We start from the raw sequence: 190,405 nt of genomic DNA, 5'->3' as shown, positions 1-190,405 counted from the left end.
CGGTCGCGCCGTCACCAACGACTGGGAACACTGCGTCATCACCGTTGACTGTACAACTGTTAACAGTAGCTCCTGAAGGAGGTGCATTCAGCGTGATACCAACAGGCGGCAGATCGGCAATATGCACCTCGGTCCCAGATCCTGCTGCGTCTACAGCATTGCTCACTTCAAAGTTGTAGTTGAAAGGCGTGTTCGCTGCAATCGCAGGCGCTGTTTTAACCACGCTCAGGTGCGGAGAGCCTTCCGAGACTGGCTCTTCAGGTTCACCGCTGGTGCAGCTTGCCGCTGGCGTGCAGCCAGGTCCTGGCGCTGGTGGATTGTCACTACCGTCCGGGTTGTACGAGGCATGGTTCACCGGGATCGTGCCAATCGTCGAGACAGAGGCTGTAGCACTCCACCTCAAGCTTCGCTCTGATCCAGGCTGTAAAGCCGGTGTCAGCGCAACCGAGCACTCGACCACAGTAGCGCCATCGCCCACTACAGGGAATACGGCAGCGGCACCTGCTACTGTACAAGTACCCACCGCAGTCCCCGAAAGTGGACCATTCAGGGTAATGCCCTGTGGCGGCATATCCGCAATAGTCACCACGTTTGCTGGGCCAGCTGCATCGTCGGCATTGCTTACAACAAAGCTGTAGTTGAACGCGGTATTCGCAGCCATTGCTGGTGCGGTTTTGACCACCGTCAAGTTGGGCGCCCCTTCAACCACTGGCTCATCAGGCTCACCACTGGTGCAGTTTTCTGCTGGCGTGCAATTCTCGCCTGGCTCTGGCGTATTCTCACTGCCATCCGGGTTATATGAAGCATGGTTGACAGGCTGAGTCCCAATGGTTGAGTCATCAGCAGTCGCACTCCATCTCACGATACGCTCATCACCTGGCTGCAAAGCCGGCGTCAAGGCTATCTCACAACGCACAACCGTCGCGCCATCTCCAAGCACAGGAAACTCCGCTGTCATGCCACCGATAGTACAAGCATCAGCGGCAGCTCCTAATGGAGCAGCATTCAACGTAACTCCCACCGGCGGCAAGTCCGCAATATGCACAACCGATGCTGAACCCACAGCATTCGTGTCATTAGTCACAACAAAGCTGTAGTCAAACGGTGTGTTGGCTGCAATCGCTGGGGCTGTTTTAACCACACTCAGCGTTGGCGCGCCTGGTGATACTGGCTCGTCTGGCTCACCGCTGGTGCAGTTTTCCGCTGGCGTGCAGCCCGGGCCTGGCGCTGGCGGATTCTCACTGCCGTCCGGGTTATACGAGGCATGGTTCACTGGTGTAGAGCCAATCGTCGAAGCATCCGCTACGGCACTCCACAATATTGTCAACTCGTCACCTGGCTGCAGCGTCGGGGTCAGTGCAATTTCGCATTCCACCACGGTTGTGCCATCGCCCACCACAGGAAATACTGCAGCAGTGCCACTGACGGTACAGCTACTGCCTACAGGAGCAGCGCTGAGCGTGATACCTACAGGTGGCAGATCGGCAATATGCACAACGGTCGCAGGCCCTGCGGCGTCAGCTGCGTTGCTTACCTCAAAGCTGTAGTTGAACGGCGTGTTCGCTGCAATCGCTGGCGCAGTTTTGACTACTGTCAGTGTTGGCGCACCTTCAGTCACGGGCACATCAGGCATGCCGCTGGTGCAATTGGCAGCTGGCGTGCAGTTCCCACCTGGCTGGGGCGGATTCTCACTGCCGTCCGGGTTGTACGACGCATGGTTGACTGGCACAGTGCCAATCGTAGAAGCATCAGCTCTGGCACTCCAGAGCACAGTACGCACACTACCTGGTTGCAAAGCCGGGGTCAGCGAGATTGAACATTCCACAACTGTTGTGCCATTGCCCACCACTGGAAACACCGCAGCTGCACCACCTACGGTACAACTGCTGTTGGCGGGAGCTTCGTCCAACGTGATTCCAACTGGTGGCAGATCAGCGATATGCACCATAGTCGCAGGACCTGCGGCGTCTGCTGCGTTAGTCACAACAAAGCTGTAAACAAACGGAGTATTGGCTGCAATTGCTGGTGCCGTTTTAAGCACGGTCAGCGTTGGTGCACCTTCGGAGACGGGCTCGTCGGGCGTGCCGCTGGTGCAGTTCTGCGTTGGCGTGCAGCCCACACCTGGCCTTGGCGGGTTCTCAGTGCCGTCCGGATTGTAGGACGCATGGTTAATTGGCTGCGTGCCTTGCGTCGACTCATCGGCAACCGCGCGCCAGACCACAGTACGTGTCTGACCTGGCAGCAAATCGGGAGCCAAGGCAATAGCACACACAACCACAGTCACGCCATCGCCTGCGATAGGAAATACCGCGGGTGCGCCGCCAACTGTACAACTACTGTTCTGAGGAGCCTCCTTGAGCGTGATACCCGTTGGTGGTAAATCCGCAATATGCACAAGCCTTCCTGCACTCAGCGCAGCAGCATCATTGCTAATCACAAAGCTGTAATTAAAGGGTGTATTGACTGCCATGGCAGGAGCGCTCTTGACTACAGTCAGCAAAGGCTTGCCCTGAACAACCGGTTGATCTGGCATCCCACTGGTACAGCTGGCCGCTGGAGCGCAGCTCCCACCCGGTGCTGGCGGATTCGCACCGCCATCAGGGTTGTAGGAAGCATGGTTCACAGGTCTTGTGCCAACCGTCGACTCTGCCGCTGTGGCGTTCCATGTCACACTGCGACTTTGACCGGCCGCCAAAGCGGGGGTCAAGGGGATCGCGCATACGACGACAGTCGTGCCATTGCCCACTATCGGGAAAGCAGCTTGTGCGCCACCTACCGTACAACTGCTAGCAGTAGTCCCTAAAGGCGGTGCATTCAGCGTGATACCAACAGGCGGCAAATCAGCAATATGCACCACATTTGCAGGGCCAGAAGCCGCTGCGGCGTTGGTAATCAAAAAGCTGTAATCAAATGCTGCGCTTGATGCGATTGCAGGCGCACTCTTGACGATGGTCAAGCTTGGTGCGCCTGGCTGAATCGGATTGGAAGGAGCGGTTTGGGTGCAGGAGGCCTGTGAAGTGCAGGTGACTCCAGGCACTGGTGGATTGGCAGCACCATCCGGGTTGTAAGACGCATAGTTGACAGGCATCAAGCCCGCCGCTGAAGGCGCTGCTGTCGCGTTCCAAGTAACCGTGATGCTATCGCCCGCCGCCAGTGCTGGGTTCAATACGATCCGGCACACCACCACGGTGTTGCCATTGCCCACAACAGGAAACGTGGCAGCTGCGCCATTCACCATGCAACTACCAGGTGCAGCCCCAGAAGGTGCCGAATTGAGCGTGATCCCTGCTGGTGGCTTGTCAGCCAGATAAAAATCAAACGCTGGCCCCCGGTCGTTGCTGACAGCAAAGCTGTAGTTAAACGGCGTACCGGCGGCAATTGTTTGAGGCCCACTTTTGACAATAGTCAGGCGCGGAGCCGTCGAAAAGGCCATATCGGCTTGAGGAACCGTGTTGGCATGTGTGGATTGCAATACGACTTTGGATGCGTATCGCACATCCGCTAAAAATGCTGCTTCATTTGCATACGTTTTACCAACAATGGCAGCAGGTGCATCGACACGCCCTTGGGCCACACCATAGCAAAGGCCACTGGTATCCCTCACCCCGCCAGAAGCGTTATAGCAATAAGCGGAGACCGGATTATTGACATTGACGCCTTGATTGACCGTCCCTGCTGCCCAGGTCATGAACATGTCGTTAGCGGGCTGTACCGCACGCACATAAAAGGTTGAATTGCCAGGAGCCAACCAGGTAAATTGGCCGCCATCTCCAGTGAGCGCATTGCCTCGCATTACCACACGACCATCATTCGTAACCTGGTAGAGCTCAACCGTCACACCGGCAAGGCCTGGGGTTGTGCCAGGCACAATATTGGCGGTACCCGATGTATCGTTGTAGATGGTGCCCGCCACTGCAGATGCGACCTGCCCAACCGCCATATCGTACGCTACACCCACAGCAGGGACTCGCGGTCCAGCCACGTTCGTATTGGTCGGAGGATTGGTGTCGAAAGAGGCGCTGTATGTGATTCGACCTACAGGATCGGTTACGCCCGTGAATACGTTTGTACTGTATAAGCAATTGTTTTCGTTGCTGTACAAAACCCCATTCAAAAAGCCCATGCCGTAAACACTGGTCGTTGTACCACCGGGGTAGCTGGTACAGTTCGGTGCGGTGCCTGAGCCTGCGGAAATGCGCAACGTTGTACTGTAAGTCCAGCCACTGCCATCACTATTGAGTACACCATTGGTTTTGCCAGGGACCACTTTGTACAGGTAGCGACCTGCAGGAAAGGCCGCATTGCCGCCGGTGCGACCGATCACATAGACGTTGCCGTCAGCATCGATGGTCACGTCACTGGCCAAAGTGGTTACTGTGGGCGAGCCGTCCGTTGGCACAATTCTGCCGGCAGAAATGGTGCGCGACTCCTCAGAGCCTATGCCACTTGGGTCATAAATATAAAAATAGCTGTTCGCTTCATTGAGCCCTGACGCTAAGCGTGTTGCATACAACAAGCCTGTATTCTGATCCACCGTCATTGCAGACAGACTGCCGCCAGAATTGACAGTACCAATGTACTCTCCGGTCAGTGTTGCGCCACTTTTGACCGCATAAATGGTTCTTCGGTCAAAACCGGTGAAAAACATGTACAGCTCATCGGACACTCGTCCATTGCCCAAATGCTTGGGGCCAAGGGCACTGGTCGATGTGTAAGCTGCATCCCTGCCGGCACTGGCATTCCATCTGTTGAAGACTGCCGGGTTCGTGCCAATGTTTATATCAGGTGCCACACCCAACTGCCCGCCCATGCTGAACATCGTGTAGGACCGTATGTAATTCGAGGCAGCGTCAGCCACATAAATGGCCTGGGTACCAATCGAGTAATACATATGATCGCGATCAAAAATGACCGAATTGATCATTGTTGGCGCGGTGGTTCCTGCCACAGGCAAAGTCACAGAAGGATCAGGCGCAAGTATCCCCGCAGCGCCCGTGCTAGATCTTTGCAACCAAAATTGCGTCCCTGTCTGTGAATGGGCCTGCACGCCACTCAAAAGCGCCACAGCCCCCACCGCTATGGACACCAAGTGCCTCCAACGCCTGCCTCGCTTCGCTTTTGGGGATGGATGCCCCTTTTGGCAACATAACTCTCTGTCTTGCATCTTCAACTCCCTAAAAATACACACCCGATCGTTGTAATCAAAAATCAAACGCCAGAAGTCTTTAACTCGCCAATGGTCGAGTCGAATTCAGCCAAGGAAACCTCTAACAGCCTTCTTTTAGCAATGCGCTCTGCCTTGGGCATACCTATTGCACGGACTTTTCGCCATTCAGTTCAGCGCAACACCCACACAACGCTTGGCGCCCTACCCCATTAGCGGGCATTGGCAAGCGTCGAACCAGGCAGAGCAGCTTCCAACGGGATGCATGCCAAAGGAAACATGCGCCCAACAACCAAACAAAAGAAACAATTAAACACAATTTGGGCCAAATAATAACAATGACGCCAAAAAACAGGAACCAATTAAAAAAAACATTGTTACCTTTAGATCGTTTTTTTTTCAAGCAATAAATGGTGAACAAACAATCACTTCTACAGCATCATCTGCCAATTGACTCGAAAAAAGGAACAATGCAAATTTTTTTGTCAATTAATTGGTGATTTTGATTGCTCGAAAAAAAACTGCCATCTTTCGACCTTGCTCCGAGCCTGACAATAGCACAACCGCTTCTGCTTCCTCAGCACCCACTACATGAGTTACGACCATCGAAATGCGCCAGGCAACGTATCTTGACGCTGCGCTCATATCTGAAAAAGGGCTCTACAACGCAACCAGGCAGGAAATTAATTGAATCAAAAAAATCAACAATAAATTGTCTAATTACATTTTTTCAAGAAAAAAACACATTTTTCATAGAATTAAATTGTTAAAATTTGATACTTGCTGAGCAATTTCATTTTTGTTGCTGGGTTATCATTTGTTACAAATCATGAGTCCGTAAGCAACTCACTTTTGCAGCATAGATACAGGGGGTCCTTAGAGTCTGTTCGCAATCTCGGCGCAGTCGTGTCTGGCACAAAAAACGACAGTGCAAGGCACCTATTGCAGTTCATCGGCCTATAGGTGCAAGACAGGCCTCTTGTACTGCCACTTTTTTGTGCCTTGCGCGACTGCGTCGAGACTTTGAACAGGCTCTATCGGTGACTGTGCTTGCACTCGCACTGGTCTTATGAGACTTTGCAATAAGCCAGCCAACGCCGACGTGTCTATGAGATATTTGGCGCAACGGAGCCAACAAGCCCTGATAGGGGCTTGATTGCACAGCAAAAGAATTCGCAAGCGTGATCACTGCTGGACATGGAGTGCGCAATGCCATGCACTCAGCGGGTAGCGCTGGTTCAGCGACATCCATGTACCCAAGGGCTTCGTCCGGCCCAGCATTCCCAACAAAAAACATGCTGCATTTTGACCAGCAGCACGTAGCCTGGAGTCTGGTCCAGCAAGTCAGCGAGAACGCGTTTGGCTTGATCAAAGCCTCCAGCGTGCTGATTGGTCCGCAAGATTAAACCTTGCGCCGCCCAAGCTCCCGTGCGTATTCAACTGCCACGGGACTGCGCGGCCCAGGCATCAAAGCCATCGCGACCTTCCAGTAAAAACCCCAAACGCCTGCGCAACTGTTCAGGCGTGACGCGGTAAATACGCGCCAGATTCTCTGCAGTAGCAATCGCCTGCGCAGGCCCCGGTCCCAACAGTCGGCCGTCGTGCAGCAGCGCAATCTGATCGGCCACCGCCAACGCATGTTCTGGCTGGTGGGTCGACATCACAATCGCCATGCCCGCATCACGCAGCTGCTGAATCTGATCCAGCACGCGCTGCTGGTTGCCAAAATCCAAACTGGCAGTGGGTTCGTCCATCACCAATATCGCAGGTTGCTGGGCCAAGGCCCGTGCAATCAGCGCCAGTTGCCGCTCGCCGCCGCTGATTTCACTTTGGCTGCGCTCAGCCAAGGCGGCAATGCCCATTTGCTCCAAACAATGCCAAGCCAGCTCGCGGTCGTAAGCACCAGGTTGCGCCAATGGCCCGAGCCGGGCAACCCGGCCCATCAGCACTGTATCCAGCACCGTGTAGGCAAACACATTCGCCTGCCCTTGGGGCACATAGCCCAAACGCTGGGCCAGCAAGCGCCTAGGCCATTGCATCAGCTCTTTGCCATCCAAGAGCAACTGCCCCGCCAAAGGAGGCAGCAAACCCAACAAGGTGCGAAACAAGGTGGTTTTACCGGCCCCATTCGGGCCTAGCAAAGCGGTGATTTGCCCGGCGCCAATGTCCAGCTCCAGCCCCCGCGCCACCATGCGCTTGCCATGGCCAATCACCAACTGCCGCGCTTGCAAGGTAATAGCGGCCGCTGTGCTCGCCTGAGCCCAAGCAGGCTCATGAGATTGCGGTTGGCCGCGCTGTGCCTGCGCAGTGTGCAACGAGTCAGTCATGGCTGCTGCGTCCTTTTCTGGCCAAGAGCCACAAAAACACCGGCGCGCCGACCAAAGCGGTCACCACGCCCAGCGGCAATTCCATGCCCACCGTGCTGCGCGCCAATGTATCAGCCAGCACCACAAAGCCGGCCCCCAGCAGCATGGCAATAGGCAGCAAGCGGCCAAATTCGGGACCCACAAGCAAACGTGCCGCATGCGGCACCACCAAGCCCACCCATCCGATGATGCCGGTAATCGACACCGCAGCGGCGGTCATCAAAGTAGCCGCCACCACCAAAACCAAGCGCAAACGCTGCACATGCACACCCAGTGCCAGCGCTTCGTCATCGCTGAGGCTCAGCAAGTTGACACGCCAGCGCAACAGCGCCATCGGCACCAAGCCCAGCAGCATCACTGGTGCGGCACTTTTCAAATCGGCCAAGGTGACGGCATTGAGTCCACCCAAAAGCCAGAACGTGATGGCCGATAGCTGGGTATACGGGTCAGCCAACACTTTGAGCAAGGCAATGCCTGCGCCCAACAAGGTGCCCACCGCAATACCGGCCAGCACCAACACCAGCACCGGATCGTGGCGGCGCACCACCGAAGCGGCCAGCCACACCAAGGCCACCGCCAGCACCCCGCCGACAAAAGCCAGGCCTTGCACCAGCAGCAAAGAACCGCCGATAAAAATACCCAGCACCGCCCCTAAGCCGGCCCCGGCAGACACGCCCAGAATATCGGGCGACACCAGTGGATTGCGGAACATGCCTTGGTACGTACCGCCCGCAGCCGCCAGCGCAGCACCAACCATCAAAGCGGCCAGCACACGTGGCACGCGCACCTCCCAAACCACAATGTGTGCCGCATCCGCAAGCGGCATCAGGCTGTGGCCCGTGAGCGATTGCCAAAATACCGCTACCACCTGCTCCAGCGACAGCGGGTATTTGCCCACACACAGGCCCAGCAGTCCGCACCCTATGCAAAACAGCCAAGCAGCTGTCAGTGCGCCCCACGATGCCTGTGACGCCAGCCCACGCGCTGCGCGCTGGGCCCGGCTAGACGCACTCAACTCCAAGGCAGCGCTCCTGGCGGCCAAGGCGCTGCGCTTGGCATGCCATAAAACAGTGTGCAAAACGCTCTGGCCTGGGCTTGCACACCTGCTTGCCAGGTGCTGCTGGCTTGGGCCGCGCCCAAGTTGCCGCCTTGTTGCCAATCTTGCAGTGCCATGGTGAGCCAACGCAAACCCAGCAAACGGTTGATGCCCGGAGGTGCATCAATCCAGCCAAACGGCACATGGGGCGATTGCAGCACCTGGTCGTTTTGCACAGCGCGAATGCTGCGCCACAAGCTGGACTCGCGGATGCGCGCCGCCAAGCCAGCTTCTTGTGTGACGATTAAATCAGGGTTCCAGGCCAGCACCTGCTCAAACGAAATACGGCCAATGCTGCCACCGACTCGGCCTTCTTCCTCGCCATCGCTGGGGTGGGTCGCCACATTCTCGGCCCCCAAATACTCCAGCAGCTCGGCATTGATTGAGCCGCGCCAGCCAGTCTCCAGGCCATCGGCGCTGCGCGCCAAATAGACGCGCGGCGGATGGCTCTGCCACTGTGCCCGCACCGCCTGTGCTTGCAGCAAGCTTTGCTCGGCATAGCTGGCCAGAATCTGGGCGCGCTCGGGCACCCCAAGCAATTCACCCAATTGGCGCAGTTGCTGGGCCGACTCGGGCAGGCGCCCATCAACCAGCACATACGGTATGCCCGTTTGCGCGGCCAGGCGCTTTGCTTGCGAGCGGTAGAAATCATCGATCGTGCCGACATCCACAATCACATCGGGACGCAAGGCCAGCAAGGCTTCGGTAGTGATGGAGCTGCCGCGCCCACTCAAACGGCCCAGCGTGGGCAAGGCCGCCAATTGCGGCGAAAGCATGCTGCGCGCTTCGTCAGAAAGCCGCGACGACCAGCCCAATAATTTCTCAGGCGCTAGCGAAGCCACCAGGACCGCAGCAGGCGGGCCGGCAACAAACACCCGCGCCGGGGTGTGGCGCAAAGAGCCAAACAATTCCAATAAAGCCCCGGAGGGCGGGGGCAAGGGAGTGCGCGCCCAAACCGCCGTGGCGGTGTACGCGGCCACGCCAGCGGCCAAGGCGGTGTGTAAAAAACGGCGGCGCTGCATCATGGTGCCAGCTCCACATGGGCGGCTTGGCAGGCTTGCCACCAGCTGTGCAATTGCCCTACATCGGCCTGCAGTTGCACGCCCCAATCACCCGTAAACGACTGCCATTCGGCCAAAAAACGTTGGTCCACTGCAGTGATTAACGGCACGCCGGCTTCTACTGCTGCGGCCATTTCCTGGCGCAGCCCGGTGCCCTCCACCTCCAGCTTGCCAAAACGGTTGGCCACCAACAACTGCGGCAAATCCTGCTGCTGCGCTGGCTGCAAGGCGCGGCGCAGCACCACACTGGCAGCAGCAACCCCAGCAGAATCCAAACAGCAGGCGCTGGAGCCTTTGCCCAAATCTTGGGAAATGCGGTAGCAATCGCCATTGTCGATATCGATCAACTCCATCGTGCGCTGGCAGTGGCTGCCGGCTTCGCCGTCTTGCAGGCCGGGCACAGCAAACTGGGGGGCAGACGTGATCTCCACCTCGCTGCGTTGCAGCAAGCCGCGCACGCGTACACCTTGCGCTTTTAACTGCGCCACAAACGCTTGTAAAACAGGCTCCGCAATGCCGTGTCCGTCATGCACCAAAGCGGCCAATGGAATTGCCATCACACACTCCTTTTCATTAGAGAAATCATCATCTGGCCAGCAGCGCTTGGGGCTTGAGAGCCTGTTCATCCAAAGCGAAAAAGCATGGAAACCACACGGCTGCTGCGGCGCGCCTGTGTCCAAGCGCGTATTGGCATGTTGTTGGCGCATTGAACACAGGAGTGAACAGGCGGGCCGGTTCACAGCCGTTAAAACGGCACGTTGACGTTGACAAAGAAGTTACGGCCAGCGAGCGGATAACCTTCGCTGTAGCTGTAGAGCTTGTCACCCAGGTTGCGCACGCCTGCATCGATTTGCGTGCCATTGACAAAACGGTAGCCACCTTTGAGGTGGTAGATGGCAAAGCCATGCGCCACTTGTGCGCCGTTCGAGGACGAGTAGCGCTTAGAAGACGCTTCGGTGCTGCCTGTCACATGCCATGGGCCATAGTTCCAGCGGGCGCTGGCAAACAGTTTCTGGCGCGGCGTATCGGTTGGACGCAAGGCCGGATTGCTGAGGTTTTTGCGACGCAACCAGGTGTAATTGCCGCTCAAATCCCATGCGCCTACGCTGCCTTGCAAGCCCAGCTCCAGTCCTTCATGGCGTGCACGCCCAACGTTTTGGGGTTGATCGCAGGTGCTGGCTTTGCACTGGTCAGAAGGCACGGTCACGTTTTGAATCGAGTCTTTGACATCGCTGCGGAAGAGCGCCGTGTCGATGGTCCAGTCGTTCAGCAAGGTGGCGCTATAGCCAATTTCATAATGGCGGGCCCGCTCGGACTTCAAATCCGGATTAGGAATCACCTGGCCAAAACGGGTGGAGTAGCGTTCCATCATCGTGGCAAAACGGCTTTTGCTCGCCACACTGGCGCGCAACTGGCCCCACTGGCCGTCTTGGCCCAGGCTTTGGAACACGCCGAACTGGTAGTTCACAGCATGGTTGCTGCCTTTGGGCTCGTCATACAACGAAGGACGTGTGGGCGAGCCAGCATTGGTGCCGTAGTTGCGGGCAGTGATGCTTTTGCGCTCGTTGTAAGACACACCGGCCACCACGCTCAGGCCATCGTTGAATTCATAGGAATTCTCCAGGGCCAAGGACTGGGTGCGGTCCTTGAAATGGCTCCATGGCGTGCCATCGTCGCTGGAGCGGTGCACATCGTCCTTGTAGTGGTAGGCCAGGCGCAGCAAATTGCGGTCTGCCACGCGCCAATCGCCTTCCACCGAGAAACCGGTGGTGTCGTCATCGTAGTAGCTGGGGAAACCCGAGCCCACATTGCCCACCACACCATTGCGGTAGTCATAGCCTACCAGCATGTTTTCAAATTTGTCGTGGTAGAGACGGGTGCGCAGGGTCAGTTGGTTAGTGACTTCGGTTTGGCTGGTGAAGAAGAAGCTGGTTTTGTCCCACTGCGGCCATTGCCACCAGCGTGCGCGCATGCCCGAGCCCGAGCCTGTCAATGGCAAGCTTCCGGCATATGTAGGCTGGCCTTTTTCGCCCTCTTGGCGCACGATGCCCACCACGTATTCATCCGTTGCATTCGGGGTCAAGCCCAGTTTGACGTTGATTTTCTTGTCCTGGCGGCGGCTGTTTTCACGCTCGCCTTTGCCTTGCTGCACGTTATTGGGTTCAAAGCTGCTGGGCAAATCAAAGCTGTCGCGCTTGATGTAGGAGGCCCCCACTTGGTACCACCACTGCTCTTGCTTGCCCCCCAGGTTGGTGTAGGCGCGGTACTCATTGGCGTTGCCATCACGGCTCAGGCCAATGCCGCCACCGACTTCGCCTTCAAATGCCTTGACCGGGCGGCGGGTGATCAGGTTGACTGCCCCACCCAGTGCATTAGGGCCATAAATCAAGGAGGAGAAGCCTTTGGCTACTTCCAGGCGTGAGAGATCAAACGTGGTGAAATGCCCCAAGTCGATGCGGCCATCGTAGGGCACATAGGTCGGAATGCCATCGACATACACCGGCACTTGCAAGCGGTCAAAGCCGCGCACATAAAACAGCTGCTCACCGCGTGCGCCGGCGTAGGCTGCATTCACACCGGGCACCAGATTCAGCGCTTCGCTCACGGTTTGGGCGCGATGCTCTTGCATGGTTTGCTGCGACAACACGCTGCTGGTGGACAGGTTCACATCTTGTGAAGGGGCCAGCACCGTGATCTCACCCAAAGTGAACACGCCGCCATTGGCTGCCTGTGCCTGTGCCTCGGTCTCGTTATTCGTTTGGGCTTGCGCTGCGCTCAAGGCGCCTAGCATTGCCACCACGGCCACCGCCACACCATGTTTTTTCATCATTGTTTTTTCTCCGTTTTACACAATCGATACCCGCCCTGCCTCGCACACTGGATGGGATGGCTGCACTCCTTGCTCTCGCTATATTTATTTATATATAGCGATATTTCAAAAAAACTTCGCTGTGTGCGAAGCCTTTTTGTTGCTTGACCCACGCACATCTGGGTGCTTGGGAATTTGGACCTTGGCCCGTTCATATTGGTCCTGGCCTATGCCATCAGCAATACGAAGCAGCGCGATTACAAACGCACAGTACGGCCATCCACCTGCCCCAAGCGCACGACCTCAGCATTGAGCGCAATGCGGTCTTCGTCATCGTGGGACACCATGATCAGCGGGATGCCCAGGCTGTCGACCATTTGCGCCACTTCTTCGCGCATGCTTTGCCGCAGCGTCGGGTCCAGAGCAGAAAAAGGCTCATCCAACAGCAAGACACGCGGCTGCAAAATGGCCACGCGCGCCAAGGCCAGGCGCTGCTGCTGCCCGCCTGACAGCGTGTGCGGGTACTGCGCGGCCAAATGCCCCAGCTGAAACCGCTCTAGCCACTGCATGGCTTCTTGTTTTTGCGCCCGGCTGAGAAACCCCCACACGCCCCGGCGCAAGCCAAAGCCCACATTGCTCAGCGCAGTCAGGTGCGGCAGCAAGGCATAGTTTTGGAATAAGTAGCCGACTCGGCGTTTTTGCGGCGTTAAGTTCAGCCTTGCTTTGGAATCAAACAGCAGCTCACCACCCAAGCGGATATGGCCGGCATCGGGTCGGATCAAACCCGCAATCGCCTGCAGCACCATGGTTTTGCCAATGCCAGAGGGGCCCATCAGCACCAGGCGCTTGGCATCGGTTTGCAGTTGCACATCAAACTCAAACACCCGGCCTGCGGTTTTGAGCGTTTTGCGCACATCCAAGTCACACCACACTGCCACGCTCAATCTCCCCGCACGGTTCGGCGCCCTGGCGTGAGCCACGTTGCCAGCAACAGCAAGCCAATGCACACCACCGAAATCACCAAAGCCAGCACATTGGCCAAACCATCGCGGCCTGCTTGTACCGCCTCGTAAATGGCAATCGACAGCGTTTGGGTTTTGCCCGGAATGCTGCCAGCAATCATCAAGGTGGCGCCAAACTCCCCTAAAGCGCGCACAAAGCCCAGCATCACACCGGCCATGATGCCGCGCCAAGCCAGTGGCAGGCTCACACGTAGCAAGATACCGATTTCGCGCACGCCCAACACGCGAGCGGCTTGTTCCAACTCGGGGTCAATCGACTCAAACGCGGCCCTGGCTGGCTTGAAAACCAGCGGAAAACTCACCACCGTCGCTGCCACGGTAGCGCCGGTTAAGCTAAAAATCAGGTTGATGCCAAACGACTCTTTGAGCCAGCTGCCCATGCTGCTTTGGCTGCCAAACAGCACCAGCAAGTAGTAACCCAGTACGGTGGGCGGCAGCACCATTGGCAGTGTGCAAATGGTATCGAGCAGGTTGCGCAGCCACAGCCGGCTCTTGGCCAGATACAGGCCCAACGCCACCCCCAGCACACTGGCAAACACCGTGGCCCAGAATGCCACTTTCAATGACAGCCACAGGGGTGTGAGCACATCGCTCCATAGAGAAATATCGGCCCAGTTCACCAGCACCTCAGCCTATGCCAACCCATACACCACACGCCAGCTACTCCCAAAGTGCGTGTTAGCGCGAAGCCGCAGGCTCAAAACCAAAGCGTGCCAACACTTGTTGGCCCCAGTCTGATGTCACCACATCAACAAAGCGTTTGGCCGCCTCGGCCTGACCGCCTGTTGTGATCACGGCAATCGGGTAGGTCACAGGCTTTGCCACCGGCACCGTGTAGCTGATTTTGACTTTGTCTTTGAACAACGCAGCATCAGAGCCATAGACAAAGCCGGCCTGCACTTCAGCGCGGGCTACGTAATCCAGTGACTGGCGCACGTTTTGCGTCAGAATGACTTTGGGCTGTAATACCTCCCACTGGCCTGCAGCTTCCAAAGCGGCTTTGGTGTAGCGGCCCACTGGCACGCTGTCAGGATTGCCCACGGCAATGCGCTCAACCGCAGGATTTTGCAAGGCCTCAAGCGAATCCAGTTGCAACGTGGCCGCTTCTGGCTGAATCAGCACCAAAGTGTTGCGCACAAAGGTCGCGCGCGTGCCCTCGACCACCAGGCCACTGGCAGCGGCCTTGTCCATTGTCGCTTCATCGGCGCTGGCAAACACGTCTACAGGCGCGCCCTTATCGATTTGCTGCAGCAAAGTACCCGATGCGCCAAAATTCAGCTGCACTTTGTCTTGCGGGTTCTGCTGTTCATAGTGGGCGGCAATTTCCTTGAAGGCATCGGTCAGACTGGCTGCAGCGGAGACGGTGATGGTCTCCGCATGGGCACTCCATGCGGCCAGACTCAGACCCAAACCGGCCAATACAGAAACAGTGGCACGCATGGCAAAACGCGGTGTAGGCAACATGGAATACATCTCCTCAAGTCGGACAGCCTCATGCTGAGGCAGGAATCAAAGGGCGTAATATACAGCCAGACATATCGAAAAACAAAAAACACTTGGAAAAAACTCGGCCTCTGCCCACACTGCGCCCGGTTGACACGCTGCAGTCACTGGAGTCAGAGCGCGGCACGCATCTTTGCGATAATCTGGTGCTTGTTCCCCTCTACTTCGAGCACGCATTCTTATGAGCAGCAGCCACCCCCCGTCCCTGAACCATTTTGATGCGCAAGGCCAAGCCTGGATGGTAGATGTGGGCAACAAACAGGCCAGCCAGCGCCTGGCCGTCGCGCAAGGTGCCATCCAGCTCTCGCCCGCAACCTTTGCTGCGCTGGAGCAACCGGCACACAACAGCCCCAAGGGCGATGTTCTGGGAGTTGCACGCATTGCCGCCATCCAGGGCGCCAAGCAAACCTCGGCACTGATCCCTCTGTGCCACCCGCTGCCTTTGACACATTTGAGCGTGGCGTTTGCGCTGGATGCCGCGCAGCATCGCGTGGTGATTGAGGTAACCGCCAAAACCGTGGGTAAAACCGGGGTCGAAATGGAAGCCCTAACCGGTGCCTCGATTGGCCTTTTGACCATTTATGACATGCTCAAGGCGATTGACAAGAGCATGGTGATTGAGCAGGTGCGCTTGCTGCAAAAGGATGGCGGAAAAAGCGGCAACTGGCTCAATCCCAACCAGGACAGCATGGCGTGATTGGCTCTTTAGCTGGCGTGCTTGGCTCCGCACACCGGGCAGTGCGCATTTTTATTCAAGCCCCAGGTTTGCGTGCCCGCCTCCAAAGCATTAAATAGCACCAATTGACCGCAAGCGCTGCGGCCAATGTCCATGATTATTTTCAAGGCCTCTGCCGCCTGGGCCGTGCCCACCATGCCCACCAGCGGAGAAAACACGCCAAACAGCGCACAGGCCCCATCATCGGCCTGGCCTTGGTCAAACAAACAGGCATAGCAAGGTGAGTCGGCCTGGCGCGGGTCAAACACACTCAATTGCCCTTCAAAGCGCGTCGCCGCGCCCATGACCAGCGGTGTACGGGTCGCCAAACTGGCGCGGTTGATTGCATGGCGCGTGGCAAAGTTGTCGCTGCAGTCCAGCACCACATCACATTGCGCCAGCAAGGCGGTGATGCGCGCCTGGTCCAGGCGCTCGACCAGCGGCACAATCCCAATGTCTGGATTTTGCTGTGCCAAGCGCGCAGCCAAGACTTGGGCTTTGGGCAGGCCCAGCTCAGCCGGAGCAAACAGGATTTGGCGCTGCAAATTGGTTTCCTCAACCACATCGTCATCAGCCAGGTACAGCGTGCCTACGCCGGCCGCCGCCAAATACGCCGCAGCAGCATGGCCTAGGCCTCCACAGCCAAGCACCAGCACCCGGCTGGCCAGCACGCGCTCCTGCCCGTCAATGTCCACCTCGTTGAGCAATACATGCCTTGCATAGCGCAGTAATTCCTGGTCATTCATTGTCTTCAAGCGCCTTTTTCGATTGTTTGCTGCGGCTGCAGCATTGTGCCTGCAGCCCCCACACGACCACAGCGCCTGCTGCGCCCCCATCAAACCCTGATTGACGCACCCTTGCGTCTGTCGCACACTAAAAAGGGCCAATTACCCTTGTTTTCTAGTCTATCCATTCGTGGCAGTCCTGACCGCAAGGGCTGATAGGAATAAAATCCCGCACGTTTTGATTTTTTACATCCTTCGCAAGAGAGGATTTACCCATGGTGCAACTCTCCAGACGCCAGTTCATGAAAGTGACTGGTTCGACTCTGGCGGGCTCCAGCTTGGCTTTGATGGGTTTTACCCCATCAGAAGCACTGGCTGAGGTGCGGCAATACAAAATTGCCGCAGCCAAAGTGACCCGCCAAACCTGTACATACTGCTCGGTCGGTTGCGGTATTTTGATGTATTCACTCGGCGATGGCAGCAAAAACGCCAAATTGTCGGTGATCCACGTTGAAGGCGACCCAGACCACCCGGTCAACCGTGGCACGCTGTGCCCGAAAGGCGCGTCGCTGCTGGATATCATCCACAGTCCCAACCGCCTCTTGAAGCCCCAATACCGCGCGCCAGGGGCCAGCGATTGGACAGACATTTCGTGGGATGAGGCGCTGGACCGCATCGCCCGCAAAATGAAGGATGACCGTGATGCCAACTTCGTTGAGAAAAACGACAAAGGCCAAACCGTCAACCGCTGGCTGACCACTGGCATGCTGGCCGCGTCGGCCGCTACCAGCGAAGCTGGCTACATCACCCATAAAGTCGCCCGTAACTGGGGACTGCTTGCATTCGACAACCAAGCCCGTGTCTGACACGGCCCGACGGTGGCAGGTCTTGCCCCGACGTTTGGCCGTGGAGCGATGACGAACCATTGGGTCGACATCAAAAACGCGGATGTGATTTTGGTCATGGGCGGAAACGCCGCCGAAGCGCACCCTTGTGGCTTTAAATGGGTCACAGAAGCCAAGGCGCACAACAAAGCGCACTTCATGGTGGTCGATCCTCGCTTTAACCGCTCTGCTGCGGTGGCGGATTTCTACGCACCAATTCGTTCTGGCTCAGACATCGTCTTTCTTGGCGGGATCATCAATTACCTGCTGAGCAACGACAAAATTCATCACGAATACGTGAAGAATTACACCGATTTCACCTTCATCGTGCGCGATGATTTTGAATTCGTCGACGGCCTGTTCTCAGGCTACAACGAGGCCACGCGCAGCTACGACAAGAAGAGCTGGGACTACGAGCTGGGCGAAGACGGTTTCGTCAAGACCGACCCGAGCTTGCAGCACCCGCGCTGCGTCTACCAGCTGATGAAACAGCACTATGCGCGCTGCACGCCTGAAGAAGTCGAGCGCGTCTGCGGCACACCGGCTGCCAAGTTCTTGCATGTGGCGGAGCAATTCGCCAGCACGGCAGTGCCTGGGCGCGCCGCAACCATCTTGTATGCCCTGGGCTGGACCCAGCATTCCATTGGTGCGCAAACCCTGCGCACCGGTGCGATGGTGCAGCTCTTGTGCGGCAACATCGGCATTGCCGGTGGTGGTATGAACGCGCTGCGTGGCCACTCCAACATCCAGGGCCTGACGGATCTGGGCTTGTTGTCGGCCAGCTTGCCGGGCTATTTGACGATGCCCTACGAGCAGGAGCAGGACTACCAGCAATACATCGCCTCGCGCACGCAACAACCAATGCGTCCGGGTCAGATCAGCTATTGGCAGAACTATCCCAAGTTCCACGTCAGCCTGATGAAAGCCTGGTATGGCGACAGCGCCACCGCTGAGAACAACTGGGGTTACGACTTCTTGCCCAAACTCGACAAGCAGTACGACATGCTGCAGATTTTCGAGTTGATGAACCAAGGCAAGGTCAACGGCTACCTGGCGCAGGGCTTTAACCCGGTGGCCGCGTTGGCCAGCAGCCACCGCGTACGCGATGGTCTGTCCAAGCTGAAGTTCCTGGTCATCATGGACCCGCTGGCGACCGAGACGTCGGAATTCTGGCGCAATTTTGGTGAGTACAACGACGTGGATACCGCCTCGATTCAAACCGAGGTATTCCGCCTGCCAACCACCTGTTTTGCCGAGGACGAAGGCCAGGTCGTGAGCTCCAGCCGCGTCCTGCAATGGCACTGGAAAGCCGCCGAGCCACCAGGCCAGGCGCGCACCGACATCTACATCATGTCGCAGCTGTTCCTGCGCATCCGCAAGCTCTACCAGGAAGAAGGCGGCGCCTACCCCGACGCGATCATGAGCGTGGACTGGAAATATGCGGAAGAGCACGAGCCCACCGCAGAAGAAGTCGCCAAAGAGCTCAACGGCAAGGCATTGGTTGATCTGCGTGATCCGACAGATCCGACCAAGGTGCTGCGCAAAGCCGGCCAGCAGGTCTCCAGCTTTGCCGAGCTGCGCGATGACGGCAGCACCGCCTCAGGCTGCTGGATTTTCGGTGGCTCATGGACCGAAGCGGGCAATATGATGGCAAGGCGCGACAACTCCGACCCGTCTGGCATCGGCAATACGCTGAACTGGGCCTGGGCTTGGCCGCTGAACCGCCGCGTCCTGTACAACCGCGCTTCTGCCGACTTGCAGGGCCAGCCATTCAACCCGCACAAGATGCTGGTTGAGTGGAATGGCTCGAGCTGGGTGGGCCCCGATGTGCCGGACTTTGCCATCACATCGCCGCCTTCAGCAGGAGCGGGTCCATTCATCATGAACCCCGAGGGCGTGGCGCGCTTTTTCTCGCGCAAAGGCCTGGCCGAAGGGCCATTCCCAACGCACTACGAACCGTTTGACACACCACTGGGCTACAACCCCATGTTCAAGAACAACGCCAAAGTCACCAGCTCGCCGGTGGCACGGGTGTTCGAAAACACATGGGCGACCTTTGGCAAGGCAGACGAGTTCCCGCACGTGGGCACGACCTACCGCTTGACCGAGCACTTCCATTACTGGACCAAGCACGCGCTACTCAACGCCATCATCCAGCCTGAGCAGATCGTCGAGATCGGCGAGGCACTGGGCAACGAGTTGGGCGTCAAGGCCGGTGACTGGGTCAAAGTCAGCTCCAAACGCGGCCATATCAAAGCCGTGGCCGTCGTGACCAAGCGACTCAAACCGCTGCAGATCGATGGCAAAACGGTACACCATGTGGGCGTGCCGATTCACTGGGGCTTCAAAGGCCTGACCAAACCAGGCTACTTGGCCAACATCCTGACCCCCTATGTGGGCGATGGCAACTCCTACACACCGGAGTCCAAGAGCTTTTTGGTCAAGGTAGAGAAACTCTGAGGAGCAAAACAACAATGACCCCAAGTGCTTTTTTCTCACTGCCTCGACCAGAGGCCTTGAACGCCCTGTGGGCGAATGGATGGGCCTGATATGTCCATGCAATCCCTTGACATCAGACGGCGCTCAGCCACGACTACGCCCTCTCCATCGATACGCGAGCCACGCTCGGGCGAGGTCGCCAAACTCATCGACGTTAGCAAGTGCATCGGCTGCAAAGCCTGCCAGACCGCGTGCATGGAATGGAATGACACGCGCGATGTGGTCGGTTTTAACCACGGGGTCTATGACAACCCGATGGATTTAACCCCCAACTCGTGGACCGTGATGCGTTTTACCGAGTATGAGAATCCGCAGACCGACAACCTGGAGTGGCTGATCCGCAAGGACGGCTGCATGCACTGCGACGACCCGGGCTGCCTCAAGGCCTGTCCATCGCCCGGTGCGATCATCCAGTACACCAATGGCATTGTGGATTTCCAAGAGGAAAACTGCATTGGCTGCGGCTACTGTGTGACGGGCTGCCCGTTCAACGTGCCGCGTATTTCGGAGAAAGACCACAAAGCCTATAAATGCACTTTGTGTTCAGACCGCGTGGCCGTCGGCCAGGAGCCTGCCTGCGTCAAAACCTGCCCGACCGGTGCGATCATGTTTGGCACCAAACAGGCCATGATTGACCAGGCCGAGACCCGCATCGTCGATCTGAAAGAGCGTGGCTACGACCAGGCCGGTCTGTACGACCCTGCGGGTGTCGGCGGCACGCACGTGATGTACGTGCTGCACCATGCCGACAAACCCTCGCTCTACCACGGCTTGCCCGATTCGCCCAAGATCAGCCCCATGGTTGCGGTCTGGAAAGGTGTTGCCAAACCACTGGCCCTGGCTGGCCTGGCCTTGGCTGCGATTGGCGGTTTCTTCCATTACACCCGCGTAGGCCCGAACCAGCCTAGCGAGAAAGATGAAGACACCGAGGTCGCCAGCGCACTTGCACGCCGCAACGCTGCCGGGGTCAAAGAACCGCATGCGCACGACACTGACGAGCACATGCATGGCCAAGCAGACGCCCCTGCCGGTAAGGAGACGCCTCATGAGTAAACGCCATCTGCCGACCCCTTCGGACTTTGCCACTGACGCTGAGGGCAAGCCGGCAATCCAGCGCTACACGCCCAACGAGCGCACCAACCACTGGATCACCGCAATCAGCTTTGTGCTGCTGGCACTGTCGGGCCTGGCCTTGTTCCATCCGTCGATGTTCTTTCTCAGCGCCGTGCTCGGTGGTGGGCCGTGGACACGCATCCTGCATCCATTTATTGGGCTGGTGATGTTCGCCTCGTTCAGCTGTTTGGTTGTGCGTTTTTGGAGCCACAACTTCCTGGACAAGGCCGACATCCAGTGGATGAAGCAGCCCATGGACATGCTGAATAACCGCGAAGAGAATCTGCCCCCGATTGGCAAATACAACGCGGGCCAGAAAATCCTGTTCTGGGTTTTGCTGGTGTGCATGATAGGCCTGCTGGTGACCGGCATCATCATGTGGAAGCAGTACTTCAGTGGCTACTTCCCGATTGATGTGCGCCGCTGGGCATCGCTGTTGCATGCCGCATTTGGTGCCGGCTTGATTGCCTGCATCATCGTGCATATTTATGCTGCAATCTGGGTCAAAGGCTCCATCAAGGCCATGACCCGTGGCACCGTCAGCTACGCCTGGGCACGCCGCAACCACCGCCTCTGGTATGACGAGGTCGTCGAGCGCGAAAACGACTTGGCCGCTCAGCACCAAGCCAAAGAGCGCAACGCGGTCAGCCCCAGCGAGCAGTAAGCCAAAGCAAGTAGCAAGGGGGCTGGTCTGCCGTTTGTGGTAGAACCATCCATTGCAGCAGCCCTCAGACTTGCGCTGGATCAAAGCTCCAACCGCCCCGATCCTGTCAACGCCCACGCCGAGTCTTGCTCTCGGCGTTTTTTCATTCTCCCTGGCCTCTAACCACCATGCAACGCATTCTTCAACCCGGTGAAATCGAAGCACTGGACAGCATCCACTTCCCTCGTGTGCGCCTGCCGCAACCGAGTCTGCTGTTCCAGGAGCGCGCTGCGCGCCTCATGCAATTGGCAGATGGCAACCCAATTGCCGACTACCTGCGCTTTGCCGCCCGCATCGTGCAAGCGCAGCAGCACCGTGCGCGTGAACTGTCAACGCCTGAGGCCCTGCCACAAACGCAGATCGACCAGGCCAATGCCAACGGCATGCCACTGCTCAGCACCCACGGCCCGCTGCCCCAGCATTGGCAACACAGCCTGCGGGCCATGATCGACGAGCTGCGCAGCGACAACGCCAATACGCCGGCTGGATTAACACCGGTATTAGAGCGCTTGTATAGCCAAGATGACGAGGCCCTGAACCGGCTGGGCCGCCAAATCCTGGCTGGCAATATTGGCCGCGACGAACTGGCCATGGCCCCGCTGGTGATGGCTGCCTTGCAAGTCGAATACGCGCATATTGCTGCGCATCTGCTGGAAAAAACCGTGCCTTATGCAGAGCCGGCCACCGTCTGTCCGGTCTGCGGCAGCACGCCAGTGGCCAGCGTATTGCGCATTGGCGGCCAAGCAGCCGGCCACCGTTACCTGCACTGCAGCCTGTGCTGCACCGAATGGCATATGGTGCGCGTCAAATGCAGCCACTGCGAATCGACCAAAGGCATCAACTACCAGGGCATGCAAACGCTGGAAGGCAAGACCGACGCGGCCGGGCGTGAAGTGCAGGACCAGGTCGTATTGGCCGAAACCTGTGATCAATGCCATACCTACCGCAAAATCGCCAACCAGGAAAAAGACCCGTACGCCGAGCCGCTGGCAGACGACCTGGCCAGCCTGATGCTGGACTTGCTGATGGGCGAGAGCGACTTTGCCCGCGCCAGCGACAACCCCTTGCTGGCGATTGAAAAACCATTGGCTGTGTAATCTTGTGGGTCAGCCTGTCAGCAGCCAAACATTCACCACGATGCCTCAGCTGCTGGCCAGTAAGGATTGGGCTGTCGCAGCTGAGTTGCCATTAATTGAAAGAAGCGACAGGCAAGCACAAACAATAAAGGCGGGGTCTGCCCCCGCCCTCCCGCAATGCGCCGAGTCCACTCAGCGCGAACTCATCACCATCTTCGAAATCGACTGCGCCACCTGCAGCAGCGGCTGCAGCATGCGCTCTTGCATTTCCTGCGCATTCGTGCGGTTGGCCTGGCCGCTGACATTGATGGCTGCCACGACTCTACCCTGCTTATTACGAATCGGTGCGGCCATGGAGATCAGGCCCTCTTCCAGCTCTTGATCAACCAAGCACCAGCCTTGCTCTCGCACCTGCTGCACGCGCGCTTCGATGTGGTCAATATCGGTGAGCGTATTGCGCGTTGTGGCGCGGATGTCGGACTGCTCCAGAACCGCCCGCACCTCTTCTTGCGACAAGCCTGACAGCAACACCCGCCCTAGCGAGGTGCAGTAAGCCGGCAGGCGCGAGCCTATGCCCAGCGAAATCCGCATGATCTTCTGCGTCGGCACACGCAGCACATAGACAGCGTCTGTGCCGTCCAGCACCGCGACCGAGCTGGACTCGTGCACCTGGTTGACGAACTCGCTCATGAACGGCTCAGCCAAATCCCACATCGGCATGGATGACAGGTAGGCAAAGCCCAGATCCAAGATGCGTGGCGTCAGGCGAAAGTACTTGCCATCAGTGACCACATAGCCAAGCGCCTGCAGCGTCAGCAAGATGCGGCGCGCGCCTGCGCGTGTCAAGCTGGTGCGCATGGCGACCTCGCTCAGCGTTTGCTCGGCATGCTCGGCATTGAAGGAGCGGATCACGGCCAAACCACGCGCAAAGGATTGCACGTAGCTGTCTCCGGGCTGGGGTAAACCCCTAGTTATTGGTGGTTCTGTGTGCATTTGCTCCGATTATAAAAAGGATAAAATTCTTTTAGCGAACATTTGTTCTTATTGCGAACATATTTTTTGATTTTTTTGCAAAGCGAAGCATGATCAACAAAATCATTCCTACCGTCAGCGAGGCTTTGGCGGACATCCAAGACGGTGCCACGGTACTGATCGGTGGCTTTGGCACTGCCGGTATTCCCAACGAGCTGATCGATGGCCTGATTGCGCAAGGCGCGCGTGACTTGACCGTGGTGAACAACAACGCCGGCAATGGCGATACCGGCCTGGCCGCGCTGCTCAAAACCGGGCGCGTGCGCAAGATCATTTGCAGCTTCCCCCGCCAAGTCGACTCCTACGTGTTTGATGAGCTGTACCGCAGCGGCAAGCTGGAGCTGGAATTGGTGCCCCAAGGCAATCTGGCCGAGCGCATTCGCGCCGCTGGCGCTGGCGTAGGCGCATTCTTTTGCCCAACCGCCTATGGCACCGAACTGGCCAAAGGCAAGGAAACCCGCGAAATCAATGGCCGCCACTATGTCCTCGAGTACCCGATTTATGGCGATGTGGCCTTGATCAAAGCCGAACAAGGCGATCGCTGGGGCAATCTGAACTTCCGCATGTCAGCGCGCAACTTCGGCCCGGTGATGGCAACAGCAGCCAAAACCACGATTGCCACCGTGCATGAAGTGCTGGAGCTGGGCCAGATGGACCCCGAGAACATCGTCACCCCAGGTATTTTCGTCAGCCGCATCGTGCCTGTGGCACGCACCGTGACCCAAGGCGCAGGCTTCAAAGCCGCTTGATTCGAGAGACATTCCATGAGCACCAACTACCAACGTCGCACCAAAGACGAACTGGCTCGCCGTGTCGCACAAGACATCCACGACGGCGCTTACGTGAACTTAGGGATCGGCATGCCCACCCAAGTGGCCAACCACATCCCTGCGGGTCTGGAGGTCATCTTGCACAGCGAAAACGGTATTCTGGGCATGGGCCCAGCACCTGCTGCAGGCCACGAAGACTTCGACCTGATCAATGCAGGCAAACAACCAGTGACCTTGCTGCCAGGTGGTGCGTACTTCCACCATGCCGACAGCTTCGCGATGATGCGCGGCGGCCATTTGGACATTTGCGTGCTGGGCGCGTTCCAGGTGTCCGCAACTGGCGATCTGGCCAACTGGAGCACCGGTGCGCCTGACGCGATTCCAGCCGTGGGCGGCGCAATGGATTTGGCCATTGGCGCCAAACAAACCTGGGTGATGATGGACTTGCTGACCAAAACCGGTCAAAGCAAAATCGTCTCAGAGTGCAGCTACCCGCTCACTGGCATTGCCTGCGTCAAGCGCATCTACACCGATTTGGCCTCTTTTGCCTGCACGCCCCAAGGTCTGCAGTTGATCGACAGCGTTGCTGGCATCAGCCATGCAGAACTCGAAGCGCTGGTGGGACTGCCGATTCTGGCTGCATAAGCGCCACTCGCCCCACTGTGCGCCAAGGCCTGGCCACGCATCAAACACCACCAGGCCAGCCCCTACTTTTGCCGCCTTGCCACAAGCGAGCCGATACGGCGCTTGACTGACAAGCTCCTTGACCCCGTTTCTGGACTCCTCACATGACGATTGATGCCTTTATCTGCGATGCCATGCGCACCCCCTTTGGCAAATACGGCGGCGCACTGGCCACAGTGCGCCCCGACGATCTGGCAGCGCTGCCCATCAAAGAGTTGCTGGCGCGCAACCCCAGCCTGAGCCCTGCTGCGATTGATGACGTGCTGCTGGGCTGCGCCAACCAGGCCGGAGAAGACAACCGCAACGTTGCCCGCATGGCCTTGCTGCTCGCAGGCGTGCCAGACAGCGTGCCTGGCGGCACCTTGAACCGCCTGTGCGGCTCAGGCCTGGATGCGCTGGGCACAGCTGCGCGCGCGATCAAATCCGGCGAAGCACAGGTGATGATTGCCGGCGGTGTCGAAAGCATGAGCCGCGCGCCATTTGTGATGCCTAAAGCAGAGACCGCCTTTAGCCGCAACAACGCTGTCTATGACACAACCATCGGTTGGCGCTTTGTCAACAAGCGCATGAAGGCCATGTACGGCGTGGACTCGATGCCAGAAACTGCCGAAAACGTCGCCGACGATTTCAAGATCGAGCGAGAAGCGCAGGACCGCATGGCACTGGCCTCGCAAGAAAAAGCCGCTGCTGCGATTGCCGCTGGCCACCTGGCCCGTGAGATTGTGCCAGTCTCGATCCCGCAGAAAAAAGGCGATCCAGTTGTCGTGAGCCAAGACGAGCATCCACGCGCCACCACCTTGGAAGCACTAGCCAAACTCAAAGGCGTGGTGCGTGAAGGCGGCACAGTCACAGCCGGCAATGCCTCAGGCGTGAACGATGGCGCCTGCGCGCTGCTGCTGGCCAGCGGCGATGCCGTCAAGCAATACGGCCTGACACCACGCGCGCGCATCATTGGCATGGCCACTGCTGGCGTTGCACCACGCATCATGGGCTTTGGCCCAGCACCTGCAGTGCGCAAGGTGCTGGCGCAAACCGGTTTGAGCCTGGCCGACATCGATGTGATCGAACTCAACGAAGCCTTTGCCGCACAAGGCCTGGCGGTGCTGCGCGATTTGGGCATTGCCGACGATGACAAACGCGTCAACCAATGGGGCGGAGCCATTGCACTGGGCCATCCACTGGGTGCCTCGGGTGCGCGCTTGGCCACAACTGCGGTCAACCAATTGCACACCTTGGGCGGCCGTTACGCGCTGTGCACGATGTGCATTGGCGTGGGCCAAGGCATTGCAATGGTTATCGAGAAAGTCTGATAACCACAAGATGGGCTCAGGAGCACGCTCCTAGCCCAATCCATTGACTGGCAGGTCTGCATGCGCAGCCCGCCCATGCACTCTTCACCGCAGCCTCGGCATGCGGGCGCAGCCCGACTCGCCACACGCAATGCGGGCAATTTTTGAAAAAGAGACCACCATGGCAACTCAGCAACTCGCAACAACCAACGGCAACTTCCGCATTGACCTGCAAGGCCCAGAAGGGGCGCCAGTGCTGGTGTTTTCCAACTCCCTGGGCACAACCTTGGAGATGTGGGATGCACAAGCGATGACCTTCAGCAAGCAGTACCGCGTGCTGCGTTACGACACGCGTGGCCACGGCGCCAGCATCGCCAATGCAGGCCCTTACCAATTCGCACAACTGGGTGGCGATGTGCTGTCCATTCTCGACAGCCTGGGCATTGAACAAGCGCATTTCTGCGGCATCTCGATGGGTGGCCTGACCGGTCTGTGGCTGGGTGTACACGCTGGCCAACGCCTGCGCAGCATCACGGTGGCCAATAGCGCCGCCAAAATCGGCGCTGAGGCTGCTTGGCGTGAGCGTGCTGCCATGGTGCGCGCCAACGGCAGCGCCGCGATGCAAACCCTTGCTGAATCCTCGCCCAGCCGCTGGTTCACCGACAGCTTTATCGCCAGCCAGCCGCAAGTCGTGCAAACCGCCCAGGCCTGGATTGCCAGCATTCCGCCAGAGGGCTACGCCAGCTGCTGCGAAGCCCTGGCCACCGAAGACCTGCGCGCGGCAATCAGCAGCATTCAAACACCGACCTTGCTGATTGGTGGCAGCGCCGACCCAGTCACCACCGTGGCCGACGCACAGGCCATGCAGGCTGCCATTGCAGGCGCAGAGCTGGCCACCGTGCCCGCCTCGCACCTGTCCAACCTCGAAGCACCACAGGCCTTTGATTTGGCGCTGGGTAGCTTCTTGCAAAAACACTGAGCAACCGGCCCCCCGCGCAACGCCGCCGCCGTTTGCCATAATCGAAGGAAACAAGCATGTCACATGCCAATCCACGCTGGAAGCATCGCCCCGCAGGCTCGACCTGGGGCGACTTCGGGCCAGACGATCAGCTCGGCCGCCTCAACCTGCTCACTGCCGCCAAGGTTCGACAAGGCGTGGCCGAAGTGCGCGAGGGCCTGCGTTTTTCGCTCAGCCTGCCACTGGACTACCCCGGCGGCACGGCACTGAACCCCAACCGCAAACCACCCGTACTGCGACCGCTGCAGCGCAAGGGCCTGGTCAACTTCAACTGCCTGCTGGGTGATTTGGAGCCTGGCCGCACCGATGTGCTGTCTGACGACATGGTCGTGCTGTCGCTGCAGTACTCGACCCAGTGGGACGGCTTTGCCCATGTGGGCTCCCTGTTCGATGCCAACGGCGATGGCGTGCCCGAGCCGCTGTACTACAACGGCTTTGCCGCAGGCATTGACGTATTGGGCCCGCTGCTGGTGCGCGACACCGGCATGCCGACCGAAGAAAGCAGTGGCTCGACCAGCTGCGCCAAAGCGCTGGGTATTGAAGCCATGGCCCAAAACGGTGTGCAAGGACGTGGCGTGATGCTGGACTTGCATGCGCACTTTGGCGATGCCCGCACCCTGATCGGCTACGACGAATGGATGCGCGTGATCGAGGCCGACCAGCTGGAGATTGAAACGGGCGACATGCTGTGCATGCACACCGGCTTTGCCCAGACCGTGCTGAACATGCAGAAAAACCCCGACCCTGCGGTGCTGAACAACAGCGGCGCGGTGCTCAATGGCCGCGACGAGAAACTGCTGCAGTGGCTCAGCGACAGCCAAATTGCCGTATTGGCTTCGGACAACTACGCGGTCGAAGCCTACCCGGCCGTGCCTGGCGCGCACTGCTGCGCCGGTTTGCCATTGCATGAACACTGCCTGTTCAAGCTGGGCCTTCACCTGGGTGAGTTGTGGCACTTGACGCCGCTGGCGCATTGGCTGCGCGCCCAAGGCCGCAGCCGCTTTTTGCTGACTGCGCCGCCGCTGAATCTGCCAGGGGCGATTGCCTCGCCAGTGACACCGATTGCCACCGTCTGAGACGGCCCGTTTCTCGCTGACGCAATCCCCCCCTTTTGTGAAGGCAACCAGCCACACGCACGCTTGCCGCGCCCAATCCAGGAGCCACCATGCCCTACATCATTGAAACTTTCGACAAACCAGAGCACCAGGCCGTGCGCCAAGCGCACCGCCCGGCGCATCTGGAATTCCTAGAACGCAACGCCCAACTGCTGCTGGCCTGCGGTGCCAAGCTGCAAGACGATGGCAGCGACAAGGGCGGTGGCCTGTACGTCGTGGACCTGGATAGCCGCGAGGCCGCACAAGCCTTCATCGAGTCCGACCCGTTCTACCAGGCCCAGCTGTTTGCCGAAGTGCGCATCACGCGCTGGCGCAAGGCCTATGTGGCTGGCCAGAGCTATCTGTAAAGCAGCTGCCTTCCCATTTGGAGAGTTCCATGTCCCCTTCCTCGACCCCAGCCAACGTCGCACGCCCACGCGTTCTGATTACCGGTGGCGGCGCCGGCATTGGTGCTGCTGCAGCACAGCGCTGCCACGCCGACGGTTATGAGCCGGTCATCATTGACCGCCAGATTGACCAGGTGCCCGCAGCGTTCAAAGCCATTCAGGCCGACCTGAGCAGCGCCGAAGACACGGCCCGCGCGCTGGAGCTGGCACTGGAAGACGGCCCGATCACGCGCCTGGTGAACAACGTCGGCATCGTCGTGCCAAACGACGCCGCCAGCCAAACGCTGGCCGAATTCGATCTGGCCGTCTCGTTGAACCTGCGCTGCGCATTCCAGTGCATGCAGGCCTTGCTGCCCGGCATGCAAGCTGCCCAGTTTGGCCGCATCGTCAATATGTCCTCGCGCGCGGCGCTGGGCAAAGACTTGCGCACGGCTTATGCGGCCACCAAGGCTGGCCTGATCGGCATGACCCGCGTCTGGGCGCTCGAGCTGGGCCAATGGGGCATTACTGCCAATGCGATTGGCCCTGGCCCAATTCGCACGGAGCTGTTTGACAAGGCCAACCCGCCCGGCGCTGAGCGCACACAAAAAATCATCCAGTCCGTGCCTGTCAAACGCGTTGGCACGCCAGATGACGTCGCCCATGCCGTGGCCTACATGCTCGATGAGCGCAGCGGTTTTGTCACCGGCCAGACGCTATATGTCTGCGGTGGCATGACGGTAGGCGTCGCGCCTGTTTAAACAGCCCCATTCGCTTTCGATTTCTCCTCACTGTTTCCCCCTCAGGCGTGCCTGCAGCACGCCATCCCTGCTCTTTCTTTTGCTTTGAAAAGACATTTATGTCAAAAATCACCGCTTTCTTCACTGAGCTGATGCGCAAGTATCTGCCCGACCCGTTTGTATTTGCGATCTTGCTGACACTGCTGACCATGGCGCTGGCGTTCTCGGTAGAGAACCGGCCGATTGATCTGGTCGTGCAGGACTGGGGCAAGGGCTTCTGGAGCCTCTTGGCCTTTACCACCCAAATGGCGGTGATTTTGGTGATGGGTTATGTGCTGGCAGCAGCGCCCATCGTCGACCGCTTTCTCAACCGCATTGCCGCATTCGTGCACACACCGCGCGGTGCGATCATCATGGCCACGGTGGTCGGCTGCGTGGGCAGCTACCTGAACTGGGGCTTTGGCCTGGTGATTGGCGGCATCATGGCCAAAAAGCTGGCGATGCGCGTCAAAGGCGTGCACTACCCGCTGATCATTGCCTCGGCCTACACCGGCTTTACGATGTACAGCCTGGGGCTGTCAGCAACGATTCCGGTGCTGATCTCCACCAAGGGCCACAGCTTTGAGCAGCAAATGGGCATCATCCCGCTCACTGAGACCATTTTCTCGCCACACATCTTGCTCACCGCTCTGGTCGTGCTGATCGTGCTGCCACTGGTCAATGCCTCGATGCACCCCAAGGCCGGTGAAAAAGTCACCGAAATCAGCGCAAACATCGCCAACGACGACGCCAAAAGCACCCCTACAGAAAGCCTGCTGGGCGACGAGAAAACCTTCGCTGGCCGCCTGAACAACAGCCGCATCCTGAGCTTGTTGATTGGCCTGACCGGCATGGCTTATGTGGGCTTGCACTTCTACAACAACGGCAACCTCGATCTGAACATGATCAACTTCTTCATCCTGTTCCTGGGCATCTTGCTCTTGGGCACGCCGATGAAGTACGTGGAAAAAGTCAATGAAGGCGTCAAAACCATCGGCGGCATCATTTTGCAGTTCCCGTTCTACGCCGGCATCATGGCCATCATGCACGCCTCGGGCCTGGTCGAATCGATTGCCGATGTATTCGTCAGCTTCTCCACTACCGCCACGCTGCCACTGTGGGGTCTGATCAGCTCGTTCTTCATCAACTTCTTTGCGCCATCGGGCGGTGGCCACTGGGTGCTGCAAGGCCCATTCATGATTGAAGCGGCCAAGACCCTGGGTGCCTCGCAGGCCCATACCGCCATGTCGGTGATGCTGGGCAATGGTTGGAACGATCTGGTGCAACCTTTCTGGATCCTGCCAGCCTTGGCGCTGTCCAAACTCAAACTCAAGGACATCATGGGCTATACCGTGGTCTCGATGTTCGTTGTAGGAGCGATCTACATCGTCTCCGCGCTGTTTTGGCCATAAGCCAAACTGGCACCCTCAGACTGCCACACCCGCTAGTAGCAATACCCATAACACAAGTGGCAGTCTTTTTCCCTTTGCTTTGCTGGAGATAACTATGACCTCAATCCGATTCAACGCCCGTCGTGCCATCCTGCGCGCAGCTGCTGCCCTCAGCCTCGGCGCAGCGCTGCTGCCTAGCGCTTTTGCTGCCGATAATTTCCCAGCCAAGCCGATAACGCTGGTCGTGCCATTTGCCGCCGGTGGCACCACCGACATTCTGGCCCGCATCATCGGCCAGTACATGAGCGAGGATCTGGGCCAAAGCGTAGTGATCGACAACCGCGCAGGCGCTGGCGGCAACATCGGCGCGCAAATGGCAGCGCGCGCCAAGCCCGATGGCTACACCTTGTTCATGGGCACCGTGGGCACCCACGCCATCAACGAAAGCCTGTACAAAAAACTGCCGTTTGACCCAGTCAAAGACTTCCAGCCATTGAGCCGCGTGGCCCTGGTGCCCAACCTGCTGGTTGCCAACCCACAGCAGCCATTCAAAACCGTGCAGGAACTGATCGATTTCGCCAAAGCCAATCCAGGCGTGGTGAACTTTGGCTCCTCGGGCAATGGCAGCTCGATCCACCTATCGGGCGAGTTGTTCAAGCAAATGGCCGACATCGACATGCAGCACATCCCCTACCGCGGCAGTGCGCCTGCAGTGGCCGATTTGCTGGGCAACCAAGTAGCGATCATGTTTGACAATATGCCATCGGCCATCAGCCATGTGCGCTCTGGCAAACTGGTGCCAATTGCCGTGACGACTGCCGAGCGCTCGCCAGAATTACCTGATGTGCCTACCATTGCCGAAGCGGGCATCCCTGGCTATGAAGCCACCTCGTGGTTTGGTTTGTATGTGACCGCTGGCACGCCAGAGCCGATTGTGGCCAAGCTGCATGCCTCGCTGGTCAAAGCGCTGCAAGATCCTAAGCTGGTGCAGAAATTCGCCGACCAGGGCAGCACCGCCTACAGCGAAACACCTGAAGAATTCGCCGCCTTCATGGCCAGCGAAACCCAGAAATGGGCTGAAGTGGTAAAAAGCTCAGGCGCTAGCTTGGACTAAGCCACCACAACATGGCACAGCGGCACAGTCCGCTGCGCGATGGCCCAGCAACCGCATCCAACCGCCTTGGTTGGATGCGGTTTTTTTAGGTACGCCAATGATCGCCCGCACATAGGGCTTGGCCTGGGTTACAGTAGTTGGTCTGTAGTGCGCCAGCCCAAACGGGTAGACGCACTGGTACCTGACACCAAGAACCCCGTGCTTTTATGACCGCAGCCCCAGTCCTGCCCTCCGTTGACAAGCTACTGCAACACCCGCGCAGCATAGACTTGTTGGGCGAATACGGAAAGACCCAAACCACCGAGGCGATTCGCACCGCACTGGCTCACGCCCGCAGCCTTTGGCGTGCACAGCCAGAAGCTGGCCACGCGCCTAGCAACGAGGCCTTGCTCGACCAGGCCGAACAGGCGCTCAAAACGCGCATGGCGCCGCGCCTCAAAGCAGTCTTTAACCTCACCGGCACGGTCTTGCACACCAATTTGGGCCGGGCACTGCTGCCGCAAGAAGCGATTGATGCAGTCACCGAAGCGCTGCAAACGCCCAGCAACCTCGAATACGACCTGGAGACCGGCGGGCGCGGCGACCGCGATGACTTGGTCGAGGCGCTGATTTGTGAGCTGACCGGCGCCGAAGCGGCGACCATCGTCAACAACAATGCCGCAGCCGTGCTGCTGTGTCTGAACACCTTGACTGCAGGCCAAGAAGCGATCGTCTCGCGCGGGGAACTGGTCGAGATTGGCGGCGCCTTTCGCATCCCCGACATCATGCAGCGCGCAGGCGCCAAGTTGGTCGAGGTTGGCACGACCAACCGCACGCATGCACGCGACTATGAAACCGCCATCACTGAAGCCACCGGCCTGTTGATGAAAGTGCATTGCAGCAACTACGCGATCAGCGGCTTTACCAAAGCCGTCAGCGATGCCGAGGTGGGCCAGATTGCCCATGCCAGTCAATTGCCGCTGATGGTGGATTTGGGCAGCGGCACACTGGTCGATCTGCGCCAATGGGGCTTGCCGCACGAAGTCACGGTGCGCGAGACGATCGCTGCCGGCGCCGATTTGGTGACCTTCAGCGGTGACAAGCTGCTGGGCGGGCCACAAGCGGGCATCATCGCCGGGCGCAAGGACTTGGTTGCGCAAATCAAGAAAAACCCGCTCAAACGGGCGCTGCGGGTTGGCAAGCTGACACTGGCAGCACTGGAGCCGACCTTGCGCCTGTACCTGCATCCTGAACAACTGGCGCAGCGCCTGACCACTTTGCGCCTGTTCACCCGCAGCGCAGAAGCGATGCAAGCCCAGGCTGAACAATTAATCCCCGTGCTGCAAACAGCCTTGGGCAGCGACTATGTGGTGGCACAAGCCCCTATGCACAGCCAGATTGGCAGTGGCGCGCTGCCGGTCGAGAGCCTGCCCAGCCATGGCCTGGTGATTCGTCCGGCCGAGCGCAAACAATCCGGCCGCCAACTGCATCGGCTTGAAACCGCACTGCGCCAGCTGCACCGCCCTGTCATAGGCCGCCTGCAGGACGATGCCTTGTGGCTGGATCTGCGCTGTCTGGAAGAAGCCGACCAAGCGCTGTTCACTGCGCAACTGGCGCAATTGACCGTACAGCTGAACCTGCCACACACGCCCCAGAAAGACGCACCATGATCATCGGCACCGCTGGCCACATCGACCACGGCAAAACCACCTTGGTGCGTGCGCTCACTGGCGTCGACACCGACCGGCTCAAGGAAGAAAAAACCCGCGGCATCTCGATCGAGCTGGGCTATGCGTATATTCCAGTACCGCAGACGCAAGACATTCTGGGCTTTATCGACGTGCCGGGCCATGAAAAATTCATCCACACCATGGCCGCTGGCGCCGTGGGCATTGACCATGCGCTGTTGGTGGTGGCGGCCGATGACGGCATCATGCCGCAAACGCAGGAGCATCTGGCCATCATCGCCTTGCTGGGTGTGCAGCACGGCACCGTGGCCCTGACCAAGGCCGATCGGGTCAGCCCAGAGCGCCTGGGGCAAGTGCAGCGCGCAATTGAACAGTTGCTGGGCAATACACCACTGGCTACAGCCCCCATTTTTGCCACCAATGCAGCCCAAGCAGGCGATGCGGGCACCTTGGCCTTGCGCGAGCACCTTCTCACACTGGCCAGGCATTTTCCTGCCCGCCCGCAGCAAGGCTTGTTTCGGCTCGCTGTTGACCGCGCTTTCAGCTTGCAAGGCCAAGGCACGGTGGTCACAGGCACGGTGTTTGGCGGCCAAGTGCAAGTGGGCGAACAATTGCAACATTCTGGCACTGGCCAAATGGTCCGGGTGCGCAGCATCCATGCGCAAAACCAGGCCGCGCCAAGCGGCCATGCAGGCCAGCGCGTGGCCTTGAATCTTGCCGGTATTGACAAGGAGGCGATTGCACGCGGCGACTGGATCGCCCAGCCTTTGGCCTTGCAAGCCACACGCCGCCTGGATGTGCGGCTACGCGTTTTGCCACAAAACGTCTTGCCAGCCGCAGCCCAACACGGCAAACACGCCCCCAATACACTGCAGCAATGGAGCACCGTGCACTTGCACATTGGCACCAGCCATCATGTTGCCCATGTCGTGCCCTTGGACTGCGAACACCTCAGCCCCGGCGAGCAAGGTCTGGCGCAACTGGTGCTGGATGCCGATGTGTATGCTGTGGCTGGCGACCACTTCATTGTGCGCAATGCCCAGGCCAGCCATACACTGGCCGGTGGCACCGTGCTTGACCCCTACCCGCCCGAGCGCAAACGCCGCAGCAGCGAGCGCATCGCCTATTTGCAGGCCATGCACCATGCGCTGGCAAGCGGCGATGTGTCCGAATTGATCGCGCATGCTGCCTGGGGCATCAGCCGCTTGCAACTGGCGCGCTTGATGGGCTGGACGCCAGAGCAGATCACAACGCCCAAAGGGGTTGTGGTCTTGGGCAAAAACACCCAGGATACAGACCCGATTTTGCTCTCAGAGAGGCATTGGCTGGCCTTGCAACAGCAAGTGCTGCATGCCTTGCAACGCTTTCATGAGCGCAGCCCTGACGAGCCCGGCGTGAATGCAGCGCGCTTGCGCCGCATTGGCTTGCCGGGCCTGTCGCACAGCAAATACGATTTACTCTGGCAAGGCGTACTCAACAGCTTGGTGGAAGGCGGCAGCCTCCACCAAAGCGGCCCTTGGTTGCATGCCCCCGGCCACAGCGTGCAGCTCAGCGCGGCCGAAGAACAATTGGCTCAGCAAATGCTGCCTGATTTGGAAGACGGCCAGTTTGAGCCACCCTGGGTACGCGATCTGGCGCGCGACCATGGCGTGGCCGAAGACACGGTGCGCGCCTTGCTGCGCAAGCTCAGCCGCCAAGGCCGTTTGTTCCAGGTGGTCAAGGACCTGTTCTACACACCCACCGCAATTGAGCGCTTGCAAGCCATCGCCAGCACCATTGCCCAGCAATCGCCACAACTAGCCATAGAAGCCAGGCATTTTCGCGATGCCACGGCGCTGGGCCGCAAACGCGCCATTCAGGTGCTGGAGTATTTTGACCGCAGCGGCTTTACGCGCCGGGTGCGTGACAGCCATGTGCTGCGCAATACGCCGTAATCTGTAGCAGTGCTCTCCCATGCACCAATGCAAGCGTAACTGCCCAGTGAACAACTAGCGCGCCATAGCCAGCCGCTGACGTGCTGCATGAACTGGCGCAGGACATGCGGCGGCACTCTTGTTTACCCACTGCCCTCGCCTGGCCAATGGGTGTTTGGTTGGCGCAAGAGATGCACCCTTACCACCCCTACAATCGAGTGCCATGAACTCCATCGAAATCCGCGCCATCGGCTTGCAAGACCAGGCCCAATGGCAAGTGCTGTTTAGCCAATACGCGCAGTTTTACAAAGTGGCTATCAACGACACCATCCTGGCTAGAAGCTGGGCTTGGCTGCACGACACAAGCCATCCACTACAAGCGCTTGTGGCGGTCTCTGCAGCGCATGGCTTAGTCGGATTGGCGCATTTTCGCGCCTGCCCCGATGCCTTGATAGGCCAGGACATTGGCTATCTGGACGATTTGTTTGTCGCCGCCGAGCACCGCGGTGCAGGCATCGCGCGTCGCCTCATTGAGGGTGTGCAAGCGATTGCACAAGCACAGCAGTGGCCGTTGGTACGCTGGGTAACAGCCAGCGACAACCACACAGCGCAGCGGCTCTATGACAGCCTTGCCGAACGCACGACTTGGCTGACTTACGATCTGAGTGCTTGATCACCATCCCACCGCAGACCGTGCGCGCCGAGATGATGGACAGGCTCTTAGAAAAAGAAAATGCAAAAAGCCGTCTGTAGCCAGAACTTACCGTAGGGGAAGTCGACATGCGGTTTGGCCAGACCGCTTGACGCCACATTGGGTTGCGCACTATCACCGCCTACCGCATTGCCAGAGGTGGCCCGAGCGGCTTGTCACACCAAAGGCCCAATACACAGCCATGTGCACAGCCATATGGTCTGCAGGCAGACGGGGCCGCACCCAAGAATCACCAATTTCAGGGATGGTCACCTACGCGCAAAACCTCAATAATGCCGCAACTCTGCACATTTAAAGGATCGTATGGAGACACACAAGCTCAGTGCTGACCTCGCACTGCCTGCCCCCGTTTTGGTGGTGGAAGACAACCCCTTGGTACGCAACCGACTAGAGCGGCTGTTGTTGCAGATGGGGTATGTACCAGATGCGCTGGTGATGGTCGGCTCGCTCAGCGAGGCACGCCGCTATGTGGCCGATGAGGCCGACCACGCCGTCTCACTGGCACTGATTGATTTAGGTCTGCCCGACGGCAATGGTGCCGAGCTGATTGCTGAATTGAACGCCAAAATTCCCAATTTACCGATGCTGGTGATTTCCGCCTGGAGCACCCAGGAAGCGATTTTGGCCGCGCTACGCGCTGGTGCCATCGGCTATGTACTCAAAGAGCGCGACGACCTGGAAATTGCCGTGGCCTTGCGCAGCGTATTGCGTGGCGGCGCGCCAATTGACCCGTTCATTGCCAGACGTATCATCGATGAGCTGCCGGCCCTGGCCGAAACACCTGCGCCTGCTGGTGACAGGCTACCTTCAGATGATGCCGGCCTGAGCCAGCGCGAGAGCACCATCTTGCACCTGGTCGTCGAAGGCATGAACAACCGCGAAATTGCAGAGCGCTTGTTTTTGTCACGCTACACGGTCGAGTCGCACATCAAGAATGTGTACCGCAAGTTGTCGGTGTCCTCACGCACCCAGGCTGCACATGAAGCGCGGCGGCGCAAATTGGTTGGTTAAGTGCCGTGGACAATCTCCGCGCAGCCGCGCAATGTTCAAAGAGCGCATTGCGCGGCTGCACGGAGATCATAAAGAGGCAGTATGAACTGGCGCAAGCAGCGCTGCCCCCATCAACGGCATTGCCGCCGCATGGTGACGATTTATTAAACCCCGACTCCTCTTAAGATTGGCCTGCGATGTCCCAAGACTATTTTGAGCCCACGCTGTTTGTCAAAGAACACAGCAGAGACCCCGTTGACCTCCAAAAAACGCCATTCTTTTGTATTGTCGATGGCAAGCCCGACTACCTGACGGAGTTGCCAAGCAACATCCTTGAAGTGCAAGAAGCACGCGCTGACGGCAGCGTCCGCATGGGCAATCCCTACCAGGTGTACGCACAGACCACAAGGGCGCCTGAGCCAGAGTATGGCGACCAAACCGAATTGCTGATTGATGCTACCAGCGTCCAGTACGCGCCCTTGATCGCCACCCGCGATACAGCAGCGGCTTTTGGCCTGACACTGATTGAGCCTGGCCAAGGCATTCGGATTCACGGCCCGACAGAAGACATGGCCCAAGCCCAATTTGAATACGGCCTATTTGCCGGTCACCGCTCGCCCTACCAAGGCACGGGCTTTCACATGCTGGGCCAGGTCTGCACCGATTTGGAATACCACGACTTCCCGCATGTCTTTGTCTCAACGGACCCCCATCAGCCGCGGGTGGTTTCGGTGGGCCGCTTCTGGAAGAAACTGAATACAATCTGTCTCGCGGACCTTTGGCTGCCCAGAGGCTTTGCCCTGTACTCCCCGTCTCGCGGCGACGGCATGCAGGCCGATTTTTTAGATTTGCACGGCACCCGCAACGCGGCCCTGGCCTGCTGGCCTGGACTCAAACAAGCCAGCATCCACACCCACACTTTACTGCGCGTTAAAGGCGGCTATTTTCACTGGTTCTGGAATGGCCTGCCCTCAATCCACCCACCCTTGACATGATTGCACCATGAGTGAAGCCTTAATTCGCTTGCGCACACTGGAGCCCAGCACCGACAACGGCCTGTACCAAACGCTGCTGGAGTCCACGCTGGCTATTCCCTTCAAAATTGACTGGGCCACTAAAAAATACGCCTACATAGGACCACAGATTGAAGCCCTGCTGGGCTGGAGTCCAGAGAGCTGGCAAACCGTCAACGATTGGGCCGAACGCATTCACCCCGATGAGCGTGAGTCCACCGTTTCGCGCTGCGTGGAGCTGTGCATCGCAGGCGTTGACCATGAAGCCGATTACCGCGCACTCACGGCCAATGGCCATTTCGTCTGGGTGCGTGAAGTCGTGCACGTGCTGTGCGACGAACAAGGCCAGACCACGGCTTTGATTGGCTTCACTTTTGATATCACAGAGCGGAAAAAAAACGAGCAGTTGCGCGCCGAGCTGGAGCAAGAGCAACTCGCCAACGCACGCTTGCAAGAGCGCTTGCGACTCACCCATGACCTGCATGATGGCCTGGGCGGCGCCTTGGTGCACATGATTGCGTTTGTCGAGCAAGGCGAAGGGGCGCTTGAGCGCGAGCAAATGCTCTCGATGCTCAAACTGATCCGCAACGATTTGCGCCAGACAATCGACAGCAACACTTCGCCGCAAGTCAAGGTACCGGCCTCGCAACAGGAATGGCTGGCACCACTGCGCCACCGTTTCTCTACACTGCTCGATACGCTGGACATCCAGTGCGACTGGCAGTTTGCCAATGCCTGGCGCACCGCACCGAACGCCTTGCAGTACCTGGCGATGACGCGCTTGATTGAAGAGGCCCTGACCAATGTCATCAAGCACAGCCAGGCCAGCCAGGTGCGCTTTTACTCGCACCAGCCCGAAGCCGATGTGCTGGTGCTGGAGATTGAAGACAACGGCGTGGGCTTTGATGTCGATGCCGTGGATGCCTCTGGCCTTGGGATTGGCATGCGCTCGATGGCCACCCGCATTGCCCGCGTTGGTGGCACGCTGCAGATCGAATCCAGACCTGGGCGCACGCTGCTGAGCACACGCGTGCAATTGAGCACGCCTGCTTGAACACGCCCACAGCAGCTTTCCGCTGGGCTACGAACATGCGCGCAAAAGCCAACAGATTGAATACTTTTGCCAGGATTTTCCACCACTTGCCTTATTTTCCCAAACGCAGTACAATAGCTGCTTGTCTGCGCAGACAAGTCGAATCTCACGCCGACACGTCAGCCATCTGGACGAGAAAAATAATGATGGCTGTAGGCTTTCGACCTACCGTAAAACGGTGACCGCGTAAGAGTCGCCGTCCATTATTTTGAAAAAAGCAGCCTTGGCTGCTTTTTTTATGCCTCTCACAGGGGCAAGGTGCATGCATTACATGCTTCCATGCTGGGCACATGTAGTTGGCGTATGGCCGCCTTGAGCGAGGATGCCCCACATTGCCATAGCGCAACAGCGCGTTCTCCTGCCCATGATGAACGCATTGCAGCCAGATGCGCCCTGAACAGGCCCTAATCTGGCGAGTGGCCTGCCATCGTGCGAGAATCGCAATGCACCCCAAGCAACCCATGCCCACCTGGCTTGTGCTGGCGCTTGTCTCGATTGCCCTTGTTGATTGCCCTTGTTAACGGCGTTGCCATGTCCGCACCTTTAGACCACACCTCCCCATCCACCGACCAGTATGTGGTGATCGGCAACCCGATTGCGCACAGCCGCTCACCGAGCATCCACCAGCAGTTTGCCGCCTTGACCAGTCAAAGCATGGCCTATGAGCGCTGCCTCAGCCCGCTGGAAGCCTTTGAGGCGACCCTGCACCAATTGCGCTTGCAAGGCATACGTGGTGCCAATGTGACCGTGCCATTCAAGCTGCAAGCCGCCGAGCTGGCCCATTGGCGCGACCCCAGAGTCACTCTGGCGCAAGCAGCCAACACGCTGGTGTTTGAGCCTAATGGCCAGATTCGCGCTTACAACACCGACGGGCTGGGCCTGGTGCGCGATATCGCCATCAATGCCAAGACCCACATCACTGGCCAACACCTGCTGCTGCTCGGTGCAGGTGGTGCCGCCGCGGGCGCTTTGGCACCCTTGATAGAACAACAACCGGCCTCGATTGCAATTGCCAACCGCACGCAGGCCAAGGCCCAGGAGCTGGTGCAAAGACACCAGGCCCTGGCCCAGCAATGGGGCGTGCCAATGCAAGCCTTGGCGCTGGAGAGCGTCGATAGCCATGCGCTGCCGCGCATCGACATTGTGATCAATGCCACGGCCAGCAGCTTGCAACAAGCGAGCTTGCCGATCAAGCGCCTCGATCAGCTGCTCAATCCCGAGGCCTTGGTCTATGACATGATGTACGGCCCTGCCGCTGCCCCCTTTTTGAGCTGGGCACAGCAGCAATGCCCGCAAGTGCACCTGCGTGATGGGCTGGGCATGCTGGTCGAACAAGCAGCCGAAGCGTTTGCGATCTGGCGTGGCGTGCGCCCACCTAGTGCCGACGTATTGCAAGCGCTGCGCCAGGAAATTAGCGCCAGCCACTGAGGCTGCTGCGCCCACACCGCCCAAAAGCCGTTGTTGCCTATGCCCGACTTCAAGCGCATTGTGCCCAGCCTAGGTCGCTGGTGCTCATTGGTATTGCTCGCTGGTGTCAGCCTGCAGCTGCTGTTTGCGCTGTCCATCGCCTCGATGAATTTGCGCCAGCCCCTGTCGACCGCGTTCCAGCGCAGCGCAATTTGGGAAAATTTGGCACAGGCGCGTGCGATTGAATGGCGCCACACGCCAGTGCCAGGCAAGCACATCTCTGACAATGCACGCAAGGCCGTGATCGCCTCGGAGGACAGTTTGTTCTTCTCCCACCGAGGGGCAGACTGGGCGGCGATTGAGCGCGCCTGGCAGCGCAATGCCCAGAACGACCGTATTTTGGGCGGCTCGACCATCACCCAACAATTGGCGAAAAACCTCTTTCTCTCCGGCGAGCGCAACATGCTTCGCAAAGGCCAGGAACTGGTCCTGGCCTGGATGCTGGAAGCCAGCCTGAGCAAGCAGCGCATTCTCGACCTCTACCTCAATCAGGTTGAATGGGGCGATGGCCTCTACGGCATTGAAGCGGCCGCGCGCCACTACTTCAACACCTCTGCAGATCGACTCAGCGCCACGCAGGCCGCACGTTTGGCGGTCATGTTGCCCCAGCCACGCCGCCTGGGCCAAAACCCCAATAGCGCCTATATGAACCAGCGCACAGCAACCATCACACGCCGCATGGGTGCCATTGAGATACCGTAGCCCTGGCACGGGCAGTTGCGCCCAGCGACCCTCAAACATCGGGCTGCACGCAAGCGCCCTACAATCTTGCATGCCCTTGAACTGGCCCCTCACTCTTTGATCTCCACTCTTATCCATGCGTATTCTTGGCATTGACCCAGGTCTTCAAACCACCGGCTTTGGCGTCATTGACGTACAAGGCCAGCATTTGCAGTACGTGGCCAGCGGCACTATTCGCACAACCAAGATGGAGCGCGGTGATCTGCCAGGGCGGCTGAAAATCCTGTTCGATGGGATTGTCGAAATCAGTGAGCACTACCAACCCGACCAGGCTTGCGTGGAGATTGTGTTTGTCAACGTGAACCCACAATCCACACTGATGCTGGGCCAGGCCAGAGGCGCCTGTCTGGCCGCACTGGTATCGCGCAATTTGCCGGTCGCTGAATACACTGCCTTGCAAATGAAAAAAGCCATGACAGGCTACGGCCGCGCGGCCAAATCTCAAATTCAGGAGATGACCAAACGCTTATTGCAATTGCCTGGTCTGCCAGGCACCGATGCAGCCGACGCGCTGGGCCTGGCAATCACCCACGCCAACGCCCACCGCACCCACAGCGCGGTCGAGCAAACCACGCCACTGCAACGCCGCCAGCATGCGATGTACCGCGCTGGCCGCAGCTACTAAGCGCCGATTCAGCGCCCACACCAGACCGCCCTGCACAGCGCATATGGGGAAGGCATTTGAACACGCGGCAAGAGCGTGTTCAACAGGCTTACCAGTGCTTACCCTAGGTCATATGAGATTCATTCAATTGTCACGATTTTTTCATTGAGCCTACCTACATTGGTATGTCATGAACAATGAACATGACTTCCAAGCAGCATCACGCACACCCGATGATCTGCATGACCAACGCAGGCCCTTGCGCGTTTGCCTGGTCACGGAGACTTTCCCACCCGAGGTCAATGGCGTGGCCATGACCGCAGGGCGGGTCATCAACGGACTGCTGGCAGCAGGCCACAAGGTTCATATTGTCAGACCCCGGCAACCCGAAGAAGACCGCACGCAACTGGTCAGCTTTGCCGACTTGCCCACCACCCTCGTCAGAGGCATTGGCGTGCCAGGCTACAACGGCATACGCTTTGGCCTGCCTTCTGGCAAAGCGCTGGAGAAAGCCTGGCGCCAGCAGCGCCCGGATGTAGTGCATGTCCTGACCGAAGGCCCGCTGGGCTACTCAGCCGTGCGCACGGCCCAGCGCCTGGGCTTGCCGATTGTCGGCGGCTACCACACGCATTTTGACCGCTATACCGAGCACTACCGTTTTGGCTTTTTGCGCCAGACCGTGACGAACTACATGGTGCGTTTTCACAATCGCTGCCATATCAACCTGGCGCCAACGCACGAGCTGGCCGAAGCCTTGATGGCCCAAGGCATGCAACAAGTGCGCGTGATGTCGCGCGGCGTCGACCGTGGCCTGTTCCACCCGCAATACCGCAGCGCCGCTTTGCGCACGCAGTGGGGGGTTGGCAAGGACGACTTGGTGCTGCTGTGTGTGGGCCGCCTTGCGGCTGAAAAGCAGCTCGACTGGGTCGTGCAAGCCTGGCAAGCAGTGCGCCAGCACAAGCCCTATACCAAACTGGTCTTGGTCGGTGGTGGCCCTGAATACCAGCGCCTGGCCAGCAGCTACCCCGATGTCATTTTGACCGGTCCTGTCAGCAGCCATGATCTGGGAGCGCATTACGCCTCTGCCGACTTGTTTGTCTTTGCCAGCATGAGCGAAACGTTTGGCAATGTGGTGCAAGAGGCGCTGGCCAGTGGTGTTCCGGTCGTGGGCTTTGACTACGCGGCCGCCAAAGAGTTGATCCGCCATGAGGTCAACGGCATTTTGGTGCCATTTGGCAACCGCCAAGCGCTGATTGATGCCACGGTACAAGCCGCCCAAAAACCCCAGATGCTGCGCCAAATGGCACGCCATGCCGCAGAGACCGGACGCAGCTGGAAATCCGTTTTGAACGATCTGATTGCCAACTACCACGATGCCATTGAACTGGCATCGTATGCAGACAGGAGTATGCAAGATGGGCCCCATACACAAGCCACTCAACACCTGTAATGAGGAACAAGCAACGCTCGAGCCGCCTTCCTTGCCCGACGCCAACCTGCAGTGGGCTGTGCTAGAGCCGCAGCTAAGCACTGGCACCGCCGGCACTGGCTTGGCGCACAAAGAGCTGCTGCTGTGCCTGGCCACGCAGCGCAAGCTCAAACACCCCGCGTTTTTGCAGCTGATGCGCATCGTCAGTCGCCTGGGCGATGGCGTGGCCTGGTATGCACTGATTGCCATGATTGCCATCAGTGGTGCGGACCAGTCGCAGCGCGCAGCGGTGTTGATGCTGGCAGTAGGCGCAGTCAGCCTGGTGCTCTACAAAGGCCTGAAAAAGGCCACTAGCCGCAAACGCCCGTATGTCCGCGATGGCCAGGTGGTCGCGCTGACGGCAGCGCTTGATGAATTCAGTTTTCCTTCTGGCCATACCTTACACGCCGTTGCCTTCACGACCGTGGCCTGCGCCTATTTCCCCATGCTGGCCTGGTTGCTCGTGCCATTCACCGCCTTGATTGCGCTGTCGCGCGTCGTGCTGGGCCTGCACTACCCCAGCGATGTATTGGCTGGTGCAGGACTTGGTGCCAGCCTGGCCACCACCACCTTGCTATGCGCGGCCTAAGAGCCTGTTCGTCATTTCCGCGGCTGCGTCGAAATGAGGAACTAACTCTAAGCCACACGCCGCCACCCATTCTCTAGGAGGACATGCTATGCGTATTGTTGTCATCGGAACCGGCTATGTAGGGCTGGTTAGCGCCGCTTGTTTTGCCGAAATGGGCCACCATGTGATCTGCGTGGACACCAATGCCGAGCGCATTGCGCAGTTGCGTGCTGGGCATGTCCCCATCCACGAACCAGGGCTCGATGGCATGGTGCACAACAACCACCAGCAAAATCGGTTGCATTTCACCACCGAGTTACGCCCCAGCTTGGCCAATGTCGACGTGTGCTTTATCGCCGTGGGCACGCCCTCTTGCGCCAACGGTGCGGCCGACACCCAGCACGTCTTTCAGGTCGCCGAAGAGTTGGGCAAATACCTGCCAAGCAGCTGCGTGGTCGTCAACAAATCCACCGTGCCGGTCGGCACGGCCGAGCGGGTCGAGCGCTGCATTGCCGAGCAGTTGGCGCTGAGACATGCCGCCTTCGCCGTGCCCGTCGCCAGCAACCCCGAGTTCTTGCGCGAAGGCTGTGCGGTCGAAGACTTTATGCGCCCCGACCGCATCATCATTGGCTCAGCCGATGCCCAAAGCGCCCAGGTGCTACAAAGCCTGTATGCGCCTTTTTTGCGTAAAAATCCGCGCCTGTTGATGATGGGCCGACGCGAAGCCGAACTGAGCAAGTACGCAGCCAATGCGATGCTGGCCACGCGCATCTCGTTCATGAACGAAATTGCCAGCCTGAGCGAATGCCTGGGGGTGGACGTTGAGTCGGTGCGCCTGGGCATAGGCTCGGACAGCCGCATTGGCTACGATTTTTTGTATGCAGGTTGTGGCTATGGCGGCTCGTGCTTTCCCAAGGATGTACGCGCGCTGATCCACACCTCGCAGCGCCACGGCCTGTCCAGCCATATTTTGCAAGCGGTCGAAGAGCGCAACACGATCCAAAAGGCGGGCTTGTTCATCAAGCTCAAGCTCCAGCTCGGTTATTTGGAAGGCCGCCGCATTGCGCTGTGGGGTCTGGCGTTCAAGCCTGGCACCGACGATATCCGTGAAGCGCCGGCGCTGCAGTTGCTGGAATCGCTGATGCATGCCGGCGCGCATGTCCATGCGTATGACCCGGTCGCTTGCGCCAATGTGGCCGAATACGTGCCCAAACAATGGCTGGACAGCGGCCAGCTGACACTCAATGCGGCCGATCCCTACCATGTGCTCGAGCGCGCTCATGCATTGGTGGTTGCGACCGAGTGGAAGCCGTTTCGCCAACCCGATTGGAAGCGCATTGCCGCATGCATGGACAAGCACATTGTCATCGATGGCCGCAATATCTACGATCCATTGAGCATGCAACAACATGGCTTTGTGCATGTGGGTGTGGGACGCGGCATCGCGCATTCCAGCGAAGCGGCTGCCCTGACCAATGCCGCCTAAGATCCAGCCCACCATCCCCCGGCGGTCTGCGCCGGGACGATAAACAGGCACTTTGCCAACAGATTTGAGCCCATATGGAAAAAGGCCCTTACGGGCCTTTTGTCATCGAATAGCAACGCGCTTATTCAGTGGCCATCACCAAGCCAGCGCCTGCTCGGCAGAGAAGCCTTGCGGCACCAGCTTTTCGTCCTCAAAGCTGACCAGCTCCCAGGCGTCTTCACGCGCCAGCAAGGCACGCAGCAATTGGTTGTTCATTGCATGGCCTGAGCGGTAGGCGCTGTATGAAGCCAACAAAGGCTTGCCCAGTACATACAAATCGCCAATCGCATCCAGAATCTTATGGCGCACAAACTCGTCGTCGTAACGTAAGCCGTCTTGGTTCAGCACTTTGTAGTCGTCCATCACGATGGCGTTGTCATAGCCCCCGCCCAGCGCCAGGCCGCTGGAGCGCAGCATCTCCACATCGCGGGTAAAGCCAAAGGTGCGTGCACGCGCAATTTCTTTGACGTAATGGCTTTGGCCCATGTCGAACTCAAAAATCTGGCCGGTCGAGTCCACTGCTGGATGGCTAAAGTCGATCTGGAAGCTGAGCTTGAAGCCGTTAAAGGGATCAAAGCGCGCCCATTTGACCTCGCCCAGTCTTTCGGTGCGCACCTCGACCGGTTTGGTCACCCGCACAAACTGCTTGGCTGCAGCTTGCAGCTCAATGCCCGCTTCGCGCAGCAAATACACAAAAGCCGCGGAAGAGCCGTCCAGAATCGGCACTTCTTCAGCCGTCAAATCGATGTAGAGATTGTCAATGCCCAGGCCTGCACATGCCGACATGATGTGTTCAATCGTGCTGATGCGCGCACCTTCGCGCCCAATGGTAGTGGCCATGCGGGTATCAAACACCGCCTCGGCACTGACCACAACTGGCTCAGGATTGGGCAAGTCCACCCGCGTAAACACAATACCGGTGTTGGCCGGGGCAGGACGCAAGGTCAGCTCGACACGTTGGCCGCTGTGCAGGCCAACGCCAACAGCTCGCGTGAGCCTTTTAATGGTTCTTTGAACTAACATAGTGTAATTTTACTGGGCATCGAGTCACGCTGTTCGAAACAGCCATCAAGCAAAAGTCTGTGATTGATTCGCTTGTTTGAGATCACAGTGATTGCAAGCCGTGCAGTGCGGCAGGCGGGTATCGCAGGTACCTAGTCACCAACCTGAAGCACGCCAAAGTGAATCCTTTTCGATCGCAACATCTGATAAAACGCCATATATTTCACTAAAACGCCCATTAGCCAACCCGGTTGACACAGCATCCGAGTTTTCTTGCCTTGAGAAGTTCAATTAACTATCCAAATAAATCTCATTCAATACTGCTAAAAACCCTTAAAAAACTGGGGATTGATCCGGCTGAGTAGAGACAAAAAAAGAGGGCAAAAGCCCTCTTACTGGATCAACTCAAGGCCCCAAAGCGGTGCGAAAGCTCACACAGCACAAGGCGCTTAATCAGCTTGTTTGCGCAGGAACGCTGGAATTTCCACATCGTCCATGCCGCCAGAGGACATCGCGTCGACTCGCGCTGAAGCGCTGCTGTCGCGCGGCGTGCGCCACACTGGGGGCACAGCCAGGCTGTCGTAGCTTGGGCTGCTGCGGCCCAGCAGTGCACTGCTGCCGCTGGTCAGACCGGTGACGCGGTGGCTATTGGCGCCGCCTTGCGCGGGCAGGTTGTCGGTACCAGTACGCAGCGTGCTTTGCACCATCGTCAGGTTTTGGCGGCGCTGATGGTGGTTGACCAGGCCGGTAGCCACCACCGTCACACGCAATTCATCCCCCAAAGCATCGTCGTATGCAGCGCCGTAGATCACGTGCGCATCTTCGGAAGCGTAGGCGTTGATCGTGCTCATGGCCAGACGTGACTCGGACAGCTTCAGGCTGCCGCGAGCAGCAGTCACCAGTACCAGAATGCCTTTGGCGCCCGACAGGTCGATGCCTTCGAGCAATGGGCAGGCAATCGCTTGCTCAGCCGCGATGCGCGCGCGGTCAGGGCCAGAAGCGCTGGCCGTGCCCATCATGGCTTTGCCTGGCTCGCTCATCACGGTTTTCACGTCAGCGAAGTCGACGTTCACATGGCCGTGTTCGTTGATGATCTCGGCAATCCCGCCCACGGCATTGCGCAGCACATCATTGGCAAAGCCAAAGGCTTCGTCTTGCGTGATGTCATCGCCATACACAGTCAGCAGCTTCTCGTTCAAAACCACAATCAGCGAATCCACGTTGCGTTCGAGCTCGTCCAGACCAGCATCGGCATTTTTCATGCGGCGTGGTCCTTCCCAGTCAAATGGCTTGGTCACCACGCCGACGGTCAGAATACCCATTTCCTTGGCCACACGCGCAATCACCGGAGCGGCACCAGTGCCTGTGCCACCGCCCATGCCGGCAGTGATAAAGAGCATGTTGGCGCCCTCAATCGCTTTGCGGATTTCATTTTCAGCCAAAACCGCTGCTTCACGGCCATGCTCTGGTTTGCTGCCAGCGCCCAAACCATTGCCACCCAGTTGAATGATGCGGCCAGCCGAGTTGCGCGACAGCGCCTGGGCGTCGGTATTGGCGCAAATGAATTCCACGCCCTGCACATTTTTCTCAATCATGTGCTGCACGGCGTTGTTACCACCACCGCCAACACCCAGCACCTTGATGCTAGTGCCTTGGGAAAACGACTCATTGTCAATCATTTCGATGCTCATACGTTGGCTCCTTGCGGTTTGGTGAAAGGGGTTAGAACTAAAAAAAGTGTTGAAATACGTTTGGGTTGACTCGCTGCCTTGAAAAAATACAAAGCCAGTTGCGATGGAGGCTCTAAGGCTTGTGCCAAGCGCCAACTTCGTCGCTCACGGGTGTCGAAATACCAGGCAATTCTTGTGGTACGAAAGCGCAGATGCATGTTTAAAAGTTCCCCACAATGAAGTCTCGAATCCGCGAAAAAATGTTTTTCACGGGACCACTTTTGGTGGCAACTTTGTAGCCACGCGCACGCTCATGGCGAGCATCTTCGAGCAAGCCCATGACTGTTGCGGCATAAGGCTGGGCCATCATGTCGGCCAATGGACCGGTGTAATGCGGCACGCCTCTGCGCACAGGTTTGAGGAAGATGTCCTCGCCCAATTCGACCATGCCGGGCATCACGCAAGAGCCGCCCGTTAGCACCACGCCCGAGGACAAAATTTCCTCGTAGCCTGACTCACGAATCACTTGCTGCACCAGCGAAAAAATTTCTTCAACACGCGGCTCGATCACGCCTGCCAAAGCTTGCTTGTTGATCAGGCGCGGACCACGATCGCCCAGCCCTGGCACTTCAACCTGGGCGTCGGGGTCGGCCAGCATGGCTTTGGCGCAACCGTTCTCGACCTTGATGTCTTCAGCGTCTTTGGTGGGCGTGCGCAATGCCATCGCGATGTCGCTGGTGATCAGATCACCGGCAATCGGGATCACCGCGGTGTGGCGAATCGCACCACCAGAGAAAATCGAAATATCGGTCGTGCCGGCGCCAATATCGACCAACACCACACCCAGCTCACGCTCATCTTCAGTCAGCACTGACTGGCTCGAAGCCAAGGGGTTGAGCAGCAGTTGCTCAACTTCCAGTCCACAGCGACGCACGCATTTGATGATGTTCTCAGCGGCACTTTGTGCGCCAGTGACGATATGCACTTTGGCTTCCAAACGAATGCCGCTCATGCCAATTGGCTCTTTGACCTCTTGGCCATCAATCACAAATTCTTGCGAGGCCACCAGCAGCAAGCGCTGGTCTGAAGGGATGTTGATGGCTTTGGCGGTATCGAGCACGCGGCTGACATCGATTTGCGTGACTTCCTTGTCCTTGATGGCCACCATGCCACTGGAGTTGAAGCCGCGAATATGGCTGCCGGTAATACCGGTATAGACCCGCGAGATTTTGCAGTCGGCCATCAGCTCGGCTTCGCGCAAGGCTTGCTCAATACTTTGCACCGTGGCCTCGATATTGACGACCACGCCACGTTTCAAGCCATTGCTTGGAGCCACGCCAAAGCCTGCCAGCTTGAGCTGGCCATCAGTTTGCACCTCGGCGACCACTGCCATCACTTTGGCCGTGCCGATGTCCAAACCCACAATGACGTCTCTGAATTCTTTAGCCATTTGCTTCTCTATCCATTCAGTTACTAGCTTTAGTTGATGCCATGACCGCCTTAACGTCTGCGCTGCGCTGGGGTGTTCACCGCCTGGGTGACCACACCACGCAAACGAATGGCGTATCCGTCCCTATGCCTCAAATCAGCATATTCCAATGCCTGCTGCTTAACCCCCAATGGCGCCAAGACCTGCGGCAGAGTTGAAAAAAAGTCCTCCAAACGCGCCCCGACCTCAGGCGGCTGGCCGCCACCGAGCTCCAGGTGAGCGCCATTGGAGAGATACAACTGCCAGTTGCCGCGCGGGGTCAGATACAAGGCCACCGGCTGCATTGCGCTATCTTTTAACTCCTCATGCAAAAAACGGTACATCGCCAGCNCGCGGGGTCAGATACAAGGCCACCGGCTGCATTGCGCTATCTTTTAACTCCTCATGCAAAAAACGGTACATCGCCAGCACCGAGCCCGACTCGCCCTCAGGGCCAGCCAGACGCGGCAAGCTTTCATGTTCGACCTCGCCGCGGTTGGCCTCAAACACCTCACCGAAAGTATTGATCATCGTCGAGGCCTCATCGCCGCCCCATAAGGCCACCGGCACATGCTCTTGCAGGCGCACATCCAGGGTATTTGGAAAAACGCGGCGCAGCTCGGCTTTGCGCACCCAGGGCATTTGCTCAAACACGTCTTGCGTGGTGTTCAAATCCAGGGTGAACAAGTTGCCCTGCAATTGCGGCAGCACATTGGCTTGCAAGCTCACCGAGCTGCTGTGCTGTGGATCGCCGTGCACGACGACCTGTGTGATCGCAAACGCAGGATTGCGCAAAGCCCACACAATCACAGCTGCACACACCAGCACAAAGACGCCTGAGAAGGCCAGCGAAGCGGTGGCATTCATCAAGCGTACATCGACTGGCTGTGTGTTTTGGCTCATACGCAACCCGCCTGCTTGTCTGCGGCAGCGGCCGCCACAAATGCCGCGCTGTCGCAGCGCGCGGCCGCCAGAATATGCAGGCACAAATCTTCGTAAGACATGCCGCTGGCACGCGCGGCCATCGGCACCAGTGAGTGACCGGTCATGCCCGGCGAGGTGTTGATCTCCAGCAAAAACGGTTTGCCATCGCTGTGGCGAATCAACACATCCGCTCTGGCCCAACCACGGCAATGCAAGGAGTCATAAGCTGCCAGGCACATCTGCTGAATCTGCGCCTCCAGCGCAGCATCCAAGCCGCTCGGGCAAAAGTACTGGGTGTCGTCGCCGTAGTATTTGTTATGAAAATCGTAATTACCGCCCGGTGCGACGATGCGGATCACTGGCAGGGCTTGCGCAGTGCCGCCCACATCCAGCAAAGCGCAGGTGGTTTCCTGGCCGTCAATGAACTGCTCACACAGCACCTCGTCATCGTATTTGGCTGCCAGTGCATACGCTTGGGCGCATTGCTCTGGCGTCGTGACCTTGGTCAGGCCCAGCGTTGAGCCTTCTCGGGCGGGCTTGACAATCATGGGCGCGCCCAAGGTCGTCAAAGCCTCCGCCACCGCTTCAGGCGAATTCACCAAAGCCCAGGCCGGCGTTGCCAGCCCATCGCCATGCCATAAGCGCTTGGTCACGACTTTATCCATCGCCATGGCTGACGCCATCACACCAGGACCGGTATAGGGAATATGCAAGAGCTCCAAGAACCCCTGGATCGAGCCGTCTTCACCACCTCGGCCATGCAAGGCGATAAAGCAGCGGTCATAGCCTTCGGTCTTCAAATCCCACAGCGGTTTGGTGCCGGTGTCGAACGCATGGGCGTCCACACCACGCGAGCGCAGTGCTTGCAATACGCCCTCACCGGACATCAGCGATACCTCGCGCTCAGCCGAGGTGCCACCAAACAGCACGGCGACCTTGCCCAAAGCGGCCACGTCGATGGCGGCGTTGGCTGCGGGGTTGATTGTTTGCGCGCTCATGCGGCCTGCTCCTGTTTGTTCAATTGCTGCGCCAATGCGGCAGCTTGCGCGCCGATACTGCCGGCGCCCATCAAAATCACGACGTCGCCGTCTTTTACGGTTGCCTCAATGGTTGCGCCCAACTGGCCAACCTCTTCAACAAACACCGGCTCGACCTTGCCTGCGACACGGATCGCGCGCACCAGAGCACGCCCATCGGCGGCCACAATCGGCGCCTCTCCAGCCGCATACACCTCGGTCAGCAACACGCCATCGGCCGTGCCCAGCACCTGGACAAAATCCTCAAAACAATCGCGGGTGCGCGAATAGCGGTGCGGCTGGAAAGCCACGACCAAGCGGCGTCCAACAAAGGCGCCGCGGGCTGCCGCCAGCGTCGCAGCCATTTCTACCGGGTGGTGGCCGTAGTCTTCAATCAATGTAAAGCGGTGGCCGTTGCTGGCCAGCAAATCGCCATGGCGCTGAAAGCGCCGGCCCACCCCCTTGAACTGCTCCAGCGCACGCACGACCGACGCGTCATCAATACCCAGCTCAACCGCAATCGCAATCGCAGCCAGGGCATTGAGCACGTTGTGGTTGCCAGGCAGATTCAAGGTCACCTGCAGATCAGGCAAGGTGATGCCATTGCTGCGTTTGACTGTGAAGTGCATGCGGCCTTGGTCGGCACGTACATCGACAGCGCGCACTTGCGCGCCTTCGACAAAGCCGTAGGTCGTGACCGGGCAGCTCAGACGCGGCATGATCTCGCGCACGCCTTCGTTCTCCAGGCACAAAACAGCTGCGCCATAGAACGGCATGCGGTGTAAAAAATCCACAAAGGCCTGGCGCAGACGCTCGATGTCATGGCCATAGGTTTCCATGTGGTCGGCATCGATGTTGGTGACAATCGACATGACCGGCATCAAGTTCAAGAACGAGGCGTCGGACTCGTCGGCCTCAACCACGATGTACTCGCCACTGCCCAGCTTGGCATTGGCGCCAGCGCTATTGAGCCTGCCACCAATCACAAAGGTCGGGTCCAGACCGGCTTCTGCCAACACACTGGTGACCAGGCTGGTCGTGGTGGTTTTGCCGTGCGTGCCGGCCACCGCAATGCCTTTGCGGTCGCGCATCAACTCGGCCAGCATGGTCGCGCGTGGCACGACCGGGATTTTGCGTGCTCGTGCGGCCAGCACTTCAGGGTTATCCGCTTGTACGGCTGTCGAGGTCACAACCGCATCGACCTGGGCTACATGCGCAGCGCTGTGGCCAACAAAGGTCTCAATGCCCAAGCTGCCCAAATGGCGCAGTGTCGCACTGTCTTGCAAATCCGAGCCAGAAATCGTGTAACCCTGGTTGTGCAAGACCTCGGCAATGCCGCTCATGCCTGCACCACCAATGCCGACAAAATGGATACGGTGAATGGCGTGTTTCATGCCGCAACCTCCTCACAGGCAGCGAGCATCTGCACCACTGCGTCGGTTTTGGCCAAGTGCAATGCCTTCTCAGCGCGCTCTTCCAACTGGCGGCGATCGAGCTGCTCCAAGAACGCGGCCAAACTCGCAGCACTCATGCTGCTTTGCGGCATCAACCAGGCCGCGTCGTGCGCCACCAGGTAGTTGGCGTTCACAGTCTGGTGGTCGTCGACCGCATGCGGGAACGGCACAAAACAGGCCGCCGCGCCAACGGCGGCAATCTCGGTGACGGTGCTGGCGCCTGCTCGGCACAGCACCAGATCGGCCTCTGCATAGGCAGTGGCGGTGTTATCAATGAATGGAGTCAATTGGGCCTCTACTTGGGCGCTGGCATAGTTCGCTTGCAGCGCCTCCATTTGTTTTTCGCCGCTCTGGTGCAACACCACAGGTCTGCGCTCTGGCGGAATCAAAGCCAAGGCTTGCGGCACGATGGTATTGAGGGCTTGCGCCCCCAAGCTGCCACCAATGACCAGCAAATGCAATGGCCCTTGTCGACTTGCAAACCGCACGGTTGGCAAGGCTTGTTCGGTAAATTCGGTGCGCAGCGGATTGCCTACCCATTGGCCGCGGCGCAAAGCGCCGGGAAAGGCCGTAAACACGCGGCGCGACACATACGACAGCAGCTTGTTGGCCATGCCTGGCAAGGCATTTTGCTCGTGCAGGAATAACGGCACACCGCAGCTGACGGCGGCCAAACCGCCTGGAGCGCTGATGTAGCCGCCAAAGCCCAGCACAACTTGTGGCTTGAGCTCACGCACGATGCGGCGTGCCTGCCACCAGGCACTGATCAGGCGTGCAGGCAGCAAGGCCAGGGTTTTCAAACCCTTGCCGCGCACGCCGGAAAACGCCACGGTGCGCAATTCAAAACCATGCGCTGGCACCAGCCGGTGCTCCATGCCGGTCTGGCCACCGAGCCAGACCACACGCCAGCCAGCCGCTTGCAGGGCTTTGGCCATTGCAATGCCGGGGAAGATATGCCCGCCGGTGCCACCAGCCATGATCAGGGCGGTTTTTTGCAGTGTTTGACTCATACCTGCCGCCCCCTCATTAAGATGCGATTTTCATAATCGACACGCAGCACCACCGCCATTGCCACCAGATTCAGCAGCACCCCAGAGCCACCAAAGCTCATCAACGGCAAGGTCAAGCCTTTGGTTGGCAACGCGCCCAGGTTCACGCCAATATTGATCACGGCCTGAAAGCCAATCCACAAAGCGATGCCTTGCGCCACCAGACCGGAGAAGATGCGGTCCAGCGCGACGGCCTGGCGGCCGATCACCATGATGCGGCGCGTCAGCCAGAAAAACACCGCAATCAACAACAACACGCCAATCAGACCGAACTCTTCACCAATCACGGCCAAGATAAAGTCGGTATGGGCTTCGGGCAGCCAATGGAGTTTTTCCACACTGGCGCCCAGTCCTACGCCGGATACTTCGCCGCGCCCAATCGCAATCAAGGAATGGGTCAGCTGGTAACCCCGGCCCAAACGGTGCTCTTCCGACCACGGATCAAGGTAGGCAAAGATCCGGTCACGCCGCCAAGGCGAAGACCAGATGATGAACATGAAGGACACGCCCAGCACCACCAGCATGATCAGGAAGCCGCGGATATTGACGCCGCCCAGGAACAAAATGCCGACCGCAATCACTGCGATCACGACGAACGCGCCCATGTCAGGCTCGGCCAGTAGCAAAAAGCCAATCAAGCCGACAGCAAAACCAATCGGCACGACGGCACGGAAGAATTTCTCGCGCACATCCATGCGCCGCACCATGTAATCGGCGGCATAAATCACCACCGTCAGTTTGGCCAGCTCGGATGGCTGGAAGCTCATCAAGCCTAGTGGCAGCCAGCGCCTGGCACCGTTGACCGAGATGCCAATGCCAGGAATCAGCACGGCAATCAGCAATCCAATCGTGCCCAGCAGCAACCAAATGGCGTTGTTGCGCCACACATCCATCGGAATTTGCGAGACTGCCACCGCCGCGACAAACGCCACGGCAATCGAGATCACGTGGCGTATCAAAAAGAATTCGTTGCTGATGCCACCAAAGCGCGGGTTGTCGCCCAGCGCAATCGAGGCCGAGTAAACCATCACCACACTCCAAGCCAGAATCGCCAGCAACACCCCGAGCAAAGTCTGGTCGATGTCTTGCACCGCAGTCGGTGCCGACGAGGTCTTGTAGCGGTATTCAAGACCGGCAGAGCGCACTGGCAAGTCCAGCACTTCCTCTTTGCGGCGCCACAGACGGCTCCACAGTCCGGGTTTGGAGTTCGGGGAGGCCATGCTCATGCCCAGCTCTCCAATTCATGGCCGGCATCCAGCGCCAAATTGCGCACGCTGTCGACAAACACTGCAGCACGGTGCTCGTAGTTGCGGAACATATCCAAGCTTGCACAAGCTGGCGACATCAGCACCGCATCGCCCTCTTGGGCCAGGTCGGCCGCTTGCACGACCGCATCTGGCAACGACTCGGCTTGCACCATGGGCACTTGCGCAGCAGCCAGTGCCTGTGCAATCACGGGGCCATCGCGGCCAATCAAGACCACAGCTCTTGCAGCCAAGCGCACCGGCTCGAGCAAAGGCGAGAAATCCTGGCCTTTGCCAACACCGCCCAAAATCACCACCAATTTGCGGTGCCCAGCCAGGCCACGCAGCGCCGCTTCGGTTGCGCCCACATTCGTGCCTTTGCTGTCATCGATGTATTCCACCCCGGCCACCGTGCCAATGCTTTGCACACGGTGCGGCTCGCCTCGGTATTCACGCAAACCGTGCAGCATCGCCGCCAAGCCAGCGCCGGTGCTGCTGGCCAAGGCCAGTGCAGCCAAGGCATTGCTGACATTGTGGCGGCCACGGATGCGCATCGCGTCCGCTGGCATCAAACGCTGCAAGAACCATTCTTGCGGCTGGGCCTTGCGGCCACGCACTGGTTTGCTGGCATTGGCCTCATCGCCCAAGGCCCGTGCCAACCAAGGCATGCCATTGACGACTTCAACACCCCAGTCGCCGGCCTGCTCTGGCAACTCCAGACCAAACCGCACGATGCTGCGCTCAGGCACGGTCTGTTTGCTGCCACGGCCTGTTTTGACCGGACTGGCTTTGGCCAGCACCTGGGGCACATAGGCAACGGTCGCTGCGTCATCGCGGTTCAAGACGATCGTGGCTTGCGTGCCATAAATCTTGGCCTTGGCTTGCACATAAGCCGCTTCGCTGCCGTGCCAGTCCAAGTGGTCCTGGCTGATATTCAAAATCACTGCGGCGCTGGACTCAAAGCCGCTGGAGTATTCGAGCTGGAAGCTCGACAACTCCAGCACCCAAGCTTGTGGCATCGCTTGCACGAAGGCACTGACAGGCACCGCGTCTGGCACAACCGGCGCAGCATCCCCCTCGGCATCGAACGCCGGCGTTGGATCGGCGGGCGCGGCCTCGCCCTGCTCTGTGCTGGCCACTTCTGCCAGCTGCTCGTCAGCCACAGACGCAACTGGCAAGTCCGCAGTTTGTGCATGTGCTTGCGCCACTGTATCGGCTTGTCTGGCCTCTGCAATGGCCTGACTCAAGGTATCGAGCAGTGAAGGGCCAATATTGCCAGCAATGGCCACGCGCATACCACCCCGACTGAGCAATTGTCCAGTCAGCGAGGTCACGGTGGTTTTGCCATTTGTGCCGGTAATGGCCAGCACATGCGGTGCATAGCCATGCTCCTGCTGCAATTGGCGCAGCGACTGCGAAAAGAGATCGAGCTCACCGCCAAAGAATACGCCAGCTTGGGCCGCGGCCGTGCGCACCGGCGCAACCTCAGCCAGCGCCAGCCCCGGTGAGCAATACACTGCGGCTACATCGACATGGTTTAGCGCATTGCAGATCAGGGAAGCTGACAGCGGCTGACCAAACACGCACTCAGCCCCTGGCAGCTCGGCCTGCAAGGCAGCGGCGTGAGGTGGCTGCTCGCGCGTGTCGGCCACGCGTACACGCATGCCTTGGCTGGCACACCAACGCGCCATCGCCAGCCCGGAAATACCCAGACCGAGGACCAGTGCCAAAGGGGAAGAAGCTGCGCTGCTCATGGCTTACCTCAGCTTCAAGGTCGACAGACCAATCAGGCACAAGAACATCGTGATGATCCAGAAACGGACCACCACCTGGGTTTCGCGCCAGCCTTTTTTCTCAAAATGGTGGTGCAAGGGCGCCATCAGGAACAGGCGGCGGCCTTCGCCATAGCGGCGGCGTGTGTACTTGAACCAGGTCACTTGCAGCATCACCGAGACCGCTTCAGCAACGAAAATACCGCCCATGATGGCCAGCACCAGCTCTTGGCGCACGATCACGGCAATCGTGCCTAATGCGCCACCCAGCGCCAAAGCACCAACATCGCCCATGAACACCTGCGCCGGGTGCGCGTTGAACCACAAAAACGCCAACCCCGCACCTGCCATGGCCGCGCAAAATACCAGCAATTCGCCAGTGCCGGGAATGTGCTGGAACAGCAAATAACGCGAATACACAGCGTTGCCGGTCACGTAGGCGAAGATGCCCAGCGCCGAGCCAACCATCACCACCGGCATGATGGCCAGGCCATCGAGCCCGTCGGTGAAGTTCACTGCATTCGAGGAGCCAACAATCACCAAAAAGGTCAGGATCACAAAGCCCAACACACCCAAGGGATAGGCGACGTTCTTGAAGAATGGCACGGTCAACTGGGTGTTGAGTGGCGTCTCAGGCGAGAAGCCAGAACGCACCCAATCGCCAAACAAGGCCAGCACGCGCCAGTTGTCCACTTCGGAAATACTGAAAGCCAGATAGAGCGCCGCCACCAGGCCAATGATGGTTTGCAGCATGAACTTCTGGCGTGATGGCATGCCTTCCGGGTCTTTGTTGACCACTTTGCGCCAGTCATCGGCCCAGCCAATAGCGCCAAAGCCCAGAGTCACAAGCAGCACAATCCACACAAAGCGGTTACTCAAATCGGCCCACAGCAAGGTCGAGATCGCAATCGAGATCAGGATCAGCACGCCGCCCATCGTGGGCGTGCCGCTTTTGGCCAAGTGGGTTTGCACGCCATACTCGCGCACCGGTTGGCCAATTTTGAGCGAGACCAAATAGCGAATCACCTTGGGCCCGGCGACCCAGCCAATCACCAAGGCCGTCATCGCCCCCATCACCGCGCGCATCGTCAGATACTGGAAAACACGCAAAAAACCCAAATCCTCAGGATCGAGCGAGACCAGCCATTGAGAGAGCCACAGCATCATGCCAGTGCCCTCCCAGAGCTTGCGCCTTCTATTTGTAAAATGTGCTGCACCGCACGCTCCATAGCCATAAAACGAGATCCCTTAATCACCATGCTCGCCACAAAGTGCGCATGGGTTTGCGCGGCCTGACACAGTGCCTCCATCGATTCAAAATGCTGCGCCGCGCTGCCAAACGCCGCACTGGCGTGGCCCGCTTGCGCGCCCAGGGTCCACAAGGCATCAATGCCTTTGGCCTTGGCATACTCACCCACCTCCTGGTGGAACTGCGGGCCTTGGTCGCCTACTTCGCCCATATCGCCCAGCACCAGGCAACGCGGCGCAGCCAGCTCAGCGAGCACATCAATGGCCGCGCGCACCGAGTCGGGGTTGGCGTTGTAAGTGTCATCAATCAACAATTGGCGTGTGCCATCGTCGTGCACAACGGTATGCACAACGCCACGGCCTTTAACGGGGCGAAAGTCGCCAATACCCTGGGCAATCGCGGCAGTGGCAATGCCTGCGGCATGCGCCGCCGCCGCCGCTGCCATCGCGTTGCGCAGATTGTGGCGGCCCAGCATATGCAATTGCATAGGCAGGCGTTGGCCATCGATGGCCAACTCCAACTCCCACGCCCCTTGCAGATCAGACCACTGGGCCCGCGCCAGATGCACAGCGGCATCACGCTGGCCAGCGAACTCCAGACTGCGCACTGGTGCGGCCAAGGTCTGCCAAACGGCTGTATAGGCATCGTCGGCTGGGTACACCGCCACGCCTTGCGCGGGCAAGGCCTCAATCACCGCGCCGTTTTCACGGGCGACGGCCTCAACGGTGTGCATGAATTCCTGGTGCTCGCGCTGGGCATTGTTGACCAGGGCCACGCTCGGCTGGGCGACTTGGGCCAATGTGGCAATCTCGCCAGGGTGGTTCATGCCCAGCTCAAACACCGCCGCCTGGTGGTGCGCGCGCAACCGCAGCACCATCAAAGGCACGCCAATGTCGTTGTTCAGATTGCCTTGGGTTGCCAAGGCACGCTCGCCAAAAGCAGCCCGCAACACGGCAGCCAGCATTTGCGTGACGGTTGTTTTGCCATTGCTGCCGGTCACCGCAATGACCGGAATATCGAAGCGTTTGCGCCACTGCGCCGCCAAGGCCAACAGCGCCTGATGCGGGTCGGTCACTTCAATGCAGGTCAAACCTGGCACACTACGGCCATGCTGCACGATCGCCGCGCAGCCGCCCACGGCGTGCACCTGCGGCAAAAATTCATGCGCATCGAAACGCTCACCGCGCAAGGCCACAAACAGATCGCCAACGGCGAGGCTGCGGCTGTCGGTGTGCACACGTTGCAATGGCAGCGCGCCGTCGCCTTGCAGGCGAATTTCCTCCAGGCCTGCTGCATGCAACAGGTCCAGTGCTTGTTGTGCGGTCATCATCATGCCGACACCTCTTTATTCTGGAGACGTTTGAGCGCCACGGCCACACGTTGCGCCAGCGCGTCTTGCGCTTGATGGACATCGGAGAACGGGTGCTGCACGCCTTTGATTTCTTGGTATGGCTCGTGCCCTTTGCCAGCCAGCAGCAGCACATCACCGGGCTGTGCTTGCGCAACAGCAGCATGAATCGCTGCCGATCGGTCTGGCTCGACAAGGGCTTGACTGCGCTGGGCCTGCGTCAGGCCTTGCACAATCTGCGCAATGATGTGTTCTGGCTTCTCACTGCGCGGGTTGTCGCTGGTGATCCAGACCTTGTCCGCATGCTGGGCTGCGGCCATCGCCATCAACGCACGCTTACTGCTGTCACGGTCGCCGCCACAACCAAACACCACTTGTAATTGACCATGGCGTTGTTCGGCCACTGGGCGCAAGGCCTGCAGGGCCGCGCGCAAGGCATCTGGCGTGTGGGCGTAATCAACCACGACCAAAGGCAGTGCCCCAGCCGCTTCGTCTGCAACCGGCACGACCTGCATGCGCCCTGCGACTGCGGGCAAGTGCAGCACTAACTGTGCAGCATCCGCCAGCGAATACCCCAAAGCCCGCAATGCGGCCACCACGGCCAGTGCATTTTGAACGTTGTACAAGCCCACCACAGGGGCTTGTACCGCTTGCGCTGCAAGAACCTCACGCGGCAAGCCGGCTGGTGTGTGCGCAGCGGCGTATTCCGTGACTGTAAAACTGGCCAAGCCCGCGGCAAAGTTCAGTGCCGACGCTTCCAGTCGTGCCAAAGCAGCAGGCAGGCCTGGGGCTTGCACCGCAAAAGTCCACAACTGCAAGTCTGCGCGCTGCTGCAAGTCGTGCGCGAGCGCAGCGCCAAATGCATCTTGTACATTCACCACTGCCGAAGACAGGCCCGGCCAGTCAAACAGCATGCGCTTAGCCTGCCCATAGGCCTGCATTGTGCCGTGGTAGTCCAGATGGTCCTGGCTCAGGTTGGTGAACACCGCCAAGTCAATCGCCGCTCCGTCCAAACGCCCTTGGTCCAAGCCAATCGAGGACGCTTCTACTGCGCAAGCTTGCACGCCTTGCTGCTGCATATCGCGCAGCGATTGCTGCAATTGCACGGCCTCTGGCGAAGTCAGCCCCGAGGCCTTGACCTGATGGCCGACGCCAATGCCCAAGGTGCCCACATAGCCGCACAGCTTGCCCGCTTGACTGAGCGCATGCGCGAGCCACCAGGCCACTGTCGTTTTGCCATTCGTGCCGGTAATTGCTGCCAACTGCATGGCTTGGCTAGGCTGGCCATACCAGCGCGAGGCGATCGCACCACTGGCGCGGTACAAACCTTCGAACGTTGCAATCGCAGCGCCTGCGGGCTGCGTGTCTGGCACAGGCTGGCCAGCCTGGCCTTCCATCACCACTGCCACTGCGCCAGCTTGTAATGCGGTGTCGATATGCGCGCGGCCATCTCCCGCGTGTCCTGGCCAAGCCAGGAACACATCGCCAGGCGCAATCCTGCGGCTGTCGCTGCGCAGCACCGCTCCTGCCTGGGCATGTTGCTGCAACCAAGCGATCACCGCGTCGACGGTCTGCAAGTGCACGCTCATTGCAGCACCTCTTCATCCACCACTGAGGCGATGATTTGCGGTTTCACATCCATGTCTGGCTGCACGCCAAGCAAACGCAAGGTTTGCTGCGCCACCAGACTGAACACGGGTGCTGCCACTGCGCCGCCGTAGTAGGCACCGGCGCTGGGTTCATCGATCATGACCGCGACAATAATGCGTGGGTTGTCTATCGGGGCCATGCCTACATACCATGAGCGGTACTTATTGGCTGCATAGGTTCGCCCCACTTGCTTGCGTGCCGTACCCGACTTGCCGCCGACCGAATAACCAACGGTTTGCGCGCGCTGGCCAGAGCCGCCAGGCGCCGCTGCCAATTGCAGCATGCGCTGCACCGCCTTGGCGGTTTTTGGCGTGAAAATCTGCACCCCATTGGGAGGGGCTTCTCGTTTGAGCAAGGTTGCTGGCAGCAACACGCCATCGTTTGCAAACACGGTGTAGGAGCGCGCCATTTGCAGCAAGCTGGCCGACAAACCATAGCCGTAAGACATGGTGGCTTTTTCAACTGGTCGCCAGGTTTTCCAAGCCCGCAAGCTGCCACTGGCCACGCCCGGAAAACCAATTTGCGGACGCTCGCCAAAGCCAATGGCCGAGTACACGTCCCACATATAACTGGACTCCATGCGTTCGGCCAATTTGGTGGAGCCAACGTTGCTGGATTTTTGGATGATGCCTTCAACCGTCAGCACACCGAAATTCTTCACATCGGACAGACGCGCGCCGGTCACGATGGTGTAGCCGGGACTGGTATTGATCTGGGTTTGGGGTGTGGCCACACCCGCATCCAAGGCCATTGCGACAGTAAACGGCTTCATCACCGAGCCAGGTTCGAACACGTCGGTTAATGCGCGGTTGCGCAATTGCTCACCGGTGAGGCGACTGCGCTCGGCAGGATCGTAAGTGGGGTAATTGGCCAGCGCCAGCACTTCGCCAGTTCGGGCATCGAGCACCACGACGCTGCCCGCTTTGGCTTTTTGCAGTGCCACTTGCTCGGCCAGTTTCTGGTTGGCGAAAAACTGTACTTTGCTGTCGATGGACAACTGCACGTCCGCGCCATCCACCGGAGGAACCATGTCGCCAACGCTCTCAACAATTTGCCCCAAGCGGTTGCGAATCACGCGGCGCGAGCCAGCCACGCCGCCGAGCTTGTCGTTATAGGCCAGCTCAATGCCTTCCTGACCCTGGTCTTCCACATTGGTAAAGCCCACAATGTGGGCTGCTGCTTCGCCTTCAGGGTATTGGCGTTTGTATTCCTTACGCTGATGCACGCCGGGAATTTTGAGGGCCGCAATTTCCTGGCCCACTTCCCAGTCCACTTGACGCCTGAGCCAGACAAAGGTTTTTTCTTCGTCGGCCAAGCGCCTGATCACATCCTGCTCTGGCATATTCAAAAGCCGTGCCAGTTGCTGCAACTTGGCATGCACCTCAGGATCGTCTTGTTTGACGTCTTCAGGGATCGCCCAGATACTGGCAGCCGGAATACTGGAGGCCAGGATCAAGCCATTGCGGTCGATGATTTTGCCGCGGTTGGCCGGCAATTCCAGCGTGCGGGCATAACGGGCCTCGCCTTCGCGCTGAAAAAAATCATTGGCAAACACCTGCACATAGGCGGCTCTGGCCAGCATGCCCAAGAACACCACGGCCAGCACCACCACCACAAAGCGGCTGCGCCCAACGGGCGCCTTGCTGGCCAGCAGTGGGCTGCTGGTATAGGCTACAGGCCGACTTGAAGGCTGCGCCTGCTTGTGCGGCTGTGGTTTTGGTGTTTGTTGCTGATCGCTCATGGCTCAGCCCCTTCGTCTTCCTGCGCACGGTTTAGCTCTTCTGCCAGCAGGCGCGCACTGCGCCCGGCTGGCTCATGCACATAGCGTGTTGTGGGCGGCGTGGCCGGCCCCATTTGCAGCTCGGTACGGGCAAAGCCCTCCACCCTCGAGGCAGCCGCCTGCGCCCGCACAGCCACTTTCAGCGTATCAGCGTCGGTCTCTAGTTGGCGTGTCAGGCGGATTTGCTGATCCAACTCGGAGTACAGCAAGCGCGAGTCATAGCGCACATGCACCAAGGCCAGCGCCGACAGAACAACCAGTACCAGAAGCAATATATTCAAACGGATGACCATGGCACCTCCGTTCTCACGGCCACGCGCATGATGGCACTGCGCGCGCGCGGATTCGCGGCCACTTCTGCCTGGCTGGGCTTGATGCGCGCCTCGGCACGCAATGGCAGCGGCTTATCAGCTGCCATGGGATTTTTGCGGTCATAGACCTGTTTGGAGTGCCGCTCAATGAAGCGCTTGACAATCCGATCTTCGAGCGAGTGAAAGCTGATCACAGCCAGACGACCGCCTGGCCTGAGCACCTTCAAACTCGCCTCTAACGCTTGCTCGAGCTCTTGAAGCTCTGCGTTGATGAAAATCCGTAAAGCCTGAAAGGTCCGCGTCGCAGGATTTTTACCCGCCTCGCGGCTCTTGACGGCGCCAGCCACGAGTGCGGCAAGCTCTGCAGTCCCAAGGATGGGACCCCGTTCCTCTCGGCGAGCGACAATCGCCTTTGCAATACCGCCAGCAAACCGTTCTTCCCCGTATTCACGTATCACCTCCGCAATCTCGCCCATTTCGGCGAATTCCAACCACTGCGCCACCGTTTGACCACGGGTGGAGTCCATGCGCATATCCAGTGGGCCATCCATCTGGAAACTAAAACCCCGACTTGCATCGTCGATTTGGGGTGAACTCACACCCAAATCCAATAGCAAGCCATCGACACTGGCCTCATCGAGATCAGATAAATGGGCAAACCCCTGGTGGCGAATCTGCACGCGCGCATCGCCCAGCGCCTGCGCAACAGCAATCGCCTCAGGGTCTTTGTCAAAAACGGTCAAGGTGTCGCTCGCGGCCATGCGCGAGAGAATCAAACGGCTATGGCCGCCACGGCCAAAAGTGCCATCAACCCAGTGGCGCCCTGGTGCGCCCTGTTCTTCGTTGGCCTGCGCCAGCAGGGCATCAACGGCCTCATCCAATAAAACCGTGGTGTGTTGAAAGTTGGCTGTTTCCATACATTGCCTTAGAAGGTGAAATCCTTAAGGGCATCTGGCATGCCCTGGACCAAGGCTGCAGCCTCTTTCTCGTCGTATGTGGTTTTGTCCCACAATTCAAAATGGTTGCCCATGCCAATCAGCTTGGCCTCTTTCGTCAAGGCCGCCGCCTCTCGCAGCTCAGGGGCAATCAAAACCCGTCCAGTGCCATCCATATCCACATCCATGGCATTGCCGACCAGAATTCGCTTCCACCACTTGGCAGACTCGGGCAAGGCCAGCACTTTGTCGCGGTACTTCTCCCACTCCGCTCGGGGAAACACCATCAAGCAACCTTCCGGGTGGCGAGTCACAGTCAGGCGCCCTTCAAACTGCCCCGTCAAAACGTCACGATGCCGAGTCGGCACTGACAGCCGCCCCTTTGCATCCAGACTCAATGACGAAACCCCTTGAAAAAGCATGGCTTTGAGCACCTACAAGACGTTAATCTCGAAATCATCCCAAAAATTGCACGATCTACCACTTTATGGCACTAAATTGCACTTTATCAGGAATCTTTTGCACTCACCAGCACTAACACAATTATTTTCAATGGAATCAATAAGTTAGCCGCCAACCCAAGACTGGATTTGGCGGCTAATTTGATTTAAAATTAACGACTTAGCAAATAAATGGCAAGTCGTTTGTAAAGATTATATAAACCGTGGAACTCAGAGAATGTAACGCGACAAATCCTGATCCTGACTCAGATCGGCCAAGCGCTCATTCACAAATGCGGCATTGATCACCACTGTTTGGCCCGACATATTGGTGGCATTGAAGCTGATATCGTCGAGCAAACGCTCCATCACCGTCGACAAGCGGCGCGCGCCAATGTTTTCAGTGCGCTCATTCACATCGCAAGCAAGCTGGGCCAGGCGCTCAATACCATCTGGCTGAAAGTCCAGTTGCACGCCTTCGGTTTCCAGCAAAGCCTGGTACTGCTTGACGATCGAGGCCTGGGTATTGGCCAAGATCGCCACAAAGTCCTGCACCGACAAGGAGCTGAGTTCGACACGAATTGGAAACCGTCCTTGCAACTCAGGAATCAAATCGCTGGGTTTGCTCAAATGGAACGCGCCCGAGGCCACAAACAGCATATGGTCGGTTTTGACCATGCCGTACTTGGTTTGTACCGTCGTGCCTTCCACCAAGGGCAGCAGGTCGCGCTGCACGCCCTGGCGCGAGACATCACTGCCTGAGCTTTCGCTGCGCACGGCCACTTTGTCGATCTCATCGATGAAAACAATGCCGTTTTGCTCGGCGTTGTGCAATGCGCGGCTACGAATTTCGTCCTCATTGACCAGGCTGGCCGCTTCTTCTTCCACCAGCAGCTTGCGCGCCTCACCAATGGGCAGCTTGCGCTTGACCTTTTTGCCCTGCTGCATTTGGCCCATCCATTCGCGCAAGCTATCGGCCATGTCCTGCATGCCCGACGGACTCATGATTTCCAGCTGTGGCTTGTTCTCGGCCAGTTCCAGCTCAATCTGTTTGTCATCCAACTGGCCTTCACGCAGTTTCTTGCGAAACACCTGGCGGGCCGTGCCATCGTTGGACTCGGCAGAGGCACCAGAAGCAGTCGGGATCAGAACATCCAAAATCCGGTCTTCTGCCGCATCTTCAGCGCGGGCGCGCATGCGGCGAATTTCAATCTCGCGCTCAAGCTTGACCGAGACCTCGATCAAGTCGCGCACGATCGAGTCCACGTCTTTGCCAACATAGCCGACTTCGGTGAATTTGGTGGCCTCCACTTTGATGAACGGCGCATCAGCCAACTTGGCCAAACGGCGTGCAATTTCGGTCTTGCCCACGCCGGTGGGGCCAATCATCAAGATATTTTTGGGGGTGATTTCAACCCGCAATGCCTCGGCGACTTGCTGGCGGCGCCAGCGGTTGCGCAAGGCAATCGCCACCGAGCGTTTGGCTGATTGTTGCCCCACCACATGGCGGTCTAATTCGGAAACAATTTCTTGAGGCGTCATCGAAGACATGCAATCTCTCTTATACAAATTCGTAGGGGCTTATCGCTGGCGACCGGGCATCACCAGCACTCTCCAAAGCAAGCATCAAGGGCGTTGCTGCGCCGTGCTCACTCAAGCACTTCAATGGTGTGGTTTTGATTGGTATAGATGCACAGCTCACCGGCGATCGTCAGCGATTGCTTGACAATGTCCTTGGCTGATAAATCGGAGTGCGTCAGCAATGCTTTGGCAGCCGAGTGGGCATAGGCACCACCAGAGCCAATCGCCACAATGCCCTGCTCGGGCTCAAGCACATCGCCATTGCCAGTGATAATCAGCGAAACATCCTTATCGGCGACTGCCAGCATGGCTTCCAGCCTGCGCAGCACACGGTCTGTTCGCCAGTCTTTGGTCAGCTCAATCGCTGCTCTGGCCAGCTGGCCCTGGTGCTTTTCAAGCTTGGCCTCAAACCGCTCAAACAAGGTGAATGCATCGGCAGTAGCGCCTGCAAAGCCTGCCAATACTTGGTTGTGGTGCAGCTTACGCACTTTACGCGCCGTGCCTTTGACCACGATGTGGCCCAAGGTGACTTGACCATCGCCGCCGATGGCCACTTGCATATTGCCCGCCGCATCGCGCTTGCGAACACTCAAAATAGTGGTGCCGTGATATTGTTCCATGTGGGCCATATGAGGCTTGCTGGCAGCACTTCAAGCCATATCGTGTGATTTTTTTCACCCCGAATGAGGCTAAGAGCCTGCTCACAATCTCCGCCTCAAACTTGGTTCCAAAGCGCTTTAATGCTTGCGCGGAACGATGCGGGCATGTTCATTGACGCCAATCACATTGAAGAAGATCGCAATCAAACGGTGCAGATGGTTAAACACGACCACGCGCCCATTGCTCTGTTGCAATGCGGCCCAGTTCAGCACCGAGCCAGCAGCAGAAAAGTCGATGGAGATCAGCTTGCTGCAGTCAATCGCTATCGGAGCATTGTCAGGAAATGACCCCACGGCCTGCTCCAACAGCGCAGTGGCATCATTTTCGATGCGCCCTTGCAGCACGGCCGTATGCATCTGCGGCCTGCCATCAGCAAGTGATTGTGCGGCCAATGCGGTTTCTGTAAAGCCAGTCTCACCGCTTGCGCTGTAATGGATAATCGGCGCCTGAAACATCGGCGGCGATTCTTCGTAGGTGATGGTGTAGTCCAGAGCCACCACCTCAAACTGCTCGGCATCATTGAGCACGCGCAAAACAGCCAGACGCAGCAGCCACCAGGCAGCATCCACCGAGGGGTCGGACAGCTGTGTCTTGGTCTGCAAATAATCGCTGAGCTTATCGAGTCCGTCAAATTTCACCACGCCTGGCAAGGTTGCCAATCGGTGTAGAAAATCCGTCAAAGGCTTGACCGCGTCTGACTGAATCTGCGTCAGACGCGCCCAGTTCAGTTGGTAGGGTGAGGCACTGCGCTCTTGTAAAGCAGTCAAGGTCGCCACTGTTTGCGCCGTAATTTCAGGCGGACTCATCCAGGAAAAGGGGCGTTTTTGCTCTTTTTCTTGTGGGGCAAAGCCCAGCTGCTCAGGAAGAGACACCCAGGTGGGGGCTGAGCGGTCAAAGCGGCGCGCAAAGTCAATGGCCACAGCATCGAATCGGTCTTGCACACCAATGGCTCGGTACAGGTCAAACAAGGCCATCCACAACTCGATTTGCTCCTGCTCAGAGCCTCCTGTTTGCTTGCGAATCAGATCGACCAAGCCCTGCTCGGCTTCGGCAACGCGTTGGCTCGCAAACAAAATTGCAGCCTCTTCCAATTCTGCCTGATGCACAAATTCCTCCTGAAATCCAAAAAATTGCAAGGCCTCATCCATCTCCCTGAGCTTTGCAACCCACTCATTGGCTGGTGCAGTCTCAGCACCGCCTTTAGCCAAGTACTCGCGCGCCAAACGCATATTCTCAGCCACTGCATCGGCAAAAAACAGGCTTTGCGCGCCAGCGAAAAAATCGCCTGCCCCCACTTGAGAGGCATCTGCCGCCGTCGCTTGACCGAGCATCTGCGCACCTGCCCGCTCAGAGGGGGCGGCCTGCCACCACTGCTTGGACAGCTGGGCTTCAATTTCGTTGATTTTTTCCAAAGTGCCGCTGCGGCTTCGATTCTGCCTCAAAGCCTGCTGCTGCGCAGACTCACTGCTTTGGGCGGTCGCGAGTTTGGCCAGCACCGTCGCTGGCAGCGTAGGCTGGCGCTGTTTTTTTCTTGCGTTGATGATTTTTCGCAAGTGCGCAAACTCCGCTTTGCGAATGAAGTCGTTGCGCCGCTTGCGCTCAATGCGCTCACGCATGCGCTGTGCATTGGCATCGTCTTGAACCGTTGACTGCTGCGATGGCGTCATGCGTGAGGCCAGATCCTTCCAGTCTTTGGTTGGATTACTGACGAACTTGACAACCTTAGACAGAATCCCACCGCCCTGCTCAGAGGCAGCGGGCAAGTGCGAATTGCGTGCACTATCAGCTGTCATAGCACCCAATCAATAATGAGCCATCGGCAGAATCAATCGCCAAACATTTTTTGCTTCAGCTCGCGCCGCTGCTGGGCTTCGAGAGACAGTGTCGCTGTAGGTCTGGCCAACAAGCGGCCAATGCCAATCGGCTCACCCGTTTCTTCACAATAACCATAGTCACCTGCATCAATGCTGGCAATGGATTGTTCGACTTTTTTGAGCAATTTGCGCTCTCGGTCACGGGTTCTGAGCTCCAGAGCGTGCTCTTCTTCGATGGTGGCACGATCTGCCGGATCAGGCACGACCGAAACCTCTTCGCGCAGGTACTCTGTTGTGGCACCTGCTTTGCGCAGCATCTCGTCTTTGAGTTGTACCAAGATATTGCGAAAAAACGCCAGCTGGGCAGCATTCATATAGTCTGCCTCCGGCATTGCAAGCACATCTTGTTCTGTCATTTGCTGCACATCATCGATTTTTTTAGCATTCGCTTTATCAGCAGTTTTCGCAGGGGCAGCGCCAGCGCGCGACGTGGTTTTTGTAGCCATGGTCTTTCCAACCGCCTCTTCTTGAATAGTCATAAAAACACACTGATTAGCTGGCCGGTTGCCCAGCAGCGATTCATCAATGGCGGCCATTGTGGCCTATTTCCAAACGTTCAAGCAGCAATCTTGCGCATCTAGCACAAATATGCGTCAAAAATACCGCCGCTCTCTATCAGGCCGATGGATTTTAGCCAAAACACTTTTTTCGCCAAGCACTACCGCATTACTCAAGCATCGCAACGTGGTATAGATGCTCTGCCAATCGCTCCCACCCGATGGGCGATTGGCATCACGATTGGCTGAGCATTAAAGTGGTGCTGCGCTTGCCTGGCTTTGCACATCAGGCACCAGGCACTGCTGCAAACCTTGCACCAGGATATCGCGTGGCAAGTCAATACCAATGAACACCATTTTGCTCTGGCGCTGCTCGCCCTCAGCCCAGGCTGGCCCCAAATCACTGCCCATCAGTTGGTGCACGCCCTGAAAAATCACTTTACGCTCAGTGCCTGCCATATCCAAAACGCCTTTGTAGCGCAGCATCTTCGGTCCATACACATTGACGATAGCACCGAGGAAATCCTCTAATTTGACCGGATCAAACGCACGCTCAGCACGGAACACAAAGCTTTTGACATCGTCATCATGGTGATGGTGGTGTGGATGGTTGCAGTGCTCACCATGCGCATGGTCGTGGTCATGGCTGCAATGCTCGTCATGTTCATGCTCGTGGTCATGGTGCCCGTGGCCAGCTTCTGGAGCATCGAGCAAATCAGGGTCGACATCGAGCTTGGCATTGAGGTTAAAGCCACGCAAATCCAACACTTTGCTCAGTGCCACCTCGCCGAAATGCACGGCCTCAATCGGCGCACGCGGGTTGATGTGCTTGAGACGGTGGATCAAAGCCGCTTTTTCAGCGTCACTGATCAAATCAGTTTTACTGAGGAAGATTTGGTCAGCAAAACCCACTTGCCGACGCGCTTCTTGGCGATCGGTGAGCTGCTGCTGCGCGTGCTTGGCATCGACCAAGGTGATCACGCTGTCGATCAGGTAGTTCTCAGCGATTTCCTCATCCATGAAGAAGGTTTGAATCACAGGCCCAGGATCAGCCACACCGGTAGTTTCAATGATGATGCGCTCAAACACCAGCGCACCGCTTTTGCGCTGCGCCAGCAAATCAACCAGTGTGCTGCGCAAGTCTTCGCGAATCGTGCAGCAAATACAGCCATTGCTCATCTGCACGATTTGCTCACCACTCTCACGCACCAGAATTTCATTGTCGATGTTCTCTTCACCAAACTCATTCTCAATGACTGCAATGCGCTGGCCATGCGACTCCTTGAGCACCCGGTTGAGCAGGGTTGTTTTTCCAGCCCCCAAAAAGCCGGTCAGAATGGTGATGGGTATTAGCGCCATGGTTGCAATCCTCAAAAAACAGAATAGCCAGTCCCTAGCACGCATGGGCCATGGAGCTGCGGCCCACCAACTAGCTGGCTTCCTGAAAGTGTAGCGCTATTGTCAAGCCCCCGTATTGCATGGCGATCAAGCAGTCCAAGCGCCTGTTTCAACTGTCCCCATCACTTTGGCGAAGACTTTGGCTTGCTATTGGTTTTGGCCGCTGCAGTGCTCGTGCGCGCTTTGGGGCTAGCCCCAGCTGCTCGTTTGCTGGTCTGGCTGCCTGCTGCGGCAGTGGGCGTTGCTTGCTCTGCGCCTGGCTCTGCAGCTGCAGCACGCGCTGAGAATGGCTCTTGCTGCATCGCAGCCACATTGTTGCCTATGTCTTGCATCGCCTTGCTGGCAATGGTTTGAAACTGCTCGGTCAGTGCCGTCCACCACTGCGCGGCCTGGGCTTGCATCAACGGCACATCCGGCATTGGCAAAGGCGCTTGAGCCGCCTCATCCGCACCAGGCTTGGGCGGCTGCGCAGCTGCCGTGTCAGGTGTAGCTGGGGCCGATGCTGCGCCAAAATCTTGCTCAAAAGCACTGGCCGTGCGCTGCGCACTGTGAGCCATGCTATCGGCAAAGGTTTGGCTCATGTGCTGCATGCCTGCATTCATGCTTTTGAGTGTCGCCACCGTGCTTTTTTGCACCTCCAGCGCATGAATCGAGGCTTCAAGCGCACGGGTGTTTTGCTCTAACCAAAACTGCACGACCTTGAGCTCGTCAATGCGCTTTTGAATTTCCCCTTCATCCATCGTTGGGGCTAACCACTGCTGAAACGCCCCTGAGGCCGTACTGGCTGCACCTGCCGACGCCCCACCCACCGCTGGGGACGCAAGATTTTTCAAAAAATCAAAGCCTGGTACAAACCGCATGAACTCGGCCCAATTGTTTTGATCTGTCATACGCACTCCTGTGTGATAAATGCTGCTGTCCAGCAGCAAAGCGGTGTATCTGGCAAGGCCAGGAATGGGCCCAGCAAGCCACCCGTCAAAATCTGAAAGTCGCGCCCAGCAACGGGCCACTTTGATTGAAATCCAAGCGTTTGCCATTGCGGCGGTAGTCCACCTGCAAGTAACGATAACCTAGCGAGAAAAACAAACCATCAGACCATTGGTAATTGAGTGCCGCCATGCCTTGCCAAGTGAGCCTGGAGCCCACACCAAAGCCGCCGATATCAGCATAAACGATGCTGGACCAACGCGAGGCGAGCTGGCTGCGCCAACGCCCAGCCAGCACCGGATCGATAAACGATGCGCTGGACTGCACATCGCCCACGCCATCAATCGCGAGCTTGGCTTTGACATCCCAAAAACGCAAGCCGGCCATCGTATCGAGGTTTGAACGGCCTGACTCCAGCCAGTTATAGCCGGCCAGCAGCGCCGCCGAGGTCTGCTTGACACTGGCCTTGGCCCTCAGGCCCAGTGGCAAATCACTGCGATCCGAGGTCAATGCATGGCTGATATCGCCGTGCAAGACAGCCTGGCCTTTGCGTGCGGTGCCAGTCAAAAAGAAGGCCGTGTCAAGTTCGCTCAAAATATCCGAAAACGAGCGATTCACATGGCCCGTGGGGCCCGAGCGCAAGGGCTTGATATCGCCATTAAGGCCCGCCATCCAGACATAAGGTGTCAATTGCAAACGCCATGCATTGTCTTGCGCATCAGCCTGCGTGGGCTTTTGCGCCCATGCCGGGCTCGCCAGCCCACAGACCACGGCAAGCGCCAAACCGCTTGCTAAGCGCCAAGATATTGCATGTTCGGCCATTCGCCACACTCCTTCTCGTTACCCACCTTGTTGTGGGCCATCGCCAATCAGCCTGTCACCGACGCACTATGGGTGCAAAAACAGCACGCGCAGCCGCTTAAACGCCTAAGAATTTAAAGGCCGCAGCAGGTTTGAATTGAGCGGATGTCTCACCTGCGAACGGGATGCTCTGGTTAGGCCCCAAATCCAACATCATGACTTTGCCGGTTTCGCTGCTGAAATCCAACTTGTTCAAATCCACCCAGAAGGTATTGGGCGAGACGGCTGACTCAAAGAAATACAGCTTGCGCTTGTGGTCGACCACCGTGCGCCAGCGTGTCGATGAAATATTGGGCTCTTCCGGCGTCGTCAAACCAAACGGCACAGACACGTTGCGAATCACGCTGAACACACTGGCCAGCGCAAAGTTGGGATCCGTGAATTTAGGTACCGCATTGATATAGAAAGATGCACGCGCAAAACGATCAGCCGCGCGGTTTGTGCCTGGCAGCATATTCGTGCCACCGATAAGCGTCCAATAAGTATCCAGCGCCAATTGCTGCTCAAAGATTGGGGAGTTGGTCATCACCTGGTATTGGCGGCTATGGTGAATCACCTGCTTGCCATTGATGTACTCAACAATCGCACTGTCGCCCGTGGCATCAGACATGGACAAATGCAGTGTCGCCAAACGCTGCTCACCCGGCACGTTGTCGGTGATGATGCTAAAGGGTTCGGCCTCCAAGGCCTTGACAGCCTCTTCCACCGTAGCAAAGTTGTCCAGCACGTACTGGGCCCAAGCCGCAATCGTCAGGCCTGGCTTGCCATTGGCGTCAATATCGGGGTACTGGGACTCGACCAGCCACAGCAAGTTCGCACTCAGGCCCGCTTCATTGAGTCCATCGGTGGTGGAGATGTCATAGCCGGAGGTGATCAGGCTGCCGTATTTCGATGTCCACTGAATGGAGTTTGGTCCAGCCTCACCGGTGCGCTGCATGCCTCTGGGCATGACCCACAGATTGCTGGTGATCTCGCTCTTCCAATCCATCGAGCGCGCCGTCATCACCTGGTCGTCAGCGCCAAGGTATACCACCCGTGTACATGCCATCGCATCGCCCAATTGCAATAAACCAAGGGCCCCCGCTAAAACGAGCCACGAGGGACGAAAAGAGAATTTCTTCAACTTCATCAACTTCATCATTGCCTCCATCAATCACAAGGATAAAAAGGGTTTGGGCGTTCTGCGATCACGCAGAAGGCATCAATGCACCTGGCTGCCGCTGGCTTTCCAAGCCCCATCGGCTTGCTGGCAAAACCAGTACTGGACTTTTTCTTCCACCAGCTGCTTCTGCGCCTGCACATTCAATAAACGGCAAGTGCCCGCTTTTTTGGTTTGTACGGTTTGCAGTGGCGTCAACACCATGTGCAATGGGCGGTTGCGCGGGCTGTGCTGGCTCACCCACTCAGTGGGGCTGTTATCTGCTGCCTCATTAAGCACTCGCCCCACCACGTCGCGCAAATCAGGCACATCTTTTCTGGGCACACTGGCAGCCAGGGTGTCATTCAGAAACGACAAGGGCGCAGCAAAGACTGGCTGGGCGATCAACATGGCGGCGCCACACACAACGGCAGCTGGCAAGCACTTGGCAATTGCATATTTCATGGTCTATTCCTTCTGTGTATGGCCACAGCCTGTCATGCAGCGCACTGCATGAGCCACCCGCCAAGGGGCGCAAGCCATGGCCTTGGCGGCCAGCTTGCCAACAAGCTGCCGCCCTCTCTTCTTTCAAGGCAGGCACCACTCTAAACGGACATGGCACCCTGGTGCCCAAGCTGCGGCACTTTTTCAGCACTTTAGTCGCAGAAAATGCTTTATTCAAGGGCATAGCGACTGAACCGGGCCGGGTTCAGTCGAGCAATTTCTGCCAAAACTCAGCCTGCCCCATCTGCGCATCCAATGCGTAAGGGGCGTAACCAAAGCGGCTGTACGCGGCCTTGGCCAGGGTATTGCCATTCAAGACCTCCAAGGTCAGCTTGCAAGCGCCAATCTCGCGGGCAATGGCCTCCGCTTCTGCAAACAACAAGCGCGACAGGCCCTGCCCTTGGAATGCCTTGGCAACTGCCACATCGTGCACATTCAAAATAGGTTTGCAAGCGAAGGTAGAAAAACCCTCTATGGCGTTGAGCAGGCCTGCGCCCTGGCCATCGCAAAACGCCAAAATCACATAAGTGCCTGGGCGGCTGGCCAGTGCCTGAGCCAGATTGGCACGTGTCAATGGCGGCAAAGGCTCACCCCCACCCATGGGGTCGCAGGCATAACCATCGAGCAAATCGACCAGGGCTTGCGCGTGGAGCGGATCATGCAAATTGGCGCGCACAACAGTTATGCGGTGGTTGGGTGTAGTCATCTGAAAAACCAAAGATAGTCAAACCAGTGATGATAACGAGGGAATATGAACCATTTTTGTAGATCCAGACTGGCCAGCATCAAAGTACCCGCAGCACTGCCTGAACCTGCGCCCGCACTCTTTTTTGCAGGCCAAGCGAGCAACTCCCTACAATGCCACGCTTAGACGCCACGCTTAGGCCTGCTTTGCAAAGCCTCCCAAAACTTTCAGCGCGGTGCACCAAACCAGCACCCTATCGCCAGAAAAAGCACTGTTTGGCGGTGCCCAACGACCTAATCAAGCATTCCATGACCGAAGAGACCACTCCAGCCGACGTTTTCAAGCTCTATCCCAAAAAGCACAAATTGGCCTTGGGTGCTTTTGGAACTGGCAGTTTATTGGTGTTGGCCGCAGTCGCCGCAGGCATTGGCCCATCGGGCACGTCGACTTATTTCTTTTTGCGCGATCCACTGCTGTATTACGGCTTGATGGCCCTGGCCATGGCGGCGTTCGGTTATCTGTTTCTCTTCTCATTGAGAAACTTGCGCACGCCCAAGCCGTGGGCCATTCTCAGCCCCAGCGAAGTGCAGACCAATGCTTTCAATCTGTACTTTGAAGAGCGCTGGGAGGCATTTAACGGCATCATGCGAGTCAGCGGCAAGCGCAGCAATATGCTGGTGTTGCGGCTCAAGGATCCGCAGCAATACCTGGATCAACTGCCCTCTGGGCGCAAGAAAACCATGGCCAAAGCCTTGACCAACCGCTTTGGCAGTCCGTTCTTGTTGGACTTGAATGCACTGCAGGTCGACCCGCAGCAAGTGGTGCTGTATTTGCAAAGCAAGATCACCACCGAGCTTGAGCCTCAGGAGCCCGCCGAAACCGCCGCGCCAGGCCCATCAGCTGCGCCATAAACGCGCGGGCAAGGCACCGCGCAGCGCATTGCAGACGATCAGACCATGCGCGCCCAGCACTTGAGCGCGCGTGATGCTGCGCTCGCTGGCTTGCCAATCGGTGCGCGCCAGCAAGGCGCGGCGCATCACGCCTGGCAAGGCGCCATCTGACAGTGGCGGTGTATACCAGGGCGCGCCTGGATCGGCATCGAGCTTGACAAACACGTTGCTGCGTGCGCCCTCGGTCAAATGGTCTTGCGCATTGAAGAACAAGCAGTCAAATGCGCCCACGGCCTCGGCGGCCTTCATCGCCGCATCGTAATCCCTGCGCAACGTGGTTTTATGCAACCTTAACCAGGCTGGGGTTGCGCAATGCGCCCGTGCCAGCACCACCCCTACAGCCCCATCCTCAGCCTGGCTGATAGGCGCTAGCTGACCATGGCTAAAACCTATGCTGCCATTGCTCTTGAGCGCCATGCGCACACGCCAATCGCCTGTGCTTGGCACTGGAATATGCTGCTGCAAATAATGCTGCAACTGCACAGCCAAGGCCTGCGGCTCATGCGCAAAACCCAGCGCCTTGGCGCTGCCTAGCAAGCGCTCCAAATGCCAATCCCATAACGCCGGCCACAAGCTGCCAGCGGGCAAGCGCATGGTTTCAAACAATTCAAATCCAGCCGTGTCCTGCACCGCAAAACTGGCCTTGAGCTGGCATTCACGCCACTCCTGCGCGGCAACACTGTCCCAGACAATGCCTGCGCCCACCGAGAATTGCACCTCGTGGCCCGGCTTTGCCGCCGACACAGCGTGCTCTGGAGCCGCCACATCCAGCAGCAAGGTGCGAATCGGTACGCTCAGACAATAATTGAGTTGACTCGCTGCAGTTTGCACGCCTTCAGCACGCTCTAGCCACCCAATCGCACCGGTATAGACACCACGGTGGTGTGCCAGTTTTTGCCCCGGCGGGTCTGTGGGTGTGCCTTCAATCTGCGCAATCCATTCCATGGTCTTGCGTTTGGGTGCACCCGTGATCGAGCCGCAGGGAAAGGTGGCCTGCAGCACGTCACGCAAGCCCACTTCTGGGCGCAGCTGGGCCTCTACCGTACTGGTCATGCCCAGTACCCGGCCATTGCGCTGCACGGCAAACAAGTCGCGCACATGCACACTGCCCACCTGCGCAACCGCCCCCAAGTCATTGCGCAGCAAATCCACGATCATGACGTTTTCGGCGCGGTTTTTCGGATCACTATGCAACCACTGCGCTACGGCGGCAGTGTCTGCGTCATTGCTCCCTACGGCGGCCGTGCCCTTCATCGGTCGTGCAGTGATCTGGCCTTGCTGCACTTGTATAAACAATTCTGGCGAGTGCGAGAGAATCCAGCGCTGCACGCCTGCACCAACACCCGTCGGCAGCCGAATCAGCGCCCCGTACTGCGCTGGTTGGCGCTGCCGCAGTGCGCTATACAGCGCCAGCGGCGAGCCATAGCTTCGGCCTTGCCATGCAAAGGTGTAGTTGACCTGGTAGGTATCGCCTGCCTCAATGGCTGCATGCACCTGGTCAATGGCATCGGTAAACTGGTCCTCACTCACAGCGGAATGCCAGTCAATCAGACCCGCCTCAGGCCAAGCCAGGCTTTGCACCTGGGTATCCAGCCAGGCCACGACACCAGCCTGATCCAGGCGCTGCAATGACGCAAACAATTCAACGCGAAGACTGTCTGCAGCATGGCCTACTGCCGGGCCGGGCTGCCCCAGGCCTTGCAGCTGCATGCCCCACTCGTAATCGGCCACCAATACTGCATGCAAACCAGCCTCCAGGGCCTGATGCAATTGCGCCTCCCAATGCGCCAAGTCGGCTGGATTGGTACACACCAAACTGGCCTGCCAGTCCGTATAGAGCCGGCTGCCAGGGCGCTGCGGCGACGCATCGCAATCATCCAATAAGGCAAACGCAGAACCGGTCTCTGCAGCGAATGGGGAACTGAGCTGTATCACGATTGAATCATTTATTATCCGCTGCATCCACACGCGCGCAGCACACGGCCCTCATTGACCCAGCAGGGTTTGCACAGTCGGCCAGACTGTCTCAACAAGAATGGGCTGGGCTTGTGCATTGGGGTGAATGCGGTCGTTTTGAAAGTACTTGTCCAAATCTGCGGGGTCCGAGATGGCCTCCAGCATGAAGGGCATCAATGGCAGGGATTTATCCTGCGCCACCTGGACAAACATTTTGGCAAAATCACTGGAGTATTTGGCACCGTAATTGGGTGGCACCTGAATGCCTAGCAAAGCCACTTGGGCACCTGCAGCTTGTGCGGCGTCAACCATGGCGGTCAAATTGGCCTGTGTGCTATTGAGTGGCAAGCCGCGCAAGGCATCATTGCCCCCCAGCTCGATCAGCACGTATTTGGGTTGATGGGCTTTGAGCAAAGCCGGCAAGCGGCTGCGCCCACCGGCGGTGGTCTCCCCACTGATACTGGCATTCACCACTTGCAGCCCTGGATACTCTTGTTTGAGCCGCTCGCTGAGCAACTGCACCCAGCCCTGACCACGCTCCAGGCCGTACTCAGCGCTGATGGAGTCACCCAGCACGAGCAGTTTGGGCGCTGGAGCTTTCGCGGCCTTGGTATTGGTTGCCGTCGCAGCCAAGCCGCTTTGGCTCGCCAGCAATACGGCCATGGTCAGTCCAAAAAGCCCCACAAATCGGCCAATAACCCGTCTCAGGCTACATTCGCTCTGATGAAAAATCCTGATCACCTTGCACCCCCTGTTGTACACACCGATGCTGAGAGTGCGCAAACGCGTGCGAGTTCAGCGATTAAACCAATGATTATGGTGGATCATCTGGGCAAATCCGTGCAAGACTCCACTGGCAGCTTGGAAATTCTGCGTGATATTCAACTGGCTTTTGCGCCCACCACGACGGTCGCCATTGTAGGTGCATCCGGCTCAGGCAAAAGCACGCTGCTGTCCATTCTGGCCGGACTGGACACGCCCACCACCGGCACGGTCTACCTGGATGGCCAAGATATTTTCAAGCTGGACGAAGACCAACGCGCAGCGCTGCGGGCGCAAAAAACCGGCTTTGTGTTCCAGAACTTCCAATTGTTGGGCAGCCTGACGGCGCTTGAAAATGTGATGCTGCCGCTGGAGCTTGCAGGCCAGCGCAATGCTCGCGAATGGGCCACCGAAATGTTAGCGCGCGTGGGCTTGTCCCAGCGCCTGCGGCATTACCCAAAAGTCATGTCTGGCGGCGAGCAGCAGCGCGTCGCACTCGCGCGCGCCTTTGTCGTCAAGCCCCAGGTGTTGTTTGCCGACGAACCCACCGGCAGTTTGGACTTTGCCACCGGCCAGGCGGTGATGCAGCTGATGCTGGATTTGAACCAGGAATTGGGCACAACCTTGGTGATGGTCACCCATGACCGGGAGCTGGCGGCGCGCTGCGATATGCGTGTGCGTATTGAGGCTGGTCAAGCCAGCATTGAATCTTGAACCAAGCCTGCATCAAGCGCCTGTTGCAACCCATAAGTTTGTATGGGCGCAACGGGCAACACAAAATGTTCTACTGAAATTGCCTGTAGCTTACTTGGGCCGACTCAAGGCATTGGTCAGCAGGCGCGAGGTGATATCAACAATCTGCACCATGCGGTCATACGCCATACGGGTCGGGCCAATCACACCCAAGGTGCCCACTACCTGGCCATTGATCTCATAGGGCGCGCTGACAATGGAGAGTTCAGAGACTGGCACGATATGGCTCTCACCGCCAATGTAGATCTTCACGCCTTCGGCCTGGCCAGTCACATCCAGCAGTTGCAGTATCTGGTTTTTTTGTTCAAATAAATCAAACGCACGCCGAATGCTGTCCATGTCTTTGGAGAAATCACTCACGGCCAACAGATTGCGCTCCCCCGAGATCACCACGTCTTTGTCGGCCACGCCGTCAGCACTGGGAGACTCTGCCATCGCCACTTCCATCAAGTCCGAAATCTCGCCACGCAAGCTATTGATTTCTGAGCGCAAACGCTCACGAACCTGATCAACCGACAAACCCGAGTAATGGGCATTGAGGAAATTACTGGCCTCAGAGAGTTGGTCCTGCGTGATATCGGCCTGCGTCAACACCACCTTATTCTGCACATTGCCGTCAGGGGAGACCAAAATCACCAAGACACGTTTCTCAGACAGGCGCAAAAACTCAATGTGGTGGAACACCGAGCTTTTCTGCGGCGCGACAACCACGCCAACAAACTGCGACATGCTAGAGAGCATTTGTGCGGCACTGGCTATGACACGCTGCGGCTGGTCGACTCCCAAAGAGGACGGCGCTTGCATGTGCAATTGCTCGCGCTGAACGGTCATCATGCTGTCAACAAACAAACGGTATCCTCTAGGTGTCGGAATCCGCCCAGCCGAGGTATGGGGGCTGGCAATCAGCCCCAAGTCTTCCAAGTCCGCCATGATGTTGCGTATCGTGGCGGCAGACAAATCCAGACCAGAAGATTTTGCCAGCGTGCGCGAGCCAACCGGTTGCCCGTCTTCAATATAACGTTCAATCAGAGTGGTCAGCAGTAGTTTGGCGCGATCGTCGAGCATAACGGCATTTTATCGGTATCCCACCGCTTCGCCCAACTCCGTGTGTGTTAGCCATGCCAACAAGGGCGCAGGAACGGCCCATTGGCCCGCCAAGACGGCTTGCACATCGGCCCATTTTTTCGTGCTATCCAGCGCCACTTGCTGCAACAGGTGCTCGGCAGCTGGCAAAGGCATATCCGACAAATGCACCACAACAGGCACTAAATGCAGGTCTTTGTGAGTCAACACATGCTTGAATGAGCCGTGCCACTGCAATTGGCTGCTGTCGCCACTGAGTTGTTGCCAGGCCGCTTCCAGCTCGGCTTCGGACGCAAATGTCTCAAAACAGTACAGCTGCGCCCAAATACCTGTATCTGAGCGCTTACCCAACAAAATTTGATCGCCATGCACAATCACCAGCCAATACCAGGTGCTAGTCGTGCGTTTGAGCTTGCGGGTTTTGCGTGGCAGCACATCAACCAGACCGGACTGCAGTGCGCGACAACTGCGCTGCACTGGACAGGCGCTGCACTGAGGGTGTTTGGCGGTGCACACCGTCGCACCCAAATCCATCAATCCTTGTGTGTAGGCAGGCATGGTGTCCAGGCCACCTTGCGGCGGCACCAGTGTTTGCGCCATGCTCCAGAGTGTGCGCACCGCTGCCGTGCCAGCCAAATCCTGATCAAAAGCCCAATAGCGGGCCATCACGCGCTGGACGTTGGCATCAAAAATGGTGTGCGGCAGGCCAAAACAAAAAGAAGCAATCGCATGCGCCGTGGACCGCCCGATGCCAGGCAGCTCAATCAGCAAATCTGGGTCTTGCGGGAATTGCCCACCAAAACGCTCGACCACCATTTGCGCTGCGCGGTGCAGATTGCGCGCACGACTGTAATACCCCAGACCGCTCCAATAGGGCATGACTTCATCCACGCTGGCAGCGGCCAGGTCCTGCACGGTCGGGAACGCATTTAAAAACCGCTGGTAGTAGCCCAACACGGTTTGCACCTGCGTTTGCTGCAGCATGATCTCGGACAACCAGACCCGATAAGGGTCCTGGGTGTTTTGCCAGGGCAGGCCTTGGCGGCCATGGCTGCGCTGCCACGCGACCAGCGCATCAGAGAAGGTGTTTTGCATGCACTATGACCCAAGCTCCGCAGCCACAGGCGCTGACTTGCCATCATCGAGAATTCTCAGCATGGCATTCAATGAGGCTTCCAAATGCTGGGTACGTTCGGTCAGCTGCGCTGACAGTTGTGCCAGCGCATCGACATGGCCATTGAGCTCTTGCAAGCGCTCGCTCAAGTCTATCTCAGCCTTCTCAATGCGCTCGATGGTATCACTGCGGCTGAGAAAGCTATGCCTGCGTTCTTTGAGCTGCACATCCAGCTGTGCTGATGAGGACTTGCTCCACAGCTCCAACTCATTGGCCACTGCCTCGAATACCGGGCGCAGCCGCATCGCCAGCGAAGCAATCAAACGCTCATTGAATTCATTGGAGGTAAAACGCAAGGCATTATTGACCGAGAACTGGCCTTTATTGCTTTGTGCGATTTTCTCCAAATCCTGTACATACAACGCCAGATTCAAAGGCTCCGGCGGTTGCAAGGAAAAGCCAAACTCGGTGTTGAGGCCGGCAAATGCATCAATCGACAGTTGGTGCATTTGGTCTGCAATGGTCTGCGTTGCATGGAGCAGCCCAGTCAAGCGGTCAAAGGTCTCAAAAAACAGTTTCTGCAATCCAAAAGTTAGGATTTTGCCTTGCAAACCTTTCAACAGCACATTCAGCTCGCTCTTCACAGCCTTGCTGCCCAGCTGCTGAAAACCCTGGTTGAGCAGTTTATTTTGCGCCGCGCGCAAACCCAAAATTTTATTGACGCTGTGGTCAAACTCTTTGCGCTCACGGGCGATGCGCAAACGGATGCTGCGCCGCGCCGCGCTATTTTTCCCTTGCAGATTACTCAGCTCTTGGATTTGCTCTGTCAAGTCACGCAGGCGCACTGTGAGCAATTGCTGCGCATCCGTGCGCAACTCCTCCAGGCCGCTGAGTAAAGCCCGATTGAGCAATTGGTGGCGCTGGCCTAACAAGGTATCGACCAGAACCGATTCGAGTTGCCGCACCGAGCTGTCACGCAACAAGGCCTCGTCTTTGCTGATTTTGGCAACCAGCGCTTTTTGCGCAGAAATCGCAATGACCTGGTTCAACGGAATATCGAGTATCTGCGCAGTACTTTGGCGCTGCTTGCGAATTTCCGCCTGGTGCTCTTCTTTAGAGGTCAGGCTATCCCATAAAGTATCAATCTTATTGAGCACGACCAAGCGCATGCCGGTCGCATCCACATGCGGATTGAGCAGCTCTTGCCATATACGCAAATCAGAGCGCGTCACCCCTGTATCAGCGCCCAAAATGAATAGCACCGCATGCGCTTGAGGCAGCAAGCTGATGGTCAACTCCGGCTCTGCACCAATGGCGTTAAGTCCCGGCGTGTCCAGGATGACCATGCCTTTTTTGAGCAATGGGTGTGGGAAGTTGATGATCGCGTGGCGCCACTTGGGCACCTCCAAGAGGCCTGCCTCATTGAGCGGCGGGTTGTCCTCTGAATCGTCGACCCAAAAGCCCAATTGCTTGGCCTGCGCAATATCGACTTCAATGGTCTCCGTCACGCGCTCAACCGCAGCTGCCACACTATCGCCTGACAGCGCATTGAGGGGAATGGAATACCAAGAAGCGGTCTTGAGCTTCCAGTCAGCCACGCTGGCTGAGAGTTTGCGCGTCTCAATCGGCAGCAAGCGCACACTGGGCGCATGGCTGCCATCCCAGGCCAACTCAGTCGGGCACATGGTCGTGCGACCTGCGCTGGCTGGCATGATGCGCCTGCCGTAGCTGGAGAAGAACAAGGCGTTGATCATCTCCGATTTGCCACGCGAGAACTCGGCCACAAACGCTACGGTCAGCTTGTCTTCCAGCGTTTTTTCCTGCAAACGGGCCAGGCGCTCCATGGTTGAATCATTGCGCAAGCCCTTGCCTTCCAGCCAATCAGAGAAAACCTGCAGCTCTTTGGCAAATTCAACCCGCCACTGGCCATAGAGGTCAAATCGCTGGTTGAATGATTGGCGCTCAATACTCACTGTCATTGCTCGATCTTGTATTTTGAATACTCTTTTAGTCGAAGAGTCCCTTGGCATTTGGACTGTTGCAGTGTTGACTCAGACCCGGTTGCAGCGCTTGAGCTGACGCATTCTTGCCCAGCAGCTATTCTCAGCTATTGAGCTATTGATTAGCGGTGTAACTCGCCACTGCGCTCTGGCTGAAACAACACTTCTTTGACCAGTACAGTCATTTGCTTGCCACCAGGTGCAGGCCAGCTCAAGGAATCCCCTACGGACAAACCAAGCAAGGCACTGCCAATCGGTGCGAACACAGACACGCGGTCCTCCATTCCTTGGAGATCTTTCGGGTAGACCAAGGTCAAAGCAAACTCTTCACCTGACTCTTCAATCACAAAGCGCACAGTGGAGTTCATCGTCACCACTGTGGGCGGGATGCTTTCAGGCGACAAGATTTCAGCGCGATCAATTTCTCGCTCGAGCGCAGCGCGGTTGGCAAAATCAGACGTTCGCATCGATTCCAGCAACGTCTCAATACGCTCTACATCGAGCGAGGAAAGAATCAACGGGGGCTTTTCTTCAGCCATTCACACTCCTTCAATAGTCATACACAACGGCAACAACAAGCGCATGAATTTGCGACTCAAGAAAACTCTGCAAAACCCAAGCACACTGGCACAGAGACCAGTGCGGCATCAAGATGGGTAGAAACGCATCCTTTAGAAAAGCCATAGCCAACGCTATGCTCAAAAAAGCAACGCGCAGGCGATCGCCTGAGACCGGGCTCAGACTAAGGCGTGAAGTTTTGCAGTGCGCTCCTAAGCATTATGCAGACAAAGCATTTTGGCTTGGTAGTTTCAACAGCACTGTAGCCCAAATTCAAAGTAAGCCATGCATTACCCAACGCTTGGGCTAGTAGATCTTGCACTATAACTTGTCAAAATAGCAAAAATCGCGCCACTTTCCAAGGCACAGCATCGACGAGCAGAAAAAACACACTTCAAATCATCTTGAAATAGATGATTGCCAGAAATCAATTCTTTAGGCTCAGAGCACCAAAGCCAATCCATGCCAAGCACGCATGACAAATCAGCTCATACCACAAGAGAATTGCCAGCCCTGGTATGCAGAGTGCTCACTCCAGCCTGACCGCTTTCGCGGTATTCCGATGGTGCGACCCCTACCCAGCGTGTAAAAGCGCGGGTAAAGCTCTTGGCATTGTCAAAGCCCACACAGGCGGCAATACGCTTGATCGGGTGGGAGGTGCGCATCAGCAATTGCTTGGCTTTCTCACAGTGCACCTCGTCTTTGATTTTTTGCAAGCTCACGCCGTCTTCCTGCAAAAACCGATGCAGACTGCGCACCGAGACGTGCAAAGCCTGTGCAATGGTCTCGGCGGTGTAGGACTGGCCTTCTTGCGCATTGGCCAGCAATTGGCGCACACGCTGCTGCATCAGTCGATCGCGCCGGTATGGCTTAATGACCACCAGCAGCGCCCGCTGCAGCATCAGGTTCAGCGCGGCTTCATCACGCCGCACAGGCATCTCTAGGTAATTGACATCAAACTGCAGACTGGCTCTAGGCGCACCATAACGAATCACCGTGGGAAACATGACCGACACCTGGGCTGCATAGGGCGGCGCCTCAAAGGGCAGCTCGATCTGCGTCAATCGAATCTGCGAGTCCAGCAGCCAGCAAGAAAATCCATGGATATTGCGCAACAAAGTCAAAAGTCCCAGGCGACGCCGGTCGACATCGGCCAGCGTCAGCTCCTCGACCGTGACCACCGCTTGGCTGCCTGCAGCTTGGAGCTGCAGTCGCAACTCATCGGTCAACAAACCATGGTGGCGACACCAGCGCAGCAAGGCCACACGCAAATTCGGAGCCGTCAAGGTCGCGCGTGCCAAAAAGCCATAGCTGCCCCAGCGCATGGGCCGATTGAGCCAACCTAGCGCCTCATCATCGAGCTCTTGCATCGCATACAAGGACAAACGTTCCATCTGCAGTGCCGTCATCAAACCCTGGGAATTTTGTAAATCTTTTGGCGTAATTTGTGCATATTCAAGCGCTTTTTTAGGGTCTTTTCCAAGACGCGCATAGCAACGCAGGATGGTATGTAAAAAATCCAATGGCGTAGCGCGTGCTGGCTCCCTATTGGTGGTTTTTCGCAGAGTTTCGGGGGCGTTTTGCATGGCAACTCACAATCAGGCAATTATGCAAACGATTCTGGCACAAATTGCACCCCTTCGCTGAACTCGACTACTGTCCATTGCCAGCGCACAGCAGTAAGATGGAACGCATCAGCACGCTCATGCAAAGCTGGCCGCCTGCACCACGCCCGATCGCAATGTGCAACAAGCCCGTGCAATGACCAATGGGCAGTCTTGAAGAACTGCCGCTAGGAGACCCCCATGCCCACCTCTGCCCTGAGTTATGCAAAAGGCAGCACGACCCCTGAACTGATTGAGCAGACCATTGGCGACTATTTCGACGCCATGGTCGCCCAGCATCCGCAACGCGATGCCTTGGTGAGTCGGCATCAAAACCAACGCCTGACCTACCTGCAGTTGCAAGCCTCAGCCAACCAATTGGCCAGTGCCCTGCTGAAAATGGGTCTGGTAGCAGGCGACCGGATCGGCATCTGGTCGCACAACAATGTTGAATGGGTGCTGATGCAGCTTGCGACGGCAAAAGCCGGACTGATCCTGGTCAATATCAATCCGGCCTACCGCACCTCCGAGGCCGAGTACGCACTCAACAAGGTCGGCTGCAAGGCCTTGGTGGCCATGCCCAGCTTCAAAACCAGCGATTACTTGGCGATGCTCAGGGAACTGGCACCCGAGTTGAACAGCACTGCGCAAGGCGCACCTCTGGCCGCGCGGCGCCTGCCGTTTTTGCGTCACGTGGTCTGGATCGATGTGCCGGGACAAGGCGATGAGCAGCCAGGGATGCAGCGTTTCTCGGCCTTGCTGGCCCGTGGCGATGCCAATGACCCTGCGGTAGGCAAGATCCAAGCGGGATTGAAAAACACCGATCCCATCAATATCCAATTCACCAGCGGCACGACCGGCTTCCCAAAAGGGGCAACCCTGACCCACCGCAATATTCTCAACAATGGTTTTTTCATTGGTGAGTGCATGGAACTGGGCCCACAAGACCGCTTGTGCATTCCAGTGCCGCTCTACCACTGCTTTGGCATGGTGCTGGGCAATCTGGCCTGCCTCACGCATGGCAGCGCGATTGTCTACCCCAATGATGGTTTTGATGCACTGTCCGTCTTGGAGGCTGTGCAGGCTGAGCGCTGCACTGGCCTGCATGGCGTGCCGACCATGTTCATCGCCGAGCTGGACCACCCTCGCTTTGAGGAGTTTGATCTATCCAGCCTGCGCACTGGCATCATGGCAGGCACAGCTTGCCCGATTGAGGTGATGAAGCGCGTCGTCGAGCGCATGCATTTGGCGCAAATCACCATTGCCTATGGCATGACCGAGACCAGTCCAGTCAGCTGCCAAAGCGACACCCGCACGCCACTGGAAAAACGTGTGACCACCGTGGGCAAAGTTCAGCCTCACCTGGAAATCAAAATTGTCGACCCCAACACTGGCGAGACCGTGCCGCGCGGCCAGTCGGGCGAGCTGTGCACCAAGGGATACAGCGTGATGCACGGCTACTGGGGCGATGCTGAAAAAACCGCCGAAGCCATTGATGCCGAACAGTGGATGCACACCGGTGATTTGGCCACTATGGATGACGAGGGCTATGTGAATATCGTCGGCCGCATCAAAGACATGGTGATCCGTGGCGGCGAGAACATCTACCCGCGCGAAATTGAAGAATTCCTCTACCGCCATGAGCACATCCAGGATGTGCAAATTGTTGGCGTGCCAGACCAGAAATACGGTGAAGAACTGTGCGCGTGGATCATTTTGAAACCCGGCATGGAGCTGACTGAAGAGCAACTGCGCGCATTTTGCAAAGGCCAGATTGCGCACTACAAAGTGCCGCGCTACATCCGTTTTGTCGAGGCATTTCCGATGACCGTGACCGGAAAAATTCAGAAATACCTGATCCGCGATGCCATGAAGCAGCAGCTTGGCCTGAGCGAAGCCGCTTCTGCTTAATCACCTGATGCGCATATCTGCCGTGCCAGCACTACTGCCACTCTCTCAGCCAATGGCCAGGCATGCCGATTGGGCCCTCACCCATTCAATGGGCTGCGGGCTTGTCAGGCTGCGTGCTGTGAGCACTGCTGGTACTGTGGTTGCTGGTGCTGTGGTTGCTGTTGGTCTCCGTTGGCACGGCCGCACTGTCCATAGCCAGCTTGACTACGGGTTCAACAGTGCGGTCTTCCGTGGCGGCATCACTGGCAGAATTTGCCGTAGCGGCAACCGCAGCGGTGCTAGTGGCAGCATCCACTGCGTTTTTAGCTTGCGCCAGCGCTTCTTGCGCAGCCCGCTCCTTCTCGGCCGCTTCGTGTTCTTGTTCTTCTTTGCGTGCAATCGCCAAAGCCTCTTCAGCCTGCTGGCGGTTGAGCTTGGCCGCCTTGCGCCTGCGAATCAAGGCCACCTCGGCCAAATCCAGCTCATCGACGAGCAATCTGAGCGAGTCGTCATTGATCAAGTGCTTGCGGCGCAAATGGTAGAACTCCTCACGTTCGGCTTGCAAACCAATCAAGCGCAGCTCCATGCCCAGCTCGACCGAGCGCACATGCTGCATACGGTCGCGCAATTGGGCCAAATCGGGGTCGCTGGTATCGTCCAAGGCCCCCAAACGGTCGCGGTAATCCTGCGCCACCCGCCCCATCACCGCCACCCACATCGCCTGCTCGCCCGAGGTTTCCTCTTTTTGTCCCTGCACTTGGTCCTGCTCTTGCAAAGACACCAAGGCAGCATGGCAGGCTGCAACACGCGCGCGCCGCTCTTCACGGTCAGTGGCATGCTCTTTGCTGGCTGGCAACCGGCGCAAAATCAAGGGCAGGCCAATGCTGCCAATCAGCAAAGTGGCAATAATCACCCCTGCAGCCAGCATGATCACCAAATCTCTGGCCGGAAATGGCTGGCCACTGGGCAGCAGCAGCGGAATCGACAATGCACCAGCCAAAGTCACCGCACCGCGAATGCCTGCTACCGTGCCCAAGGTGGTGAGCAAATACGAAGACTTTTGCGACACGCCCTGATTGCGAAAGCTTTTACGCAAAGGCCCTTGCACGGCCACATGCAACCAAACAGCGCGCAATACCATCGCGACCACCGTGATGGCCAAAATGATCGCCAGCAACTGCCACCAGCTGTAATCGCTGCGCCCCATCGCCTCGCGTATCAGGGTCGGCAGTTGAATGCCCAGCAGCAAGAAAATTGCACCATTAAAGGTCGCCTCGACCATCTGCCAGGCATCATTGCTTTGCATCCGCTCGGAAATAAAACGGCCACGGTCGAGGTCGGTGAAGTTCACGGCAATCCCGGCCGAAACAGCAGCCAAAATGCCCGATACGCCCAAACGTTCACCCAGCAAATAAGCAGCAAAGGGCAGCAGCAGCAGCAGCAGGACCATTTGTGTGGCAGCCGTGTCGCCAACAAGGCGGGTGACGACTTTGCGCACATAGCCAAACAGCCAGCCAATCGCCAAGCCAACGATCACACCACCTACGGCAATCAAAACAAAGCTCTGGCCAGCCTCCATCCACGAAAAGGCGCCAGTCATCGCAGCGGCGACGGCAAACTTCAAAGCGACCAGGCCCGATGCGTCATTGAGCAGCGACTCGCCCTCCAGAATATGCAGGGCTTGGGTGGGCATGCCCAGATTACGCGCAATCGCAGACACAGCCACCGCATCGGTGGGCGAGAGCACGGCCGCCAAGGCAAATGCCACAGGCAGAGGTATCGCCGGAATCAGCCAGTGGATAAAGTAACCCAGGCCAATCACGGTAAAGAACACCAACCCCAAGGCCAGACGCAAAATCGGCTTGTACAACGCAAAGAATTCGCGCTTGGGGATACGCCAGCCATCGGCAAACAGCAATGGCGGAATGAACAGCAGCAGGAACAAATCCGGATCAAACGCTATATGCAAACCGGCCTGCGGCCACGCCAGCGCCATGCCCAATGCAATTTGCAGCAAAGGCAAAGGAATGAACTTGACATATCTGGCAAGCAAACCAGATACCGCGCCCAACATCAGTACCAACAGAACAATTTCAACTGTATGCATGATTCGTTCGCACCAGTTGGCTATTGGCAGCTGACTGGGCAATATTCGATTGTGTGGAGACAAGCAACCGGCTCAGCAATGAGCCAGCGAGGAAATAAGCAATGGCCATTTTGAACTCAAAACTGAGCGCTCGTAGCAACGATTTTCAAAATAATGAAAAATCCATGCGCGCACTGGTGCAGGACTTGCGCGAGCAATTCGCCGTGATCGAGCAAGGCGGCGGCGCTGCGGCAAGGGACAAACACCTCTCGCGCGGTAAGCTGCTGCCCAGAGACCGCGTCCAGGCGCTGCTCGATCCAGGCAGCCCATTTCTGGAAATTGCGCCGCTGGCGGCCCTCAATGTCTATGACAACGCCGCGCCCGGCGCCGGCATGATTGCCGGCATTGGCCGCGTCCAGGGCGTGGAATGCATGGTCGTGTGCAATGACGCCACAGTCAAGGGCGGCACCTACTACCCATTGACGGTGAAAAAGCACCTGCGGGCGCAGGAAATCGCAATGCAAAACCGCCTGCCCTGTGTCTACCTGGTGGACTCGGGCGGGGCCAACCTGCCCAACCAGGACGACGTATTCCCGGACCGCGACCACTTTGGCCGCATCTTCTACAACCAAGCCAATATGAGCGCCCAAGGCATTGCACAAATTGCCGTGGTAATGGGCAGCTGCACCGCCGGTGGTGCCTATGTGCCAGCAATGAGCGATGAAACCATCATCGTCCAAAACCAAGGCACGATCTTCTTGGGTGGCCCGCCCTTGGTCAAAGCAGCAACTGGCGAGGTCGTCAGCGCCGAAGACCTCGGTGGTGGTGACACCCACACCCGCTTGTCCGGTGTGGCCGACTACCTCGCACAAAACGATTTGCATGCATTGGCGATTGCACGCGAGAAAATCAAAAACCTGCAATGGCATAAAGCGGCGCACCCGGCCGATACCGCACCGGTTGCACCACGCTTTGCCAATGAAGAGCTGTACGGTGTGATTCCCACCGACACGCGCAAGCCTTTTGATGTGCGCGAAATCATTGCCCGCATTGTTGATGACAGCGATTTTGACGAATTCAAAGCCCGCTTTGGAAGTACGCTGGTGACCGGCTTTGCCCGCATTGAAGGCATGCTGGTGGGCATCATCGCCAACAACGGCATCTTGTTTTCTGAATCAGCACAAAAAGGCGCGCACTTTATCGAGCTGTGCTGCCAACGCAAAATCCCCTTGGTGTTTTTGCAAAACATCACCGGTTTCATGGTAGGTCGCAAATACGAAAACGAAGGCATTGCCCGCCATGGCGCCAAGCTGGTCACTGCCGTGGCAACTGCTAACGTGCCCAAATTCACCGTCATCATTGGCGGCAGCTTTGGCGCAGGCAACTACGGCATGTGCGGGCGCGCCTACTCGCCACGCTTTTTATGGATGTGGCCCAACGCGCGTATTTCGGTCATGGGCGGCGAGCAAGCAGCCAGTGTGCTGGCCACCGTCAAGCGCGATGGCATCGAGCTCAAAGGTGGCCAGTGGAGCGCCGATGAAGAAGAAGCCTTCAAAGCACCGATTCGCCAGCAATACGAAGCCCAAGGCCATCCTTACTATGCATCGGCACGCCTGTGGGACGACGGCGTGATTGACCCCGCAGACACCCGCCGTGTCTTGGCTCTTGGCTTATCAGCATCTCGCAATGCACCGATTGCCGATGTGCAGTTTGGTGTCTTCCGCATGTAAACATGTCCTCACCAGCCCACGTCGCCCCCCATTGCAGCAGGACCAACACCATGGCCAATCTCAGCACCCACATCGCCGACCACGTCGCCACTATTACTTTGACACGCGCCGACATGCGCAATGCCTTCAACGACGAAGTCATTGCAGACATCACCCAGGCCTTTAAACAGCTTGGGCAAGCCCCCGAGGTGCGGGCGATTGTATTGGCTGCCGAAGGCAAAGCCTTTTGTGCCGGTGCTGATTTGAACTGGATGCGCAAAATGGCCGATTACACGCATGCAGAAAACAGTGCCGATGCTGCCAAGCTGGCTGACATGCTGCACACCATCTACACCTGCCCCAAGCCCACCGTGGCGCGCATTCAAGGGGATGTGTATGCTGGAGGCATGGGCCTGGTAGCGGCCTGTGATATGGCCGTGGCGGTTGAAGGCAGCCACTTTTGTCTGTCCGAAGTCAAACTGGGCCTGATACCTGCAACGATTGCCCCTTACGTGATTCGCGCGCTTGGCGCACGTGCCTCACACCGCTACTTTCTGACAGCCGAGCGCTTTGATGCACAAGAAGCCTTGCGTCTAGGTTTTATCCATGCCCTGGTTGCCCAGGACACCTCAGCCGATCCGTCCAGCACGCTACAGGCTTTGGATCTGAAAGTAGCTGAAATCACCAAAGCCTTGGTGCAAGCCGGTCCACAGGCCGTCAAAGCCGCCAAGCAACTGGTGCTGGATGTCGCACAAGTGGCCATTACACCGGCCTTGATCGCCCAGACCGTAGAGGGCATTGCCCAGATACGCGCCAGCGAAGAAGGCAAAGAAGGCGTGCAGTCGTTCTTGCAAAAACGCACGCCGAACTGGTTGGCTTAACCCCCAAACGCCTGAACACCATGACCAGCACAGCCCAGGACACCAGCTACACACTGAGCCAGACAATGCCTGCACTGGACGGCGCAGCTTTGCATGGCGCGGTGGCGGGCGTGGGCGAGCACCTCAGCCAGGCCTTGGGCAGCATGGACATGACCGGCATGCTGGCCTTGGCCGCAGCCTTGGGCTGGTCCAGCGGACTGCGCTTATACGCGGTGGTGTTTGTCACCGGTTTGGCCGGTTATCTGGACTGGATTGCCTTGCCAGGTGCATTGACATTGCTGCAAAGCCCGTTGGTGCTGTTTTTCAGCGCCATCATGCTGTTTGCCGAATTCTTTGCCGACAAAATCCCAGGCGTCGATTCGCTGTGGGACTTGCTGCAAAGTGTGATTCGCGTGCCTGCTGGCGCGGCACTGGCCGCAGCAGTCTTTGGGGCTGACAATGGCCAAATGGCCTTGATTGCTGCCTTGATGGGCGGCACCTTGGCCGCAACCAGCCAAGTCGCTAAAACCACGACCCGTGCGGCCATCAACACCTCGCCAGAGCCCCTCTCCAACCTCACAGCCAGCTTGACCGAAGACGGCCTGAGCATTGGCGCGGTCTGGCTGGCCTTGACCAGCCCGGTGGTATTTCTGGTGCTGCTGCTGTTGGCCGTGCTGCTGATGTGGCTAGTGACATGGTGGATGTTCCGATTTTTACGTGCTGCTTGGCGCAAGCTACAAAACCTATTGGGCAGATCTGCCCCAACACCCCCGACTGCATCGCATTGATAGGCTGATCTATTCAATGCCGTTGACCTGTGACTCATACATTTCATCCCAAGGAGACAACCCCATGTTCCACAAAATCCTGATCGCAAACCGTGGTGAGATTGCCTGCCGCGTTGCGGCCACTGCCAGGCGCCTGGGCATTCAAACCGTGGCTGTCTACTCCGATGCCGATGCCAAAGCCAAACATGTGCAGGTCTGCGATGAAGCAGTCCATGTCGGCGGCAACACGCCTAAAGAGAGCTATCTACAATGGCAGCGCATCATTGCCGCAGCGCAAGCCACTGGCGCTGAGGCCATCCACCCCGGCTATGGTTTTTTGTCTGAAAACGAGGACTTTGCCAAAGCCTGTAGTGAAGCCGGTCTGGTCTTTATTGGCCCACCCGCCTCTGCCATTCAAGCCATGGGGCTGAAAGCCGAATCCAAACGCCTGATGGAAAAAGCCGGCGTACCTTTGGTGCCAGGCTACCACGGCAAAGACCAGGATCCCGTCTTGCTGCACAGTGAGGCCGACCGAATTGGCTATCCGGTACTGATCAAAGCCAGCGCTGGCGGCGGCGGCAAGGGCATGCGCATTGTCGAGCGCAGCGAAGACTTCAGCGCCGCGCTGCAGTCCTGCCAGCGCGAGGCCATCAACAGCTTTGGCGATGACAATGTGCTGATTGAAAAGTACGTACAGCGACCACGCCATATTGAAATCCAAGTGTTTGGCGACCAACAAGGCGACGTCGTTTATTTGTTTGAGCGGGACTGCTCAGTGCAGCGCCGTCACCAGAAAGTCCTGGAAGAGGCACCTGCGCCCGGTATGACGGCCGCGTTACGCAAACAAATGGGCGAAGCTGCCGTAGCAGCAGCCAAAGCGGTAGGCTATGTGGGCGCTGGTACAGTGGAATTCATCGTCGAGCAGCCTGGGGGTTATGACAAGCCCGAAGAGATGCGTTTTTATTTCATGGAGATGAACACGCGTTTGCAAGTCGAGCACCCTGTCACTGAAGCGATCACCGGCACCGACTTGGTTGAGTGGCAGTTGCGCGTAGCCAGCGGAGAGCCATTGCCCAAAACCCAGGCACAGCTGCAACTTACAGGGCACGCCATTGAAGCGCGCATCAATGCCGAAAACCCAGACAACGACTTCCTGCCCGCCACAGGCCACTTGCGCATTTACCGCAAGCCCCAGGCCAGCGCTTTTGAAGTCAGCGATGTGCGTGTTGACGATGGCGTGCGTGAAGGCGATAGCATCAGCCCGTACTACGACTCCATGATTGCCAAGCTGATTGTGCGTGGCAATACCCGTGACGAAGCCCTGCAACGCTTGGACGAAGCACTGGCTCAGTTGCATATTGTCGGTCTGGCCAATAACGTGCAGTTCTTGCGCCGCACGATCAAGACCCCATCGTTTGCACAGGCCAAACTCGACACCGCCTTGATTCCACGCGAAGCGGAGCAGCTGTTCAATCAAACGCCTTGGCCGGTTGGATTTAGCATTGCCGCAGCGATTGCCCACACCCTGAACCAAGAGCAAGTCACAGCCAAGGATGGCGATCCATTCAGCCACCACGATGCCTGGCGCGCCTGGGGCGCAGCCAAGCGCTTTTTCTTGTTCACGAAAGACGACCAGAAATACATTGCCCAGTTGAGCTATCTCGCAGATGGCTTGCACCTGAGAGTCGATACACAGGGCAAGTCCGCACAGCAAGTGTTCGATGGCCCCTTCAGCTACTCTGCGACAGCAGATGCACTGCAACTGAACTTGGCTGAGCACGCCTCTCAAGTGCATGTGTATCGCAGCGGCCAAACGATTGATGTTTTCGCCGCAGCAGGCCATGACAGCTTGGTATCAGTCGACCCACTCCTGCAAAGCGATGAACATGCAGAGTCAGGCCGCTTAACAGCACCGATGCCAGGCAAAGTCGTGGCATTCACAGTTCAAGCTGGTGATGCTGTTAAAAAAGGCCAGGCCTTGGCTGTGATGGAAGCCATGAAAATGGAGCACACCATTTTGGCCCCAAAAGATGGTGTGGTGGCTGAGCTCTTGTTCGCTCCAGGCGACCAAGTCATGGACGGCGCGGAATTGCTCAGCCTGGTAGCAGAATAACAAGCACCAAACTTCAACTCGCCTCTCAGGCGCCGCGCAAAAATTATTCTAAAAGCGGCGCCTAATCAATTTAGCACCTGTTTACGGTTTTTTCACAGGCGCACCAGGCACAAAAAACAGGCAGCGCTAGGCCCCTGTTGCCACTCATACACAGCACTCACCACCGATAGTGGCATTCACAATTCATGCATCGCTGCAGCAATCGGTGGCATTTGCACACTTTTTGGTCGGGTCTATCGTCTGAGTCTAACGTCCGTGGAGCAATATGTCGCTCGAACGGATGAACAGAACGATCAAAGAGGCCACTGCAAAGCATTGCATCGGCTGCAAGGCTCAAGAATCATCTGACGCTCTGCAAATGGGTCGGCAAACAGTGGACAGCGCTACCCGAACAGCACACCATTAATCCCATCCTTCTCATACCGATACGGCATACCTGGCAGAGCACGCAATCTGCTCCAGAAAAACCATTTGCTATGCAGATATAGATATAAAAAAACGCCCCCGAAGGGGCGTTTGTTCTTCTAGGAAACCTGCTTAAGCAGGCAACCAATTAGAAGTTGTGGCGCAGGCCGATAGCGTAGTTGTTTTGCTCACCGAAGGTGTTCTCAAACTGTGGGCCTTTTTTGTCAGCACGGTAGTACACGCCGTACACGAATGTACGTTTGGACAAAGCGTACTTGGCTTCGATAACAGCGTCAACGCCGTCACGCTTGCCAGCGCCAGGAGTCAGTTCGTTGCGGTCTTTTGCGTACACAACGTCAGCTGTCAGGCTGAATGCGCCCAGCGGAACTGTTGCGCCCAAAGAGTAACCTTGGATACCAGGCTGGATGTGTGTTGTACCAGAAGCTGGGCCACCTTCGTAGTTGCTCACGCTAGCAACGTCGTTGTAGTGGTAAGAACCAGCCAGTTTGAACGAACCGAAGTCGTATGTAGCACCGATGTTGCTGTTTTCAACACGGCTTTTCTTGCTCCAACCGGAGTTGACTTCAGCGTAGTTGTAAGCTGCCGACACGCCCAATGGGCCGTTTTGGTAGATCACAGCGATGTCGTAGAAGCCTTTGGCGTTGCTTTTGCCATCAGCGTTAGCACCGTAAGCTGTGTAGTTGTCTTCGAACACGTAGCCCAAGGAAGCTTTGAAGCCACCGAAGCTAGGAGTCACGTATTTGAACAGGGAGTTTGTACGCGAACCGCCGCCGTAGCCGAAGTTCAGAGCAACTGGGGAGTAGTTAGCTGTACCAGTCAGGTCGTACACAGCAACTGCGTCGTATGTAGGTGTCAATTGACGACCGGCGCGAACAGCACCGAAGTTGCCAGACAAACCAACCCATGCTTGACGAGCAAAAGTTGCGCCACCAGCACCACCGTTACCACCAGTGCTACCGTCAGCCAGACGAACCGCTTGTTCCAATTGGAATTCAGCTTTCAAGCCATTGCCCAGGTCTTCAACACCACGGAAACCGATGCGGCTGTTACCGTTGTTGATGTTGTTGTTCGATTGTGCGCCGGTTTTGTCGTATGCATCGCCAACAGCGATATCAGCAACACCGTACAGAGTCACAGAAGATTGGGCCATTGCCAAGCCAGAAGCAGCAATAGCGGCCAAAGCGATTAGAGATTTTTTCATTGCGGATACTCCAAGGTTAAACATAGGGCTCCGGTACGGGGGGTCTTGGGCTGTATTCACCTTTTTCAATCCCGCCGGTTCCCCGAGCCAACCTCCTGGTGGGGAAGTTAGGAGTATTGCAACAGAGCCGGCCAAGCTTGGCAAAGAGTATTTGCAGTTGCCGCGCCTTTACATCTATTTTCGTTGCAGAAGGACAACAATTTACATCGCACAGACAGACTACTGGTATACAAAAGTGCAGCGGGCATCCTCTGCATGTTTGTCCAAGCCTGCAATTTCAGCCCACCACAACCCCCTTCAAACGACAGCAGCAAACATTGCTGCCTGCGTCTAGTGTCCCTCGATGAATCAAATAGCCAAGCTAATACCAAGTGCGCCTCTGCTGTATAGCAAAGAACAGGACCACACCATCACCGCTGCTGGCCAGAAAGCAACGTGTGAGCCCGTGCCTTCAACACAAACGCCTGGCACAGCCACTGCCCTACGGCCACAAGACATTCAAGCCAATATTTTTTCTTTTGAAAAATGCTCTGATCCGTTGGATGTCCATAGTGACCGACGCAGTGTCACAGAGGCGATGCAAAGCATCGCATGCAGCAACCGCCCTATCTGAGCGAAAAATCAAACACCACCACATCCATGCACAATGGCGCAGCACACACTACGCCCTAGCACTCGTTGTCATCGAGTCGATGTACATGAATAACGGCCACCATAACACTCGTCTGATTATGTTGTTTCCTTATGAAGCGCGACACCTTAGCTGAACAAACACCTCCCACCGACTCTTCGACCAGTAGTCCGCCTCTTGTACTAGGCCCGCATTGGGCACTGCCTGCATTGCTGGCGGCATTGAGTGTGCTTGGGCCTTTTTCAATCGACACTTACCTGCCGGCTTTTTCTGGCATCTCCACCAGCCTTGCTGCATCGCCTTTGCAAATGCAGCAGACTCTCTCAGCCTATCTATTGGCGTTTGCGTTCATGAATTTGTTTCATGGCGCATTAGCTGACAGCTTTGGGCGTCGGCCAGTGGTACTGTGGGGCGTCGCTGCATTTGGCCTTGCATCTGTCGGCTGCGCACTGGCGCAATCTGCAGAACAGCTGATTTTCTTCAGAGCAATGCAAGGCATGTCAGCAGGAGCGAGCATGGTCGTCTCTCGGGCCATTATTCGCGACGTGTTTGCACCAACACAAGCCCAAAAAGTCATGAGCCAAGTGACTTTGTATTTTGGCTTAGCACCTGCTATCGCCCCCATTGTCGGAGGCTGGCTCTATACCTTGCTTGGCTGGCACAGCATTTTCTGGTTCATGGCTTTGTTGGGCGCTGGGCTGTGGCTGGTGAACTGGCGTGTGCTGCCAGAAACACTGCCGATTGCAGACCGCCAGCCACTGCGGTTGAAGCCGTTGATTCAGGGCTATATGGAGTTAGGCTTGAGCGCGCGTTTTTTACTGCTGGCAGTCAGCAGCGCTCTGCCCTTTAACGGTATGTTCGTCTACATACTGGCATCGCCTGAATTCTTGGGTGGGCATCTGCAACTTGCCCCAACGCAGTTTTTCTGGATGTTCCTATGCGCGATTGGCGGCATCATGCTTGGCGCAACTGCCAGCGGGCGGATGGCTGGCGTTCTGGCGCCTAAAAAACAAATTCGATTCGGCTTCCTGACCATGGCAGTGGCCAGCGTCATCAATATCAGCTTGAACGCCGCTGGCTTGTACCACCCGATCTTGGCAATTGTTCCTTTAGGTATTTTTTCGTTTGGCTGGGCAGTCGTGATGCCTCCTATCACCTTGCTGGTACTGGATATGAATCCAACACGCCGAGGCATGGCTTCTTCGCTGCAAGCCTGCATCACGTCTGCAGCCAATGGTGTAGTTGCAGGCGTTATCGTGCCATTGGTCATGCACTCGAGCCTGACGATGTCACTGGCCTCAGCCAGTTTCTGGGCGATCGGTCTGGGTGCTTGGCTGTACCTGCATAAGCGCTGGCCTGAGCTCGGCCGTAATATATAAACAGCGAGCCATAAAACCAACACAATTTGATCTTGTGCACTGACGCATCAAGAAGGAGTGCCAACTCAAATCGCGACTTCTGAATGAGTCTGCGGTATTATTGTGCAATGCAACAAACAGGATTTCGCCATGCTCTACCAAATCTACGAAGCACAACGAGCCATTACTGAGCCATTTGCAGATTTTGCCAAAGCGGCTTCTAAACTGTTCTCCAATCCAGCTTGGATGTTTTCCGACACCTCGCTTGCACATCGCATTTCGGCCAGCTATGACCTGTTATACCGGCTTGGCAAGGACTATGAGAAGCCAGCATTCGGTATCGAAACCGTGGAGGTCGATGGCGTGGAAGTGGTTATCCACGAACGCATTGAGATGGACCTGCCCTTTTGCGAACTGCGCCGCTTCAAACGCTTTAGCGACAACAGCGCAACGCTTGAAACCATGCTCAAGCAGCCTGCCGTTTTGATTGTGGCGCCGCTATCGGGTCATTACGCAACGCTGCTCAGAGAGACCGTGCGCACCATGCTGGGCGGGCACAAAATCTATATTACTGATTGGAAAAATGCACGCACGGTGCCGCTGGAGAAAGGCGACTTCCATTTAGACGACTACGTCAATAACGTGCAAACCTTCATACGTTTCTTGCAGGAGAAGCACGGCAATTGCCATGTCATGAGTGTTTGCCAGCCTACGGTGCCAGTGTTGGCTGCTATTTCACTGATGGCCAGCAGAGGTGAGACAACACCACTATCAATGACCATGATGGGCGGCCCCATTGACGCCAGAAAAGCACCAACCTCGGTCAACAATCTGGCCACCGAGCACAGCTACGAGTGGTTTGAAAACAATTTGATCTACCGCGTGCCTACTGGCTATCCTGGCGAAGGCCGCCGTGTCTACCCCGGTTTCTTGCAATACACCGGCTTTGTCGCCATGAACCCGGATCGCCACGCCAGCAGTTATTACGACTATTTCCAAAACCTGATTAAGGGCGACGACGACGCCACCGAATACCACCGCAAGTTCTACGACGAATACAACGCCGTTTTGGACATGGATGCGCATTACTATTTGGAAACCATTGAGACAGTGTTCCAAAAATTCAAGCTCGTCGAAGGCACCTGGGAGGTACGCAATCCACAAGGCCAACTGGAGCTGGTCAAACCTGCCGACATCAAAAACACGGCCTTGATTACCGTGGAAGGCGAGCTTGACGACATTTCTGGCTCAGGCCAAACCAAGGCAGCACACACGCTGTGCACCAGCATTGGCGCAGCAGACAGAGAGCACATAGATGTCCAAGGCGCTGGCCACTATGGTATTTTCAGTGGCAGTAAATGGCGCACAATTGTTTACCCGCAAATTCGCGATTTCATTTTGCGCTACCAGCCTCAGCCTCACAACAGCATTCAGCAGACCAGCCAACCTCAGCCAGCGCTTGCCAAGCACACACCCGTCTCATCCGCAGTGGACCCCGCATTGGCAGTGGCCATTGCCAAGACTGCGGCACCAGAACAAGCAAAGGCATTCAAAGCAGGCACCAAGCCTGTAGCTGCGACCAAAAAAGCCAATGCAAGCAATAATGCAACAGCCAAAAAGACAGCCAAGCCAATTGCCAAATAAAGCGGCTTTTTTGAACAAATCCTCCCGTTAGCTGGTAGTCATCGGGAGGATGGGTCATAAGAGCCTCGCATGCGGATCGACTCCACGGATATGCAATTTTTGGGCTCTGGAGAGTGAAAAACCAAGAGGCAAGGCGCCAAGCGCCATCTCCAGTAGCGCAAGCTATATTCAGCGTGATGCGCCACCAAGCATGTGCCCAACAGCATCTAATTTGGCACAATTCAATCCCAATTTTGGTAGATAAGATGGTTGAAAAAACAAAAACGCACCTCGAAAGGTGCGTTTTTATAGGCTATCTGGCGGAGAGGGAGGGATTCGAACCCTCGGTAGGCTTGCACCTACGCCTGATTTCGAGTCAGGTACATTCGACCACTCTGCCACCTCTCCGATATTTGGGTCGCATGTAGCGAAGCCGCAAATTTTAGCAGAGTATTTGCGATGTTTGCAGCTTATTGGGCTGATACTCTCGTTTTATTGTGAAAAAATTTCTATATCCGTCACTGGTAGTGGCCAGCTTAGCTTGACAAGGGGCTGCTACGCTTGCGCAAACCAAGAGCTGCCAAACCTGCAGCGAACAAACTGAGCAAGGCGAGTGTTAGGTGACCCAGTGTTGGTACGGGGACGGCTTGAGGCAAAGCAGCTTGCACTGTCGCACCTACAGGATCGACAATTTCACCGTTAATGGTCCAGTCATCGTCGCCCAATTGGCCGTCCTGCACGGTGAATGTGGTGGTGCGGCCATTAACCAATAGATTGCTAGGCTGAAAATGGCTGGAAGACGTGGCGTCAGCGCTGGCTTTGCCCCACTTAGTCAGGCCCTGCACCTGATCTGGCCAGGTGATAGTGACAGTCACTGGTGTGGTGTCACAGCCTATTAGTTTGAAGTCGAGCATGCCATGCGGCATGGTTTGTCCTTGTGGCAGAGTCTGGGGTGCAGTGACAAAAGCGGTGTTGCCCGCATCGAAACGGCATGTTGAGCCGCCACCAGAGAAGCTGGCAGTGGCTGTGCCTGCTGCCGTGCCATCGCTTGGTGACGTGGTGCCAGTGAAGCTGGTTTGCACTTGTATAAATTGCGCTGATACGGTTTGATCTGCAGTCACATTGCTGAGCGTGCAGGCATTTGAAGAGGATGGCGTGTGGCTGCAATCGCCCGCCCAGCTGCCGAGCATATAACCAGGCTCGGGATTGGCTGTGCATCTTGCGTGCGTAAATGTGTTGACAGGATTGGGGCTGCAAGTGATGCTCCCGCCATGGGCTGCTGCATCTGCTGGTAAGGGGCTTACAGTGACCAAGAAGCTGGCTGGCAATACATCAACGCCAATACTTGATGAGCTGGAGTTCGCAATGGCTGGATTGCTGGAGCTGAACTTAGCCACGTAGCGGTGGTGGCCAATTGTATTAAGGGTGACAGTGCACTCAGCTTGGTTTTGCTCGATTGGCCTGCCAGTGCAGCCGGCCACCGGAGTGCTTGCATCGGCACCACTTAAGAATGTGACACTGCCTTGGCTATTGCTGTTGCTATTGCTGTTGGTAACGACTGCCGTAAGCGTAATAGAACTCGCCAATACAGCTGCAGCCGAGGTGCTGCTAAGCGCAGTGGTGGTTGGCATGGTATTTGCCACTGTCACCATGTGGGTGTGTTGGGTTCCGCAAGGGCTTGTGTATGTGATGGTTGCTTGTCCTGCTGCTATGCCACTCACCTTGCCTGTGTTGTCAACGATGGCGACAGTTGGCGTGTCACTGCTCCAACTACCGCCTTTTAGCGGAGCATGGAGTGTGATGCTTTGTTCTGTAAAAAGGTCTGACTGACCGACGAGACCTGCATTTTTGTCGGTTCCAGAAAGGGCAAATATGTTCAGGATGCCGGGGCCAGATTCTCGGGTGAACTCAATTGTGCTGATGACTTTGTTGTGATCGCTGCAGAGCAAATCCATGTTGATTTGGTAAAGACGCGGATTTGTATGGTTGTTCTCTACCGAATTGTTGTATCGTGATACACGCCCCATACCGCTCGCGACATAATTTAATCCTCCGAACCAGTCAGAGACCGATTGGATTGGCAAAGTAGTTTGAGTGTCGTCGCTAAAGTGCACGACTGCAGAAAATGAGGATGTACCAGAACCACTGGTGGCTAATATGCTGAGCGCGCGATACGCAGACGGATCGGTTAGCACCAGTGTGCCATTGGGATTGTCTGAGGATAAGCGCAGTGAGTTGTTGGCTGCATAGCTTTGCAGTTGGTAGCTTTGTTGAGGGGAACTGTTGCTGACGATCAAGCCGTCAAGAGGCAATCCACTCGTTTGTGCCTGAGATGCATCCGTTAGTTTCCAGTCAAGGGATTTGAGGACGTAATTTAATTCGTCAAGACCGTGGCTTGTGCTGCTTGCAGCGTTGCCAATGCCATTGGCTATAACGTCATGGTTGTAGCCGGTGGTGCCAATGGGCGTATAAGTTTGTGCGCAGAGCTGTGAGCTTGCGGCATAGGCCGCAAAAATGGCGAGCAATTTGGCTGTTTTGGCGAAATTGTGCAAAGCAATCGATGTGGCTGGCAAACTTGTGATGGAGGTCATGTCAATGTCTGAGAGTGACGTATGCCAAATGCCTTGATCCCAGCAATAGGGATTGTTCAGGTTGCAGGTGCCGAGCATTTGCGCCAACGCAGTTGGCACGAGAGTGCAGCAGAGCAAGGCTGAGCCGGGAACCAAGTCGGCATTGATCGTTTCGAAAGGCGCTCAGCGAACGCTGATGGAGTCGTGCGGCGCAATCTAAGCAGTTGTTACTTACGCTCAAGTCACTGGCGTGCAGCGGTTATGAGAGCGGTCGATGGCATCTGAAAGTTGCGTTTGCTTTCAATTTCAACATGTTTCTTGTCGTTTGAGTATCCCTGATTTCAGGTATTTGGTGAGGCGATCGGTACTTCTGCGCATTGAACCGACCAATATTTCCTAGGCAGTTTTGAGCCTCATTGCTTCACCGACCTGGGCCACCTTGCCTCATCACATGCGAAACAACAGCGCTGGTGTCTCAAATCACCGCATTGAGCAGGCGCCGCGCATAAGGCTGGCGCACATCCGGCAATGACTCCACCTTGCAGGATTCAACAATCCGGCCATCGTCTAAAAAAAGCACCCGCTGGCACACAAAGCACAAGGCCATCACATCGTGCGTGATGAACAAATAGCTGAGTCCACAGCTCTCACGCAAAGCCTCCAGCAGCTCCAGGATCTGCACCTGTACGGGCACATCCAATGAGCTCACCGCTTCATCCAGAATAATCAGATCGGGCTGATTGGCAATAGCACGTGCAATACACACACGCTGGGCTTGACCGCCTGAGAGTTCGGCCGCATAGCGCTGCATCAAGGCCTCCGGCAAGCCCACACGGGCAAGCAGGGCGGCCACATGCTCATACAAGGCCTCTCGTGCCCAAACGCTTTGCAGCCGCAGGGGCTCAGCAATCGCGTCGAACACCGTCATACTGGGATTAATTGACGCTGTATAGTCCTGAAACACCACACTGATACGCTGGCGACGATGGCGCCGGTGCATCAGATTGAGGCCATGCAGCGTCACCTCGCCTCGCTCGGGCGCTTCAATTCCACTGATAATCCGCGCCAGCGTGCTTTTGCCTGAACCGCTCGCCCCCAGCAGGCCAACTGCCTCGCCAGGCGCCACTTCAAACGAGACGCCTTTGAGCACCTCGCGCGATGCCGAGCCAAACCATTTTTTGTCACGATAACTGCGCCAGATGTCACGCACTTGGAGCATGTGCATTCCTTTGCATCAGCGCCCTGAAGCGTGAGCTCAAGCGCTCACGCGAGGCAAGCAGAAACTGTGTGTAAGGGTGCTGCGGTGCAGCCCATAAAGCATCGACAGGCTGCAGTTCAACCACACGGCCTTGCTGCATCACGGCCACATCATCGGCCAGATAACGCACCAGGCCAATATCGTGCGAGATGAAAACCAGAGTGCAAGCCCGCTCTTGCACGACGTCGCGCAAGACCTGCATGACTTCGCGCTGGGCCAGGACATCGAGCGCCGTGGTGGGCTCATCGGCAATGATCAGCTGCGGGGCAAGCAATAACGCCATAGCGATGAGCATACGCTGCAGCTGCCCACCGCTGAGCTGGTGCGGGTAACGCCGCCACAAACCCTCAGCGGGCGTCAGGTGCAGGCGCTCAAAGCAGGCCAACGCAGCTTGCATACAAGCCTGCTTAGACTCACCGCGGTGCACGCGCAGCGTTTCCAGAAACTGCTTGCCAATCGGCATCATCGGATCAAAGGCGCTCATGCCGTCTTGTACCACCAGCGAAATACCCGTCCCCCTGATGGCGCGCATGGCTGCGCCATCCGCAAGATCGTAGTGGCCGCCATCAAAATACAGACTGCCCGCTGCCTCTAAGCTCTGCGGCAGCAGTCCCATGATCGTTTTGGCCAGCAGGGATTTGGCGCTGCCGCTCTCCCCCACAATGCCCAAGCTACGCCCAGCCATGATCGACATCGAGACAGGATGCAGCAGGACTTTTCCCGTCTGGCGATCGTGCACTTGCGCGCTCTCGAGCCGCAGCAACTCAGACATGCGCATCTTTCTTGTCCGCCGACTGGACGCCTGCTGTTTGTCTGCGCTCACGCCCCACATCCAATTGGTCACGCAAAAAATCGCCCAAACCGTTACAGGCCATGACCACCACCACAATCGCAATGCCAGCTGGCAGCATTTGCATGGGCTGCACCAGCATCACGGTCTTGGCCTCGTTGAGCATACTGCCCCACTCGGGCGTGGGCGGCTGCACGCCCAAGCCTAGAAATGACAGTGCGGAAATCAGCAAAATCACGCTGGCCACATCGACCGATGCCAGAGTGGCGATTTCCGCCGCAGTCACCGGCAACAAATGGCGGCGCAGCACATGGGAAGGCGGCGCACCAATGACTTGCGCATAGCGCACATAGTTGCGGTGGGTGTATTGCACGACGGTGCTGCGCACCATGCGGGCATACCAAGCCCACTTCACGCCAATGACAGCCAGCAAAATATTCTCAATGCCCGGGCCCAATAGGCCGACCACGGCAAGAATCACGACTTCGGCGGGAAAAGCCAGCATCACATCACACACACGCATCAGTACCGCCTCAAAGCGCCCACGCAGCATGCCCGCCAACAGCCCCAGACCTGCCCCCAGCGTCACGGTCACCAGCATCGTTCCAAATGCGTAAAACACCGTCGTCCGGATCCCAAAGAGCAAGCGCGAAAACACACAGCGGCCCAGATTATCGGTGCCCAAAGGAAACTGCCAGCTCATCGGCTGGTACTTGAGTCGAACGGCTGTCTCAACCGGCGAATTCGGCGCCAACCAAGGAGCAAAAAGACCGGCCAGCAGCACAATCAGCAGCACCGCAATACAGGCTGCAGAGAAAGGATCCCGACGCAGCAAGGCCAAGCATCGCGTGCGCATCTCACCCATGCCTCAGACGTGGATCGAGTCGCTGCTGCAGACCTTCGACCAGGAAGTTGAATGTCAGAAACAACAAAGCCATCAACAAAATATAGGCCTGAATCATTGGGTAGTCACGCCCAAATACCGCCTCGATGCACAAACGGCCAATTCCAGGCCAGGCAAAAATACTCTCAATCACCACCGTGCCTGCAATCAGTTTAGGGATGCTCATGCTCAGCGCCGTGATGGCCGTGTGCAAAGCGTTGCGCAAAATGTGGTTTACCAGGATGCGGCGCTCAGACAGCCCACGGGCTCTTGCATACAACACATACGCTTGGTTGAACTGCGCCAGCATGCTGCCACGCAGCAGACGCAAATAAACGCCAAAATAAGCCAATGACAGGCACAAGGCCGGCAAGACCACGGCGCTGGGTGAGCGCATCCCACTGACCGGAAACCAATCCAAGCGCACGGCCAGCAACCAAATCAGCAGCAAACCGACCCAATAGCTTGGCAGCGCGGTGAGAAAAAAGACGACGCCGCGCACCAGGGCATCGACCCAAGTGCGCCGCCCCAATACGCACAGCATAGCCCCCAGCAGAGCCAACACCACGATAAACAACAGCGTCACGGCGGCCAGATACAAGGTCGGCGGCAGCGCACGGCGAAACTCTGCAAGCACCGGACGCCGACTCAGGTACGAATATCCCAGATCAAGCTGCACAGCACGCTGCAGCCAATCGGCATAGCGGATCAAAAAGGGGCGATCGAGTCCAAGCTCTTGCGCAACCAAGGCCTGCGCCTCAGGGGTGGGCACCACCATATTGACGCGCAAGGACACCGTTGCCGGATCAGAGGGCGTTAAATGCAGCGCGGCAAATGCAATGAACGAGATCAGCAGCATCAAACATGGCAAAGCCAGCAAACGCCACCACCATGGGGATAAGCGCCACCGCAACGGCGGACGTGCAAGGGCCAATCCGGCAACGCGTGCAGGCGCCACTGTAGCTACCATCGAGGCCTGCTCGCTTTTGCTCATATCTGACTGCGCTTAGGTGCTGCACACCTTACTTGAAGTAAAAACGCTCAAAGGGAATTTCATACTGAGACGGATTAAAGCCGACGCCCTCCAGCTCTCTGCGGTGCACCACCTTAACGCGTGAATAGGTCAGCGGGATGTAGACGGCTTGCTCAGCCAACTGCCCCAATAGCTCGGCATACAAGGCTTGGCGGCGCGCCTCATCGGCAGTGATCAGTAGCTCATCGATCATGGCGTCAATGGCGGCCTTATTGGGCAAGCCCTTTTGCCCCTGGTAGTCGGCATGGGCCGGAATCCGAAACGACGACACGAACGATGCGGGATCATAGGGTGTGCCCCAAGAGAGCGAATATTGCATGTCGAAGTCGCCGTTTCTTTGGCGATCCAAATACACCTGCTTCTCTTCGCCAAGCAACTCCAAACGCACCCCAATGCGTTGGAAGTTGTCCTGAATCAGCTCAGCAATCTCACGCTCGGCCGCATTGCTCACATTGTAGGAAAACACCAAACTCAATGGCACGCCGTCCTTGTGCCGCACGCGCTGGCCGGGCGCCAGCGTCCAACCGGACTCATCGAGCAAGCGCTGCGCTTGCTCCGGCTCCCATGCATAGACAGCCTGGGGCACGTCGGCATACGGCACATTACGCGCCAGCAGTGTTTGCGCCACCGTCTCCAGACCGTTGAAGACGCCGTCGGCGATTCCGGCCTTATCAACCGCATGCTGCAGCGCACGGCGCACGCGCACATCGCGCAAAATGGGCCGACTGCTGTTGAGCACAATCGCACGCGAAGCAATCGGCTCACTCATCAGAGTCGCCAACTGCTTTGAGCCACTCAGTGCGGCCATTGAATCTGCATCGAGCATATCGCCGTCTGCACCGAAAACCAACTGGATATCGCCTTTTTGCAGTGCCAGTAGCAGCGTTTGGCGGTCCGGAATGACCTGCCACTCAACTCCAGATAAGGCAGGGGCAGTGCCCCAGTAATTGGGATTGCGCACAAAGCGTGCATGCTGATTGCGCGCATGCTCAGCCAGCATCCATGGCCCAGTGCCGCTATAGCCACTCACGCCATCCTTGGTGGTGCCCTGCATAAAATCGCGCGGTGAAATAAAGCGAAAGGGCCGCGTCAACGCCAACTCTGTCAGCGTGGGATAGTAAGGCTCATTGAGATGCAAGCGCAGCGTCATCTCGTTGACGACCTCGACATCGCGAATCTGGCGCACCAGCTCCAGCCAGGCATGGCGAGTTCGGTTGCTCAAAATCGCGTCAATATTGCGCTTGACCGCCTGCGCGTTGAATGGCTCACCGTCCGAGAAAAACACCCCTGGACGCAGCTGGAATGTATAGACACGTCCATCTTCAGAGACCTCCCAGCTCTGCGCCAGATGCGGCTCGATGCCGGTGGGCGTTATACGCACCAAAGACTCGAACACCATATTCTGCGCAGCCATCTCTCCGGCGTATAAGTGCGGATTGATATCGCGCACGTCTTTCGTACTGGCGTAATTCAACACGTTGTCGGCTTTGCCAGCAAGCGCCTGTGGCGCTTGCGCAATCCCCAGCCAAACTACGGCCAGCGCCGCGACTGCTTGAGCCAAACGGTTCATGCCAAGCCCCCTGCTGCAGCCTGCTTGTGCGCCACAATCATGAACATCGGCGTTGAGCGATAGTTCGCCTTTTCTTCAGCACTCCAGACCTGCTCGCCAATAGAGGCATCGATCTCGACCTTGGCAAACCCCACTTGCGCCAGCGTGTGCTGATCCCACTGAGGCCGCAGCGTCTGGCTAAGCGGCAGCTGCAGCGCAATCTCGGTCATGGTTTTAGTATCGGTGCTCACATAATGGTCCTCAATACCGTTGGCTGCAGTGTATTGGCGATCGGCTTCGAATTGCGCGCCTAAGTCTGCATCGAACAAATGCAAATACCAGTTGGCATCAAAGTTAACCAAATGGCCACCGGGCGCAAGCACCCGATGCCAATCGGCGTAGGCCTGGGCCGGGTGCTTCAAATTCCAGGTGACGTTGCGCGTGACCACCAGATCAAAACTGGCGTCGGCAAAAGGCAAGTTCTCCACATCGCCCTCAATGAAGTGGATCGCATCCACCAATGCTCCGGCATTCGTGCGCGCTTCATGCAGCATGGCAGCCGTCACATCAATGGCCGTTACCTGATGGCCTGCGCGAGCCAACAAAATCGAGAAAAAGCCTGGCCCTGCGCCGACATCGAGTACGCGCAGCTGGCGCCCTGTTGGGCAGTGCTGCAACAACAGTGCTTGCCAGACATCGGCTTTGTCGCCCTTTAACTCGTTTTGATTGGACTGGCTATAAGACTCGGCACGGATATCCCAATAGCGCTCAACCTGTGCCAAAAGATCCAACACGGGCTGGCTATCGCAGCGAGTCTTGCCAGCTCGCCCTTCTCTTACAAATTCATGCGTCACTTGCATTACTGTCCCTTATCGCACATAGGCTGCGCTGCCAAACGCAGCGCGTAGTAAGGCCGGTATCTGCCACGGCTATGGGGTGACTGATACCGGCTTGGTTTTCATACTGAGCCACAAAAGTGGCCTCTAGCGTATGCGCAAGACAAGCTGCCAGTCAGAGTCTGCTGCCTGTCGGATCGAAATCGACTGCAGCCGGCGCCACACCGACTGCAGTCACAGCCTTAGCTGTTGTTGCTCTTGCGCATATCCCACAGGTTATACGCATTTTCGCTAAACACACCATATTCACCGCTTTGCTGTTGGTCAGCGGGTACACGCAAATGGCCGGTCACATCAATGGCCTTGAGAATGCATGTGGTCAAAATCCACGCATACGCGGCCACAATCATCACCGCCAAAGCCTGCACGCCCAGCTGTTCCAAGCTCGCTGACACTTGATTGATACTGGAGCTGGCCAGGACTCCAATCAGCAAAGCACCAGTCATACCGCCCACCCCATGAGCGCGCCAGACTTCCAGCGTGTCGTCAACTTTCAACCAACGCTGCACCCACCTCGCATGGAAACAGCAGGTGGCGCCGATCGCGCCAATCAACAACGCAGCCATTGGCTCAACGTAACCGGCGGCTGGCGTAATAGTTGCCAAACCAGCAACAGCGCCTACCAGCACGCCACTGAACGAAGGACGCCCGAAGCTGAGCCACTCCCAAAACATCCACACCAGCATCGCAATGGAGCCAGCCAGCATGGTGTTGGTAAACGCATATGCGGCCAATGCATCTGCCGCATAGGCACCGCCGGCATTAAAGCCGAACCAGCCAAACCACAACAGACCAGCACCCAATGCGACCAGTGGCAATGCAGCAGGCTCATCCCCCCCCTCTCCGGAGCGCTTGCGGCGTGCGCCCAGGAACTTGGCTGTCGCCAGCGCAGAAAATCCTGCCGCAGTATGAATGACGATACCGCCGGCAAAGTCGACCACGCCCAACTGAGCCAAAAATCCCCCGCCCCAAATCCAATGTGCGACCGGGAAATAGACCACAGCGGTCCAGATGGCGATGAAGGCCAGATACGCACCGAAGCGGAATCGGCCAACGAAAGCCCCCGTCATCAAGGCCGGCGTAATAATCGCAAACATCATCTGGTAGGCAAAAATCAGAATGAAGGGCACTTTGTCTGAATAGGCCGCATTGGGCTCAATTCCAACGTGGTACATACCGAAATACGGGCGAATATCACCGATCACGCCACCCATATCCGGGCCAAACACCAAGCTAAAGCCACCGAATACCCAAAGCAGACCAATGACTCCCATGCAGACAAAGTTCTGGATCATGATTGAGAGCATGTCGCGCTCTTTCACCAGTCCGCCATAGAACAGCGCCAACGCGGGTGTCATCATGCACACAAGCGCCGTACAAATTAATAAAAAAGCGGTATCACCTGCATCAATGCCTACCATTACATGTCTCCCGTTGAAGCCCAGATTGGGCGGTTGTTGCGTTATCGACGAAGGACGCTCTACTCACCCCTCGTTGCAGGCATGAGTGCGGTATCGGGATGCGCCGCAAGGCGTCTTTGGAAGGCCATAGCCGCAGCGATGGACACGCAAGACTGGCGCAGCGGATCGCCTGAAACCGTGCTCAGACCACAACAAGGAGTTTTGCAGAGCTTGCCCAGGTTTCCTTTACGACTTTTCCAACAAATGGTCTGACTGAATATGGCTGTGCGGATGCGGTGCCATCATTTTTTTCGGTGCAATGAACAAATACATCGTGAGCACATAAGGCGCTGTAAAAGAAGGCAGCCCATCAGGCAGCATGATGATGTCCAGCGCACCTTGCACAAACACCGTCACGACTGTTGCCAGACCCGCGTACACCGCTACGCGCCAGGATGGCTGCAAGAACACGACCCCCACGGCTATCGCCGTCAGCACTGGACTAAAGCCATACAAACCTTGCGAGACTTCGATCGGGTTGGCCTTCATACCGATTGCCACAACCATTGCAATCAGCGAGCCCAGCGCGGCGGCGATCCCTGCGGGTACTGAAGCCATGAAAATGCCGATCAGCACCAACACACCGCTGATGGCACTGCCAAGTAAAAAAACCTGGGCAATATTGCGAAAGAAAATCTCTAGCAACTCTGGCGCCGAAGGGATGGTGACCAGCCCCTGCAGATAGTCCGTGCCCAACTCCGGCTTCTCGCTGATCAGTTCCAGCCCGCCAAAAGAATACGCGCAGGCAGCCAGCAACCAGCCCGTTAGCACAAACGGGCCGGTCGAGCCAGGAATCGCCCAGGTTTTGGTCAAAGTCGAGGCCACGGCAGAGGTAATCACCGTGCTGGCTGCCGCACCGAACACCAGCAAAAACCAAAGCGCCGCCGAATCCGCCACAAAGGTCGGCAGCGCCACCCCGACCAAAATCCCATTGAAGCCAAACAGCCCCGCATCGATGGACTTCTGATCACATTGCAACCAATTGGCAGTGAGCGTTGCCACCACCAAACCGACCACGGCACCAATCGCAATCGCCCATTGCGTCGACACATACGATGCGTAGGCGATGGCCGCCAAAAAAAATGCGCCGGTGACCTGGTTTTCCATAAAAAAAACCTGCCCCGAACCGCGCAAACATACCGCGAGGAAATTCGACTTTTTTGACATGGTCTTGCTCATCTTTGCTGCCTCCACACAATATGCGCCGTACAGGGGTCGTCCTACTTAGAACATGTTTAGGTTCTTAGCGCCAGATAAACTCCTCTGGCAAAGTACGTCCTTTGGCCTGTTCACGCACAATCTTCCAAAAACGGCGTACCTCTGCGCGCACATCGTAGGACTCAATGCCCACCACACGCAGCGTCAAACCGGCCTTATTGGGCAGGCGCGAAACGCCGGACACCACGCGCCGGCCATCTTCATCCCAGCGCGGCTCAAACAATGCCTCGATGCGTTCGGCGACATCTGGCGGCGTGAGGCACAAAATATTGGCGAAGGCATCAAAGCCCTTCATCACTGCCGGATAGTTCACGGTGGCGTCAGCCTGGCCGACCAGCACTTTTTCATTGAACAAGGCCGTGCCATCAGGACGGGTTACTTTGACAGCCATGGACAGCAAATCAAACCCAAAACGCTCATCGGCGTGGTGGTGCTTGCGCCCAGACATCATCATCTCGCCATACAGTACCGTGGCACTTGCATCAACGACGATGTCGGTCTGGTTAAAAAAGCGCGATGTCCGATACGGAATCGTGAAATCAGGCAAGTATTCCAGGTAAGCCCCTGCGGCCACGTGCAGGCTCTGGTGCTGCGATGCGTAATTGGCATCCATTTGATGGATGCGGTTTGCACCTTGCGAGCCCACATGCGCGCAAGCGCCTTGCTCCACGGTGATATCGATTTTGTAGCGATCGCCTTGCAAAATCCCGCCGCCCACCGAAATGATGGAGCAAATCGGCAGCTCTGGCATCGCCTCGTCCCAATAAAGGGCTTGCTGGACCAGCAAAGGTGCAACGCGGTAGAGGTCGTGCAACACCGAGCGGTTTTTTTGCATGGAAAACCCAAGCCGCAATACGCCAATCTTGCCTTGTGCAGCAGCCGGCATTTGTGCTGGCTGCGATTGGAAGTCCTGCAGCTCAGGCGCACTGTCGATCTGACTGAGTTTCGGATGCAATGTCATCGCCAGCTCTCACCTATCCCTTACAAGGCAGCAGCGGCGCGGTTAACCTGCACATCGAACAAGGCCATGTCCAAAATCAAGTCAATCAACTGGTCAACCCCCTCGCCGGTCTTACAGTTGGTAAACACAAATGGTTTTTTACCTCGCATGAGCTTGGAGTCGCGGTCCATCACTTCGAGGCTGGCGCCAACATACGGTGCCAAATCCTGTTTGTTGATCACCAGGATGTCCGACTGGCAAACGCCGGCGCCATTTTTGCGTGGAATCTTGTCGCCACCGGCCACGTCAATCACGTAGATATAAAAGTCCGCCAGCGCAGGGCTGAAGGTCAAGGTCAGGTTGTCGCCACCGGACTCGATGAAGATCACATCGCTGTCAGGAAAAGCCGCTTCCATCTCCTCCACCGCAGCAATGTTCATGGACGGGTCCTCACGCACAGCCGTGTGCGGGCAGGCGCCAGTCTCAACGCCGATGATCTTCTCCTCAACCAGGACTCCCTTGAGCGTGCGGCGAACCTGCTTTGCATCCTCAGTGGTGACCACGTCATTGGTAATCACCAAAGGCTTGATGCCCATTTGTATCAAGCGCGGAATGATGACCTCAATCACCGCGGTTTTGCCCGATCCAACCGGGCCACCGATACCAATGCGGGTAATTTTCTTCATGGCGTCTTTCTAGAAAATAGTTCGTTCAGTGTGTGCGTTCAGTTCATGAACAAACGCACATGGGTTTTGGTGTGGTGTGCCACCAAGACATCGAAAACTGGCGCAAATACTGACATGTCATCCAGCTCCATATCACGTACTGCAGCGTAATCCTCGCCAACGCGCTGCTGAATCTCAAACAGCACCGATTGGGTCTCGAAGTGGTCGATGCGCATCAAGCGCACCGCAGCGCTAAGCACCATGGAAGCAACGCCGTACTGGTGCAGCACAAACGCCTCCTGGTCTGTGGCTTGTAACTGAGCCAGCACAATCGCCTGTGTCACGGGAAAGCAGCCAGGCGTTTGTTCGGCCTTGATTGCCGTTAGCCAAATTTGCGCCAGCGGAAAGTCACCGATTTTCAGTGACAACTCCGCCAGCTTCTTGCCCATGCGCGCCAGCATCAACTGCTGCTCCTGACCGACCCGGCGACTCCACAGCGCTTGATCGGCAGCCTTCAGCGCCTCAATGTCCTGCGCGCGCGCTGCCCGCAAAGCATGCAACAGCGCAATGCCGTCCATACGAGCGGCTTGGCGCACGACCAGCTCGACATAATCGCGCAGGCTGCTGCGATCGCTTACAACGCCGGTTTGTATGGCGGACTCCAGGCCATTGGAGAACGCAAAGGCACCGACCGGCAGCGTTGAATCGGCAAACTGCATCAAACGTGCAGCACGGACCATATCGCCCAGCCCAACATCTGGCGCCACACCTGCGGCATCAATGTTTGTGCTGGTGGTCATGGTGCTCGTGTGGATGAGAATGCTCGTGTGCATGCGTGTGCTCATGGGAGTGCTCGTGCGAATGAGGGTGTTCGTGCGAGTGCCCGTGTGCATGCGCATGCCCATGGCTGTGCGCGTGTTCATGCGCATCAGCCTGCACAACAGCAGGATGGTGGTGGTGCGGTGTCGCATCCGCGCCTGCAAAGAGCAGGCGCACCTCGGTCGCGCTCAATTTGGCAGCCACCTGCTCACCCGGGACAAACGAAGTCTTGATGTGCTTGTATGCATGGGTACGCATGACCGACGCCATCACCTTCTGGTCCACAGACAGTGGCACATACACCGTGGTGTCTTTAATCACCGCTGGCCAGTGCTGGTTGCCCAAACCATGGCCGAGTTCAAAGCAGGTTGAGAGAATCTCCTGTGGTGACAAGGACTCCAGACCTTGCAGCTCGATCACCAGCACATCTTTCAAGCCAATCTTGGCCACCACCGCCGTGTTGCTCGCTGCATCGACATGCAGAATGTCACCATCATGCAAATGCGCATCGCGTGACAGCGAAATCGCCAGCTCAACGCCGCCCTCGCTGGCTTTGCGCAAACGGCTCTTGGGCGCCTCCCATTGCTCCAGCACCAACTGGTCAATCGTCATCTGCTTGGCCTTGTCTTGCCATGCCGCATCTTTGATATTGCCAAGAATTTTTTCAACAAGAATCATGTTTCCCTCTTTCTGCTGTTTGCCCCTGCGCAACTGAGCAGGTTGCGCGTATGCCTCATCGTGGACTCAGCAAGTGCCGCCGCGTCAGCCCCAAGCCTCCCATAGCCCGGCGTCAAACACCGCTACAGACCGCCTGGAGCTGCAGCCCTGCTTAGCTGAAAAAATACAATTGCGACATCGGAATACTCTCGGCAGGTTTGATCGTGGCGTGCTTGCCGTTGACCCGCACTGCAAAGGTTTCCGGATTCACCTCAATCACAGGCATACAGTTGTTGCGCACCATCGAATGCTTGGTGGCTGTGCGCGTGCCATAAACTGGCATCACTTGTGATTGCAGGTTGTAGCGGTCGCTGATGCCGGCCTCGTAGCCTGCACGCGAGGTAAAAGTCACGCGGGTTTTACTCAGGGCCGAGCCCATCGCGCCGAACATCGGCCGGAAAAGCACCGGCTGAGGCGTTGGCAAGGAGGCATTAGGGTCCCCCATCTGCGCCCAAGAAATCGCCCCACCCTTGATCACCATCTTCGGCTTGACGCCAAAGAAGGCTGGCTCCCACAGCACGAGATCGGCCATCTTGCCAACCTCGATCGAGCCAATCACATGGCTGACGCCCTGCGCGATGGCCGGATTGATGGTGACCTTGGCCACAAAACGCAGCACGCGCGCATTGTCATTGCCTGAGCTGTCGCCCTCGTAAGCGCCCATGCGGCTTTTCATCAAATGCGCGGTCTGGATGGTGCGCAGCCAGTTTTCACCAACGCGGCCCATCGCCTGGCTGTCACTCGACAGAATCGAGATAGCGCCCATGTCATGCAGCACATTCTCGGCGGCAATGGTCTCCACACGCACTCGGCTCTCAGCAAAAGCCACATCGGTCGGAATGCGGGGATTCAAGTTGTGACAAATCATGGTCATATCAAACAACTCGGCTTGCGAGTTGATGCCAAACGGCAATGTCGGATTCGTCGAGCTTGGCAACACATTGCACAGACTGGCAACGCGAATAATGTCAGGCGCATGACCGCCGCCCGCGCCTTCCGTGTGGTAGGTGTGGATGGTGCGGCCTTCAAAGGCAGCAATGGTGCTTTCGACGAAACCGGCTTCGTTGAGCGTATCGGTGTGAATCGCAACCTGCACATCATGGCGGTCAGCGGCCGCAAGTGCCACGCGGATCGCCGCTGGCGTCGAGCCCCAGTCCTCGTGAATTTTCAAGCCCATGGCACCCGCGCGCATTTGCTCGTCCAAGGGAAACGGCGAGGAGCAGTTGCCCTTGCCAAGCACCCCCGCATTGACCGGGAACGCATCAAAGGCGCGCAACATCATCTCGATATTCCAAGTGCCAGGCGTGATTGTTGTGCCATTGGTGCCATCCGAGGGGCCAATCCCACCGCCAAACAAGCTGGTCACGCCATTGCTCAACGCCGCCTGTGCCTGCTGCGGAGAAATGAAGTGCACGTGCGCATCAATGCCGCCGGCGGTCAGAATCAGGTGCTCACCAGAGATCGCATCCACACCGGGGCCCAAAGCCAAACCTGGCGTCACGCCCGGCATCACAGAAGGATTTCCTGCCTTGCCGATGCCACACACCACCCCATCCTTGATGCCAACGTCGGCCTTGATGACGCCCTGGATCGCATCGACGATGGTGACGTTGGTGATGATCAGATCCGGCGATCCGGCCGCTTGCGTCAGCTCATTGTCATAGCCCATGCCGTCGCGCAGCGTCTTGCCACCGCCATACACCGCCTCTTCACCGTAAACGCGCAGATCTTTTTCAATCTCGATGAACAAGTCAGTATCCGCCAAGCGGATTTTGTCACCGGTCGTCGGGCCATACAGGTCCGCATATTGCTGCCGAGAAATCTTTGCCATTGTTGAACCCCTGTTGCAAGTGTCGCGTTATTCCGGTTTATTCTTGAAGCCGTAGCGCTCAATGCGCTCCATCGCGTCAGCCAGACGCGGGCGGTAACTGTGGGTGCTCTCATCGCCCACCCAGCCATCGACCAGGCCATTAAAGCCATGCACGCGCTGCTTGCCCTGAAAAGGCACCAGGGATACTTTGCGCTCATCGCCCGGCTCAAAGCGCAAGGCCGTGGTCGCAGGAATGTTCAAACGCAAACCAAACGCCTGTTTGCGATCAAACTCCAGCGCTGTATTGACTTCGAAGAAATGGAAATGCGAGCCGACCTGAATCGGACGATCGCCAGTATTGCGCACCGTGATTTCGGTCACAGGGTAGCCTGCATTGATTTCAATATCGCCAGCACCAAATACCAATCCGCCAACCGGCACCTTGGTCGGCTGCGCAGCCGCTGTGGCCACAGGTGCTGGGGCTGCTGCTTTTTTGTCTACAGAGTTTGCCATATGCGCTCCACGTTATCAGACGATCGGATTGTGAATGGTGACCAGCCGACTGCCATCGGTAAATACGGCCTCCACTTGCACGAAGCTCACCATCTCCGCAACCCCCTCCATCACGTCATCACGGCTCAGAACATGGCGCCCCAACTCCATGACCTCTTCCAACGTTTTCCCAGCGCGTGCGCCATCCAGCGCTGCAGCAGAAATCAATGACACGGCTTCCGGATGGTTCAACTTCAGCCCTTGATCCTTGCGTTTTTGAGAAATAAGCGCAAGCGTATGGATCATCAGCTTGTCAATTTCTCTCGGCGTAAAATTCATTAGCAGCTTCCTCCTTGGTTGGTCTCATAAGCGATGCCGCAGCACTCCTACATTCTGGGATATGCGCCCCTGCCAAAGCGATACACATACGGCGTTGTCAGAATATCTTACATTGATGTCAAAGCATGAAAATCAGAATGAATAGTTGAAAAATTCTTAAAAACCTCGGCGGCGCTTCGATGATCGCATGAATCCTTGCAAGCTGCTACTTGCATTGCCACCCCAAGAGCCTGTTCACTATCTCCGAGCAGTCGCACAAGGCACCAAAAAGGCTGTGCAAGGACATCACGATAGGCATCCGGACGGAAGAAGAAAGCAAACGCTAGGCGGCCCAGCGTAAAACGGCCTTGGTCTTGGAGGCCCTGCAAGGGAAAACGACAGTATCTGCAGCCAGCCGAGTCTCTGACTCCGCCCCCTCAGAGAAGAAGCCATGGGCAGAAAAAAGCAAGCGCGGAGATGAAGAACAGGCTCGTACAACACTGAGCAAAACGGCATGGCTGAGTGCGTCATTCGTACACTCAAAGACCCATGCGTGCACCGCTATAGTTTTGAGCGCTTGCAGCACGCCAGCCGGGTGGTTGCCGACTGGGTTGGCTTGCACAACAAACAGCGCCCATACCTGGCACCCAATATGCCCCCTGCTGAGGTTGGTGCCTGACGTTGGTGCGTTAACCGCCTGGTCTGTGCAGAAAAGGCTGGGTCAATACATTGGCCCTGGCAGGCCATCTATTGCTCAGCGCTGATTCATCCGCTGCACCAGCGACGTGATATAGACCGTGAAAATCGGAAACACCGTCAAACCAATGACGGCCAAAAACACGGTGGATATCTTGCCCAAAACGGTCACCGGCACAATGTTGGAGCCCAGCGTGGTCACCGTCAGCGAAGCCCACCACAGTGCATCGTCATAGTTGGTCACCAATGGGTTCACGCCTTTTTCAAACACATAAAAGATCAGTGTTTGAAAATAAAAGAGCGAGAAAAAGCAAATCAAATAAGCCACCAGCAAGCCGGTCAGCTTGTTGCTCACCACCATTTTGACCAAAACAATCAAGGCCACCCCGCCGCGCAAAATCGGCAGGAATTTGAGCAAGTACTGGATTTCTTGCGAGAACGTTAACGAGAAATAGTCAATCAAGCTCAAATAAGGAATGGAGAGCAAAATCAACAAAAAGTGGCCAATCACATAGCTGCGCTTTCTGGAGCCCAGCAGCAGCAGCAAAGACACATCGACCAAGAAATACACACAGATCCACAATTGAATCCGCGCATACACCGAGTCCTGAATAAATGCCTGGCCTGAAAACGCTTCCATCGAGATACTGCCAATCAGCACCAGCGAGCCAATGGCCGCCATGAAGCTCAGCAAGCGCTCCAGGCGCTCGCGCCAATGGCTTTGTTGCACCTCCACAGCAGGCCGTATTGGGGACGCAGCCAAATCTGGCAGCAAGTCCGGAGCGGAAGATGGTGCTGGCACGGCCGGTGCCGGTGCGGGTGTGGCGGGCTGGTCTGGCATTTTTTCAACAAATAAACAAGGGCAGAACTGCAAAGCTCTGATCAATGGCCCAATGCAAGCAATGGCATTCACAGGCAACAGCAACACCTGCTACGCTCAACTCTAAGGCCGAGGGTGCTGCAACACTTCGCAGAGTATTTTTGACGCAGCCAAAATAATACCCCTTGTCTACCTGCCCGCTCACCAGCGCGCTATTCGCACAAAAAAATTCGCACTGGCTCAGGATCTCAGCACAGCTCGCGCAGCCACCAAAATGGGGTGATGTCCGCAGCATCGGGCTGAAATTCAATACTGGCTCTGCACCCGCAGCGCACAAAGCTGGGCATATGCGCTCACTTCCAGCGCAACACACAGCGGTCACCGCTGGTGCGACGCTCGACCATCACCGCGCACAGATTGGGCACAGCCGGCTCCAACTGCGTGCGGATGTATGTGCAAAGGTTTTCCAAGGTGGCCGGACCTATGCCCTCGACTTCGTCGAGCAAGCGGTGATCCAGCTTGTCGCGCAGCCGGGCAATTTCGCTGCGTAAAAAACCCAAGTCAATCAACATCCCGGACTTGGGATCAGGCAGACCGCGCACCGTCACTTCGGCCTCATAGGTATGGCCATGGATGCGTCGGCTGCTTTCAACCTCAATGGCGCGGTGCAACGTGTGGGCGGCATCAAAAAAGAATCGTTGCGAGAGTTCGTACTGCACTTGGCTGGCTTGCGGCATGGCCATTAGCGAATCTCCAGCACTTTGTGCGTTTGCACTGACAAGCGCCACTGCGTATGGTTTTGGCAGTAATCAATGGCCGCACGGGTATTTTGGCGCAGCAAAGGCCCATCCATCGGTTGCAACAGGTAGAACTGAAAGTCCACACAGGTAATGGTTGCGGGCAGCAAGCCTGGCTGCGGGTAAACCAATTTCAATTCGTCACCGCTGCGCTGCACCCAATCCGCACCGGCTTTGGGGCTGACGCAAATCCAGTCAATACCAGCAGGCACTGCCACCGTGCCATTGGTTTCCACCGCAATCTCAAAGTCCTGCGCATGCAAGGCTTCTATCAATGCCGCATCCACTTGCAACAGCGGCTCGCCACCGGTCAGCACCACATAACGGTGTGCTTGGCCAGTTGGCCAAAGCGCAGCAATGTGTGCAGCCAAAGCCTCGGCTTGGCCAAACTTACCGCCCAAAGTGCCATCTGTGCCCACAAAATCGGTGTCACAAAACTGGCAGGTGGCTTTGAGCCTATCTTCCTCTCGGCCAGTCCACAGATTGCAGCCGCTAAAACGGCAAAACACCGCAGGCCGTCCGGCGCGCAGGCCTTCGCCCTGCAAGGTGTAGAAAATCTCTTTGACGCTGTAGGTCATGCGGCCTCCCCACGGTAGGCCTCAAAACCACTGCGGCGCAAGTCACAGGCCGGGCACTGGCCACAACCATAGCCCCAGGCATGGCGCTGGCTGCGCTCCCCCATGTAGCAGGTATGGGTGTGCTCTTCAATCAGCGCAACCAGCTCTGGCCCGCCCAGTTGCTCGGCCATTTGCCAGGTCGCGGCCTTGTCCAGCCACATCAGCGGGGTCTCCAGCACCAGCGGCGTATCCAGACCCAGGCTCAAGCTCACTTGCAAAGACTTCAATGTATTGTCACGGCAGTCGGGATAGCCAGAGTAATCGGTCTCGCACATGCCGCCCACCAGCACCGTCAAACCACGGCGGTAGGCCAGCGCGGCCGCAAAGGTGAAAAACAGCAGATTGCGCCCTGGCACGAAGGTATTGGGCAAGCCCGATTGTTCAAATTCAATCGCTTTGGCCTGTGTCAGCGCGGTGTCGCTGATTTGCCCCAGCAGGCCCATATCGAGCAGGTGGTCTTCACCCAACTTGTGCGCCCACTGCGGAAATTGCTGGCGCAAGACTTGGGTGAAAGTGCTGCGGCATTCCAGCTCGACCGCATGGCGCTGGCCGTAGTTGAAGCCCAGTGTTTCGACATGCGCGTAGCGCTCTAAGGCCCAGGCAAGGCACGTAGCGGAATCTTGACCGCCAGAGAAAAGCACGAGTGCAGAGGTATGCATAGTAGGAATCCGTGATGACAGGTTTAGGCGCGGAATGGGTCGCCAATTACGATGCCGGCTGTGCTGACGCCCACGCATGCAACCTGCTCACAGCGCAGCAAAAAGCTGCGCGAGCTGGGATACACACAGGGACGATGGATTGCATTGCTTGCGTCTGTTTTACAGCAGGCCCTGCCACAGCCTGCTCAGTACGTCCCTAATGCAATCCAGCCTGAACACCAAAGGAGCCCAAGTATAAACTGCTTATGCGTGCCAATTCAGCATGCACATATACACACGCACGCACCTAGGATGCCTGTTCAAGATCTGCGCGCATCAAGCGCAAGCTGTGATGTGCCTCGTGCGATGCCGAGTGCGTCAGCCCACCGAAGGCGCGCTGTACCGCGAGAGGTTTTGACAATAATTAAATATTGCGGATGAATTGTTTGCGCACAATATTGTCATAGAAGCTTGTACAGAGTATGAATGGATTGCAAATCAGGCTGTGCGCAGTTTTTTGAAAAAGCGTATAACTGCTTGCATGTTCGCAAGTGCCCCCGTTCTGAGCTGAAAACAAGGATCACCACCATGCTGATACGAACAAACAACACCGGCTTCATCCATCCTGATCACCGCGACATCACGCCCGAATCGCTGTACATGAACCGACGCGCTTTGCTGCAGTTGGCCGCAGCCGGTGGCGCGAGCTTGGCAGTGGGTTCAGCATGGTCACAAACCCCTGGTGAATTGGATCTGGCAGCGATGCAAACGGTGCGCTCGGCAGTGCCGGGCGCGATCTCAACTGAGAAACAAACACCGTTCCAGGATGCCTCCAGTTATAACAACTACTACGAGTTTGGCTTGGACAAAGGCGATCCGGTCAAAAACGCCCATACCTTGCAAACCCAGCCCTGGACCGTGAGGGTTGAAGGCCTGGTCAACAAGCCGCAAACCTTTGATATTGACCAATTGCTCAAACTCAGTGCGCAGGAAGAACGCATCTACCGCCTGCGCTGTGTGGAAGGCTGGTCAATGGTCATTCCTTGGATTGGCTATTCACTCTCCAAACTGCTGGACAAGGTCGAGCCGCAAGGCAGCGCCAAATACGTCGAGTTTGTGACCCTGGCCGATCCCAAAACCATGCCCGGTTTGCGCAGTGGCGTGCTGGACTGGCCATACACCGAAGGCCTGCGCCTGGACGAAGCCATGAACCCGCTGGCGATGCTGGCTTTTGGCATGTACGGCCATGCGCTGCCCAAGCAAAACGGCGCGCCTGTGCGCCTGGTCGTGCCTTGGAAATACGGTTTCAAAAGCGCCAAGAGCATCACGACGATTCGTTTGGTCGAGCAGCAGCCGGGCACGGCCTGGAACAAGGCCGCGCGCAATGAATACGGCTTTTACTCCAACGTCAACCCCGATGTACCGCACCCGCGCTGGAGCCAGGCCACCGAGCGCCGCATTGGCGAAGGCGGCCTGTTTGCCCGACGCAATAAAACGCTGTTGTTCAATGGTTATGAAGAACAAGTAGGCCAGCTATACGCCGGCATGGACTTGCGCAAAAACTACTAAGATCGTAAACACGTTCTAAACCCCAACACATTGAAACGGGGCACTGCGATGGCGTTCAAACTCACTCCCGGACAGCGCAGCGCAGTGCGCGTGCTGTCGCATCTACTGTGCTTGGCACCTGCAGCTTGGCTGCTGTATTTGGCCATCACCGATGGCTTAGGCGCGAACCCGGCAGAAGCCCTGCTGCGTTCGCTGGGTGACTGGGCAATTCGCTTTATCTGCCTGGCCTTGGCCGTGACCCCATTGCGGCAATGGCTGCACTGGAATGCAATGGCCAAATACCGGCGCATGCTGGGCCTGTATGCATTTTTCTATGCCAGCTTGCATTGGCTGTCGTATGTGGTGTTTGACATGGGCCTGGATTGGCCCGGTATCATCGCTGATCTGGTCAACCGCCCATTTATCCTGGTTGGCACACTGGCCTGGTTGATTCTGCTGGTGCTGGCCATCACCTCGATCCCCAAGCTCATTCGCCTGATGGGCGGCAAACGCTGGCAGTGGCTGCACCGCAGTATCTACGCGGCAGCGGCCTTGGCCGTGCTGCATTTTTGGTGGATGCGCGCTGGCAAAAACAATTTTGACGAGGTCTGGTTGTACGGCTCGATCATCGCCGCGCTGCTGCTGGCTCGCGTAGTGTTTCGGGTCAGAAAAGCACGGCTGCAACACGTAGTCAAATCGTAGGGTGGGCAGGCTTCCGGCCCACGCGGATGTGCCCGACCTGAAGATAAGGCGCGGCCTTTCTAAAACGTCCTTTGCAACACCGTATGTTTTTACCGCAGATGGCGTGGGCAGGAAACCTGCCCACCCTACGCGTTTTGTGTCATAGGCATACACCCTAAATAACGCCGCACCCCACGCGCCACATGCACGCCTGAGGCCATACAAGCGGTCAGCAAATAGCCGCCAGTAGGCGCTTCCCAATCGAGCATTTCGCCCGCGCAAAACACCCCTGGCACATGCACGCACATGCCGTTGTCATCCAGCGCTTCCAGGCGCACACCACCCGCCGTGCTAATTGCCTCATCGATCGGTCGCGCCGCCGCCAAAGTCAACGGCAAACTTTTAATAGCAGCGGCCAGCTGGGCGATATCCGCCATGCCGGCCTTGCCAAGCACCTCATAGAGCAGTCCTGTTTTCACGCCATCCAAACCCAGCCGCGTTTTGAGATGGCTGGTCAAACTGCGCGAACCTCTGGACTTGCTCAGCTCGGTCAGCACCCGCTCAGCAGACCACTGCGGCATCAGGTCCAGCGTTAAACGCGCGCTGCCGTGCTGCGCAATCGCATCGCGCAGCAGCGCCGAAGCCGCATACACCAAACTGCCTTCAATACCGGTTTGCGTGACAACAAACTCGCCCTGGCGCTCAAACGCAGGTCCTTTGCCACCTTCAAACGACAGCACAACCGATTTGATTGGCGTGCCCGCAAAGCGCTCGCGAAATACCGTGCTCCAACCTAAGGCCGTACCGTCTTGCGCAGCCACATCAAAGCCGCAATTGGCAGGCTGTAAAGGCGCCACCTCCACCCCTTTGGCCTGCAACCACGGCAGCCAAGCGCCATCAGACCCCAATTGCGCCCAGCTGCCACCGCCAGTTGCCAGCACCAAGGCCTTGCAATCAATCGTGTGCAAGCCCTGTTCGCTCTGCACCAGCGGCTGGCCTCGGTCATTCCAGCCCAGCCAACGATGGCGCATATGCAGTACCACCGACTGCGAACGCAGACGCGCCAGCCAAGCTCGCAGCAAAGGCGCGGCTTTCATATCGGTTGGAAAAACCCGGCCTGAGCTGCCCACAAAAGTATCAAAGCCCAAGCCTTTGACCCATTGCACCAATTGCTCTGCCCCCCAGGCTTGCAACCAAGGGCGCAGTTGCTCGCTGCGCTCGGCATAGCGGCTGACAAAAGGCCCGAATGCTTCCGAGTGCGTCAGGTTCAGACCGCCTTTGCCAGCCATCAGAAACTTGCGTGCAGCCGACGGTTTGGCCTCGAACACATGCACTGACAAGCCCGATTGCGTCAAATGCTCGGCCGCCATCAAGCCCGCTGGACCCGCGCCAATGATGGCCACATCACAGGCGATGGGCGCGGCCTGGGTGAGCGACAGGGCTTCTGGGGCACAAGTGGACATGGGGGAATCTTTCATTCAATCGCAGCGAGCACAGCGGCCGAAACTGGGTTGCCCCGGCTGGCCACCTGCCAAAGGGTGCGAACAATACCACGTCGGCCAGTGGTTTTCTAGCCAGCCCCAGCCTGCCAAGCATGGATCTTGGCCAAGCCTGGCGGCCCCACCCCGGCTTAGCGAGCCAGGTGCTGCGCCAAAAAGCGCTCCATGGCCTCATAAAACTCGAACTTGTTCTCGTCGTTGTGAAAACCATGGCCTTCGTTGTCCTTGACCATGTATTCAACCTCGACACCGCGCTGGCGCAAGGCCTCAACGACCTGGTCGCTCTCGGCCTTGTTCACGCGTGGATCTTGCGCGCCCTGGGCAATGAACAAAGGCGTTGTGATCTTGTCAACATGCAGTGCCGGGGACGTTGCAGTCAAACGGTCCTTGTCTTTGACCGGGTCACCAACCATGTCTTGCATCATCGTCAGCATCGGTTTCCAGTACGGTGGAATCGTGCCCATGAAGGTAAACAGATTCGACACACCGACGTAATCGACAGCGGCCGCATACAAATCCGGCGTGAACGTGATGCCAGCCAGCGTGGCATAGCCGCCGTAGCTGGCACCGTAAATGGCGATGCGCTTGGGATCGGCCACGCCTTGTTCAATCAGCCAGGCAACGCCATCGGTGATGTCGTCTTGCATCGCCAGCCCCCATTGGCCAAAACCTGCCTCCCAAAACGCACGGCCATAACCGGTCGAGCTGCGGAAGTTGATTTGCAACACGCCATAGCCGCGGTTGGCCAGGAACTGCACCTCGGGGTTGTAACCCCAGCTGTCACGCGCCCAAGGGCCGCCGTGTGGATTGACAATGATCGGCAGGTTTTTCGGGTCCACGCCTTTGGGCAAGGTCAGGTAGCCGTGGATCGTCAAGCCATCGCGGCTGGTGTAGTGGATAGGCTGCATCTGGGCCATTTCGGCCTCAGGAATCAGCGGGTTGATATCGGCCAGCTTGGTCAGGCTGTCGCTGCTGGCGTCGTACAAATAGCGCGAGCCGGCCGTGCGGTCGTTGTGCGCAGCCACCACAAACAGGGTTTCGTCCTTGTTGTGCGACTGCAGGCTGACTTCGTAGCCCGGCAACTGGGCCTTGAGCTTGTCGTACAAAGCGCGGCTGTTGTCATCAAAGAAGTGCAGCTGGACTTTGTCGGTTTCATACGCAGCGACGGTGATGACTTTGCGCTTGCTGGAATAAGCTACGCTGGCCAGATCCACTTCTTCGGTGCTGTAGATCAGCTCCTCCACATCGGGCTGGGCCGGATCGATGCGCACAAAGGCCACCTTGTCGCGGCCTCGGTTGCTCATCAAATACAGCTGCTGGTTGTCAAAGCTGAAAAACGCCGGGCTAACGCTGGTGCGGTAGTCGGTGGTGATCAGCGGGCGAAACTCCTCTGCCTCGCTGTCGCGGTAGAGCAAGCTGGTGTGCAGCCCATCGGTGGTCGTGGCTGCACGCACTTTGCCCGCGTGGTCGGTGGCCCAGCCAACGATATTGCCGGGATTTTCTGCCACGCGCACGGCCTCGCCGGTGTGGATATTGACGCGGTAAACGTCGAACACCTCGGGGTTGCGGTGGTTGTGACCAATCAGAATATGGTTGGGATCGTCTTCCAGATCGTCTTCAATGCCGGCGCGCACCTGCTCAAACGGCGTCAGGTCGGTCACTTTACCGGTGTGCACGTTGACGGCCAGCACATGGAAATTTTCATCGCCGCCAAAGTCCTTTTGGAACAGCACGACGTCGTTGCCTTTGAAAAAGTAGCCGGCGATATCGCGCGCGCTTTCCTGTGTCAGCTGGCGAGCCTCGCCAACCAAGCTGCTGCCGTCCAGCGCCTGCACAAAAATATTCATGCGAGCGGGTTGGCCATCGACGCTGGCAGGCTTCATAAAGCCCAAAGTGCGACCATCGTCCGACAGGCGAAAAGCCGCCTGCTCAGGGTTGCGGAAAAAGTCACGTAATGGAAGCTGAGGGGCCACGGAAGCAACAGACACTTGTTTTTCTCCTGAGATATGCAGAACACGAAATACAAAGCACAGACAATAACGCCTTTTAAGCCCCACAATAAAGGAATCCGCAATGCCCACAATGGCGCCTGGCAATCACCAATTGACGATGACAGTGTTGATGATGCCTGATATGGCCAACTTCTCCGGCAATGTCCACGGCGGTCAGATTTTGAAGCTACTCGACGAAGTCGCCTACGCCTGCGCCAGCCGCTACGCTGGCACCTACGCGGTGACCATGTCGGTGGACCAGGTCGTGTTTCGCCAACCTATTCACGTCGGCGAATTGGTGACGTTTTTGGCTTCGGTCAATTATGCAGGCCGCACCTCGATGGAAATCGGCATCAAGGTCGTGACGGAAAACGTGCGCGAGCGCAGTGTGCGGCACACCAATAGCTGCTTTTTCACCATGGTTGCAATGGGCAGCGAAGGCAAGCCCACGCCCGTGCCGCCCCTGAACCCGCAAACTGCGGAGGAGGTGCGCCGCTACCACCAAGCCCAGCAGCGCCGCCAATTGCGCCAAGAGTTGCAAGAGCGCTACCAAAGCATCAGCCAGGCCAGTTAAGCAACAGAGGACATAGCGGCTTATGCTGTCAAAGTCCCATGCTATGGTTGCGCTATTGCCATGCTATTTTTTAAGAACGTGTTTACGATCTTTTTGCTGTCGCGCAAGGCACAAAAAAGTGGCAGTGCAAGGCGCCTGTTGCAGTTCATACGTCTGTATGAACAAAACGGGCAACGCCGCAATGCGCTTTTTTGTGCCTTGCCCTCTGAGTTGGAGCCCAAAAGGCACGCTGCTTTGTTAAAAATCCTCGCCGAACGGCTAGCCCGACTGCGGTTTTTGCCGCTCATCGTATCCTTTTGGGCTCCAACGCGGTCTGTAAAAAGATCGTAAACACGTTCTAAGACTTTGTGACCATGACTTCACCGCACCCCGCCCTGCCCCCCACTCCATCACGCGCTGACCATTGGAAGGCGCTGGCCAATGCCGGGCCATTGGATCTGTTGGTGATTGGTGGCGGTGCCACCGGCCTGGGCATTGCCGTCGATGCCGCGAACCGGGGCTTGCAAGTGGCCTTGGTCGAAGCCGAGGATTTTGCCAAAGGCACGTCCTCGCGCGCCACCAAGCTGGTGCATGGCGGTGTGCGCTACCTGGCCCAGGGCAATATCGCACTGGTCAAAGAAGCGCTGCACGAGCGCGCCGTGCTGCTGGCCAACGCGCCACATCTGGTGCAGCCACTGCCGTTTGTCATGCCCAGCTACCATTTCTGGGAGTCGGCGCTGTATGGCACAGGCCTGCGCATGTACGACGCACTGGCCGCTGCAGATCGGTTGCCCGCCACCGAGTCACTGTCTAAAGCGCGTACCGAACAACTGCTGCCCAACGTCAACCGCAGCGGCTTGCGCGGCGGCATTCGCTACTGGGATGCACAGTTTGACGATGCCCGCCTGGCACTGGCTCTGGCGCGCACTGCTGCCCAGCAAGGCGCGCATGTGCTCAATTACGCCCGCGTCACAGGCTTGCTGCACAACGCACAAGGCCAGGTCAGTGGCGCGCGCATCACCGAGCGCGAAAGCGGCCAAAGTATCGACTTGCAAGCACGCTGCGTGGTCAACGCCACCGGCGTCTGGGTTGACCAGTTGCGCCAGCTCGATGAAGGCCAAAGCGGCCAGACCGTGATCCCAATGGTTTCGCCCAGCCAAGGCTCGCACTTGGTCGTAGACCGCAGATTCTGGCCCGGCGACAACGCGCTGCTTGTGCCCAAAACCCGCGATGGCCGCGTGCTGTTTGCCGTGCCGTGGCTAGGCCATGTGATCCTGGGCACCACCGACCAGTCACGCCAGGATTTACCGCTAGAGCCGCGCCCCGCGCATGAGGAAGCCGGCTTTATCCTGACCGAAGCGGCCCGCTATCTGGCCGCCAAACCCAGCGCTGCCGATGTGCGCAGCCAATGGGCTGGATTGCGCCCGTTGGTCAAGCCACCACGCAGCGGCCACGGCGGCGCGGCCACGCAAAGCCTGAGCCGTGAACACACGGTGCATATTTCAGCGCATGGGCTGGTCACCGTCACCGGCGGCAAATGGACAACCTACCGGGCGATGGCCGAAGACGTGCTGCGCCAATGCCAAATGGCCCATTTGATTCCGGTCAAGTTGCCCACTTGCCAGACGGCCCATTTGCCTCTGGTGGGCAGCCCCGGCCAGCCAGCTGCGGGAGCGTCTTTGACACACAGCCTGCAGCAACCCGCAGGCCTGGCGCAATACGGCAGCGAGGCTGCGCTGGTGCAAGCCTTGCCGGGGGCCGATGTGGCTGTCGATGCCGGCGGCACATTGAGCGAAGCCATGGTGCGCTTTGCCGTGCGTTATGAATATGCGCGCACGGTCGAAGATGTGCTGGCGCGCCGCTCGCGTTTGTTGTTTGTCGATGCGGCGGCTGCGGCGCAAGCAGCGCCACGGGTGGCGGCGATCATGGCCGAAGAATTGGGCGCGCCGGTCAGTGCTGAGGCGTTCCTAGGCTTGGCCAAGCAATACCAGATGGGCTAACACAACCCCGTAAGGCGGGTTGGAGCAGAGCGTAACCCGCCATTGCGCGGTCGACCACAAAGGCAATTTTTCTGCATAAATGCAACACTTTCAGCAGGCACCAGCCTGCCACGCTAGGCACGGCAAACCATTTGGCCTAGACTTCGCAACTTCTTTGGGCGTGTCAACGCATTTGCCGCGCTTGCCACCGCCTCTTCTTCAACGCCTCGTTTGTAAAGGAAATGCCATGACTCAAGATCTTGCCCATGCGCTTTGCAAGCCAGCTGGCGTTGCGCGCATGGCCTGACACACGCTCCAGGCGTTGATGCTCTGCGGGGCCGTATGCCCTGCAAGCGGACTCTGATCCGCCCTCTTGGAAAACCCCTTTGTCTGTCTGCTGTTCGCCCTTGATTGAATGGGCACGGCTTGGCTTTGCACGCCCATACGGCGTATGGCCAAAGACAGTGGCGGACCATCCACGCTGCATTCAAGCCCTCTGCCAAGCGTGTGCTTCGCAGCCATGCACCGCACCAACTCTCTGTGCTTGCTGATGAATTTGTTGAATTTTTACTTTCAAGGAATCCCCAATGGGCCATTCTATGCAGGTGAAAGTACGTGCAAATGCAGACGCTGCAGAGGTACGTATTTTTGCCAATCCGGATGTCTGGCTGGAAGCCAGCGCCGTCGAACAACTCCACACAACCGCAACGCTGCCGCACATCCGTGCAGCCGTAGGCCTGCCTGACCTCCATCCAGGCCGGGGCTACCCCGTAGGCGCTGCTTTTTTCTCTACTGGGCATTTCTACCCGGCACTGGTAGGAGGAGATATTGGCTGCGGCATGGCGCTGTGGCAAACCCCATTGAAAACACACCAGTACTCGGCGCAAAAGCTGGAAAAACGCATTGGCAGCCAGGAAGGCGCTTTACCTGAAGCTTTGCAGGCTGGCGCCTATGCAGAATTAAACGGCTTGCTGCAAGAAGTCAGCTTGCCCATTGATGCCAGCCTGCTGGCGTCCAGCCTGGGCACGATTGGCGGTGGCAACCATTTTGCAGAGGTGCTGGCGCTGGACCATCTGTATGAAGCGGCGAGCGCGCTCCAGCTCAGTGCCAAAACCTTGTACCTGCTCGTGCACAGCGGCTCACGCGGTTTGGGTGGCGCGATTTTGCGCGCCCATGTGGATGCGTTTGGCCATCGCGGCTTGGCAGCCAATAGCCCAGCCGCTGCTGCGTATTTGCAGCAGCATGACTTGGCGCAGCAATTTGCCCACTGCAACCGGCATTGGATTGCCCAGCGTTTTCTGCACAGTTTGCGCAGCGAAGGCGAGTGCTTGCTGGATGTTTCGCACAACCACGTGCTGGCGGCCACCTACCAAGGCCAATCCGGTTACTTGCACCGCAAAGGCGCAACCCCGTCAGACCAGGGCATCGTGATGGTTCCCGGCTCACGCGGGGATTACAGCTATTTGGTGCGCCCAGTGGCTGAACGGCAAGAAGCGCTGTGTTCGCTTGCGCACGGTGCTGGTCGCAAATGGGCCAGAGCCGATTGCGAAGGCAGGCTGTCTGCCAAATTCCATGCCAGTGATTTGCGCACCACCCGCTTTGCCAGCAGCGTGGTCTGCAACGACAAGGCCTTGCTGTTTGAAGAGGCACCTCAGGCGTATAAAAAAGTCGACAGTGTCGTGGCCACGCTGGTGGACGCAGGTTTGGTCGAGTTGATCGCACGCTTTAAGCCGGTACTCACCTACAAGAAAGGTGCGCCCACATGCTGCTGATCCAAATCACGGCCGCGCATGGCCCACTGGAATGCGAACTGGCAGCCAAGCTGACGCTGCAGGCAATCAGCCAAGACCTACAACAACAGGCGCTGGAAGTGGATTTACTGGAGGCGCACTGGGGCGCGCAAGGCCTGAAATCTGCGGTACTGGCGGTGCGTGGCGACGGCGCAGCGGCCTGCTTGCGCAGTTGGCAAGGCACGATTCAATGGACCTTTGCCAGCCCGTTGCGCCCAGGCCACCCACGCAAAAACTGGTTTGTCGCGGTGCAGTCCTGCACGCTGGAGCAAGATGCGCAGCCCAATCCGATTGTGCGTGAGCAGGATCTGGTGTTCAAAGCCTGTAAAGCCTCTGGCAAAGGCGGCCAGCATGTCAATACCACCGATTCGGCCGTGCATGCGCTGCATCTTCCTTCTGGCGTCGCAGTGAAAGTGCAAACCCAGCGCAGCCAGTATGCGAACAAACAGTTGGCGCGTGCGCTGATTGCGCTCAAGCTGGCAGGCCAACACCAAACGGCTCAAGAAGAGGCGAAAAAGCAGCGCAGCCATTTGCACTGGAGCGTGGTGCGTGGCAATCCGGTGCGCACATTCACTGCCCAGCCGCAGCGCAAGCCAGGCCGCAAAGGGCAATTGGCCATGCATGTGGTGCAGGGCAAGCCATAAGCAGGCGCTGAAACAAGCAAACGATGGAGGGTGGGCAGGTTTCCTGCCCACGCAGGTGGCGCAATCTGAATACAAGCTGCCTCCTCTTTGCAGCGCAGTTTGCAACGCCCTATGTTTGAACGGCAGCTGGCGTGGGCAGCAAAGCTGCCCCCCCAACCTCGCCGTTTTAAGCTTGTGCCATCACGCGGCGCACAAGGGGCAGTGCTTGCTGCAGTTGCTGCTCGGCATTGAGCAGGTCGCAGGCCAGTACTTGTCTGGTTGGCATGCTGCGCAGCCAGGTCAGCTGGCGTTTGGCAAGTTGACGGGTGGCTGCTTGCGCTTGTGGCACCCAGTCTTTTTCTGCGACTTCGCCATCGCGCATTTGCCAGGCCTGGCGGTAGCCGACCGCGCGGATCGAGGGCAGCTGCGCATGCAGTTGGGGGTTGGCGCGCAAGCGGTCGATCTCATCCAAAAAACCGGCTTTGAGCATCAGGTCAAAGCGCAAATCGGTGCGGGCATGCAACCAGCTGCGCTCTTGTGGCTCCAGCGACACGATGCGCTGGGCAATCCAGTCGCCTTGCCAGGACAGATCACGCTGGCTGCGCTGCTGCAGTTGCGACAAGGGCTGGCCGGTGATGCGCCACACCTCTAACGCACGTTGGATGCGCTGGGCGTCTTGGGGTGCTAGGCGTTGAGCGGTGATGGGGTCGACCTCGGCCAACCACGCGTGCATCGCCGGCCAGCCTTGCTCTGACGCACGCGCGTCCAGCTCGGCGCGCACCGCAGCATCAGCCGGTGGCAGTGGGTCCAGGCCGTTGAGCAGCGCATGCAAATACAGCATGGTGCCGCCAACCAAGATCGGAAAAGCGCCGCGCGCCAGCGCCGCATCAACGGCTAGCTCGCAATCGCGTAAAAAATCGGCCGCGCTGTAGCTTTGGTCGGGCTCGCGGATATCAATCAAATGGTGTGGCGCCTGCGCCAACTCTTCAGGGGTTGGTTTGGCCGTGCCAATGTCCATGCCTTTGTAGACCAAGGCCGAATCGACACTGACCAGCTCCACCGGCCTGTGAGCCTGCAGCGCGCGCGCCAGCGCCAAAGACAACGCCGACTTGCCGCACGCTGTCGGGCCTGTCAGGATAAAAAACGGCTTGCCAAGCAAGCCGTTGTCAGCAGAGTTCAATGGGTTGGACATTCTGCCTGTGCTGCGTTTTAGACCACGCCTTGGGCGATCATCGCATCGGCCACTTTCACGAAGCCTGCCACGTTGGCGCCCTGGATGTAGCTGATAGAGCCATCTTCGCGGCGGCCATACTCCAAGCAAGCCTGATGAATGCCGCGCATGATTTGGAACAGGCGCTGGTCGACTTCTTGGCGAGGCCATGCCAGGCGTGCTGCGTTTTGGCTCATCTCCAGGCCCGAAGTCGCCACACCACCAGCATTGCTGGCTTTGCCAGGTGCAAACAATACACCAGCGGCTTCAAACGCTTTGGCCGCTTCAATGGTCGAAGGCATGTTCGCGCCTTCGGCCACGCACACCACGCCATTGGCGATCAGGGCTTTGGCATCGTTTTCATCCAGCTCGTTTTGAGTCGCGCATGGCAGCGCCACTTCAACTGGAATATGCCATGGACGCGCGCCTTCGAGGTACTCGGCACCGATTTTCTCGGCGTAATCTTTGACACGGCCATACTGCACGTTTTTGATGTCCATCAAAATCGCGAGTTTTTCTGGTGTGAAACCTTCTGGGTCATAGACCGTACCGGCCGAGTCAGAGCAGGTCACCACGTCAGCGCCCAAAGCCATGGCTTTTTCGATTGCGTACTGAGCCACGTTGCCAGAGCCTGAAATCGAAACTTTCATGCCTTGGAAGGATTTCTTGGCCTCATTGAGCATTTCTTCAGCGAAGTAGACCGTGCCGTAGCCAGTCGCTTCAGGGCGAATCAAAGAGCCGCCCAAGTGCAAAGGCTTGCCGGTAAACACGCAGTCAGCGCGGTTGGTGAGCTTTTTGATGTAGCCGGTCAGGAAACCAATCTCACGCCCCCCCACACCGATATCGCCCGCTGGCACGTCAGTGTCAGCACCTACGTGGCGCACCAGCTCAGCGGCAAACGCCTGGCAAAAACGCATGACTTCGCCCTGGCTCTTGCCTTTTGGATCAAAGTCCGAACCGCCTTTGGCACCCCCCATCGGCAGAGTCGTCAGCGCGTTTTTGAAGGTTTGCTCAAACGCCAGGAACTTCAGCACCGACAAGTTCACCGAAGGATGGAAGCGCAGACCGCCTTTATATGGGCCAATGGCCATGCTGTGCTGGATGCGAAAGCCTCGGTTGACTTGTACCTGGCCTTTGTCATCGACCCAGCTGATGCGGAAGATGATGATGCGCTCTGGCTCAACCAGACGCTCGAGCAGGCCCTGGCCGGCGTATTTCTGGTTGTTGGCAATGAACGGCCAGAGGCTCTCGAACACCTCGGTAACAGCCTGGTGAAATTCTGGCTGAAGCGGGTTGCGTGCGGCGACGTGGTTGAGAAACTGCTGCATGGACAGATCGGACATAGGAGATTCCTTGGATTGTTGTTGGGTTTGCAATACGTGCCTTGCCTTACATCGTCTCGACTTGTCTCGATCACACTGGTGGGGCACGCCCTATTGGATTTCACCTGTCTCTGGCTGATTAACGCCGATAAAAAAGCCCCTTTGTGCGGAGCTTTTTTGGCTGGCTATGCAATAAGCAAGGTGCCGCTTGTTGCAACAAAAAACCGGCTACTCAAGGTGAGTGGCCAAATCTTACCTGCGATAGGCATGGCTCTGATTCGCAGGAGCGAATTGGCAACTGACTCGCTAAAGAATTAAACGCGTTTGCGGTATTCACCAGTGCGCGTATCAATTTCGATGCGATCGCCTTGGTTCACAAACAAAGGCACAGCCACTTCAAAACCGGTTGCGATTTTCGCTGGCTTGAGCACTTTACCGGAGGTGTCGCCTTTGACGCCAGGCTCAGTCCAGGTGATTTCGCGCTCGACGCCGGTTGGCAGTTCCACCGAGATGGCTTTGCCATCATAGAACACGACTTCAGCGGCCATGTTCTCTTCCAAGTAGTTCAGTGCATCGCCCATGTTACCGGCTTCGACTTCGTACTGGTTGTAGTCGGCGTCCATCCACACATACATCGGGTCAGCGAAGTACGAGTAGGTGCAGTCCTTTTTCTCCAAAATGACGTTGTCAATTTTGTCATCGGCCTTGAACACCACCTCAGTACCCATGTTTGACAACAGTGCCTTGAGTTTCATGCGCACAGTCGCGGCGCCACGTCCGCCACGTGCGTACTCGGTCTTCAATACGATCATTGGGTCTTTGCCATGCATGATGACGTTACCCGCACGGATTTCTTGTGCGATTTTCATAAAAGATGTCAGTTCTCGATAAAAAGAGAGGCCAAAGCAGCCCACAGCTCGGACTATAGACCAAGCAGCTAGCAGGCCACAGGGCTTCTAAGAAGGCAACGCCGCAAAGCAGCGCGCAAACGCGGTTGATGCACAAATCCTCATGCACGCAGCAGACACAACCACCAACACATCGGTTTGCCGCCACTGCACAGACTGCGCAAAACACGGTATTTTAGCCCCTCATCGCCGATTACGCCAAAAAAGTGCATTGATGGCCTGGCAGCCAGATTTTGCCGCTTGCCAAATGCAGGCACCAGCTAGCCAGCAACAACGGGTAGAATGGGCAACCTGTTCTTTGGTTTTTCCAAGGGCATGGACTCTTTCAAGCGGGGGTTTTACCGGCCCTTTGCGGCTTTTTCACCTCCGTCATTTCTTGCATGTTCCGTCTTTTGTCCTGTTACAGCATTCGCGTTTGCGCAGTGGTTGCACCATGGGCTGCTGCATGGCGCCAAGCAGGGCATTCGGGTGCGGCAGTGCAGTTCACGCAGACGCGCCGTCAAACGACTCGCGATCGAATTTGACGCTGCGGCGCACAGGTCTCGCACAGGCTGCAAGGCCTTGCCAGACCTACCCCGCAGTGCCAGGTGTGCAACACCTACGGATGGCCACGCCGCCCATCACGACAAGCCACCTGCTCTTCGCCCTCTTCTTTCGCTCACGCCTGGGTGTAGCCCACCCCTATGGCACTTGGCTCATCCTTGAGCCACACTAGAAACACTATGTCCCAAGAGAAAACCACCGCTACAGACACCAATTACCGCAGCAAGCTGAACCTGCCCGACACCCCCTTCCCGATGCGCGGCGACTTGCCCAAACGCGAGCCAGGCTGGGTTGCAAAATGGGAAGAGCAAGGGATCTACAAGAAACTGCGCGCGGCCCGTCAAGGCCGCCCGCAATTTGTGCTGCATGACGGCCCACCGTATGCGAACGGCCAACTCCATATTGGCCATGCGGTCAACAAAATCCTCAAGGACATGATCGTCAAGTCGCGCCAACTCGAAGGGTTTGATGCGGCCTACATCCCCGGCTGGGACTGCCACGGTTTGCCGATTGAAAACGCGATTGAAAAGCTGCATGGCCGCAACCTCAGCCGTGACGACATGCAGGCCAAGGCCCGCGTATTTGCGCAAGAGCAGATCGACCAGCAAATGGCCGACTTCAAGCGCCTGGGCGTGCTGGGCGACTGGGACAACCCCTACAAAACCATGAACTTCGCCAACGAAGCTGGCGAGCTGCGCGTGCTCAAGCAAGTCATGGAAAAAGGTTTTCTCTACCGCGGCCTGAAGCCGGTGTACTGGTGTTTTGACTGCCAGTCGTCGCTGGCTGAATTCGAGATCGAATACGCCGACAAAAAATCCGACACCTTGGATGTGGCCTTCAAAGCCCACGATCGCGCCGCGCTGGCCAAAGCGTTCGGCCTGGCGGCCCTGCCTGATGCAGCCAAAGACGCATTTGTGGTGATTTGGACCACAACGGCCTGGACCATCCCTGCCAACCAGGCGCTGAACCTCAATCCTGAGATCGAGTATGCGTTGGTCGATACGCCCAAAGGGTATTTGCTGCTGGCTGCGCCGCTGGTCGAGAAATGCCTGGAGCGTTACGCACTCGAAGGCCAAGTGGTCGCGACCGTGCAGGGCAAACAACTGGCCGACTTGCAGTTTGAGCACCCACTCTACAACGCCGATGCAGGCTACCGCCGCCTGGCTCCAGTAATCTTGGCTGACTACGCCACTGCCGATGACGGCACCGGTATCGTGCATTCAGCACCTGCCTACGGTGTGGATGACTTCAACTCCTGCATCAACTACGGTTTCAAGCATTCGGACATTCTGACGCCGGTGCAGTCGAACGGCGTGTATGTGGCTGACTGGCCGCTGTTTGGTGGCCAGCACATCTGGAAAGCCGTGCCGGTGATCCTGGATGCGCTGAAGCTCGCTGGCCGTCTGATGGCCACACAAACCATCTCGCACAGCTACCCGCACTGCTGGCGCCACAAATCGCCAGTGATCTACCGCGCCACCGCCCAGTGGTTTGTGCGCATGGATGAAGGCGAGGGCTTGTTTGCCAACGAACAACCAGCGATGACGCTGCGTGAGACCGCACTGGCGGCGATTGAACAAACCAGCTTCTACCCAGCCAACGGTAAGGCGCGCTTGCACAATATGATCGCCAACCGCCCAGACTGGGGCATTTCGCGCCAGCGCAACTGGGGCGTGCCACTGCCGTTCTTCTTGCACAAGGACACCGAAGCGCTGCACCCGCGCACACTGGAGATTTTCGACAAGGCCATCCAGATCGTCCAGGAAGGCGGCATTGAGGCCTGGAGCCGCGCCACAACCGAAGACATTCTGGGCGCTGAAGAAGCACTCCAATACAACAAGGTCAACGACATTCTGGACGTCTGGTTTGACTCAGGCTCGACCTTCTGGCATGTGCTGCACGGCACACACGCTGCAGCAGGCCACCAAACCGGCCAGGAAGCTGACCTGTACCTGGAAGGCCACGACCAGCATCGCGGCTGGTTCCACAGCTCGCTGCTGTTGTCGTCCGCGCTCAACGGCCGCGCGCCCTACAAAGGCTTGCTGACGCACGGCTTCACCGTCGACGGCCAAGGCAAGAAAATGAGCAAGTCGCTGGGCAATACCGTTGCCCCGCAAGAGGTGAGCGGCAAACTGGGCGCCGAGATCATCCGCCTGTGGGTGGCGTCAACCGATTACTCGGGCGACCTGGCAATTGATGAGAAGATTCTGGCCCGCGTCGTCGATTCCTACCGCCGCATCCGCAACACCTTGCGCTTTTTGCTGGCCAACACCAGCGACTTCAACCACGCCACCGATGCCGTGCCACTGGAGCAGTTGCTGGAAATTGACCAATACGCACTGACCCGCGCGGCAGCCTTGCAGGAAGACATTCTGGCGCACTACAAGGTCTATGAATTCCACCCAGTCGTGTCCAAGCTGCAGGTGTATTGCTCGGAAGACCTGGGCGCGTTCTACCTGGATGCACTCAAAGACCGTTTGTATGTGACGCAGGAAAACAGCCTGGCACGCCGCAGCGCACAGACTGCGCTCTGGCATATCACCCACGCCATGCTGCGCTGGATGGCCCCATTCCTGTCCTTCACTGCCGAAGAAGCCTGGCCAATTTTCGCGCCTGGCCAAAGCGACAGCATCTTCATTGAGACCTACCATGCGATTCCCCAAGTCGCAGAGGCCAAGGCGCTCAGCGACAAATGGGAGCGCATCCGCGCCATTCGTGATATCGCCAACAAGGAAATCGAAGCCGTGCGCACCACGGGCGAATTGGGCTCGTCCTTGCAAGCGGCGATCACCATCACCGCTGCACCAGGCGACTACGAATACCTGCACAGCCTGGGCGAGGACCTGAAGTACGTGTTCATCACATCGCAGGCCACACTGGCTGCCGGCGAAGAGTTGGCGGTGCAAGTAGCACTGGCACCCGGTCAGAAATGCGCGATGACCTGGCATTACAGCGAGACGGTTGGCCGCAATGCCCAATATCCGGAACTGTCTGAGCGCGCCATCAGCAATTTGTACGGCACTGGTGAAGTGCGCCGTATTGCCTAAGAGCCTGTTCAAAGGCTCGACGCAGTCGCGCAAGGCACAAAAAAAGGCGCAGTAATACGCTTTTTTGTGTCTTGCCCTTCGGGTTGACGTCCCAAAGGCACGCTGCTTTGCTAAAAATCCTCGCCGGGCAGATAGCCCGACTGCGGTTTTTGCCGCGCATCGTATCCTTGTGGGCTCCAACGCGGTCTGCGTGGAGACTTTGAACAGGCTGTAAGCAGCTGCACTAACAACGCGCGCCGGGATGCGGTGCGCGTTTTTTCACCGCAACAAAACAGCAGTGCCTCTCATCGCAGAGCGCACTGCTTTTTTTCGCCCAATGCATACGCTCACCCAGCCTATACACCACTGAATTCAACATGTTCTTTGCACAAGCTCAAGCGCTTCATTTGTCAATTTTGTGTTAACCTTTAGCAATTATCTGCAGCATAGCAATTGCCGACGGTGGTATTGCTAAGGAAGCTTTGCATCACCCTCACTGTAGGAAAGAGTGCGGCATCACCATGAGCCGCAAGGCCGATCGCCTGAAACCGTGCTCTGACCACAGCAAGGAGTTTTACTGAGCTTGCCTTATGACTTGTTCAAATGCAAACCTGTTCTAAGAGCCTGTTGATGATCTTTTCGCAGTCCGCGTTGGAGCCCACAAGGATGCAATGCGCGGCAAAAAAACCGCAAGCGGGCTATCTGCCTGGCGAGGATTTTTAACAAAGCAGCGTCCCTTTGGGGATCCAAGGGCAAGGCACAAAAAACGCTTTGCGCAGCTGCGTGGAGATGATGAACAGGCTTTATGAGCCTGTTGATGGTTTCTTCTCAGTCGCGTACGGATCGAACAACAAGCGGGTATTGAAAGCGTTGCTTGACGCTTGTTCGAGCCATGCGCGACAGGTCGAAATACACAAGGCGCCCCCCGTCAGTCAGCTTCCTCAGACATTCAGGCCGTTTATGGCCTTTGCAACAGCCCCTAGCCGCAAATGATGCCAAGCGGTCTGCGAAGAGATCATCAACACGTTCTTAGGATGTCCCCCATATGAACGCCAAGACCTGCCCTGCGCCCTCCGAAGAAGGGCCGCCACGACCCTGCAGCACAGTTGCAGAGTCGACGCTGGTCGCAGAGCACGGGGCATGGATTGGACAGGCCAATGGCACGGCGTTGTACTGCAATAATGCTTGGCAAACTGCGCAGGACATGGCCTTGGAGCCAGTCGGCGCTGCAGCTGTGCGCTACCCGATTGCAGGCCATTGGATCGCCGCCTTGCACCCCGATGACTGGGCCGCAGCAGAGCAAGCCTGGCAACAGACCACCGAGCACCAGAGGCCGCTGTGGCTGCTAGCGCGCCTGCGCACGCCCGATGGCTGGCAGTGGCACCGGCTCAGCAGCACCGCCCTACCTGCGCAACTGGGCGCGTACAGCTGGCACATCAGCGCCATTCCTGCAAGCAGCAATACCGCTAACACCACGCTCGAGCAGACTTACAAAAGCATGTTGGATGCGAGCATTGACTGCATCAAAATGCTCAGTCCAGAAGGCCGCTTGTTGCACGTCAATGCCGCAGGCTGTCTGGCCCTGGACCTGCAAGCGAACGATGGCTTTGGCCAGATTTGGTTGGACTTCATGCCCAAGAACACCCGCAGCCGGGGCCTGCGCGCCATCAGCCGTGCTGTGAAGCTGGGCAGGAAAACCCGTTTTTCCGGCATGAGCGTGGTTGGCAATGCCGTGCGGCACTGGGACCATATGCTCTCGCCGCTGCGCAATGCACAAGGCCAGGTCACCGCGCTGCTGTGTCTCTCACGCGATATGACCGTGCAAACCCAAACGGAGCAGCGTTTGCGCACTACCAGCGAGACCGACACGCTCACAGGCCTGCCCAATCGACGCGCACTGTACGCCGAACTCACCCACATGCTGCGCAAGGGCCATGGCAGCAACGCCATGCTGGGTTTGATGCTCTTGGATTTAGACCATTTCAAGCACGTCAACGACACACTCGGACATCTGGCCGGCGACCACGTGCTGCGCATGCTGGCCAAGCGGCTGCAAGCGTGCCTGCCGCACAACGCCTATGTGGCCAGGCTGGGGGGCGATGAGTTTGCGATCGTCCACGCGGGCCTCTCACACATGAGCGAGTTGCTCGATTTGGCCAATATCGTGCACCGACAAATGGATGAGCCGATTGACTACCGAGGCAAAGCCATCACCGGCGGTCTGAGCATTGGCTGCGCTCTGTTCCCGCGCGATGCACAGAATCTGTCTGACCTGCTGAAAACAGCTGACACGGCGCTCAACGACATCAAGGCCGGTGGCCGAGGTGGCGTGCAGCTCTACAGCATCAAGATGATGCAATCGGCCATTCGCGCAGCCGATCAGTTGGAGCGCGCGCGCGCCATCGTGCGCGAAAATGCCATCGAGCCGCACTACCAGCCCAAGGTCACGCTGGCTGATGACCGCGTAGTCGGTTTTGAGGCGCTGCTGCGCTGGCGTGACAAATCTGGCCTGCACTACCCCCGAGGCGTCGAGGAAGCGTTCAAAAATTACGAAACCGCAACCAAAATCAGCGCGCAAATGCGCCAAAAGGTTTTTGCCGACATGGCCCGCTGGCTCAGTCTGGGCTTACCGCTGTTACCAGTCTCGCTGAACGCCGCGCCAGTCGAATTTTTACGCGACGACTTTGCTGAGCGCTTGCTGGAGCACATTGCACGCTGTGGCCTGCCCACCTCACTGATTGAAATCGAGGTGACCGAGCACAGCCTGGCTGAGCGCAATGCCGAATATGTAGGCCGGTCGCTCAATGTGCTGAAAAAAGCCGGCGTGCGCATTGCACTCGACGATTTTGGTACTGGCCATTCGTCATTCACCAACTTGCGCGACTACCCCGTCGACTGCATCAAAATCGACCGCGACTTCATCCGGCGCATGCAAGACGAGGCCGTGATTGCGGCCATTGTCAAAGCCGTCTGCCAGCTCGGTCCAGCCTTGCAACTGCAAATCATTGCTGAAGGCATTGAGACGCGCCAGCAATGCAATGCCCTGCTGGAAGTAGGCTGCGAAATCGGCCAGGGCTTCTTGTTCAGTCCTGCCATGCCGCAAGAGGCCGTTGAAGCCATGCTGTCGCAATGGAAGCAGCAGTTTCAACTCAAACCTGCAGATTCCAACTGGCATGACCAACAGCAAATCTACATGATCCGTTGAACCACAAGACCGGTGCTGGCAGCCTGTTTACACCAGGGGTGATCGCTGACGCAGCGCTGGGCCAACTCGCTGGCCTTATGAACACAGGCCCATAACACGGCCCAAACGCTTGCCATGCACCAAGCGACAAGCCTGCTGCTTGTTGACGGCGCAGGCACGCCCCTCTGCGCATACATGCCTGCATCACGCCCTCACTGGTGCAATAGCATCAGAAACTGCTGTGCGGGTTGGCTCAAAGGCCGATCTTGTCGAACAATGCTGCCATAAGCCTCCAGCTCACGACCAAAGTCGAACGGCACAATGCGTAAAAAGCCATGCTCCTGCTGCACTTGCGCCACCGCCAAAGGCAATACAGTCACCATCGTTGAGTGCCGCACCAGATTCATGCTCGTGAGCATAGAGCCCGTTTCAATCAGATCGCGGGGCGTTGCAAGCCGTTGCGCGCGAAAGGCCTGCTCGATCAAACTGCGCATCGGACTGCCATGGGGCTGTAGCACCCAGCCGTAATCGAGCAATTGCGACAGCGCCACCGAGTCGGCACTCGCCAATGGATGCGCATTGCCCACCACCACCGACAAGGCCTCATTTTCAAGGCTGCGAAACACATAATCGGCCCCCTCCTGGCTGGTTAAGCGCCCCACCACAACCTCGAGCACACCGTCGCGCAACTGCGCCAGCAAGCGATCGCTGGTATCGACAGCCACCTCCATGGCCAGCATCGGCCATTGCTGGCGCATGGCCAAGAGTGATTGCGTAAGCCGCCCCGGCGATGCCGCCATGATGCTGCCAATAGCCAGCCGTCCGTAGCTGCCTTTGCGCAATTCGACCAGCTCACGATTGAGAGCTTCCATACCACCACGGAAATCCTTGAAATAACGGGTCACGCAAATTCCCGCCGCATTGAGTTGCAGGCCTCGGCCTTGGCGCTCAAACAAAGACACGCCCAATGCACTTTCGAGCTCATGCAGCATCTTGGTCGCAGCCGGTTGCGACAAGCCCAACTCCGCCGCCGCAGCGCGCAAGGTACGGTGTGCATCGATAGCCAAAATCAGGGCCACTTGGCGCATCCGCAAACGATTGAGCAGTTGTGGCGTTGTGTCGTTGTGGTCGATCGATCCCATGCGTACTCCAGCTCAGAATTGATAACTTTTGGATATCAAAGCATCACCTCTTTTCAATATACGCGCATCCATTCCATCCCTAGTATGGACTCCAAATCACAACAACTGGAGGCAATTGACATGGACATCCGTATCTGGAAAACGGCCGCCTTGCTGTGCGCGATCGGCTTGGCCCCCATGGCCGTCTCAGCCCTTCAGCCTGCCGATACATGGCCCACTCGATCAGTGCGCATGTTGGTGGGCTCTGCGCCTGGGGGAGGCACCGACATCATGGCGCGCATCGTCGCTGACGCTTTAGGGCCGGTTCTGAAGCAAGCCGTGGTCGTCGAGAACCGACCCGGTGCCTCCAATACCATAGCCGCCAGCACCACAGCCAAGGCCAGCGATGGCGTCACGATGGTGATGGGGGTTGTGACTGCCCATGCGATTGCTCCGCACTTGCTCGACCTGCCCTATGACAGCAATGCAGACTTGATCCCAGTCGCCTATGTAGGGGCTGTGCCCAACGTCCTGGTCGTCAGCAACACACTGCCAGTGCAATCGGTCGCTGACCTGGTGGCCTTGGCGCAAACAAGCCGCCCCACGCTGAACTACGCCAGCAGCGGCACCGGAAGCACCCAGCAGATTGCAGCCGAGATGTTCAAGGACGCAGCAGGCATTGAGCTCACCCATGTCCCGTACCGCGGCAGCTCCGCCGCGCAAATTGACTTGATGAGTGGTCAAGTGCAGTTGAGCTTTGACACCCTGCCCTCGGTACTGGCGCAAATCCAAGCCAACAAAATGCGGGCGCTGGCAGTGACAACAGCCACACGCAATGCGCAATTGCCCAATGTTCCGACAATGGCCGAGGCGGGCTACGCGCAAGTCAATATCAATGCCTGGTACGGGCTGTACATGCCTGCGAGCACGCCCAGTGCGGTGGTCGACAAAGTGCACGCCGCCGTCAACCACATACTGGCTCAGCCCTCAACGCAAACGCGCTTGCTGGCCATTGGAGCGGTCATCCAGCCCATGAGCCAGACGGAATTCGCCCAATTTCACGATGCTGAATTCCAGCGTTACGGCGACATCATCGCCAAAAACAATATTCGCATTCAATAAGTACTTTGCCATGACCCCAAGCCCCTCACTCCCCATCATTGCCCTGACATTGGGCGACCCTGCAGGCATAGGCGCTGAGTTGATCGCCAAGCTGCTGGCCAAACCCGAAGCGCGGCAACACGCCAAGCTCGTGCTGGTTGGTGATGCCTGGCTATGGGAGCAAGGCCAGGACATTGCCGGCGTTTGCGTGCCCACAGACCCGATTGGCGATTGGTCGGTGCTAGCCAGCCGGTCGCCTACCGCGCCTGCTGCACTGTTGGCTGTGAACACCATTGCTCCAGGCCGCGTAGAGATGGGCGTGGCAGGCGCAGCTGGAGGGCAAGCAGCGCTGCAGGTACTGAACCGCTGCATGGATGCCGCTCTGGTTGGTGAGATCGATGCCATTTGCTTTGCCCCGTTGAATAAACAGGCGATGAAGATGGGGGGACTGCAACACGAAGATGAGCTGCACCACTTTGCCCACTATCTCGGGGTCGAAGGCTATTTTTGCGAATTCAATACCCTGGGCCACCTGTGGACTTCGCGCATCTCCTCGCACATTCCACTCAAAGACGTACACCAGTACATCACCCAAGAGCGCATTGCCCAAGCCGCAGAATTAATCTACGAGGCGCTGCGGTCTGCTGGCGTGACAACGCCCAAAATCGCCATCGCGGGACTCAACCCGCATAACGGCGATGGCGGCACCTGCGGGCGTGAGGAAATCGACACCATCATCCCCGCCGTACAGGCTTTGCAGGCACGCACATGGCCAACCGAAGCCCCCTTTCACGGCCCTTATCCAGCCGATACCGTCTTTTTAAAAGCCCAGGCTGGCCAGTTCCACGCCGTGGTCACGATGTACCACGACCAAGGCCAAATTGCCATCAAGCTGCTGGGCTTCTCACAGGGTGTGACGGTGCAAGGGGGCATGCCGATCCCCATCACCACGCCTGCGCACGGCACGGCCTACGACATCGCAGGCCTGGGACGAGCCAATGTGCAAGCGACTTGGCAAGCACTGCTCGTGGCTGCACGCATGGGGGCGGCTTACCGGGCTGCTCGCCTTGCTCGGCAAGCGCAGCTCACCACCAGCACTTGAAGCGTTTGCGCACAACGCATGCAAATAACACGGTAGCGCGCATGTGCAGCCAGCCCGCAGGCACCTCTGCCAAGCAAGCTGCACGTCTATGCGTCGCCCCCCATCCTCTATCTCCTCAATGGGACTTTTTGCTTATGAAAATCAAAACAGTACGTGCGCGCGTGTTTGAATGGCGGGGCCCAACCGTGCCAGCGCAAGCCAACTTCTGCTCCAACGCCATGGACCTGCTGTATTCGCCAGCAGAAACCATGAGCAGCTTTCGCTTCCACGCCTGGACAGTGGTTGAAATCGAAACCGATAGCGGCCTGGTAGGCCTTGGCAATGTGGCTCTCGCACCCCATATTGCCAAGGCCATCATTGACCAATACCTGGCACCGCTGGTCATCGGCCATGATCCGTGGGATTACGAGTATCTGTGGCAGCGCATGTACCGCGCCACGCATGCCTGGGGCCGCAAAGGCATCGCCATGGCGGCCATTTCAGCGGTTGATCTGGCGATCTGGGATATCTTGGGCAAAAGCGTCAACAAGCCCGTCTTCAAATTGCTGGGTGGGCGCACCAAGGAAAAGATTCCTTGCTATTACTCCAAACTCTACCGCCGCAACTTGTCCGACATGCAAGACGAGGCGCAGAAATTCCTGGATCAGGGTTTCAAAGCGTTCAAGATGCGCTTTGGCTATGGGCCAGCACACCTGCAAGAAGGCGTGCGCGAAAACCTCAAGTCCGTAGAGGCGCTCAGAGAGGTGATTGGCTACGACAATGACCTGATGCTGGAGTGCTACATGGGCTGGAACCTGGAATATGCCAAACGCATGCTGCCCAAACTCGAGCGCTACGAGCCACGTTGGCTGGAAGAGCCCGTAATCGCCGATGACATCGATGGCTACGCCGAACTCAACCAACTCAGCCAGATTCCAATCTCTGGCGGAGAACATGAATTTGGGCTGTATGGCTTCAAACAGTTGCTCGATAAAAAAGCCGTCAGCGTGGTGCAATACGACACCAACCGGGTCGGCGGCATCACCGCCGCCCACAAAATCAATGCCTTGTGCGAAGCCTACTCCGTCCCCGTTGTGCCCCATGCGGGCCAAATGCACAACTACCACCTCAGTATGAGCACGCTGGCCTCGCCCATGTCTGAGTACTTCCCCGTCTACGACGTGGAAGTGGGCAACGAGCTGTTTTGGTACTTGTTTGATGGTGAGCCCATAGCAGAGCAAGGCTTTATCCAGCTCAGCGACGATGTGCCTGGCCTGGGCCTGTCAATCAAGCAAGAATACCTTGAACACTTTCACACCATTGAATAAACCAGGAGCGCCCATGGCAGGACTATCCTCCCCCCGCTATAGCGGTATATTTCCAGTCGTCCCCACCACCTTTACCGCTGACGGCGCACTCGACCTGGTGAGCCAAAAGCGCTGCGTAGACTTCATGATGGACTCAGGCGTCGATGGTTTGTGCTTGCTGGCCAACTTCTCAGAGCAGTTTCTGCTCAGCGACACAGAGCGTGACATCCTCACGCGCAGCGTGCTCGAGCACATTGCAGGTCGCGTGCCGGTGATTGTCACCACCACCCACACCAGCACCGCCATCTGTATCGAGCGCAGCCGCCGTGCCCAAGCACTTGGCGCAGCCATGGTGATGGTGATGCCCCCTTATCACGGCGCCACATTTCGTTTCAGTGAGAGCGCCATTTATCAGTTCTACGCCGCACTCTCCGATGCACTGCAGATCCCCATCATGATTCAGGATGCGCCTGCCGCAGGCACGCCACTGTCGGCCGCACTGCTGGCGCGCATGGCCCAGCAAATTGAGCAAGTGAGCTACTTCAAAATAGAAACTGCAGGAGCTGCCAACAAACTGCGTGAGCTGATTGCGCTGGGGGGCGAAGCCATTGAAGGCCCCTGGGATGGAGAAGAGGCCATCACGCTATTGGCAGACCTTCAGGCTGGTGCGACGGGCGCCATGACTGGCGGCGGCTTTGCCGATGGCATTCGCCCCATCATCACGGCCTTTCGCAGCGGCGACCATGCTGAGGCCTTTGCCCAATACCAGCGCTGGCTGCCTTTGATCAACCATGAGAATCGCCAAGCCAGTTTTCTTGCTGCCAAAGCGCTGATGAAAGAAGGGGGCATCATTGCCTGTGACGCGCCGCGTGCGCCATGGCCTGAACTGGCCCCCCACACACGCCAGGAGCTGCTGGCGATTGCCCGCTCACTGGATCCATTGGTGTTGCGCTGGGCAGCCTGATAACAGCGGCTGGCACCACCCAGCACCGTCGTGCCATCACGGGGCAGCGGCCGCCACACTGTCGGTCGCTTTACTCTGCAAGCGCTGCAGCGGGTCCTGGCGGTAAAACAGGCTTAACAGCCGGTACCACTCCGGATTCCATTGCGCCAGCGGTGCTGGGTTGACAAAGAACACCTCAGAGCTGACGGCAAAAAACTCTATCTTGTTGGTCGCACCATATGGGTCCATCGGCAAGTGGTTAAACAGCCGGTGTCCCGCGCGTGAGCTGGAATCAGCTGGCCTGCCTGACTGCAGCTGCTGCACTGCATGCACCAGCTGCTGCCAGGCCGACTCCAGGGTCTGCATCCAATGCGCTGGCTCAATTCCTGTGCCTCCCAAAAACGGCATGCCATCGGCCGGGCCATGGGCCATGTCCAGCTTGTGGGCAAACTCATGGATTACGACGTTGCTATGCATCGCCTGGAGATCGCGCGGATCGTGTGGCTGGGCCGCCTCCCAGGACAAAATCAGGGGGCCGCCTTGCCAAGTCTCACCCAAGGTGACATTGGAATGGCATTGCGAGACGCCCGCTTCGTCATGCGTTTTGTGGCGCGTCACAAAGGCGCTGGGGTAGATCACAATGCCAGTCCAGCCCTCATACCACTTCTCGCCCAGGTACAGAATCGGCAACGAGGCTTGCATCGCCACGCACAGCGCCATCTCATCAGTCACTTGCAGGCCATTGGCACCGTCCCAGGTTTTGCTGGCCAAAAACCAGGCACTGGCATGTTGCAAGGCCGCTTCCTCATTGGCGCTCAAGCCATGCAAAAAAGGCATCGCGCCGTGCAGCCTGGCCCACATGTCCTGGTCCAGACGTGCCTGCATTTTTTGCACCGCGTGTTCGCTGGCCCCTTTGCCAAATAACCAATCCCACATACTCTCTCCTTCATGTAATGACCACTACGCTATGGCTGCTATTGTGAACCAAGCGTGCGCTTGCACAATACCGAGATCGCCTGGCCAATCTCGCGATTAAGAACAGCTTAAACCCACAGATCATCAAATGCGACACTTTCTTCTCTGCAATGCCGCGCTGTGCAGCCCAGAATCCGTCTTGCCGCTGCCGCTGTGGCCACCCGCTCCATACAATCGCTCGCCCGCTTTTTGATTCAATGCCCTATTTGCCTGTTACATGCTGGCCATTGCCCAGGCCCTGGCAGGCCTGCTGGCTTGGCGCTTGCTGGCCGTGGCGCCGCAAATGGATTTACCAGCCATTCCCGTGCGCGCCAATCGCGCGCGAGCCAGCGCAATAGCAGCCTGGCTAAGAAAGCCCAGCCGCCGCACAATGCAGGATGTGCAAGCGCAGCGGCTGCTGGCGAATATGCAACTGATGGCGGCGCTGGGCGGCAGCGGGTCAGAACCGTCCTGAATGGACAACATGCACGGCCATATGCCCTACTCGCAGCGCTAACAACAGATGGCCGCTAGAATGGCTCATTGTGCCAACACAGTGCGCGGGCTTGTTCCTGCAGCACTTGCTCTACAACCGTGGCGGTGCGCTGCGCCACCCATTCATTACTCCCACTTCAAGAGGATTACCATGAGCTATACACTCCCATCGCTTCCCTACGCTTACGATGCCCTGGAGCCGCATATCGATGCGCAAACCATGGAAATCCACCACACCAAGCACCACCAAACTTACATCAACAACCTGATCACTGCGGTCAAAGGTACTGAGTTTGATGGCAAAGCGGCTGAAGAGCTGATCGTCGACCTGAACAAGCTGCCAGAAAACATCCGTGGCGCAGTGCGCAACAACGGCGGCGGCCATGCCAACCACAGCCTGTTCTGGACCGTGATGGCCCCAGCCAAAGAAGGCAACAAGCCTACTGGCGACGTGGCTGCTGCGATCGAGCGCGATTTGGGCGGTTTTGACGCTTTCAAAGAAGCCTTCACCAAAGCCGCTCTGACACGTTTTGGCAGCGGCTGGGCCTGGCTGTCGACTGACAAGAGCGGCAAACTGCTGGTTGAAAGCAGCGCCAACCAAGACAGCCCACTGATGACTGGCGTCGGCTCTGGCAACACGCCTGTGCTGGGTCTGGACGTATGGGAACACGCCTACTACCTGAAATACCAAAACCGCCGCCCTGACTACATCGCTGCGTTCTTCAACGTCGTGAACTGGGCGGAAGTCGAGCGCCGCTACCAAGCCGCTAAAGCCGCTTAATGGCCTTGTGATTGAGCCCCTAGCGGCGTTCAATCACACAAAGCACGCGCAGCCAATCAGCTGCGCGTGCTTTTTTATGCCTGCAACTTGGCATGAATTGCGCCTCATTGCGCAGCGAGCTGCGCACGCGCACATAGCCGCTCGACCTGCGCCAGACACATATGGAGCGATCATAGTCGGCTCTTTCTTCTGATCAACTGCCACCCCACCATTGCATGCCGGTCTCGGCAGCCTGCATCAGCAACCAGGTCATCACCACGTAACGCAAAAACTTGCCTACGGCCATATAAGCTGCACACTGCAACGGTGGCAGGCGCAACCAGCCGGCAACCGCACACAATGGATCGCCCACAACAGGCAAAAAACTCAAAAAACAGGCTTTAGGGCCAAAGCGCTGCAGCCAACGCAGCACACGCGGATTGGACTGCGCAGCTTGGTCCTGTTTATCTTTGCGGCGCGCATCGACTGCGCGGTGCGCCGCAGCGCCCATCCACCAGCTGACCATGCCCCCTAAAGTGTTGCCTACCGTTGCCACAACAATAGTGGGCCAGAACAAGCTGGGGTTGAGTTGTATGAGCCCAAATACGGCCGGCTCTGACCCCATGGGCAGCAGGGTCGCAGACAAAAACGCCACCACAAACACGGTCGACAAACCGTATTCGGGCAGTGCCAAAGCCGCCAGCAATGCATCAAGCCAAGATTGCCACATGGATACAACGTTGCATTAGAGCCGATCTAAAGGGAGCCGCTACCAGCAAGCTTTGGCATACAGGTGGTTTAATCAGGCCGTGAAGGCGCTCGCGGCTCAACATCAGTCACATCCTGAATTTGGCCACGATGCGCAGCAGATCCTGCAGCGCTGTTGCTTTTGCGCACGCTGCTATAGGCTTGCTGAAAGCCATATCGGGGGTCAAAACGTCCAGCCGAAAAAGGCTGCACCATAGGCTTGCCTGTCATGCGTGCCCACAATTGGCGCAGCTTGAAACTGGCCCATACCGCCACGAACACAAACAGCAGCACAAAAAACAGCGCAGTGCCAGCAATTAAACCCATGATGAGCAGCACGGCACTCAGTAAAGTAGCCAAAAGCTTGTTCAAATTCATATCCTTTTTGAAACTTCGGGCGCTGTGCAGTCGCGCCCCATAAGCATCGTCTCGTGTTTCAAGTCGTTTAGACCAAATGGCGCCATGGGCCAATAATTCAAGGTATAAACGCCTAAAAACGCGTTGCAGACCAACCCATTTTATGGCTTGCGATTTAACCCAAGCATTTTTGTTGGCTTGCCGCCATAGGGTATTGCGTGTGTGTAAATGGCTTTAAACAGGCTAAGAACGTGTTCAAGATCTCCGCGCCTGCGCCGAGATCTTGAACAAGCTCTAACAGCAGGCCCCGCCCTGGCATGGATTACACACACGCTTGCACGTGTTTAGCCAAGACAATGGCACAATGGTTCTCGATGGACAGCGCTGCCCCCTGTGTTGCAAGTAAGGAACTCGCGGCCCATAACCTCCTCCTACTGGCATAGGCCTAGCATCGCTAGCGGCTTTCTTGTTCTTGCAAGATTGGCGCTTACCAGCCTTCTCGTCTCTACCACGTAGAGGTGAATCCGTATTCAACCAATCGACTGGAGTCACTACATGAGCACGAAAAATAGCGCGGAAAAATCTGTCAATGAAGCTGCCGAGGCTGTGGATGAAACCATCCGTAAAACGGCCGACAAAGGCATTGAAAAAGTTGAAAAAGGCGTTGAGAAAGCAGCCGATGTAGCGCAAAAGGCCACTGGCAAAGTGCTGGATCACGCCGAAGAAGCGATTGATAAAACGCGCAAGGCTGTCGACAGCGGTCTGGATAAAGTCGAGCGCACGGTGCGCGACCTCAACGGTCATGCAGATCCAAAAATTGACGAGATTGCCCACAAGGCTCTGGATGTGACCACGCAGTGCATCAACGTCATCGCTGACTCCAGCGAACGCACCTGCCAACGTTTGAGCGACTTGTCTCAAGCAACCAACCGCTACGTGGTGGAAAAACCCGGCAAATCCTTGATGATTGCCGCTGCAACCGGCGCGGTACTGACTGCGTTGCTGCTCGGTGGTCGCCGCAATCGCTGATTGATGCTGGACAGCTCTGGCCTGTTGTCCTGTGACAGCTGCAGCCCAGCAAGCACCAAAGGCAGTCATGCCTTTGGTGCTTTTCTCCTCATTTGAGCCCAATACCGCCTTTATGCATCAACTTCTCACAAGCTGGCGTATTTCCGTCTCTGTCCGCCAACTGGCCATGGCAGGTCTGCTAGGCGCAAGCCTGGCGATGGTGAGTGGCTGCGCCGTCGTACGCGACCAGCAATCAGTGGGCGAATACATCGATGACGCCGGCATCACCATTGCAGTCAAAGCCCGACTGGCAGACAATCCGGCCACATCAGCCATTGCCATCAGTGTCGAAACCTTCAATGGTGTGGTGCATTTGTCGGGCTTTGCCAAATCCGAGCAGGAAAAACAGCGCGCCACACAAATCGCCGCTGAGACCCTCAATGTTCGCTCGGTACAAAACAACCTGGTTGTGAAGCCCTAAGAACGTGTGTCACACAATACAGACGGCGTTAAGAATTAGTCTTCAATGCGGGCCTGTCTTGGATGGAATCGGGGCTAGCCATGCGAAAATAGGCCGATGTACTTATTGTTTGAAGAAGCTGGCAAATTTCTCGCTGGCCGTATCCTCTCCGAAGCCGATGCTTCGACCCAGGTTGAACTCGACAGCGGCAAACGCGTCAAGGTCAAAAAGAACAATGCGCTGCTGAGTTTTGACAAGCCCACGCCGCAGGCACTGCTGGCGCGTGCCCAAGAAATTGCTCCTGAGATTGAGCTGGAACTGGCTTGGGAGTTTGCCCCAGAAGACGAATTTGGTTTTGCCGAATTTGCCAAAGACTATTTCAGCGCCGATGCCGATACCGCCCACCAGGTTGCGGCGCTGCTGCGCCTGTATGAGGCGCCGCATTACTTCCGCCGCGCAGGCAAGGGGCGCTTCAAGAAAGCGCCGCAAGAAACCGTGCAGCTGGCCTTGGCTGCGATTGAGAAAAAACGCCAGACTCAATTGCAGATTGAGGCCTGGGCAGGCGAATTGGCCAATGGCACAACGCCAGAGCCGATTTCCCAGCAGCTCTACAAAATCTTGTTCAAACCGGATAAAAATGCCGCTGAGTACAAAGCCGTTGTAGAGGCGGCCCGCACGACCCAGCTGCCGCCGTTGACGCTGCTGCAGCGCGCTGGCGCGATACGCTCGGATTACGAGTTCCACTGGCAACGATTTTTGTTTGACCAGTTCCCCAAAGGCTATGGCTTTGCCACGACCAGCGCACCCAAGCCGCCCGCCGACTTGCCGCTGGCGCAAGTTGAGGCTTTCTCGATTGATGACTCCAACACCACGGAAATCGACGATGCGCTGTCCATTCAAGGCTTGGGCACGGGCGAAGTCACCCTAGGCATCCACATTGCCGCGCCCGCTCTGTCAATTGAAAAAGACAGTGATCTGGATCAGATTGCTCGCGCACGCCTGTCCACCGTCTACATGCCGGGCGCCAAAATCACCATGCTGCCCGACGAAGTCGTGCAAACCTACACGCTCGACGCAGGCCGCGCGAACCCGGCGCTGTCCTTGTATGTACGCTTTGACGAGGCGACGCTGGAGCCGCTGGGCTACGACACCCGCCTGGAGCAGGTCACGACCGTCCATAACCTGCGCCACGACAAGATAGACCACATCGTCACGCAGGACTGGCTGGGTAGCAGCACGGCCACGACCGCTCCAGCTCCCGAACAAGGACCGGTGCCGCCAGAGCTGGTGCAACTGCATCCGCAACTGGCGTTTTTGTTCCGACTCGCTCAAGAGCTCAAATCGCGCCGCGAGGTCATTCGAGGCAAGCCCGAGACCTTCAGTCGCCCAGACTACACCTTCCACCTGCGGCAACAAACGGGCGACTTCCCGGATGGCTCCGAAACCGTCGAAATTGGCACCCGCAAACGTGGCGCACCGCTGGACTTGATGGTCGCCGAGTGCATGATTGTCGCCAACAGCCACTGGGGCAGCTGGCTAGGCGGCCTGGGCGTGCCCGCTATTTACCGCAGCCAACACAGCCTTGCGCCTGGCATGAAAGTGCGTATGGGCATCAAACCCCTGCCCCACGCAGGCATGGGCGTGGCCTGCTACTCCTGGGCCACATCGCCGCTGCGCCGCTACGTGGACTTGGTCAACCAGTGGCAGATCATTGCCGCGGTCAAAAATGGCCAAACTGCAGCGCTGGTGGCACCATTCAAGCCCAAAGATGCGGAGTTGTTCTCCATTATCAGCGCCTTTGATGCCGCCTACACTGCCTACAACCGCTACCAAAATGACATGGAGCGGTACTGGACTTTGCGCTACGTACAACAAAATGGCATCAACGAGCTGGATGCAACCATCATCAAAGATGCCCAGGGCGGCGAGCCGGCAGTCGTGCGCGCCGACACCCTGCCACTGGTCGTGCGCGTCATGGGCGCTGGCGACATGGCGCGCGGCAGCCGGGTGCGCATCAAACTCGGTGAGATCGACTTGCTGGCTCTGGATGTCAATGCCACGGTCATTGCGCGCCTGGACAGCAGCCTGGAGTCCAGCGAGGACGACAGCGAAGAGGACGAGGCACCACTGTCAGAATCCTTGACTATCGCCGTGGATATGAATCCCGAAGCTGACACAGCGACCACTACCGCAGGATAAGTACCTACCGTGAAGCTGCCCTCTTTTCTTCGTAATATGTCGGTTTTCACGATCGCTTTGGTCGTGTCACTGGCAGTGCATGCTGTCTTGCTGACCATTCGTTTTGTCAGCCCTGAAACGTTTGACCGCATGCTCAATGCGCAGCCGCTAGAGATCATTCTGGTGAATGCGCAAACTGACGAAAAACCGGAAGAAAGCAAGGCCGTGGCACAAGTGGCCATGGCCGGCGGCGGCGATGCCGACAGTGGCAGGGCGACCAGCCCCACGCCCTACTCCGCCCTGACCCGCTTGGGCAACGACTCCGAAGAGGCGCAGCAAAGCGAGGAAACCCCGCGTGAGCGGCAAAACCGCATGCTTGCACAATTGCGCCAGGCAGTGGCTGACTACCCGCTGCCCGACCCGCGCAAGGAAAACCCCAGCCCCAAAGAGATTGCACAAGAAGAAAAACGCCTTCTGCTGGTGCAACAACTCGCTGAAATGGAAATGCTGGTCAAGCTGGAGAACGAACGGCCTAAGAAGCGTTATGTCAGCCCGGCAACGCAGGACTCACCGTTTGCCTTGTACCTGGACAATGTGCGCCGCGCCATTGAAGAGCGTGGCACGGCACGCTTTCCAGAGCAAAATGGCAAAAAAATCTATGGCCAACTGGTGGTGACCGTGCTGATCAATTTTGATGGCAGCATTGTTGACGTTCAGATTGACCGCAGCTCAGGCAATTTGACACTCGACCGCATCAGCGAGGCCATCGTTTATGCCGCCGGGCCGTTTGGCCATTTCACACCAGAAATTCGGCGTACGGCCGACCAGATTGGCTTTACCTCGACCTTCGACTTCAAACGCGATGCCACCTTGGCCACGCATTTCTGAGCGCATCTCAGCCAGATCTTTGTCATGACTTACGCTTTTGCCAACAGTGCCTTGATCTTATTAGGCCATGGCTCGCGCGATCCCCAGTGGCGCGAACCAATGGAGCGGATGCAGCACACGATCCAGCAACAAAAGCCACATATTCCTGTGCGCTGCGCGTATTTGGAGCTGTGTGAACCGGATGTGTTTGCCGCAACGCAAGCCCTGATGCGCGAGTTCCCAAGCCTGCAAAGCATTGTGATTTACCCGGTCTTCATCGGCATGGGATCACATGCCAGACAAGACCTGCCTCAACTGCATCAGCAACTTGCGCAGCAGTACCCACAGCTGCAATGGACCTTGGCCCCAGCATTGGGCACAGATACACGTCTGGCACAGTTGGTCGCCGAGATTGCCCAGCCATGGCTAGACGATACGCCAGCGCCGCCTGCAAGTTAGCCGTAGGCCGCGCATGTCCACGACCCCGTACGCTGGCGTACTGCTAGCGCGGCTCAGCTAATCGCCCGTCTGTTAGGCAGGCGATTGACCACACTGGTTTGTTAGTTGCCAAATTCCTGCGCCATCTCAGCGGCGCGGTCATGGCAGGCTTGCATGGCTGCAATGAAGTGCGCTTTCACATCCAGCTGGTCCAGCGTAGTGGTGGCCGCATAGGTCGTGCCGCCTTTGGAGGTGACGCGCTGTCTGAGCACCTCAGGTGTTTCCTCTGAGCGCGCAGCCAATGCCGATGCACCTTCAAAGGTGGCCACAGCCAGCTGGTAAGCCTGCTGGGCTGACAGGCCCAATTGCTGGCCAGCTTGCTGCATGGCCTCCAAAAAATAAAACACATAGGCAGGGCCAGAGCCGGACAAAGCGGTCACTGCGTCCAGCTGGGCTTCTGCCTCAACCCACAGCACCTCGCCTACGGCCTGCAGCACTGCCGCCGCAGCAGTACGATCCGCCTGGTTCACATCCGCATTGGCAAACAGGCCAGCAATCCCTTTGCCAATCAAAGCGGGGGTATTGGGCATGGCCCGCACGACACGAGAGCTGCCTAGCCATTGCTGCATCGCCGCCGTGGTAACACCGGCAGCAATGCTCAAATGCAAGGCGCTGTGCAACTGCACTGCCAAAGCTTGCATGACTGGCTTCAGTACCTGGGGTTTGACAGCCCACACGACCACATCCACAGGCTCAGTCAATGACGCGCTATCGGCATGGGCAGTCACACCCAAGTCCTGCTGCAGCGCCAAACGGGTTGCCTCGTGCGGCTCAATCACCACAATGCTGGTGGGCGCTTGGCCTTGCTGCAGCAGCCCTCCAATAATGGCACGCGCCATATTGCCACCGCCGACAAACAAAGTAGTTGCCATCGCCATTCCTCTTTCGATGCTGGAGTTTTACACAGATGCATGGGCCTGCTGCAACACGCCTGCTGCAGTGGCCGCCAAGACTTGTGCCGACGGACTAATCCGCCGCGACATTGCCGAAAAAAATTAAGGGGCTTACGCCCCTTTAATTAACCTTGGTGAGCACGCTTACCTGGGTTCTTTTTGCTGCGTGTGTGCACGCCGCGCTCGTCGCTCACGCGCTGACCGCCGCCATCACGTGGGATGTGGTAGCCTTTTGGAGCGACTGGACGAGGAGAGGCTTTACGGTCAGCTTCAGTGAAAAATTTATTGGCCATGACGGCTCCTGCATTAGAAGAAGTGTAGAAAACCCGCTATTCTAGTGCAGATAGAGCATTAAGCCCAATTTTCTCTGCTCAAGAATCAATTCGTACCCGAGCTACAGGTGTGCGGAGTGGAAAAAAACCAAGCGCTGCGCTCAAATGCCTTTTTTGTACCGACGAGTGCAGCAATCAATCAGGGCTTCGCATCAGGCAAAAGGCAAGCATCGAGTGTCTGCAGATTATTGTCCCTGGCAAAGTTCATCACGAAATCCCAGGCCATCGGCTCATGGTCACGCAATGCCGAGCGCACCACCACGCATTTGACTCCATCGATCACCGTTGGCACACACCATGGCGAATAGACAATGTGGTTGCCCGGGAGCATGCCGCTCGGCCTGAAGCCGCTCATCACGCCCGCCAGTCGCTCAGACCAATCGCTAGGGCGAAAGGTTTTGCCATCTTTGGTTTTACCCAAGATGAAAATTTCTTGCGGGGTAGATGCAGCACTGGACATGGTTGGCAGGTGCCCCGAGGTCAGCTTTTGACCAACTCGTCTCGAGCACAAAGCTTAAAGGAAAGGGATTCTACCGACTCTCGGCCAAGAAAGCGCAGATACCCACGCGAATGCACCACTAAAGTCGCCTGGGCTTGACGAATCAATGGCCGCGCCTTAGAGCCTGTTCATCAGCTCTGTGCAGTCGCACAGCACAAGAAGCGGCAACAGGCAATGCAGCAATGCTGCATTGCACTTTTTGCTCCTTGCGTGACTGTGGGAGATGGCAAACAGGCTCTCACTGCTGCGATCTGGCAATCGGCCATGGCATCAGCATGATGCACTCTGATGCGCCAGGCAAAGGCTCACAATCTGTGTGTATGCAACGCACCGGCAAGTCGTGCGCACGCTCCCAGAGCGACGCACCCAATGCCAGAGGCCAAGTCAGGCAGGCGCAGACGGCCGGTTGAGAAGCGCTTGGCTCAGAAAGTCATTTCCTTATCAACGTCTTGCACTTTACGACGTGCCATCGCCAAGTTAGAGCGCTGCTTATCCAGTACGAAATAGATGAACACGCCATCTTTGCGCGATGCCGGACGGATGATGTGGTAGTGCTTGCCCAGTGTGATCAGAATGTCTTCAATCACATCGTTGAGACCCAGCGCACGCATGGTTTTCATTTTAGCGCGCACCACTTCGGTGTTGCCTGCAGCAGCCACTTCCAAATCCACGCCAGAGCCAATCGATCCCAGCATCATGCCGCTGGCTGAGTCCACCACGGCAGCGCACATCGCGCCATCCACTTCCATCAGCTCATCCAAGGTCTGTTTGATTGTCGACATAACGGTTAAATCCTTTCGAAAGATTTAAAGAATCTACTATTGAATTGGAGCAAGGCGCTCCATCGAAAAACGACACCTACAAGAGAGTTGTAAAGCGGTCTTATATTCACAAGCATTGACCAGTGCGTGCATCGTGTGAGGACACCCGTTTGCGCGGCAATAATGCAATCGCGCAACATCGCTTATAAGCCCATCTACATCTTACACATTTTTTTACAGTTCATTCACCATTTGTGCGATCGCCTGCGTGCGCCTTTGCCATGCAGCCCAATCAACAGGCGCCAGATGAATGGACAGTGAGAGCAAAAACATATCGTGGCCGCATTGCAACATCGTGATGCGGCCATGCTTGTGTAAAAACACACACGCCTGCAAAGCCCCAAGCTCTGCAAACGGTTGTTCCAGTCGGGCACACAGCCGCCAGTAATCACTGGCAGCTTCGGAGAGGATGGCAATATTGTCATTGCCCCCTGACGCATGCCAGACCATGCCAGTGGAGATCTCCACCAGCACGCAGCCTTTCAGATCTGGAAAATCAAGTGCGAGTTGATCCAGCGCTTGGCGCAAGGCGGTCGCATCGCTCATGCTTCTGCCAACTGACGTGCCAGTTGGGCCGTGCGGTAGGCGACTTCGCCAATGAGCACCCCTTCTTGGGCAATGACGTTGATAATCAGCTCGACATCATCGCGGTAGACGCTGCGCACCACAGCAAAGCCCGCGTCAGTATCGATGGTCACGCTGCGGCTGCGGCCCAATTGGGCTTCGTGCGAGACGACCCCACTGATGGCTGCAATTGAGCTGGCCATTGCGGCGATGCGGCTGGCATCCATATCTGCGCGCACCGCTGAGGCCACATCAAAGCCGTCGACAGACGCAATGACCACTGCTTGGATCTCTAGGATATCGTCCATGAGCTGCTGGGCCTCTTTGTGCGCCAAGCTGATCACAACGGGCGGGAGGGGAGAATTTGCGGCACTCATTTATTGTTTTCCATGTGTAGGGATGCCTCCATTTGTGCAAGAAGGCAGTCAATTAATAACACAACATCATCACGCTCGCGCACATCGACGGCCATCACAGGCAACACCAATCCACGCGCACTCGCGGCATTGGCATAGTCGTCCAAACTGGGCGTCGGGTGCGACTCGGCTCTACCAATACCAATCACACATGGCGTGTCTTTGCTCAGCTCTTGGGCAAAACCATCCAGGTACACGCCCAAGTCCTCCAACGGCTTGGGTTTGGAGTTGTCGATCAAAATAATGATGCCCAGCACGTTCTTGGCTAAGATCTTCCAAAGAAAATCAAAGCGCATTTGTCCCGGCGTACCGAAAAGGCGAATACGGTCCCCATTATCGAGCGACAGCAAGCCAAAATCCAAGCCCACCGTAGTCCGCTCCTTGAGCACTGACTGGTCGGTATTTTGCACATCAGTGATCACCGGCGCGACCTCACTCACGGCAGCAATCGCGGTCGTTTTTCCGGCCCCCATGGGGCCTGTGAAAAGCAATTTGTACTCAGTCATAGCTCAGCAATAAATCCGTTAACAAAGGGCTTGCTTGATGGACACGCTCGCTGCAAGCGGCAGCCCCACGGGCATCAAATACGCAGACGGCGGCGAATCGCACTGACCAGACTCAAACTGCGCTTGGGTGACGATGCCATGCCTGAATTATTCGTCAGCGCAGCAGATTGCTGCGCGGCCGAATTCTCAGCCATTGCAGGCCCACCGCCTGGCATCGCAGCCACACGCGTATCCAATAATTCCGAATGTAACAGGGTCGACATCCAACCTTCGCATTCTTCGACGCTTGCACCCGATAAATTAGACAATTCATCCAGCTGCAAAGCCTGCTTGGAGAGCAATGAAGTGATGCGCAAGCGTTTGGCGTCATTGCCGATGATTTGCGCAGGTGGCCAGCGGCGCAGCAAATAGCGCGAGTCGGGATCGAGCTGCGGCCCAGCCAAAGCATCTGATGCAGTGCCAGATGCGCTCTGCCCGGCCGAGTCAGCCTCCGCCCTCAACTGGGTTTTAACCGCCGGCGCGGCATGGGCAAGCGCGTCAGGAATCACCAACGGCTCAACCTTGACAGCAGGTGCTGGCGCCACTCTGACGGGCTCTATAAACGACAACCCGGCAGGCTCGGTGATCGCCCATTGCTCATGCTCGCTGGCCATCAGTGCTTCAGCCGGTGCGTCAATAGGTGCGCCGTCGGGCATTGGCACAGCAGGGGCTTCCGGCAGTGCAGTCCCTGATAAAGCTTGCGCCGTCTCAGCCAACCACTGCACCATTGCCTGTGCGCGTATCGGGCGTATCAAAGCCGGCATAATTTCCAAGCATTGTTGCCTGCTCAAGTACAGTGTCGGGCCGATAGACTCACCGCGTGCCTGCCGCGCACGGTCCAGCTCCCATGATGCGCTGTCGGCAATCCACGCATGCGCACTGTCGCCATCAACCAATTCCCACGTATGCGAGAGTTGCTCGCTCGATAAACGAAAGATGGTTTTAATCAAAATCACCTCATCCAGAGGCAAGTCACGCAAACCAAGCTGTAAAAGATTAGACATAGCTGATGAATGGGTCAATGCAGTGTTGCAAGCTTGTGCCAGGCAATAACACACTCATCCCGCAACCGCCTAAAGCGACTGGCGACGTGCTTGCACCACGCATAATCACTGTGCCTGCATTACAGCACGTATTCACGATACCGCTTAGCCACAAACTCCGAACAAATACGCAGATTCAGGGCCGGAACCGGTTTATGCCTGCATCCCTGCCATGCCTTAGAGCATGTCGGGAGCCTCTCACAGCCCCTAAAACCTCGAATTTGCAAAAAGCGACCCATTGATTTCATTCACGAAATTATAGAAATAAAGGTATTGAGAGATTCCTTGTTCACAATCTCCACGCAGCCGCGTTGCAGCCCCAAAGGAGGCAATGCGCGGCTAAAACCGCAATCGGGTTGGCTGGCCGGCAAGGATATTTAACAAAGCTTGCACCATTGGAGCTGCAACGCGGCTGCGTGGAGATTTCGAACAAGCTCTTAAAGAAGTCTCCAACCAACAGCCCTCGTTAGCGCAGTGTGGCTTGTTAAAAAATCTCGTGGACCGCTCTCACTCCAGCAACAAGTTGTGTTCAGCGCTTCGCTAGAAAGCGTTATTTTTACTGAATTGCAAATTTTTGGCTTCATTTTTAATTAATTATTTCTTAACACCGCATCCATGCTGGTACACGTCAAAGGACTTGAAACCCCGCCAATGCGATATAAGCCATTGATATGTATAAAATATAGAGGTTTTTTGCAGAGCAAAGTTAGCATCTCGTAGCAGGTTAAGCGACACATTCGCACAGCCACGGCAGGTTGAATACGACATTGCGCGCATGCTACGCTCCTAGCGAGCTACGGCGCCAAGTGATAAATAGCCACTCACGCAGGACTAGTTGCTTATAAAATCTAGCGCTGGTCAGTCAAAGGTCTGTCCCAAAGAGCCGCCCAATGGCACTTTGAAGTGGGCAAACAGACGACCGTGGAAGGCATACGCATCCGGTGGTGCGCCCGGGCTTCAAACCCGGTAGGGGGTGTTAGACACTCCCTGGTAGGTTCGACTCCTGCTGCTTTCCGCCACTCAATTACTGCAGTCAAGTGCCTCATCGTCCAGATCAATCCCAGCCCAAAGGGAAAGACGATTCGAGGCCAAGCGAAGGGCTCTCACCCCGAAGCCCTCGAGGTCATCTTTCCAGAACTGGCGCAGGTCTTGGCCGATGGAGCCCGTAAGAGAGTCCTGCATGGCTAACCAACACAGAAGGGAAGGCAATGATATCGCCTCCGCCGCCCTCACCGTGCCTGGCTTTATCTGGCGGCTGTCTTGGATTTGCGCTCACGCAAGACCATTGGCATGTGGCGCGCTCCATGCAGGCCGGCCAAATTGGTATGCAGAGCACAAGTGGTAGCTGCCACAGACACCCAGCGACCAACCGCATCACGCCCCACCCTTTTCCATCGTGGAGCTTGATCTCTTTGTTCAATTTTTCGCACACAACATGGGCCTCTCACTCCACGCCTTCTCTGACATTCCAGTCCAACAGTGGATGACATTGCTGAAGCATCCAGATGTGATCCGTCACATGCCTTTGGCAGACACCAACTGGGATGAAGCTGCGATTGCAGCATGGGCTCAGGGAAAAGATACCCAATGGAAGGAAAACGGCTATGGGCCACTAGCAATCCGAATGGATGGCCAATTTGCAGGCTGGGGTGGTTTTCAGCAAGAGGATGGGGAGGCCGATTTCGCTTTGGTTCTTTTCCCAGAATACTGGGGACAAGGAAGCCAGATTTTTCATCACTTCATGCGCTGCCGCACTGCACTCGGCATTGAGACTGTCAGTGTCTTGCTCCCGCCCAGTCGGCTGCGCACTAGAGGTCTTAAAAGGCTGGGGTTTGAACACGTCGCAGATGTGCTTCACGCAGGGCAGCGTTTTCATAAGTTCCGAGTCGCCGGATAAAGCGGCAAAGCATTGCTGCAAAGAACCCAGACCAAACTTCAGCCTGCACCACGAAAGCTTAGCCGGGATACGCCAATCGGGTTGGCGCACCGGCCCTGCCCCGCACCGCCTTCTTCCAGCTGGTGCATAACGACTTCGCGGCGTCAGCCACACACTCCCACCCCCTCATTGTTCTTTCATTACGAAATACCTGACCCAAGCTGGAGCCCATCGGTTGATGGCTATTTGTTCAGACAGCATATGGATTGGGCGCAAGCAGCTTCGTTGCGCTAGACGATCTGCTCTAGGCCAATGAACCCTGGGAAACTGACGAGCTAGGTGCAAGCGCTGCGCCAGCCTTCGCTCGGAGGCATGCAAGGTCAGCAAATAGACCTATCGGAGCAGGTTGCCATTGCTCCGGTCGCGCCGCGCGGCCATCCCGAGAGCCTCCATGTTTTGCTGGCATAAGCCCAGCATGCGCCGCACATGCCGACCATCGCGCCGTGCGCACGCATTATTGGCAGGCCAGCACCCATCCGGGCCTCTGAGCAGACCATTGCGTCTATTCCAGCAGCTGCAACACGATCGTGCAGACATTGGGTTGTACGAGGGTGAGGTGTTGTTTTCGCGCATGGATTGGCGCATGCAACACCTGGGGTGAAGCTCTATAGGTTCCATGCAAAATGGCGCTGACTGAAAACAGCCAACGCCATCCAGGACCGTGTGTGCACTGCCCGCGAGCAAGCACACCTGACTCGCTTGAAATTAAGCTGCGGTATATTTTGCGGGTGCTGTGGCATGCGCAGGCTTGGCATGCGACTCGCCCTTGTCACGCAGACCCAGTGCCCAACGCTCAATCGTGTAGAACGACAGCATCGCCAGCAATGCCGACAGTGGCAGACCAATGGCTACCACCCATGGCCACTCCAAATTGGCACGCAAATAGCGCACGATCGGGTAATGCCACAAGTAGATACCGTAGGACATCTTGCCCAACCATACCAGCGCAGGCAGACTCAGCATCTCAAATAGCAGGCCTGTTTGCTTGATCACGGCGACGATGATCGCAACAGCAGCCAGTTCAGCCAGCGTAATGCCCCACAGCAAGGCACCAGCGTCACCCCACTCATAGCCAATGATGGCAAATGGCAAGATCGGCAGCGTCCACAGCAGGTATTTTTGGCGGGCATGCAAAGCTTCCATCCACTCGGGGCGGTGCACCGCAATCGCAGCCAGTGCGCACCCCAGCAACATGCCCGTAGCGCGCGTGTCAAAGCGGAAAAATACTTCGTAAAACTGCTGGCCTTGGGTATGGAGCCAATAGACGCGCCAGACAAACATCAGCGCCACCAACAGCAGCACCGGACGCCAGAGCTGTTTGCGCGCTGTATAGGCCAGCAACAGCACCAGCAAAGGCGGCCAGACCAGGTAGAAATGCTCTTCTACCGACAGGGACCACATATGCAGCAGCGTGTCAGGGCTATCAAAAAAGGCAATACCGTAATCGGCCAAATACAGCGCCGAAACGACCACATCCTGGTTGATGTCGTCCAGCTCGGGCCAAACCAGCGGGGCAAGCAACCAATAGGCTGCCAAGAACACCAGCAACGCGGGTGCCAGGCGCAAGAAACGGCGCTTGTAAAAGCGCCAGTAATCCAATCGTCCCGATTGTTGGTGCTCTTTGAGCAGCAAGGACGTAATCAGAAAGCCACTGAGCACAAAGAACAGGTCGACACCTAAAAATGCACCATCGAACATGGGCGCATGCACGTGCGACATAAACACCAAAATGATTGCGACTGCACGCAAACCATCAAGGGCGGGGTTGTATTTGAGGCTGAATCCAGACAAACCACATCTCTCCTATCAACTTTCGGCAGGTGCAGAACACTGCCGCGGACCCAGTTCGTGGCACAGCCTCTCACTCATGAAAAACCGCCCTTCAACGCAAACCATGCGCGTGCTGGGAATGAATTTAGTCCATCCACCTAACGCAGCAGTTGATGCGCCGGTTGACTTCTTTTTTGACACTGGCAAACGCTCAAGTCAGAACACCTATGGTGAGAAGGCCTGCTCAGCCCACAAGTTGCTAGGCGCAGCGCCCGTCAGCACCCGTTGCGGCAATTTGGGCCTGACCTTACCCCCGCTGATGGAGAGTGCACTGGTGATCAGCGGCATCACAGGTTTGGTGTGTTTGAAAAGCCCAGTGTGAGAGCACCTGCGGCAGCAGTTGCATTGGCCAGCCGGGAGATGGCAGCCATGCAGTGCAAGGCCTTAATGCGTGGTGCCACCTGCTTCGAGCAGATCGCTTTGGGTGTGGAGTGCAACCGTCAGCGCCTGTTCAATGGCATGGACCATCACCGCCAAGTCCAGTGCTGGCTCGCCCAAACCGGTTGACCAAGGCAGGTGGATCAAGCCTGCGCGCACGGCTGGAGTCAATGCATGGCTGAAATGCAAGGCAGCGAACATCACCTGGTTGCAGACAAAGGTGCCGGCGGTGTAGGAGATCTCGGCTGGCACGCCCTCGATCTCTATGGCGCGGCGCATTGCCTTGATTGGCAGCGTCGCGAAATACGCTGCTGGTGCGTCTTGCAAGACCGGCTCGTCAACCGGCTGCGCGCCCAGATTGTCGGCAATACGTGCATCGATCAGGTTGATCGCCACGCGCTCCAGTGAGATTGCTGCCCGCCCTGCAGCCAAGCCCAGCGACACCACCAATTGTGGGCGGTGCTGGGCGATCAAGTCCTGCAGGCTTGGCAGCGCCAGTTCAAACGCCACGGGCAAAGCGGCCGCAATGACCGACACGCCAGCAATCTGCCGACCATGCAAGGCGCGTGCGACTTCCCAGCTGGGGTTGATGGCTGCGCCATCAAAAGGCGCAAAGCCAGTCAACAGAATCGGCGCAACGCCTGCCCGCTTGGCCACTCAAACCGCCGATGTTGTGGCCTGGGCCACAGACATCGCGGCGATGACTTGCGCCACTGCCGCCGTGAGTTTTTTGGCATAAGGCACATGCAAAAACTCGTTCGGGCCGTGCGCATTGCTTTTGGGGCCAAGCACACCGCAGACCATCATTTGCGCGCTCGGAAAGCTCTGGCTCAGCAAACCCATCAAGGGAATCGTGCCCCCCTGACCGATGTAGCCGCAAGAGGCGCCAAAATGGGCCTGACTGGCCGCATCCAGTGATTGCTGGAACCAGGAGTCCATGCCCGGTGCATTCCAGCCGTTGGCGCCATGCACGTCCTCCAAGGTCACACGGGCTTGGTAGGGCGCGTTGTCTTCCAGCAAGGCTTTCATTTGCTCGACACAGGCAGCGGCATCGACCAAGGGCGGAGTGCGAATACTCAGCTTAAATGCGGTATATGGGCGCAGCACATTGCCGGCATTGGCCAAATTCGGCAGACCGTCAGCGCCGGTAATACTCAAGGTAGGTCGCCACGTGCGTTTGAGCAAGGCCTCCACCGGGTCGGTGGTTGTAGGCAGCGCAAACAGGCTGGCGCCACCGCAATCGTAATGGGCCCAAGGAAAACGGGCATAGGTTTCTTCACCCAAAATGCCAGCCGTTACTTGTGCCTGAGCAATACGCTCTGGCGGTACTTCGCAGTGGAAAATCTCGGGCAGCAAATGGCCATTGCTGCTGTCTTCCAAGCGGTCCAGCACCTGGCGCATGATGCGAAAGGACGAGGGCACGACGCCTGAGGCGTCGCCAGAGTGCACACCTTCGGTCAAGATTTCAACTTTCAGCGTGCCGGTGATATTGCCGCGCAAATTGGTCGTCAGCCACAGCTGGTCGTAATTGCCTGCGCCTGAATCCAGGCAAATCACCAGTCCCACATCACCCAATTGCGGCTTGAGCACATCAATGTAAGGCAGCAAATCCACCGAGCCGCTTTCCTCCGAGGCCTCAATCAGCCCGACAATTCTTGGGTGCGGCACATTTTGGCGCTTGAGTTCTTGCACAGCAGCAATGCTGGCATACACCGCGTAGCCATCGTCCGCGCCACCACGGCCGTAGAGCTTGCCGTCCTGGTATTTGGGTGTCCATGGCCCCAAGTCGCTGCGCCAGCCAGAAAATTCAGGCTGCTTGTCGAGGTGGCCGTACATCAGCACCGTTTGGCCACCAGCCGCTGCGGTAGCTGGCACTTCAAAAAATAGCACCGGTGTGCGGCCTGGCATGCGCACGATCTCCAGTGTGAGTCCAGGCACTTTTTGCGCCGTAACCCAATCGGCAGCGTCTTGCACGACCTTGTCGATCAAGCCCAGGGCCTGCCAATCCTTTTCAAACATCGGCGACTTGGCCGGAATGGCGATGTAGTCCGACAGACGGGCCACAATATCATTGTCCCACTGATGGGAAACACGCTCCAAGGCGAGGTCTGGAGCAAATTGGCTCGATTGGGTGGGGGCATTCATAGTGCGACTCAGAAGCGGGTTCTCATAGACATAGATAGACGATGGGCTTTGGGCTTGGTCAAGGTCTCGCCGCAGACCACGCTGCAACCCCAATGGATGCGAGGCGCAGCAAGGGACGCAGTTGAACAAGCCGCCCGACGGGCATTTTGAACAAAGCTGCGTGCCTTTTGGGCTTCAACCCCAAACACCCAATGCAGGTTGTAAGGTACACAAAAGCGCATTGCTGCACTGCCCATTTGGCGTATATAGACGGTTGAGCAACTACGAACGCCATGCACGACTGCATAGCGTTCATGAACAGCCTCTCGGTCGTGGTCTACGCCTGTTGCCATAGGCACATCTTACGACGGAGTCACTAATAGCGCTTGCGCAGCGTCGTATTCACACGTTGGGCCACGCGCATACTGCGCCAGACAAATGGTGTCCACCACAGCACCGAACGGAATAGACGTTTGGGGCCAATAATCACCAGCGTGGCACCCAAGGCCAAGCCGACCGACACCGGTCTGCGCATGGCAAAATCTTTCGCATCCGCCACCCAGGGCACCGCCTGCATCAAAGCACCAGCGTCACCAAACAGAGAGCGCGGCACTGCGCTTGCGCTTGCGCTAGCCTCACCCCAAGCACTGGAGGCATTGCCATTGCCACTGCCGCCGTTGCTGGCCTGGGCTGTGGCACGTCTGGCCCGCTCCAAAGCCGGCTGCGCTGTTCGTTGGTGCAACCTGCGGCGCTGCGCCATGATGCGCAGCATCACCCGCTGCTCTTCAGGTTGCAATATCTGCGCTGCGTGTACTTCGCGCGAGGCCTGCTCAATCGCTTGTTGCAAAGCGGTAATGCGCTCGAGCTTGTCTTCTAGTGCGCTGGAATCTGAGAAGGTTTTGTCTGTCATAAACGCTCCTTGAGATCTCGCAAATCCTGGGCCAGCACTTGTCTGGTCAAGACAAAGGGTTGCGCCAGTCTGCGCACCATGCGCCACAACACAATCGCCGCAACCACCAAGGTGATCAGCCAGGCGCCGGCAATCCAAGCCAATGCCACCCCCCACTGTGGGGTTTGCCACCAACTGAGCAATACCATGAAAGAGCCCACAATCAAGGCACCAAACAGCAGCATCAGCAGCAGCGCGCCTGCAATGACGAGGCCGACTATCGCAGTGATTTGTTTTTGCCCTTCAAGCTTGGCCAGCTCAATGCGGTCATCAAGCGCAATAGAGCTCTCTTCCAACCAATAGCGTGCGGACTCACGCATACGGTCAAGACCCAACCAGTTTTGCCACTGAATCGCCACAATGCTTCCTCCCAATAGAAAAGCCAGCTAAACCAATCTCCCCGTTGAGGGGCTTGGCTTAGCTGGCTTTCAGCTTACATGAATAATTTAATCAAGGCCAATGGCCTGACGTTTGAATGCGTGTTGCAAGCTTAACGACGGGCCAACAAAAAGCCAATCACGGCACCGATTGCGACCGCGGCACCGGCCACGTGCCAAGGCTCGTCATGCGCATAACGGTTGGCAGTTTCCGCGTGATCCTTAGCCCGGGATGCTGCTTCATGTGCAGCATGCACAGCAGCTTCTCGAACATTGCTGTAACCCTCGTCAAAGCGCTGACGAATTTGGCGAATCTGAGGCACATCATCCAGATCACGGCTGGAGATGATATCGCGCAGCTCACCCACTAATTTCTCAAGGTCATCGCGGGGTTGAGTTTTTCCAGAAAAAATTCCCATAGCACACCTCTTTGATAAATGATTATTTTTAAAAACAGCCACGATTATTTATAGCGCGGCATGTGCGTACCGTATCATAAAGTGGCATTGGACACACCACTTATAGCCACAATTTACGTGACAACAGAGGTTAAAAAAAGTTCAGACTTTTTTTATTGTTGCTATGGAAACATTGCGCAGATCTTGCACCCACGATTGCAGCAATCGCGTCAATGTGAGTGGCGACCACACTACAGCGCAAAGCCATCATCGGCAGCAATTGTGGCGCCATTGATGAAATGGCTCTGTCCACTGGCCAGCAGTACCAAACTCGCGTCCAAATCCTCTGGCTGGCCGACTTTTTTGCGCGGCAGCTTGTCAATCAGTTTGCGGCCTGCATCTGTCGCAAAATGCGCGCGGTTGATTTCAGTCTCGATGTAACCTGGGCAGAGCGCGTTGGTATTGATGCCATAACGGCCCCACTCCATCGCCATCGCCTTGCTCATTTGCACAACACCGGCTTTGCTGACGGCATAAATACCAATCAAAGGCAAGACCTTCAAACCCGCCATAGAAGCAATATTGATAATGCGCGCGCCTTCTAACGGCTGACCACTGGCTTGCGAGCGTGCAATCATGCGTTTGGCCACGGCTTGGGCGACAAAGAAAGCACCTTTGAGGTTGGTGTTCAGCACAAAATCCCAGTCCTCTTCGCGCACGTCTTGCAGCTTCTGGGTCGTGCTAACGCCCGAATTATTGACCAGGATATCGATTGGGCCAGCCAGCTGCTCTGCCTCTGCCACCGCCGCCTCAATCGAGCTGAGGCTGGTCACATCCAGTTCAACTACAAAGGCCTCGCCACCGGCTTGCACAATCGCGTCTGCAGCCTCTTGCAAGCTATCGCGCCGACGACTCGCCAACACCACTTTGGCACCAGCAGCAGCCAAAGTCTTTGCAAACTGTCGGCCCAAACCGCTGGAGGCGCCGGTAACAAATGCGGTTTTTCCTATCAAATCTATGGTGTAAGCCATGGTGGTTCCTTGTATCCCTTGTATCATTAGGCCCTTTGTTCGCATCGGCCAGTTGTCCCTTGAACTGGACTGTGAAAACCGCTTGTCGTGGTGTGCAGCTCGCCCAATTGGCGATCGCTGGATAGGCAACGCGCATACCCCAGCGCCCTTGCACACGCAGCGTTTCACCTGGCCATTGCAGTACGGTGCAGTGCATTGTCACTTTTCAAACCGCCCAGTGAGTCGCACAAACGACACAGCGTCGCGCAATAGACAAGAGACATCCGGTTTTCGTGCACGATACGAAAACAGGCACCCCCAAGAACGAGTGTGACCCGCAATACAAAGCTCCAACTGGCGCGCCCCACAGGAATTGAGATATGACAAACGAAGAGATCCTCGCCCAATACGGCCCACGTGAATCCATGGAATACGACGTGGTGATCGTTGGCGGCGGACCCGCTGGCCTGTCCACAGCCATCCGCCTCAAGCAATTGGCCGCAGAAAAAGAACAAGAAATCAATGTGGTCGTGCTGGAAAAAGGCTCTGAGCCTGGCGCGCACATTCTGTCTGGTGCAGTGATGGACCCAATTGCGCTGTCTGAGCTGATCCCTGACTGGAAAGAAAAAGGCGCGCCCCTGAACCAGGCTGTCAGTGCCGATGAAGTGCTGCTGCTGAGCGAAACCGGCGCAACAAAAACCCCTGCGGCCTTGGTGCCTAATAATTTCCACAACGAAGGCAATTACGTCATCAGCCTAGGTAACGTGGTGCGCTGGCTGGGCGCGCAAGCCGAAGCATTGGGCGTGGAGATTTTCCCTGGCTTTGCTGCCACCGAAGTGCTGTATGACGAGCAAGGTGCAGTCAAAGGGATTGCAACTGGCAATATGGGCATTGGCAAAGATGGCGAGCCCACCGGCGAATTCCAGCTGGGCATGGAGCTGCATGCCAAGTACACGGTTTTTGCCGAAGGCGCACGCGGCCAACTGGGCCGCCAGCTGCTGGCACGCTACAACTTGCAAGACGGCAAAGCGCCGCAAAGCTTTGGCATTGGCATCAAAGAGCTGTGGGAGATCCCGGCTGACAAAGCCAAGCCCGGTCTGGTCGTGCACACTGCCGGCTGGCCAATGGACAAGGACACTTTTGGGGGTGGCTTTCTCTACCACATGGAAGACAACAAAGTCACGCTGGGCTTTGTGATCGGCTTGGACTACAAAAACCCATGGCTGAGCCCGTTTGAAGAGATGCAGCGCTGGAAAAAGCACCCATCCATCTTGCAGCACATTGAGGGCGGCAAGCGCCTGGGCTATGGCGCGCGCGCGATCAACAACGGCGGCATCCCCAGCCTGCCTAAAACCATCTTCCCAGGCGGCGCCTTGATTGGCTGCAACGCCGGCTATCTGAACGCCAGCCGCATCAAAGGCAGTCACGCAGCGATCAAAAGTGGCATGCTGGTGGCCGACGCCTTGTTTGAGGCTGTCGCAGCAGGCCGCCAGCGCGATGAACTCACAGCCTACCCTGAAGCCTTTGAGAAAAGCTGGCTGCACCAGGAGCTCAAAGCAGCCAGCAACTTCAAGCCCTGGTTCAAAAAAGGCCGCACCGTTGGCATGTTGATGACCGGTATCGAGCACTGGCTGCTGCCCAAAATCGGCGTCAAAACGCCGCCATGGACACTCAAAAATCCAGCACCTGACTACACGTTCCTGAAGCCCGCGGCTGAATGCGCCAAAATCGACTACCCGAAACCGGATGGCAAGATCACGTTTGACCGCCTCTCCAGCGTATTCATCAGCAACACCAACCACGGCGAAAACCAGCCTGCACACTTGACGCTCAAAAACGCCAGCGTGCCAGTCGAGATCAACTGGCGCAAGTTTGCCGGCCCTGAGTCGCGCTACTGCCCTGCCGGTGTGTATGAGTTCGTTGACGACGCCGCAGGCGAGGATGGCAAACGCCTGCAAATCAACGCGCAAAACTGCGTGCATTGCAAAACCTGCGACATCAAAGACCCGACGCAAAACATCGTCTGGGTCGCACCAGAAGGCGGCGGCGGGCCCAACTACACCGACATGTAAGCTCAGCGAGCTTACATGTCGGTGTCAGGCCGCGGCCACAAAGAACCTGCTTGAATCAGAGGTTCTGGAGGCGGCGGCCTTTTTCACGTCTATCCAGGAAAGCCCTGCCAACGTTGTTGGAAAGCCGGCGATACCAGGGTAAGCCGCCAGGCGTCTTTGGAAGGCCATAGCCACCGCTATAGGCAAAAAAAGACTTGCACAGCCTATCGCCTGAGGCCAGGCTCAGCCCACAGCAAGGAGCTGTGCATAGCTTTCCATGCGCAGGCGCTGTCACGCAAAGAACAGCCAACGGCCCGACTGCAATTGCGTGCAATAGCCAGCACCGCTACATTGGTAGCATTGGACACGCTACGCCATTTTTATATGCATGTGCGCAACCAGCAATTCGTGCGCACCCAACAAGGAGACACCCGCATGCCCCGCATCCCAGCCGCTTTGCACAACCTTCGCCTGCCTGTGATTGGCTCGCCACTGTTCATCATCAGCAATCCCAAACTGGTTTTGGCGCAATGCAAAGCGGGCATCGTCGGCTCCATGCCCTCATTGAATGCCAGACCGGCCGAAATGTTTGAAGAATGGCTTAAAGAAATCACCGAAGGCCTGGCCGAGTACAACGCCAACCACCCGAACAAACCAGCAGCACCCTTCGCCATCAACCAGATCGTGCACAAAAGCAATGACCGCCTGGAGCACGACATGGCCTTGTGCGTCAAATACAAGGTGCCAATCATCATCACCTCGCTGGGCGCACGGCCTGAAATCAACGAAGCAGCGCACAGCTATGGTGGCGTGGTGTTTCACGACGTCATCAATGACAAGTTTGCCAAAAAAGCGATTGAAAAAGGTGCCGATGGCCTGATTGCGGTGGCGGCTGGCGCAGGCGGCCACGCTGGCGTGAAAAGCCCGTTCGCGCTGATCCAGGAAATCCGAGCCTGGTTTGATGGCCCATTGGCCCTGTCAGGCGCAATTGCCACTGGTGATGCGGTACTGGCCGCCCAAGCGATGGGCGCCGACTTCGCCTACATCGGCTCGGCCTTTATTGCCACCGACGAAGCCCAGGCCTCGCCTGAATACAAACAAGCCTTGGTGGACTACAACTCAGACGACATTGTGTATTCGAGCCTGTTCACTGGCGTACACGGCAACTACCTGGCCCCAAGCATTCGCGCTGCGGGCATGGACCCCGACAACCTGCCAGATGGCAAGCACAGCGATATGAATTTCGGTTCAGGCTCCTCGAGCAAAAGCAAAGCCTGGCGCGATATTTGGGGCTGCGGCCAAGGCATTGGTGCGATCCACAAAGTACAGTCCGCCGCAGGCTTCGTCGACCAACTCGAAGCGCAATACCAAGCGGCACGCCAACGTTTGCTGGGCTAAAAGTCACCATACTGCGCGCGCAGCCTGCTTGGGATAGCCGCTGTGCAGTCAAACCGGTATGGCCCCATGCGGGCCATACCAACTGCGCGCAATTGCTGCCAAAGATCGCGCGAAGCCGCTACAATCGCAACTGTGGATGGGAGCGCCTCTTGGCTTGGAGCGCCTCCATCGTCTACATTCGGGCACGTTTACCGCGCCCAGTGTCCTGGTAGTTCAATGGATAGAACGCGACCCTCCTAAGGTTGAGATACAGGTTCGATTCCTGTTCGGGATACCAAAATTACCGTTTTTATTCAATGGCTTGCGCTGCTGAAATTCCATTTCTGGGCAGGAGCGGGACAAAATTCAAAACTCCAAGCCCTCTGCCTCTTCAAAATTGACTGTGAAGAGGCTTTTTCTTGTCCACAACAACCCGGCACAGTGCTCGCAGGAAGTCAAATCTTTCGCGGGAACGACTCAAAACGGCTATCAAAGCACTCCCCAAATTACATCAGTGTCAACAAATGCCAAAGCACGGCACAACGTGCGCCCACTCCCTTACTATGTTTTCAAGCCAGTTTGCGATCTGCAATCCAAGGCAAAAACACACGAGGGAAAGAAATGTCCAGCTTTCGACGATCCAATGGCAGGGAAGTAACGGGAACAATAGATTTAGTGCAAGGCAACACGCTACGCCTCAAGCTAGATGGTGTGGTCAAGGGTGGAAAAGCATCCCACTATCAGGTTAGAAGCTCAAGTCCTCTCATCAAGATTCAACAAAGACCCAACGACAAACAACGAGAGCAGATCATTACGTTGGATGTAAGTGATTCTGGCACAGCCAAATTAATCACCATCAGTGCGCACTCGCCGGACAACAACAGCGTGGGGGCGTCTTTTAGGATTAATATTCTGCCGAAAATAGTTTTACCCAACTTTGGAAGTGAGGTTGGTATCGTTGCTCAGTTACTTTTGGCTGAGAGCATCACGCCCAACTCACTCGATTACGGGGATGGGACTGATGTCTTTCGAGCTATGGAGCTAATGCGAGAAGTTCTAGACAACCGACTTTCCGCTGCAAATTCCTCTGAATTATTACGCAGCTATGTTGCATGTAACCCTACAACTAACGACATGCGCGGCGTTGTACAAGCCAATACTTGTGGGCGAGCACGCCTCCCACAGTTTGCAGGCTTTGATGGTGCAAGGAGTGCACCAGACGAAAAACAGCTCGATGTTATTACGAAAATTTTTGAGATAGCAAATGACGGCACTCACGGCTTCTTTGATAAGACAAGAGCGCATGTAGAAAAAGCGATTGAGATTGCTTCACGGCCTACTCAATCATCAACTATCACAGAATCCTCTTTAATCTTCTGGCGAACTGCGCGTTCCGATCCCCCATCAGCTTATGCAACACAAAGACTAGCTTTAGCTGGACAGTTTTTTTTCTCATTAAGCAATAGCTATCTTAAAAATCCACAAAACCCTGCAAAACCGTAAATTGGGAAATTCAAAATGAAATGGCATTTCGTTGCAAAAGGGATTCTTGTAATAGCTTTGGCTAGTCATGCCTGGGCAGAAAAAATTTCCTATCCGCCCATATTTTCAGACATTCCTGTCCAGCGCTTTAGTCCTATCGAGCATGAACGGTTTGATCTGATCAATCTCGAACTAAAAAATTTAATTTCCAACAGCAAGGCATCTGAGCTTAATAACAGCTTCTGCGCATCTGGTTTTATATTCTCAGACGGCAAACCACTAACTATGGTTATTTGGGAAAATAAAGATCGACTTTATTGGTGGAGAGGCTCTGAAGGCGAGCTATCTCGTGAGCAATCCCTCACTCTGTTTTTCTCCCCTGCCTCCGATCTAAAGAATTCAGTCGATGAGGACGCAGTTATGATAAGTTCCACCGCACTCAAACACTCACAAGCCAAAGCAGCTATTGATTACTGCGAGAAATTCGGTCAGAAATACCTCGTGCCCCCATTCACTCCTGAGCCAGAGAAAACCGATGATGATGAATTTGAGCTTGAGGATATTGAAGGCATTGAGGATACCCAGAAGTTGAAAGTCGCTCAATAAACCTCAAACAGCGAATTCATCTCGGCCACGCCCCGCGTATCGGCTTTGTTGCATAAATAAAGCGTAGACCGAGCCACTCCAAACCCCAGACGCAGCTACCCCACCGCAACAGTCTCTGGGCAGCCCAATGCAGTGAATTGATTCAAGATGGCAGCTCGCACATTGAAGCTACCAGCACATCACGCTAAGCGCACGTCGAAATACGCTTCTTCTCCGCCACCTAGATGCTGAAAACCTGCTTGACGGGCTTTATCAAATGCTTTGTAAAACTGCTGGGCTTGCTGCAGCTCTGGCCCGGTCAAGTTGGCATCACCGCCCTCACTAGCATCCTGGAATATTTTGAAAGCAGCCAACAAGGCCTCTGCACTGGGGAAGCTTTTTTCAAGTGACTGCATGAACTTGCGCTCCGCCAGCTCCTTGTTACGGTCGTCGATATCGGGGAAGTCTTTGAGAGTAACGGTCAGCTGAGACATAATGGCCCTTGAGTGCTTGCGAAAGTCGCGCTCAAATTCTATCGGTCTTACAACCTGCTCAGGCTTCCAACAATCGTACTAGGCTCAAAAAACGGCCATCCACGCATGTTGAGGATTGTTATAACCTGCCATTGCCTCCAGAGATTGGAGCATCGGTCTGACACAGCATGGTCCAAATTGCTGTCAGCAGCATCAATTCGCACGCAAGCAAAATAGCCAATGGGCCTTCGTTTGGGCGCAGCTGTATTGAATCCGCTCAGGCTTTCGTTTAAGAGCCTGTATGGGCCTGTCATTGCAAGAACCCATTTTTTCAACCCTGGCAATCAATGGCACAGGGTGCCATTGAAAATGGCCGCGAGAGACTGAACAGATGCCATTCAGCACGGCCTCATTGGGATTGTGGCTTAGTAGCGGCGACCACCGAAACCACCGCCGGAGGAGCGTGGCTCTTGCGGACGGGCTTCGTTGACCACCAATGCGCGGCCATTGACTTCTTTGCCATGCAAACCACTGATAGCGGCTTGCGCTTCAGCGGCAGAGCCCATTTCGACAAAGCCAAAACCTTTGGAACGACCGGTTTCACGGTCTTGCAAAACGATGGCAGATTGCACAGAGCCAAAGGCAGAGAATTGCTCTTCCAGGTCTTGGTTGCCAAAAGAATAAGGCAGGTTGCCCACGTAGAGTTTGTGTTGCATGGGATATTTCCTTGTATGCGTTGAATCGATTCGCCCACCCCCGATGAGGTGCGATAAGCGACAGAAATGCCTAAGAACGCGTTTGCATGCAATGCAAACACGTTCTAAAACTTGCGAGTGATTAGCGGCGGTTTTGGCGCTGGGGAGGCCTTGGTGCGCCACCAGCACGTGGCTCAAGATGGCGGAAGGTAATGCGGCCCTTAGTCAAGTCATAAGGAGACATTTCCAGAGTGACCTTATCGCCAGCCAAAATGCGGATACGGAACTTGCGCATCTTGCCGCCTGTATAGGCGACCAATTCATGGCCGTTATCCAAAGTGACTCGGTAACGTGCATCTGGCAGTACTTCCATGATTTGGCCAGACATTTCAATCAATTCTTCTTTTGCCATACGATTTCTTCTCGCTTAGTTGGATGAGCCACTGGTCGACAACCAGTGTGAGGCGTGTGTAAGTGCATAACGCATCGCTGCAGCTTCAGAGCGAAAGCATGGCGCGAACGTAAACACACGGTCATGGGAGGAGGTGTCATGCCCGCTGCGAATCGACAGCTTGGCTGAAAAGCCCATGGCATGAGGATGCGGTTTGGCCGATGGGGTAATGGTGTACCGGCCAGAGATATAAGAATAATTTGGGGAGAGTGAATTTTGCAAAATAATAAAAAGAGCACGAAGCTCTAGTGCGACAAGGCCGATCCTTATTAGCCAATACACATTGGCGTTGGTGGGGGAGCTTTGTAGGATGGTTCGCCACGCGCCGAGCATGATGTCGGCCAAAAACAGTTATCGCTCAAGCCAATAAAGCAATGAGGATGTAATACGCTGATGTGTGTGCCTGTGGCAAGAGGCCAAAGACAACCCAGAACGGGGCGAAAAAGCGCAGGATAAGGCTGTTGCTGCTGCTTGCTGGTCAAACTTAAAACAAGCCGGCATAGCATAACATCTTTTAATCAAAAAAGATAGTTTTCATTGCTCCTGCCATCCCCACTCTCACTTAAGCGGCAGGTCACAAAGGCCAAAAAGGAGTCAGCAAGCGGCACATAAGCTGGATAAAAAAAGCGCGAACCCAATCGCGCTTTTTTGTTGGCCTGTGGCCAGGATCGCCAAACAGGGCGCTAAGCCCTGCTCGGATCAATCACCATCAGCTTGCATCACGGATGTTGGATGCCTGTGGACCTTTGGCGCCCTGCGTCACTTCGAACTGAACGCGTTGGTTTTCGGCCAAGCTTTTGAAGTTTTCGCCTTGGATTTCGCGGAAGTGGGCGAACAAATCTTTGCCACCATCGTCAGGAGCGATAAAGCCAAAACCTTTGGCATCGTTGAACCATTTAACGGTTCCGGTTTGTGTAGTCATTGTGACTTCCTTTCAAGATTGCCAAAACGCAAAACGCGTCTGGCGAAGAGACGCGAAAAAAATCTTCAAGGGAAATCGAACGAACCCCCAACGAGTCAGGGACAACACACTAAAACCTATGAGCGGATGCTCTTTCACATATCAACGCGCTAATACTACACCGATTTTGCTGTTCACGCCTGTTTTCGCCATTTAAATAACACGTTATGGTAAAAAGACTGCGAATACAGCATGTATTGATGCGCAGCAGTACGCCACCGCCAGCGTGATTGAACGGGACTGGTGTTATTGCACGGATACAGCCAGCTTGATCAGCTCAGACCAGTCACCGGCAAACAAGCCCCATGAATCGCCCGCGCCTGGGGCGAGGCAAGAAACACAATCGCGGCAGCCAGGTCGGCGGGATCCACCCAGCGGGCAGGGTCGGCATCGGGCATCGCACTGCGGTTTTCTGGCGTATCGATGATGGTGGGCAGCACGCAGTTCACATTAATGCCTTGCTCACGCAGCTCGCCCGACATGGCTTCCGTGACACGGGCCAGTGCACTTTTGGAGGCCGTGTAAGCCCCCATATGGGCCACTCCACGCGCGGCAGCAAACGCACCCACATTGACAATTTTGCCTGCGCCTTGCGCCAGCATGCCGGGCACAACGGCTTGCACCATGTGCAGCACGCTACGCAGGTTCAAAGCAAACAAAAACTCCCAATCATCATCGGGAGTTTCATGCACAGCGGGCCCCATTCTGAAGCCGCCAGCGACATTGCACAGCACATCAATGCGGCCAAACTGGGCCAGCGCTTGCGCGACAACGGCCTGGCCTGCTGATTTCTGCGTCAGATCGGCTGCAAGCAATAATTGGCCTTGATCGCTAGGGCCAAAAGTTGCTTCGAGCTGGGCCTGACTCAAACCCACCAAAACTCTGCGGGCGCCCGCTTGTGCAAAAGCGTCTGCAACAGCACGCCCCAAATTACCGCTAGCCCCAGTGATGACGATGACTTGGTTTTCGAATGCTTGTGCGTAGTTCATGGCGCTGTGCTTGGTGTTGAGAGACGGTTGCGCGTGCGAACACGCGATGGTGGCGATAGCAGCAGCGCCCAAAGGCCACCTCACACAGGCGCACCACAGCGTGCGTCTACCGCTTTTTTGCAAAGCTCCATGCTAGGGGCGAAGCTGCGCAGTATTCATGCATTCTTGCAATCCATTATGCACGGCCTTGCAATAAACATGCGCCATTCACTCAATGGTGCAAATACCATTCACCAGCGTAATAGCCAGCGCATGATTGGGGCAAAAGGGCATTTTTCTGAGCAGACTTATTCAAAGGCCGCTAGCAATCGCCATGTGTGCCTCAAGAACCTGTTGACGGTCTTTGCGCAGACTGCGTAGGTTGGCGGTGTAGTCAATGGCCTCCCATTGACCTTCTCGAAGACCCCCCTTCGGATTCGTCATCGCCACGCGCAGCAGCTCTTGCGCTTAGGCTCTACCCACCATCAGCCATCCTTCTATCTGCTTTGTTGAGCCGCCCTATTCTTCGCCACCGCCACATGGTGGTCGTGAATGCAGCCCTTCTCAAACACTGCATTACCCCAGGTATCACGCAGGCTGCTGGGTTCAGTCAGGTCACAACCGCAGTGACGTGACTGGCTATGCGCCCCAGCTCTCCCCCAATGCCTCGGCCTGCTGCAGCACCAACTCGACGGCTGAATCGGCAAGGTCTGGCGGGTATTTGTACTTGCGCAGAATGCGCTTGACCATCAACCGCAGGCTGGCACGCACGCTCTCGCGTTGGCTCCAATCCACCGTGATGTTCTTGCGCAGGTTTTCCGTCAGCTCATGAGCAATCTTCTTCAACGTCTCATCGGTCAGTTCCTTCACCGCCGACTCGTTGTTGGCCAGCGCGTCATAAAACCGTATTTCGTCATTGGTCAATCCCAGCGTCTCACCACGGGCAGCAGCAGCCTTGAATTTCTTGGCCATCTCGACCAGCTCTTCCATGACTTGCGCCGTTTCAATACTGCGGTTCTGGTATCTGGTGATGACGCCGGTCAGCAGGTCAGAGAACTTGCGCTGCTGCACCACGTTGCTGGCGAACTTGGACTTGATTTCGCCTTCAAGCAGGCGCTCCAGCAGCTCCACGGCCAGATTGCGCTCCGGCAGATTCTTGACCTGCGCGAGAAACTCGTCGTCGAGCAGACCAATATTGGGTTTGTCGAGGCCCACCGCGTCGAAGATATCGACGACGCTTTCGCTCACCACCGCCTGACTAATGATTTGGCGAATCGCCGTTTCGCGTTGCTCATCGGTTTTCTTCTGGGCGCTGATTTCCTTCTTGGTCAAAATGACTTTGACTGCTTGAAGGAATGCCACTTCCTCACGCAAGGCCTTGGCCTCGTCCAAAGTGCAGCACAACGAGAACGCCTTGCTCATAGCCAGCGCTGCGTCCGCAAACCGGCGCTTGCCGTCACGCTTGTTATCTTGGCCCTGGGATTCGATACCCAGCACATGGTTGGCCGCACCAGCCAAAGTCTTATGGCCGCCCGTCAGGAAACCGGAATAGTCATAGCCGTGCAGCATGGCGCGCAGCACATCCATCTTCTCGAGCAGCACGGACAGCGCCTCATGGGCATCCACGGTCGGTTTGCCGCGCCCCTTGCTGGCGGTGTACTCCTTCATGGCGGCCTTGAGCTCGTTGCCGATGCCAATGTAATCCACCACCAAGCCGCCTTGCTTGTCTTTGAACACCCGGTTGACACGGGCAATGGCCTGCATCAGGTTGTGGCCCTTCATGGGTTTGTCCACATACATGGTGTGCACACAAGGCGCATCAAAGCCGGTCAACCACATATCGCGAACGATCACCAAGCGCAGCGGGTCTTTGGCGTCCTTGAACCGTTTCTCCAGCCGTTTCTTAACTTGACCGCTGTAGATATGTGGGCGCAGCAGTGCCTTGTCACTGGCACTGCCCGTCATCACGATCTTGATGACGCCCTTTTCTGGGTCTGGGTCATGCCAGTCGGGGCGTAACTTGGTGATTTCGTCATACAGGTGCACGCAGATATCGCGGCTCATGGCCACAACCATGGCCTTGCCATCCTGCGTCTTGTTGCGCTCTTCAAAGTGCTGCACCAGGTCAGCCGCAACACTGGCGACACGCGGCGTGGCCCCCACAATTTTCTCAAGGGCCGCCCATTGGCTTTTGAGCTGGGCCTGGGTGCCTTCTTCCTCGTCCTCCGCCAGCTCATCAACTTCTTCATCAATGAGCGAGAGGTCTTCGGTTTTAAGCTTCAGCTTGGCTAGGCGACTTTCGTAGTAGATAGCGACCGTGGCACCATCCTCCTTGGCCTGCTGCATGTCATAGACATGGATGTAGTCACCGAACACCGCACGGGTGTCACGGTCCGTGCTGCTCACGGGGGTGCCCGTAAAGGCGACAAACGTGGCGTTGGGCAAGGCATCGCGAAGGTGCTGCGCATAGCCCGCCTGGTATTTGGTGGTGTATTCAGGCTGGACCAATTCAGCGGTCATGGCAGTGGCGCTGGCCGTATCGCCATCGGTCAATAGATAAGCTGCTGCACTGCTGTTTTTTGGTTTGGCCTTGGTGGTTTTGAGCTTGGCTTCAAAGCCGTACTGCGTACGGTGCGCTTCATCGGCCATGACTACGATATTGCGGCGCTCAGAGAGCACAGGAAAAATATCCTCGTCCTCACCCGGCATGAACTTCTGGATAGTGGCAAACACGATGCCGCCCGATGGGCGATTGGCCAGCAGTTGCCGCAACTCTTGCCGCGTGGTGGCTTGTGCTGGCTGCTCACGCAGCAGGTCTTGCGCCAGACTAAAAACACCAAACAGCTGGCCATCCAGGTCATTGCGGTCCGTGATGACGACAATGGTCGGGTTCTCCATCACTGGCTCTTGCATGACGCGCGCTGCAAAGCAAGTCATGGTGATGCTTTTGCCACTGCCTTGCGTGTGCCACACCACGCCCCCTTTGCCGCGCTGAGCAGTGCCACTGTCCGGCCTGGATGCGGCGACCACATGTTCTACAGCCGCACGCACCGCGTGAAACTGGTGGTAGCTCGCAATTTTTTTGACCAAAGTGCCATCCTCTTCAAAGAGGACAAAAAAGCGCAGATAGTCCAGCAAGTATTGCGGCGCCAATGCACCGCGCACCAGGGTTTCCAGCTCGTTGAACTGCCCCAACGGGTCCAAATTCACGCCGTCGATGGTGCGCCACTGCAAGAAGCGCTCCGCATTGGCCGAGAGCGAGCCCATGCGCGCTTCGCTGCCGTCCGAGATGACCAACACCTCGTTGTACTCGAACAGGTCCGGAATTTGTGCCTTGTAGGTCTGAATCTGGTCGTAGGCCTTCCAAAGATCCGCCGACTCCTCAGCTGGGTTCTTCAGCTCCATCAACACCAAGGGCAAGCCGTTGATGAACAAGATGATGTCCGGCCTGCGTGTATGGTGCGGCCCTTTGATCGTGAATTGCTTGACCGCCCAAAACTCGTTGCGTGATGCGTCCTTCCAATCCACCAAGCGGACAAAGTCGCCACGGGTTTCGCCGTCCTGCTGGTACTGCACTGGCACGCCGTTGACGAGCAATTTATGGAAAGCGCGGTTGGCCGACAACAGCGAAGGAATGGCCAGGTCCATGACCCGATGCAAGGCATCTTCACGCGCTGCAGTCGGAATATGCGGATTCAGCCGGGCAATCGCTTCACGCAGACGAAACGGCAGGATGACCTGTTTGTAGTCCGCTCGCTGCGGGTTACTGCCGTCATGCGCAATCTCTGGGCCGCTGTGCGGCGCATAGCCGACCTCGGCCAGCCAAGTCATGACTTCTTGTTCTAATTGGTCTTCGGTCATTGTCTCGATACTCCGTCAATTGCTTAATTGTGTATGGGCGATTTTGTTGCTCGTAGAAATGTGGGCGAGAGCCCTAACAACAGCGCGCCACCATCCGAGTCCATATCAAATGGCGCAGCGTGCAACTTCAGCTCTCTAGGCAAAACAAATTCAGGCAGTGCCGACTCAAAGCGCTGCCAACGTGGATACACCAGATACATCTCTCCAGCTCCAAGCAGATACCTACAGCCATAGGCCAACATCTGGTACATGTCACTTTGCTCTATATCGTATTTTTTATTGCTTAAAGCTTGGTCAACTCGCTTCCATTTGCAGTCCAGCACAGCAACAGCGCAGCCCTCTGCATCCCGCACAACCAAATCAGGCTTCAGTTGAAACATCGGCTGGCTTTTATGTAAGGCTAACGAGTGCTGACGTGGCTGAACATGCAACGTAAATCCGTCCGCCATCTGCTTGCGCAAAGCACGCGTCACATAGTTTTCGAACAGCTTTTCCATCGGAAATAGCAAACTCACGCCATGTGCCTTCCCCTTAAGCGCCAACGGCATGCCTTCACCCAACACCAGCTCACACCAAGGCTTGATGGACTGGTAGCGAGCCATCAAGCGTCCAGAGCCCCAGGCACGCCAGTCTTGCGCCTGACTCATACTTTGAGGAATTTCACCCAACCGGTGGCTTAATTCGTTGGCCACACGCCAGGTGTCTGGCCGTGCAGTCGCTTGGCGTACTCGCTCTAGCGCCAATCGCAACAAACGATTCGCGGCTTGGTTGGGCGAAAACACATCGTGTCGCACATGGAACAAATGGGCCCTGCCTATAGACTGACGCATGTGTGCTGTCGTATTCAGTTGTCCACGTAAAAATGGCAGCTCTTCCTCCTGTCGCACATAGTCAGAGCGCAAGCCCTGTCGTACCAATTGCTGCAAATGCTGCACAAACTGTGTCATCACCCACTCGGTAAGCGGCACATCAAAGTGCTCCAATGCGGCAGTGGATGCCTCTTTGCCCGGTAAGTCCAACAGCGCTGCCACGACCTTGCGCAACAGCTTGCGACTGCTTTGCACATCGTCTGCATCCGAGAAGGTCTTGGGTAACACCTCCAGGGTTGTGCCGCACGGTGTCTGCACCACACCGACCAGGCTATCTAACCGTAGCCAAGTCTGCCCCTGCAGCTCCAGCAGACTCGCTCCGCCTTTGCTTAACCGGCTTTGCAACTCGCACAGCCAAGCAAATGCAGAAGGCGAAACGTGATGCGTATCCAAAGACGGCGCGCAATCTGCTGTCGTCAGCCTGGCATATTCTCGAACGGTGACAAGATTGGTCTTCAATTGACAATATCCGCAGTTTTGGCATCTTGCTCAGGAGCCTTAGCCACCATCGCCGAACCCATCGTACCGGCGTCAATCACCCCTGCAAAGCTGGCCAATGCATCAAACGCCAAGGGATTGAGGCACCACCGCTTATCAACCGCCTGGACGCCATGGTTTTCGCCAAACAACACATCCAAGCTCTTGCCATGCTTTTGCACAAAACGTTGGCCGGCAGGCTTGCGGTGGTCGTTCAGTATCCAGGCGATGCGCTCCCAGTCATCAAAGAAATACTCCTGCAGCAGTGGAATCACCCGATTCTTAAAAACCTGCGCCAGTCTTGCCCGCGATGCATCTTCGCGCAGCTCCATGAAGTAGGCGTGGCCCAGTTGGTGCGCGCGGTCCAGCAATGCCTCAATGCGCTCATTCATCACGCGCAGCAATTCGGCAATATTCACGCTGAGGCCGCCTTCACTCACCACCACGCCCTTCAAGGCATCGGGGTCAGGCATTAGCTCTTCGAACTCAAAACGGCGTCGCAGTGCCACATCCAGTCCCGCCAATGAGCGGTCTGTCGTATTCATCGTGCCGATGATGTACACATTGCTTGGCACAGAAAACTTCGTTTTTGAATACGGCAGCGTCACCGACAGCGCTTCCGCAGCCCCTGCGCGCTTTGAGGGTTCTAGCAAGGTAATCAGCTCGCCAAAAATGCGCGACACATTGCCCCGGTTGATTTCGTCAATCACCAAAACATAGGGAAACTGCTCATCACGCTTTCTCAGATCGAGCCCTCGAAGTTCGATGTTCGCATCGGTCAATGCCTTCTGCAGATTGGGCCATGACATATTCCACAGCCGATACACCGTCTGCAGAGTCAACTGCTTGCCCCCGTTGATTGAGGTTATATCCAAATTAAGTCCGGTAGCCAGCCAATGCACTTGCAGCTTGTGGACGTAGTCTTCGCGCACGCCTACCGGTACCGTTTCTTCGTAAACGTAGGGCCCAGTCACGACCCCAACAGCTTGAATCGTTTTGACGGTCTTCAGGCAAACCACAATATCCCCGACTTGAATTCGGAAGCCAAAGTTACGTAGCGAGCTCTTTTCTTTTACACCGAGATTCTCGTCATGCTCAAACTGTTCTGACTCAAGATTGCCAACATCGCACCAACCTATGCGGGCCTCGTCATGCGCAAAGCAGTATTGCCGCGTTTGCCCGTCACTACTAGCTTCTTCAATCGACATTTTCCAGACATTAGCATTTGGGCTAATGCCTGCTTTCGCCTCTGCTAATGGGTCACGCTGCGCATCCTCACAAAGCTGTTTGAAAACTCCTGGCTCAATGCGGTAGGCAAGTGCTGATACGTCCTCATCCACCTCATTCTCCCTAGAAAGATTGGCTCTTATTCCTTCTACGAAATCTTCATAACTAAAGCTCTGGTGAAAGGTAGTGAAGCGAACACGCCTCTCATCATTAAGCAGCTCATCAAATCGTAGCTTCAGCCGCTTTCGCTTCGCATCCTGACTCAGAGTAGTATCTGCCTTCACTTGTGCTAACAATTTCGGATCTAGAATTTGTATGACCTTAGTAACCGTACTGTAGGTTTTTCCGGTACCAGGCGGGCCAAACACAATTTGATTCAATGGTGCCGATGGGGCTAAGGTCATCGCATTTTTCTCCGGGTTTGCTGGGGTAGGAGGCTTGATGACAGCCCCACAGTCGCCAATGTTGTTGTCTGTATGCTCTGCTTCTCCATAGGCCAGCTGGCTCACGGAAGGAGACGCTTTCTTGCACGGTGAATTTGATAGTGGATAGTGGTCACATTTCGCTCAATTATCAGAACTTTCCAATAAAAAACACATGGAAATGCTCATAAAAGAAGTGCAGAAAATGTTAACTTGATGGTTTATACCACTGGCTCCACCAAGGCTTGCGCTTCAGGTAAGCGTAATTGGCCGGAGATGAGGCGGGGGAGCAAGGTGTCACGGAGTTCTGTAAGCTGCCTAATTCGGGAGCCATTCATCTGCGCAACTAATGGCACCACAATTTCGCAAAATTTCTTCAAAACATCTTCTGTGGGGATTGCCACTAGCTCAGTGTCGAGAAAATGGGTGGTTTGGAAATTTGCGATGCCGGTGCTTTGATTTTGGTACTCCCATGTCTTTCCTTGGGCATAGATAAAAATCAATTGCTGCGCCAAGAGGTACGACAAGTCAATCTGAGAGGGGCGGAAAAGCCTGCAAAAACTAGCAGGCTCCACAGGACAGTCAAATCTCGAAAGAATTTCTTCTGTTATCAGTATTGAACGGCCAGTCGGCTGGTCTTTGCTTCCACCGGACACCTCAATAACAATATCACCGGCTTTTAGTTCTCTATTTTTCAGCTTCTTTTGAGTCGTAAAACGAATAGGAACTCTGTTTTCACTGCATGCATGAAGGTCTGGAATATCTGTTCCACGAATAATGGCCACACGGGTGTCATTTGACTCATCTGGTGCATCATTTCCCCAATCGCCACCGATAGTGTGCGACAAGCACTCACCAAATGGCACAAGCCTCCACCCCTTCGGCACCATCCCCAATTCCGACTCCTCAAAGCTATCGGGAAAGAGCGCGGCGGTTGCGGCGTCCATGCCTTCGGGGGCGCAACCTTGTTGTTTGGCCTGAACGGGGTCGAAGTCCACAAACCACGACTTGAACAAGGCTTGGGCCATGGCCTCCAGCGTGGCATTGGTTTCACGTAGGAGGGTGATGCGGTCGTCCAAATCACCGAGAACCCTAGCGATTCCAATTTGCTCTTTCAACGGTGCAACGTTTACCAGCGCTTCGTGCAAATGATTTCTGTTGACCCCCGGCACAGCCGCCTTATCTGAAAAAGCGAAGAAATCAATGGTTTTTAGAAAGTAGTGAATAAATTTAGGGTCGTTGCCTTTGAAGTCCTTCACATACAAAGTTGTATTTAATGGCCAGAAATCTTCGGGAATATAAAAAACTTGTCCCAAAGTTCCATATCGACCCGTTACAACGCCAGGCCCTTTGACCATTGCTGAACTATGTTTGTCAGTAATACCAGAAGATGAAACTAGCAGTATTTCTCCTGGCTCACGCTTTGCTTGCGGCAAGTCATAACCACGCTTGAGTTCAATAAATTCGCCAAGTTTTCCCTGCAGCCACTCAGAACTCATACCCCAGCCCCCCCAGCTTCTGCCGAATCACCGCATCCAGCTCCGCGCCCTTCTTCATCTGCTCGCCCAGTTGGAGGGTTAAACGCTGCATCTTCTCAGCAAAAGCTTCGTCGTCGTCTTCCACTGCTTCCGCGCCCACATAGCGGCCTGGGGTCAGCACATAGCCGTGCTGTGCAATCTCAGCGAGCGGCACGCTGCGGCAAAAGCCGGGTATGTCTTCGTAGGCTGAGCCATCGTCTGCTTCACCGCGCCATGCGGCCACGGTGTGGGCAATCCGGTCAGTGGCTTCATCGGTGAGTTCGGCCTGCACGCGGCTAATCATGCTGCCCAGTTTGCGGGCATCGATAAACAGGACCTGGCCCTTGCGCTGCGCGGGTTTGGCCTTGGTGAGGAACCACAGGCAGGCGGGAATTTGCGTGTTAAAGAACAATTGGCCGGGCAGCGCCACCATGACTTCCACCACATCGGCCTGCACCATAGCGGCACGAATTTCGCCTTCGCTGTTCTGGCTGGATGACATAGAGCCATTGGCCAGCACAATGCCGGCGCGGCCCGTGGGGTGCAGGTGGTGCAGCATGTGTTGCAGCCAGGCATAGTTGGCGTTGCCTTGCGGCGGCGTGCCGTAGACCCAGCGCGGGTCGCCCTCCAGGCTGCCGTGCCACCAGTCGCTGATGTTAAAGGGCGGGTTGGCCAGGATGTAGTTGGCGCGCAGATCCGGGTGCTGGTTGCGCACAAAGCTGTCGCCCGGCTCTTTGCCCAGGTTGAAGTCAATGCCGCGAATGGCCAGGTTCATGGCCGCCAAGCGCCAGGTGGTGGGGTTGGATTCTTGCCCGTAGATGGACACATCGCCAATCTTGCCGCCGTGGCTGGCAATGAATTTTTCTGACTGTACAAACATGCCACCCGAGCCGCAGCAGGGGTCGTATACCTTGCCTTCGTGCGGGGCCAGCACGGCCACCAGGGTTTTGACAATGCTGGCTGGCGTGTAGAACTGGCCGCCCTTTTTGCCTTCGGCACTGGCGAACTGGCCCAAAAAGTATTCATACACCTGCCCCAGCACGTCACGCGCTTGGTCTGGCGTGTCGCCAAAGCCAATGGTGGAGATTAAATCCACCAGCTCGCCCAGCTTGCCGTCTGGCAATTGGGCACGGGCGTAGCGCTTGTCCAAAATGCCTTTGAGCTTGGGATTTTCGGTTTCTATCAGTGCCAATGCATCGTCAATGCGTTTGCCAATGTCGGGCTGCTTGGCGGCAGCACGCAGGTCTTCCCAGCGGGCCCCTTCAGGCACCCAGAATACGTTGCCTGCAAGGTAGTAGTCGCGGTCTTCCAGCTCGCCTGCAATGTCTTCATCGCTGGCATCGCCATAGAACAGTTCATCGTCTGGGTCACGCAGGCGCTGGGCCAGCTGCGCGCTGTAGCCAGTAAAGCTGTCAGAGATGTATTTGATAAAGATGAGCCCGAGCACCAGGTGCTTGTATTCGGCTGCGTCCATGTTGGCGCGCAGCTTGTCGGCAGCGGCCCAGAGTGTTTTTTTAATGTCGTCGAGCATGCGGGAGTGGATAGACACAATTGAACAACTGATTATGTCTGATAAGCCGCGACCGATTTTCTTCGCTTTTGGGTACGACTGCGCACCCTCCATCAAAGCAAGCGCTTATGGGGGTGATTCCCCTAGGAGCCTGCGCGCAATCTCGACGCAACCGCATTGAAGCCCCGCAGGATGCAATGCGCGGCAACAACCACAGTCGGGCTGGCTGCCCGGCGAATATTTTTAACACAGCAGTGCGCCTTTTGGGCTTCAACCCCCAACACCACAAGGAGCTGCAAGGCACACAAAAGCGCATTCCCACTTATGCGCTCAGCTTCTCAATTGATGGGACGCACCTCTCACATATAGCTCCCCATCTCTCAGTTTATGCGTCGCACCACCACAGTGCATCTGTGAGTTGTCAGAGAAGTTGAGAATGAATCGACCAGTATTTACTAGACAGTTTTGAGCCTCATGGAATTGCGTCTCTCGAACTCTACAGGAGATAGGCCTTCTGCAGAAGAATGCCTGCGAATCGGGTTGTAGAACATTTCAATGTAGTTGAAGACATCGCTGCGCGCTTCTTGCCTTGTGGCATAGATTTTTTTACGGATGCGTTCGCGTTTTAGCAGTTGGAAGAAGCTTTCTGCCACGGCATTATCGTGACAGTTACCGCGCCTGCTCATACTGCAGCACAGGTTGTGGTCCT

Annotated in this window: 162 protein-coding genes, 3 tRNA genes and 2 pseudogenes; 63 read left to right on the top strand and 104 right to left on the bottom strand. The window is 56.9% G+C overall.

Features of this window, described 5'->3' with window-relative positions:
- The 9 genes and pseudogenes from E8K88_RS07420 to modA form a co-directional block, all read right to left on the bottom strand.
- Positions 1-4,924: pseudogene (locus tag E8K88_RS07420) on the bottom strand (hypothetical protein); the annotation flags it as partial.
- Between the two features lie 1,676 nt (positions 4,925-6,600).
- Positions 6,601-7,356, bottom strand: a complete 756-nt coding sequence (locus E8K88_RS07415; protein ID WP_240754397.1) for an ABC transporter ATP-binding protein — start codon at positions 7,354-7,356, stop codon at positions 6,601-6,603.
- A gap of 127 nt (positions 7,357-7,483) precedes the next feature.
- Positions 7,484-8,479, bottom strand: a complete 996-nt coding sequence (locus E8K88_RS07410; protein ID WP_136406030.1) for a FecCD family ABC transporter permease — start codon at positions 8,477-8,479, stop codon at positions 7,484-7,486.
- Positions 8,480-8,541: 62 nt separating this feature from the next.
- Positions 8,542-9,651, bottom strand: coding sequence for an ABC transporter substrate-binding protein (locus E8K88_RS07405; protein WP_136406006.1), 1,110 nt, complete (start codon positions 9,649-9,651; stop codon positions 8,542-8,544).
- Entirely contained in the window at positions 9,648-10,244 is a 597-nt protein-coding gene (locus E8K88_RS07400) for a DUF2478 domain-containing protein (protein WP_168797272.1), read from the bottom strand. Before E8K88_RS07400 ends, E8K88_RS07405 begins: the two co-directional genes overlap by 4 nt.
- A 188-nt stretch (positions 10,245-10,432) precedes the next feature.
- Positions 10,433-12,517: a TonB-dependent receptor plug domain-containing protein gene (locus E8K88_RS07395; RefSeq protein WP_205880043.1), complete on the bottom strand. Its 2,085-nt coding sequence runs from the start codon at positions 12,515-12,517 to the stop codon at positions 10,433-10,435.
- 236 nt (positions 12,518-12,753) lie between these two features.
- A complete protein-coding gene (locus E8K88_RS07390) occupies positions 12,754-13,434 on the bottom strand; it encodes a sulfate/molybdate ABC transporter ATP-binding protein (RefSeq protein ID WP_240754391.1) in 681 nt (226 codons plus the stop codon).
- A 2-nt stretch (positions 13,435-13,436) separates the two neighbouring features.
- Positions 13,437-14,144 carry a molybdate ABC transporter permease subunit gene (modB, locus tag E8K88_RS07385; RefSeq protein WP_240754390.1) on the bottom strand — a complete coding sequence of 236 codons (708 nt, stop codon included), beginning with the start codon at positions 14,142-14,144 and terminating at the stop codon, positions 13,437-13,439.
- A 52-nt stretch (positions 14,145-14,196) separates the two neighbouring features.
- Positions 14,197-14,982 carry a molybdate ABC transporter substrate-binding protein gene (modA, locus tag E8K88_RS07380; protein ID WP_205880042.1) on the bottom strand — a complete coding sequence of 262 codons (786 nt, stop codon included), beginning with the start codon at positions 14,980-14,982 and terminating at the stop codon, positions 14,197-14,199.
- A gap of 220 nt (positions 14,983-15,202) precedes the next feature.
- On the opposite strand from modA, the gene moaC reads away from it, so the two are divergent.
- On the top strand, positions 15,203-15,718 hold the full coding sequence (gene moaC / locus E8K88_RS07375) for a cyclic pyranopterin monophosphate synthase MoaC (RefSeq protein WP_136406004.1): 516 nt from the start codon (positions 15,203-15,205) through the stop codon (positions 15,716-15,718).
- A gap of 8 nt (positions 15,719-15,726) precedes the next feature.
- On the opposite strand, the gene E8K88_RS07370 is transcribed toward moaC, so the two are convergent.
- A complete protein-coding gene (locus E8K88_RS07370; RefSeq protein WP_136406003.1) occupies positions 15,727-16,482 on the bottom strand; it encodes a HesA/MoeB/ThiF family protein in 756 nt (251 codons plus the stop codon).
- Between the two features lie 254 nt (positions 16,483-16,736).
- On the opposite strand from E8K88_RS07370, the gene fdnG reads away from it, so the two are divergent.
- The 4 genes from fdnG to fdhE all read left to right on the top strand — a co-directional run bounded on the left by fdnG (position 16,737) and on the right by fdhE (position 22,757).
- Positions 16,737-19,805, top strand: a complete 3,069-nt coding sequence (gene fdnG, locus E8K88_RS07365) for a formate dehydrogenase-N subunit alpha (protein ID WP_136406002.1) — start codon at positions 16,737-16,739, stop codon at positions 19,803-19,805.
- A 90-nt stretch (positions 19,806-19,895) separates the two neighbouring features.
- Positions 19,896-20,897: a formate dehydrogenase subunit beta gene (fdxH, locus tag E8K88_RS07360; protein WP_136406001.1), complete on the top strand. Its 1,002-nt coding sequence runs from the start codon at positions 19,896-19,898 to the stop codon at positions 20,895-20,897.
- A complete protein-coding gene (locus E8K88_RS07355; protein WP_136406000.1) occupies positions 20,890-21,621 on the top strand; it encodes a formate dehydrogenase subunit gamma in 732 nt (243 codons plus the stop codon). Before fdxH ends, E8K88_RS07355 begins: the two co-directional genes overlap by 8 nt.
- A gap of 167 nt (positions 21,622-21,788) precedes the next feature.
- Positions 21,789-22,757 (top strand): formate dehydrogenase accessory protein FdhE, encoded by a 969-nt coding sequence (gene fdhE / locus E8K88_RS07350; protein ID WP_136405999.1) that lies wholly within the window; start codon positions 21,789-21,791, stop codon positions 22,755-22,757.
- Between the two features lie 171 nt (positions 22,758-22,928).
- On the opposite strand, the gene E8K88_RS07345 is transcribed toward fdhE, so the two are convergent.
- Positions 22,929-23,729: an IclR family transcriptional regulator gene (locus E8K88_RS07345; protein ID WP_136405998.1), complete on the bottom strand. Its 801-nt coding sequence runs from the start codon at positions 23,727-23,729 to the stop codon at positions 22,929-22,931.
- 89 nt (positions 23,730-23,818) lie between these two features.
- Here E8K88_RS07345 and E8K88_RS07340 point away from each other — a divergent pair, with 89 nt between their 5' ends.
- From E8K88_RS07340 to E8K88_RS07240, 21 genes are all read left to right on the top strand, one after another.
- Entirely contained in the window at positions 23,819-24,517 is a 699-nt protein-coding gene (locus E8K88_RS07340; protein ID WP_136405997.1) for a 3-oxoacid CoA-transferase subunit A, read from the top strand.
- 15 nt (positions 24,518-24,532) lie between these two features.
- Positions 24,533-25,183 carry a 3-oxoacid CoA-transferase subunit B gene (locus tag E8K88_RS07335; RefSeq protein WP_136405996.1) on the top strand — a complete coding sequence of 217 codons (651 nt, stop codon included), beginning with the start codon at positions 24,533-24,535 and terminating at the stop codon, positions 25,181-25,183.
- 143 nt (positions 25,184-25,326) lie between these two features.
- Positions 25,327-26,532: a 3-oxoadipyl-CoA thiolase gene (gene pcaF, locus E8K88_RS07330; protein WP_136405995.1), complete on the top strand. Its 1,206-nt coding sequence runs from the start codon at positions 25,327-25,329 to the stop codon at positions 26,530-26,532.
- A gap of 160 nt (positions 26,533-26,692) precedes the next feature.
- Positions 26,693-27,490 carry a 3-oxoadipate enol-lactonase gene (pcaD, locus tag E8K88_RS07325; RefSeq protein ID WP_136405994.1) on the top strand — a complete coding sequence of 266 codons (798 nt, stop codon included), beginning with the start codon at positions 26,693-26,695 and terminating at the stop codon, positions 27,488-27,490.
- A gap of 56 nt (positions 27,491-27,546) precedes the next feature.
- Complete coding sequence (locus E8K88_RS07320; RefSeq protein WP_136405993.1) at positions 27,547-28,605, top strand: cyclase family protein; 1,059 nt, start codon at positions 27,547-27,549, stop codon at positions 28,603-28,605.
- A gap of 89 nt (positions 28,606-28,694) precedes the next feature.
- Positions 28,695-28,991 (top strand): YciI family protein, encoded by a 297-nt coding sequence (locus E8K88_RS07315; RefSeq protein WP_136405992.1) that lies wholly within the window; start codon positions 28,695-28,697, stop codon positions 28,989-28,991.
- 29 nt (positions 28,992-29,020) lie between these two features.
- The gene (locus E8K88_RS07310) at positions 29,021-29,770 is read left to right on the top strand and encodes an SDR family oxidoreductase (RefSeq protein WP_136405991.1); all 750 of its coding nucleotides are present in this window, start codon (positions 29,021-29,023) and stop codon (positions 29,768-29,770) included.
- Positions 29,771-29,868: 98 nt separating this feature from the next.
- Positions 29,869-31,200 carry a short-chain fatty acid transporter gene (locus E8K88_RS07305; RefSeq protein WP_136405990.1) on the top strand — a complete coding sequence of 444 codons (1,332 nt, stop codon included), beginning with the start codon at positions 29,869-29,871 and terminating at the stop codon, positions 31,198-31,200.
- 94 nt (positions 31,201-31,294) lie between these two features.
- A complete protein-coding gene (locus E8K88_RS07300; protein WP_136405989.1) occupies positions 31,295-32,293 on the top strand; it encodes a Bug family tripartite tricarboxylate transporter substrate binding protein in 999 nt (332 codons plus the stop codon).
- Between the two features lie 206 nt (positions 32,294-32,499).
- Positions 32,500-33,942 carry an L-seryl-tRNA(Sec) selenium transferase gene (selA, locus tag E8K88_RS07295; protein ID WP_136405988.1) on the top strand — a complete coding sequence of 481 codons (1,443 nt, stop codon included), beginning with the start codon at positions 32,500-32,502 and terminating at the stop codon, positions 33,940-33,942.
- On the top strand, positions 33,939-35,894 hold the full coding sequence (gene selB, locus E8K88_RS07290; RefSeq protein WP_136405987.1) for a selenocysteine-specific translation elongation factor: 1,956 nt from the start codon (positions 33,939-33,941) through the stop codon (positions 35,892-35,894). The genes selA and selB overlap by 4 nt, the downstream gene beginning before the upstream one ends.
- A 202-nt stretch (positions 35,895-36,096) precedes the next feature.
- Complete coding sequence (locus tag E8K88_RS07285) at positions 36,097-36,546, top strand: GNAT family N-acetyltransferase (RefSeq protein WP_136405986.1); 450 nt, start codon at positions 36,097-36,099, stop codon at positions 36,544-36,546.
- A 342-nt stretch (positions 36,547-36,888) separates the two neighbouring features.
- A complete protein-coding gene (locus tag E8K88_RS07280) occupies positions 36,889-37,596 on the top strand; it encodes a LuxR C-terminal-related transcriptional regulator (protein ID WP_136405985.1) in 708 nt (235 codons plus the stop codon).
- 176 nt (positions 37,597-37,772) lie between these two features.
- A complete protein-coding gene (locus E8K88_RS07275) occupies positions 37,773-38,570 on the top strand; it encodes a hypothetical protein (RefSeq protein WP_136405984.1) in 798 nt (265 codons plus the stop codon).
- A 7-nt stretch (positions 38,571-38,577) separates the two neighbouring features.
- Positions 38,578-39,642, top strand: coding sequence for a sensor histidine kinase (locus E8K88_RS07270; protein ID WP_136405983.1), 1,065 nt, complete (start codon positions 38,578-38,580; stop codon positions 39,640-39,642).
- A gap of 570 nt (positions 39,643-40,212) precedes the next feature.
- Complete coding sequence (gene aroE / locus E8K88_RS07265; protein ID WP_136405982.1) at positions 40,213-41,109, top strand: shikimate dehydrogenase; 897 nt, start codon at positions 40,213-40,215, stop codon at positions 41,107-41,109.
- A gap of 60 nt (positions 41,110-41,169) precedes the next feature.
- Positions 41,170-41,850 carry a monofunctional biosynthetic peptidoglycan transglycosylase gene (gene mtgA / locus E8K88_RS07260; protein WP_136406025.1) on the top strand — a complete coding sequence of 227 codons (681 nt, stop codon included), beginning with the start codon at positions 41,170-41,172 and terminating at the stop codon, positions 41,848-41,850.
- A 115-nt stretch (positions 41,851-41,965) separates the two neighbouring features.
- Entirely contained in the window at positions 41,966-42,514 is a 549-nt protein-coding gene (ruvC, locus tag E8K88_RS07255) for a crossover junction endodeoxyribonuclease RuvC (protein ID WP_136405981.1), read from the top strand.
- Between the two features lie 169 nt (positions 42,515-42,683).
- Entirely contained in the window at positions 42,684-43,943 is a 1,260-nt protein-coding gene (locus E8K88_RS07250) for a glycosyltransferase family 4 protein (protein WP_136405980.1), read from the top strand.
- Positions 43,909-44,550, top strand: coding sequence for a phosphatase PAP2 family protein (locus E8K88_RS07245; RefSeq protein WP_205880040.1), 642 nt, complete (start codon positions 43,909-43,911; stop codon positions 44,548-44,550). Before E8K88_RS07250 ends, E8K88_RS07245 begins: the two co-directional genes overlap by 35 nt.
- Positions 44,551-44,638: 88 nt before the next feature.
- Entirely contained in the window at positions 44,639-46,015 is a 1,377-nt protein-coding gene (locus E8K88_RS07240; protein WP_136405979.1) for a UDP-glucose dehydrogenase family protein, read from the top strand.
- Between the two features lie 135 nt (positions 46,016-46,150).
- Here E8K88_RS07240 and lpxC read toward each other — a convergent pair whose 3' ends face one another.
- The 27 genes from lpxC to E8K88_RS07110 all read right to left on the bottom strand — a co-directional run bounded on the left by lpxC (position 46,151) and on the right by E8K88_RS07110 (position 75,512).
- The gene (gene lpxC / locus E8K88_RS07235) at positions 46,151-47,077 is read right to left on the bottom strand and encodes a UDP-3-O-acyl-N-acetylglucosamine deacetylase (protein ID WP_136405978.1); all 927 of its coding nucleotides are present in this window, start codon (positions 47,075-47,077) and stop codon (positions 46,151-46,153) included.
- 428 nt (positions 47,078-47,505) lie between these two features.
- The gene (ftsZ, locus tag E8K88_RS07230; protein WP_136405977.1) at positions 47,506-48,747 is read right to left on the bottom strand and encodes a cell division protein FtsZ; all 1,242 of its coding nucleotides are present in this window, start codon (positions 48,745-48,747) and stop codon (positions 47,506-47,508) included.
- Positions 48,748-48,946: 199 nt separating this feature from the next.
- A complete protein-coding gene (gene ftsA / locus E8K88_RS07225) occupies positions 48,947-50,176 on the bottom strand; it encodes a cell division protein FtsA (protein WP_136405976.1) in 1,230 nt (409 codons plus the stop codon).
- A 50-nt stretch (positions 50,177-50,226) separates the two neighbouring features.
- Positions 50,227-50,484, bottom strand: a complete 258-nt coding sequence (locus E8K88_RS18475; protein ID WP_276606661.1) for a cell division protein FtsQ/DivIB — start codon at positions 50,482-50,484, stop codon at positions 50,227-50,229.
- Positions 50,485-50,518: 34 nt separating this feature from the next.
- Positions 50,519-51,061, bottom strand: coding sequence for a cell division protein FtsQ/DivIB (locus tag E8K88_RS18470; RefSeq protein ID WP_476703253.1), 543 nt, complete (start codon positions 51,059-51,061; stop codon positions 50,519-50,521).
- Between the two features lie 32 nt (positions 51,062-51,093).
- Complete coding sequence (locus E8K88_RS07215; RefSeq protein WP_136405975.1) at positions 51,094-52,116, bottom strand: D-alanine--D-alanine ligase; 1,023 nt, start codon at positions 52,114-52,116, stop codon at positions 51,094-51,096.
- On the bottom strand, positions 52,113-53,528 hold the full coding sequence (murC, locus tag E8K88_RS07210; protein WP_136405974.1) for a UDP-N-acetylmuramate--L-alanine ligase: 1,416 nt from the start codon (positions 53,526-53,528) through the stop codon (positions 52,113-52,115). The genes E8K88_RS07215 and murC overlap by 4 nt, the downstream gene beginning before the upstream one ends.
- A complete protein-coding gene (gene murG / locus E8K88_RS07205) occupies positions 53,525-54,598 on the bottom strand; it encodes an undecaprenyldiphospho-muramoylpentapeptide beta-N-acetylglucosaminyltransferase (RefSeq protein ID WP_136405973.1) in 1,074 nt (357 codons plus the stop codon). The genes murC and murG overlap by 4 nt, the downstream gene beginning before the upstream one ends.
- A complete protein-coding gene (gene ftsW / locus E8K88_RS07200) occupies positions 54,595-55,863 on the bottom strand; it encodes a putative lipid II flippase FtsW (RefSeq protein WP_136405972.1) in 1,269 nt (422 codons plus the stop codon). The genes murG and ftsW overlap by 4 nt, the downstream gene beginning before the upstream one ends.
- A complete protein-coding gene (gene murD, locus E8K88_RS07195; protein WP_240754389.1) occupies positions 55,860-57,635 on the bottom strand; it encodes a UDP-N-acetylmuramoyl-L-alanine--D-glutamate ligase in 1,776 nt (591 codons plus the stop codon). Before murD ends, ftsW begins: the two co-directional genes overlap by 4 nt.
- Before the next feature lie 3 nt (positions 57,636-57,638).
- Complete coding sequence (gene mraY / locus E8K88_RS07190) at positions 57,639-58,820, bottom strand: phospho-N-acetylmuramoyl-pentapeptide-transferase (RefSeq protein WP_136405971.1); 1,182 nt, start codon at positions 58,818-58,820, stop codon at positions 57,639-57,641.
- Positions 58,817-60,232, bottom strand: a complete 1,416-nt coding sequence (locus tag E8K88_RS07185; RefSeq protein ID WP_136406022.1) for a UDP-N-acetylmuramoyl-tripeptide--D-alanyl-D-alanine ligase — start codon at positions 60,230-60,232, stop codon at positions 58,817-58,819. The genes mraY and E8K88_RS07185 overlap by 4 nt, the downstream gene beginning before the upstream one ends.
- Positions 60,232-61,839: a UDP-N-acetylmuramoyl-L-alanyl-D-glutamate--2,6-diaminopimelate ligase gene (locus tag E8K88_RS07180; RefSeq protein WP_136405970.1), complete on the bottom strand. Its 1,608-nt coding sequence runs from the start codon at positions 61,837-61,839 to the stop codon at positions 60,232-60,234. Before E8K88_RS07180 ends, E8K88_RS07185 begins: the two co-directional genes overlap by 1 nt.
- Positions 61,836-63,641, bottom strand: a complete 1,806-nt coding sequence (locus E8K88_RS07175; protein ID WP_136405969.1) for a peptidoglycan D,D-transpeptidase FtsI family protein — start codon at positions 63,639-63,641, stop codon at positions 61,836-61,838. The genes E8K88_RS07180 and E8K88_RS07175 overlap by 4 nt, the downstream gene beginning before the upstream one ends.
- Complete coding sequence (ftsL, locus tag E8K88_RS07170) at positions 63,638-63,961, bottom strand: cell division protein FtsL (RefSeq protein ID WP_240754388.1); 324 nt, start codon at positions 63,959-63,961, stop codon at positions 63,638-63,640. The genes E8K88_RS07175 and ftsL overlap by 4 nt, the downstream gene beginning before the upstream one ends.
- Complete coding sequence (rsmH, locus tag E8K88_RS07165; protein WP_136405967.1) at positions 63,958-64,908, bottom strand: 16S rRNA (cytosine(1402)-N(4))-methyltransferase RsmH; 951 nt, start codon at positions 64,906-64,908, stop codon at positions 63,958-63,960. The genes ftsL and rsmH overlap by 4 nt, the downstream gene beginning before the upstream one ends.
- Before the next feature lie 8 nt (positions 64,909-64,916).
- On the bottom strand, positions 64,917-65,348 hold the full coding sequence (gene mraZ, locus E8K88_RS07160) for a division/cell wall cluster transcriptional repressor MraZ (protein ID WP_136405966.1): 432 nt from the start codon (positions 65,346-65,348) through the stop codon (positions 64,917-64,919).
- A gap of 249 nt (positions 65,349-65,597) precedes the next feature.
- Complete coding sequence (gene hslU / locus E8K88_RS07155) at positions 65,598-66,917, bottom strand: ATP-dependent protease ATPase subunit HslU (RefSeq protein ID WP_136405965.1); 1,320 nt, start codon at positions 66,915-66,917, stop codon at positions 65,598-65,600.
- A 98-nt stretch (positions 66,918-67,015) separates the two neighbouring features.
- Complete coding sequence (gene hslV, locus E8K88_RS07150) at positions 67,016-67,567, bottom strand: ATP-dependent protease subunit HslV (protein ID WP_136405964.1); 552 nt, start codon at positions 67,565-67,567, stop codon at positions 67,016-67,018.
- A 117-nt stretch (positions 67,568-67,684) separates the two neighbouring features.
- Positions 67,685-69,400, bottom strand: a complete 1,716-nt coding sequence (locus E8K88_RS07145; RefSeq protein ID WP_136405963.1) for an STAS domain-containing protein — start codon at positions 69,398-69,400, stop codon at positions 67,685-67,687.
- A gap of 32 nt (positions 69,401-69,432) precedes the next feature.
- Positions 69,433-69,837 (bottom strand): RNA polymerase-binding protein DksA, encoded by a 405-nt coding sequence (gene dksA, locus E8K88_RS07140; protein ID WP_420813563.1) that lies wholly within the window; start codon positions 69,835-69,837, stop codon positions 69,433-69,435.
- A 393-nt stretch (positions 69,838-70,230) separates the two neighbouring features.
- Complete coding sequence (locus E8K88_RS07135) at positions 70,231-71,337, bottom strand: CobW family GTP-binding protein (protein ID WP_136405962.1); 1,107 nt, start codon at positions 71,335-71,337, stop codon at positions 70,231-70,233.
- A gap of 161 nt (positions 71,338-71,498) precedes the next feature.
- On the bottom strand, positions 71,499-72,266 hold the full coding sequence (locus E8K88_RS07130; protein ID WP_136405961.1) for a PhaM family polyhydroxyalkanoate granule multifunctional regulatory protein: 768 nt from the start codon (positions 72,264-72,266) through the stop codon (positions 71,499-71,501).
- Between the two features lie 85 nt (positions 72,267-72,351).
- Positions 72,352-73,125 (bottom strand): hypothetical protein, encoded by a 774-nt coding sequence (locus tag E8K88_RS07125; RefSeq protein ID WP_136405960.1) that lies wholly within the window; start codon positions 73,123-73,125, stop codon positions 72,352-72,354.
- Between the two features lie 97 nt (positions 73,126-73,222).
- Positions 73,223-74,293: a linear amide C-N hydrolase gene (locus tag E8K88_RS07120; RefSeq protein WP_136405959.1), complete on the bottom strand. Its 1,071-nt coding sequence runs from the start codon at positions 74,291-74,293 to the stop codon at positions 73,223-73,225.
- Positions 74,294-74,365: 72 nt separating this feature from the next.
- Positions 74,366-74,767, bottom strand: coding sequence for a hypothetical protein (locus E8K88_RS07115; protein ID WP_136405958.1), 402 nt, complete (start codon positions 74,765-74,767; stop codon positions 74,366-74,368).
- A gap of 244 nt (positions 74,768-75,011) precedes the next feature.
- Entirely contained in the window at positions 75,012-75,512 is a 501-nt protein-coding gene (locus tag E8K88_RS07110) for a GNAT family N-acetyltransferase (protein WP_205880039.1), read from the bottom strand.
- Positions 75,513-75,799: 287 nt separating this feature from the next.
- Between E8K88_RS07110 and E8K88_RS07105 the strand changes: the two genes are divergently transcribed.
- Entirely contained in the window at positions 75,800-76,402 is a 603-nt protein-coding gene (locus E8K88_RS07105) for an STM3941 family protein (protein WP_136405957.1), read from the top strand.
- On the opposite strand, the gene E8K88_RS07100 is transcribed toward E8K88_RS07105, so the two are convergent.
- Entirely contained in the window at positions 76,388-78,376 is a 1,989-nt protein-coding gene (locus tag E8K88_RS07100) for a bifunctional chorismate-binding protein/class IV aminotransferase (protein WP_240754387.1), read from the bottom strand. The genes E8K88_RS07105 and E8K88_RS07100 overlap by 15 nt on opposite strands.
- Positions 78,377-78,427: 51 nt before the next feature.
- Positions 78,428-79,060 (bottom strand): arylesterase, encoded by a 633-nt coding sequence (locus E8K88_RS07095; protein WP_136405955.1) that lies wholly within the window; start codon positions 79,058-79,060, stop codon positions 78,428-78,430.
- A 147-nt stretch (positions 79,061-79,207) separates the two neighbouring features.
- Between E8K88_RS07095 and E8K88_RS07090 the strand changes: the two genes are divergently transcribed.
- Positions 79,208-79,873, top strand: a complete 666-nt coding sequence (locus E8K88_RS07090; protein WP_240754386.1) for an ABC transporter ATP-binding protein — start codon at positions 79,208-79,210, stop codon at positions 79,871-79,873.
- Between the two features lie 90 nt (positions 79,874-79,963).
- On the opposite strand, the gene hrcA is transcribed toward E8K88_RS07090, so the two are convergent.
- The 5 genes from hrcA to E8K88_RS07065 all read right to left on the bottom strand — a co-directional run bounded on the left by hrcA (position 79,964) and on the right by E8K88_RS07065 (position 86,253).
- Complete coding sequence (hrcA, locus tag E8K88_RS07085) at positions 79,964-80,977, bottom strand: heat-inducible transcriptional repressor HrcA (protein ID WP_136405953.1); 1,014 nt, start codon at positions 80,975-80,977, stop codon at positions 79,964-79,966.
- Between the two features lie 9 nt (positions 80,978-80,986).
- Complete coding sequence (gene mutY, locus E8K88_RS07080; RefSeq protein ID WP_136405952.1) at positions 80,987-82,090, bottom strand: A/G-specific adenine glycosylase; 1,104 nt, start codon at positions 82,088-82,090, stop codon at positions 80,987-80,989.
- A 3-nt stretch (positions 82,091-82,093) separates the two neighbouring features.
- Positions 82,094-84,088 (bottom strand): dynamin family protein, encoded by a 1,995-nt coding sequence (locus E8K88_RS07075; protein WP_168797271.1) that lies wholly within the window; start codon positions 84,086-84,088, stop codon positions 82,094-82,096.
- A 143-nt stretch (positions 84,089-84,231) separates the two neighbouring features.
- The gene (gene rnk / locus E8K88_RS07070) at positions 84,232-84,648 is read right to left on the bottom strand and encodes a nucleoside diphosphate kinase regulator (RefSeq protein ID WP_136405950.1); all 417 of its coding nucleotides are present in this window, start codon (positions 84,646-84,648) and stop codon (positions 84,232-84,234) included.
- 507 nt (positions 84,649-85,155) lie between these two features.
- Positions 85,156-86,253 (bottom strand): AraC family transcriptional regulator, encoded by a 1,098-nt coding sequence (locus E8K88_RS07065; protein WP_136405949.1) that lies wholly within the window; start codon positions 86,251-86,253, stop codon positions 85,156-85,158.
- Between the two features lie 219 nt (positions 86,254-86,472).
- On the opposite strand from E8K88_RS07065, the gene E8K88_RS07060 reads away from it, so the two are divergent.
- Complete coding sequence (locus E8K88_RS07060) at positions 86,473-88,182, top strand: AMP-binding protein (RefSeq protein WP_136405948.1); 1,710 nt, start codon at positions 86,473-86,475, stop codon at positions 88,180-88,182.
- Between the two features lie 85 nt (positions 88,183-88,267).
- On the opposite strand, the gene E8K88_RS07055 is transcribed toward E8K88_RS07060, so the two are convergent.
- The gene (locus tag E8K88_RS07055) at positions 88,268-90,268 is read right to left on the bottom strand and encodes a Na+/H+ antiporter (RefSeq protein ID WP_136405947.1); all 2,001 of its coding nucleotides are present in this window, start codon (positions 90,266-90,268) and stop codon (positions 88,268-88,270) included.
- 101 nt (positions 90,269-90,369) lie between these two features.
- On the opposite strand from E8K88_RS07055, the gene E8K88_RS07050 reads away from it, so the two are divergent.
- From E8K88_RS07050 to E8K88_RS07035, 4 genes are all read left to right on the top strand, one after another.
- Entirely contained in the window at positions 90,370-91,977 is a 1,608-nt protein-coding gene (locus E8K88_RS07050; RefSeq protein WP_136405946.1) for a carboxyl transferase domain-containing protein, read from the top strand.
- Positions 91,978-92,027: 50 nt separating this feature from the next.
- Positions 92,028-92,837 carry an enoyl-CoA hydratase/isomerase family protein gene (locus E8K88_RS07045; RefSeq protein WP_136405945.1) on the top strand — a complete coding sequence of 270 codons (810 nt, stop codon included), beginning with the start codon at positions 92,028-92,030 and terminating at the stop codon, positions 92,835-92,837.
- Between the two features lie 20 nt (positions 92,838-92,857).
- A complete protein-coding gene (locus E8K88_RS07040; RefSeq protein WP_136405944.1) occupies positions 92,858-93,604 on the top strand; it encodes a DUF4126 domain-containing protein in 747 nt (248 codons plus the stop codon).
- Positions 93,605-93,668: 64 nt separating this feature from the next.
- The gene (locus E8K88_RS07035; protein WP_136405943.1) at positions 93,669-95,696 is read left to right on the top strand and encodes an acetyl/propionyl/methylcrotonyl-CoA carboxylase subunit alpha; all 2,028 of its coding nucleotides are present in this window, start codon (positions 93,669-93,671) and stop codon (positions 95,694-95,696) included.
- A gap of 553 nt (positions 95,697-96,249) precedes the next feature.
- On the opposite strand, the gene E8K88_RS07030 is transcribed toward E8K88_RS07035, so the two are convergent.
- Positions 96,250-97,323, bottom strand: coding sequence for a porin (locus tag E8K88_RS07030; RefSeq protein ID WP_168797270.1), 1,074 nt, complete (start codon positions 97,321-97,323; stop codon positions 96,250-96,252).
- 744 nt (positions 97,324-98,067) lie between these two features.
- Between E8K88_RS07030 and E8K88_RS07025 the strand changes: the two genes are divergently transcribed.
- On the top strand, positions 98,068-99,333 hold the full coding sequence (locus E8K88_RS07025) for a multidrug effflux MFS transporter (protein ID WP_136405941.1): 1,266 nt from the start codon (positions 98,068-98,070) through the stop codon (positions 99,331-99,333).
- Positions 99,334-99,462: 129 nt separating this feature from the next.
- Complete coding sequence (locus E8K88_RS07020; RefSeq protein WP_136405940.1) at positions 99,463-100,956, top strand: polyhydroxyalkanoate depolymerase; 1,494 nt, start codon at positions 99,463-99,465, stop codon at positions 100,954-100,956.
- A gap of 297 nt (positions 100,957-101,253) precedes the next feature.
- On the opposite strand, the gene E8K88_RS07015 is transcribed toward E8K88_RS07020, so the two are convergent.
- From E8K88_RS07015 to E8K88_RS06935, 18 genes and pseudogenes are all read right to left on the bottom strand, one after another.
- Positions 101,254-101,343 (bottom strand) — tRNA-Ser (locus E8K88_RS07015).
- A 128-nt stretch (positions 101,344-101,471) separates the two neighbouring features.
- Positions 101,472-102,566 carry an IPTL-CTERM sorting domain-containing protein gene (locus E8K88_RS07010; RefSeq protein ID WP_240754385.1) on the bottom strand — a complete coding sequence of 365 codons (1,095 nt, stop codon included), beginning with the start codon at positions 102,564-102,566 and terminating at the stop codon, positions 101,472-101,474.
- 39 nt (positions 102,567-102,605) lie between these two features.
- Positions 102,606-102,890, bottom strand: a pseudogene (locus tag E8K88_RS18585) (Ig-like domain-containing protein); the annotation flags it as partial.
- 1,090 nt (positions 102,891-103,980) lie between these two features.
- Entirely contained in the window at positions 103,981-104,724 is a 744-nt protein-coding gene (locus E8K88_RS07005) for an ABC transporter ATP-binding protein (protein WP_136405938.1), read from the bottom strand.
- Positions 104,708-105,535 carry an ABC transporter ATP-binding protein gene (locus E8K88_RS07000; protein ID WP_168797268.1) on the bottom strand — a complete coding sequence of 276 codons (828 nt, stop codon included), beginning with the start codon at positions 105,533-105,535 and terminating at the stop codon, positions 104,708-104,710. The genes E8K88_RS07005 and E8K88_RS07000 overlap by 17 nt, the downstream gene beginning before the upstream one ends.
- Positions 105,528-106,409: a nickel/cobalt ABC transporter permease gene (gene opp1C / locus E8K88_RS06995; RefSeq protein WP_136405936.1), complete on the bottom strand. Its 882-nt coding sequence runs from the start codon at positions 106,407-106,409 to the stop codon at positions 105,528-105,530. The genes E8K88_RS07000 and opp1C overlap by 8 nt, the downstream gene beginning before the upstream one ends.
- Before the next feature lies 1 nt (position 106,410).
- Complete coding sequence (gene opp1B, locus E8K88_RS06990) at positions 106,411-107,430, bottom strand: nickel/cobalt ABC transporter permease (RefSeq protein ID WP_240754384.1); 1,020 nt, start codon at positions 107,428-107,430, stop codon at positions 106,411-106,413.
- Between the two features lie 28 nt (positions 107,431-107,458).
- Positions 107,459-109,039: a nickel ABC transporter substrate-binding protein gene (gene nikA / locus E8K88_RS06985; RefSeq protein WP_136405935.1), complete on the bottom strand. Its 1,581-nt coding sequence runs from the start codon at positions 109,037-109,039 to the stop codon at positions 107,459-107,461.
- Positions 109,036-109,878, bottom strand: coding sequence for a class I SAM-dependent methyltransferase (locus tag E8K88_RS06980; RefSeq protein WP_136405934.1), 843 nt, complete (start codon positions 109,876-109,878; stop codon positions 109,036-109,038). The genes nikA and E8K88_RS06980 overlap by 4 nt, the downstream gene beginning before the upstream one ends.
- Before the next feature lie 218 nt (positions 109,879-110,096).
- Complete coding sequence (locus tag E8K88_RS06975) at positions 110,097-111,335, bottom strand: ammonium transporter (RefSeq protein WP_136405933.1); 1,239 nt, start codon at positions 111,333-111,335, stop codon at positions 110,097-110,099.
- Between the two features lie 225 nt (positions 111,336-111,560).
- The gene (gene yut, locus E8K88_RS06970; protein ID WP_136405932.1) at positions 111,561-112,541 is read right to left on the bottom strand and encodes an urea transporter; all 981 of its coding nucleotides are present in this window, start codon (positions 112,539-112,541) and stop codon (positions 111,561-111,563) included.
- A gap of 76 nt (positions 112,542-112,617) precedes the next feature.
- Positions 112,618-113,553: an urease accessory protein UreD gene (locus E8K88_RS06965; RefSeq protein WP_136405931.1), complete on the bottom strand. Its 936-nt coding sequence runs from the start codon at positions 113,551-113,553 to the stop codon at positions 112,618-112,620.
- 20 nt (positions 113,554-113,573) lie between these two features.
- A complete protein-coding gene (gene ureG / locus E8K88_RS06960; protein ID WP_136405930.1) occupies positions 113,574-114,218 on the bottom strand; it encodes an urease accessory protein UreG in 645 nt (214 codons plus the stop codon).
- Between the two features lie 38 nt (positions 114,219-114,256).
- Positions 114,257-114,997: an urease accessory protein UreF gene (locus E8K88_RS06955; protein WP_205880037.1), complete on the bottom strand. Its 741-nt coding sequence runs from the start codon at positions 114,995-114,997 to the stop codon at positions 114,257-114,259.
- Positions 114,975-115,694, bottom strand: coding sequence for an urease accessory protein UreE (locus E8K88_RS06950; RefSeq protein ID WP_136405929.1), 720 nt, complete (start codon positions 115,692-115,694; stop codon positions 114,975-114,977). Before E8K88_RS06950 ends, E8K88_RS06955 begins: the two co-directional genes overlap by 23 nt.
- A gap of 151 nt (positions 115,695-115,845) precedes the next feature.
- Positions 115,846-117,564 (bottom strand): urease subunit alpha, encoded by a 1,719-nt coding sequence (locus E8K88_RS06945; protein WP_136405928.1) that lies wholly within the window; start codon positions 117,562-117,564, stop codon positions 115,846-115,848.
- 27 nt (positions 117,565-117,591) lie between these two features.
- The gene (locus E8K88_RS06940; protein WP_136405927.1) at positions 117,592-118,056 is read right to left on the bottom strand and encodes an urease subunit beta; all 465 of its coding nucleotides are present in this window, start codon (positions 118,054-118,056) and stop codon (positions 117,592-117,594) included.
- 15 nt (positions 118,057-118,071) lie between these two features.
- Positions 118,072-118,374, bottom strand: a complete 303-nt coding sequence (locus E8K88_RS06935) for an urease subunit gamma (protein ID WP_136405926.1) — start codon at positions 118,372-118,374, stop codon at positions 118,072-118,074.
- Between the two features lie 493 nt (positions 118,375-118,867).
- Here E8K88_RS06935 and E8K88_RS18310 point away from each other — a divergent pair, with 493 nt between their 5' ends.
- Positions 118,868-119,032 carry an IS3 family transposase gene (locus E8K88_RS18310; RefSeq protein ID WP_240754381.1) on the top strand — a complete coding sequence of 55 codons (165 nt, stop codon included), beginning with the start codon at positions 118,868-118,870 and terminating at the stop codon, positions 119,030-119,032.
- A gap of 75 nt (positions 119,033-119,107) precedes the next feature.
- Here E8K88_RS18310 and E8K88_RS06925 read toward each other — a convergent pair whose 3' ends face one another.
- From E8K88_RS06925 to queC, 4 genes are all read right to left on the bottom strand, one after another.
- On the bottom strand, positions 119,108-119,890 hold the full coding sequence (locus tag E8K88_RS06925; protein WP_240754380.1) for a potassium channel family protein: 783 nt from the start codon (positions 119,888-119,890) through the stop codon (positions 119,108-119,110).
- 332 nt (positions 119,891-120,222) lie between these two features.
- A complete protein-coding gene (locus tag E8K88_RS06920; protein ID WP_136406016.1) occupies positions 120,223-120,588 on the bottom strand; it encodes a 6-carboxytetrahydropterin synthase in 366 nt (121 codons plus the stop codon).
- Positions 120,589-120,611: 23 nt separating this feature from the next.
- Positions 120,612-121,244 carry a 7-carboxy-7-deazaguanine synthase gene (gene queE / locus E8K88_RS06915; RefSeq protein ID WP_136405925.1) on the bottom strand — a complete coding sequence of 211 codons (633 nt, stop codon included), beginning with the start codon at positions 121,242-121,244 and terminating at the stop codon, positions 120,612-120,614.
- Entirely contained in the window at positions 121,241-121,942 is a 702-nt protein-coding gene (gene queC / locus E8K88_RS06910; protein ID WP_136405924.1) for a 7-cyano-7-deazaguanine synthase QueC, read from the bottom strand. The genes queE and queC overlap by 4 nt, the downstream gene beginning before the upstream one ends.
- 567 nt (positions 121,943-122,509) lie before the next feature.
- Between queC and msrP the strand changes: the two genes are divergently transcribed.
- Together msrP and E8K88_RS06900 are read left to right on the top strand one after the other, a co-directional pair.
- The gene (gene msrP / locus E8K88_RS06905; protein WP_136405923.1) at positions 122,510-123,490 is read left to right on the top strand and encodes a protein-methionine-sulfoxide reductase catalytic subunit MsrP; all 981 of its coding nucleotides are present in this window, start codon (positions 122,510-122,512) and stop codon (positions 123,488-123,490) included.
- A 48-nt stretch (positions 123,491-123,538) separates the two neighbouring features.
- Positions 123,539-124,171, top strand: coding sequence for a protein-methionine-sulfoxide reductase heme-binding subunit MsrQ (locus E8K88_RS06900; protein ID WP_136405922.1), 633 nt, complete (start codon positions 123,539-123,541; stop codon positions 124,169-124,171).
- 125 nt (positions 124,172-124,296) lie between these two features.
- Here E8K88_RS06900 and E8K88_RS06895 read toward each other — a convergent pair whose 3' ends face one another.
- Both E8K88_RS06895 and E8K88_RS06890 read right to left on the bottom strand, forming a co-directional pair.
- The gene (locus E8K88_RS06895) at positions 124,297-125,613 is read right to left on the bottom strand and encodes a TIGR03862 family flavoprotein (protein ID WP_136405921.1); all 1,317 of its coding nucleotides are present in this window, start codon (positions 125,611-125,613) and stop codon (positions 124,297-124,299) included.
- Between the two features lie 167 nt (positions 125,614-125,780).
- Complete coding sequence (locus E8K88_RS06890; RefSeq protein WP_240754378.1) at positions 125,781-127,637, bottom strand: S9 family peptidase; 1,857 nt, start codon at positions 127,635-127,637, stop codon at positions 125,781-125,783.
- Between the two features lie 94 nt (positions 127,638-127,731).
- Here E8K88_RS06890 and E8K88_RS06885 point away from each other — a divergent pair, with 94 nt between their 5' ends.
- The 4 genes from E8K88_RS06885 (at position 127,732) to prfH (ending at position 132,606) form a co-directional block, all read left to right on the top strand.
- Positions 127,732-128,214 (top strand): acyl-CoA thioesterase, encoded by a 483-nt coding sequence (locus tag E8K88_RS06885; protein WP_136406014.1) that lies wholly within the window; start codon positions 127,732-127,734, stop codon positions 128,212-128,214.
- A gap of 353 nt (positions 128,215-128,567) precedes the next feature.
- Positions 128,568-130,193: a glycerol-3-phosphate dehydrogenase/oxidase gene (locus E8K88_RS06880; protein ID WP_136405920.1), complete on the top strand. Its 1,626-nt coding sequence runs from the start codon at positions 128,568-128,570 to the stop codon at positions 130,191-130,193.
- A 566-nt stretch (positions 130,194-130,759) separates the two neighbouring features.
- Positions 130,760-131,944: an RNA ligase RtcB family protein gene (locus tag E8K88_RS06875; RefSeq protein WP_136405919.1), complete on the top strand. Its 1,185-nt coding sequence runs from the start codon at positions 130,760-130,762 to the stop codon at positions 131,942-131,944.
- Positions 131,935-132,606 (top strand): peptide chain release factor H, encoded by a 672-nt coding sequence (gene prfH, locus E8K88_RS06870; protein WP_136405918.1) that lies wholly within the window; start codon positions 131,935-131,937, stop codon positions 132,604-132,606. Before E8K88_RS06875 ends, prfH begins: the two co-directional genes overlap by 10 nt.
- 166 nt (positions 132,607-132,772) lie before the next feature.
- On the opposite strand, the gene miaA is transcribed toward prfH, so the two are convergent.
- The 3 genes from miaA to efp all read right to left on the bottom strand — a co-directional run bounded on the left by miaA (position 132,773) and on the right by efp (position 135,986).
- A complete protein-coding gene (gene miaA, locus E8K88_RS06865) occupies positions 132,773-133,777 on the bottom strand; it encodes a tRNA (adenosine(37)-N6)-dimethylallyltransferase MiaA (protein WP_136405917.1) in 1,005 nt (334 codons plus the stop codon).
- 17 nt (positions 133,778-133,794) lie between these two features.
- Positions 133,795-135,138: an NADP-specific glutamate dehydrogenase gene (gdhA, locus tag E8K88_RS06860; RefSeq protein WP_136405916.1), complete on the bottom strand. Its 1,344-nt coding sequence runs from the start codon at positions 135,136-135,138 to the stop codon at positions 133,795-133,797.
- Positions 135,139-135,431: 293 nt separating this feature from the next.
- A complete protein-coding gene (efp, locus tag E8K88_RS06855) occupies positions 135,432-135,986 on the bottom strand; it encodes an elongation factor P (protein ID WP_136405915.1) in 555 nt (184 codons plus the stop codon).
- A 761-nt stretch (positions 135,987-136,747) separates the two neighbouring features.
- On the opposite strand from efp, the gene ileS reads away from it, so the two are divergent.
- Both ileS and E8K88_RS06845 read left to right on the top strand, forming a co-directional pair.
- A complete protein-coding gene (ileS, locus tag E8K88_RS06850) occupies positions 136,748-139,615 on the top strand; it encodes an isoleucine--tRNA ligase (protein ID WP_136405914.1) in 2,868 nt (955 codons plus the stop codon).
- Between the two features lie 1,024 nt (positions 139,616-140,639).
- A complete protein-coding gene (locus E8K88_RS06845) occupies positions 140,640-142,799 on the top strand; it encodes a putative bifunctional diguanylate cyclase/phosphodiesterase (protein WP_136405913.1) in 2,160 nt (719 codons plus the stop codon).
- 191 nt (positions 142,800-142,990) lie between these two features.
- On the opposite strand, the gene E8K88_RS06840 is transcribed toward E8K88_RS06845, so the two are convergent.
- A complete protein-coding gene (locus tag E8K88_RS06840; protein ID WP_136405912.1) occupies positions 142,991-143,920 on the bottom strand; it encodes a LysR family transcriptional regulator in 930 nt (309 codons plus the stop codon).
- Positions 143,921-144,040: 120 nt separating this feature from the next.
- On the opposite strand from E8K88_RS06840, the gene E8K88_RS06835 reads away from it, so the two are divergent.
- The 4 genes from E8K88_RS06835 to E8K88_RS06820 all read left to right on the top strand — a co-directional run bounded on the left by E8K88_RS06835 (position 144,041) and on the right by E8K88_RS06820 (position 148,352).
- Positions 144,041-145,021 (top strand): Bug family tripartite tricarboxylate transporter substrate binding protein, encoded by a 981-nt coding sequence (locus E8K88_RS06835; protein WP_420813562.1) that lies wholly within the window; start codon positions 144,041-144,043, stop codon positions 145,019-145,021.
- Between the two features lie 10 nt (positions 145,022-145,031).
- Complete coding sequence (locus tag E8K88_RS06830; protein WP_136405911.1) at positions 145,032-146,102, top strand: 4-hydroxythreonine-4-phosphate dehydrogenase PdxA; 1,071 nt, start codon at positions 145,032-145,034, stop codon at positions 146,100-146,102.
- 134 nt (positions 146,103-146,236) lie between these two features.
- Positions 146,237-147,409 (top strand): L-rhamnonate dehydratase, encoded by a 1,173-nt coding sequence (locus tag E8K88_RS06825; RefSeq protein WP_136405910.1) that lies wholly within the window; start codon positions 146,237-146,239, stop codon positions 147,407-147,409.
- 13 nt (positions 147,410-147,422) lie between these two features.
- Complete coding sequence (locus E8K88_RS06820) at positions 147,423-148,352, top strand: dihydrodipicolinate synthase family protein (RefSeq protein ID WP_136405909.1); 930 nt, start codon at positions 147,423-147,425, stop codon at positions 148,350-148,352.
- A gap of 36 nt (positions 148,353-148,388) precedes the next feature.
- Here E8K88_RS06820 and E8K88_RS06815 read toward each other — a convergent pair whose 3' ends face one another.
- A complete protein-coding gene (locus E8K88_RS06815; RefSeq protein WP_136405908.1) occupies positions 148,389-149,267 on the bottom strand; it encodes a M90 family metallopeptidase in 879 nt (292 codons plus the stop codon).
- A 256-nt stretch (positions 149,268-149,523) separates the two neighbouring features.
- Between E8K88_RS06815 and E8K88_RS06810 the strand changes: the two genes are divergently transcribed.
- A complete protein-coding gene (locus E8K88_RS06810) occupies positions 149,524-149,760 on the top strand; it encodes a hypothetical protein (protein ID WP_136405907.1) in 237 nt (78 codons plus the stop codon).
- A gap of 171 nt (positions 149,761-149,931) precedes the next feature.
- Positions 149,932-150,561, top strand: coding sequence for a superoxide dismutase (locus E8K88_RS06805; protein ID WP_136405906.1), 630 nt, complete (start codon positions 149,932-149,934; stop codon positions 150,559-150,561).
- A 193-nt stretch (positions 150,562-150,754) separates the two neighbouring features.
- Here the strand turns inward: E8K88_RS06805 and E8K88_RS06800 are convergent, their stop codons facing one another.
- Positions 150,755-151,270: a YqaA family protein gene (locus tag E8K88_RS06800; RefSeq protein ID WP_136405905.1), complete on the bottom strand. Its 516-nt coding sequence runs from the start codon at positions 151,268-151,270 to the stop codon at positions 150,755-150,757.
- 68 nt (positions 151,271-151,338) lie between these two features.
- A complete protein-coding gene (locus E8K88_RS06795; RefSeq protein WP_136405904.1) occupies positions 151,339-151,659 on the bottom strand; it encodes a hypothetical protein in 321 nt (106 codons plus the stop codon).
- Between the two features lie 540 nt (positions 151,660-152,199).
- Between E8K88_RS06795 and E8K88_RS06790 the strand changes: the two genes are divergently transcribed.
- The 5 genes from E8K88_RS06790 to E8K88_RS06770 all read left to right on the top strand — a co-directional run bounded on the left by E8K88_RS06790 (position 152,200) and on the right by E8K88_RS06770 (position 156,616).
- Positions 152,200-152,673 (top strand): hypothetical protein, encoded by a 474-nt coding sequence (locus tag E8K88_RS06790; protein ID WP_136405903.1) that lies wholly within the window; start codon positions 152,200-152,202, stop codon positions 152,671-152,673.
- A gap of 112 nt (positions 152,674-152,785) precedes the next feature.
- Complete coding sequence (locus tag E8K88_RS06785; RefSeq protein ID WP_136405902.1) at positions 152,786-153,133, top strand: BON domain-containing protein; 348 nt, start codon at positions 152,786-152,788, stop codon at positions 153,131-153,133.
- A 96-nt stretch (positions 153,134-153,229) separates the two neighbouring features.
- Positions 153,230-155,311 carry a ribonuclease catalytic domain-containing protein gene (locus tag E8K88_RS06780; protein WP_136405901.1) on the top strand — a complete coding sequence of 694 codons (2,082 nt, stop codon included), beginning with the start codon at positions 153,230-153,232 and terminating at the stop codon, positions 155,309-155,311.
- Between the two features lie 9 nt (positions 155,312-155,320).
- Positions 155,321-156,178 (top strand): TonB family protein, encoded by an 858-nt coding sequence (locus tag E8K88_RS06775; RefSeq protein WP_136405900.1) that lies wholly within the window; start codon positions 155,321-155,323, stop codon positions 156,176-156,178.
- Positions 156,179-156,202: 24 nt separating this feature from the next.
- Positions 156,203-156,616, top strand: a complete 414-nt coding sequence (locus E8K88_RS06770) for a sirohydrochlorin chelatase (protein ID WP_136405899.1) — start codon at positions 156,203-156,205, stop codon at positions 156,614-156,616.
- Positions 156,617-156,717: 101 nt separating this feature from the next.
- Here the strand turns inward: E8K88_RS06770 and proC are convergent, their stop codons facing one another.
- From proC to E8K88_RS06735, 8 genes are all read right to left on the bottom strand, one after another.
- Positions 156,718-157,527, bottom strand: a complete 810-nt coding sequence (gene proC, locus E8K88_RS06765) for a pyrroline-5-carboxylate reductase (RefSeq protein WP_240754377.1) — start codon at positions 157,525-157,527, stop codon at positions 156,718-156,720.
- A gap of 146 nt (positions 157,528-157,673) precedes the next feature.
- On the bottom strand, positions 157,674-157,841 hold the full coding sequence (locus tag E8K88_RS18005; protein ID WP_168797266.1) for a hypothetical protein: 168 nt from the start codon (positions 157,839-157,841) through the stop codon (positions 157,674-157,676).
- A 178-nt stretch (positions 157,842-158,019) separates the two neighbouring features.
- Positions 158,020-158,340, bottom strand: a complete 321-nt coding sequence (locus E8K88_RS06760; RefSeq protein ID WP_136405897.1) for a DUF3579 domain-containing protein — start codon at positions 158,338-158,340, stop codon at positions 158,020-158,022.
- A 461-nt stretch (positions 158,341-158,801) separates the two neighbouring features.
- The gene (locus E8K88_RS06755) at positions 158,802-159,161 is read right to left on the bottom strand and encodes a hypothetical protein (protein WP_136405896.1); all 360 of its coding nucleotides are present in this window, start codon (positions 159,159-159,161) and stop codon (positions 158,802-158,804) included.
- 213 nt (positions 159,162-159,374) lie between these two features.
- Positions 159,375-159,746 carry a hypothetical protein gene (locus E8K88_RS06750; RefSeq protein WP_136405895.1) on the bottom strand — a complete coding sequence of 124 codons (372 nt, stop codon included), beginning with the start codon at positions 159,744-159,746 and terminating at the stop codon, positions 159,375-159,377.
- Positions 159,743-160,141 carry a roadblock/LC7 domain-containing protein gene (locus tag E8K88_RS06745; protein WP_136405894.1) on the bottom strand — a complete coding sequence of 133 codons (399 nt, stop codon included), beginning with the start codon at positions 160,139-160,141 and terminating at the stop codon, positions 159,743-159,745. The genes E8K88_RS06750 and E8K88_RS06745 overlap by 4 nt, the downstream gene beginning before the upstream one ends.
- Complete coding sequence (locus E8K88_RS06740) at positions 160,138-160,686, bottom strand: GTP-binding protein (RefSeq protein WP_136405893.1); 549 nt, start codon at positions 160,684-160,686, stop codon at positions 160,138-160,140. Before E8K88_RS06740 ends, E8K88_RS06745 begins: the two co-directional genes overlap by 4 nt.
- Before the next feature lie 74 nt (positions 160,687-160,760).
- Positions 160,761-161,729 carry a hypothetical protein gene (locus E8K88_RS06735; protein WP_136405892.1) on the bottom strand — a complete coding sequence of 323 codons (969 nt, stop codon included), beginning with the start codon at positions 161,727-161,729 and terminating at the stop codon, positions 160,761-160,763.
- Positions 161,730-162,691: 962 nt separating this feature from the next.
- Here E8K88_RS06735 and E8K88_RS06730 point away from each other — a divergent pair.
- Both E8K88_RS06730 and E8K88_RS06725 read left to right on the top strand, forming a co-directional pair.
- A tRNA-Sec gene (locus E8K88_RS06730) sits at positions 162,692-162,787 on the top strand.
- A gap of 377 nt (positions 162,788-163,164) precedes the next feature.
- The gene (locus E8K88_RS06725; protein WP_240754376.1) at positions 163,165-163,665 is read left to right on the top strand and encodes a GNAT family N-acetyltransferase; all 501 of its coding nucleotides are present in this window, start codon (positions 163,165-163,167) and stop codon (positions 163,663-163,665) included.
- A gap of 744 nt (positions 163,666-164,409) precedes the next feature.
- On the opposite strand, the gene E8K88_RS06720 is transcribed toward E8K88_RS06725, so the two are convergent.
- On the bottom strand, positions 164,410-165,495 hold the full coding sequence (locus E8K88_RS06720; RefSeq protein WP_240754375.1) for an acyltransferase family protein: 1,086 nt from the start codon (positions 165,493-165,495) through the stop codon (positions 164,410-164,412).
- Positions 165,496-165,571: 76 nt separating this feature from the next.
- Between E8K88_RS06720 and E8K88_RS06715 the strand changes: the two genes are divergently transcribed.
- Positions 165,572-165,856: a hypothetical protein gene (locus E8K88_RS06715; RefSeq protein WP_136405891.1), complete on the top strand. Its 285-nt coding sequence runs from the start codon at positions 165,572-165,574 to the stop codon at positions 165,854-165,856.
- Between the two features lie 62 nt (positions 165,857-165,918).
- Here the strand turns inward: E8K88_RS06715 and pcp are convergent, their stop codons facing one another.
- From pcp to E8K88_RS06685, 6 genes are all read right to left on the bottom strand, one after another.
- Complete coding sequence (gene pcp / locus E8K88_RS06710) at positions 165,919-166,569, bottom strand: pyroglutamyl-peptidase I (RefSeq protein WP_205880036.1); 651 nt, start codon at positions 166,567-166,569, stop codon at positions 165,919-165,921.
- The gene (locus tag E8K88_RS06705; RefSeq protein WP_136405890.1) at positions 166,570-168,057 is read right to left on the bottom strand and encodes a M20/M25/M40 family metallo-hydrolase; all 1,488 of its coding nucleotides are present in this window, start codon (positions 168,055-168,057) and stop codon (positions 166,570-166,572) included.
- Positions 168,058-168,412: 355 nt separating this feature from the next.
- Entirely contained in the window at positions 168,413-168,946 is a 534-nt protein-coding gene (locus tag E8K88_RS06700) for a hypothetical protein (protein ID WP_136405889.1), read from the bottom strand.
- The gene (locus E8K88_RS06695; protein WP_136405888.1) at positions 168,943-169,359 is read right to left on the bottom strand and encodes a phage holin family protein; all 417 of its coding nucleotides are present in this window, start codon (positions 169,357-169,359) and stop codon (positions 168,943-168,945) included. Before E8K88_RS06695 ends, E8K88_RS06700 begins: the two co-directional genes overlap by 4 nt.
- A 116-nt stretch (positions 169,360-169,475) precedes the next feature.
- Positions 169,476-169,781 carry a glycine zipper domain-containing protein gene (locus tag E8K88_RS06690; protein WP_136405887.1) on the bottom strand — a complete coding sequence of 102 codons (306 nt, stop codon included), beginning with the start codon at positions 169,779-169,781 and terminating at the stop codon, positions 169,476-169,478.
- Between the two features lie 230 nt (positions 169,782-170,011).
- Positions 170,012-170,791, bottom strand: a complete 780-nt coding sequence (locus E8K88_RS06685) for an SDR family oxidoreductase (protein WP_240754374.1) — start codon at positions 170,789-170,791, stop codon at positions 170,012-170,014.
- Between the two features lie 359 nt (positions 170,792-171,150).
- Between E8K88_RS06685 and E8K88_RS06680 the strand changes: the two genes are divergently transcribed.
- From E8K88_RS06680 to E8K88_RS06660, 5 genes are all read left to right on the top strand, one after another.
- Positions 171,151-172,842, top strand: coding sequence for an electron transfer flavoprotein-ubiquinone oxidoreductase (locus E8K88_RS06680; protein WP_136405885.1), 1,692 nt, complete (start codon positions 171,151-171,153; stop codon positions 172,840-172,842).
- 414 nt (positions 172,843-173,256) lie between these two features.
- On the top strand, positions 173,257-174,219 hold the full coding sequence (locus E8K88_RS06675; RefSeq protein WP_136405884.1) for an NAD(P)H-dependent flavin oxidoreductase: 963 nt from the start codon (positions 173,257-173,259) through the stop codon (positions 174,217-174,219).
- Positions 174,220-174,421: 202 nt separating this feature from the next.
- A tRNA-Arg gene (locus E8K88_RS06670) sits at positions 174,422-174,496 on the top strand.
- A 323-nt stretch (positions 174,497-174,819) separates the two neighbouring features.
- Positions 174,820-175,701: a hypothetical protein gene (locus E8K88_RS06665; protein ID WP_136405883.1), complete on the top strand. Its 882-nt coding sequence runs from the start codon at positions 174,820-174,822 to the stop codon at positions 175,699-175,701.
- Between the two features lie 15 nt (positions 175,702-175,716).
- The gene (locus E8K88_RS06660) at positions 175,717-176,286 is read left to right on the top strand and encodes a hypothetical protein (RefSeq protein WP_136405882.1); all 570 of its coding nucleotides are present in this window, start codon (positions 175,717-175,719) and stop codon (positions 176,284-176,286) included.
- A 179-nt stretch (positions 176,287-176,465) separates the two neighbouring features.
- Here E8K88_RS06660 and E8K88_RS06655 read toward each other — a convergent pair whose 3' ends face one another.
- The 11 genes from E8K88_RS06655 to E8K88_RS06605 all read right to left on the bottom strand — a co-directional run.
- Positions 176,466-176,759 (bottom strand): hypothetical protein, encoded by a 294-nt coding sequence (locus tag E8K88_RS06655; RefSeq protein ID WP_136405881.1) that lies wholly within the window; start codon positions 176,757-176,759, stop codon positions 176,466-176,468.
- Between the two features lie 404 nt (positions 176,760-177,163).
- Positions 177,164-177,454 carry an RNA recognition motif domain-containing protein gene (locus tag E8K88_RS06650; protein WP_136405880.1) on the bottom strand — a complete coding sequence of 97 codons (291 nt, stop codon included), beginning with the start codon at positions 177,452-177,454 and terminating at the stop codon, positions 177,164-177,166.
- 121 nt (positions 177,455-177,575) lie between these two features.
- Positions 177,576-177,845 carry a translation initiation factor IF-1 gene (infA, locus tag E8K88_RS06645; protein ID WP_136405879.1) on the bottom strand — a complete coding sequence of 90 codons (270 nt, stop codon included), beginning with the start codon at positions 177,843-177,845 and terminating at the stop codon, positions 177,576-177,578.
- 748 nt (positions 177,846-178,593) lie between these two features.
- Positions 178,594-178,806, bottom strand: a complete 213-nt coding sequence (cspE, locus tag E8K88_RS06640) for a transcription antiterminator/RNA stability regulator CspE (protein WP_136405878.1) — start codon at positions 178,804-178,806, stop codon at positions 178,594-178,596.
- 311 nt (positions 178,807-179,117) lie between these two features.
- The gene (locus E8K88_RS06635) at positions 179,118-179,834 is read right to left on the bottom strand and encodes an SDR family NAD(P)-dependent oxidoreductase (protein ID WP_136405877.1); all 717 of its coding nucleotides are present in this window, start codon (positions 179,832-179,834) and stop codon (positions 179,118-179,120) included.
- Positions 179,835-180,452: 618 nt separating this feature from the next.
- A complete protein-coding gene (locus E8K88_RS06630) occupies positions 180,453-183,674 on the bottom strand; it encodes a type I restriction endonuclease subunit R (protein WP_136405876.1) in 3,222 nt (1,073 codons plus the stop codon).
- 23 nt (positions 183,675-183,697) lie between these two features.
- A complete protein-coding gene (locus E8K88_RS06625; protein ID WP_136405875.1) occupies positions 183,698-185,002 on the bottom strand; it encodes an McrC family protein in 1,305 nt (434 codons plus the stop codon).
- The gene (locus tag E8K88_RS06620; RefSeq protein WP_240754373.1) at positions 184,999-186,756 is read right to left on the bottom strand and encodes an AAA family ATPase; all 1,758 of its coding nucleotides are present in this window, start codon (positions 186,754-186,756) and stop codon (positions 184,999-185,001) included. Before E8K88_RS06620 ends, E8K88_RS06625 begins: the two co-directional genes overlap by 4 nt.
- A 134-nt stretch (positions 186,757-186,890) precedes the next feature.
- Positions 186,891-188,168, bottom strand: a complete 1,278-nt coding sequence (locus tag E8K88_RS06615) for a restriction endonuclease subunit S (protein ID WP_136405874.1) — start codon at positions 188,166-188,168, stop codon at positions 186,891-186,893.
- Positions 188,158-189,717 (bottom strand): class I SAM-dependent DNA methyltransferase, encoded by a 1,560-nt coding sequence (locus E8K88_RS06610; RefSeq protein ID WP_136406008.1) that lies wholly within the window; start codon positions 189,715-189,717, stop codon positions 188,158-188,160. The genes E8K88_RS06615 and E8K88_RS06610 overlap by 11 nt, the downstream gene beginning before the upstream one ends.
- Before the next feature lie 434 nt (positions 189,718-190,151).
- A partial coding sequence (locus tag E8K88_RS06605; RefSeq protein ID WP_168797265.1) for an IS3 family transposase occupies positions 190,152-190,405 on the bottom strand: 254 nt, incomplete at its 5' end.

Source organism: Lampropedia aestuarii, from assembly GCF_004803635.1.
Lineage (GTDB): Bacteria > Pseudomonadota > Gammaproteobacteria > Burkholderiales > Burkholderiaceae_C > Lampropedia > Lampropedia aestuarii.
The sequence above is the reverse complement of the archived record's forward strand: the minus strand, read 5'-3'. Positions and strand labels throughout refer to the sequence as shown.

Bases quoted from the DNA above. Each gene is read 5' to 3' on its own strand.
- fdhE (WP_136405999.1), top strand. From the start codon at position 21,789: ATGCAACGCATTCTTCAACCCGGTGAAATCGAAGCACTGGACAGCATC.
- yut (WP_136405932.1), bottom strand. From the start codon at position 112,541: ATGTCAAAAAAGTCGAATTTCCTCGCGGTATGTTTGCGCGGTTCGGGG.
- E8K88_RS07050 (WP_136405946.1), top strand. From the start codon at position 90,370: ATGGCCATTTTGAACTCAAAACTGAGCGCTCGTAGCAACGATTTTCAA.
- E8K88_RS06680 (WP_136405885.1), top strand. From the start codon at position 171,151: ATGACAAACGAAGAGATCCTCGCCCAATACGGCCCACGTGAATCCATG.
- E8K88_RS06900 (WP_136405922.1), top strand. From the start codon at position 123,539: ATGGCGTTCAAACTCACTCCCGGACAGCGCAGCGCAGTGCGCGTGCTG.
- E8K88_RS18310 (WP_240754381.1), top strand. From the start codon at position 118,868: ATGGCTGAGTGCGTCATTCGTACACTCAAAGACCCATGCGTGCACCGC.
- E8K88_RS07090 (WP_240754386.1), top strand. From the start codon at position 79,208: ATGATTATGGTGGATCATCTGGGCAAATCCGTGCAAGACTCCACTGGC.
- E8K88_RS06945 (WP_136405928.1), bottom strand. From the start codon at position 117,564: ATGGCAAAGATTTCTCGGCAGCAATATGCGGACCTGTATGGCCCGACG.
- E8K88_RS06610 (WP_136406008.1), bottom strand. From the start codon at position 189,717: ATGCTCGACGACATTAAAAAAACACTCTGGGCCGCTGCCGACAAGCTG.
- E8K88_RS07395 (WP_205880043.1), bottom strand. From the start codon at position 12,517: ATGATGAAAAAACATGGTGTGGCGGTGGCCGTGGTGGCAATGCTAGGC.
- E8K88_RS07370 (WP_136406003.1), bottom strand. From the start codon at position 16,482: ATGAATGACCAGGAATTACTGCGCTATGCAAGGCATGTATTGCTCAAC.
- hrcA (WP_136405953.1), bottom strand. From the start codon at position 80,977: ATGCTCGACGATCGCGCCAAACTACTGCTGACCACTCTGATTGAACGT.
- E8K88_RS07075 (WP_168797271.1), bottom strand. From the start codon at position 84,088: ATGACAGTGAGTATTGAGCGCCAATCATTCAACCAGCGATTTGACCTC.
- infA (WP_136405879.1), bottom strand. From the start codon at position 177,845: ATGGCAAAAGAAGAATTGATTGAAATGTCTGGCCAAATCATGGAAGTA.
- E8K88_RS06895 (WP_136405921.1), bottom strand. From the start codon at position 125,613: ATGTCCACTTGTGCCCCAGAAGCCCTGTCGCTCACCCAGGCCGCGCCC.
- E8K88_RS06745 (WP_136405894.1), bottom strand. From the start codon at position 160,141: ATGAGTGCCGCAAATTCTCCCCTCCCGCCCGTTGTGATCAGCTTGGCG.
- E8K88_RS06785 (WP_136405902.1), top strand. From the start codon at position 152,786: ATGCATCAACTTCTCACAAGCTGGCGTATTTCCGTCTCTGTCCGCCAA.
- E8K88_RS07400 (WP_168797272.1), bottom strand. From the start codon at position 10,244: ATGGCAATTCCATTGGCCGCTTTGGTGCATGACGGACACGGCATTGCG.
- miaA (WP_136405917.1), bottom strand. From the start codon at position 133,777: ATGTCCAACCCATTGAACTCTGCTGACAACGGCTTGCTTGGCAAGCCG.
- E8K88_RS06675 (WP_136405884.1), top strand. From the start codon at position 173,257: ATGCCCCGCATCCCAGCCGCTTTGCACAACCTTCGCCTGCCTGTGATT.
- E8K88_RS06655 (WP_136405881.1), bottom strand. From the start codon at position 176,759: ATGTCTCAGCTGACCGTTACTCTCAAAGACTTCCCCGATATCGACGAC.
- rsmH (WP_136405967.1), bottom strand. From the start codon at position 64,908: ATGGAAACAGCCAACTTTCAACACACCACGGTTTTATTGGATGAGGCC.
- E8K88_RS06940 (WP_136405927.1), bottom strand. From the start codon at position 118,056: ATGGCAAACTCTGTAGACAAAAAAGCAGCAGCCCCAGCACCTGTGGCC.
- E8K88_RS06965 (WP_136405931.1), bottom strand. From the start codon at position 113,553: ATGACATTGCATCCGAAACTCAGTCAGATCGACAGTGCGCCTGAGCTG.
- lpxC (WP_136405978.1), bottom strand. From the start codon at position 47,077: ATGTTAGTTCAAAGAACCATTAAAAGGCTCACGCGAGCTGTTGGCGTT.
- E8K88_RS07025 (WP_136405941.1), top strand. From the start codon at position 98,068: ATGAAGCGCGACACCTTAGCTGAACAAACACCTCCCACCGACTCTTCG.
- fdxH (WP_136406001.1), top strand. From the start codon at position 19,896: ATGTCCATGCAATCCCTTGACATCAGACGGCGCTCAGCCACGACTACG.
- E8K88_RS07035 (WP_136405943.1), top strand. From the start codon at position 93,669: ATGTTCCACAAAATCCTGATCGCAAACCGTGGTGAGATTGCCTGCCGC.
- ftsA (WP_136405976.1), bottom strand. From the start codon at position 50,176: ATGGCTAAAGAATTCAGAGACGTCATTGTGGGTTTGGACATCGGCACG.
- E8K88_RS07175 (WP_136405969.1), bottom strand. From the start codon at position 63,641: ATGAGCGATCAGCAACAAACACCAAAACCACAGCCGCACAAGCAGGCG.
- E8K88_RS06755 (WP_136405896.1), bottom strand. From the start codon at position 159,161: ATGTCGACAATCAAACAGACCTTGGATGAGCTGATGGAAGTGGATGGC.
- murG (WP_136405973.1), bottom strand. From the start codon at position 54,598: ATGAGTCAAACACTGCAAAAAACCGCCCTGATCATGGCTGGTGGCACC.
- E8K88_RS06835 (WP_420813562.1), top strand. From the start codon at position 144,041: ATGGACATCCGTATCTGGAAAACGGCCGCCTTGCTGTGCGCGATCGGC.
- cspE (WP_136405878.1), bottom strand. From the start codon at position 178,806: ATGACTACACAAACCGGAACCGTTAAATGGTTCAACGATGCCAAAGGT.
- E8K88_RS06975 (WP_136405933.1), bottom strand. From the start codon at position 111,335: ATGGTAGGCATTGATGCAGGTGATACCGCTTTTTTATTAATTTGTACG.
- proC (WP_240754377.1), bottom strand. From the start codon at position 157,527: ATGGCAACTACTTTGTTTGTCGGCGGTGGCAATATGGCGCGTGCCATT.
- E8K88_RS06635 (WP_136405877.1), bottom strand. From the start codon at position 179,834: ATGAACTACGCACAAGCATTCGAAAACCAAGTCATCGTCATCACTGGG.
- E8K88_RS06660 (WP_136405882.1), top strand. From the start codon at position 175,717: ATGAAATGGCATTTCGTTGCAAAAGGGATTCTTGTAATAGCTTTGGCT.
- E8K88_RS07215 (WP_136405975.1), bottom strand. From the start codon at position 52,116: ATGAGCGCGCAAACAATCAACCCCGCAGCCAACGCCGCCATCGACGTG.
- E8K88_RS06950 (WP_136405929.1), bottom strand. From the start codon at position 115,694: ATGATTCTTGTTGAAAAAATTCTTGGCAATATCAAAGATGCGGCATGG.
- E8K88_RS06735 (WP_136405892.1), bottom strand. From the start codon at position 161,729: ATGTCTAATCTTTTACAGCTTGGTTTGCGTGACTTGCCTCTGGATGAG.
- E8K88_RS07245 (WP_205880040.1), top strand. From the start codon at position 43,909: ATGGGCCCCATACACAAGCCACTCAACACCTGTAATGAGGAACAAGCA.
- E8K88_RS07240 (WP_136405979.1), top strand. From the start codon at position 44,639: ATGCGTATTGTTGTCATCGGAACCGGCTATGTAGGGCTGGTTAGCGCC.
- E8K88_RS06705 (WP_136405890.1), bottom strand. From the start codon at position 168,057: ATGAATGCCCCCACCCAATCGAGCCAATTTGCTCCAGACCTCGCCTTG.
- E8K88_RS07335 (WP_136405996.1), top strand. From the start codon at position 24,533: ATGAGCACCAACTACCAACGTCGCACCAAAGACGAACTGGCTCGCCGT.
- E8K88_RS07065 (WP_136405949.1), bottom strand. From the start codon at position 86,253: ATGCAAAACGCCCCCGAAACTCTGCGAAAAACCACCAATAGGGAGCCA.
- E8K88_RS06615 (WP_136405874.1), bottom strand. From the start codon at position 188,168: ATGAGTTCTGAGTGGCTGCAGGGAAAACTTGGCGAATTTATTGAACTC.
- opp1C (WP_136405936.1), bottom strand. From the start codon at position 106,409: ATGCGCACGCGATGCTTGGCCTTGCTGCGTCGGGATCCTTTCTCTGCA.
- E8K88_RS06770 (WP_136405899.1), top strand. From the start codon at position 156,203: ATGACTTACGCTTTTGCCAACAGTGCCTTGATCTTATTAGGCCATGGC.
- E8K88_RS06935 (WP_136405926.1), bottom strand. From the start codon at position 118,374: ATGAATTTTACGCCGAGAGAAATTGACAAGCTGATGATCCATACGCTT.
- E8K88_RS07110 (WP_205880039.1), bottom strand. From the start codon at position 75,512: ATGACTACACCCAACCACCGCATAACTGTTGTGCGCGCCAATTTGCAT.
- E8K88_RS07275 (WP_136405984.1), top strand. From the start codon at position 37,773: ATGTCCCAAGACTATTTTGAGCCCACGCTGTTTGTCAAAGAACACAGC.
- E8K88_RS07005 (WP_136405938.1), bottom strand. From the start codon at position 104,724: ATGCTCCAAGTGCGTGACATCTGGCGCAGTTATCGTGACAAAAAATGG.
- E8K88_RS06875 (WP_136405919.1), top strand. From the start codon at position 130,760: ATGGGCCATTCTATGCAGGTGAAAGTACGTGCAAATGCAGACGCTGCA.
- selB (WP_136405987.1), top strand. From the start codon at position 33,939: ATGATCATCGGCACCGCTGGCCACATCGACCACGGCAAAACCACCTTG.
- E8K88_RS07270 (WP_136405983.1), top strand. From the start codon at position 38,578: ATGAGTGAAGCCTTAATTCGCTTGCGCACACTGGAGCCCAGCACCGAC.
- E8K88_RS07030 (WP_168797270.1), bottom strand. From the start codon at position 97,323: ATGAAAAAATCTCTAATCGCTTTGGCCGCTATTGCTGCTTCTGGCTTG.
- E8K88_RS06885 (WP_136406014.1), top strand. From the start codon at position 127,732: ATGGCGCCTGGCAATCACCAATTGACGATGACAGTGTTGATGATGCCT.
- E8K88_RS07320 (WP_136405993.1), top strand. From the start codon at position 27,547: ATGTCACATGCCAATCCACGCTGGAAGCATCGCCCCGCAGGCTCGACC.
- E8K88_RS06740 (WP_136405893.1), bottom strand. From the start codon at position 160,686: ATGACTGAGTACAAATTGCTTTTCACAGGCCCCATGGGGGCCGGAAAA.
- opp1B (WP_240754384.1), bottom strand. From the start codon at position 107,430: ATGAGCAAAAGCGAGCAGGCCTCGATGGTAGCTACAGTGGCGCCTGCA.
- E8K88_RS06840 (WP_136405912.1), bottom strand. From the start codon at position 143,920: ATGGGATCGATCGACCACAACGACACAACGCCACAACTGCTCAATCGT.
- E8K88_RS07105 (WP_136405957.1), top strand. From the start codon at position 75,800: ATGACCGAAGAGACCACTCCAGCCGACGTTTTCAAGCTCTATCCCAAA.
- E8K88_RS07300 (WP_136405989.1), top strand. From the start codon at position 31,295: ATGACCTCAATCCGATTCAACGCCCGTCGTGCCATCCTGCGCGCAGCT.
- E8K88_RS06650 (WP_136405880.1), bottom strand. From the start codon at position 177,454: ATGCAACACAAACTCTACGTGGGCAACCTGCCTTATTCTTTTGGCAAC.
- E8K88_RS06715 (WP_136405891.1), top strand. From the start codon at position 165,572: ATGAAAAACCGCCCTTCAACGCAAACCATGCGCGTGCTGGGAATGAAT.
- queC (WP_136405924.1), bottom strand. From the start codon at position 121,942: ATGCATACCTCTGCACTCGTGCTTTTCTCTGGCGGTCAAGATTCCGCT.
- rnk (WP_136405950.1), bottom strand. From the start codon at position 84,648: ATGGCTGAAGAAAAGCCCCCGTTGATTCTTTCCTCGCTCGATGTAGAG.
- nikA (WP_136405935.1), bottom strand. From the start codon at position 109,039: ATGAACCGTTTGGCTCAAGCAGTCGCGGCGCTGGCCGTAGTTTGGCTG.
- ftsZ (WP_136405977.1), bottom strand. From the start codon at position 48,747: ATGAGCATCGAAATGATTGACAATGAGTCGTTTTCCCAAGGCACTAGC.
- E8K88_RS06690 (WP_136405887.1), bottom strand. From the start codon at position 169,781: ATGGGAATTTTTTCTGGAAAAACTCAACCCCGCGATGACCTTGAGAAA.
- E8K88_RS06805 (WP_136405906.1), top strand. From the start codon at position 149,932: ATGAGCTATACACTCCCATCGCTTCCCTACGCTTACGATGCCCTGGAG.
- moaC (WP_136406004.1), top strand. From the start codon at position 15,203: ATGAGCAGCAGCCACCCCCCGTCCCTGAACCATTTTGATGCGCAAGGC.
- ruvC (WP_136405981.1), top strand. From the start codon at position 41,966: ATGCGTATTCTTGGCATTGACCCAGGTCTTCAAACCACCGGCTTTGGC.
- E8K88_RS06825 (WP_136405910.1), top strand. From the start codon at position 146,237: ATGAAAATCAAAACAGTACGTGCGCGCGTGTTTGAATGGCGGGGCCCA.
- E8K88_RS06800 (WP_136405905.1), bottom strand. From the start codon at position 151,270: ATGTGGCAATCTTGGCTTGATGCATTGCTGGCGGCTTTGGCACTGCCC.
- E8K88_RS06830 (WP_136405911.1), top strand. From the start codon at position 145,032: ATGACCCCAAGCCCCTCACTCCCCATCATTGCCCTGACATTGGGCGAC.
- murD (WP_240754389.1), bottom strand. From the start codon at position 57,635: ATGAGCAGCGCAGCTTCTTCCCCTTTGGCACTGGTCCTCGGTCTGGGT.
- queE (WP_136405925.1), bottom strand. From the start codon at position 121,244: ATGACCTACAGCGTCAAAGAGATTTTCTACACCTTGCAGGGCGAAGGC.
- E8K88_RS07045 (WP_136405945.1), top strand. From the start codon at position 92,028: ATGGCCAATCTCAGCACCCACATCGCCGACCACGTCGCCACTATTACT.
- E8K88_RS18005 (WP_168797266.1), bottom strand. From the start codon at position 157,841: ATGGCCAATAAATTTTTCACTGAAGCTGACCGTAAAGCCTCTCCTCGT.
- pcaF (WP_136405995.1), top strand. From the start codon at position 25,327: ATGACGATTGATGCCTTTATCTGCGATGCCATGCGCACCCCCTTTGGC.
- mutY (WP_136405952.1), bottom strand. From the start codon at position 82,090: ATGCAAAACACCTTCTCTGATGCGCTGGTCGCGTGGCAGCGCAGCCAT.
- ftsW (WP_136405972.1), bottom strand. From the start codon at position 55,863: ATGAGCATGGCCTCCCCGAACTCCAAACCCGGACTGTGGAGCCGTCTG.
- efp (WP_136405915.1), bottom strand. From the start codon at position 135,986: ATGAAAATCGCACAAGAAATCCGTGCGGGTAACGTCATCATGCATGGC.
- msrP (WP_136405923.1), top strand. From the start codon at position 122,510: ATGCTGATACGAACAAACAACACCGGCTTCATCCATCCTGATCACCGC.
- E8K88_RS07305 (WP_136405990.1), top strand. From the start codon at position 29,869: ATGTCAAAAATCACCGCTTTCTTCACTGAGCTGATGCGCAAGTATCTG.
- E8K88_RS07055 (WP_136405947.1), bottom strand. From the start codon at position 90,268: ATGCATACAGTTGAAATTGTTCTGTTGGTACTGATGTTGGGCGCGGTA.
- hslV (WP_136405964.1), bottom strand. From the start codon at position 67,567: ATGGAACAATATCACGGCACCACTATTTTGAGTGTTCGCAAGCGCGAT.
- E8K88_RS07285 (WP_136405986.1), top strand. From the start codon at position 36,097: ATGAACTCCATCGAAATCCGCGCCATCGGCTTGCAAGACCAGGCCCAA.
- E8K88_RS06880 (WP_136405920.1), top strand. From the start codon at position 128,568: ATGACTTCACCGCACCCCGCCCTGCCCCCCACTCCATCACGCGCTGAC.
- E8K88_RS06820 (WP_136405909.1), top strand. From the start codon at position 147,423: ATGGCAGGACTATCCTCCCCCCGCTATAGCGGTATATTTCCAGTCGTC.
- E8K88_RS07345 (WP_136405998.1), bottom strand. From the start codon at position 23,729: ATGCACACAGAACCACCAATAACTAGGGGTTTACCCCAGCCCGGAGAC.
- E8K88_RS07010 (WP_240754385.1), bottom strand. From the start codon at position 102,566: ATGCCAACCACCACTGCGCTTAGCAGCACCTCGGCTGCAGCTGTATTG.
- E8K88_RS07115 (WP_136405958.1), bottom strand. From the start codon at position 74,767: ATGAAATATGCAATTGCCAAGTGCTTGCCAGCTGCCGTTGTGTGTGGC.
- mraZ (WP_136405966.1), bottom strand. From the start codon at position 65,348: ATGCTTTTTCAAGGGGTTTCGTCATTGAGTCTGGATGCAAAGGGGCGG.
- E8K88_RS07340 (WP_136405997.1), top strand. From the start codon at position 23,819: ATGATCAACAAAATCATTCCTACCGTCAGCGAGGCTTTGGCGGACATC.
- E8K88_RS06685 (WP_240754374.1), bottom strand. From the start codon at position 170,791: ATGGCTTACACCATAGATTTGATAGGAAAAACCGCATTTGTTACCGGC.
- E8K88_RS07130 (WP_136405961.1), bottom strand. From the start codon at position 72,266: ATGACAGATCAAAACAATTGGGCCGAGTTCATGCGGTTTGTACCAGGC.
- gdhA (WP_136405916.1), bottom strand. From the start codon at position 135,138: ATGTCCGATCTGTCCATGCAGCAGTTTCTCAACCACGTCGCCGCACGC.
- E8K88_RS07145 (WP_136405963.1), bottom strand. From the start codon at position 69,400: ATGACAGCTGATAGTGCACGCAATTCGCACTTGCCCGCTGCCTCTGAG.
- E8K88_RS07315 (WP_136405992.1), top strand. From the start codon at position 28,695: ATGCCCTACATCATTGAAACTTTCGACAAACCAGAGCACCAGGCCGTG.
- E8K88_RS07180 (WP_136405970.1), bottom strand. From the start codon at position 61,839: ATGAGCGTGCACTTGCAGACCGTCGACGCGGTGATCGCTTGGTTGCAG.
- E8K88_RS07405 (WP_136406006.1), bottom strand. From the start codon at position 9,651: ATGATGCAGCGCCGCCGTTTTTTACACACCGCCTTGGCCGCTGGCGTG.
- prfH (WP_136405918.1), top strand. From the start codon at position 131,935: ATGCTGCTGATCCAAATCACGGCCGCGCATGGCCCACTGGAATGCGAA.
- E8K88_RS06665 (WP_136405883.1), top strand. From the start codon at position 174,820: ATGTCCAGCTTTCGACGATCCAATGGCAGGGAAGTAACGGGAACAATA.
- E8K88_RS06980 (WP_136405934.1), bottom strand. From the start codon at position 109,878: ATGCAAGTGACGCATGAATTTGTAAGAGAAGGGCGAGCTGGCAAGACT.
- E8K88_RS07250 (WP_136405980.1), top strand. From the start codon at position 42,684: ATGAACAATGAACATGACTTCCAAGCAGCATCACGCACACCCGATGAT.
- E8K88_RS06760 (WP_136405897.1), bottom strand. From the start codon at position 158,340: ATGTCCAGTGCTGCATCTACCCCGCAAGAAATTTTCATCTTGGGTAAA.
- E8K88_RS07135 (WP_136405962.1), bottom strand. From the start codon at position 71,337: ATGGCGCTAATACCCATCACCATTCTGACCGGCTTTTTGGGGGCTGGA.
- ileS (WP_136405914.1), top strand. From the start codon at position 136,748: ATGTCCCAAGAGAAAACCACCGCTACAGACACCAATTACCGCAGCAAG.
- E8K88_RS06790 (WP_136405903.1), top strand. From the start codon at position 152,200: ATGAGCACGAAAAATAGCGCGGAAAAATCTGTCAATGAAGCTGCCGAG.
- E8K88_RS07060 (WP_136405948.1), top strand. From the start codon at position 86,473: ATGCCCACCTCTGCCCTGAGTTATGCAAAAGGCAGCACGACCCCTGAA.
- E8K88_RS07310 (WP_136405991.1), top strand. From the start codon at position 29,021: ATGTCCCCTTCCTCGACCCCAGCCAACGTCGCACGCCCACGCGTTCTG.
- E8K88_RS07355 (WP_136406000.1), top strand. From the start codon at position 20,890: ATGAGTAAACGCCATCTGCCGACCCCTTCGGACTTTGCCACTGACGCT.
- murC (WP_136405974.1), bottom strand. From the start codon at position 53,528: ATGAAACACGCCATTCACCGTATCCATTTTGTCGGCATTGGTGGTGCA.
- E8K88_RS06750 (WP_136405895.1), bottom strand. From the start codon at position 159,746: ATGAGCGATGCGACCGCCTTGCGCCAAGCGCTGGATCAACTCGCACTT.
- E8K88_RS07000 (WP_168797268.1), bottom strand. From the start codon at position 105,535: ATGTCTGAGTTGCTGCGGCTCGAGAGCGCGCAAGTGCACGATCGCCAG.
- E8K88_RS06780 (WP_136405901.1), top strand. From the start codon at position 153,230: ATGTACTTATTGTTTGAAGAAGCTGGCAAATTTCTCGCTGGCCGTATC.
- pcaD (WP_136405994.1), top strand. From the start codon at position 26,693: ATGGCAACTCAGCAACTCGCAACAACCAACGGCAACTTCCGCATTGAC.
- E8K88_RS06815 (WP_136405908.1), bottom strand. From the start codon at position 149,267: ATGTGGGATTGGTTATTTGGCAAAGGGGCCAGCGAACACGCGGTGCAA.
- E8K88_RS07020 (WP_136405940.1), top strand. From the start codon at position 99,463: ATGCTCTACCAAATCTACGAAGCACAACGAGCCATTACTGAGCCATTT.
- ureG (WP_136405930.1), bottom strand. From the start codon at position 114,218: ATGAAGAAAATTACCCGCATTGGTATCGGTGGCCCGGTTGGATCGGGC.
- E8K88_RS07415 (WP_240754397.1), bottom strand. From the start codon at position 7,356: ATGGTGGCGCGGGGGCTGGAGCTGGACATTGGCGCCGGGCAAATCACC.
- E8K88_RS06955 (WP_205880037.1), bottom strand. From the start codon at position 114,997: ATGACCACCAGCACAAACATTGATGCCGCAGGTGTGGCGCCAGATGTT.
- E8K88_RS06630 (WP_136405876.1), bottom strand. From the start codon at position 183,674: ATGACCGAAGACCAATTAGAACAAGAAGTCATGACTTGGCTGGCCGAG.
- E8K88_RS07185 (WP_136406022.1), bottom strand. From the start codon at position 60,232: ATGATGACCGCACAACAAGCACTGGACCTGTTGCATGCAGCAGGCCTG.
- modA (WP_205880042.1), bottom strand. From the start codon at position 14,982: ATGTTGCCTACACCGCGTTTTGCCATGCGTGCCACTGTTTCTGTATTG.
- E8K88_RS07040 (WP_136405944.1), top strand. From the start codon at position 92,858: ATGACCAGCACAGCCCAGGACACCAGCTACACACTGAGCCAGACAATG.
- E8K88_RS06845 (WP_136405913.1), top strand. From the start codon at position 140,640: ATGAACGCCAAGACCTGCCCTGCGCCCTCCGAAGAAGGGCCGCCACGA.
- aroE (WP_136405982.1), top strand. From the start codon at position 40,213: ATGTCCGCACCTTTAGACCACACCTCCCCATCCACCGACCAGTATGTG.
- E8K88_RS06810 (WP_136405907.1), top strand. From the start codon at position 149,524: ATGCTGGCCATTGCCCAGGCCCTGGCAGGCCTGCTGGCTTGGCGCTTG.
- E8K88_RS07120 (WP_136405959.1), bottom strand. From the start codon at position 74,293: ATGAAGTTGAAGAAATTCTCTTTTCGTCCCTCGTGGCTCGTTTTAGCG.
- hslU (WP_136405965.1), bottom strand. From the start codon at position 66,917: ATGTCTTCGATGACGCCTCAAGAAATTGTTTCCGAATTAGACCGCCAT.
- E8K88_RS07095 (WP_136405955.1), bottom strand. From the start codon at position 79,060: ATGGCCGTATTGCTGGCGAGCCAAAGCGGCTTGGCTGCGACGGCAACC.
- E8K88_RS06700 (WP_136405889.1), bottom strand. From the start codon at position 168,946: ATGACAGACAAAACCTTCTCAGATTCCAGCGCACTAGAAGACAAGCTC.
- dksA (WP_420813563.1), bottom strand. From the start codon at position 69,837: ATGACAGAACAAGATGTGCTTGCAATGCCGGAGGCAGACTATATGAAT.
- mraY (WP_136405971.1), bottom strand. From the start codon at position 58,820: ATGATGCTGTGGCTCTCTCAATGGCTGGTCTCGCTCGATCCTGAGGAT.
- selA (WP_136405988.1), top strand. From the start codon at position 32,500: ATGACCGCAGCCCCAGTCCTGCCCTCCGTTGACAAGCTACTGCAACAC.
- E8K88_RS07125 (WP_136405960.1), bottom strand. From the start codon at position 73,125: ATGGCCGAACATGCAATATCTTGGCGCTTAGCAAGCGGTTTGGCGCTT.
- E8K88_RS06925 (WP_240754380.1), bottom strand. From the start codon at position 119,890: ATGCCAGACCAGCCCGCCACACCCGCACCGGCACCGGCCGTGCCAGCA.
- E8K88_RS07280 (WP_136405985.1), top strand. From the start codon at position 36,889: ATGGAGACACACAAGCTCAGTGCTGACCTCGCACTGCCTGCCCCCGTT.